Source organism: Lysobacter alkalisoli (assembly GCF_006547045.1).
Classification (GTDB): Bacteria; Pseudomonadota; Gammaproteobacteria; order Xanthomonadales; family Xanthomonadaceae; genus Marilutibacter; species Marilutibacter alkalisoli.
In genome coordinates this window covers 2,399,551-2,629,633 of sequence record NZ_CP041242.1, presented here as the reverse complement: position 1 = coordinate 2,629,633, position 230,083 = coordinate 2,399,551, and the positions used below count along the sequence as shown (strand labels likewise).

The 230,083-nt window shown below is 67.2% G+C and carries 188 protein-coding genes, 13 tRNA genes, 1 other RNA gene and 7 pseudogenes (2 of these 209 running past the window's edge); 129 read left to right on the top strand and 80 right to left on the bottom strand.

All coding sequences use genetic code 11. The features are described 5' to 3' along the window. Positions 1-325, bottom strand: partial view of a cation diffusion facilitator family transporter gene (locus tag FKV23_RS11490; protein WP_141623965.1) — the 5' portion only. It extends 584 nt beyond the left edge of the window; only the first 325 of its 909 coding nucleotides appear in the window; its start codon is at positions 323-325; the stop codon falls past the left edge of the window. Positions 326-410: 85 nt separating this feature from the next. Beyond that, positions 411-1,133 carry a UMP kinase gene (gene pyrH / locus FKV23_RS11485; protein WP_141623964.1) on the bottom strand — a complete coding sequence of 241 codons (723 nt, stop codon included), beginning with the start codon at positions 1,131-1,133 and terminating at the stop codon, positions 411-413. Between the two features lie 360 nt (positions 1,134-1,493). Between pyrH and FKV23_RS11480 the strand changes: the two genes are divergently transcribed. From FKV23_RS11480 to FKV23_RS11465, 4 genes are all read left to right on the top strand, one after another. Beyond that, the gene (locus FKV23_RS11480; RefSeq protein ID WP_141623963.1) at positions 1,494-2,039 is read left to right on the top strand and encodes an RNA polymerase sigma factor; all 546 of its coding nucleotides are present in this window, start codon (positions 1,494-1,496) and stop codon (positions 2,037-2,039) included. Further along, positions 2,036-3,019, top strand: a complete 984-nt coding sequence (locus FKV23_RS11475; RefSeq protein WP_141623962.1) for a FecR family protein — start codon at positions 2,036-2,038, stop codon at positions 3,017-3,019. The genes FKV23_RS11480 and FKV23_RS11475 overlap by 4 nt, the downstream gene beginning before the upstream one ends. 224 nt (positions 3,020-3,243) lie before the next feature. Further along, positions 3,244-5,982 (top strand): TonB-dependent receptor, encoded by a 2,739-nt coding sequence (locus tag FKV23_RS11470; RefSeq protein WP_167285185.1) that lies wholly within the window; start codon positions 3,244-3,246, stop codon positions 5,980-5,982. Positions 5,983-6,266: 284 nt separating this feature from the next. Next, positions 6,267-9,383: an autotransporter domain-containing protein gene (locus FKV23_RS11465; protein ID WP_167285182.1), complete on the top strand. Its 3,117-nt coding sequence runs from the start codon at positions 6,267-6,269 to the stop codon at positions 9,381-9,383. 337 nt (positions 9,384-9,720) lie between these two features. On the opposite strand, the gene tsf is transcribed toward FKV23_RS11465, so the two are convergent. The 6 genes from tsf to FKV23_RS11435 all read right to left on the bottom strand — a co-directional run bounded on the left by tsf (position 9,721) and on the right by FKV23_RS11435 (position 16,689). Further along, a complete protein-coding gene (tsf, locus tag FKV23_RS11460; protein ID WP_141623959.1) occupies positions 9,721-10,593 on the bottom strand; it encodes a translation elongation factor Ts in 873 nt (290 codons plus the stop codon). A 203-nt stretch (positions 10,594-10,796) separates the two neighbouring features. Continuing rightward, positions 10,797-11,627, bottom strand: coding sequence for a 30S ribosomal protein S2 (gene rpsB / locus FKV23_RS11455; RefSeq protein WP_141623958.1), 831 nt, complete (start codon positions 11,625-11,627; stop codon positions 10,797-10,799). A 338-nt stretch (positions 11,628-11,965) separates the two neighbouring features. After that, a complete protein-coding gene (locus FKV23_RS11450) occupies positions 11,966-12,985 on the bottom strand; it encodes a Csu type fimbrial protein (protein WP_141623957.1) in 1,020 nt (339 codons plus the stop codon). Then, on the bottom strand, positions 12,982-15,327 hold the full coding sequence (locus FKV23_RS11445; protein WP_407067678.1) for a fimbria/pilus outer membrane usher protein: 2,346 nt from the start codon (positions 15,325-15,327) through the stop codon (positions 12,982-12,984). The genes FKV23_RS11450 and FKV23_RS11445 overlap by 4 nt, the downstream gene beginning before the upstream one ends. A 79-nt stretch (positions 15,328-15,406) precedes the next feature. Beyond that, positions 15,407-16,168, bottom strand: coding sequence for a fimbrial biogenesis chaperone (locus FKV23_RS11440; RefSeq protein WP_141625174.1), 762 nt, complete (start codon positions 16,166-16,168; stop codon positions 15,407-15,409). Positions 16,169-16,182: 14 nt separating this feature from the next. Next, positions 16,183-16,689 (bottom strand): Csu type fimbrial protein, encoded by a 507-nt coding sequence (locus tag FKV23_RS11435; protein ID WP_141623955.1) that lies wholly within the window; start codon positions 16,687-16,689, stop codon positions 16,183-16,185. Between the two features lie 236 nt (positions 16,690-16,925). Between FKV23_RS11435 and map the strand changes: the two genes are divergently transcribed. From map to dapE, 5 genes and pseudogenes are all read left to right on the top strand, one after another. Next, positions 16,926-17,702, top strand: a complete 777-nt coding sequence (map, locus tag FKV23_RS11430) for a type I methionyl aminopeptidase (RefSeq protein WP_141623954.1) — start codon at positions 16,926-16,928, stop codon at positions 17,700-17,702. 4 nt (positions 17,703-17,706) lie between these two features. Continuing rightward, positions 17,707-20,334 carry a [protein-PII] uridylyltransferase gene (gene glnD / locus FKV23_RS11425; protein ID WP_141623953.1) on the top strand — a complete coding sequence of 876 codons (2,628 nt, stop codon included), beginning with the start codon at positions 17,707-17,709 and terminating at the stop codon, positions 20,332-20,334. Positions 20,335-20,363: 29 nt separating this feature from the next. Beyond that, positions 20,364-21,203 (top strand): annotated as a pseudogene (dapD, locus tag FKV23_RS11420) (2,3,4,5-tetrahydropyridine-2,6-dicarboxylate N-succinyltransferase); the annotation flags it as partial. 2 nt (positions 21,204-21,205) lie between these two features. After that, the gene (locus FKV23_RS11415) at positions 21,206-21,559 is read left to right on the top strand and encodes a Spx/MgsR family RNA polymerase-binding regulatory protein (protein ID WP_141623951.1); all 354 of its coding nucleotides are present in this window, start codon (positions 21,206-21,208) and stop codon (positions 21,557-21,559) included. A 222-nt stretch (positions 21,560-21,781) separates the two neighbouring features. Next, entirely contained in the window at positions 21,782-22,933 is a 1,152-nt protein-coding gene (dapE, locus tag FKV23_RS11410; RefSeq protein ID WP_141623950.1) for a succinyl-diaminopimelate desuccinylase, read from the top strand. 81 nt (positions 22,934-23,014) lie between these two features. Here dapE and FKV23_RS11405 read toward each other — a convergent pair whose 3' ends face one another. Continuing rightward, positions 23,015-25,399 (bottom strand): penicillin acylase family protein, encoded by a 2,385-nt coding sequence (locus tag FKV23_RS11405; protein WP_141623949.1) that lies wholly within the window; start codon positions 25,397-25,399, stop codon positions 23,015-23,017. Between the two features lie 334 nt (positions 25,400-25,733). On the opposite strand from FKV23_RS11405, the gene asnB reads away from it, so the two are divergent. The 4 genes and pseudogenes from asnB (at position 25,734) to FKV23_RS11390 (ending at position 29,880) form a co-directional block, all read left to right on the top strand. Further along, positions 25,734-27,440 (top strand): asparagine synthase B, encoded by a 1,707-nt coding sequence (gene asnB, locus FKV23_RS11400; RefSeq protein WP_141623948.1) that lies wholly within the window; start codon positions 25,734-25,736, stop codon positions 27,438-27,440. An 88-nt stretch (positions 27,441-27,528) separates the two neighbouring features. Beyond that, positions 27,529-28,152 (top strand): annotated as a pseudogene (locus FKV23_RS17830) (alpha/beta fold hydrolase); the annotation flags it as partial. 95 nt (positions 28,153-28,247) lie between these two features. Then, positions 28,248-28,652 carry a serine aminopeptidase domain-containing protein gene (locus tag FKV23_RS17825; RefSeq protein WP_407067677.1) on the top strand — a complete coding sequence of 135 codons (405 nt, stop codon included), beginning with the start codon at positions 28,248-28,250 and terminating at the stop codon, positions 28,650-28,652. A 64-nt stretch (positions 28,653-28,716) separates the two neighbouring features. After that, positions 28,717-29,880: a threonine aldolase family protein gene (locus tag FKV23_RS11390; protein WP_141623947.1), complete on the top strand. Its 1,164-nt coding sequence runs from the start codon at positions 28,717-28,719 to the stop codon at positions 29,878-29,880. Here FKV23_RS11390 and FKV23_RS11385 read toward each other — a convergent pair. Further along, positions 29,877-30,536: a thiopurine S-methyltransferase gene (locus FKV23_RS11385; protein ID WP_141623946.1), complete on the bottom strand. Its 660-nt coding sequence runs from the start codon at positions 30,534-30,536 to the stop codon at positions 29,877-29,879. The genes FKV23_RS11390 and FKV23_RS11385 overlap by 4 nt on opposite strands. Before the next feature lie 105 nt (positions 30,537-30,641). Beyond that, positions 30,642-32,885, bottom strand: a complete 2,244-nt coding sequence (parC, locus tag FKV23_RS11380; protein WP_141623945.1) for a DNA topoisomerase IV subunit A — start codon at positions 32,883-32,885, stop codon at positions 30,642-30,644. Positions 32,886-33,059: 174 nt separating this feature from the next. Here parC and FKV23_RS11375 point away from each other — a divergent pair. The 4 genes from FKV23_RS11375 (at position 33,060) to sugE (ending at position 37,152) form a co-directional block, all read left to right on the top strand. Continuing rightward, positions 33,060-33,146 (top strand) — tRNA-Leu (locus FKV23_RS11375). Positions 33,147-33,368: 222 nt separating this feature from the next. Continuing rightward, the gene (rnr, locus tag FKV23_RS11370; protein ID WP_167285180.1) at positions 33,369-35,807 is read left to right on the top strand and encodes a ribonuclease R; all 2,439 of its coding nucleotides are present in this window, start codon (positions 33,369-33,371) and stop codon (positions 35,805-35,807) included. Positions 35,808-35,917: 110 nt separating this feature from the next. Further along, positions 35,918-36,676 carry a 23S rRNA (guanosine(2251)-2'-O)-methyltransferase RlmB gene (gene rlmB / locus FKV23_RS11365; RefSeq protein ID WP_141623943.1) on the top strand — a complete coding sequence of 253 codons (759 nt, stop codon included), beginning with the start codon at positions 35,918-35,920 and terminating at the stop codon, positions 36,674-36,676. 158 nt (positions 36,677-36,834) lie between these two features. After that, the gene (gene sugE / locus FKV23_RS11360) at positions 36,835-37,152 is read left to right on the top strand and encodes a quaternary ammonium compound efflux SMR transporter SugE (RefSeq protein WP_141623942.1); all 318 of its coding nucleotides are present in this window, start codon (positions 36,835-36,837) and stop codon (positions 37,150-37,152) included. Positions 37,153-37,170: 18 nt separating this feature from the next. On the opposite strand, the gene rnt is transcribed toward sugE, so the two are convergent. The 10 genes and pseudogenes from rnt to pstS (FKV23_RS11310) form a co-directional block, all read right to left on the bottom strand. After that, a complete protein-coding gene (gene rnt, locus FKV23_RS11355) occupies positions 37,171-37,833 on the bottom strand; it encodes a ribonuclease T (protein ID WP_141623941.1) in 663 nt (220 codons plus the stop codon). A 60-nt stretch (positions 37,834-37,893) separates the two neighbouring features. Next, on the bottom strand, positions 37,894-38,667 hold the full coding sequence (locus tag FKV23_RS11350; protein ID WP_141623940.1) for an HvfC family RiPP maturation protein: 774 nt from the start codon (positions 38,665-38,667) through the stop codon (positions 37,894-37,896). Between the two features lies 1 nt (position 38,668). Continuing rightward, positions 38,669-39,526: an HvfB family MNIO-type RiPP peptide maturase gene (locus tag FKV23_RS11345; RefSeq protein ID WP_141623939.1), complete on the bottom strand. Its 858-nt coding sequence runs from the start codon at positions 39,524-39,526 to the stop codon at positions 38,669-38,671. A gap of 33 nt (positions 39,527-39,559) precedes the next feature. Next, on the bottom strand, positions 39,560-39,898 hold the full coding sequence (locus FKV23_RS11340) for an HvfA family oxazolone/thioamide-modified RiPP metallophore (protein ID WP_141623938.1): 339 nt from the start codon (positions 39,896-39,898) through the stop codon (positions 39,560-39,562). Positions 39,899-40,215: 317 nt separating this feature from the next. Further along, entirely contained in the window at positions 40,216-40,926 is a 711-nt protein-coding gene (phoU, locus tag FKV23_RS11335; RefSeq protein WP_141623937.1) for a phosphate signaling complex protein PhoU, read from the bottom strand. A 133-nt stretch (positions 40,927-41,059) separates the two neighbouring features. Further along, positions 41,060-41,917 (bottom strand): phosphate ABC transporter ATP-binding protein PstB, encoded by an 858-nt coding sequence (gene pstB / locus FKV23_RS11330; RefSeq protein WP_208543160.1) that lies wholly within the window; start codon positions 41,915-41,917, stop codon positions 41,060-41,062. Beyond that, positions 41,910-42,761 (bottom strand): phosphate ABC transporter permease PstA, encoded by an 852-nt coding sequence (pstA, locus tag FKV23_RS11325; protein ID WP_141623935.1) that lies wholly within the window; start codon positions 42,759-42,761, stop codon positions 41,910-41,912. Before pstA ends, pstB begins: the two co-directional genes overlap by 8 nt. Next, entirely contained in the window at positions 42,761-43,732 is a 972-nt protein-coding gene (pstC, locus tag FKV23_RS11320) for a phosphate ABC transporter permease subunit PstC (RefSeq protein WP_141623934.1), read from the bottom strand. Before pstC ends, pstA begins: the two co-directional genes overlap by 1 nt. 120 nt (positions 43,733-43,852) lie before the next feature. Then, positions 43,853-44,952: pseudogene (gene pstS / locus FKV23_RS11315) on the bottom strand (phosphate ABC transporter substrate-binding protein PstS). A gap of 252 nt (positions 44,953-45,204) precedes the next feature. Beyond that, the gene (gene pstS / locus FKV23_RS11310; protein ID WP_407067676.1) at positions 45,205-46,290 is read right to left on the bottom strand and encodes a phosphate ABC transporter substrate-binding protein PstS; all 1,086 of its coding nucleotides are present in this window, start codon (positions 46,288-46,290) and stop codon (positions 45,205-45,207) included. A gap of 238 nt (positions 46,291-46,528) precedes the next feature. Here pstS (FKV23_RS11310) and FKV23_RS11305 point away from each other — a divergent pair, with 238 nt between their 5' ends. Beyond that, on the top strand, positions 46,529-47,827 hold the full coding sequence (locus FKV23_RS11305; protein WP_167285177.1) for an OprO/OprP family phosphate-selective porin: 1,299 nt from the start codon (positions 46,529-46,531) through the stop codon (positions 47,825-47,827). A gap of 325 nt (positions 47,828-48,152) precedes the next feature. Here the strand turns inward: FKV23_RS11305 and nth are convergent, their stop codons facing one another. The 3 genes from nth to FKV23_RS11290 are packed head-to-tail and all read right to left on the bottom strand — an operon-like array spanning position 48,153 to position 50,040. Next, positions 48,153-48,875 (bottom strand): endonuclease III, encoded by a 723-nt coding sequence (gene nth, locus FKV23_RS11300; protein ID WP_141623931.1) that lies wholly within the window; start codon positions 48,873-48,875, stop codon positions 48,153-48,155. Next, the gene (locus FKV23_RS11295; RefSeq protein ID WP_407067675.1) at positions 48,875-49,252 is read right to left on the bottom strand and encodes a hypothetical protein; all 378 of its coding nucleotides are present in this window, start codon (positions 49,250-49,252) and stop codon (positions 48,875-48,877) included. The genes nth and FKV23_RS11295 overlap by 1 nt, the downstream gene beginning before the upstream one ends. Before the next feature lie 5 nt (positions 49,253-49,257). After that, a complete protein-coding gene (locus FKV23_RS11290; RefSeq protein WP_141623930.1) occupies positions 49,258-50,040 on the bottom strand; it encodes an enoyl-CoA hydratase/isomerase family protein in 783 nt (260 codons plus the stop codon). Between the two features lie 266 nt (positions 50,041-50,306). Between FKV23_RS11290 and FKV23_RS11285 the strand changes: the two genes are divergently transcribed. From FKV23_RS11285 to FKV23_RS11275, 3 genes and pseudogenes are all read left to right on the top strand, one after another. After that, positions 50,307-50,993 (top strand): FKBP-type peptidyl-prolyl cis-trans isomerase N-terminal domain-containing protein, encoded by a 687-nt coding sequence (locus tag FKV23_RS11285; RefSeq protein ID WP_141623929.1) that lies wholly within the window; start codon positions 50,307-50,309, stop codon positions 50,991-50,993. 147 nt (positions 50,994-51,140) lie between these two features. Continuing rightward, positions 51,141-51,967: pseudogene (locus FKV23_RS11280) on the top strand (NUDIX hydrolase). Next, a complete protein-coding gene (locus tag FKV23_RS11275; RefSeq protein ID WP_141623928.1) occupies positions 51,964-52,839 on the top strand; it encodes a sulfurtransferase in 876 nt (291 codons plus the stop codon). The pseudogene FKV23_RS11280 and the gene FKV23_RS11275 overlap by 4 nt, the downstream one beginning before the upstream one ends. 42 nt (positions 52,840-52,881) lie before the next feature. Here FKV23_RS11275 and FKV23_RS11270 read toward each other — a convergent pair whose 3' ends face one another. From FKV23_RS11270 to uvrA, 5 genes are all read right to left on the bottom strand, one after another. Continuing rightward, entirely contained in the window at positions 52,882-53,646 is a 765-nt protein-coding gene (locus tag FKV23_RS11270; protein WP_141623927.1) for an enoyl-CoA hydratase/isomerase family protein, read from the bottom strand. Continuing rightward, complete coding sequence (locus FKV23_RS11265) at positions 53,643-54,989, bottom strand: DUF4139 domain-containing protein (protein WP_141623926.1); 1,347 nt, start codon at positions 54,987-54,989, stop codon at positions 53,643-53,645. Before FKV23_RS11265 ends, FKV23_RS11270 begins: the two co-directional genes overlap by 4 nt. A gap of 312 nt (positions 54,990-55,301) precedes the next feature. After that, a complete protein-coding gene (locus FKV23_RS11260) occupies positions 55,302-55,679 on the bottom strand; it encodes an acyl-CoA thioesterase (protein ID WP_141623925.1) in 378 nt (125 codons plus the stop codon). Continuing rightward, positions 55,676-55,960: a hypothetical protein gene (locus tag FKV23_RS11255; protein ID WP_141623924.1), complete on the bottom strand. Its 285-nt coding sequence runs from the start codon at positions 55,958-55,960 to the stop codon at positions 55,676-55,678. Before FKV23_RS11255 ends, FKV23_RS11260 begins: the two co-directional genes overlap by 4 nt. After that, a complete protein-coding gene (gene uvrA / locus FKV23_RS11250) occupies positions 55,957-58,890 on the bottom strand; it encodes an excinuclease ABC subunit UvrA (RefSeq protein WP_141623923.1) in 2,934 nt (977 codons plus the stop codon). Before uvrA ends, FKV23_RS11255 begins: the two co-directional genes overlap by 4 nt. A gap of 353 nt (positions 58,891-59,243) precedes the next feature. Between uvrA and rplU the strand changes: the two genes are divergently transcribed. From rplU to cgtA, 3 genes are all read left to right on the top strand, one after another. Then, entirely contained in the window at positions 59,244-59,555 is a 312-nt protein-coding gene (rplU, locus tag FKV23_RS11245; RefSeq protein ID WP_141623922.1) for a 50S ribosomal protein L21, read from the top strand. Positions 59,556-59,567: 12 nt separating this feature from the next. Next, positions 59,568-59,828, top strand: a complete 261-nt coding sequence (gene rpmA, locus FKV23_RS11240) for a 50S ribosomal protein L27 (RefSeq protein ID WP_141623921.1) — start codon at positions 59,568-59,570, stop codon at positions 59,826-59,828. A gap of 70 nt (positions 59,829-59,898) precedes the next feature. Continuing rightward, positions 59,899-60,975: an Obg family GTPase CgtA gene (gene cgtA / locus FKV23_RS11235; RefSeq protein WP_141623920.1), complete on the top strand. Its 1,077-nt coding sequence runs from the start codon at positions 59,899-59,901 to the stop codon at positions 60,973-60,975. A gap of 481 nt (positions 60,976-61,456) precedes the next feature. On the opposite strand, the gene rpsT is transcribed toward cgtA, so the two are convergent. After that, positions 61,457-61,726, bottom strand: a complete 270-nt coding sequence (rpsT, locus tag FKV23_RS11230; RefSeq protein ID WP_141623919.1) for a 30S ribosomal protein S20 — start codon at positions 61,724-61,726, stop codon at positions 61,457-61,459. Positions 61,727-61,922: 196 nt separating this feature from the next. Between rpsT and murJ the strand changes: the two genes are divergently transcribed. The 8 genes from murJ to radA all read left to right on the top strand — a co-directional run bounded on the left by murJ (position 61,923) and on the right by radA (position 72,059). Further along, on the top strand, positions 61,923-63,464 hold the full coding sequence (murJ, locus tag FKV23_RS11225; protein WP_141623918.1) for a murein biosynthesis integral membrane protein MurJ: 1,542 nt from the start codon (positions 61,923-61,925) through the stop codon (positions 63,462-63,464). Positions 63,465-63,525: 61 nt separating this feature from the next. Continuing rightward, complete coding sequence (locus FKV23_RS11220; RefSeq protein ID WP_141623917.1) at positions 63,526-64,491, top strand: bifunctional riboflavin kinase/FAD synthetase; 966 nt, start codon at positions 63,526-63,528, stop codon at positions 64,489-64,491. Continuing rightward, positions 64,488-67,352, top strand: coding sequence for an isoleucine--tRNA ligase (gene ileS, locus FKV23_RS11215; protein ID WP_141623916.1), 2,865 nt, complete (start codon positions 64,488-64,490; stop codon positions 67,350-67,352). Before FKV23_RS11220 ends, ileS begins: the two co-directional genes overlap by 4 nt. 103 nt (positions 67,353-67,455) lie before the next feature. Then, positions 67,456-67,965 carry a signal peptidase II gene (gene lspA / locus FKV23_RS11210; protein WP_141623915.1) on the top strand — a complete coding sequence of 170 codons (510 nt, stop codon included), beginning with the start codon at positions 67,456-67,458 and terminating at the stop codon, positions 67,963-67,965. A 54-nt stretch (positions 67,966-68,019) separates the two neighbouring features. Continuing rightward, positions 68,020-68,970, top strand: a complete 951-nt coding sequence (gene ispH / locus FKV23_RS11205) for a 4-hydroxy-3-methylbut-2-enyl diphosphate reductase (RefSeq protein WP_141623914.1) — start codon at positions 68,020-68,022, stop codon at positions 68,968-68,970. 93 nt (positions 68,971-69,063) lie between these two features. Continuing rightward, a tRNA-Thr gene (locus FKV23_RS11200) sits at positions 69,064-69,139 on the top strand. A gap of 180 nt (positions 69,140-69,319) precedes the next feature. Continuing rightward, positions 69,320-70,606, top strand: a complete 1,287-nt coding sequence (locus FKV23_RS11195; RefSeq protein WP_141625172.1) for a nucleotide sugar dehydrogenase — start codon at positions 69,320-69,322, stop codon at positions 70,604-70,606. A 40-nt stretch (positions 70,607-70,646) separates the two neighbouring features. Beyond that, the gene (gene radA / locus FKV23_RS11190; protein WP_141623913.1) at positions 70,647-72,059 is read left to right on the top strand and encodes a DNA repair protein RadA; all 1,413 of its coding nucleotides are present in this window, start codon (positions 70,647-70,649) and stop codon (positions 72,057-72,059) included. 33 nt (positions 72,060-72,092) lie between these two features. On the opposite strand, the gene FKV23_RS11185 is transcribed toward radA, so the two are convergent. Both FKV23_RS11185 and FKV23_RS11180 read right to left on the bottom strand, forming a co-directional pair. After that, on the bottom strand, positions 72,093-72,965 hold the full coding sequence (locus FKV23_RS11185) for an AraC family transcriptional regulator (protein WP_141623912.1): 873 nt from the start codon (positions 72,963-72,965) through the stop codon (positions 72,093-72,095). An 85-nt stretch (positions 72,966-73,050) separates the two neighbouring features. Continuing rightward, positions 73,051-73,842 (bottom strand): cytochrome C assembly family protein, encoded by a 792-nt coding sequence (locus FKV23_RS11180; protein WP_141623911.1) that lies wholly within the window; start codon positions 73,840-73,842, stop codon positions 73,051-73,053. A 121-nt stretch (positions 73,843-73,963) separates the two neighbouring features. On the opposite strand from FKV23_RS11180, the gene ffh reads away from it, so the two are divergent. From ffh to FKV23_RS11135, 9 genes are all read left to right on the top strand, one after another. Next, positions 73,964-75,331 (top strand): signal recognition particle protein, encoded by a 1,368-nt coding sequence (gene ffh / locus FKV23_RS11175; RefSeq protein WP_141623910.1) that lies wholly within the window; start codon positions 73,964-73,966, stop codon positions 75,329-75,331. A 259-nt stretch (positions 75,332-75,590) separates the two neighbouring features. Then, complete coding sequence (locus tag FKV23_RS11170; RefSeq protein ID WP_244243989.1) at positions 75,591-78,893, top strand: S8 family serine peptidase; 3,303 nt, start codon at positions 75,591-75,593, stop codon at positions 78,891-78,893. 155 nt (positions 78,894-79,048) lie between these two features. After that, positions 79,049-80,665, top strand: a complete 1,617-nt coding sequence (locus tag FKV23_RS11165; RefSeq protein WP_141623908.1) for an ExeA family protein — start codon at positions 79,049-79,051, stop codon at positions 80,663-80,665. Continuing rightward, positions 80,656-81,438, top strand: coding sequence for a general secretion pathway protein GspB (locus tag FKV23_RS11160; protein ID WP_141623907.1), 783 nt, complete (start codon positions 80,656-80,658; stop codon positions 81,436-81,438). The genes FKV23_RS11165 and FKV23_RS11160 overlap by 10 nt, the downstream gene beginning before the upstream one ends. An 86-nt stretch (positions 81,439-81,524) precedes the next feature. Beyond that, positions 81,525-81,797, top strand: a complete 273-nt coding sequence (rpsP, locus tag FKV23_RS11155; protein WP_141623906.1) for a 30S ribosomal protein S16 — start codon at positions 81,525-81,527, stop codon at positions 81,795-81,797. 50 nt (positions 81,798-81,847) lie between these two features. After that, entirely contained in the window at positions 81,848-82,363 is a 516-nt protein-coding gene (rimM, locus tag FKV23_RS11150) for a ribosome maturation factor RimM (RefSeq protein WP_141623905.1), read from the top strand. Between the two features lie 11 nt (positions 82,364-82,374). Then, a complete protein-coding gene (trmD, locus tag FKV23_RS11145) occupies positions 82,375-83,184 on the top strand; it encodes a tRNA (guanosine(37)-N1)-methyltransferase TrmD (protein WP_141623904.1) in 810 nt (269 codons plus the stop codon). A gap of 125 nt (positions 83,185-83,309) precedes the next feature. Further along, the gene (rplS, locus tag FKV23_RS11140; protein WP_141623903.1) at positions 83,310-83,711 is read left to right on the top strand and encodes a 50S ribosomal protein L19; all 402 of its coding nucleotides are present in this window, start codon (positions 83,310-83,312) and stop codon (positions 83,709-83,711) included. Positions 83,712-83,915: 204 nt separating this feature from the next. Beyond that, positions 83,916-84,317, top strand: coding sequence for an RNA-binding S4 domain-containing protein (locus FKV23_RS11135; protein ID WP_141623902.1), 402 nt, complete (start codon positions 83,916-83,918; stop codon positions 84,315-84,317). An 18-nt stretch (positions 84,318-84,335) separates the two neighbouring features. On the opposite strand, the gene FKV23_RS11130 is transcribed toward FKV23_RS11135, so the two are convergent. The 3 genes from FKV23_RS11130 to FKV23_RS11120 all read right to left on the bottom strand — a co-directional run bounded on the left by FKV23_RS11130 (position 84,336) and on the right by FKV23_RS11120 (position 86,572). Further along, the gene (locus FKV23_RS11130) at positions 84,336-84,899 is read right to left on the bottom strand and encodes a phosphatase PAP2 family protein (RefSeq protein WP_141623901.1); all 564 of its coding nucleotides are present in this window, start codon (positions 84,897-84,899) and stop codon (positions 84,336-84,338) included. Then, on the bottom strand, positions 84,877-86,022 hold the full coding sequence (locus FKV23_RS11125) for a glycosyltransferase family 4 protein (protein WP_141623900.1): 1,146 nt from the start codon (positions 86,020-86,022) through the stop codon (positions 84,877-84,879). Before FKV23_RS11125 ends, FKV23_RS11130 begins: the two co-directional genes overlap by 23 nt. A gap of 166 nt (positions 86,023-86,188) precedes the next feature. After that, complete coding sequence (locus FKV23_RS11120) at positions 86,189-86,572, bottom strand: helix-turn-helix transcriptional regulator (RefSeq protein ID WP_141625171.1); 384 nt, start codon at positions 86,570-86,572, stop codon at positions 86,189-86,191. 461 nt (positions 86,573-87,033) lie between these two features. Between FKV23_RS11120 and FKV23_RS11115 the strand changes: the two genes are divergently transcribed. After that, positions 87,034-97,137 (top strand): FimV/HubP family polar landmark protein, encoded by a 10,104-nt coding sequence (locus FKV23_RS11115; RefSeq protein WP_141623899.1) that lies wholly within the window; start codon positions 87,034-87,036, stop codon positions 97,135-97,137. Positions 97,138-97,264: 127 nt separating this feature from the next. On the opposite strand, the gene ppx is transcribed toward FKV23_RS11115, so the two are convergent. The 5 genes from ppx to FKV23_RS11090 all read right to left on the bottom strand — a co-directional run bounded on the left by ppx (position 97,265) and on the right by FKV23_RS11090 (position 105,115). Then, on the bottom strand, positions 97,265-98,794 hold the full coding sequence (gene ppx / locus FKV23_RS11110; protein WP_141623898.1) for an exopolyphosphatase: 1,530 nt from the start codon (positions 98,792-98,794) through the stop codon (positions 97,265-97,267). 126 nt (positions 98,795-98,920) lie between these two features. Next, a complete protein-coding gene (gene ppk1, locus FKV23_RS11105) occupies positions 98,921-101,035 on the bottom strand; it encodes a polyphosphate kinase 1 (RefSeq protein ID WP_141623897.1) in 2,115 nt (704 codons plus the stop codon). 7 nt (positions 101,036-101,042) lie between these two features. Next, entirely contained in the window at positions 101,043-102,377 is a 1,335-nt protein-coding gene (phoR, locus tag FKV23_RS11100; RefSeq protein WP_141623896.1) for a phosphate regulon sensor histidine kinase PhoR, read from the bottom strand. 89 nt (positions 102,378-102,466) lie between these two features. Beyond that, positions 102,467-103,162, bottom strand: a complete 696-nt coding sequence (gene phoB, locus FKV23_RS11095; protein WP_141623895.1) for a phosphate regulon transcriptional regulator PhoB — start codon at positions 103,160-103,162, stop codon at positions 102,467-102,469. A gap of 303 nt (positions 103,163-103,465) precedes the next feature. Further along, entirely contained in the window at positions 103,466-105,115 is a 1,650-nt protein-coding gene (locus FKV23_RS11090) for a M48 family metalloprotease (RefSeq protein WP_407067625.1), read from the bottom strand. 246 nt (positions 105,116-105,361) lie between these two features. Here FKV23_RS11090 and grxC point away from each other — a divergent pair, with 246 nt between their 5' ends. The 4 genes from grxC (at position 105,362) to FKV23_RS11070 (ending at position 109,366) form a co-directional block, all read left to right on the top strand. Further along, entirely contained in the window at positions 105,362-105,646 is a 285-nt protein-coding gene (gene grxC, locus FKV23_RS11085) for a glutaredoxin 3 (RefSeq protein WP_244243987.1), read from the top strand. Positions 105,647-105,772: 126 nt separating this feature from the next. After that, the gene (locus FKV23_RS11080; protein WP_141623893.1) at positions 105,773-106,165 is read left to right on the top strand and encodes a carboxymuconolactone decarboxylase family protein; all 393 of its coding nucleotides are present in this window, start codon (positions 105,773-105,775) and stop codon (positions 106,163-106,165) included. A 181-nt stretch (positions 106,166-106,346) separates the two neighbouring features. Then, positions 106,347-107,354, top strand: a complete 1,008-nt coding sequence (locus FKV23_RS11075) for an isocitrate dehydrogenase (protein ID WP_141623892.1) — start codon at positions 106,347-106,349, stop codon at positions 107,352-107,354. 773 nt (positions 107,355-108,127) lie between these two features. Further along, entirely contained in the window at positions 108,128-109,366 is a 1,239-nt protein-coding gene (locus FKV23_RS11070; protein WP_141623891.1) for a Na+/H+ antiporter NhaC family protein, read from the top strand. Positions 109,367-110,087: 721 nt separating this feature from the next. Here the strand turns inward: FKV23_RS11070 and FKV23_RS11065 are convergent. Beyond that, positions 110,088-110,846, bottom strand: a complete 759-nt coding sequence (locus FKV23_RS11065; RefSeq protein WP_141623890.1) for a Bax inhibitor-1/YccA family protein — start codon at positions 110,844-110,846, stop codon at positions 110,088-110,090. Between the two features lie 213 nt (positions 110,847-111,059). Between FKV23_RS11065 and FKV23_RS11060 the strand changes: the two genes are divergently transcribed. The 14 genes from FKV23_RS11060 (at position 111,060) to FKV23_RS10995 (ending at position 121,406) form a co-directional block, all read left to right on the top strand. After that, a tRNA-Pro gene (locus FKV23_RS11060) sits at positions 111,060-111,136 on the top strand. A gap of 34 nt (positions 111,137-111,170) precedes the next feature. Beyond that, positions 111,171-111,247, top strand: a tRNA-Arg gene (locus FKV23_RS11055). Positions 111,248-111,343: 96 nt separating this feature from the next. Next, positions 111,344-111,420, top strand: a tRNA-His gene (locus FKV23_RS11050). A gap of 62 nt (positions 111,421-111,482) precedes the next feature. Continuing rightward, positions 111,483-111,558, top strand: a tRNA-Lys gene (locus FKV23_RS11045). Between the two features lie 78 nt (positions 111,559-111,636). Next, positions 111,637-111,721, top strand: a tRNA-Leu gene (locus FKV23_RS11040). A gap of 185 nt (positions 111,722-111,906) precedes the next feature. Next, positions 111,907-113,205: a trigger factor gene (gene tig / locus FKV23_RS11035; RefSeq protein WP_141623889.1), complete on the top strand. Its 1,299-nt coding sequence runs from the start codon at positions 111,907-111,909 to the stop codon at positions 113,203-113,205. 178 nt (positions 113,206-113,383) lie between these two features. Then, positions 113,384-114,010, top strand: a complete 627-nt coding sequence (gene clpP, locus FKV23_RS11030; RefSeq protein WP_141623888.1) for an ATP-dependent Clp endopeptidase proteolytic subunit ClpP — start codon at positions 113,384-113,386, stop codon at positions 114,008-114,010. Between the two features lie 165 nt (positions 114,011-114,175). Next, positions 114,176-115,465 carry an ATP-dependent Clp protease ATP-binding subunit ClpX gene (gene clpX, locus FKV23_RS11025; protein WP_141623887.1) on the top strand — a complete coding sequence of 430 codons (1,290 nt, stop codon included), beginning with the start codon at positions 114,176-114,178 and terminating at the stop codon, positions 115,463-115,465. 310 nt (positions 115,466-115,775) lie between these two features. Continuing rightward, positions 115,776-118,229, top strand: coding sequence for an endopeptidase La (gene lon, locus FKV23_RS11020; protein WP_141623886.1), 2,454 nt, complete (start codon positions 115,776-115,778; stop codon positions 118,227-118,229). 272 nt (positions 118,230-118,501) lie between these two features. After that, positions 118,502-118,774 (top strand): HU family DNA-binding protein, encoded by a 273-nt coding sequence (locus FKV23_RS11015; protein WP_141623885.1) that lies wholly within the window; start codon positions 118,502-118,504, stop codon positions 118,772-118,774. Between the two features lie 57 nt (positions 118,775-118,831). Further along, positions 118,832-118,906 (top strand) — tRNA-Val (locus FKV23_RS11010). Positions 118,907-118,974: 68 nt separating this feature from the next. After that, positions 118,975-119,051, top strand: a tRNA-Asp gene (locus FKV23_RS11005). 101 nt (positions 119,052-119,152) lie between these two features. Next, positions 119,153-119,229 (top strand) — tRNA-Asp (locus FKV23_RS11000). A 185-nt stretch (positions 119,230-119,414) separates the two neighbouring features. Further along, complete coding sequence (locus FKV23_RS10995; protein ID WP_141623884.1) at positions 119,415-121,406, top strand: peptidyl-prolyl cis-trans isomerase; 1,992 nt, start codon at positions 119,415-119,417, stop codon at positions 121,404-121,406. 521 nt (positions 121,407-121,927) lie between these two features. Here FKV23_RS10995 and FKV23_RS10990 read toward each other — a convergent pair. The 3 genes from FKV23_RS10990 to gloB all read right to left on the bottom strand — a co-directional run bounded on the left by FKV23_RS10990 (position 121,928) and on the right by gloB (position 124,795). Beyond that, complete coding sequence (locus FKV23_RS10990) at positions 121,928-122,734, bottom strand: enoyl-ACP reductase FabI (RefSeq protein ID WP_141623883.1); 807 nt, start codon at positions 122,732-122,734, stop codon at positions 121,928-121,930. Positions 122,735-122,804: 70 nt separating this feature from the next. Further along, on the bottom strand, positions 122,805-124,022 hold the full coding sequence (locus tag FKV23_RS10985; protein WP_141623882.1) for a lytic transglycosylase domain-containing protein: 1,218 nt from the start codon (positions 124,020-124,022) through the stop codon (positions 122,805-122,807). Further along, complete coding sequence (gene gloB, locus FKV23_RS10980) at positions 124,019-124,795, bottom strand: hydroxyacylglutathione hydrolase (protein ID WP_141623881.1); 777 nt, start codon at positions 124,793-124,795, stop codon at positions 124,019-124,021. Before gloB ends, FKV23_RS10985 begins: the two co-directional genes overlap by 4 nt. A 188-nt stretch (positions 124,796-124,983) precedes the next feature. Between gloB and FKV23_RS10975 the strand changes: the two genes are divergently transcribed. The 3 genes from FKV23_RS10975 (at position 124,984) to dnaQ (ending at position 126,963) form a co-directional block, all read left to right on the top strand. Continuing rightward, positions 124,984-125,679 carry a class I SAM-dependent methyltransferase gene (locus FKV23_RS10975; RefSeq protein ID WP_141623880.1) on the top strand — a complete coding sequence of 232 codons (696 nt, stop codon included), beginning with the start codon at positions 124,984-124,986 and terminating at the stop codon, positions 125,677-125,679. A gap of 7 nt (positions 125,680-125,686) precedes the next feature. Then, positions 125,687-126,142: a ribonuclease HI gene (rnhA, locus tag FKV23_RS10970; protein ID WP_141623879.1), complete on the top strand. Its 456-nt coding sequence runs from the start codon at positions 125,687-125,689 to the stop codon at positions 126,140-126,142. A 110-nt stretch (positions 126,143-126,252) separates the two neighbouring features. Then, on the top strand, positions 126,253-126,963 hold the full coding sequence (dnaQ, locus tag FKV23_RS10965; protein WP_141623878.1) for a DNA polymerase III subunit epsilon: 711 nt from the start codon (positions 126,253-126,255) through the stop codon (positions 126,961-126,963). Positions 126,964-127,028: 65 nt separating this feature from the next. On the opposite strand, the gene FKV23_RS10960 is transcribed toward dnaQ, so the two are convergent. Continuing rightward, positions 127,029-127,733, bottom strand: coding sequence for a PP2C family protein-serine/threonine phosphatase (locus tag FKV23_RS10960; RefSeq protein ID WP_141623877.1), 705 nt, complete (start codon positions 127,731-127,733; stop codon positions 127,029-127,031). 295 nt (positions 127,734-128,028) lie between these two features. On the opposite strand from FKV23_RS10960, the gene FKV23_RS10955 reads away from it, so the two are divergent. Both FKV23_RS10955 and FKV23_RS10950 read left to right on the top strand, forming a co-directional pair. After that, positions 128,029-128,119: transfer RNA gene (locus FKV23_RS10955), tRNA-Ser, on the top strand. A gap of 461 nt (positions 128,120-128,580) precedes the next feature. After that, positions 128,581-128,988: a DUF6165 family protein gene (locus FKV23_RS10950; protein ID WP_141623876.1), complete on the top strand. Its 408-nt coding sequence runs from the start codon at positions 128,581-128,583 to the stop codon at positions 128,986-128,988. A 39-nt stretch (positions 128,989-129,027) separates the two neighbouring features. Here FKV23_RS10950 and FKV23_RS10945 read toward each other — a convergent pair whose 3' ends face one another. The 3 genes from FKV23_RS10945 to FKV23_RS10935 all read right to left on the bottom strand — a co-directional run bounded on the left by FKV23_RS10945 (position 129,028) and on the right by FKV23_RS10935 (position 131,110). Further along, positions 129,028-129,492 carry a DUF1203 domain-containing protein gene (locus tag FKV23_RS10945; RefSeq protein WP_167285170.1) on the bottom strand — a complete coding sequence of 155 codons (465 nt, stop codon included), beginning with the start codon at positions 129,490-129,492 and terminating at the stop codon, positions 129,028-129,030. 131 nt (positions 129,493-129,623) lie between these two features. Continuing rightward, on the bottom strand, positions 129,624-129,974 hold the full coding sequence (locus tag FKV23_RS10940; RefSeq protein WP_141623874.1) for a hypothetical protein: 351 nt from the start codon (positions 129,972-129,974) through the stop codon (positions 129,624-129,626). Next, a complete protein-coding gene (locus FKV23_RS10935) occupies positions 129,974-131,110 on the bottom strand; it encodes a glycosyltransferase family 9 protein (RefSeq protein WP_244244180.1) in 1,137 nt (378 codons plus the stop codon). Before FKV23_RS10935 ends, FKV23_RS10940 begins: the two co-directional genes overlap by 1 nt. Before the next feature lie 16 nt (positions 131,111-131,126). Here FKV23_RS10935 and FKV23_RS10930 point away from each other — a divergent pair, with 16 nt between their 5' ends. From FKV23_RS10930 to FKV23_RS10900, 7 genes are all read left to right on the top strand, one after another. Next, complete coding sequence (locus FKV23_RS10930; protein ID WP_141623873.1) at positions 131,127-131,891, top strand: 3-deoxy-D-manno-octulosonic acid kinase; 765 nt, start codon at positions 131,127-131,129, stop codon at positions 131,889-131,891. Position 131,892: 1 nt separating this feature from the next. Further along, positions 131,893-132,669: an MBL fold metallo-hydrolase gene (locus FKV23_RS10925; protein ID WP_141623872.1), complete on the top strand. Its 777-nt coding sequence runs from the start codon at positions 131,893-131,895 to the stop codon at positions 132,667-132,669. Then, positions 132,666-133,706: a GTP 3',8-cyclase MoaA gene (gene moaA / locus FKV23_RS10920; protein WP_141623871.1), complete on the top strand. Its 1,041-nt coding sequence runs from the start codon at positions 132,666-132,668 to the stop codon at positions 133,704-133,706. Before FKV23_RS10925 ends, moaA begins: the two co-directional genes overlap by 4 nt. 244 nt (positions 133,707-133,950) lie before the next feature. After that, a complete protein-coding gene (moaC, locus tag FKV23_RS10915; protein WP_141623870.1) occupies positions 133,951-134,439 on the top strand; it encodes a cyclic pyranopterin monophosphate synthase MoaC in 489 nt (162 codons plus the stop codon). Next, positions 134,439-134,684: a MoaD/ThiS family protein gene (locus tag FKV23_RS10910; RefSeq protein ID WP_141623869.1), complete on the top strand. Its 246-nt coding sequence runs from the start codon at positions 134,439-134,441 to the stop codon at positions 134,682-134,684. Before moaC ends, FKV23_RS10910 begins: the two co-directional genes overlap by 1 nt. A gap of 1 nt (position 134,685) precedes the next feature. Continuing rightward, entirely contained in the window at positions 134,686-135,117 is a 432-nt protein-coding gene (locus tag FKV23_RS10905) for a molybdenum cofactor biosynthesis protein MoaE (protein ID WP_141623868.1), read from the top strand. Between the two features lie 28 nt (positions 135,118-135,145). Beyond that, positions 135,146-136,198, top strand: a complete 1,053-nt coding sequence (locus tag FKV23_RS10900) for a YncE family protein (protein ID WP_167285167.1) — start codon at positions 135,146-135,148, stop codon at positions 136,196-136,198. A gap of 40 nt (positions 136,199-136,238) precedes the next feature. On the opposite strand, the gene ffs is transcribed toward FKV23_RS10900, so the two are convergent. Further along, positions 136,239-136,335, bottom strand: an RNA gene (gene ffs / locus FKV23_RS10895) — signal recognition particle sRNA small type. Positions 136,336-136,429: 94 nt separating this feature from the next. Continuing rightward, a tRNA-Ser gene (locus FKV23_RS10890) sits at positions 136,430-136,522 on the bottom strand. 190 nt (positions 136,523-136,712) lie between these two features. Between FKV23_RS10890 and dnaX the strand changes: the two genes are divergently transcribed. The 4 genes from dnaX (at position 136,713) to FKV23_RS10870 (ending at position 140,136) form a co-directional block, all read left to right on the top strand. Continuing rightward, positions 136,713-138,506 (top strand): DNA polymerase III subunit gamma/tau, encoded by a 1,794-nt coding sequence (gene dnaX / locus FKV23_RS10885; protein WP_141623866.1) that lies wholly within the window; start codon positions 136,713-136,715, stop codon positions 138,504-138,506. Between the two features lie 52 nt (positions 138,507-138,558). After that, the gene (locus FKV23_RS10880) at positions 138,559-138,879 is read left to right on the top strand and encodes a YbaB/EbfC family nucleoid-associated protein (RefSeq protein WP_141623865.1); all 321 of its coding nucleotides are present in this window, start codon (positions 138,559-138,561) and stop codon (positions 138,877-138,879) included. Positions 138,880-138,943: 64 nt separating this feature from the next. Continuing rightward, positions 138,944-139,540 carry a recombination mediator RecR gene (gene recR / locus FKV23_RS10875; RefSeq protein ID WP_141623864.1) on the top strand — a complete coding sequence of 199 codons (597 nt, stop codon included), beginning with the start codon at positions 138,944-138,946 and terminating at the stop codon, positions 139,538-139,540. Positions 139,541-139,788: 248 nt separating this feature from the next. After that, the gene (locus FKV23_RS10870) at positions 139,789-140,136 is read left to right on the top strand and encodes a histidine triad nucleotide-binding protein (RefSeq protein WP_141623863.1); all 348 of its coding nucleotides are present in this window, start codon (positions 139,789-139,791) and stop codon (positions 140,134-140,136) included. A gap of 5 nt (positions 140,137-140,141) precedes the next feature. Here FKV23_RS10870 and FKV23_RS10865 read toward each other — a convergent pair whose 3' ends face one another. The 5 genes from FKV23_RS10865 to FKV23_RS10845 form a co-directional block, all read right to left on the bottom strand. Further along, the gene (locus FKV23_RS10865) at positions 140,142-140,741 is read right to left on the bottom strand and encodes an HAD family hydrolase (RefSeq protein ID WP_141623862.1); all 600 of its coding nucleotides are present in this window, start codon (positions 140,739-140,741) and stop codon (positions 140,142-140,144) included. Positions 140,742-140,872: 131 nt separating this feature from the next. Beyond that, a complete protein-coding gene (locus tag FKV23_RS10860; protein ID WP_141623861.1) occupies positions 140,873-141,364 on the bottom strand; it encodes a Slp family lipoprotein in 492 nt (163 codons plus the stop codon). Then, positions 141,361-143,340, bottom strand: a complete 1,980-nt coding sequence (locus FKV23_RS10855) for a transglutaminase TgpA family protein (protein WP_279633005.1) — start codon at positions 143,338-143,340, stop codon at positions 141,361-141,363. The genes FKV23_RS10860 and FKV23_RS10855 overlap by 4 nt, the downstream gene beginning before the upstream one ends. A 48-nt stretch (positions 143,341-143,388) precedes the next feature. After that, the gene (locus tag FKV23_RS10850; protein WP_141623860.1) at positions 143,389-144,354 is read right to left on the bottom strand and encodes a DUF58 domain-containing protein; all 966 of its coding nucleotides are present in this window, start codon (positions 144,352-144,354) and stop codon (positions 143,389-143,391) included. A gap of 27 nt (positions 144,355-144,381) precedes the next feature. After that, positions 144,382-145,335, bottom strand: a complete 954-nt coding sequence (locus tag FKV23_RS10845; protein ID WP_141623859.1) for an AAA family ATPase — start codon at positions 145,333-145,335, stop codon at positions 144,382-144,384. Positions 145,336-145,411: 76 nt separating this feature from the next. Here FKV23_RS10845 and FKV23_RS10840 point away from each other — a divergent pair, with 76 nt between their 5' ends. Continuing rightward, complete coding sequence (locus FKV23_RS10840) at positions 145,412-147,244, top strand: ArnT family glycosyltransferase (RefSeq protein ID WP_141623858.1); 1,833 nt, start codon at positions 145,412-145,414, stop codon at positions 147,242-147,244. Between the two features lie 82 nt (positions 147,245-147,326). On the opposite strand, the gene FKV23_RS10835 is transcribed toward FKV23_RS10840, so the two are convergent. Next, positions 147,327-147,920: a Maf family protein gene (locus tag FKV23_RS10835; protein WP_141623857.1), complete on the bottom strand. Its 594-nt coding sequence runs from the start codon at positions 147,918-147,920 to the stop codon at positions 147,327-147,329. A 16-nt stretch (positions 147,921-147,936) separates the two neighbouring features. After that, entirely contained in the window at positions 147,937-148,308 is a 372-nt protein-coding gene (locus FKV23_RS10830) for a hypothetical protein (RefSeq protein ID WP_141623856.1), read from the bottom strand. A 120-nt stretch (positions 148,309-148,428) separates the two neighbouring features. On the opposite strand from FKV23_RS10830, the gene FKV23_RS10825 reads away from it, so the two are divergent. The 15 genes from FKV23_RS10825 to FKV23_RS10755 all read left to right on the top strand — a co-directional run bounded on the left by FKV23_RS10825 (position 148,429) and on the right by FKV23_RS10755 (position 161,198). Further along, complete coding sequence (locus FKV23_RS10825; protein ID WP_141623855.1) at positions 148,429-148,965, top strand: YceD family protein; 537 nt, start codon at positions 148,429-148,431, stop codon at positions 148,963-148,965. Between the two features lie 50 nt (positions 148,966-149,015). Further along, the gene (rpmF, locus tag FKV23_RS10820) at positions 149,016-149,210 is read left to right on the top strand and encodes a 50S ribosomal protein L32 (RefSeq protein WP_141623854.1); all 195 of its coding nucleotides are present in this window, start codon (positions 149,016-149,018) and stop codon (positions 149,208-149,210) included. Between the two features lie 235 nt (positions 149,211-149,445). Continuing rightward, the gene (locus FKV23_RS10815) at positions 149,446-150,456 is read left to right on the top strand and encodes a beta-ketoacyl-ACP synthase III (RefSeq protein WP_141623853.1); all 1,011 of its coding nucleotides are present in this window, start codon (positions 149,446-149,448) and stop codon (positions 150,454-150,456) included. A 101-nt stretch (positions 150,457-150,557) separates the two neighbouring features. Then, on the top strand, positions 150,558-151,379 hold the full coding sequence (locus FKV23_RS10810) for a BUD32 family EKC/KEOPS complex subunit (protein ID WP_141623852.1): 822 nt from the start codon (positions 150,558-150,560) through the stop codon (positions 151,377-151,379). 103 nt (positions 151,380-151,482) lie between these two features. Next, positions 151,483-152,427, top strand: a complete 945-nt coding sequence (fabD, locus tag FKV23_RS10805) for an ACP S-malonyltransferase (protein WP_141623851.1) — start codon at positions 151,483-151,485, stop codon at positions 152,425-152,427. A 113-nt stretch (positions 152,428-152,540) separates the two neighbouring features. Beyond that, positions 152,541-153,287, top strand: coding sequence for a 3-oxoacyl-ACP reductase FabG (fabG, locus tag FKV23_RS10800; RefSeq protein ID WP_141623850.1), 747 nt, complete (start codon positions 152,541-152,543; stop codon positions 153,285-153,287). Positions 153,288-153,457: 170 nt separating this feature from the next. Next, the gene (gene acpP / locus FKV23_RS10795) at positions 153,458-153,697 is read left to right on the top strand and encodes an acyl carrier protein (RefSeq protein ID WP_036135371.1); all 240 of its coding nucleotides are present in this window, start codon (positions 153,458-153,460) and stop codon (positions 153,695-153,697) included. A gap of 160 nt (positions 153,698-153,857) precedes the next feature. Next, positions 153,858-155,099 carry a beta-ketoacyl-ACP synthase II gene (gene fabF / locus FKV23_RS10790; RefSeq protein ID WP_141623849.1) on the top strand — a complete coding sequence of 414 codons (1,242 nt, stop codon included), beginning with the start codon at positions 153,858-153,860 and terminating at the stop codon, positions 155,097-155,099. 335 nt (positions 155,100-155,434) lie between these two features. Next, positions 155,435-156,790: an aminodeoxychorismate synthase component I gene (locus FKV23_RS10785; RefSeq protein WP_141623848.1), complete on the top strand. Its 1,356-nt coding sequence runs from the start codon at positions 155,435-155,437 to the stop codon at positions 156,788-156,790. Next, positions 156,787-157,614: an aminodeoxychorismate lyase gene (pabC, locus tag FKV23_RS10780; protein WP_141623847.1), complete on the top strand. Its 828-nt coding sequence runs from the start codon at positions 156,787-156,789 to the stop codon at positions 157,612-157,614. The genes FKV23_RS10785 and pabC overlap by 4 nt, the downstream gene beginning before the upstream one ends. Then, positions 157,611-158,723, top strand: coding sequence for an endolytic transglycosylase MltG (gene mltG, locus FKV23_RS10775; protein ID WP_244243986.1), 1,113 nt, complete (start codon positions 157,611-157,613; stop codon positions 158,721-158,723). The genes pabC and mltG overlap by 4 nt, the downstream gene beginning before the upstream one ends. Continuing rightward, positions 158,720-159,376: a dTMP kinase gene (gene tmk, locus FKV23_RS10770; protein WP_141623846.1), complete on the top strand. Its 657-nt coding sequence runs from the start codon at positions 158,720-158,722 to the stop codon at positions 159,374-159,376. The genes mltG and tmk overlap by 4 nt, the downstream gene beginning before the upstream one ends. Next, positions 159,369-160,397, top strand: coding sequence for a DNA polymerase III subunit delta' (locus FKV23_RS10765; protein WP_141623845.1), 1,029 nt, complete (start codon positions 159,369-159,371; stop codon positions 160,395-160,397). Before tmk ends, FKV23_RS10765 begins: the two co-directional genes overlap by 8 nt. A gap of 85 nt (positions 160,398-160,482) precedes the next feature. Beyond that, positions 160,483-160,836 carry a PilZ domain-containing protein gene (locus FKV23_RS10760; RefSeq protein WP_141623844.1) on the top strand — a complete coding sequence of 118 codons (354 nt, stop codon included), beginning with the start codon at positions 160,483-160,485 and terminating at the stop codon, positions 160,834-160,836. A gap of 68 nt (positions 160,837-160,904) precedes the next feature. Then, positions 160,905-161,198, top strand: coding sequence for a GIY-YIG nuclease family protein (locus FKV23_RS10755; RefSeq protein ID WP_141623843.1), 294 nt, complete (start codon positions 160,905-160,907; stop codon positions 161,196-161,198). 129 nt (positions 161,199-161,327) lie between these two features. Here the strand turns inward: FKV23_RS10755 and FKV23_RS10750 are convergent, their stop codons facing one another. Beyond that, on the bottom strand, positions 161,328-163,379 hold the full coding sequence (locus tag FKV23_RS10750) for a 3-hydroxyacyl-CoA dehydrogenase NAD-binding domain-containing protein (RefSeq protein ID WP_141623842.1): 2,052 nt from the start codon (positions 163,377-163,379) through the stop codon (positions 161,328-161,330). A 246-nt stretch (positions 163,380-163,625) separates the two neighbouring features. Between FKV23_RS10750 and rpoE the strand changes: the two genes are divergently transcribed. From rpoE to recO, 9 genes and pseudogenes are all read left to right on the top strand, one after another. Next, positions 163,626-164,264, top strand: coding sequence for an RNA polymerase sigma factor RpoE (gene rpoE / locus FKV23_RS10745; RefSeq protein WP_141623841.1), 639 nt, complete (start codon positions 163,626-163,628; stop codon positions 164,262-164,264). 1 nt (position 164,265) lies between these two features. Beyond that, the gene (locus tag FKV23_RS10740) at positions 164,266-165,234 is read left to right on the top strand and encodes a sigma-E factor negative regulatory protein (RefSeq protein WP_167285165.1); all 969 of its coding nucleotides are present in this window, start codon (positions 164,266-164,268) and stop codon (positions 165,232-165,234) included. 85 nt (positions 165,235-165,319) lie between these two features. After that, positions 165,320-166,844 (top strand): annotated as a pseudogene (locus FKV23_RS10735) (DegQ family serine endoprotease). A 420-nt stretch (positions 166,845-167,264) separates the two neighbouring features. Continuing rightward, positions 167,265-169,058 (top strand): translation elongation factor 4, encoded by a 1,794-nt coding sequence (gene lepA, locus FKV23_RS10730; protein ID WP_141623839.1) that lies wholly within the window; start codon positions 167,265-167,267, stop codon positions 169,056-169,058. A 15-nt stretch (positions 169,059-169,073) separates the two neighbouring features. Continuing rightward, complete coding sequence (gene lepB / locus FKV23_RS10725; RefSeq protein WP_141623838.1) at positions 169,074-169,871, top strand: signal peptidase I; 798 nt, start codon at positions 169,074-169,076, stop codon at positions 169,869-169,871. A 119-nt stretch (positions 169,872-169,990) separates the two neighbouring features. Next, positions 169,991-170,365, top strand: coding sequence for a DUF4845 domain-containing protein (locus FKV23_RS10720; protein WP_141623837.1), 375 nt, complete (start codon positions 169,991-169,993; stop codon positions 170,363-170,365). 6 nt (positions 170,366-170,371) lie between these two features. Further along, positions 170,372-171,028 carry a ribonuclease III gene (gene rnc / locus FKV23_RS10715; protein ID WP_141623836.1) on the top strand — a complete coding sequence of 219 codons (657 nt, stop codon included), beginning with the start codon at positions 170,372-170,374 and terminating at the stop codon, positions 171,026-171,028. 74 nt (positions 171,029-171,102) lie between these two features. Further along, on the top strand, positions 171,103-172,008 hold the full coding sequence (gene era, locus FKV23_RS10710; RefSeq protein ID WP_141623835.1) for a GTPase Era: 906 nt from the start codon (positions 171,103-171,105) through the stop codon (positions 172,006-172,008). A gap of 103 nt (positions 172,009-172,111) precedes the next feature. Then, positions 172,112-172,867 (top strand): DNA repair protein RecO, encoded by a 756-nt coding sequence (gene recO / locus FKV23_RS10705; protein ID WP_141623834.1) that lies wholly within the window; start codon positions 172,112-172,114, stop codon positions 172,865-172,867. Here recO and FKV23_RS10700 read toward each other — a convergent pair. Further along, positions 172,846-173,607: an Hpt domain-containing response regulator gene (locus FKV23_RS10700; protein WP_167285163.1), complete on the bottom strand. Its 762-nt coding sequence runs from the start codon at positions 173,605-173,607 to the stop codon at positions 172,846-172,848. The genes recO and FKV23_RS10700 overlap by 22 nt on opposite strands. Positions 173,608-174,092: 485 nt before the next feature. Between FKV23_RS10700 and rlmD the strand changes: the two genes are divergently transcribed. The 8 genes and pseudogenes from rlmD (at position 174,093) to FKV23_RS10660 (ending at position 182,284) form a co-directional block, all read left to right on the top strand. After that, positions 174,093-175,442 (top strand): 23S rRNA (uracil(1939)-C(5))-methyltransferase RlmD, encoded by a 1,350-nt coding sequence (gene rlmD, locus FKV23_RS10695; protein ID WP_141623832.1) that lies wholly within the window; start codon positions 174,093-174,095, stop codon positions 175,440-175,442. Between the two features lie 69 nt (positions 175,443-175,511). Then, positions 175,512-175,997, top strand: a pseudogene (locus FKV23_RS10690) (CYTH domain-containing protein); the annotation flags it as partial. A gap of 148 nt (positions 175,998-176,145) precedes the next feature. Further along, positions 176,146-177,156, top strand: coding sequence for a beta-N-acetylhexosaminidase (nagZ, locus tag FKV23_RS10685; protein WP_141623830.1), 1,011 nt, complete (start codon positions 176,146-176,148; stop codon positions 177,154-177,156). Next, complete coding sequence (locus FKV23_RS10680; protein ID WP_141623829.1) at positions 177,156-177,707, top strand: hypoxanthine-guanine phosphoribosyltransferase; 552 nt, start codon at positions 177,156-177,158, stop codon at positions 177,705-177,707. Before nagZ ends, FKV23_RS10680 begins: the two co-directional genes overlap by 1 nt. Before the next feature lie 4 nt (positions 177,708-177,711). After that, positions 177,712-178,464, top strand: coding sequence for an S-methyl-5'-thioinosine phosphorylase (locus FKV23_RS10675; RefSeq protein ID WP_141623828.1), 753 nt, complete (start codon positions 177,712-177,714; stop codon positions 178,462-178,464). Positions 178,465-178,581: 117 nt separating this feature from the next. Next, entirely contained in the window at positions 178,582-178,794 is a 213-nt protein-coding gene (locus FKV23_RS10670; RefSeq protein ID WP_141623827.1) for a cold-shock protein, read from the top strand. Positions 178,795-179,309: 515 nt separating this feature from the next. Further along, positions 179,310-180,590: an FAD-dependent oxidoreductase gene (locus FKV23_RS10665; protein WP_141623826.1), complete on the top strand. Its 1,281-nt coding sequence runs from the start codon at positions 179,310-179,312 to the stop codon at positions 180,588-180,590. Positions 180,591-180,649: 59 nt separating this feature from the next. Next, a complete protein-coding gene (locus FKV23_RS10660; protein ID WP_141623825.1) occupies positions 180,650-182,284 on the top strand; it encodes an acyl-CoA dehydrogenase family protein in 1,635 nt (544 codons plus the stop codon). A 73-nt stretch (positions 182,285-182,357) separates the two neighbouring features. Here the strand turns inward: FKV23_RS10660 and fabR are convergent, their stop codons facing one another. Continuing rightward, positions 182,358-182,948 (bottom strand): HTH-type transcriptional repressor FabR, encoded by a 591-nt coding sequence (gene fabR / locus FKV23_RS10655; protein WP_141623824.1) that lies wholly within the window; start codon positions 182,946-182,948, stop codon positions 182,358-182,360. Positions 182,949-183,126: 178 nt separating this feature from the next. Between fabR and FKV23_RS10650 the strand changes: the two genes are divergently transcribed. Together FKV23_RS10650 and FKV23_RS10645 are read left to right on the top strand one after the other, a co-directional pair. Then, positions 183,127-184,233: a ferredoxin reductase gene (locus tag FKV23_RS10650; protein ID WP_141623823.1), complete on the top strand. Its 1,107-nt coding sequence runs from the start codon at positions 183,127-183,129 to the stop codon at positions 184,231-184,233. A 17-nt stretch (positions 184,234-184,250) separates the two neighbouring features. Beyond that, on the top strand, positions 184,251-185,363 hold the full coding sequence (locus FKV23_RS10645) for a fatty acid desaturase family protein (RefSeq protein ID WP_141623822.1): 1,113 nt from the start codon (positions 184,251-184,253) through the stop codon (positions 185,361-185,363). Between the two features lie 144 nt (positions 185,364-185,507). Here FKV23_RS10645 and FKV23_RS10640 read toward each other — a convergent pair whose 3' ends face one another. The 4 genes from FKV23_RS10640 to FKV23_RS10625 are packed head-to-tail and all read right to left on the bottom strand — an operon-like array spanning position 185,508 to position 189,581. After that, positions 185,508-187,265, bottom strand: a complete 1,758-nt coding sequence (locus FKV23_RS10640) for an ABC transporter transmembrane domain-containing protein (protein ID WP_141623821.1) — start codon at positions 187,263-187,265, stop codon at positions 185,508-185,510. Next, positions 187,262-187,855, bottom strand: a complete 594-nt coding sequence (locus FKV23_RS10635; RefSeq protein ID WP_141623820.1) for an IMPACT family protein — start codon at positions 187,853-187,855, stop codon at positions 187,262-187,264. The genes FKV23_RS10640 and FKV23_RS10635 overlap by 4 nt, the downstream gene beginning before the upstream one ends. Further along, positions 187,852-188,994, bottom strand: a complete 1,143-nt coding sequence (locus FKV23_RS10630; RefSeq protein ID WP_141623819.1) for a hypothetical protein — start codon at positions 188,992-188,994, stop codon at positions 187,852-187,854. The genes FKV23_RS10635 and FKV23_RS10630 overlap by 4 nt, the downstream gene beginning before the upstream one ends. Beyond that, the gene (locus FKV23_RS10625; RefSeq protein ID WP_141623818.1) at positions 188,991-189,581 is read right to left on the bottom strand and encodes an RNA polymerase sigma factor; all 591 of its coding nucleotides are present in this window, start codon (positions 189,579-189,581) and stop codon (positions 188,991-188,993) included. The genes FKV23_RS10630 and FKV23_RS10625 overlap by 4 nt, the downstream gene beginning before the upstream one ends. 319 nt (positions 189,582-189,900) lie before the next feature. Between FKV23_RS10625 and FKV23_RS10620 the strand changes: the two genes are divergently transcribed. After that, a complete protein-coding gene (locus FKV23_RS10620) occupies positions 189,901-192,834 on the top strand; it encodes a bifunctional diguanylate cyclase/phosphodiesterase (RefSeq protein WP_244243985.1) in 2,934 nt (977 codons plus the stop codon). 99 nt (positions 192,835-192,933) lie between these two features. On the opposite strand, the gene FKV23_RS17710 is transcribed toward FKV23_RS10620, so the two are convergent. From FKV23_RS17710 to xseA, 6 genes and pseudogenes are all read right to left on the bottom strand, one after another. Beyond that, positions 192,934-194,010 (bottom strand): vWA domain-containing protein, encoded by a 1,077-nt coding sequence (locus tag FKV23_RS17710; RefSeq protein ID WP_341867588.1) that lies wholly within the window; start codon positions 194,008-194,010, stop codon positions 192,934-192,936. 144 nt (positions 194,011-194,154) lie between these two features. Next, a pseudogene (locus tag FKV23_RS17705) lies at positions 194,155-194,313 on the bottom strand (VWA domain-containing protein); the annotation flags it as partial. Between the two features lie 512 nt (positions 194,314-194,825). Beyond that, positions 194,826-195,626: a fructosamine kinase family protein gene (locus FKV23_RS10610; RefSeq protein ID WP_141623817.1), complete on the bottom strand. Its 801-nt coding sequence runs from the start codon at positions 195,624-195,626 to the stop codon at positions 194,826-194,828. A 31-nt stretch (positions 195,627-195,657) separates the two neighbouring features. After that, positions 195,658-197,112, bottom strand: a complete 1,455-nt coding sequence (locus FKV23_RS10605) for an aldehyde dehydrogenase family protein (RefSeq protein ID WP_141623816.1) — start codon at positions 197,110-197,112, stop codon at positions 195,658-195,660. Positions 197,113-197,182: 70 nt separating this feature from the next. Continuing rightward, positions 197,183-198,829, bottom strand: coding sequence for an acetolactate synthase large subunit (locus FKV23_RS10600; protein WP_141623815.1), 1,647 nt, complete (start codon positions 198,827-198,829; stop codon positions 197,183-197,185). Between the two features lie 197 nt (positions 198,830-199,026). Further along, entirely contained in the window at positions 199,027-200,358 is a 1,332-nt protein-coding gene (gene xseA, locus FKV23_RS10595; protein ID WP_141623814.1) for an exodeoxyribonuclease VII large subunit, read from the bottom strand. A gap of 137 nt (positions 200,359-200,495) precedes the next feature. On the opposite strand from xseA, the gene FKV23_RS10590 reads away from it, so the two are divergent. The 3 genes from FKV23_RS10590 to FKV23_RS10580 are packed head-to-tail and all read left to right on the top strand — an operon-like array spanning position 200,496 to position 203,730. Further along, positions 200,496-201,758: a hypothetical protein gene (locus FKV23_RS10590; RefSeq protein ID WP_167285162.1), complete on the top strand. Its 1,263-nt coding sequence runs from the start codon at positions 200,496-200,498 to the stop codon at positions 201,756-201,758. 53 nt (positions 201,759-201,811) lie between these two features. After that, on the top strand, positions 201,812-203,062 hold the full coding sequence (gene ispG / locus FKV23_RS10585) for a flavodoxin-dependent (E)-4-hydroxy-3-methylbut-2-enyl-diphosphate synthase (RefSeq protein WP_141623812.1): 1,251 nt from the start codon (positions 201,812-201,814) through the stop codon (positions 203,060-203,062). A gap of 23 nt (positions 203,063-203,085) precedes the next feature. Next, a complete protein-coding gene (locus FKV23_RS10580) occupies positions 203,086-203,730 on the top strand; it encodes a phosphatase PAP2 family protein (RefSeq protein ID WP_141623811.1) in 645 nt (214 codons plus the stop codon). A gap of 165 nt (positions 203,731-203,895) precedes the next feature. Here the strand turns inward: FKV23_RS10580 and FKV23_RS10575 are convergent, their stop codons facing one another. Then, on the bottom strand, positions 203,896-204,324 hold the full coding sequence (locus FKV23_RS10575) for a type II toxin-antitoxin system death-on-curing family toxin (protein ID WP_141623810.1): 429 nt from the start codon (positions 204,322-204,324) through the stop codon (positions 203,896-203,898). A gap of 15 nt (positions 204,325-204,339) precedes the next feature. Then, positions 204,340-204,561, bottom strand: a complete 222-nt coding sequence (locus tag FKV23_RS10570; protein WP_141623809.1) for an AbrB/MazE/SpoVT family DNA-binding domain-containing protein — start codon at positions 204,559-204,561, stop codon at positions 204,340-204,342. A gap of 119 nt (positions 204,562-204,680) precedes the next feature. Between FKV23_RS10570 and FKV23_RS10565 the strand changes: the two genes are divergently transcribed. The 3 genes from FKV23_RS10565 (at position 204,681) to FKV23_RS10555 (ending at position 207,927) form a co-directional block, all read left to right on the top strand. Next, the gene (locus FKV23_RS10565) at positions 204,681-205,343 is read left to right on the top strand and encodes a hypothetical protein (protein ID WP_141623808.1); all 663 of its coding nucleotides are present in this window, start codon (positions 204,681-204,683) and stop codon (positions 205,341-205,343) included. Positions 205,344-205,942: 599 nt separating this feature from the next. Next, positions 205,943-207,475: an FAD-dependent monooxygenase gene (locus FKV23_RS10560; protein ID WP_141623807.1), complete on the top strand. Its 1,533-nt coding sequence runs from the start codon at positions 205,943-205,945 to the stop codon at positions 207,473-207,475. Between the two features lie 176 nt (positions 207,476-207,651). Next, positions 207,652-207,927 carry a hypothetical protein gene (locus FKV23_RS10555; protein ID WP_141623806.1) on the top strand — a complete coding sequence of 92 codons (276 nt, stop codon included), beginning with the start codon at positions 207,652-207,654 and terminating at the stop codon, positions 207,925-207,927. A 58-nt stretch (positions 207,928-207,985) separates the two neighbouring features. Here the strand turns inward: FKV23_RS10555 and FKV23_RS10550 are convergent, their stop codons facing one another. From FKV23_RS10550 to FKV23_RS10515, 8 genes are all read right to left on the bottom strand, one after another. Next, entirely contained in the window at positions 207,986-208,465 is a 480-nt protein-coding gene (locus tag FKV23_RS10550) for a cupin domain-containing protein (protein ID WP_141623805.1), read from the bottom strand. Between the two features lie 77 nt (positions 208,466-208,542). Further along, a complete protein-coding gene (locus tag FKV23_RS10545; protein ID WP_141623804.1) occupies positions 208,543-209,442 on the bottom strand; it encodes a DMT family transporter in 900 nt (299 codons plus the stop codon). 139 nt (positions 209,443-209,581) lie between these two features. Continuing rightward, a complete protein-coding gene (murB, locus tag FKV23_RS10540; RefSeq protein ID WP_141623803.1) occupies positions 209,582-210,682 on the bottom strand; it encodes a UDP-N-acetylmuramate dehydrogenase in 1,101 nt (366 codons plus the stop codon). A gap of 168 nt (positions 210,683-210,850) precedes the next feature. Beyond that, complete coding sequence (locus FKV23_RS10535) at positions 210,851-211,912, bottom strand: quinone-dependent dihydroorotate dehydrogenase (protein WP_141623802.1); 1,062 nt, start codon at positions 211,910-211,912, stop codon at positions 210,851-210,853. Beyond that, positions 211,913-212,680 carry a metallophosphoesterase family protein gene (locus FKV23_RS10530; RefSeq protein WP_141623801.1) on the bottom strand — a complete coding sequence of 256 codons (768 nt, stop codon included), beginning with the start codon at positions 212,678-212,680 and terminating at the stop codon, positions 211,913-211,915. It lies immediately after the preceding gene. A 15-nt stretch (positions 212,681-212,695) separates the two neighbouring features. Continuing rightward, positions 212,696-214,228, bottom strand: coding sequence for an L-piperidine-6-carboxylate dehydrogenase (amaB, locus tag FKV23_RS10525; protein ID WP_141623800.1), 1,533 nt, complete (start codon positions 214,226-214,228; stop codon positions 212,696-212,698). A 109-nt stretch (positions 214,229-214,337) separates the two neighbouring features. Then, positions 214,338-214,414: transfer RNA gene (locus tag FKV23_RS10520), tRNA-Arg, on the bottom strand. Positions 214,415-214,482: 68 nt separating this feature from the next. Then, entirely contained in the window at positions 214,483-214,842 is a 360-nt protein-coding gene (locus tag FKV23_RS10515; protein WP_141623799.1) for a helix-turn-helix transcriptional regulator, read from the bottom strand. 356 nt (positions 214,843-215,198) lie between these two features. On the opposite strand from FKV23_RS10515, the gene FKV23_RS10510 reads away from it, so the two are divergent. From FKV23_RS10510 to FKV23_RS10465, 11 genes are all read left to right on the top strand, one after another. After that, positions 215,199-216,137, top strand: coding sequence for an AfsR/SARP family transcriptional regulator (locus FKV23_RS10510; protein WP_244243984.1), 939 nt, complete (start codon positions 215,199-215,201; stop codon positions 216,135-216,137). A 239-nt stretch (positions 216,138-216,376) separates the two neighbouring features. Further along, a complete protein-coding gene (locus FKV23_RS17240; protein ID WP_167285161.1) occupies positions 216,377-216,721 on the top strand; it encodes a hypothetical protein in 345 nt (114 codons plus the stop codon). 19 nt (positions 216,722-216,740) lie between these two features. After that, on the top strand, positions 216,741-221,213 hold the full coding sequence (locus tag FKV23_RS10505) for an N-acetylmuramoyl-L-alanine amidase (RefSeq protein ID WP_167285160.1): 4,473 nt from the start codon (positions 216,741-216,743) through the stop codon (positions 221,211-221,213). A 10-nt stretch (positions 221,214-221,223) separates the two neighbouring features. Beyond that, a complete protein-coding gene (locus tag FKV23_RS10500; RefSeq protein ID WP_208543158.1) occupies positions 221,224-222,210 on the top strand; it encodes a hypothetical protein in 987 nt (328 codons plus the stop codon). Next, positions 222,210-222,467, top strand: coding sequence for a hypothetical protein (locus FKV23_RS10495; RefSeq protein WP_141623796.1), 258 nt, complete (start codon positions 222,210-222,212; stop codon positions 222,465-222,467). Before FKV23_RS10500 ends, FKV23_RS10495 begins: the two co-directional genes overlap by 1 nt. After that, entirely contained in the window at positions 222,464-223,237 is a 774-nt protein-coding gene (locus FKV23_RS10490; protein ID WP_141623795.1) for a hypothetical protein, read from the top strand. The genes FKV23_RS10495 and FKV23_RS10490 overlap by 4 nt, the downstream gene beginning before the upstream one ends. Next, positions 223,234-224,748: a S8 family peptidase gene (locus FKV23_RS10485; protein ID WP_244243983.1), complete on the top strand. Its 1,515-nt coding sequence runs from the start codon at positions 223,234-223,236 to the stop codon at positions 224,746-224,748. Before FKV23_RS10490 ends, FKV23_RS10485 begins: the two co-directional genes overlap by 4 nt. Before the next feature lie 173 nt (positions 224,749-224,921). Further along, positions 224,922-227,036 carry a hypothetical protein gene (locus tag FKV23_RS10480; RefSeq protein WP_141623794.1) on the top strand — a complete coding sequence of 705 codons (2,115 nt, stop codon included), beginning with the start codon at positions 224,922-224,924 and terminating at the stop codon, positions 227,034-227,036. A 40-nt stretch (positions 227,037-227,076) separates the two neighbouring features. Continuing rightward, positions 227,077-228,132: a hypothetical protein gene (locus tag FKV23_RS10475; protein WP_244243982.1), complete on the top strand. Its 1,056-nt coding sequence runs from the start codon at positions 227,077-227,079 to the stop codon at positions 228,130-228,132. Between the two features lie 171 nt (positions 228,133-228,303). Continuing rightward, a complete protein-coding gene (locus FKV23_RS10470) occupies positions 228,304-229,665 on the top strand; it encodes a hypothetical protein (protein ID WP_141623793.1) in 1,362 nt (453 codons plus the stop codon). Between the two features lie 27 nt (positions 229,666-229,692). Continuing rightward, positions 229,693-230,083, top strand: partial view of a hypothetical protein gene (locus FKV23_RS10465; RefSeq protein WP_141623792.1) — the 5' portion only. The gene runs 857 nt beyond the window's last position; 391 of the gene's 1,248 nt are visible here — the first part of the coding sequence; it begins with the start codon at positions 229,693-229,695; its stop codon lies off the right edge, out of view.

The window sequence follows — 230,083 nt, the reverse complement described above, 5'->3', positions numbered from 1 at the left end:
AGCGCCTCACGGCTTCCCATGCCAGCGCGCCGGAGAACGCGACCAGCAGCAGGGCGTTGGCCAGTGGAGAGAGCAGGGTGGCGCGGCGCCAGCCGTAGGTGTGGCGGTCGGTCGGAGCGCGCCGGGCAATGACCGCCGCGGTCCAGGCCAGCCCCAGCCCGAGCACGTCGCCGAGGTTGTGCAGGGCATCGGACAGCAATGCCAGCGAGTTGATCGCGAAGCCGTAGCCGGCCTCGAGTGCGGTGTAGGCCAGGTTGACCAGGGTCACCGTGGCGAAAGCACGGGTGCCGTCGTGTGCGTGGCGATGGTGTCCGTGCCCATGCATGGAGCGATGCTGCCACGGGGTGGCTCAGGACACCATTACGAGAGTCGAAGTATTGGCGGAGACGGACGGGACGACGATGAATGTGTCAGCCGCGCCCGGAAACCAGGGTGCCGATGTTCTCGCCCTTGAGGATGCGCAGCAGCACGCCCGGCTGGCCCATGTCGAAGATCCGCAGCGGCAGGCCGCTGTCGCGGCACAGGGCGAACGCGGCGGTGTCCATCACCTGCAGGTCGCGGGTGATCACCTCGTCGTAGGTCAGGGCCTCGAAGCGGGTCGCGTCCGGGTACTTCTTGGGGTCCCGGTCGTAGACGCCGTCGACCTTGGTCGCCTTCAGCAGCAGGTCGGCGCCGATCTCGATCGCGCGCAGGGCCGCACCCGAGTCGGTGGTGAAGAACGGGTTGCCGGTGCCGGCGGCAAAGATCACCAGCCGCCCTTTTTCCAGATGCCGGATCGCGCGGCGCCGGATGTAGTCCTCGCACACGTCGTTGATCTTCAACGCGCTCATCACCCGGGCCTTGCAGCCACGCTTTTCCAGCGCGTCCTGCATCGCCAGTGCATTGATCACCGTGGCGAGCATGCCCATCTGGTCGCCGGTGACCCGGTCCATGCCCGCGGCGGCAAGGCCCGCGCCGCGGAAGATGTTGCCGCCACCGATCACCAGCGCAATCTCGGCGCCGGCCTGCTGGGCTTCGATCACTTCCTGGGCGAGGCGGCCGATCATCTTCGGGTCGATGCCGTAGTCCTCGTCCCCCATCAGGGCCTCGCCGGAGAGTTTCAACAGGACACGGCGACAGGCAAGTGGGGACATGGTGGCCTCGATTGTGAACAAACCCCGCAATTCTAGCCGAGCCGGAGCGCCAGCGGGGTAGGGATGGGTGCCTCGTGCTGCGTTCAGGGGGGCATGCCAGCTCTTGTATCGCCATCGCCGCCGCTCTCGGATGCCAGGCCCCTGGGGCACGCCACCCGGCGTGGCGCACGCGGGTCGTGGTACAACAGCATCCCGACGCGGCGGCCGGCCCAAGGTTGCGTCCGGCGCGTCGCCAATCTTGCTGCTGCCGGAGTCGCCGCCGTCCATGATCCCGACCGGGAATCCTGCCGTCCAACTCGTCGCCCGTTGCAGGTGGGGGGGCTAGTGGTTGCCCCGGTGCGGGAGGAGGTGGACGGGGACATGCCGGCCCAGGCTCCGCAGGACGATGGATTCGAGGCCTTCCTGCGCGACCAGCGTCCGTTGCTGGTGGGCTACCTGTGCAGACGCCTGCCCGAAGAGGACGCCAAGGACATTGCCCAGGAGGCGATGATCCGGTTGATGCGCTACCGCGACCTGCCGCAGGAGCAACTGCGGCGGTTGGTGTACCGGATTGCCGCCAACGTGCTGCTCGATCGCGGCCGCCGCATCAGCAGCAGTGGGTCCGGCGCCCAGGTCAGTCTCGACGACGGCTACGACTGGCTGCAGTCGCCCGAGCCGAGCCATGAGCAGCGCATCGACCAGCAACAGCAGCTCGTTCATGTCCGGCAGTTGATCCTGCAACTGCCGGAGCGCTGTCGCGAGGTCTACCTGCTCAATCGCATCGAGGGCATGAGCTATACCCAGATAGCCGAACGGCTTGGTATTTCCGTCAAGGCGGTCGAGAAGCATGTCAGCCGCGCACTGAAGGGGTTGCGCCAGGGAATGGAGATGATCGAGGGCAGTGCCTCGCGGGAGTCGCGGCCGTGAATGTCGAGCGCATCACACGCCTGGAGGATGTGGCCGCCGATTGGCTGGCGCGCCTGCACTCGCCCGAGTGCAGCGCAGCCGAGCGGGCAGCGTTCGAGGACTGGCTGGCCGCGTCGCCGCGCCATGTCGAGGCCTGGCTGGAGGCCGAGCGCCTGCATTGTCTGGCCGGTGCGCTGGCCACTGATGAAATGCTGCAGGCCGCGGCCGGCGAGGTCCTGCGGCCGTCGCCGCGCCAGGCGTCCCGGGTCGCACGCGGTCGTGGCTGGAGCTGGACGGCCGCTGCAGCGGCGATGCTGGTGCTGGCGGTCGGGGCGGTGCAGTGGATGCGCCCCGGACCGGCCACGATCGTCGACCACGCCACCGTGGTCGGCGAACAGCGCGAGGTGTTGCTTGCCGATGGCACCCGCATGCTGCTGGACACCGACACCGCACTGGTGACCCGGTTCGACCGCCGCCAGCGCGTGGTCGAGTTGGCCCATGGGCGCGTGCAGTTCGAGGTCGGGCAGGATCGCCGGCCGTTCCTGGTCCGGGCCGCGGCCAGTACCGTGCGCGACATCGGCACCACTTTCCAGGTCAGTCGCCGCGGCGACGAGGTCGATATCGGCCTGATCGAGGGCGTGGTGCTGGTCAGCCGGGGCGACGATGGTCCCGGTCGAAAGCTGGCGCCGGGCGAGCAGGTCCGCGTCGATCCGCAAGGCCGCTTCACCGCGACCCGCGCGCTCGACCTGGAAGCAGCCACCGCCTGGCCGCGCGGCGAGCTGATACTGAGCAAGCGCCGGCTGGACGATCTGCTTGCGGAGATGAACCGCTATGCGGAGGTTCCGTTGCGGCTGGCCGACTCCACGCTGGCCGGCATTGCCATCAATGGTGTGTTCCGGGTTGATGAACAGGACGGACTGATCAAGGCGCTCGAAGAAAACTGGGGGCTGCGGGCGGAGAGACGCGCCGACGAAATCCTGCTCCACGGCCCGCCTCGTTGAGCACGGGGGCCGCCATTTCCATGGCGGCACCGGCACCGTCGCCAGTGGCTGTCCGGTGGTCTGCCTTGCCGGCCGATCAAACCTTTCCGTAATGTGGCGGAATGGGGAGTCGGATCCTTCCGCGAATGGTCAGGGCATGCCTGCTGATGGCGGCATGCGGCGCGCTTGCGTCGCGTGGAGCAGAAGCATGGGCGCAGCCGGCGCTCCAGCAGCAGGCGCCTGGAGTGTTGTCACTGGACCTGCCCGGCGGAAGGCTCGATGACGCGCTGAAGGCGCTGGCCCTGCGCAGCCGCATCCAGATCCTCTATGCCCCCGGTCAGGTCGAGGGCCGGCGGGCGAGCGCGCTGCAAGGCGACATGACCATCGCGGAAGCCCTGCATGAGCTGCTCGAAGGCGAGGGGCTACGCGCAGAACGCGTGGCGCCGGACACCTTCGTGCTCAGGGAGATTCGTCGGCCCCGGGTCGAAACCAATGCCTCGCGCCCCCGGCCATCCCCGCCGCGGCAACACCCGGTCGACATCGACAGGATCGAGGTCACCGGCTCGCGGATTCCGCTGGCGGACATCGGCGCGATCACGCCCACGCCGATGACGCTTATCAGCCGTGAGGACATCGAAGCCAGCGGCTACCAGACCCTGTTCGAGCTGCTGCGTTTCCAGGTCGGCATGATCGGCCACCATCCGGTCGCGGTCGCGGCGGATGGCGGGCCCGACTTCCAGCAGCCTTTCAGCATCGCCGCGACGACCAGCCTCAACGCCCTGGGCCCGCGCGCGACCCTGTTCCTGGTCGATGGTCGACGGGTGGCGAACTACGGCCTGACCTCGTCGGAACTGGGCGGGCTGACCGATCTGGACGCGATCCCGCTGAGCATGGTCGAGCGGGTCGAGGTGGTGCGCGGCGGAGCCTCGGCCATCTATGGCGCCGATGCGATGGCCGGCGTGGTCAACATCATCCTGCGCAAGCGGCAGAAAGGGAGCGAACTACTGGCCCGTCTTGGTCGCAGTACCCGCGGCGATGCGGACGAGTGGCGACTTTCCGCAAGCCATGGTCTGGACACGCGCCGCGGCGGTGCCGGCATCCTGGCGGTGGACTGGCTCGATCGCGAGGAACTGCCCGGCGATGCGCGCGACTGGCATACCTGGGACCACAGTCGGCACGGGCTGCCGGACTGGCGCTTCCCGCTGGGCTATCGCGACCTGGGCCATCGCCTGGTCCAACTGCAGTGTGGCAATGCGCCGCCCGGCATCGCCCCTGATTGCATGTTCGACCCCGCGCGCTACACCAGTCTGCAACCGGCCAGCCAGCGGCTATCGTTGCATGGGCACCTCATCGAGCCGCTATGGGAAGGGGCCGCACTCGAACTCGATCTGCGCTACAGCAAGGCCAAACAGGCGCTGGCCAATCCGCCCTTCCGCGCTCGCGTGAACCTGCCGGCTTCGCATCCGGATGGCCTGGAGGACGGCTTCCTCGACTACGCCTTCTTCGAGATCGGCCCGGTCCGCAATCGCAGCGACAATCGCAGTCTCGATCTGGGTACCTCGGTGAACGGCACGGCCGGCGACTGGACCTGGGATGTATCGTTCTCGCATCACCAGAACAAGGTCGACAGCCGGATCCATGGACTGATCAGCAGCGAAGCGATCGAGCACGCGGTCGATGAGGGACGGTACCGTTTCGACGGCACGCCCAACGACCCGGCCCTGCTGGAAGCGGTCTCGCCGGTGTTCCGCCTGGGCGGTGAGGCGACCCTGCAGCAGTTCTCGGTCGACTTCGAAGGCCCCTGGTTCAATCTGCCCGGCGGCGCGGCGAGGCTGGCTACCGGAGTGGAGCTGACCCGCAACACCCTGCTGCACGACCCCGACCAGCGGTTGCGCGACGATGACCTGGCGCTTGGCACGCAGAAGCGGCCGCTCGACAGCCATCGTCGCGGTTCGGCGGTATATGCCGAGTTGGGCCTGCCACTGCACGGGAAGTTATTGGCCGATGTCGCCCTCCGTTTCGACCGCCAACAGGACTACGGCAGCCGGTTCTCGCCGAGGTTGGGGCTCAAATGGGCGCCGGGCGAGTCGCTGACGTTCCGTGGCACCGCCGCTACCGGCTACCGCGCGCCGTCGCTGTTCGAACTGCGGCGGCCCAACGTCATCGAGGAGCACGTGTTCGTCCGCCAGATCGACGTGTTGCGCCCGTGCGCGATCGAAATCGCGCTCGACGAGGAGCGGTCCTATTGCCTGGTCCTGCTCGGGGCCTTCGATAATCCTGACCTGCGGGCGGAGACATCACGCAGCCACACTCTCGGCATGGTATGGGCGCCATCGACTGATTTCAGCCTCAGTTTCGACGTGTTCCGGATCCGCAGGTACAACGAGATCGTCGCCGGCAGCGCGTTCGACGACCTGGACGCTTTCCCTGACTCCCTGCGCCGCGACGAGCAAGGACGGCTGGTCGCCATCGAAAGCTATTTCAGGAACCTGGGCCGAACCGACGTGCGTGGTTGGGAGGCCGAGATGCGCTGGCGGCTCGATGCCGGCAACGTCGGCGACTTCTCGCTGGCGATCACCGCTCACCACCTGCTGAAGGTCAGGCGCCAGGCCTGGGGCGATGCGCCGGTCCACGATCATGCCAGCTATGGCGCGCCCAGCAGCAACCTGCTTGCCTCGCTGCAATGGTCGCGCCGGGACTGGGTGACCACCCTCAATCTGCGTGCTCGCGGGCCCTATCGGATCGGCTCGCCGGATACCGGCTGCCCGTCCTACAACGGCAGCCGTTGTAGCACCCCCGGTCGCGGCGTGCTCGACCTCGATCTGGCCTGGAACGGCCTGCCGAACTGGAGGCTGGGATTGAATATCCGCGATCTGGCCGATCGCGCCCCGGTCAACTACGACACCGACCAGGACGGCTACGACATCGCCCATGACGACCCCCGCGGCCGTTTCGTCCTGCTGAGCGCGCGCTACCGGTTCTGAGACCCGTTCTGAGACTCGGGACTTCTCCGGGTAGGGGGATCGGCCGTACATCCGTTATTGCTCCTGTCCGACGCCGGCAACGGTGTCGCTGCGGGCTGTGCCCGCAGGATGGCCACACGGAGACATGCAGCCGCATGCCAGCAGAACTCAGGGGAGCAGTCAGCAGTATGAAGCAGTACCGGAGCATTGAGGACAGGAGCTTTCAGGGAACCAATCGGGGGAGGGGCCGCAGGGCCCGTTCGGCGCTTTCCGGCGCCATCGCCGCGGCACTCCTGTGCGGCAGCGTGGGGACGCTTGCCGCACAGGAGGCGGCGACCTATCAGGAGCAGGGTCGGCTCGGCGATGCCGACAGCTGGCGCAGTGACGAGTTCAACGCCGATTGGGGGCTCGCGGCAATCGGCGCGCACCATGCCTATGCGCGTGGGCTGAGCGGCCGCGGCATCCGGCTGGGCGTTTTCGACAGCGGTGTCGACCTGCGCCATGGCGAATTCGCGGGCAAGCAGAACAACGGTATCCGCATCGCCGACATCCTCTCCGATGGTTCCGCTTGCACCAACGCCACCGCGCTGAGCGGCCCTGACGCCTGCTTCATGAGCGACGGCGATACCGTCGGCATCGACTATTTCCACTACACCGACGCCGACCGCGAGTTCGTCCAGTGGGCGACCGAGATGGGCTACTTCTACGATTGGGTGCCGGAGTATCTTGAGTCGCTGGCCGGCTTCAGCTATTCCGAGCACGGCACCCACGTCGCCGGAACCATGGTCGCCAATCGCGACGGCAGCGGCATGCATGGCGTCGGTTTCGGGGCCGAGATCACCAGTGCGCGGCTGTTCTCGAACTCGTACACGGATCTCGATGCGCTGTTGGGCTGGGGTGGCGAGTCGTACGCCAACGGTCCCGATTCGAGCGCCGTGGCCAGCATGTACGAGCAGATGGTCGCGCAGGGCGTGCGTGCTATCAATCACAGTTGGGGTCTGAGCCGCGAGCCGACCACCGCCGCGGACATGGACGCGCTCTACAACGCTCCGGGCGTGGCCGGGTACTTCAGCACCTACACCAGTCCCTCGCTGCAGAACGGCCTGATCCAGGTCTGGGCCGCGGGCAACGACGGCGGCAACATCGCCGGCATCTACGCGACCCTGCCGCGCTGGAATCCGGAACTGGAGCAGTACTGGCTCAGCGTCGTCAACATTGCCCCGAACGGCGAGCTTGCCGACAGCTCCAGCATCTGCGGCCTGAGCAAGGACTGGTGCGTGACCGCGCCCGGCACTTCGATCGCTTCGACGATCGTCGGCGGCGAGATCGAAGGCGAGGTGATTCGCGACGAGGACGGCAATTTCATCGGCCTCGAGATCACTGCGGAGAATCCCGAGTACGGCTACGGCAACCTGACCGGCACCTCGATGGCCGCGCCGCACGTCACCGGTGCGCTGGCACTGCTGATGGAGCGTTTCCCGTACCTCGACAACCCGCAGGTCCGCGACGTGCTGCTGACCACCGCGACCGATCTCGGCGCGCCCGGCGTCGACGAGATCTACGGCTGGGGCCTGATCAACCTGGAGAAGGCCATCGACGGCCCCGGCATGCTGCGTGTCGACACCAACGTCGTGATGGATCGCCCCGCCGGTGGTGCCAAGGTCTGGGACGGCCTGGCCTGGGACGATTGGCGCAACGACATCAGTGGCCCCGGCCGGCTGACCAAGTCCGGCATTGGCTGGTTGCGCCTGAGCGGCGACAACAGTTTCGCAGGCCTCAGTGTTGAGGACGGCGTGCTCGAACTCGACGGTGACAACCGGCTGTCAGCCTCAGCCGAGGTCAACGGCGGCTTCTTCGTGCTCAATGGCACGCTGCAGGACACCGACCTGGCCGTGAACCGCGGCCTGGCCAGCATCCAGGGTGCAGTGACAGGCGGCATGACCGTGATCGGTGCGCAGGGCCACCTGCACGGCACCGGTACCTTGGGCGATACCCGCGTAGCCGGCGTGATCGCTCCGGGCAATTCGGTTGGCACCCTGCGCATCGACGGCGACTACACCCAGCTCGCCGGCTCGGTGTACGAAGCGGAGGTCGAGGGTGGCAATGCCGACCTGCTCGACATCAGCGGCCATGCCGACCTGCAAGGCGGCACCGTGCGCGTGTTGCCGGTGGCGGGCGACTACCTGCTGGGCCGCAGCTACAACATCCTCAGCGCCGCGGGTGGCATCAGCGGCGGCTTCGACGGCATCGACAGCAGCGCGTTCTCGCCGTTCCTGGCTTTCACTCTCGATCAAGGCGGCAACATCATCGCGCTCGACGTGAGCCGGGGCATGGCGCTCGCAGAGGTCGCGACCACGCACAACCAGCACGCGGTGGCGGTGGGCGCGGACACACTGGCGATGGATCACGTGCTGGCACAGCGTGTGACCCGGCTGTTTCCGGCTCAGGCCATGTCCGCGCTCGACCTGTTGAGCGGCGAACTGCATGCCAGCGCCCAGTCGGTGTTGCTGGACAGCCAGCAACACGTGCGCGAAAGCGCGCTGACGCGCGCGGCGGCCGGACAGGGTGCGTTTGCCCATCAGGATGCCGCCGGTTCCGCGGCCTGGGTCGAGGTGCTGCGCGGCAGCGGCACGCTCGATGGCGATGGCAATGCCGCCCGCACCGAGTACAGCGGCAACACCTGGCTGGTGGGCTATGACCACCGCTTCGACAGCGGTTGGCGGGTCGGCGTGCTGGGTGGCAGCGGCCGGAGCGACATGGATGCCCGCGAGCGCAGCAGCAAGGGCGACATCACCGGCTATCGCATCGGCGCCTATGTCGGGCAGTCGTGGGGCGGTTTCGGCCTGCGTGCCGGCCTGGTCCACGACAGCAGCGAGATCGATGTGCGCCGGGACGTGGCTTTCGATGGGTTGCAGGACCGGACCCGTGCCGAGTACGACGCGACCGCGACCCAGGCCTTCGTCGAGGCCGGCTACCGCATCGGGGTCGGTGCATGGGAGTTCGAGCCCTACCTGCAGTACGCGAGGATTGCGTTCGATATCGACGGCTTCCGCGAGGATGGCGGCGTGACCGCACTGCAGGGCCAGAGTCGCGACGGCGACGTCGGCCTGGCGACTGCGGGTGTCCGCTTCAACGTCGACCTGAAGGCTGCGAGGCAGCAGGAAAGCTGGCTGAGCCTGCGTGGCGGACTGGGCTATCGCGACGCCAGTGGCGACCTGCTGCCTTCGGCCGAACTGGCCTGGAGCGGTGCCGATGCCTTCGCAGTGCATGGCGCCCCGCTGGCCGGCGACGCCACCGTGGCCGAGCTGGGTTTTGCCGCCCGCACCGGCGCGACCAGCCTGCTTGAGTTCGGCTATCGCGGCCAGTTCGGCGACGACGGCAACGCGCATGGTCTCAGTGCGAGGTACTCGTTGCAGTTCTGAGCTGAGAGCGCACTTTGGACGAAGGACGGGCAACGGATGCCCGTTGCTGGCACACAAGGATCAGGTGCCTGCCCTGGACGGCATGCTCCCGGCGCGATGTTCCCTGTTCTCATCGCGCGGGAGCACCATTTTTTCCCGATCAGGTTCATGGGAACCGGATCCTGAAGGCCGCTGGATGCGGCGCCGCCCCTGAATGGGAGCGGAGTGCTCCGGTGGCCGTGTCGCACTCAATGGGCACAGCGCACGCAGCAAGTAGAACAATGGACTGCCTGCAGTAACGAAGAAGGCCGCGGATCGCTCCGCGGCCTTCTTTTTTTCAGTGCTGGCAGAGCGCGTGTTACGCCAGGCCGGCCTGCTTCATCACTTCGGCAGCGTAGTCCTCGACCACCTTCTCGATGCCCTCGCCGACGGCCAGGCGCTGGAAGCCGACGACGTCGGCACCGGCGGCCTTGACCGCCTGCTCGACGGTCTGGTCGGTGTTGAGCACGTACGGCTGGCCGTAGAGGGTGACCTCGTTGACGATCTTGTTGATCTTGCCGCTGATGATCTTCTCCAGGATGTCGGCCGGCTTGGCCTTGTCCTTGTCGCTCATCTTGGCCAGCTCGATCTCCTTCTCCTTCTCGATGAAGTCGGCCGGAACGTCGGCAGCCTTGACGTAGGGCGGGTTCATCGCAGCGATGTGCATGGCGATGCCACGAGCCAGATCGGCGTCGCCGCCCTTGACCTCGACCAGCACGCCGATGCGGCCGCCGTGCACGTAGGCAGCGACGTTGTTGCTGCTGTCGATGGCGACCATGCGGCGCAACTGCACGTTTTCGCCGACCTTGGCGATCAGCGCGGCGCGGGTTTCCTCGACGGTCTGCCCGTCGATCTTGGCGCCCTTCAGTGCCTCGATGTCGGCCGCGCCGAGCGCGGCCTTGGCAGCGGCGTCGGTGAAGGCGATGAAGTTCTCGTCCTTCGCCACGAAGTCGGTCTCGGAGTTGATCTCGACCAGCACGGCCTTGCCGCCATCCTGGGCGGTCGCGATGCGGCCTTCAGCGGCCACGCGGCCGGCCTTCTTGTCGGCCTTGGCCAGGCCCGACTTGCGCAGGTTCTCGGCGGCGGCGTCGATGTCGCCGCCGGTTTCGGTCAGCGCCTTCTTGCACTCCATCATGCCGGCGCCGGTGCGCTCGCGCAGTTCCTTGACGAGGGATGCGGTGATTTCAGCCATTGGGGGTACCTCGATGTTGTTTGGGACGTCTGGATGTTTGAGACGTCATCCCCGCCAAGGCGGGGCTCCAGTGTCTTGGGCGACAGGGCGTAGTCGCTGGATTTCCGCTTTTGCGGAAATGACGAACCAGGGGTAAAGGCACAGCCGCGCAGTGTGGCGCGGCTGCATGACGCGTGTTTGACGCGCCTGCTTTTACGGGGCTGTTACTCGGCAGCCGGAGCTTCGGCGTCGTCTGCCTTGGCAGCCTTCTTGGCCGGAGCCTTGCGGGCCGGCTTCTTGGCCTCGGCATCGCCCTCGGCGGTGTCGGTGGCGTCGGCGAAGTCTTCCTCGCGGACCGAGGTGGAGGTCGGCGCGGCGGCCTTGCCTTCCAGCACCGCGTCGGCGGCGGCGCGGGCGTACAGCTGCACGGCGCGGATGGCATCGTCATTGCCCGGGATGGCGTAATCGACCAGTTCCGGGTTGTAGTTGGTGTCGACGACAGCAATCACCGGGATGCCGAGCTTCTTGGCTTCCTTGATCGCGATGTCCTCGTGACCGATGTCGATCACGAACAGTGCGTCCGGCAGGCGGTTCATCTCCTTGATGCCGCCCAGGCTGGCTTGCAGCTTGTCGCGCTCGCGGCGCAGGCCCAGCACCTCGTGCTTGACCAGCTTTTCGAAGGTGCCGTCGGTCTCGGCGGCCTCGAGTTCCTTCAGGCGCGCGACCGACTGCTTGACGGTGCGGAAGTTGGTCAGGGTGCCGCCCAGCCAACGCTGGTTCATGTACGGCATGCCGCAACGCTCGGCCTCTTCCTTGATCGACTCGCGCGCGCTGCGCTTGGTGCCGAGGAACAGGATCATGCCGCGCTTCTGGGCGATGCCCGAGATGAAGTTCATCGCGTCGTTGAACAGCGGAACCGTCTTCTCGAGGTTGATGATGTGGATCTTGCCGCGGGCGCCGAAGATGTACGGGCCCATCTTCGGGTTCCAGTAACGGGTCTGGTGGCCGAAGTGGACGCCGGCTTCCAGCATCTGGCGCATGGTGATCTGGGACATTAGCTTGTGACTCCAGGCAGTGGAATCCTGGCCGCCAATAAAGGTGGGGCGGCTGCCGCGGCGAGCGCCATGGCGTGGATTCCGGGGTTGGGCCTCCCCGCTGCGTCCGTGTCCGAACCCCGCCTCCGTCTTGATGGACTTGGGGCACCCCGGCACGGGTCATGGCAGCGGGTGTGTATTTGCCGGTTACGCCCGGCATGGGCGGCGCGGACAGCCAAAGCCGGCCGCATAGCCGGCGAATCATAGCGCGGACGGGCGCCGGAGGCAATGTCTGCGGGGCGGGGCGGCCCTTGCGGCGCGCGCCGGATCAGCCGGTCCGGCCCCTGGCGGCTCCGGACTCAGTAGGTCACGGTGACGGTGACCACGTCGCTGTAGTTGCCCGCGGCGACCGATTGGGTTGCCGGCACGCGGCCGTGGACGGTCAGGGCCTGCGCGGTGCCGGTGCCGGTCCCCGGCACGGTGTCGGTGCCGATCGTGGCGCCCCAGCGCAGGCTGCGGCCGGCATCGCGGTAGAGCTCATAGTCGACGTAACTGCCGGTTGCGCCCAGGCGCATGCGGCGGGTGAGGCCAACGGCGTTCTGGCCGTTGTCCAGGGCGACGTTCCAGGCGGTGCGCGCGGTGCAGGTCATGGTGATGGTGGAGGTCTGGTCGATGTTGCTGCCGACCGGTCCGGGAACGCTGCCGAAATCCAGCGCGGTCGCGGTGGCGATCACGCAGTTGTCGGGAACGGTGGCGCTGGCGGTGAAGGGGAAGGTCGCGGTGCCGCCGCCACCACCGCCGCTGGTGCACGACGCGGGATAGTTGGGTGTGCCGAGCAGTGCTTCCGCATAGCGGTAGTCGAGGCGTGTGTGGGTGCCGGTGAAGGGATTGCTGTGGAGGCCGGCGGCAAGCCCTGCCTGCGCCGGGACCCGCGCGTGCATCGTGGCGGTGGTCGAGCCACTACCGCCCAGCACCGGGACGTCGTACTGCAGGTCGATCTGCACTGGAGTGGGCGTGGCGGGGATCGAGCTGTCCCCCCAGATCAGGGTGCGTGCCGGATCCCGGTAGATCTGGAACTGCATCGCATCGCCGAACGAGTTGGTCATGCGACGTGGATTGGTCAGGCCGCCGCCGTTGGCGCCCGCGCCGATATTCAGGCACATCCGGACCCGGGCCGTGGCCAGCAGCGACAGCCCGCTGGTGTTGCATACGACCGTGACGACAGCTGTGCTGTCGACGTTGCCGGTCCCGGTCACCGTGCCGAAGTTCAGTGCTGTGGAGCTGGCAGTGCAGGTGGTCACCGCCTGCGCCGGCGCCGGCAGCCACAACAGGGCGAACAGCAGCAGGGCCGCTCCGGGGACGGGATGCGAACGGATCATGGCGGAGTCTCCTGCAGGCATTGCAGTGGACCGATGCGCGGAATCGCCCCGGCCGCTTCCGGGTAATCGAAGTCGACCTGGCAGGCGCCTGTCGGTGTCAGTACGCGCAGACGGTTGTGGCTTTCGAGCGCGTCGAGATAGGCCTCGCCATCGTAGCCCACGATCGTCTCGATATCGGTGCCCTGCAAGCGCACCCGGCTGTGCGGTGGCAGCGGCTGCCCGTCGACATCGTGCAGGACCACCAGCGCGGCGCGCACCGGGGTGAGCGAAAAAAGCACCCGTGTGCCGGCGCGGTCGCTGGGAGTGGCGGTCAGGTCGACATCGGCGATACGCACGTCGATCGGAAGCGCCATCGGGTCGATCGACAGCTTGTTGCGCTGCCAGGCGTTGAGCGGTGTCACCAGCAGCATGCCATCGGCGTCGGTGTGGCCGATCAGACGGTTCTCCAGTTTGACCGGAACGCCGGCAATGCCATCGGTGGAGACGACCGCGAAGGCGTCGTCGATGCGCCGCGCGGCAAAGGCGTGACCGCCCATCCATACCAGACCGCCGCTGGCCTGGGCATGGCCGTGGCGGGCGCCGCCGATGCTGGCGATGCCCAGCCCGAGCCGGCTGTGGTCGCCCAGCCAGCCGGCTTCGGCGAGACCACCGCTGCCGTCGTCGCCGTCGCGCACCTGCACCCGCCAACCGAAACCGCCGTCGCCCGGGACGGGCTGTGCAAGCTCGACCAGGCCGTTGTCGCGCCGGTTGCTGCGTTGCCAGGAGGTGCCGAACTGGCGGTCGTGATCCAGCGGAACGGTGACGCTCAGGTACAGGCTGCGGTCACGGTCGTCGTCCAGGTTCTGGTTGTACGACAGGTTGGCCGACCAGCCGCGGGCGAAGTTGCGCGTCCAGAACACACCGGCGTAGCGCATCGTGGCCAGGTCCATGTCCACGTCCGGATGGCTCAAGCGCACATAACTGAAACTGATGTTGCCCAGTGCCGGGGTGGTGAAGCCGGCCAACGCGCGCTCGCTGACCGTGGGCGCACGTGCGCCGTACAACGAGGCGATGTCGCGATAATCGCCATGGGTGCGCTGACTGTCGGCAGAGATGTTGAAGCGGCCGTTGTTCCAGCTGTAGCCCAGTGTCGTCTGCGACCCACGCTCATCGTCGAGCACGCTGCGCGCATGCGAGGCGCTCACCACGCCGGCGCGACCGGCCAGCCACACGCCGCCGAGTCCGGCGTTGACCAGCCCGTCACCCGTTTCCGCATGCGATTCCAGCGTGAAGCGGTCGCTGACGCCGTAGCGCAGGTTGCCGCTGGCGACCGCTTCGCTGGCGTACGAGAACGACTCGACGCCGTAGTCTTCGCGGACCGTGCCGATGCTGACCGACCAGTCCGACAGTCCCCTGGCCAGCAGCTGCTGGGTGGAATAGAACGGAAAGTCGAGGCTGCGGGTGCGGCCGAAGGCATCGGTGATCACGAGTTGCGCGTTGCCCGCGCCGCTGATGCCCGGCACCGTGGTCAGCTGGAATGGGCCGGTGGGCAACTCGCCGCTGTATTGCCGTATGCCGTTGACATAGAGATCCACGGCCGAGGGCACCGCGACTTCGCCGAGGAAAGCCGGCAATGGCGCGGTCACGCGATAGGGCTGGAGGCTGAAGTTGCGGCCGAGTTGTACGCCGCCCATGCGCACCGGCCGGGTCCAGTTGAGGAAGCCGCTGAAGGTGTCGCCCACGCTCAGGGTGAGCGCGGTCTCGGGAAACGACAGTTGCCAGCGGCTGTCCAGGCGGACCGTATCGCCACGCCAGCCATCCTGCTCGTCGTCTCCACCAGTCCGGTAGGTGCGGCTGACCGTGGAGGTGCTGAACACGCCGGGTCCGACGCCGAACAGGCGCAGTTCGCTGGCGACGCTCAACTGGCTGCTGCCCCGGTCGTCGTGGCTGGCATACAGGTCGTAGTTGAACAGCAGGCCGGGCGATGTCGCAGTGACCGGCGCGGCAAGGCCGTCCGGGACATTGAGTACCGTGGTCGCCAGCGAAAGCTGCGACAGCGGCGCATCGATGGCGATGCGCTGGCTGGCGACGTCATAGCGGACCTCGACGCCGGCGAGTTCGTCGAGGGCCAGCATTCCGTCGTCCTTGCGGTCTGCCAGTACGAAGCCCAGTCGTCGCAGGTCGTCGCTGTGGACGAAGAAGCGGGAGTCCCGGTCGCGGCCGGTCCGGCGGACGAACCGGACCAGTTGCGGCTGGCGGGTGTGGTTGAGCACGACCTCGAGGTATAGCGTCTCGCCGTGTGTCTCGTCGTCGATGTCTGCTGCCGGGAGCGCGGAGTCGTCGTTGGTCGCATCGCCGCTCATTGCGTCGCCTCCGTGCCGCGTTGGCTGCGCGCCCGCGGTGTCGGCAAAAGGGACGGCGAACACGGTCAGCAGCAGCGCGTCACCGAGTCGTCGCGTCCAGCGCCAGTGTGCGTTCGACCGGTTCACCGTTGATCCTTGCCTTGAACGCGCCATCAGGCGGCGTGGTGAAGAGGGCTGGCAGTTCCCAGCGCTTGCGTTGGCCCGGCAGCACGTACCCCGACAGTCCGGGCGCGATGGCAATGCGCTGGCCGTCGCGCCCGACGAACACGAGATCCGCGACCTGCGCGTGCCCGTCGCCGGTGTTGCTGATTTCAATGCGGTTGCCGTCTACCAGCCGCGTCCGCAGGGCCGGCGCCAGCTCGCGCGCGCCGGCGGGCATCAGGAAGACCGGGATCGAATAGCGCAGCACGAACTGCAGCCCGGGCGGGGAGGGTTGTGCCGGCTCGCCGCCATCGCCGCGCTCCGCCGTCGGAAGTTCGTCGACGATGACCCGGTAGCTGGCTTCGTGGCCGGCGGGCGGGGGCCCGGTACGCACGATGCGGACCAGTTGCCGGGCGCCCGGAGCCAGCTCGATCATGGGCGGGCTCAGGGCAATGTCGGAGGTGGCCTCCAGTTCGTCCTCGCCGGCATTCTGGGTCCAGCGGAACACGCGCAGCTGCGCATGCAGTGGTTCGCTGCCGGTGTTGCTCAGGGTCAGGCCGCCGGCGCTTTGCCGGGCCTGCAGCGTGATCGATGTCGGCGCCACCTGCAGGTTGGCGGCACGGACGTCCTGGCCCGTCGCCAGCAACGCGAAGGTTGCCAGCAGCAACAGCGACCAAGCGTGCAGACACCGCGTCGGCATCCCCTTCACGACGTTCAGAAGGCGATGGTCGCGGTTACCACGTCAAGGTAGCTCGCAGCCGGAAAGTTGGCGCTGGGTGTGCGTCCGTATACGGAGTAGGCCTGGACCGCGCCGGTGCCGGTGCCGGCCACCGTGTCCGTACCGATCGTTTCGCCCCAGACCGTCGTGCGCGCGGCGTCGCTGTAGAGCTGGTAGGGGACAAGGTCGGCGCCGTTGGCCATGGCCCGGGCCGCGATGCCGCCGCCGCCGCTGTTCTGGCCCTCGTCGAGCGCGATGGTGTAGCCCGTGCCCGGGGTGCAGTTGACGTTCAACTGGCCAACGGCGTCGATGTCGGTGGCGCTGGAGGGCTGGGTGCCGAAGTCGACATCGGTGGCCGCTGGGGTGTCGATGGTGCAACTGCTTTCGATGGTGATCCTGACCTCGAAGGTCGTCGTGGCCGTCTGCGCATGCAGCGCGGGACTGCCGAGCAGGGCCGCGGCGGCCAGCAGGGTGGCGGACAGGTGCAGTTTGAATCGGCTCATGATGTGTCTCCGGCGCGTTGTATCCCCCGTACCCTGGAAGGCGCCGCGTCTGCCGCCTGCGCAGGGCTGCACGTTGCGTGCCCGACGCACCCGACACTTCCACTCATTGCCTGCCCTGTCAAGGAATTCCGGCTGCCCCGATCCGTTCAGTGTTGTGAGGTGTCCTCCAGGCCCCCACCGGAGGCCTCGAGGGTGGCGTGGATTCAGCCCGCCCCGGATTCGGCGATAATGCGCGCATGGCCATATCCATCAAGACCCCCGAAGAAATCGAGAAGATGCGCGTTGCCGGCCGCCTGGCCGCCGAGGTGTTGCAGGTCGTCGCCCCGCACGTGAAGCCGGGCGTGACCACCGAGGAGCTCGATCGCATCTGCCACGACCATATCGTCAATGTACAGAAGGCCATCCCGGCCAACGTCGGCTACAAGGGCTTCCCGAAGACGGTCTGCACCTCGGTCAACAACGTCATCTGCCATGGCATCCCGAGCGAGGCCAAGGTCCTGAAGGACGGCGACATCGTCAATATCGACGTCACCGTCATCAAGGACGGCTGGCACGGCGACACCAGCCGCATGTACATCGTCGGCAAGCCGTCGGTGATGGCGCAGCGGCTGGTCGAGGTCACCCGCGAGGCGATGTTCCGCGGCATCCGCGCGGTCAGGCCGGGGGCGACCCTGGGCGATATTGGCCACGCGATCCAGCAGTACGCGGAGGCCGAGCGCTTCTCGGTGGTGCGCGAGTATTGCGGCCACGGCATCGGCAAGGTCTATCACGACGAACCGCAGGTATTGCACTACGGCCGTCCCGGGCAGGGCGTGGTGCTGAAGCCGGGCATGACCTTCACCATCGAGCCGATGATCAACGAGGGTACCCGCCACACCCGCCTGCTGCCTGATGGCTGGACCGTGGTCACCAAGGACCGCAAGCTGTCGGCGCAGTGGGAACACACGGTGGTGGTGACCGACGACGGTGCCGAGATCCTGACCCGGCTGCCGGGCGACGACAACGACCTGTGAGGCCATGAGTCCCCCGCCCATCGGTCACGCCCCCGACGCCGCGGCCAATGCCGGGTGGGCCGGGTGGGCCGCGTCCGCGCGTGAATCCCTGGCCGAGGGCCAGGCTGCGCTGGCGGTCCGCTTCGATGCCGGGGGCGATATCGATCGCCTGCTGGCCAGCAGGATCATGGCGGTCGACCGTCAGGTGCTCACGGCGTGGAGGATGTGCGTGCCAGAGGGTGCGGGGCTGTCGCTGTTCGCAGTAGGCGGATACGGCCGCGGCGAACTGTTCCCGCACTCGGACATCGATTTGCTGGTCATGGCCGAACCGGAGGTGCAGGCCGCGCATGAGGACGCGCTGTCGCGCTTCTTCACCAGCCTCTGGGATGCCGGCTTGCCGGTCGGCCATGCGGTGCGTTCCATCGCGCAGTGCAGCGAGGCCGCCGCAGCCGACGTGACCGTGATGACCAGCCTGATCGAGTCGCGTCCGCTCGATGCCGATGACGATGCACGGCAGGCCCTGGAAGCCGCGGTCGCACCCGGGCGGGTATGGTCGGCACGCGAATTCTTCGAGGCCAAGCGCAACGAACTGCGAGAGCGCCACGCGCGTCACGGCGACACCTCGGACAACCTCGAACCCAATCTCAAGGAAGGCCCGGGTGGCCTGCGCGACGTGCAGACACTGCACTGGATGGCGCTGCGCATCATCGGCACCTCCGACCTCGAGTCGTTGGTCTCGGCTGGCCAGTTGGGTGCCGATGAGGCCGAATCGCTGGACCGCGAGCGCATCAACCTTTCGCGACTGCGCTATGGCCTGCACCTGGTGGCCGGCAAGCGCGAGGAGCGGTTGCGCTTCGACTATCAGAAGCGGTTGGCCGAGCGCCTGGGATATGTCGACACCGACGGCAGTCTTGCGGTCGAACAGATGATGCAGGGCTTCTACCGCAGCGCCTCGCTGGTGCAACGGATCGGTGAACGCCTGATGCAACGCTTCGAGGAACAGATCGAAGGCGAGCCGATACCGCAACCGATCGATGCGCTGTTCGAACTGCGCCGTGGCTACCTGGCCGCGCGCGATGCCGGATGGCCGCGGCAGCCTGCGGAGGTATTCGACCTTTTCGCGACCTGGGCTGCGCGAGGCGACGTGCGTGGCCTGCATTCGCAGACCGCGCGTGCGCTGGCCGAGGCATTGCCGGAGCTGCCGGACTTCGTGGCCGCCACGCCGGCACTGCATGTTCGCTTCCTGCAGCTGTTGCGTGGTCCCGAGCCGGTGAAGACCCTGACCCGGATGGCGCGCCTGGGCGTGCTCGGGCGCTGGATACCCGCTTTCGCGCGCGTGTCCGGGCGCATGCAGTTCGACCTGTTCCATGTCTACACCGTCGATCAGCACACTCTGGCGGTGCTGAAGAACCTGTCGATCTTCGCCTCCGGCGAACATGATGAGCGCTTCACCCTCGCACGTGAGGTCTGGCCGCGCCTGCGCAAGCCCGAGCTGCTGCTGCTGGCCGGCCTGTTCCACGACATCGGCAAGGGGCGGGGCGGCGACCATTCCGAGCTGGGCGCCGATGACGCCCGTGTGTTCTGCGGCGCGATCGGGCTGAGCGCGATCGATGCCGCCCTGGTCGAGTGGCTCGTCCGCAAGCACCTGTTGATGTCGACCACGGCGCAGAAGCAGGACATCACCGATCCGGAAATCATCCATCGCTTCGCCACCGAGGTTGGCGATCGCGAACGGCTCGATCATCTCTATCTGCTGACCTGTGCCGATATCGCCGGCACCTCGCCGAAGCTGTGGAATGCGTGGAAGGATCGCCTGCTGGCGGATCTCTACACTGCGACGCGGCTGGCGCTGCGGCGCGGTCTGGAGCATCCGCTTGCCGCTGCCGAGCGTGCTGTCGAAACCCGCGAAGCAGCGCATGCGATGCTGGCCGCGTTCGGTACCGGCGACAGGGAAATCGAGTCGCTGTTCTCGCGCATGCCCGAAGCGGCGTTCCGACGAGGCCGTCCGGACCAGTTGGCCTGGCAGGCGGGTGCGTTGCGCGGCGTGGCCACGGGCGACACCCGGGTCCGCGCGCGTCCGGTTGCCGCGCACGCCGGTGCGATGGAAGTGTTCGTGCATTCGCCCGACCGCGACGGCCTGTTCGCCGCGATCGTCGCCACGCTCGATCGCATTGGTCTGGCGATCCAGCAGGCGCGCGTGCTGGATGGCCCCGAGGGCACCATTTTCGACAGTTTCGAGGTGATCCCTTCCGATCCGCGCCACATCCCGGCAGCGGAGGAAATCGAACAGCGCCTCGAAGCCGCGCTGGCCGGCAACCTGGACGAGATCAAACCGCCGCGTCGCGCCCAGCCGCGCCACCTGCGTCATTTCCGCATCGTGCCGCAGGTCGCTTTCGACGATACTGCCGGCGGCCGTACCCAGGCCAGCCTGGTATGCACCGACCGACCGGGATTGCTGGCGGATGTGACGCGCGTCCTGCGCCACCAGGGGCTGCGTGTCCACGATGCCCGGATTGCCACGTTCGGCGAGCGTGCCGAGGATCTGTTTCAGGTCACCGCGGTCGATGCCGACGGCCATGACCAGCCCCTTGACGAACCCCACCAGCAGGCTTTGAAGGAAGCCTTGCTTGCATGCCTTGAAGGAGATGCTTGATGTCCCCCCGCAAGAATCCGACCACTCCGCAGGCCGGAGGCGATGAACTGAAGGTCATCATCGAAAGCGCGTTCGAGCGCCGCCAGGGCCTGACCGTCGACGAGATCGACGGCTCGACCCGGCCGGCGGTGGAGCGGGTGATCGACGGTATCGAGCGCGGCGAATTCCGCGTCGCCGAGCCGGATGGGCAGGGCGGCTGGAAGGTCAACGAGTGGCTGAAGAAGGCGGTACTGCTGTACTTCCGCACCCAGGACATGGAAGTGGTGGAATCGTACCCGGCACCGTTCTGGGACAAGATCCCGGCCCGTTTCGCCGATTACGACGAAGCCGCGTTCCGTGCCCTCGGTGCGCGCGTGGTGCCTGGGGCGATCGCCCGTCGCGGCGCGCACATCGGCAGGGACGTGGTGCTGATGCCGAGCTTCGTCAACATCGGCGCCTACGTCGGCGAGGGCACCATGGTCGACACCTGGGCGACGGTCGGCTCCTGCGCCCAGATCGGCGCGCACTGCCATCTGTCCGGCGGTGCCGGCATCGGCGGTGTGCTGGAGCCGCTGCAGGCCACGCCGACGATCATCGAGGACCACTGCTTCATCGGCGCGCGCTCGGAAGTGGTCGAGGGCTTCGTGGTCGGTCATCACAGCGTGATCGGCATGGGCGTGTTCCTCGGCCAGAGCACGCGTATATACAACCGCGCCACCGGCGAGGTCACGTATGGTTCCGTGCCGCCGTACAGCGTGGTGGTGTCCGGCCAGTTGCCGGCCGCCGACGGTTCGCATTCGCTGTATTGCGCGGTGATCGTCAAGCAGGTCGATGCGAAGACGCGCGCCAAGACCAGCATCAATGATCTGTTGCGCGGGCTGGCGGATTGACGATGACGACTTTGTACGGACTCAAGAACTGCGACACCTGCAAGAAGGCTCGCAAGTGGCTCGACCGCTTCGGCATCGAACACGCTTTCGTCGATTACCGCGACGAGCCGCGCGCACCGGAGACGCTGGTCGAGTGGAAGGACAAGCTCGGTGGTTGGGACGCGATGATCAACAGATCGTCGACCACCTGGCGCAATCTGCCGGCCAACCGCAAGGCGCCCGGATCGGAAGCGGAGTGGAAACTGCTGCTGCGCGAGTATCCGCAGTTGATCCGTCGACCGGTGGTGGTGACGGACGATGGCGAGGTGACGCAGGGCTTTTCCGACAACGGCTTCAAGAAGCGGTTCGGGGTTTGAAGTGGGTCATCCCGAGCGTAGCGAGGGACCTGCCTTGAAAGTCCGCGGGGGACGCGACCGGGCATGGCTTTGCAGGACACGCCGTGAATACGTCCCTGTAGGCTCTTCCGAAACATCCATGTTTCGGAAGGTCCCGCAAAGCCATGCCCGATCGCGTCTGGACATATGTCCGGAAAGCAGGCCCCTCGCTACGCTCGGAATGATGGTGTGGAGGCGAGTGCGGTGAGTGACGTTCTTGATCTGACTTGTGAACTGATCGCCCGGTCGTCGGTGACGCCGGACGATGCCGGTTGCCAGCAGTTGATCGCCGCGCGGCTGCGGGCAGCCGGTTTCGCCTGCGAGCACCTGCGCTTCGGCGAGGTCGACAACCTGTGGGCGACCCACGGCGATGGCGACGGTCCGACCCTGGTGTTGCTCGGCCATACCGACGTGGTGCCGCCCGGCCCGCGCGAGGCGTGGAGCAGCGATCCGTTCGTGCCTGATATACGTGACGGCGTGCTGTACGGGCGTGGCGCGGCCGACATGAAGGGCAGCGTGGCTGCGTTCGTGGTCGCCGCCGAGCGGTTCGTCGCCGCGCATCCGGAGCATCCCGGGCGACTGGCGCTGCTGCTGACCTCGGACGAGGAAGGCGATGCGATCGACGGCGTACGCAAGGTCGCCGATGTGTTCCGTGAGCGTGGTGAACGCATCGACTGGTGCATCACCGGTGAGCCGTCGTCGAAGCAGCGGCTCGGCGATCTGCTGCGTGTCGGCCGTCGCGGCAGCCTGTCGGCGACGCTGGCCGTGCGTGGCGTGCAGGGCCATGTCGCCTATCCGGACAAGGCGCGCAATCCGCTGCACCTGGCATTGCCGGCGCTGGCCGAGCTGGCCGGCCGGGCATGGGACGAGGGCTACGAGACCTTCCCGCCGACCAGCCTGCAGATCAGCAATATCCATGCCGGTACCGGTGCCAGCAATGTGATTCCGGGCGAGCTGCAGGTGTCGTTCAACCTGCGCTACAACCCTCACTGGGATGCCGAGCGCCTGGTCGAGGCCTGCGAGGGCGTGCTGTCCTCACACGGGCTGGACTTCGACATCCGCTGGCACCGCAGCGGCGAGCCGTTCTTTACGCCCGAAGGTCCGCTGCGCGCGGCTGCACGCGAAGTGCTGGCGCGATTCGGTGGCGGTGCGCCGGAGGAAAGCACCGGCGGCGGCACCTCGGATGCACGTTTCATCGCTCCGTTGGGCGCGCACTGCATCGAAGTCGGTCCGGTCAACGCCAGCATCCACAAGGTCGACGAGCATGTCCGCGTTGCCGACCTGGAAGCGCTGCCGGACCTGTACCTGGCGTTGATCGAGCGCCTGCTCGCCCAGGAAACCACTCCGCGGTCGTAGCCCGGGCGAGCGAAGCGCATTGGGGTTCGAGTGAGCATCCCCGGGTGCGCTTCGCTTACCCGGGCTACGTGCTATGTGCCGCTACTTCGCGGGCGTCAGTACCAGCGTGTACCGTGCCGGTTCCGGCAGGAATGGCGTTGGCCTGCCATGCACCCAGTCGTCATGGCCTGCGCCCCAGAACGGCGACAGCGGATGGCCGCTCTGGCCCCCGGGCATGTGGGCGATGCCGTCGGCCTCATGGCCGGGCGAAACCACCATCCGCTGCGATGCGCCGAAGTCAGGACCCTGCACGCGCGGCATGTGACTGTCGCCCGGCAGCGGTTCGGCCGGCATGCACAGCAATGGTTTGGCCAGGTCGGGCAGGGCACGTGACAGCGGGTGGCAGATACGGGCGGTGTTGCGTTCGCCCCAGTTGCGCTCTTCCAGCGGCCCGGATGCTTCGAGTTCATCACGCAGTTCGGCGGCGGCATCCTCGAACAGGGCCTGCCAGGTGTCATGGCGCGGCGACAGCAGGTGCATAGGCTGCTCGGTCACCAGCGGCCAGGCCACGCCTTCCAGTTGCTTCAATGCCGGCATCGCGAAGTCCTCGCCGAGTGCGTCGCGTGCGGGAGAGAGCAGGCCGTCGGTGATGCGCTCGAGCACTTTCAGCCGCCAGCCGCGGACCAGCCGGTAGCCGACCGAATCGATGCCTGCATGCCCCGATCTGCCGGCCGCGGCTGCAGCCACGGTCTGCAACGCCGGGGTACGGGCCTGTTGCGCCTGCTGTTGCAGCAGGTCATGCCAGCGCTGGAGGAACAGGGCCCGGTCATCGAGCTGGATCCGGAGCAGGTCGTGTTCGTCGAAGCGGCGGCGGGCCTCGAGCGAGTCGCGGATCTGCTGGCCACGGGCGCCGAGCGAATAGCCGCCATCGCCGATGCGCGCCAGCATGTCGCCGTCGACCACGCGGCTGTTGGCCGTCCACAGCCGCGCGGTGCCGGGGCCGGACACGCTGACGCCGGTCGATGCGGCCAATGCCCACGGCGGACAGGCCTCGAGGTCGCCCAGGAGCGTGTCGGCAGATCTGCCGGCGGTATCGCGTGGTGAGGCGATGCAGTGTTCGCCGCGATCGGGCAATGGACCGAGCAGGCGCCAGGCGATGCGCCCATGGGCATCGCCGACCAGCAGGTTCTGTGCCGGAATGGCGATGTCGTCGGCCAGGCGCAATGCCGCGTTCACCGTGCCTGTCTCGGCGAAGCGGGCCAGCTCCATCGTCAACGAGCCCGGCAAGTGTGCGACCCAGCGCAACGCCAGTCGGTTACCTTTGTCGTCGCGATGCAGGACCGGGCCCCAGGCGGTCTCCTCGATCTCGAAATCGACATCATCGGCACCGGCCACTTCGATCCGCTCGACCACCGTCGTGCCGGGCATGCAGTCCGCCGCGGCGTGGGGGCAGGGCGGCAGCTGCCGCCAGTCGAGCCAGTCGCCGTAGCTGTTGGTGAATGCCCAGGCGACATGCCCATTGCTGCCGACCACGATCGCCGGCAACCCCGGCAGGGTGAAGCCGGTGGCGTCGACCCGGCCGCCGGCGGCATTGCGCTCGGGGTAGCGCAGGCGGGCACGGAACCAGATGTTCGGCGCACGCAGCCCCAGGTGCATGTCGTCGGCGACGATCGCGCGGCCGTTGCGGGTCAGGCTGCCGGCGACGGCGAAGTTGTTGCTGCCCACGACCCGGGCATCGGGCAACGGTACGATTGCCGTGGTGTCGTCGAATGGCAGTTGGCGCAGGTCGACGCGGTCGGGGCCGGGCAGCGTCGCGTCGCCCACCGCCGCACCGGTGATCGGTGCGTCCCAGCGGCTGCCGCCGTGGGTGATCAGTTCGAACAGCGGCGCCGGCAGGTGCGGCTTCAGTTTCCACAGAGCCAGTTCGTCGGCATTGGAAGCGTCCTGCAGGTCGAAGTACATCGCATAGGCGACCAGTGCTGAATCCTCCAGGCGCCACGGTTCGGGTGTTTTGCGCAACAACAGGTAGGGCCACGGCCGTGCCTTCAGGTCGGCAAGGCCGGCATTCACGCCTTCGACATAGGCTTCGATCATCGCTCGCTGGGTGCCGGTGATCGTGTCCATGTGCTCGCGCACTCGCGCACGCATGCGATGGATGCGATGGCGTTTGTCGGCTTCCACCGCGGCCGGGCCGAACAGCGCGGCCAGTTCGCCGGCCGCGGTGCGACGCATCAGATCCATCTCGAAATAGCGCTCCTGGGCATGGACATGACCCAGCGCACGCATCGCATCCTCTCGGTTGCGCGCGTCGATGGTGACCACGCCGAGCGCATCGCGTTCGACAGTGACCTCGGCCGAGAGCCCGTGCAGCGACAGCCCCCCATCGAGCTTCGGCAGACTGGCGGCCATCAGCAGCCATATCGCGATGACCAGCAGTGCAGCGCCCAGCAGGAGCAGCAGCGCTCCCCTAACCAGCGAACGCACCATGGTGTCCCCTTCCAGAATGGTGTTCGTCGAGCTTATCCAAACTGCGGTCCGTTACATATGAAATCGTCGCTTGCAAGGGCGGCGACACTGCGTCAGGATCGACCCATGCACTTCATCCGCGCCCGCGCCGCCCTTGCCAATGCCCTTCCGGGCGGCCGCAGCGTGCCGGTCTCCAACGTCACCGAGAATGACAACGCCAGCCCTCCACAGGCCGGTGATTAGCACCTAGTACCCCAAGGTTCCATCGCTCTCCCCCGGCCTGCACTGCGAAGTGCGGGCCTTTTTGTTTTTCCTCTTCCAAACGCTTCCCATACGAATCCACGGAGTCAATTGAATGTGCTCGATCCTAGGAATCTTCGGCCTGCAACCCGGCGACGACATCGGCACTCTGCGCCGGCAGGCACTCGGCCAATCGCAACGCCAGCGCCATCGTGGCCCGGACTGGAGCGGTGTCCACGCCGACGATGGCGCGATCCTCGTCCATGAACGCCTGGCCATCGTCGACCCTGCAGGCGGTGCGCAGCCGATCCGTTCGGGTGATGGCCAACTGGTGCTGGCGGTCAACGGCGAGATCTACAACCACCGCGAGCTAGAGCAGGCGCTCGAACGTCCCTACGAGTTCCAGAGCGGCTCAGACTGCGAGGTCATCAGTGCGCTGTACCGTCAGGCCGTGGAAAGCGGCGGCGATGTCGGCGCCTGGCTGGGCCGGCTCAATGGCATCTTCGCATTCGCGCTCTGGGACCGAGAGCGGCAGCGCTGCCTGGTCGCACGTGACCCGATCGGCGTCTGCCCGTTGTACTGGGGACATGATGCCGACGGCCGCCTATGCGTGGCTTCGGAGATGAAGGCATTGGCCGACACCTGTGCCGACGTCGCCCAGTTCCCGCCCGGGCACTACTACGACAGCGAGCGCGGAGAAGTCGTGCAGTACTACGTGCGGCCGTGGCGGGAGCACGATGTCACCCGGGGCGTGGAGGTATCCAAGCAGGCATTGCGCGAAGCCTTCGAGGCTGCCGTGCATCGCCAGCTGATGAGCGACGTGCCGTATGGCGTGCTGCTTTCGGGCGGGCTGGATTCGTCGCTGGTCGCGGCGGTGGCGGCACGCTTCGCCCGCAAGCGGGTCGAGGACGACGACGCCAGTGAAGCCTGGTGGCCGCGCCTGCACTCGTTCGCGATCGGGCTGGAAGGCTCGCCCGACCTGGCCGCGGCCGAGATTGCGGCCGAGGCGCTGGGCACGGTGCACCATGGCTTCACCTACACCTTCGAGGAAGGCCTGGACGCACTGCCGGAGGTGATCCGCCACATCGAGACCTACGACGTCACCACCATCCGCGCGTCGACGCCGATGTTCCTGCTCGCCCGGCGGATCAAGGCGATGGGGGTGAAGATGGTGCTGTCGGGCGAGGGCAGCGACGAGGTGTTCGGCGGGTATCTCTACTTCCACAAGGCGCCGGACGCGCGCGAGTTCCACGACGAGACCATCCGCAAGCTTGACGCCCTGCACAACTACGATTGCCTGCGCGCGAACAAGTCGATGATGGCCTGGGGCGTGGAGGCGCGGGTGCCGTTCCTCGACGTCGATTTCCTCGACGTGGCGATGTCGATGGATGCCAGGCACAAGATGGTCGGCACCGGGCCGGATGGCCGCAGGCGGATCGAGAAGGCGGTGTTGCGTGAGGCATTCGAGGGCTACCTGCCCGACTCGATCCTGTGGCGGCAGAAGGAGCAGTTCAGCGACGGCGTCGGCTACGGCTGGATCGACGGCCTGCGCGATCATGCCGCGGCACAGATCAGCGACCGCGTGTTCGCCGCCGCGGCCAGCCGCTTCCCGGTGAACCCGCCGCAGACCCGGGAGGCCTACCTGTACCGACACATCTTCGAGCAGTTCTTCCCCGGCCCCGCTTGTGCGGCGACGGTGCCGGGCGGCAAGTCGATCGCCTGTTCGTCTTCCGCGGCGATCGCCTGGGACGAGGCGTTCGCCAAGGCCGCCGACCCGTCAGGACGGGCGGTTGCGGGGGTGCATGAGGCGGCGCTGACCTAGCGGTACGATAGCGGCCGGGTCCAGGCGGCCGGCTTCGGCCGACGAGTCGCCGAATCCTCCATCTTTTCGCTTTGGGACATGAATCACGATGAAGAGAGTGTGCGGCGGCTGCATCGCAGTCCTGATGATGGTGTTCGGCAATCCCGCCGGCGCCGAGGCACCGGCCCCGGGTCCGCACAGCCGTGCGGAGGCAACCAGCATCGTTGCCGACATGCGTCGCATCGTTACCGACCAGGGCATCGAGCGGCTGGAAAAGGTACGTATCGGAGGCATCGAGCAATGGGTCTCGATCCGTGGCAACGATGCCCGTAACCCGGTCCTGCTGATGTTGCACGGTGGACCGGGTTGGGTATCGATGCCGACCAGCTGGTACTTCCAGCGTGGCTGGGAGGAGTACTTCACTGTTGTCCAATGGGACCAGCGCGGCGCCGGCAAGACCTATGTCGAGAACGATCCGGAACTCATCGCGCCGACGGTGACGCCCGAACAGATGATCGCCGATACGGTCGAATTGGTGGCCTGGCTGCGTCGCGAGTACGGCAAGGAGAAGATCTTCGTCCTCGGCCATTCGTGGGGCAGCTATCTGGGCCTTGAGCTGGCATCGCGCCATCCCGACTGGTTGCACGCCTACATCGGTATCGGCCAGGGAACCGACATCCCCGAGAGCGAACGCCGCGGTTGGGCCTGGACCATGGACAAGGCGCGCGCTGATGGAAATGCCGAGGCCATCGCCGAACTGGAGTCCATCGCGCCCTATGCCGAAGGCGACGACGCCCCCGCGCTGGCCGACGTGTACAAGCAACGCAAATGGCTGAACCACTACGGCGGCATGGTCCACAACCGCACGGGCGGCGCAGCCGAAGCCAGAGCGATCGCGCTATCCCCGAGTACACCGACGCCGATGTCGCCCGCGTCTGGGAAGCCAGCAACTTCTCCGAGGAAAAGCTGCTCGCTTACGTGCTTGCCCAGGACATGTCCCGGATCAGGCAACTCGATTGTCCGCTGCTCCTGTTCCTCGGCCGGCACGACGTCAATGTCTCCTCCGAAGTGGCCGCGGAATGGTTCGAGGAAGTACAGGCTCCGCACAAGCAGCTGGTGTGGTTCGAGCATTCGGCGCACGAGGTCATGAACGAGGAGCCCGGCAAGACCCTGGTCTCGCTCGTGCAGTACGCGCGCCCGTTGGCGGAACGCGTTGGCGACGTGCCGGAGTAACCGATCCGGGACAACACGTGAACGGGTAGGATGAGCGGCCTTCATTTGCCACAAGGATTCCAGCATGGACAGACGCCAATTCCTGGGCTCCACTGGCTTGGCTGCATTGTCGCCGGCGTTGGGGTTGGCGCCGGGTGCCGGGACCGTCGAAGCGGCGGAACCGGCGCCTGGCTTGTTTCGGGAAGTCAACTTTTTCCATGACGGCCTCGGCCTGAGCCCGCGCGAATACGCCACCTTGCTGCAGGGGATGACCGACGGCGATGAGCTGACCAGCGACGGCTATTCCAATGGCGGTGTCATCGAAGCGCTGGAGCGGAAGTTCGCGCAGAAGCTGGGCAAGGAAGCGGCGATGTTCGTCCCCACCGGCACGCTGGCCAACCACCTCGCATTGCGCAAACTCGCCGGCAACGACCGCCGCGTGCTGGTGCAGGCGGAAAGCCACTTCTATTGCGACAGCGGCGACTGCGGCGAAGTGCTTAGCGGTCTGAACCTGGTTCCGCTGGCCGAAGGCCGCAGCACGGTTACCTTGGATGAGGTCAGGCGCTGGGTCGAGCGCTCAGGTGGCGGACGCGTGCCGATGAAGATCGGTGCGATTTCGATCGAGTCGCCGGTGCGTCGCCGCGACCACGAGATGGTCGACTTCACCGAGCTGGAGCGCGTGTGCCGGTATGCGCGCGAGCAGGGCATCCGCCTGCATCTGGATGGCGCGCGGCTGTTCAATCTGCCGTATCACTCAGGCCGAAGCATCCGTGAGTACGCCGCGCTGTTCGATACCGTGTTCGTGTCGCTGTGGAAGCACTTCAATGCCGCGTCCGGGGCGATCCTGGCCGGCGACGCGTCCTTCATCGACGGGCTGTACCACATGCGCCGCATGTTCGGCGGCTCACTGCCACAGGCGTGGCCGGTGGCGGCGGCGGCCATCGAGTACGTGGACCGCTACGAGGAAGAGTACGCACAGTCATGGCGAGCGGCGGACCAGCTCATCGCGCTGCTCAAGCCAAACAAGCGGCTGCAGGTGCGCAAGATACCGAACGGTACCAGCCGTTTCTTCATCGCTGTCGAGGGGGGCGATCTCCGGGCCGTGGTAGCACGTGCGGCAAGGCGCGACGTGTTGCTGCCTCGCCCCAACCCCGTCACAGGCGAGTTTGCCATGCAGGTCAATCCGACCGTCCTGCGCATGACGCCCGAGGCGCTGGCAGGAATCCTCGTCGACGCTGCGATCGTCTAGTCACGTCGCTGGAGTCGGTAAACCACCGTCTCCAACGCGGTCACGCCTTCAGCGATGAAGCCCGGTTGCTGGGCGAGGATGTCACGACGCTCAAGCCGCTCGATCGCCCAGTCGCGGTCGTACAGCGCGTGAACTTCGTCTTCGGTCACGCTGAACGGCGGTCCGGCCTTCTCGTGCTGCGGGTATTCGAGGGTGATCAGCAGGCCGCGGCAATCGGCGGGCAGGCGCGCCTGCAGCTCATCGACATAGCGCCGGCGCAGTTCCGGCGGCAGCGCGATCAGGGCGGCGCGATCGAACACGGCGTTGCAATCGGACAGGGCGGCCTTGCCGAGGGCGAACGCGTCGCCGCAGATCAGTTCGATTGCATCGGCGCGGTAATGGCGTCCGTATTGCGATTCCACGATTTCCGGGCTTAGCCCGTGCTCGACGAAGAACGCTTCGACCGCCAGCTGAGACAGCTCGACGCCGAGCACGCGCAGACCCTGCGAGGCGAGCCAGACCATGTCCAGCGACTTGCCGGCCAGGGGCACGAACACGCGGCTGCCCGGTGCGATGCCCAGAGAGGGCCAGTGCTTGAGCAGCAGCGGCGTTGGTTTGTCCTGGTGGAAGCCGATGCGGTTTTCCTGCCAGCGCTGGTGCCAGAAATCGGGTTGCATCGGAGACAACTTACCTTTGTTGTAGCCCGGGTATGGCGAAGCCGCATCCGGGGTTTGAGGCATATCCCGGGTGCGCTTCGCCTACCCGGGCTACGTGGTTGCCGGCTACTCCACCGACAGGCCCTCGACCTTCTGCCACCCGCGCGGCAGCAGTCCACCGCGGGTGGCGCGGCTGCCGATGTAGGCGTCGAGTTCCTTGAACGACAGGCTCATCGTGCGTGCGCCGGACTTCACGCTCAGCGTGCCGCCGGGCGGTACCACCGCCACCGCGACCACCCGCTCGGTGCCGAGCTTGGCCTTGGGAATGTCGATCAGCTTGTTGCCCTTGCCTTTGTCGAGCTCGGGCAGTTCGCTGACCGGGAACGCAAGCAGGTGGCCGGCGGTGGTCGCGATGACCACGCGGTCCTGCCCGACATCGCCGACCGCGGCGGGCTGGATCACCTTCGCGTTCGGCGTCAGCGACAGCATCGCCTTGCCGGCCTTGTTGCGGCTGGTCAGGTTCTCGAAGCGGGTGAGGAAGCCGTAACCATGACTCGACGCGAGCACGAAACGGGCATCGTTGTCGCCGCTGGCGACGGCCTGGAACGACGCGCCGGCGGCCGGCGAGAAGCGTCCGGTCAGCGGTTCGCCGTTGCCGCGGGCCGACGGCAGCGAATGCACGATGGTCGAGTAGGAGCGTCCGGTCGAATCGAGGAAGGCGACCTGTTGGGTGCTGCGGCTGCGGGCGGCTGCCAGCAGGCTGTCGCCATCGCGGTAGCTCAGGCCGGCGGCGTCGATGTCGTGGCCCTTGGCCGCACGCACCCAGCCCTTTTCGCTGAGCACCACGGTCATCGGCTCGCTCGGCACCAGTTCGGTCTCGGACATCGCCTGGGCGGCGCCGCGTGCGACCAGCGGCGAGCGGCGGGCATCGCCGAATTTCTTCGCGTCGGCCAGCAACTCGTCCTTGACCAGTTTCTTGAGCTTGGCCTTGCTGCCGAGAGTCGCGATCAGGCGGTCGCGCTCGGCATCGAGCTCGGACTCCTCGCCGCGGATCTTCATTTCTTCGAGCCGGGCCAGCTGGCGCAGCTTGGTTTCGAGGATGTAGTCGGCCTGTTCCTCGCTGAGGTCGAAGCGCTTGATCAGCACCGGCCTGGGCTCATCCTCGCTGCGGATGATGCGGATCACCTCGTCGAGGTTGAGGAAGGCTATCAACAGGCCTTCCAACAGGTGCAGGCGGCGCTCGACTTTGTCGAGACGGTGCTTGAGGCGGCGGGTGACCGTTTCAGTGCGGAAGCGCAGCCATTCGGCGAGGAAGGCCTTCAGCCCCTTCACCTGCGGGCGCCCGTCGAGGCCGATCACGTTGAAGTTGACCCGGTAGCTCTTCTCCAGGTCGGTGGTGGCGAACAGGTGTCCCATCAGCTGTTCGACGTCGACGCGATTGCTGCGCGGGATCAGCACGATGCGGGTCGGGGTGGCGTGGTCGGATTCGTCGCGCAGGTCTTCCAGCCACGGCAGCTTCTTGGCCCGCATCTGCGCGGCGATCTGCTCGATCACCTTGCCCGGCGATGCCTGGTGGGGCAGGGCGGTGACGACGATGTTCGTACCTTCCTTCTCGTACACGGCGCGGGCGCGGACGCTGCCCAGGCCGGTCTCGTACATCGACAGCAGGTCGGCGCGCGGGGTGATGATCTCGGCCTCGGTCGGATAGTCCGGGCCGAGCACGTGCTCGCACAGGTCGCGGGTGGTCGCGTCGGGATCGTCGAGCAGGCGCACGGTCGCGCTGACGACTTCGTTGAGGTTGTGAGGCGGCACGTCGGTGGCCATGCCGACCGCGATGCCGGTGGTGCCGTTGAGCAGCAGGTGCGGCAGCCGCGTCGGCATCCAGGTCGGTTCCTCCATGGTGCCGTCGAAGTTCGGGGTCCAATCGACCGTGCCCTGGCCGAGTTCCCCCAGCAGCACCTCGGCGATGGGGGTCAGCTTGGATTCGGTGTAGCGCATCGCCGCGAACGACTTGGGGTCGTCGCTGGAGCCGAAGTTGCCCTGGCCGTCGACCAGCGGATAGCGGTACGAGAACGGCTGCGCCATCAGCACCATCGCCTCGTAGCAGGCGCTGTCGCCGTGCGGATGGTACTTGCCGATCACGTCGCCAACGGTCCGGGCGGACTTCTTCGGCTTGGCGGCGGCGTTCAGGCCCAGCTCGCTCATCGCGTAGATGATGCGGCGCTGCACCGGCTTGAGCCCGTCGCCGAGGAACGGCAGGGCGCGGTCGAGCACCACGTACATCGAGTAGTCGAGGTAGGCCCGTTCGGCGTATTCCTTCAGCGGGATCTGTTCGAAGCCATGGAACGCCGGACGTACGGATTCGGTCATGTTCAAAGCAGCTCTGTGTGCAGTGGGGGCATTCTATCCGGGTGCCCGTCCCGCCCGGAGAGGCATTGCCACCCCGGGCTGACCGGTCGATGAAAAATTTTCGTCGGCAGGCATTGACAACCGTCCTCGTGCGCAGCAACATACGCGGCTCGCACTGCTGCCGCAGCGCGATTTGCCCAGGTGGCGGAATTGGTAGACGCACTAGCTTCAGGTGCTAGCGGGGGCAACTCCGTGGAGGTTCGAGTCCTCTCCTGGGCACCATATTTCCTCGCAATGGCACTACCAGCCATGCGACAAAGAACCCCGCTCCGGCGGGGTTTTTTTGTGGTTCTTCTCCAGATCGAGGGGAAAGCGCCGGGGCTGTTGGATGACCGGGGCGCTGGGGGCAGAGTACGCGTTCGCTTCCCGGCAAACCGTTCCGGGGCACAAGCAGCGGCCCCGGACCTCCACGCCGGCATCGCACCGGTGTGCGACCATTCGCACATGACAAAGAAAACCCCAACCCGGGGGACATCGGGCAAGAGAAACGCCGGCAAGACGGGCACGAGCAAGACAGGTGCAGGCAGGAAGACCGGGAAGAAGCTCCCGGGCTGGATGCCGGAACCGCCGCCGAAGGGCTTCAAGCCGCAAGGATCGGCAAAGCCCGCGGTGCCTGGCCACGATCCGCATGCCCAGCGTGAAGCGGCCCGCTACGACAACCCGATCGCCAGCCGCGAGATGATCCTGCAGGTGCTGACGGCCGCGGACGGTCCGATGAGCGCCGATGCGCTGGCCGAACGGCTGTCGCTTGTCGAGCCGGAGCGCTTCGATGCCCTCAACGCGCGGCTGCGGGCGATGGTCCGCGACGGCCAGCTGCTGCGCAATCGCAAGGGCGCGTTCGCCCCCGCCGAGCAGATGGACCTGGTGCCGGGCGTGGTGATCGCCAATCCGGACGGGTTCGGCTTCCTGCGTCCGGATGCGGGCGGCGACGACCTGTTCCTGCCGCCGTTCGAGATGCGCAAGGCGATGCACGGCGACCGGGTGATGGCCTGTGTCACCGGCATGGACCGGCGCGGCCGCCTCGAAGGCGCGATCGTCGAGGTGCTCGAGCGCCGGCTCAACCGCCTGCTCGGCCGGTTTACCGAAGAAGTCGGGATCACCTACGTGATACCCGATGACCCGCGCATCCAGCGCAACGTGATGATCCCGGCCGAGGCCCGTGGTGAAGCGCGCCCCGGCCAACTGGTAGTGGCCGAGATCACCCAGCCGCCGGATGCCCGCCGCCCGCCGATCGGCCGCATCCTGACCGTGCTCGGCGAACGCCTGACCGCCTCGCTGGCGGTGCAGGCAGCGCTGCATGGGCACGATATCCCGCACGAGTTCCCACAGGAGGTGATCGACCAAGCCACCGCGGTGCCGCTTGAGGTCGATGCGCAGGCGACCCTCACCCCAGCCCCTCTCCCGCGGACGGGAAAGGGGCTGGGCCGTGTCGATATCCGCGACCTGCCGCTGGTCACCATCGACGGCGAGGACGCCAAGGACTTCGACGACGCGGTCTGGTGCGAACCGAACCGCGACGGTTTTCGTCTCGTGGTCGCGATTGCCGACGTGTCGCACTACGTGCGGCCCGGCACACCGCTCGATGATGAGGCGCAGCTGCGCGCGACCTCGGTCTACTTCCCCGGCTTCGTCGTGCCGATGTTGCCGGAGACGCTGTCGAACGGCATCTGCTCGTTGAAGCCCAAGGTCGACCGCCTGTGTTTCGTCTGCGACATGCAGGTCGACCGCGAGGGAGCAGTCGCAGATTCGCGTTTCTACGAAGCGGTGATGCATTCGCATGCCCGGCTGACCTACACCCAGGTCTGGAACGCGGTGGGCGACGGGATCCCCGAGGAGGACCGCTCCGCGGCGCTGGCCGTGGTCGGCGACCGGTTGCCACAGATCCAGCAGCTGCACCAGCTGTACAGGGTGCTCGCCAAGGCGCGTGAGCGTCGCGGGGCGATCGAGTTCGAGAGCGGTGAGGTCCGCTTCGTGCTCGACAACACTGGCGAAGTGGTGCAGGCCGGCATGCTCCAGCGCAACGACGCGCACAAGCTGATCGAGGAGTGCATGATCGCCGCCAATGTCGAGGCGGCGCGTTTCCTGCTCGCCCAGGACGTGCCGGCGCCGTACCGCATCCACGAGCGTCCGCCGGAACAGAAGTATGCCGATCTGCAGGAATTCCTGAAGGAGTTCAAGCTGCGCATGCCGCCGTGGCCGAAGGTGCAGCCGCGCGATTTCACCAACCTCCTCAAGAAAATCCGCGAGCGGCCCGACGCCACCCTGCTGGAGTCCGTACTCCTGCGCAGCCAGAGCCTGGCGGTGTACTCGCCGGACAACCACGGCCACTTCGGCCTGGCGCTGGAAGCCTACGCGCACTTCACCTCGCCGATCCGGCGTTATCCGGACCTGATGGTGCACCGTGCGATCAAGCATGCGTTGTCCGGCGCGAGCGCGGAGAAGTTCATCTACACGCCGGCGCAGATGGCAGCGCTGTCGCTGCAGTGCTCCGAGCGCTCGCGTCGTGCCGACGAGGCCCAGCGCGAGGTCGACGAGCGTTACCGCGCGGCGTGGATGGAGCAGCACGTGGGCGGTGAGTTCTCCGGTGTGATCAGCGGCGTGACCAGCTTCGGCCTGTTCATCGAGCTGGACGATTCCAAGGTCAACGGCCTGGTCCATGTCACCCAGCTGCCGAACGACTATTACCACTTCGACCCGATCCGCAAGACCCTGACCGGCCAGCGCGGCGGCCGCGAGTTCCGCCTTGGCGACCGAGTCGACATCATCGTGATGAAGGCCAGCGTCGAGGACCGCAAGATCGATTTCAAACTGGTCGAGGAGCGTGGGGTGAAGTCATTGCCGCCACGCGGCCAGCCGGCAAAGCGCAACAAACAGAAATACTAGCTTGTCATCCCCGCGAAGGCGGGGATCCATGGACTTGCCTTCGAGTGCTGAACGTCCATGGATTCCCGCCTTCGCGGGAATGACGGCTACCAACCATCATCGGAATCCCAATGAGCAGCAACCAATGGATCGCCGGCATCAACGCGGTGTCGGCCGCGGTCGAGCATGACGCCGACAACGTGCGCGAGGTGTTGATCGAAGCCGGTGCCAAGAACCCGCGCCTGGCCGAGATCGAGACCAACGCGCGCCGCAAGGACATCGACGTGCGCCGGGTCGCGCAGCAGGCGCTGGACGGCGTGGCCGGCGGCCTGCGCCACCAGGGCGTGGCCGCGCGCTACGCGGCAGCCAGGACCTGGAGCGAGAACGAACTGCAGGGACTGGTCGAGGCCGCCGAAGGGCGTGCGCTGCTGCTGGTGCTCGATGGCGTGCAGGACCCGCACAATCTCGGCGCCTGTCTGCGCAGCGCCGCCGCGGCCGGCGCGACCGCGGTACTGATCCCCAAGGACAAGGCGGTGCAGGTCAACGCGACCGTGCGCAAGACTTCGGCCGGCGCCGCCGACCGGGTGCCGGTGGTACCGGTCACCAACCTGGCCCGTGCGATGCGCGACCTGCAGAAGCTGGGCGTGTGGCTGTACGGGCTGGCCGGCGAAGCGACGGCCTCGCTCTACGACCTCGACCTGCGCGGCAACGTCGCCCTTGTACTCGGCGGCGAGGGCGACGGCCTGCGCCGGCTGACCCGCGAGAACTGCGACCAGCTGGTTCGTATCCCGATGCCGGGCGCGGATGCCGACGGCGGGGTGGAGAGCCTCAACGTCTCGGTCGCCAGCGGCGTCAGCCTGTTCGAAGCAGTGCGGCAGCGCGCCGGCTGACGCTTCCGGTCATTTACCCGCGGGACGGCCTGCCGTATGCGGGCCGTGTGAAAATACCGCACTCCGTGGTCTAAGGTGGCCACGGGTGGAAGCGGGGACGACCCCGCAATTCCATGCATATCCACCCGGGGACGGCCCCGCTTGCCGGAGCCTCCGTCATGTCCTGGATCATCCTTGTCGTCGCCGGTCTGTTCGAGATCGGCTGGGCGATCGGCCTGAAATACACCGAAGGTTTCACCCGCCTGTGGCCCTCCGTCGGCACCGTCGCCGCGATGGGGATCAGCGTCGGTCTGCTTGGTCTCGCGATGAAGTCGTTGCCGGTCGGCACCGCCTACGCGATGTGGGTAGGCGTGGGTGCGGTCGGCACCGTCGTGCTCGGCATCGTGCTGTTCGGTGAGCCGCTCAATCTGCTGCGTGCGCTCAGCGTGTTGCTGATCGTGGCGGGGCTGGTCGGCCTGAAACTGGCGACGCCGTAGGCACGTCGGCGGGCGCGCCTATGCGGGAGACGAAGGCCAGGCGTTGACGACCCTGCAGAACAGTTGTGCGGTGCGCTCGGCGTCGTAGACGGCCGAATGGGCCTCGTCGCCGTTCCACTCCAGCCCGGCGGCCTGCGCCGCGCGGGCGAGCACTGTCTGTCCATAGGCCAGGCCGGCCAGGGTCACGGTGTCGAACACGCTGAAGGGGTGGAACGGGTTGCGCTTGTGGTTGCAGCGCGCCACCGCGGCGTTGAGGAAGTTGAGGTCGAAGTGGGCGTTGTGGCCGACCAGGATCGCGCGCTGGCAGCCGTGCTTCTTGACCGCCGCGCGCACCGGGGCGAACACGCGCTCCAGTGCCGGCCGTTCGGGCAGGGCATCACGGAACGGATGATCGATGTCGATGCCGGTGACCTCCAGCGACTTGGGGTCGATCTCGGTACCCATCGCCGGTATCACGTGGCTGCCGGTGACCTCACCCACACAGAGTCGGCCGTTCTGGTCGACATCGATCGGGGCCACCGCGATTTCGAGCAGTGCGTGGCGGTTCCAGTCGAAGCCGCCGGTTTCGACGTCGACGACCACTGGCAGGTAGCCGCGGAAACGCGTGGCGAGGGGAGAGAGGTCGGCCGCCCTTGCGCCCGTCGGGCGGACCGCGGCAGCGATTTCACGGGGGATCTGCATGCGCGAAAGGGTAGCAGACCGGCGTGGTGGTTCCGGGAGCCGGGGTGAGCCATCCAGACATCAGCTTGCCGGCATGGTCCCCAGCAACACCCCGCTGGCGCGCATCTGCCGAAGCAGGACCAGGCCTTGGGCGATGAAGGCGTCATCGGCCGGGACACCGGCCTCGCTGGCGACGGCGGCCAGCAGTTCGCGTCCAATCGGGCACTGCGACCGGGCGGGGGCTTCGCCGATCAGCTCGGCCAGGCGGAAGGCCAATGGACTCAGTTCGGAGAAACGGACCTTGCCGTCGGGCTCGCGCCGCAACATGAGCAGAGTGGGCGTGGCGGGCGGCTGGTCCGGCAGAAAGTCCGGGCCGATCCGGTGCACCGGCCAGCGGTAGGCCAGCGGCCAGGCCACGGGCGACAGCACCGGGCTGGCGTCGAGCAGATCGCCGTCGGGATCGGCCTCGACACCGTCCTGCCGGGCTTCGGAAATCTGCAGTGCCAGCTCGACCCATTCGTAATGGGCCAGTTCGCCGAGCCAGGGCGGCCCCGCCTCGGGATTGGCCTCGATGAAGCGCAGGAACTCGCGCGCGATCTCGGGGAACAGCGGGGTCTGGCAACGGTGGTCGCGGTAGAAGCGGCGTACCAGCGATGGCCAGGCTTCGCCCAGTGTCCGGCGGATCACCGGGAAGTTGCCGGCCAGCAGGCTTTCGATGTTGTTGAACAGCAGTTCGCGGTAGACCTGCAGCCGGCGCGGTTCGATGCCGGGGGGCGCAGGTTCGCAGTCGGGGTCGCGCAGGTAGCGGGTCAGTTCGAACTGCTGCGCGCGCAGAAGGAGCGGGGCGTTGGCCATGTCAGACGCGGACGGAATGGCCGGCCGGCGCGCGCTGCGTGTCGAGGGTCCGGCGAACGGTGTCCAGTTCGTCGAGCAGCTCGGCGAACGGCGGGAAGTTGAAGTCGCGCTCCAGCAGGGTCGGGCGTGGGCCGAAACGATGATAGGCCTCGCCGAGCAGATTCCAGACCGCGTCCTTGACCGCGGCACCGTGGGTGTCGACCTTCAGGTCCTCGGCCTCGTCGTAGTGGCCGGCGACGTGGATGCAGGCGATCCGCTCGCCCGGCATCGCGGCCAGGAATCGGTGCGCGTCGTAGCGGTGGTTGATCGCATTCACGAAGATGTTGTTGACGTCGAGCAACAGGTCGCAGTCGGCCTCGGCCAGTACCGCGTTGACGAAGTCGGTCTCGGTCATGGCCTGGTGCGGGGCGGCGTAGTAGGACACGTTCTCGACCGCGATGCGGCGGCCCAGGATGTCCTGCGTCTGGCGGATGCGCGCGGCGACGTGGTGCACCGCTTCTTCGGTGAATGGGATCGGCAGCAGGTCGTAGAGCTGGCCGTCGTCGCTGCAGTAGCTCAGGTGTTCGCTGTAGAGCCGGACCTGGTGGCGGTCGAGGAAACGCCGCACCCGGTTGAGGAATGTCTCATCCAGAGGCGTGCAGCCACCCAGCGACAACGACAGCCCATGGCAGGTGATCGGATGGCGGGCGCTGAGCGTTTCCAGCGCCTCACCAAGGCGGCCACCCACCCTGATCCAGTTCTCCGGCGCGCATTCGAGGAAGTCGAACGCACCTGCAGGCGCGGCCAGCAGCGGGTCGATCAGGGCCCGCCGCAGGCCGACGCCGACGGCGTCGGTGGACAAGGGAGGATGGCCGTTCATTCGATCACAGCGGGTTCTTGCGGACGCTTGCGTTTACGCCATGCCGCCGCACTTGCCCTCGCCACACTTGCCTTCCTCGTCGGTCTTGTCGCCGCCGCACTTGCCCTCACCGCACTTGCCTTCTTCGTCGGTCTTGTCGCCACCGCACTTGCCTTCACCGCACTTGCCTTCCTCGTCGGTCTTGTCGCCGCCGCATTTGCCTTCGCCACACTTGCCTTCGGAAGCTTTCTTGGCGGCATCCTGGGCCTGCTGGGCCGCCTGCATGTAACCGCCGGCCAGATCGCTCATTGCGAAGGCCGACGTGGACATCGCCATGCTGCCCAGCAGGGCGGCGCCAACCGCGAGTGCGACCGGTTTCTTGTTGCTGCTCATGTCGTGATTCCTCTCTCTCCAGTGGATGCGGGCCGGTGCCGGATGGTCCGGCCGCCGACACCCTGCTGCTTACGCAGGGCGGAGCATGAGGGTTACACAGGAGGTGTTGCCGCCGCGGTAGGGCCCGGCAACGTCTCAGGCGCGTTCATTTTTCGTTCATTGCGAACGCAGGGCGCGGCGAAAGGTCGCACCCATGTCGCCCGGGCAAGTACAAGCGGCCCCGTGATCCCGGCGGATCAGGACAAGGTCCTGATGAGGCTGTCGGGGGTGGGCTGTGCAGAGCCCCCATGACGGGCACCGGCGGCGCCCGCCGAACCTCAGGGAGAGGTCGTGGTGCTTGAATCGTCGCGCTTCTCGCGCGGCGGCAGTTCGTCCTCGCCCCTGACCAGGAACCAGATGTTCTCTGCGATGTTGGTTGCGTGGTCGCCGATGCGTTCGATGTTCTTGGCCATGAACAGCAGATGGGTGCAGGCGGTGATGCTGCGTGCGTCCTCCATCATGTAGGTCAGCAGTTCGCGGAACAGACCGGTGTAGGCGACATCGATCTCGGCATCGCGCTCGCGGATGCGCTGGGCGGCCTCGATGTCGCTGTCGCGATAGGCGGCCAGCACGTCGCGGACCTGCTTCACCGCCAACGTGCCGAGTGCGTGCAGGCCGGCGACATGGGGCAGGGCCGGCATCAGGTTCAGCGCGGTGGAGCGCTTGGCGACGTTGGCGGCGTAGTCGCCGATGCGCTCGATGTCGGAAGCGATGCGGATCGCCGCCAGGATCTCGCGAAGATCGCGGGCCAGCGGACCACGCAGGGCCAGCTTCATCACGTCGTGGCTGATTTCCTGCTCGAGTGCGTCGATCGCCTCGTCGTTGGCGATGATGCGTTCGGCCGCCTTGTCGTCGCGCCGCTCGACCACGTCGAGCGCGGCTTCCAGCTGCGACGCGGCCATTTCGCCCATGCGCAGGGTCTCGTCGAGCAGGCGCTTGTGCTCTTCATCGTGGCTCTTGACGATATGGTCGTGCATGTCGGTGCTCATCTCTGGTGTGGTTCCTGCCCGGATGGTCGCAGCCGTCCATGGCGTTGTGGTCGTGGCTTCGGATCGCCCGGCCCGGCCATCCGTGGCCGGGCGTTCGGCGAGCTGCGCGGCAGTGCCGCGCAAACAGCTCGTCTCACCCGAAACGACCGGTGATGTAGTCCTCGGTCTGCTGCTTGCCCGGCGCCGAGAAGATCTGCTCGGTCTCGCCGTGTTCGATCAGGTCGCCCAGGTACATGAAGGCGGTGTAGTCCGACACGCGCGCGGCCTGCTGCATGTTGTGGGTGACGATGACGATGGTGTACTCGTGCTTGAGCTCCTCGACCAGCTGCTCGATGCGGCTGGTGGAGATCGGGTCCAGTGCCGAGGTCGGCTCGTCGAGCAGCAGCACGTCCGGACGCAGTGCGACCGCGCGGGCGATGCACAGACGCTGCTGCTGGCCGCCGGACAACCCCAGCGCGCTCTGGTTCAGCTTGTCCTTGACCTCGTCCCACAGCGCGCCCTGGCGCAATGCCTGTTCGACGCGGTCGTTCATCTCCGACTTCGACAGCCGCTCGTGATGGCGGATGGCATAGGCGACGTTCTCGTAGATCGTCATCGGGAACGGCACCGGCTTCTGGAACACCATGCCGACCTTGCTGCGCAGCCGGTTCATCGGGTACTTCGGCGCCAGGATGTTCTCGCCGTCGAGCAGCACTTCCCCCCTGGCTTCGAGCTTCGGATACAGCGCGTAGATCCGGTTGAACACGCGCAACAGGGTCGACTTGCCGCAGCCCGAGGGTCCGATCAGCGCGGTCACGCGCTTCTCCGGAACTTCAAGGTTGATGCCCTTCAGCGCATGGAACTTGTCGTAATGGAAGTCCAGCCCGCGCGCCTCCAGCTTCACCGGGGCGGGCGGCAGGGTGTCGCGACCCGGGGTCACGGTGTTGATGCGCTGGGCGGGAGCGCCGCTGGCGACGTCGTTCATGGCGGGATCCAGGGAAAGGTCAGTCATGGGTCAACTTGTTGCGTAGCACGATGGTGCGGGCCAGCAGGCTGACGACGAGGACGAACATGGTCAGGATGAAGGCACCGGCCCAGGCCAGGGTATGCCAGTTTTCGTACGGGCTCATGGCGTACTGGAAGATCACCACCGGTACGTTCGCCATCGGCGACATGATGTCGTTGGTCCAGTACTGGTTGTTCAGCGCGGTGAACAGCAGCGGCGCCGTTTCGCCGGAAATACGGGCCAGGGCGAGCAGGATGCCGGTCACGATGCCGGGCAGCGACGAGCGGTACAGCACCTGCACGATCACCTTCCACTGCGGGACGCCGAGCGACAGTGCCGCTTCGCGCATCTGCGTCGGGACCAGGCGCAGCATCTCGTCGGTGGTGCGCACCACCACCGGCAGCACGATGAAGGCCAGGGCGATGCCGCCGGCGAGCGCGGAGAAGTGACCCATCTGCGCCACCACCAGGGTATACACGAACAGGCCGAGCACGATCGACGGCGCCGACAGCAGAATGTCGTTGACGAACCGCACCGTTCCCCCGATCCAGCTGGTGGCGGAGTACTCGGCCAGGTAGGTGCCGGCCAGCACACCGATCGGCGCACCGAAAGCGATGCCGAGCATGCTCAACACGAAACTGCCGAAGAAGGCATTGAGCATGCCGCCGGAACTGCCGGGCGGCGGCGTCATCTGGGTGAACAGGGCCAGGTTGAGCGAGTCGATGCCCTTGCCCAGGGTGGTGATCAGGATCCAGACCAGCCAGAACAGGCCGAAAACGGTGGCTGCGATCGCCAGGGTCTGGACGATGATGTTCTTGGCGCGGCGAATACCGTACAGCGAGGCGCTCATCAGTTGCCTTCCTTTCTGGCCAGCTGGCGCAGCATCAGGCGCGCGATCGTGAGCACCACGAAGGTCACGATGAACAGCACGAAGCCGAGTGCGATCAGCGAGGACAGATACATGGGCGAATCGGCCTCGGCGAACTCGTTGGCGATGGTCGCTGCGATCGAGTTGCCGGGTTCGAGCAGGGAGACGATGAGCCGGTGCGCGTTGCCGAGCACGAAGGTCACCGCCATGGTTTCACCCAGCGCGCGCCCGAGCCCGAGGAAGATGCCGCCGATCACCGCCGAGCGGGTGTAGGGCAGGACCACATCCCAGACCACTTCGGTCTTGGTCGAGCCCAGCGCATAGGCCGATTCCTTCAGCTGTCCGGGCACGGTCAGGAACACCTCGCGCATCACCGAGGAAATGAACGGGATCACCATGATCGCCAGCACCAAGCCGGCCGTACCCATGCCCAGCCCCAGCGGCGGCCCGGAGAACAGCGCGCCGACCAGCGGCAGCTCGCCCATGTTGTCGTTGACCCAGGGGTAGACGTGCTCGGCCAGGAACGGCACCAGCACGAACAGGCCCCACATGCCGTAGATGATCGAGGGAATGCCGGCCAGCAGCTCGATCGCGGCACCGACCGGTCCGCGCAGCCACTTGGGCGCGATCTCGGTCAGGAACATGGCGATACCGAAGCTGACCGGTACCGCGATCAACATCGCGATCAGTGAGGTGACCAGGGTGCCGTAGATCGGCACCAGCGCGCCGAAATCCTGCAGTACCGGGTTCCAGGCATCGCGCCAGAAGAATTCGAGGCCGAACTTCTGGAAGGCTGCACGCCCGCCCCACAGCATCGAAAGCGCGGCCGCCCCAAGTGAAACCAGGACGAAAACGCCGGCGGCGGTAACCAGCCAGCGGAAACCGCGATCGGCCCGCAGGTCGCGTGCGTCGCGCTGGCTCGCTGCGGTGGTGGGCAGGGTAGTAGCGTTCATCGGAAAGCCAGAAGCCGGGTAGGGAAGAGGTCGTGCATGCCGGCGGTCGCGGCCGCCATCGCGAGGGCTGGTCCGCAACGCGCCGCCGACGAGGGGGCGGCGCGTTGCGGATGCCCGTGCTTACAGCTTGATCTCGGCGGCCCAGTAGGCCTCGATCTGCTCGACCAGCGGCTTGGGCAGCGGCACGTAGTGCAGCTCGTCGGCCTGCGGGCCGCCGTTCTCCAGCGCCCAGGTGAAGAAGTCGATCGCGTCCTGCGAGCGCTTGGCGTTCTTCGGCTCCTTGTACATCAGGATGAAGTTGGTGGCGGCGACCGGCCAGGCATCCGCACCCTCGGCATTGGTGATGATGAGGCTGAAGTCGCTGGAGTTGGCCCAGTCCGCACTGGCCGCCGCGGCCTGGAAGGCTTCGGCGCTCGGGCGCACCCAGTTGCCGGCGGCGTTCTGCATCGAGGTGTAGGCCATGTCGTTCTGGGTGGCGTAGGCCAGTTCGACATAGCCGATCGAGCCCTTGATCTGCTTCACGTAGGCGGCCACGCCTTCGTTGCCCTTGCCGCCGACGCCGGTCGGCCAGCTGACTGAGGTGCCTTCGCCGACCTTGCTCTCCCACTCGGTGCTGACCTTGGACAGGTAGTTCACCCAGTTGAAGGTGGTGCCGGAACCGTCGGAGCGGTGCACGACGGTGATCTTGGCGTCGGGCAGGGCCAGGCCGGGATTGATACCGGCGATCGCCGGGTCGTTCCACTTGCTGACCTTGCCGAGGTAGATGTCGGCGATCAGGGGCCGGTCAGGCGCAATTCGCCCGGCGCGATGTCCTCTAGATTGACCACCGGCACCACGCCGCCAATCGCGGACGGGAACTGGGCCAGGCCGGCTTCGGCCAGTTCTTCCGGCGGCAACGGCTTGTCGGACGAGCCGAAGTCGACGGTGCCGGCCTTGATCTGGGCGATGCCGCCGCCCGAACCGATCGACTGGTAGTTGATCTTGGCGCCGGTAGCCTTGTTGTAGTCGTCGGACCACTTCGACAGCAGCGGATAGATGAAGGTCGCGCCGGCACCGGTGATCTCCACACTGATCTTGTCGCGGGCGGCAGGGGCGTCCGCGGTCGGAGCGGCATCGGTGCCGGCAGTCGGCGCAGCGGTGTCGCTGCCTGGCTGGCAGGCGGCAGTGGCCAATGCGATGGCAATGGAAAGGACGGCGATACGGGCCGGCGTGACTTTCATGCGGGACTCCATGAGGGTAGTGCCGGCCATGCGGCCAGCGGGCGTGCCTATGAAATGATGTTTTTGTTACATCACGATGACACCGCGGCCCCGTTCATGTTTGTCAGTGAAGAGGCCCGACAGGCGCACGGGCCGCCGCCGGGCTGGCGCTGCTGGCGTGGGGCCTGGCCGGGCTTGCCCGGGCACCGGCATTCCAGAAAGCAGAAAGCGGGCACTGGGCCCGCTTTCCGGAAGGTGGCAAGGGGGTACGGATCAGAAGTTCATGTTCTCGGCCCAGTAGGCTTCGATCTGCTGGACAAGCTCGGGCGGCAGCGGCACGTAGTGCAGCGACTCGGCCTGGGTCCGGCCGTTGTTGTAGGCCCAGCGGAAGAAGTCCTTGGCGTGCCTGGAGCGCGCGGCATCCTTGGGCTGCTTGTACATCAGGATGAAGTTGGTCGCGGCGATCGGCCAGGCGTTTTCGCCCGGGGCATTGGTCATGACCAGGTCGAAGTCCCTGGCCGTGGTCCATTCCGCGCTGGCGGCGGCAGCGGCGAAGCTTTCGCTGTTGGGCAGGACGAAGTTGCCGGCGGCGTTCTTCATGCGCAGGTAGGACAGGTTGTTCTGCAGTGCATAGGCCAGCTCGACGTAGCCGATGCCGCCCTTGATCTGCTTGACGTAGGCGGCCACGCCCTCGTTGCCCTTGCCGCCGACGCCGGCCGGCCAGTTGAGCGCGGTGCCTTCGCCGACCCGGGTCTTCCACTCCGGACTGACCTTGGACAGATAGTTGGCGAAGTTGAAGGTCGTGCCCGAACCGTCGGAGCGGTGGACGACGGTGATCCTCATGTCCGGCAGGTCGATGCCGCCGTTGAGCGCGACGATGGCCGGGTCGTTCCACTTGGTGATCCTGCCGAGGAAGATGTTGGCGAGGACCTCGCCGTCGAGCTTCATCGCACCGGCCTGCACGCCCTGGATGTTGACCACCGGCACCACACCGCCGATCGCCGATGGGAACTGGGCCAACCCGTGCCTGGCCAGTTCGGTGGACTTCAACGGCGCATCGGACGAGCCGAAGTCCACGGTGCGGGCCTTGATCTGGGCGATGCCACCGCCCGATCCGATCGACTGATAGTTGATCTTGTGGCCGGTGGCCTGGTTGTAGTCTGCCGACCACCTGGACAACAGTGGATAGATGAAGGTGGCGCCGGCGCCGGTGATGTCGGCGGCATGCGCGTTGACGGCCGCGGCCGAGGCGAGCACGACGGTGGCGGCGCGAAGGGTGAAGGATTTGAACACGGATGGCTCCCTGGAGTGATGACACGGACCGGCCCGGGGCTGGGCCTGCTCCTGCGGGAATTGCATCGCCATCGTGTTTCAATCCCGCGTCGGTCATGTGGCGGTTCGGTGACCGGGTGGCCGCTCCGACCAGCCTGTGGTGCGGGTGCGTCACTGAAGTGTCATGTAAACCACATCTTCCTGTCAGATTTGTTTCGCACGCTGTGCGCCGTCTTCATATGTGCTTCGACCATCGTGCGGCTGTCCCTGGACAGCAGCCCAGTACCTCCCACCGTATTCACCATATTCAATGGAGCCGGATTCCATGCGTTCTTCCATCCTGACAACTGCCATCGCCGTCGCCATTGGCAGCGCCAGCTTCTCGGCCGCCGCGGCCCCCAGCGATCAGGAACTGGCCCAGCTCAAGGCCCAGATCGAGGCGCTGCAGGCCAAGGTCACCGAACTGGAAAGCCGCACCGACGCCCAGTCGGACGTCAACATCGATACCGCCGCGAAGCTGGACACGCTGAACACAGGTTCGGCCAGGGTCGAGACCAAGGGTGGTTTCAAGGTCACCTCCGCGGACAAGAAGTACGAGGCTTCGCTCGGCGGCCGCATCCATTTCGATGCCTACGCCTTTGACCGCGACGAGGCCAGCACCACCGGCACCACCGAGTTCCGCCGCACCCGCCTGACCCTGTCCGGCAAGGCGCTGGGCTGGGACTACAAGGTCGAGCAGGACTTCTCGGCCGGCAGCACCACCGACGGCTACCGCGACGTGTTCATTGCCAGAAGCGGCCTGGGCGGCAAGTGGACCATCGGTCACTTCAAGCCGTACCGCTCGATGGAGGAGCTGACCAGCTCCAACGAGATCACGATGATGGAGCGCCCGTTCTCCTCGGCCAGCGGCCTGTACGGCGGCCGCCAGTTCGCGCAGGGTCTGGGTTACCTGACCGGAGGCGACAACTACACCTTCGGTGCGACCGTGTACAACACCCGCAACGCCAGCGGTCCGCGCAACGAAGGCATGGGCGCGGCGGCGCGTGCGACCTTCGCGCCGATCAACGACGACGACAACACGTTGCACCTTGGCCTGTCTGTCAGTCACGAGAACGCCAACAAGGGTTCGGGAGACATGCGGGCGGCGGTCGCCTACGCCGGTCGTCGCGGTCCGTCGCAGACCATCGCCACCACCACCGGTGCCAGCGGCGATTCAGTGGATTCGTTCGGGCTGGAATTCGCCGGTGCGTTCGGCCCGCTGTTCTTCCAGTCCGAATACGCCAAGGCCAAATTCGGCGCGCCGCTGGGCGCCAGCCAGGATGTGGAGAGCTGGTATGTGATGGGCAGCTGGTTCCTGACCGGCGAGCACAAGCCGTACAAGGCCGGCAACGGTGTGTTCGGTTCGCCCAAGGTGGGCGACACGGGCGCATGGGAGCTGACCGCGCGTTACGACAACATCGAGAACAAGGATGTGTCCGATCTCGAGGTCAGTTCGTACATCCTCGGCCTGAACTACTACATCACCCCGAACGTGCGCGTGATGTTCAACTACACCAAGGGCGACAACGAGTTCACCGGCGACAAGACCGGGCAGTACGCCGTCCGCACGCAGTTCAGCTTCTAGGCGCTTCGCCTCTCTCGCTGTCGAAGCCGGCGCCCCCGTTTACAGCGGGGGCGTTTTTTCTTTGTTTCTCCCGTTTCCGGGGATGCCGGCTTCGGCCAGAGTCGCCGTCCGGCGGAGTGGGGGTTCGCAACTTCGGCTGGCTTTTTGTTCGAGCGCCGGCCGCGTGTCCAGAAGCCGGTGGCCATGGGTTTGCGGGACCTTCCGAAACATGGATGTTTCGGAAGAGCCTACATGGACGTACTTGCGGCGTGTCCCGCAAACCCATGGCCGCTGGCTTCCCCGCAGACAATCCCGCAATAGGGAAAAGAGTCTTGTTTTGAATCGGCTACGTCGGTTTGCCTGGCGTCTTGTCCTTGAACTTGCAGATATCCCGGATCACGCACTGCGGACAATCCGGCTTGCGCGCCTTGCAGACGTAGCGGCCGTGCAGGATCAACCAGTGGTGCGCATCGTGCAGGAACTCCGGCGGCACCGTTGCCAGCAGCGCGTCCTCGACCGCGCGCACGGTCTTGCCCGGCGCCAGCCCGGTTCGGTTGGAGACGCGGAAGATATGCGTGTCCACTGCCATCGTCGGCTCGCCAAATGCAGTGTTGAGCACCACGTTGGCGGTCTTGCGGCCGACGCCCGGCAGGGCTTCCAGCGATTCGCGGTCACGCGGCACCTCGCCGCCGTGCTTCTCGATCAGCTGCTGCGCCATCGCCACCACGTTGGCGGCCTTGGTGTTGTACAGGCCGATGGTCGAGATATACGGCTTGAGCCCCTCCACACCGAGCGCGGCGATCTGTTGCGGCGTGCTGGCGACCGGGAACAGCCTGCGCGTGGCCTTGTTGACACCGACATCGGTCGCCTGTGCCGACAGCGTCACCGCCACCAGCAGTTCGTAGGGGGTGCTGAATTCCAGCTCAGTGGTCGGCTTCGGGTTCAGCCATTTCAGCCGTTCGAACAGTTCGACCACCTCGGCCGGCTTGAGCTTGGAGACCCGACGGGTGGCGCGTTTCCTCGCAGGTGCGTTGCGTGCGGCGACCTTGCGCGAAGTCGTCCCGGCCATCAGCGTCCCCGCTCCGCGGCACGGGCCCTGGCCCGAGCCAGCGCCGCCGCCGCCGCGTCGGGCAGAGGCGGGCGGGTGCGGCCGGGCGCCGGTTGTGAAGCGGTCGCGGTTTTCTCGCGGCGCTCCCGGCGTTCTTCGGCGAGGCGCTGCAGCCGGGCCTGGCGGTTGCGGAAACGCTCGCGCGCGGCGAGGGCGCGCTCGCGGGCGGCGCGGGCATCGGTCAGCTTCCCGCGGCAGGCAGGCGAGCAGCCGGGGCAGGGCGCGACCGTCATCAGGCCCAGGTCGATCGCGCGATCCAGATCGTCTGCGAGCAGCGCCTCGATCACGGCATGCACAGCCGTAGCGCCGGCATCACCGCAATCGCAGCCGGAGCAGATTCGGCTCACGCGCCCTTGAACGCCGGCTTGCGGCGCTCCAGGAAGGCGCTGGTGCCTTCGCGCATGTCGTCGGTGGAGAAGATCAGCCCGAACTGGCTGGCCTCGTACTCCAGCCCCTCCTCGATCCCGCACTCGCCACCGACGTCGATGCAGTCGAGGATGCCGCGCAGCGCCAGCGGCGCCGAGCCGGCCAGCTGGGCAGCGATCTTCATCGTCTCGGTTTCGAGCTCGGCCGCCGGCACCACCCGGTTGACGATGCCCAGTGCCTGCGCGCGCGCGGCATCGATCGGTGCGCCGAGCAGGCACAGTTCCAGCGTGGCGGCACGGCCGGCCAGGCGCAGCAGGCGCTGGCTGCCGCCGAAGCCCGGGATCAGGCCGAGGTTGATCTCCGGCTGGCCGACCTTCGCGGTATCGGCGGCGATGCGCAGGTGGCAGCACATCGCCAGTTCCAGCCCACCGCCGAGGGCGAAGCCGTTGATCATCGCGATCACCGGCTTGGGCATTCTCTCGACCCGGCGCATCATCCGCTGCCCTCGCAGCGAGAAATCGCGGCCCTGCACCGGGGTGAGCGTGTTCATCTCGGCGATGTCGGCGCCGGCGACGAAGGCCTTGGGTCCGGCTCCGGTCAGCACGACGGCACGGACCTGGTCATCGACCGCCGCCGCGGCGAACGCGGCATCCAGCGCGTCCAGGGTGGCGGCGTTGAGTGCGTTCAGCTTGTCGGGACGGTTGACGGTGATGACGAGGACAGAGCCTTCGCGGCGGATCAGCAATGGAATCTCAGACATATGAATAGGTGTTGGCAGGGCGAAAGGTGAACGAAGTCCGGTTTTGTGCGCACGGTGGGAGCTGTGGCATCAGCGGCGGGAACTCGGTCGGCCATGTCCGGTCACAGCTGGTGGCGTCAGTGGCGGTTAAGCCGCGGCGCCGGTATCCTAGCGCGTCCGGGCAAGCCTCGTGTGTCCGTCCGGACCCCAAGACCGGTACTTGAGCGGTCGTCATGTCGTATGGGCGATCCGCCCGGTTCCGCGCCACATATCGGAGGTTTTACCGAATGAAGTTGCGTTTTCTCGCAGTTGCCACGACTGCCTTGGTCCTCGCCGCCAGCGCTGCCGCTGCCCAGGACACGTCCTCGGAGCAGGGCAAGCTGAGCTACGCGCTGGGCTATGACCTGGGCCGCAACGCCGTCGAGAGCGGTGAAGCCGTCGACATCAACACCATCATCAAGGGCCTGCAGGACGGCTACGCGAAGAAGGATCCGGCGGTACCGGTCGACCAGCTGCGTACCGCAGTGCAGAACATGCAGCAGCGTCAGACCGCCAAGGCCAAGGCCGAGTGGGACAAGGCCTCGGCCGAGAACAAGAGCCGCAGCGACACCTTCCTGTCCCAGAACCGGGCCAAGAGCGGCGTGCAGACCCTGCCCAGCGGCGTGCAGTACCGCGTGATCGAGACCGGCAACGGTGCCAAGCCGACCCAGGCCAGCACTGTCGGCCTCGAGGTCGCCGGCCCGTACGCCTGGGGCGAACGTCCGAACCCGGCGCGCCCGGCGCAGAACATCCCCGAGATCAAGCTGAGCGAGATCGAGATGCCGGCCATGCGCGAGGTGCTGCTGCAGATGCCGGCCGGCTCCAAGTGGGAAGTGACCCTGCCGCCGGACAAGGCATACGGTGCCGACCCGCGGACCCCGTTCCCGCCGAACGTCGCTGTCCAGTTCGAAATCAAGCTCGCCACCGTCAAGTGACGATTTGGCCCGTGCGCGCTTTGCGCGCACGGCTTTGCCAGATCGTCATCCCGGCATGCTTTTTTTTGCCCGGGATCCAGCTTTCGACTTTGACGTTGACTTCGCCGCCCGCACAAAACGCGGGCGGCCTTGTTTAAGAAGCGCCTCATGAATTACCCGTTCCGTGCCGTCCTCAGCCCCTGCATCGGGGTGTGCAGTCTCGATGAGGAAGGTGTCTGCGAAGGCTGCTACCGTACCTCCGACGAGATCGCACGCTGGCCGCAGATGAACGACGATGAGCGTCTCCGCATGATGGAAACGACCCTGCCCGAGCGGGAGACCAGTCGCAGGTGAGCGCGCCGGTGCCCGGAACCTGGCCACAGGACTGCCCGGGGCTGGATGCCGCTCTGCATCCGCTCACCGCGCCGCCGGCCGGATCGGGATGGAACATCGACGAGATCCGCGATCTGCTTCCCCCGGACGTGCCGGCTGCCGAAGCCGCTGTGCTGGTTGGCCTGGTGCCGCGTGACGGCGTGACCCACGTCCTGCTCACCCGCCGCACCGCCGGCCTGCGCAACCACGCTGGCCAGGTCAGCTTCCCGGGAGGGCGGATCGAAACCGGCGATCCGGATGTTGTCGCCGCCGCGCTGCGCGAGGCGCATGAAGAAATCGGATTGCCGCCGGGCAATGTGAGACCGCTGGGTTTCCTGGACCCGCTTGCGACCATTACCGGGTTCCGGGTGACGCCGGTGGTGGCGAGCATTGCCGGCGGTTTCGTGCCGCGTCCGGACCCGTCCGAGGTCGCCGAGGCGTTCGAGGTCCCGCTCCGCTACCTGATGAACCCGGTCAATCTGACCCGACAGGAGATGCATTTCGGCGGCCGTCGTCGCGAGGTACTCGAGTTTCGCTACCCTGAACAGCGCATATGGGGCGCGACAGCCTCGATGCTGCTGAACCTGCGCGAGCGCCTGACGCAGGCGCGAACCGGAGTATGACGATGGGCGGTGCGTGGAGCAGCTGGGTTTCCGCCGTGGAGGTGGCCGATGCGCTCGGTCGTGACGATCTCGTCGTGGTCGATGCGCGCTTCGAATTGGCAGTCAAACAGGCTGCCCCGGATGTCGGAGAGGTGGCGTGGCGGCAGACTCGCATTCCAGGCGCGCGATACGCGCATCTCGACCGCGACCTGTCCGACCGGAGAAAGATCGAGCACGGCCGCCATCCGTGGCCGGATGCTGCCGACTTCACCGCCAGGCTCGGCGCATGGGGCATTTCGCCGTCGAGCCAGGTGGTGGCCTACGACGCCGCTGGCGGTGCGTTGGCCGCGGCACGGTTGTGGTTCCTGTTGCGCGCGCTCGGCCATTCGCGGGTCGCCGTACTCGACGGCGGCTGGCAGCACTGGCAGGCGCTCGGCTTGCCGGTCGAGGCCGGTGAGCCTGCGCCTGTTGCTCCGAAGGCTCCGTATTCCGGCAGCTTCGATCCGGACCTGCTGCTCGATGCCGGCCAGGTCCAGGCCCATCTCGACACCGGCGGCCTGCTGGTCGACGCGCGCGCCCCCGAGCGGTTCCGTGGCGAGGTCGAGCCGATCGATCGCGTCGGTGGCCACGTACCGGGCGCGCTCAACCGGCCGTTCGCGGCCAACCTGGTCGACGGCATGGCGAAACCGGCCGACGTGCTCGCGCTCGAATTCGAAACGTTGCTGGCTGGACGCGAGCCACGCGAACTGGTCGCGATGTGCGGCTCGGGTGTGACCGCGTGCCACCACCTGCTGGCGATGGCGCACGCCGGCCTGCCCGGGGCGCGTCTGTTCACCGGTTCCTGGAGCGGCTGGATCGAGGATCCGGCACGGCCGGTCGCGACGGGGGACTGAGTCCGCTTCTCTTCGGAGATCCCCGCGCATGGGAGAAGAACCTTATTTCCCCAGGCTGGCGACCAGCGCTTTCAACGCCTGCTGGGTGCCCTCGTCGTACCAGCGGTCGATGAAGACATCGAGCTGGATCAGTTCCGGTTCCAATGCGGCGGCAATGTCGGCGCGGGCGATCGCACGGGTCTGCAGCATCGCCTCGCGCGGCAGCGCCAGCAACTGTTCCAGCCAATCCCGCGCACGCTGTGCGACCGTGTCGATATCGGCCAGTTCGTCGACCATGCCGAAGTCCAGCGCCTGCTGCGCATCGACCATCTCGCCGGCGACCAGCAGTCGCTCCGCGCGGTACGGACCGACCACGCGGCGCATCAACCGCTGGATACCTTCCGGCGCGACCAGGCCGACCCGGGTCTCGTTGAGGCCGATCCGGAATGGGCCCGATGCCATTACCCGATAATCGCAGCACAGCGCCAGCACGCAGCCGCCGGCCGGGGCATGACCGGCGATCGCCGCCGCCACCGGCACCGGACATGCGGCGAGCGCCTCGGCGGCAGTGAAGAACGATTCCCAGGCGGCTTTCAGTGCCGCCTTGTCATCGCCCAGCGACAACAGATAGGGCACGTCGAGGCCGGCGGAGAACACCTTGGGACCACCGCTGAGGACGATGCCGTGCGCGCCGTCCTCTACCGCCGCGGCCACAGCCCCGCGCAGGGCGTCGCACAGGGCCGGGTCGAGAGCATTGACCGGCGCCCGCGCGAGCCGGAGCTCGGTCACCTCGCCGTGATGGAGGGTTTCGACCAGCTCGCCGTTCATGGGCGCACGCCCTCCGGCCACTGGTAACGGACCGTGTAGGTCAGGCGGGTTTCGCCCTGGGCCGGCACCGGCACTTCGAATTCCACGTTCTGTGCATCCTTCTTCTGTGCCGGCAGGCTGCTGGCGGTGATTTCCCAGTCGCGCCAGCGCTGCATCGGTTCGAGCACACGCACGGTGACCTCTTCGTCCTTGGCATTGCGTACGGTGACCGCGAACGACTCGGTGATGCGGCGACGGTTGTTGTCGACATTGAAGGCGGTCGCTTCGCGGTCGGCGGTGATGTCGAACGCCTTGCCGACCCGCAGCCGGACCTCGTTGCCGGCAGGGGTGTGGCCGAGCATCGATTCGCCGAGGAAGTCGCTGCCGTCGAACACACGCACGCGACCGGCCGGCAGCGGTTGGCCGAGTCCGGCTTCACGATCATTGTCGAACGACACGCTGACATTGACCGGCATGCTGCCGGTCAGGCCGCGCTGGTCAGGGGCGAGCATGGGGCGCGGTGGCGTCCAGTCGCTGGTCCCGGCATCGGTTACGTAGTCACGCGAGCAGGCGACGGCCTGGCGCGGCGCGAACAGCGGCAGCCGCTCGACCGCACCGTTGCTGACCCGGCTCGTGCCCGGCACCACGTAGGCGTGGTACTCGCCCGAACCGCGGACGACCGGCATCGGCGGAGCCGCTGCAGCCATCGCGAAGTCGGCCGCGACCTCCGCGCGGTAGCGGTCACCCATGTACCCGCTCTGGCGGGCGCGTGCAGGTTGGCCGGCCACCAGGGTCAGATTGGCATTGTCGAACCCCACGCCGGAGCGGTTGATCACCAGCGCGGCGCCGTCCAAGGCCAGGCTGCAGTCGGCGCCGGGCGCGATCGTGGCCAGGTACTCGGCCCGCCACGCCATGCCGCTCATCGGGTAGCTGAGCACGAAGCTGGCATCGCCGGCCTGTTCGGCCTCCACCGTCCACTGCAGGTTCGCTTCGCGCGGCAGGGTGTTGCCGGTGGCAGCGATGCTGAAGTTGTCGTAATCGCGGATGACCTTGATGCGGCCATCGTTGAGCGCGAGGCTGAGGCCGTCGCTGGCGGCGAGCAGAATGCCGCTGTCGGTCTGCTTTGCGCTGCCGGCCGTGTGCTCCACCGTGACCCGGCGGCCGATGGCACGGCCGAGGACGTCATCGGTCCCCGACAATGCGGCCACGTAGCGCTGGCCGATGATGTTGACGTTTCCGCTCTCGGGGCGAAGCAACGCTGCTTCCACGTCCATCGAGGGAGGCACATTGCTGGCACTGATCGCGTTGCTGCCGGCGGCGAGCTCGTAGCGCAGATTGCGATCGACGAGGGCATACCCGGGCATGCCCGAGCGGGCCGGGATGCTGTCCCGAGGGCTTCGTAGTCGCCGCTGTAGACCGTCAGGCGGGTGCCGACGCTACCGCCAGTGGTCGTGGTTTCGCTGTCGGTCGGCGCGCTTGTCTCGACGGAGGGTCTGGCAGGCGGGGCGCCGTCGGGTGGCCCGGAGGGGGAGCATGCCGCGAGCAGGCAGGCGGCTGGCAGGCAGACGACGATCAGCGGCAGGGATTGCTGTGGGCGACGCATCTCGGACTCCGTACACGACCTTGCGGCCATCATAGAGCCTGCAGCGGAAACGTGTTTGCTGGAAACGTACTCCTTACCCTGTCGAGCAGGCCTCGCGCACGGCGTCGGGCAGTGGCGCGGCCTGGCCGGTGGCGCGGTCGATCCAGACCATCACCACGTTGCCGTCGCAGTACAGCGTGTCGTCGTTGCCCTCGTCGACGATGCGATGGCCGATGCTCAGGCTGGTGTTGCCAAGGCGCTCGACGAACAGCTCGATCGCGATATTGGCCGGCCACTCGATCGGGCGCCGGTAGTTGAGGTGGGCGGCGGCGACCACCGGTGCCACGCCATCTTCCAGCCCCTGGCCCGGCACGCCGATCATCCAGCACAGGCGTGCTTCTTCCAGGAACGTCAGGTACCTCGAATTGTTGACGTGATTGAAGGCGTCGAGATCGCTCCAGCGCACCGTCATCGGCGTGCGCAGCAGAACGACTGGCCGTGCAGCAGCCGCGTCGACAGGGGGACGGGCGTCTTGTCGCCCCGGGACGGTGCGGTGTCCGCTTTCCGTTCGTCGGGAGTCTGGACGGCCCTGGCAGGTGTTGTCGCGTCCGGTTTGGCCTTGGCGCCGGTCCGCTTGCGTGTCGCGGTCTTGCGCGCTGCTTTCTTCGCGGCACCCTTTTTCGCCGTCGGCCTGGTCGCCGAGCCGGCAGGTTGCGGGGAGGTGTCGGCCTTGTCGCCGGTACGTTCGCTCATGCGGTGGTTTTCTTCTTGCGGGGTGCGCGGCGACGTGCCGGGGGGGCGGAGGCTGGATTGGCAGCCCCGTCATTGGCGATCTCCAGCAACGGTGCGAGGAAACGGCCGGTGTGCGAATGGGGCATGGCAGCGATCTCCTCGGGTGTGCCGGTGGCGATGATCTGGCCGCCGCGGTGGCCGCCTTCGGGGCCGAGGTCGACAATCCAGTCGGCGGTCTTGATCACGTCCAGGTTGTGCTCGATCACCACCACCGTGTTGCCGTCGTCGCGAAGCCGGTGCAGCACCGCGAGCAGGTGCTCGATGTCGTGGAAGTGCAGGCCGGTCGTCGGCTCATCGAGGATGTACAGCGTGCGGCCGGTGTCGCGGCGCGACAATTCCTTCGACAGCTTCACACGCTGCGCCTCGCCGCCGGACAGCGTGGTCGCGCTTTGGCCGAGCTTGATGTAGCTCAGGCCGACGTCGATCAGGGTTTCGAGCTTGCGCGCGATCGCCGGAATGTTCTCGAACAGCTCCAGTGCGTCCTCGACGGTCATCTCCAGCACGTCGTGGATGTTGTAGCCCTTGTAGAGGATTTCCAGCGTCTCGCGGTTGTAGCGTTTGCCGCCGCAGACGTCGCAGGGTACGTAGACATCGGGCAGGAAGTGCATTTCGACCTTGATCAGACCGTCGCCCTGGCAGGCCTCGCAGCGGCCGCCGCGGACGTTGAAGCTGAATCGGCCGGCCGCGTAGCCGCGTGCGCGCGACTCCGGCACCTGCGCGAACAGCTCGCGCAGCGGAGTGAACAGACCGGTGTAGGTGGCCGGGTTGGAGCGCGGGGTGCGACCGATCGGCGACTGGTCGATGTCGACCACCTTGTCGAACAGCTCGATGTTCTCGACCGAGGCATGCGCCGCCGCGGTCTGCGAGGCGCCGTTGAGTTCGTTCGCCGCGATCGCGTACAGGGTGTCGTTGATCAGGGTCGACTTGCCCGAACCGGATACGCCGGTGACGCAGGTCAGCAGCCCGGCGGGGATGCCGAGATCGACATCCTTGAGGTTGTTGCCGCAGGCGCCACGCAGGTGCGCGATCGCCTTGGGATTGGGCTTGTTGCGCTTGGCCGGGATCTCGATCCGTTTGCGCCCGCTGAGGTACTGGCCGGTCAGCGAGCGGGGTGCCTCCAGCACGTCCTGCAGCTGACCCTGGGCGATGATCTCGCCGCCGTGCACGCCGGCGCCGGGGCCGATGTCGACGATGTGGTCGGCCATCCGGATCGCGTCCTCGTCGTGCTCGACCACGATCACCGTGTTGCCGAGGTCGCGCAGTCGGGTCAGTGTGCCAAGCAGGCGCTCATTGTCGCGCTGGTGCAGCCCGATCGAAGGCTCGTCGAGCACGTACATCACCCCGACCAGGCCGGCGCCGATCTGGCTGGCCAGGCGGATACGCTGCGCCTCGCCGCCGGACAGCGAGTCAGCCTTGCGTTCGAGGGTGAGGTAGTCGAGGCCGACGTCGACCAGGAAGCGCAGCCGGTCGGCGATCTCCTTGACGATCTTGACCGCGATCTCGCCACGCCAGCCCGGCAGCTCCAGTGCCTGGAAGAACGCCAGTGCCTCGTCGACCGGCATCACCACGATCTCGGGCAACGGGCGCTCGGCGACGAACACGTTGCGCGCAGCGCGGTTCAGGCGTGCGCCGCCGCATTCGGGGCAGGGGCGCTCGCTGATGTACTTGGACAGTTCCTCGCGTACCGCCGACGACTCGGTCTCGCGGTAACGGCGTTCGAGGTTGGGCACGATGCCCTCGAAGCGGTGCTTGCGCTGGGTGCGGCTGCCTCCATCGGTCAGGTAGGTGAAGGCGATCTGCTCCTCACCGCTGCCGAACAGCACTGCGTTGCGCACGTTTTCGGGCAGTGCCTGCCATGGGGTGTCGACGTCGAAGTCATAGTGCTTCGCCAGCGACTGGATCATCTGGAAGTAGTAGGCGTTACGGCGATCCCAGCCGCGCACCGCGCCGGCGGACAATCCGAGTTCGGGATGGATCACCACCCGCGTCGGGTCGAAGAACTGCGCCACGCCGAGGCCGTCGCAGTGCGAGCAGGCACCGGCCGGAGCATTGAACGAGAACAGCCGCGGCTCCAGGTCGGGCAGGGCGAAGTCGCAGACCGGACAGCTGTAGCGCGAGGAGAACAGCAGCGGCTCCGCCTCGGGATCGTCGAGCGAGGCCACCGAGGCCATGCCGTCGCCGAGCTTGAGCGCGGTCTCGAACGACTCGGCCAGGCGCTGTTTCATGTCCTCGCGCGGGCGGAAGCGGTCGACCACGGCCTCGATCGTGTGCTTCTGGCGCAGGGCCAACGGCGGCACCGCGTCGATCTCGTGCACTTCGCCATCGACGCGGACACGCACGTAGCCCTGCGCGCGCAGTTGCTCGAACACCTGGGCATGCTCGCCCTTGCGATCGCGGACCACCGGCGCCAGCAGCATCCAGCGCTGCCCTGCATGATCGCCATCGGTGGAGCCGGGCTTGTCTGCGAGCGCGATCACCTGGTCGACCATCTGGCTGACGGTCTGGGCCTCCAGCGGGTAATGGTGGTCCGGGCAGCGCGGCGTGCCGACGCGGGCATAGAGCAGGCGCAGATAGTCGTAGATCTCGGTGATCGTGCCGACCGTGGAGCGAGGGTTGTGCGAAGTCGACTTCTGCTCGATCGAGATCGCCGGCGACAGGCCCTCGATGTGATCGACATCGGGTTTCTCCATCACCGACAGGAACTGCCGCGCGTAGGCCGACAGCGACTCGACGTAGCGGCGCTGGCCTTCGGCGTAGATGGTGTCGAACGCCAGCGACGACTTGCCCGAGCCCGACAGCCCGGTGATCACGATCAGTTTGTCGCGGGGCAGGTCGAGGTCGACGTTCTTGAGGTTATGCGTCCGCGCGCCGCGGATGCGGATGGTATCCATGCGTGGTGGGGGCCTGCAGGGTCGTGGAGCAACATCTGTGGGGGAGCCGCCCGACACGGCGGCGAACAGCTGAGCGTATCGGCTGGCTGATTTGGGGGCAAATCCGGAGAAGAGAATTGCGGCCAGCATGGTGTCAGCAGTGATGGCCTCGGTCCCGGAGTTCCGATCCGATCCGTCCGCGCCGCTGCCACGGCTGCCTGAACGGCGGGCCCTGCTGCGTTCAGGTTGACGCCTCGGGCCCGTCGGGCGGGCCGGAGCGGGTTTGCGCGGGGGCGGCGTTGCGGCTAGAATTCCGCTTCTGTCCGCCCCGCATTGGGCGGCAGCGACCAAAATAACTACAGAGGAATCTGGTCATGTACGCAGTTGTAGTCACCGGCGGTAAGCAGTACCGCGTGATGCAGGGCGAGACCCTGCGCGTCGAGCTGCTCGATGTCGAAGCCGGCAGCGAGATCAAGCTGGACAACGTCCTGATGCTGGGCGACGGCGATGGTGTGAAGGTCGGCGACGAGGTCAAGGGCGCCACCGTTTCCGCCAAGGTCATCGGCCACGGCCGCGCCGACAAGGTGCGCATCGTCAAGTTCCGCCGCCGCAAGCACCATCGCAAGCAGATGGGCCACCGGCAGCATTACACCGAAATCGAAATCACCGGCATCGCCGGCAAGTAAGGAGAAGCAGTCATGGCACATAAAAAGGGCGTAGGCTCCACCCGCAACGGCCGCGACTCCAACCCGAAGTACCTGGGCGTCAAGATCTACGGCGGCCAGGCCATCGAGGCCGGCAACATCATCGTCCGCCAGCGCGGCACCCAGTTCCACCCGGGTCCGGGCGTCGGCCTCGGCCGCGACCACACCCTGTTCGCGCTGGTCGATGGCCAGGTCGAGTTCTCGACCAAGGGTCCGAAGAAGCGCCGCACTGTCAGCGTCGTCACCGCGGAGTAATCGCGCGTACGGCGTTGCATGAGAGGCCCCGCTTCGGCGGGGCTTTTCGTTTTCGAAGAAAATTCCTGACATGAAACTCGTCGACGAAGCTGAAATCCAGGTCATCGCAGGCAACGGCGGCAACGGCTGCGTCGGCTTCCGCCGCGAAAAGTTCATCCCGCTCGGCGGTCCGGACGGTGGCGACGGCGGCGACGGCGGCAGCGTCTGGCTGGAAGCCTCCGAGAACCTCAACACCCTGGTCGACTTCCGTCACCAGAAGAATTTCCGTGCCCAACGCGGCCAGGACGGCATGGGCCGGCAGATGTACGGCAAGGGCGGCGAGGACACCATCATCACCGTGCCGGTCGGCACCGTGGTCATCAATGTCGACACCGACGAAGTGATCGGCGACATGACCCGCCACGGCGATCGCCTGCTGGTCGCCAAGGGTGGCAAGGGCGGGCTCGGCAACATGCACTTCAAGAGCTCGGTGAACCGCGCTCCACGCAAGGCCCTGCCGGGCCTGCCCGGTGAGGAGCGCGCGCTGCGGCTGGAGCTCAAGTTGCTGGCCGATGTCGGCCTGCTCGGCTTCCCGAACGCCGGCAAGAGCACCCTGATCCGCGCAGTGTCGGCGGCGACGCCGAAGGTGGCCGACTATCCGTTCACCACCCTGTATCCCAATCTCGGCGTGGTCAGCGTGGAGCCTCACCGCAGCTTCGTGATCGCCGACATTCCCGGGCTGATCGAGGGCGCGGCCGACGGCGCCGGGCTCGGCACCCAGTTCCTCAAGCACCTTCAGCGCACCCGGTTGCTGCTGCACCTGGTCGACATGGCGCCCATGGAAGGCGGTGTCGACGGCGTGAGCCCGGCCGAGCAGGTAAGGGCGATCGAGCGCGAGCTGGAGAAGCACGACCCGGAGCTGCTGGCCAAGCCACGCTGGCTGGTGCTCAACAAGGCCGACCTGCTGCTGGAAGAGGAGCAGGACGAGGCTGCCCGCGCCATCATCGACGAGCTGGCCTGGAAGGACCGCTGGTACAAGGTCTCGGCGATCAGCCGCGAGGGCACCTGGCCGGTGATGAAGGACGTGATGGCGTTCTTCGACCGGCTGGTGGAGGAAGCGGCCGAAGCGACTGCGGAAGCCGAGGCCCGGGATGACAGTTCAGCATAGGCTGTCGGCTTCGGAGGGGGCGCCGCCCGTCGGGGTGGGTGTTGCTCCGCCCTCATATCAACGTCCTGTCTCAAAATCGGGTCGTGGACCATCCTTGGTCCACTCTCCGCAACACCCACCCCGCCGGTCAGCGCCTTTCGCGAGCGTGGAGGCTTGGACTTCGGTTGTTCTTTGTTCAAAGCGCCGGGAACGTGTCCAGGAAGACGGTGGCCATGGGGTTTGCGGGACCTTCGGAGGCAGGAGGCCGACGATGAGCGCCCATGGGTGAGGCAGCGCGTTTGCGAAGCACTGCTTCGCGCGCTGCCGAACGCTCGAGCGCTGCACGCGAGGGCCGGACCCGCGAAGCGGGGGTTCACAGCGTGTCCCGCAAACCCCATGGCCTCCGTCTTCCCCACAGGCAATCCTGCCAAACAAAAACCCGGCCGAAGCCGGGTTTCTGTCTTTCATCCGCCAGCCGAAAGGGCCGGAGGAGTAGCCTGCCTCAGGCAGCCTTGAGCGCCTTGATGCGGGCGTTCAGGCGGCTCTTGTGGCGGGCGGCCTTGTTCTTGTGGATCAGGCCACGGGCGCTGTAGCGATCGAGGATCGGCTGGGCAGCGGTGAAGGCGGCTTCGGCGCCGGCGGCGTCGTTCTCGCCCAGGGCCTTGAGCACCTTCTTGACGTAGGTGCGCAGCATCGAACGCTGGCTGGCGTTGCGGGCGTTGCGCACGACGGTCTGCTTGGCGCGCTTCTTGGCGGACTTGATGTTGGCCACGACGGAATCCTGGAATAGTTTGGCAATTGGAGCTGGAAATGAAGCTTGCAGGGCTTGAACCGAGCAAGTAGACAGGAAATTATGGTCAATTCAGTGGCTTGCGTCAACCGCGACGACCAAGGGGATTCGATTGGGCAATAACTCCATTCAGGAAGGCAGCGACCCGCCCCGGCCCGGGAAGTCACGCCAGCGCGGCATGCTGCGCTCCAGCGCCATATTCAGCGCGATGACTTTCATTTCGCGCATCGCCGGCTACCTGCGCGACGCGGTCACCGCCAGCCTGTTCGGCGCCGGACCGGCGATGAGCGCTTTTGTCGTCGCCTACCGCATCCCCAACTACCTGCGCCGGATCTTCGCCGAAGGCTCGTTCTCGTCCGCATTCGTGCCGGTGCTGTCGGAGCTGAAGGAAAAGGGCGACCGGAAGGCGATGCAGGACGTGCTCGACCACGTCGCCGGCGCGCTGTTCGCGTCGGTGGTGATCGTCAGCGGGCTCGGCATGTTGGCGGCGCCGTGGGTGGCCAAGCTGTTCCTGGTGTTCGCCAGCACCGATGCCGGCACCGTGCCGCTGGCGGCGGACATGCTGCGGATCACCTTTCCGTATCTGGTGTTCATTTCGATGACGGCGCTGGCCGGCGGCGTGCTCAACAGCTTCCGTCACTTCGGCCTGCCGGCGCTGACCCCGGTGTTGCATAACCTGGCGATGATCGCCGCCATGCTGCTGTTGGCTGGACGGCTGGAGTTGCCGGAGGCGTCGATGGCCTGGGGCGTGCTGGCGGCCGGCGTCCTGCAGGTGCTGGTGCTGTGGCCGGCAATGGGCCGGCTCGGCATCCGCCCGCGGTTGCGCTTCGACTTCCGCCACGAGGGCGTACGCAAGGTCGGCCGGCTGATGCTGCCGACGATCTTCTCGTCCTCGGTGGCGCAGGTGAACCTGCTGGTCGGCACCGCGTTCGCCTCGCTGCTGGTGCCGGCGGCACAGTCCTGGCTGTACTACTCCGACCGCCTGACCGAGCTGCCGCTGGGGCTGTTCGGGGTCGCGGTCGGCACGGTGATCCTGCCGCAGCTGTCGCGCCATCACGCGGCCAAGGACGAGGATGGCTATTCGAAATCGCTGGACTGGGGGTTGCGCGTCGTGCTGCTGATCGGCGTGCCGGCGGCGCTGGGGCTGGCGTTGTTGGCCGAGCCATTGACCGCCTCGCTGTTCCAGCGCGGCGAGTTCACCGCCGAGGACACCCGCATGGTTGGCGTGGCGCTGGTGGCGATGAGTGCGGGAATTCCGACCTTCATGCTCAGCAAGGTGTTGCTGCCGGCGTTCTACGCGCGCCAGGACACCCGTACGCCGATGCGCGCGGCGATCATCACCGTGATCGTCAACGTGGTTCTGATCGTCGTCCTGGTCACCCCGATGTGGAAGCTGGGTGTGGCCGAGGCGCATGTGGGCATTGCCGCTGCCTCCGCGGTGGCCGGGGTGGTCAATGCCGCCTTGTTGTGGCGGTGGTTGCGTCGCGACGGGGTCTATCGGCCGGCGGCCGGCTGGGGGCGCTGGCTGTTCAGGATCGTCATCGCCACGCTGGTGATGACAGCTGCGGTGCTGGCCGTCCGCGCCCATGTCGGGACCTGGGCGGCTCTGGACATGGCCTGGCGCTGGATCTGGCTACTGACGGCGGTGGCGGCCGGTGCGTTGGCCTACGGCGGAACCCTCGCCCTGCTGGGGTTGCGGCCGCGGCATCTGCGGCATTGAGTCCGACGCCCGTCAGCCCGCGCCTGTTTGCGCGCAGGCTCGATATATACTGCCCGGCTCTATGAGCAGGCTGTTTCGTGACGTCGACGCTGGGCCCCGGTGCCCGCACGGTAGCGTGGTCTGCATCGGCGCCTTCGACGGCCTCCACCTGGGCCATCGGGCGCTGGTGCGCCATGCCGTCGCGCGTGCGCACGCCCTTGGCGTGCCCGCGATCGCGGTCACTTTCGAGCCGTTGCCACGGGAGTTCTTTGCCCCGGCCGCACCGCCGCCGCGGCTGTTGAAGGCGCGGGCCAAGGTCGAGGGGCTGCATGCGCTGGGCGTCGATCAGGTCGGCCTGCTGCGCTTCAACGCGCGGCTGAGCGGGCTGGATGCGGAAGCCTTCGTCCGTCGCGTGCTGGTCGAACATCTGTCGGCGCGCGAAGTCTGGGTCGGTCCCGGGTTCCGGTTCGGCAAGGGCCGGGCAGGCGACATCGACACGCTGCGCCGGGTCGGTTCCGCGCACGGCCTCGTCGCCGGCGAAATCGAACCGGTGATGCTCGATGGCGAGCGCGTGTCGGCCACCCGCATCCGCGCCGCACTGGCCGCCGGTGACTTCGAGGTCGCCGCCCGCCTGCTTGGTCGCCCCTATGCGATCGGCGGAAGGGTGGTGCGAGGACGGCAGCTGGGCCGTACGCTCGGCTTTCCGACCGCCAACATCCGTTTTGCAGGCAAGATGCCGGCGTTGTCCGGGATCTATGCGACCTGGGTGCACGGCGTCGGCAGCACTCCGGGTGAAAGCCGGCCGATGCCGTCGGTGTCCAGCCTCGGCACCCGGCCGACGGTGGACGGCGTCGAGCCGTTGCTGGAAGCCCACCTGTTCGATTTCGATGGCGACCTGTACGGGCGCCGGATCGAGGTCGAGTTCGTCGCCAAGTTGCGCGACGAGGAAAAGTTCGACGACCTGCCGGCCCTGGTCGCGCAGATGCACCGCGATGCGGAAGCTGCACGCCGTATCCTCTCCGAAGAACAACTGCGAGCCACTGTGTGAGCATCGATTACAAAGCCACCTTGCAACTGCCCGCCACGGATTTTCCCATGCGCGGCGACCTGCCCAAGCGCGAGCCGAAGACGCTGGAACGCTGGGAGGCCGAAGGCTTGTATGCCAGGTTGCGCGAGAACGCCGCCGGTCGGCCGCTGTTCGTCCTCCATGATGGCCCGCCGTACGCCAATGGCGCGATCCACCTCGGCCACGCGGTCAACAAGATCCTCAAGGACATCATCGTCAAGTCGAAGTATCTGGCTGGCTTCGATGCGCCGTACGTGCCGGGTTGGGACTGCCATGGCCTGCCGATCGAGATCGCGATCGAGAAGAAGTACGGCAAGGTCGGGGTGAAACTCGACGCGACCGAATTCCGCCAGAAGTGCCGTGAGTACGCCGAGGCGCAGATCGACATCCAGCGCCGCGACTTCAAGCGTCTGGGCGTGATCGGCGACTGGGACAATCCGTACAAGTCGCTCGACTTCCGCTTCGAGGCCAACGAGATGCGCGCGCTGGCGCGGATCATCGACAACGGCCACCTGACCCGCGGGGTGAAGCCGGTGCACTGGTGCTTCGATTGCGGCTCGGCGCTGGCCGAGGCCGAGATCGAGTACCAGGACAAGGTGTCGCCGGCGATCGACGTGGCTTACGCCGCGCGCGACGCGAAGACGGTGGCAAAGGCGTTCGGCGTCGAACTGCCCGACGGCGTCGAGGTCGCGGTGCCGATCTGGACCACCACGCCGTGGACGTTGCCGGCCTCGCTGGCGGTGTCGATGGGGCCACAACTCGAATATGCCCTGGTCGAAGGGCCGGCGCACAACGGCGGCCGGCGCTGGCTGGTGCTGGCCGATGCGCTGGCTGGAAAGGCGCTGCAGCGTTATGGCGTCGATGAGCCCGTGGTGCACGGCCGTGTCGCCGGTGCCGCTCTGGAAGGCATGCTGTTCGCGCATCCGTTCTATGACAACCGCGACATCCCGGTGATCCTGGGCGACCACGTCTCCGCCGAGGAGGGCACCGGCGCCGTGCATACCGCGCCCGGCCACGGCCAGGAGGATTACGCGGCCAGCAAGCAGTACGGCCTGATCGAGAAGTACAGCGCCGCCGAGATCAACCCGGTCGACGGTCGCGGCGTCTACCTGCCGTCGACACCGCCGGCCGACGGCCACGCACTGGCCGGCCAGCACATCTGGAAGGCCAACGACGTCATCGTCGATGCGCTGCGCGAGAACGGTTCATTGCTCGCCTTCGCGAAGATGGAGCACAGCTACCCGCACTGCTGGCGCCACAAGACCCCGATCGCGTTCCGCGCCACCCCGCAGTGGTTCATCTCGATGGAGCAGGCCAACCTGCGCGCCGACGCGCTGGCGGCGATCAAGACCGTCGGCTGGTTCCCGAAGTGGGGCGAGGCGCGCATCGCCGGCATGGTCGAGGGCCGCCCGGACTGGACCATCTCGCGCCAGCGCACCTGGGGCGTGCCGATCGCGCTGTTCGTGCACCGCGAGACCGGCGAACCGCATCCGCGCAGCACCGAACTGATGCGAACGGTTGCCGACAAGGTGGAGCAGGACGGGGTGGACGTCTGGTACGCGCTGGACGCCGCCGAACTGCTGGGCGATGACGCTGCGCATTACGACAAGATCACCGACATTCTTGATGTCTGGTTCGACTCCGGTGTCACCCACGAATGCGTGCTCGCCGAGCGCGGCTTCGGCAAGCCGGCCGACCTGTACCTGGAAGGCTCCGACCAGCACCGCGGCTGGTTCCAGTCCTCGCTGCTGACCGGCGTGGCGATGGACAGGGCGGCGCCGTACCGGCAATGCCTGACGCACGGCTTCACGGTCGACGAGAAGGGCCGCAAGATGTCCAAGTCGCTCGGCAACGGCATCGAGCCGCAGGACATCATGAAGACCCTGGGCGCGGACATCCTGCGTCTGTGGATTGCCTCGGCCGACTACAGCAACGAGATGTCGCTGTCGCAGGAGATCCTCAAGCGCAACGCCGACGCCTACCGGCGCATCCGCAACACCGCGCGCTTCCTGCTCGGCAACCTGCATGGCTTCGAGCCGGCGCGCGACCTGCGCCCGCTCGATGACATGGTCGCGCTGGATCGCTGGATCGTGCACCGCGCCTGGGAAGTACAGGAGAAGGTCAAGGCCGCCTACGAGCGCTACGACTTCGCCGAGATCGTGCAGGTGCTGCTGAACTTCTGCAGCGTCGACCTCGGTTCGTTGTACCTCGACGTCACCAAGGACCGCCTGTACACGATGCAGGAGGACTCGCGCGGCCGCCGTTCCGCGCAGAGCGCGATGTACCGCATCGCCGAGGCCTTCGTGCGCTGGATCGCACCGGTGCTGAGCTTCACCGCCGACGAGTTGTGGGGCTATCTGCCGGCGCCGGTCGATGGAGAGGGCAACGCCGGCGAACGCAGGGACAACGTGTTGTTCGCGACCTGGTACGACGGACTTGCGCCGATGCACGAGGAGGACGCGTCCCTGCTGGCCAAGCGGGTCGAGCGCCTGCTCGGCATCCGCGAGGAAGTCAGTGCGGTGCTCGAGCCGATGCGTGCGGCCGGCGAGATCGGTGCCGCGCTGGAGGCCGAGATCACCCTGCGTTGCGGCGTCGCCGACCAGAACTGGCTGGCACCGATGGCGGAGGAATTGCGGTTCCTGTTCATCAGCGGCGATGTCGAAATCGTCGCCGATGACGATGCGCATGAGATCACGGTCACCGCTGCCGCGACCGCGAAAACCAAGTGCGTGCGTTGCTGGCACCATCGCGCCGACGTCGGCTCGAACCCGCAGCACCCGCAGTTGTGCGGGCGTTGCGTGAGCAACGTGGAAGGGCCGGGCGAAGACCGGCAGTGGTTCTGAAACCCGGGGTCGCCATTGCCGCGAGGGCGGGAATACCGGAATTTCAACCTTCACGATCCAAGAGACCGGGTCTCCGTCTTCGCGGGGATGACAGACACACAAAATGACAACATTCCCAAAACCCAATGCCCTGATCTGGCTGCTGGTATCGGCCTTGGTCATCCTCCTCGACCAGCTCACCAAGTGGTGGGTGCTGACCTCGCTGCCCGAATACACCGCGATCCCGGTGATCGAAGGCTTCTGGAACTGGTACCGCACCTACAACACCGGCGCCGCGTTCAGTTTCCTCAGCGACGCCGGCGGCTGGCAGAAGTACTTCTTCACCGTGCTGGCGGTCGGCATCAGCGGCCTGCTTGGCTGGTGGCTGTCGCGCACGCCGCGCCACGACTGGCGCACCGCGCTGCCGTACGCGCTGGTGATCGGTGGCGCGATCGGCAACGTGATCGATCGCCTGGCCCACGGCCACGTGGTCGACTTCATCCAGTGGTACTGGCGCGGCTGGTACTGGCCGGCGTTCAACATCGCCGATTCGGCGATCGTGGCCGGCGCGATCGGAATCGTCGTGCTCGGGCTGTTCGGCCCCAAGGCGCAGGACGGGGCAGGGAAGGGCTGAACTTGCTCCGGCACCCCTCCGCCGACCCGCCCGCCGAGGAGTAGAATGACGCCCATGGATGTCCTGCTCGCCAATCCCCGTGGTTTCTGCGCTGGCGTCGACCGCGCGATCGAGATCGTCAAGCGCGCACTGGAAACGCTCGGTGCGCCGATCTACGTCCGCCACGAGGTCGTGCATAACCGCTTCGTCGTCGACGACCTGCGCCACCGCGGCGCGATCTTCGTCGAGGAACTGGATGAAGTGCCGGACGGCGCCACCGTGATCTTCAGCGCCCATGGCGTCTCGCAGGCGGTGCGCGGCGAGGCCGAGCGGCGCCGGCTGAAGGTGTTCGACGCCACCTGTCCGCTGGTGACCAAGGTGCACTTCGAGGTCGCCCGCCATTGCCGTGCCGGTCGCGACGTGGTGCTGATCGGCCACGCCGGTCATCCCGAGGTCGAGGGCACGATGGGCCAATGGCGGCGCGAGGCCGGTGCCGGGAGCATCTACCTGGTCGAGGACATCGACGACGTCGAGGCCTTGCAGGTCGGGCAGCCGGACAACTTCGCCTACACCACCCAGACCACCCTGTCGGTGGACGATACCCGTGCAGTGATCGAGGCGTTGCGCCGTCGTTTCCCGGCCATCCAGGGCCCCAAGAACGACGACATCTGCTATGCCACCCAGAACCGCCAGGATGCGGTGCGCGAACTGGCTGTCCAGTGCGACCTGGTGCTGGTGGTCGGCTCGGTCAACAGCTCCAACTCCAACCGCCTGCGCGAGCTGGCCGAGCGCGAGGGCGCCGAGGCCCACTTGATCGACGGCGCGGTCGAGATCGACCCGCGCTGGGTGCAGGGTCGTCGCAGGATCGGCGTCACCGCCGGCGCGTCCGCGCCCGAGGTGCTGGTCCGCGGCGTGATCGAGCGCCTGCGCGAGCTGGGAGCCGCCCACGTCGCCGAGCTCGATGGAGAGTCCGAGAGCATGGTGTTCGCACTGCCGAAGGAGCTGCGGGTCCAGTTGGTGGACTGACGGTTCGGGCCTTCAATTGACCGGCTCCCCTTGCGGGCCCTAGAATTCACGTCCCCTGGCAGCCTTGGCGGCCAGGTTGTCGCACCAGTTTCCGCCGGAGTAGCTCAGTTGGTAGAGCACGTCATTCGTAATGATGGGGTCGTAGGTTCGATTCCTATCTCCGGCACCACGTACAAGCGACGGGAATACAACCGCCGCTGGCAATGATCCGAAGGTGAAAGCCTGCCCGGATGTGCTCGAAACAGGCCCGCCAACCGGCGGGCCTGTTTCGTATCCGGCCCGGCACGCGCGGCCTCGACCGCCTGCTAGAGTGGCCGCCGTCCTCCACTGCGATACCCACAGGTTCTGCATGCAGTCGATCTTTCCATTGCCCGGGGATGTCCGTATCGCCATCGTGGGCCTGGGCTACGTCGGGCTGCCACTGGCGGTCGCGTTCGGGCGCCACTTCGAGACCCTTGGCTTCGACATCGATGCCGGCCGCGTCGATGAATTGAAGGCCGGCAACGACAGGACGCTGGAGACGTCGGCCGACGAGATCGCTGCGGCCACGAAGCTGTCCTTCACGATCGCCCCGGCGGACATCGCCGGCTGCAACGTCTTCATCGTGACGGTGCCGACGCCGGTCGATGAGGCCAACCGCCCCGCGCTGGAGGCGGTCGAGGCGGCCAGCCGCATGGTCGGCGGCCTGCTCAAGCGCGGCGACACGGTGATCTACGAGTCCACCGTGTACCCGGGCACGACCGAGGAGGTCTGCGTGCCGATCCTCGAACAGGTGTCCGGGCTGCGCTTCAACGAGGACTTCTTCTGCGGCTACAGCCCGGAACGGATCAATCCCGGCGACCGCCAGCGGCGACTGGCGACGATCACCAAGGTCACCTCGGGCTCGACGCCGGCAACGGCGGACTTCGTCGACGGCCTGTATCGCACCATCATCGAGGCCGGCACCCACCGCGCGCCAAGCATCAAGGTCGCCGAGGCGGCCAAGGTGATCGAGAACACCCAGCGCGACGTCAACATCGCCCTGGTCAACGAGCTGGCGATGATCTTCAACATGATGGGCGTCGACACCAACGACGTGCTGGCCGCGGCCGGGACCAAGTGGAACTTCCTGCCTTTCACTCCCGGCCTGGTCGGCGGCCACTGCATTGGCGTCGATCCGTACTACCTGACCCACAAGGCCACCGTGCTCGGCTACCACCCGGAGCTGATCCTCGCCGCGCGCCGGATCAACAGCCGCATGGGCCTGCACGTCGCCCACCAGGTGCTGCGGCTGATGGCCGGCAAGCGCATCCATGTGGTCGACTCGCGGATCCTGGTGCTGGGCCTGACCTTCAAGCAGGACTGCCCGGACCTGCGCAACACCCGCGTGGTCGATATCGTCCGCGAGCTGGCTGCTTCGCATGCGCGGGTGGATGTACATGATCCACTCGCCGACCCGGACGAGGCGCGAACAGAGTTCGGCATCGAACTGCTGGCCGAACCGCAAGCCGGCGCCTACGACGCGGTGATCCTGGCGGTGCCGCACCGGGCGTTCCTCGAAGGCGGAATCGAGACGGTGCGCCGCTACGGCAAGCCCGAATGCGTGGTCTACGACGTGAAGTCGGTGCTGGGCGGGGGCGTCGACGGGCGCCTCTGAGTCTCGCGGTCTGCGACCCGAGCCGGGTAGAGTGGGCAACATGTCGATCGCGCCCCCGAAATCCTCCAAGGCCAAACCCAAGGCCCGCACCGCCTACGTCTGCGCCGAATGCGGCGCCGACCACAACAAGTGGCAGGGCCAGTGCGCCGAGTGCGGTGCCTGGAATTCGCTGAGCGAGTTCGTGGTCGAGCCGGCCGCGGCGGCGGCCAAGGGCGCGGCCTCGCGGCGAAGCGGCTGGGCCGGCAAGGTCGACCCGCCGAAGGTCACCGCGCTCAAGGACGTGCAGCACACCGAGGCGGATCGGGTCTCGACCGGCATCGGCGAGCTCGACCGCGTGCTCGGCGGTGGCCTCGTGCATGGTGCGGTGGTGCTGGTCGGCGGCGACCCGGGCATCGGCAAGTCGACCCTGCTCCTGCAGGCGGTGGCGAAGATGGCGGCGACGCTGCCGTCGCTGTACGTGACCGGCGAAGAGTCGTTGTCGCAGGTCGCCGGCCGCGGTGCGCGCCTCGACCTGCCGCTGGACGGCGTGCACGCGCTGGCCGAGACCGGCATCGAGAAGATCCTCGAGCAGGCGGCCGAAACCCGGCCGGGCCTGATCGTCGCCGACTCGGTGCAGACCCTGTGGACCGAATCGCTGACCGCCGCGCCCGGCTCGGTCAGCCAGGTCCGCGAGAGCGCCGCGCGGCTGGTGCGCTACGCGAAGGAAACCGGCACTTCGGTGTTCCTGGTCGGCCACGTCACCAAGGAGGGCGGCATCGCCGGACCGCGCGTGCTCGAGCACATGGTGGATGCGGTGTTGTATTTCGAGGGCGAGAGCGGCAGTCGCTTCCGCGTATTGCGCGCGTTCAAGAACCGCTTCGGCGCGGTCAACGAACTGGGCGTGTTCGCGATGGGCGACAAGGGCCTGCGCGAGGTGCCCAACCCGTCGGCGATCTTCCTGTCCGGCAGCCGCGAGCCGCAGCCGGGCAGTTGCGTGATGGTCACCCGCGAGGGCACCCGGCCGCTGCTGGTCGAGGTGCAGGCGCTGGTCGATGCCTCGCCGCTGTCGAATCCGCGACGGGTCGCGGTCGGCATGGAAGGCAATCGGCTGGCGATGCTGCTGGCCGTGCTGCATCGGCACGGGGGCGTCGGGGTCGGCGATCAGGACGTGTTCGTGAATGTCGTCGGCGGCATCCGCGTGCAGGAAACCGCCGCCGACCTGCCGGTACTGCTGGCGGTGCTGTCGAGCCTGCGCGACGCGCCATTGCCGGATCGCACCATCGCCTTCGGCGAGGTCGGTCTGTCCGGTGAGATCCGCCCGGTGCCGAACGGCGAGGAGCGCCTGAAGGAAGCGGCGACGCACGGTTTCAAGCGTGCGATCGTGCCGCGCGCGAACGCGCCCAAGTCGGGGCGCGTCGGCGATATGCAGGTCGTGGCGGTGGAGCGGTTGGCCGAGGCGCTGGAAGCGGTGTGAGCGCCCCGGCCGGGGCGGTTCCTTGCGACAGGCCTACTTCAACGGCACGCAGATCGCCGTCTGCCATTCGGTCGGGGGCAGTGATCTTGGATCGTTGAGGTATTCCTCGACCACCGGCGCGTCGGCGGCCTCCTCGCCGCTGGCCGGCAACCATTCCCCGAACAGCCAGCGGTAGGCGCGCTCCAGTTCGGCGTAAGGACCGGTGTGGATGAACACCGCGTGGCGGCCGCCAGCGATGGTGATGTGTCGCGGTCCGCCGTCGAGTTCCATGCCCGGCTGGATCTCGATGCAGGCATCGGACACCAGGTCGGCGGCCGGCTTGCTTTCCGGGTCGTCGTAATAGATGCCGAAGCTGCGTTGCCGGGCCGGGTCCAGACCGCGGCCGGCGGCCCAGGCAAACAGTTTCTCGAAGGCGGTGCCGATCTCGAGGTAGTCGCCCTGATGGCGCAGGGCGGCTACGTCGCGTGGCGGCAGGGTTTCGATCTTCACGTCTTTGGCGTCGTACATGCGGCTGTCCTCGGGGTCGGATGGGGCGGGACAGGGCGGCGGTTCGACCGGTCCGCCCCGGCGGCGACGGAATTCCCCCGGTGGCATGCCGTAGCTGTGCGCGAATGCACGATTGAAGGCGGCACTGCTGCCGTAACCGCAACGCCGGGCGATCGATTCCAGCGTGCGCCGTCCATGGACCAGCTCCGCCGCGGCCCGGTGCAGGCGCATGCGGCGCAGGGTGCCGGCCACCGTCTCGCCCATCAGGCCGCGATAGATGCGGTGGAAGTGGAACGGCGAGAAATGGCCGATCCCGGCCAGATGCTCGAGCGTCAGCGGCTGGTCGAGATGGCTGGCCAGGTGTTCGACCACCTTCTCGATGCGTGCGGCGTAACTGCGTCGCGTGGCGGGGCGTTTCATGCGGGTCTCCGTCGTTTCCGCATGGCCATGCTGCGAGCTGTGGATTGATCCAGGTTGCTCGGATCCGGGCGGATCTGGCCGGTGCTCAGCCGGCCCGTTGCAGGACCAGTTCGAGGACCGCCTTGCTGCCGAAAAATGCGAGTATCAGCAACGCCATCGCGACCAGGGTCCAGTGCACGGCCTTGGTCCCGCGCCAGCCCCAGGCCAGGCGCCCGGCCAGCAGGCCGCCGAACACCAACCACGACAACAGGCTGAGCACGGTCTTGTGGAGCAGATGCTGGGCCAGCAGGTCTTCAACGAACAGCACGCCGGTCAGCAGGGTAGCGGTCAGCAGGACGAATCCGACTGTGATGCTGCGGAACAGCAGGGTCTCGAGTTCGACCAGTGGCGGCAGTGCGCGCAGCCAGCCTTGCACCTGGCGCCGGCGCAGTGCGCGCTCCTGCAACCACAGCATGATGGCGAGCAGGGCGGCGATGGCCAGGGTGGCATAGGCGAGCAGGGCCAGCCAGGCGTGCAGTTGCAGGCGCCAGTCCAGCACCTCTGACGAGTGCGGCGCATACATTCCAGAACCGACCAGGGTGGCGGCAGCGATCGGAAACACCACCACACCCAGTGCCGCCATCCGCCCACGGATGCCGAACAGCGTGGTCAGGGCCGCCATGCCCAGCCCGACCAGCGACAATGCGGCGAAGAAATGCATGTCGGTCGCGCCGCTGGCCTGCCAGGTCAGCAGGTGGCGGCCGGCGTGCAACAGGCAGGCCGTCGTTGCCAGCCACCACCACGGGCGCAGGCCCTGCAGGCCGTCGCGGCGCAGGTCCAGCACCAGCAGGCCGGTCGCCGCGAGGTAGGCAAATACGGTGATGAGAACGATTGTCATCGGCGCAGTGTCGCACAGTTCGCAGGCCGGAAACCGGCAATATTTCCGTCATTCCCGCCCGCCGGCCCCGGGGCGCGCAGCCGGTATAATCGCGGCCCGCTTTCCGATTGCAGCAACCACGATGTTCGAATCCCTGACCCAGCGCCTGTCCGGCACCATCGAACGCCTGCGCGGCCGCGGCCGCCTGACCGAAGAGAACATCCGCGAGTCGCTGCGCGAGGTGCGCATTGCACTGCTCGAGGCCGACGTCGCGCTGCCGGTGGTGCAGGCCCTGATCGAGCGCATCAAGGTGCGCGCGGTCGGCCAGGAAGTGCTCAAGTCGCTGACCCCCGGCCAAGCCCTGATCAAGGTCGTCCGCGACGAGATGACCACGGTGATGGGATCGGCTGCCACCGAGCTGAACCTCAATACCTCGCCGCCGGCGGTGATCCTGATGGCCGGCCTGCAGGGTGCGGGCAAGACCACCACCGTCGGCAAGCTGGCTCGTCACCTGAAGGAACGGCGCAAGAAGAAGGTGATGGTGGTGTCGGCCGACGTCTACCGTCCGGCCGCGATCGAGCAGCTCAAGACGCTGGCCGATCAGGTCGGCGTGCTGTTCTTCCCGTCCAGCGCCGAGCAGAAGCCGGAGGCCATCGTCCGCGCCGCGATCGCGGATGCGAAGAGGTCCTATGTCGACGTGCTGCTGGTCGACACCGCAGGCCGTACCAGCATCGATGAAGCGATGATGGCCGAGATCAAGGCGCTGCACGCCGCGGTCGACCCGGTCGAGACCCTGTTCGTGGTCGATTCGATGACCGGCCAGGATGCCGCCAACACCGCCAAGCACTTCAGCGAGGCACTGCCGCTGACCGGCGTGGTGCTGACCAAGACCGACGGCGACGCCCGCGGTGGCGCCGCGCTCTCGGTGCGCTACATCACCGGCCGGCCGATCAAGTTCATCGGTACCGGTGAGAAGACCGACGGGCTGGACGTGTTCCATCCCGACCGCGTCGCCAGCCGCATCCTCGATATGGGCGACGTGCTGAGCCTGGTCGAGCAGGTCGAGCAGCAGGTCGACCAGGACAAGGCGCGCAAGCTGGCCGAGAAGGTCGCCAAGGGCAAGCGCTTCGACCTCAACGACATGCGCGAGCAGCTCGAGCAGATGCAGAACATGGGCGGCCTGTCCGGGTTGATGGACAAGCTGCCCGGCGTCGGCCAGATCCCCGACCACGTCAAGAACCAGGTCACCGGCAGGGAAGTGCCGCGGATGGTCGCAATCATCAATTCGATGACGCTCAAGGAGCGCCGCAACCCGGCCCTGCTCAACGGCTCGCGCCGCAAGCGCATCGCTGCCGGTTCCGGGGTGACCCCGGCCGATGTCAACAAGCTGATGAAGCAGTACCAGCAGATGGAAAAGATGATGGGCAAGCTGGGTCGCGGCGGCATGAAGGGCATGATGCGCGGCATGAAGGGGATGATGGGCGGCCGCGGCGGCATGCCGTTCCGTTGAACATGACGGAGCGGCCATGAGGCCCCATGCCGCCATGCCCTTGCGCATTGGGGCCGTGGCGGGATAGCTTCCGTCGGTCGCGACCGCTTCGACGCGATGCCCTGGTTCGATCTCAGGCACCCGGTGTTCAGCACGGGCGTGCCGCTGGCAGGGCGTACGGACAGGGGGAGAAGCCACACTGTTGAAGGTGTGCAGCTGCATTCCCGTGGGCGTCCGGTTCCCGGACACCCGTCTGTCCGTCATGCCACGAGGGGAACTCATGAGGCTTGTCGATTCGAAACTCGGCGTCGCGGTGACCGCGGCGCTGCTGGTGGTGGCGTCGGCTGCATCCGCGCAGCCGTCGCCGGGAGCGGTACCCGGATCTTCCGGAGGTGCCACGTCACCGGCCCTGGCCGACCAGGACCAGGGACCACGCGATGTCTATATCGTCGGTTACGCCGAGCCCGCGCTGGCTCGCTACCAGGGCGGGCTTGCCGGCCTGCCGGAACCGAAGCGGACCGGCAACGGCCGTATCGATGTGGCTGGTACCGAGGCGCGCGCCTACGTCGCCGAACTGGCCCGGCGCCAGGGCGGGCATGAGGCCCGCGCGGCCCGCGTGCTCGGCCGCAGCCTGAAAGTCCACCGGCGCATGCAGCACGCCTTCAACGGTGTGGTCACCGAACTGTCCACCGAAGAAGCCCGTGCACTGGCCGAGATGGACGGCGTGGTCCTGGTCGAGCCGTACATGGAATACGAGATCGACACCGACAGCGGCCCGCAGCACATCGGTGCGGACATGGTCTGGACCTCGGGCAGTGGCCTGCCGCCGGGACAGGTCGCCGGTGGCGGCCCGGTCCATGGCGGTGTCCGTGGCGAGGGCATCGTGTTCGGCATCATCGATTCGGGCATCAACTTCGGCAGCCCGTCGTTCAGCGCGGTAGCCAGCGACGGCTACCGGCACGTCAATCCACTCGGCAACGGCAACTACCTGGGCACCTGCGCGCCCGGCGGTATCGATGAGGGCCGCTGCAACGACAAGTTGATTGGCGGCCATGATTTCGTCTGCGAGGCGCCCGGCAACCGTTGCGGCCAGCCCGACATCCGCGAGGAGCCCGGCTTCGGCGACACCAGTGGACACGGCTCGCACGTGGCCTCGACCGTGGCCGGCAATCCGCGCATGGTCGAGTTCCAGGGCGCGGAAGTGCGGATTTCCGGCGTCGCCCCGCGCGGCAACATCATCGCCTACGACGTCTGCTACACCGAGATCTCGAGCGGAAGGGGGCTGTGCCCGAACGTCTCGTCGGCCGCGGCGGTCGATCAGGCGGTCGCCGACGGGGTGGACGTCATCAACTTCTCGATCGGTGGCGGCAGCAGCCCGTGGAGCGAGGCGGTGTCGCGGGCTTTCCTCGGCGCGGCCGATGCCGGCATCTTCGTGGCGGCCTCGGCAGGCAATTCCGGTCCGGGCGCGGCCACCCTCGGCCACCACGAGCCGTGGGTGACCACCGTCGCCAATGCTTCACATGGACGTGCGAGCTTCGCCTTCCGCCTGAAGATGACCGGACCCGGTACGCCGCCAGTGGAATTGCAGGACGTTGTCCTGACCCCCGGCAGCAATGGTGTGGCATTGACTGCGGCGATCCCGGACACCACGGCGTTCGTGGTCGCGCCGGATTTCGACAGTGGTGTTGATGCTTGCGAACCCTATGCAGGGGGTGTGTTCCAGGGCGGCATCGCGCTCGTCCGCCGCGGCGGCTGCAGTTTCAGCATCAAGGTCGACAACGCCACAGATGCGGGCGCGATCGCGGTGGTGATCGCCAACAATGCGGTCGGCAACCTGATTCCATCGGTGCCCGGCACCACCACCCCGGCCTTCAGCGTGCCGATCGAAGCCGGTGACAAGTTGCGCGATTTCGCGGCGGGCGTTTCTGCATCGGCCGGCATCGCGTATCCCGCCTCCCCGGTTGCGGGCAAGGCCGATGTGCTGTCGGCGTCGAGTTCGCGCGGGCCGGCCAACTACGAGCTGGTCAAGCCGGACGTAACCGCGCCGGGTACCGCGATCCTGGCCGTGGATGCCGGCGACACCATCGAGGGTTTCGAGGGGCTGGTCGGCCTCAAGAGCGGTACCTCGATGGCATCGCCCCACGTGGCCGGCGCTGGCGGCCTGCTCAGGCAGCTCAACCCGTCGTGGACGCCGGCCGAGATCAAGTCGGCGCTGGTGATGACCGCCAATCCGGATGTGTTGATCGAGGATGGCGAAACCCCGGCCGATCCCTTCGCGATGGGCGCGGGCCGCGTGCAGGTGCGGGCCGCGGCCCGTGCGGCCCTGGTCATGGATGAGACCACCGCCAACTATCTGGCGGCCGATCCGGCCGAGGGCGGCGACACCAGCACGCTCAATCTGCCGGCCATGGCCGAGGACGCCTGCATCGGCAGCTGCACCTTCACCCGCACTTTCCGCAGCGTGCGGACTCCCAACGTGCAATGGAACGCCCGTCTTGAAGGCGTCCAGGGCACGGTGTCGCCGGCCAGTTTCCAGGTCAAGGGTGGCGGGACGGTCACCCTGACCGTGCAGGTCGATGCCGGCAACCTGCCGGCCGACTACAGCTGGCACTTCGGCCAGGTGGTGCTGGAGCCTGCGGATCCGGATGCCGCCCATGTCGCACCGCTGCGCATGCCGGTGGCGATCTCGGTGCCGGCGCCGCAACTGGAGCTGGATGCGGGTGACGGGCTCGACCTGACCCTGCCAGGCGGTACCAGCGGGCAGCTCTCGCTTGCGCTGGCCAATGTCGGCGGCGGCACGCTGGAATGGGACTACCAGGCCAGCGGTGCGGTCAGCAGCGTGGTGTTCGCATCCGACAACGGTTCGATCGGTAGCGGCAGCCGCAGCGGCTATTTCACCGACCAGGGCACGGGCACCTACGCGGCCGACGACTTCGTCATGACCGAGACCGGCAGGATCGATTTCATGGCGGCCCGCGGCTTCGTGGTCGGTGCCAACGATGCCGATCCGATGAGCATCGCGTCGAGCATGACCTGGGCGATCTATGCCGATGACGGCGGCAAGCCGGCCGGTTATCCGAAGATGGATCCCGACACGGCATTGTGGAGCCATACCGCGGGCCCCGGTGCGCCCGGCCACGGTTTCAGCAGCCGCTGGGTGACGTTCGATCCGTCTGCGGCTGGCGAGGAGGTGATGCTGCCGCCGGGCACCTACTGGCTGCACGTCCACTTCGATACTCCGTTCGCCAACCGCTGGGCCTGGTACCAGTCGGCCCAGGGTGTCGGCAGTCAGGCGCAGGGCGTGGTTTCTCCGGAAACCGGCAACGTATGGGGACCGACGTCGGCCACCAATCCGGGGTTGGCGTTCCAGGTCAACGCGGCCTCCAGCTGCGGTGCCGCATGGCTGACCGCGGCAGCGCCATCGGCCGGGCAGGTCGGTGCCGGGCAGTCGCAGACCGTCCAGCTCAACCTCAGCGCGGTCGGTCTTGAGCCGGGCGAGTACGACACTCGGGCCTGCTTCAGCAGCAACGATCCGGGCATGCCGGTGTCCAGCGTGCCGGTTCGGCTCACGGTCACGGACTGAGGGCTTGCCTTCCACGCAAACGCCGGGCTCTTCGGGGCCCGGCGTTTTCTTATGGGTCCTTCACCTGATCGCGGAAGGCTGTCATTCTTTTCCGGTTCTTCCGGGATGGTGGCAATCGTGGCAGGCTAGGCGCCTCGCATGTTCCGGCACCCACAATGTATCTCGAGTACTTCGGCCTGAAGGCGCCGCCGTTCTCGATCACGCCCGACCCACGTTTCGTTTTTCTCAGCGAGCGCCACCGGGATGCGCTCGCGCACCTGATGTTCGGCGTCGGGCAGGGCGGCGGTGGCGGATTCGTACTGCTGACCGGTGAGGTCGGCACCGGCAAGACCACCCTGAGTCGCCTGCTGCTGGAACGATTGCCCGACAACGCACGCGCCGCGCTGCTGCTCAATCCGTCGCTTTCGCCAGTGGAGCTGTTGAAGACCCTCTGCGAGGAACTGCGGCTGGATACGGCCGGCGTCACCCGCAAGCCGCTGGTGGACCGCCTCAACGCCTACCTGCTCGAAGCCTATGCGCAGGGCCTGCGGGTGGTGCTGATCATCGACGAGGCGCAGAACCTGTCCCGCGACGCGCTGGAGCAGATCCGGCTGCTGACCAACCTGGAAACCGATACCCAGAAGCTGTTGCAGATCATCCTGCTGGGCCAGCCCGAACTGCGCGAGATGCTGGCGCGTGATGACATGCGCCAGCTTTCGCAACGCATCACCGCGCGATACCACCTGGATCCACTCGATGCCGCCGAGGTCGGCGCCTACCTGCGCCATCGCTATCACGTTGCCGGTGGCCAGCGACTGCCGTTCAGCGACGCGGCGATACGGCGCGTGCACCGCCATTCCGGCGGCGTGCCGAGGCTGGTCAATGTGATCGCCGAGCGCGCGCTGCTCGGGGCCTACGCGCACGATGCGGACACGATCGACGACAAGGCGGTGGACCGCGCTGCGCGCGAGGCGCTGGCGCCAGAATCCCGCCAGGCACCGCGGTCGCGCCGGATGGCTGGACTGCTGGCTGCCGGGGCGGTAGTGGCGTTGGCGATGGCCGCGGCGCTGGTCTGGTGGCGGTCGTGGACACCGCCCGAGCCTGTGGCGACGATCCGCGCCGAACCCGTGGCGGAACAGGTTGCCCGCCCTCCGGCGGCCGTGCCAATGCTCGATGGCGCCGCACTGTCGGCCCGGTTGCAGGCGGGGGCTCCCTCGCTTGCATCGGCCTGGCGGCAGTTGCTGCAATTGTGGGAGTTGCCTGACGACATTCCGGCCACCTGCGCCCCGGCGATCGCTCCGGGGATCCACTGCCTGCATGGCCACAACGGGCTCGACACGTTGGCTGCGCAGGGCCTGCCGGCGCTGCTGCGTCTGCGCAGCGGCGATCAGGATGGCTGGGGGGTGTTGCTGGGCGTCGATTCGACCCATGCGCGCCTGTGGCTGGCGGGGGCGACTGTCGACATCGACCGTATCGCGCTGGCACGGGCCTGGAACGGGGAATACCGGGTGTTGTGGCGAGCCCCGGCCGATGTCCGACCGCCGCTCGAACCCGGAAGCGCCACGTTCGACTGGGTGTATGCGCGGCTGGTGCCGCGCTACCTGTCCGCCGATGCGCCGGCCGGGGTGGCTGCGATGCGCGAGGCGGTACGCCGCTTCCAGGATGAGCACGGTTTGCGCACCGACGGCGTGGTCGGCCAGGAGACATTGATGGCGCTCGCCGCCACCGATGGCAGCGGTCCGCGATTGTTGCGGGTGCTTGACTTGGAACAGGGGAGTAGGGCATGTCGCTGATCCTCGAAGCCCTGCGCAAGTCCGAAGCCGAGCGTCGCCGTGGCGAGGTGCCGGATCTGTTGAGCGAGCCGCGGCCGGTCGCCCGGTCGCGAAGTGCGCGCCGGCCGCGCGCCTGGACGTGGGTGGTCGCCGTGCTCGCGGCGGCGGTCGCGTTGCCGGTCGTCTGGCTGCTGCGTGAAGACCCCGCGGGGCCCCTCGCCGACGTACAGGCCCCGGGCGTCCCGACGGTCGCCATTACCGGATCCGCGACGGCGCCTGCATCCGTGGATGCGGCTCCGCAGGTGTTGGCGCCATCGACAGGGGCCGATCCGGCCCCGGACCTGCCATCACCCGGTCCCGCGCCTGTGTCCGAGGCCGTCGCGGTGCCTGTGCCCGCGGCGGTTCCGTCGCCTCAGCGCCCCGAACCGCGATCCACCGCGATTCACCAGCGGCCCGCCGAGCCAACCCCAGGGCCCATATCGGAACCCACGCCGATCGGGTCGTCGCCCGGGCCGGCCATTGAGCCCGTTCAGATCCCCGCTCCCGTGCCCGAGCCGGGCAACGACAGGTTGCTGCCGCTGTCCGGATTGTCCGGCGAGGAGCGCCGACAGTTGCCGCCCTTGAAAGTCAGCATGCACATGTGGTCCGAGGACCCGGCGCGGCGTTTCGCCATCATCGATGGCAATCGCGTCGGGGAGGGGGACATGGCAGGCAATACCGTGGTCACCGCGATCACCCGCGATGCCGTGGTACTGGACTGGCAGGGGCGCCGGCTCGAACTGCCGATCCGCTGAACGGCAGGTTTTCACCGGCTCGGCCGGTAGGCTATAATTTCCGGCTTACCCCGCCATCCCGGCGGCTGGGCAACACAGGAAATACCATGGTCAAGATCCGTCTGGCGCGCGGTGGCGCCAAGAAGCGTCCCTTCTACCACATCATCGTCACCGACAGCCGCAACGCCCGCGATGGCCGCAACATCGAGCGCGTGGGCTACTTCAACCCCGTCGCCACCGGTGGCGAGAAGCGCCTCGAGCTGAACACCGAGCGCGTTGAGCACTGGATCGGTCACGGCGCGCAGATGACCGGCAAGGTTGCCGGGCTGTACAAGGAAGCGCAGAAGTCGGCAGACGCGCCGGCTGCCAGCGCCGCCTGAGTCCGGGCCGGGGCATCCGCTCCGATCCCCCAGCCGGTCGGCTGCAGCGAATGAACGATCAAGGGCGCCGCATCCTGTTGGGCAGGGTGCTTGGCGCCTTTGGCCTGCGTGGCGAACTGAAGTTCGAGTCATGGACCGAGCCGCGCGCGGCGCTGTTCGGCTACCAGCCGTGGATCATGGTCGACCCACAGGGCGGTGAACGCGCGGTGCGCGGTGCGCGTGGGCGCGAGAGCGGCAAGCACGTGATCGGGCACCTGCCCGATGTAACCGACCGCGATGCCGCCGAGGCTCTGCGCGGCACGGAGATATATGTCCCGCGCGAGACGTTGCCGCCACCAAAGCCCGGCGAGTACTACTGGGTCGACCTGGAGGGCCTGCGCGTGGTCAACACCGAAGGCGTTGAACTGGGCAAGGTCTCGCACCTGTTCTCCACCGGCGCCAACGACGTGCTGGTCGCCCGCGACGACGAACGTGAGCGGATGATCCCGTTCGTGCAGCCGCAGTACGTCACCGGTGTGGATTTCGAGGCCGGCGTGGTCACCGTCGACTGGGATCCCGAGTTCTAGCTCCCCGCCCCATGCGTATCGACGTCATCAGCCTGTTTCCCGAGTTCGTCGACCAGTGCGCCGGTTTCGGCGTGGTCGGGCGAGCGCGTGAGCGTGGGCTGCTGTCGCTGCATGGCTGGAACCCGCGCGACCATGCCGAGGGCAACTACCGCCGGGTCGACGACCGCCCGTTCGGCGGCGGACCGGGCATGGTGATGATGATCGAGCCGCTGCGGGCGGCGATACGGGCTGCACAAGCGGCCGGGCACGTAGACGATCGGCCGCCGGCGCGTGTCGTCTACATGAGCCCGCAGGGGCGCCCGCTCGACCAGGCCAAGGTCCGCGAGCTGGCTGCGCTGGACCGCCTGGTCCTGCTCTGCGGTCGCTACGAGGGCGTCGACGAGCGCCTGATCCGGGCCGAGGTCGACGAGGAGATCTCGATCGGCGACTACGTGCTGTCCGGCGGCGAGCTGGCCGCGGCGGTGGTCGTGGACGCGGTGGCGCGCCTGCAGGACGGTGCCCTCAACGACGCCGAATCCGCCATCCAGGACAGCTTCGAGGCCGATGGCCTGCTCGACTGCCCGCACTACACCCGTCCGGTCGAGCACGAACTCGGCACCGTGCCGGCCGTGCTGATGTCCGGCAACCATGCCGAAATCGCCCGTTGGCGGCGGATGCAGGCGCTGGGCCGGACCTGGGCGCGGCGCCCTGACCTGCTCGACGAGGCGGCGCTGTCGCCAGCCGATCGCCGCCTGCTGGATGAATGGCGGGCCAGCGGGGAGGGAGGCGTAGTTTCGGGAGCCCCCGGGCCACTGGCGTCCGGGACAAAAAAGCCGCTATAATTCGCCGCTTAGCTCTGCCCATGCCATGACGCGGGTCCACGTGCACTCGCGCAACAACCGCCGTCCGGTATCCGCATTTACCGGGAACCGGCGGCCTAGAAAAGCGACATCAACAGGCCAAGACCATGACCACCCTCAATACGCTCCTGCAGGATTTCGAAACCGAACAGGCCCAGCGCCAGCTGCCCGAGTTCGGCCCTGGCGACACCGTCGTCGTCAACGTCAAGGTGAAGGAAGGCAACCGCGAACGCGTCCAGGCTTATGAAGGCGTGGTCATCGCGAAGAAGAACGCCGGCCTCAACTCCTCGTTCACCGTGCGCAAGATCTCGCACGGCTACGGCGTCGAGCGCGTGTTCCAGAACCACAGCCCGATCATCGACTCGGTCGACGTCAAGCGCCGCGGCAAGGTCCGTGCCGGCAAGCTGTACTACCTGCGCGGTCTGGAAGGCAGGAAGGCCCGCATCAAGGAAGACCTGTCGGCGGTGGCCAAGGCCAAGGCCGAGAAGGCAGCAGCCGCAGCCGAGTAATTCCGGCGCTTTCCAACGCGCCAGACGGCCGCCCGGGGCAACCCGAGGCGGCCGTTTTCATTTTGCAGCCCATCCCTGGACACCACGTGTAACGCTTGGTATCCGGGCGCGGGGCTTTGGGTTCCTGCTGCCCGAATGCGGTGCTTGATAGGGCTGGACTCGCCTCCATTTCAACCACGTGGGCCGTAATCGACCGGGTTTGCAATGACTTCCGACATCACGCCGACCGTCCGTCTCGACCAGTGGCTGTGGGCGGCGCGTTTCTTCAAGACCCGCAGCCTTGCGAAACAGGCGGTGGAGACCGGCAAGGTCGAGGTGGGAGGCCAGCGTGCCAAGCCTTCGCGCACGGTGCGGGTGGGCGATACGCTGCGGGTGGCGCGCGCGCAGGAGGTGTTCGAGATCGAGGTGCGTGGAATCAGCGATACCCGTGGCCCGGCCAAGGTGGCGCAGGCCCTCTACGAGGAAAGCGAGGCATCGCGGCAGGCCCGCGAACAGGACCGCGCATTGCGTGCGGCTGCCAATGCCGGTTACCACGCGCCGGAGAGCAAACCCGACAAGCGTGCGCGTCGGCTGATCCGCGCACTGGGCGACATCGACGCGAGTTGAGCGACGTGCACAGGACGCTCAGAACAGGCTGACTCCTGGCACCATCCACAGCGACAGAGCCGCCAGCGCGATGCCGATGCCGGTCGCGGCCAGCACGTCGCTTGGATAGTGCAATCCCAGCACCACCCGCGACAACGCCACGCTGGCGACGAACGGCACCAGCAGCCAGGCCAGCAGCGGGTAGTGCGCACAGGCCACGATGCTGAAGGCCACTGCATGCAGGGTGTGTCCGGAAGGGAAACTGAACTCGTCCAGTGGCGCGATAAGTGCATGGATGCGGCGATCGGACGCGAACGGACGCGGGCGTCGGGTCCAGCGCTTGAGCAGTTTGTACAGGACCAGCGCGATCAGGCCGGTCGCGGCCATGTGGGCCGAGGCGGCCAATCCGTTCATGCCGTCGAAAACGATCAGCGCGGCCATCAGCACGTACCAGAACACGCCGTCGCCGAGCCGGCTGACCGCGGCGAAGTAAGTGCACGAGCTCAAGCGCTGTTCGGCCCAGCGGTTGGCGCGCAGGCACCATCCCGAATCGCCGTGCTGGACTCCATCGATCAATCGCTTACGCAGAGGCAGGCGTTGCATGGCGTCTCTCCGTGGTCAGGCCTTCAAGCAGGGCATCGAGATCGGTGGCGACCTGTTCCGGCCGCAGCGAGCTGACGGATTCGCGGCAGGCTTGTGCGCAGGCCCGGCGCAGGGTGTCGTCGGTGGCCAGCCGCAGCGCCGCGGCGACAAAGGCGTCGTCATCGCCATCGGGCACGGCGAAACCATCGGTGCCATTGCGCAGGTGCTCGTGTGCGGCACCGTAATCGAAGGCCACGGTGGGCACCCCGCTGGCCATCGCTTCCAGGGTGACGTTGCCGAAGGTTTCGCTGCGGCTCGGGAACACGAACAGGTCGCCGCTGGCGCAATGCCTGGACAGCGCCTCGCCACGCTGCATGCCGCAGCACACGAAATCCGGATTCTGCTGCTGCAATCGCGCGCGCTCAGGCCCGTCGCCGATCCAGACGAAGCGGGCGTCTGCCCGCCGGCGCTGGATCTCGCGGAACGTGCGAACCGCCAGATCGAGGTTCTTCTCGGCGGCGATGCGGCCGATGTAGACCACTGCCAGGCCGTTGCCTGCGACTCCCCATTGCGCGCGCAATGCGTCGTTGCGCCAGGACGGGTCGAAGCGACGGGTGTCGACTGCGCGCGGCAGCCGCACCACGTTCCTGAAGCGGTTCGATTGCAGGAATCCCGCCAGTTCGCGGGTCGGTACCACGGTGGCATCGCCGCGGTTGTGGAAGCGCCGCATCCAGCCCAGTGCGGTACCGGTCAGTGCATGCAGGCCGTAGTCGCGCATGTATTCATCGAAACGGGTGTGCAGGCCGGTTGCGATCGGAATGCCAAGCCGTCGTGCCGCCCGCAACGCCGACCAGCCCAGCGGGCCTTCGGTGGCGATGTAGATTGCGTCCGGTCGCGTTGCACGCCAATGTGCGGCCAGCCGCCGCGCGCAGGGCAGGCCGAAGCGCAGCCCCGGGTAGCGGGGCAGGGGCATGCCGGCCACCAGAAGTTGGTACTTCTGCGGTGTGTCGCCATTGCCCTGGTGCGGGCGGACCACCCCGATTTCGTGGCCGCGGTCGCGAAGACCGCGCTCGAGCCCCTCTACGGTCAGGGCGACGCCGTTGATTTCAGGTGGGTAGGTCTCGGTGACGATGGCGTAGCGCATGCACGCATCTCCCCCAGCCCATGATGGGGTTTGGGAGAGGATGCGGTGTGCCGGTGAATCCTCCATGTCAGTCCGGTGACATGGGTGTGACGTCATGCCTCAGGTTGTCTGCGGCGCAAGGTCTTCGGGAGGTCGATATCGGCAATCCCGATTTGCCGGAACGGGATCACTCCTTCGGGTAATTGGCCGCCACGAGCCCGATGATGCCTGCGACCTGTTCGCGGACTCGCGACGGTATGCGCCGAAGCGATGCCAGGCATTGCGCCTCGATGTCATCGTGGGCGTAGTCGCCAATGTTGACGGCTGGCGTCCAGCTGTCTTCCGCCGGATGGATCGGTCCGCGTCCTGTACCCAGCCATTCAAGGCAGACCCCGGTCGCTATCGCTATCTCGACCAGGTGGTGCATCGAAGGGTGGCTGCCATGGGTCCGCTCCCATTGAGCCACTGCGCCACGCTGCACACCTACGGCCTCGGCCAGTGCCTGCTGCGACATTCTGGAAAGTGTCCTGGCGCGGCGGATGCGGTCGCAAAGGGGGAGGACTGAGGTCATCTTCGCTGAGCTCATCGTTCCTTGTGTCCTGTGTGGGTTTTGGATGTCCGGTGGCGATTACGGGTAAGTGATTCGCTATGCGGATGTATCCGGTATCGATAACGCCATCCTGGAAAGACATGGCCGCGACGATTTCGATACGCGATATCGATTGGATGAGTTATTGATTTAGCACACTCAACAATGAATGGGGTTCACGCCTCCTTGATTCTTGCGGAGACAGCCTGCGAACCGTTCGGAAGGCCAGCGCGGGTACTACTGCCCAAGTGACGTCTTTACGAATTGCTTACGGGGACATGCGGATCTGCGCGAGCGGTCACATCGAGTGATCGCTCACCAGATCCTCCGGGTTGGGATGGAATCCGCGATGCGGGTCGCGGTAGTCGTTTCCACTCCACCACCTCAGCACGCCGGGTGCCGAAGCGGTACCTGCAGCCGATTGCGTCCAGGGAGAGTGAGCCATGTCGAAGCCGACTCGTAGCAGAAGAATCCGTCGCGGACGCCGTATCCGCCGCCATCCCCTCAGCCGCAGCATCGCACTGGCATTGCCGTTGCTGGTGGCGCTGCAACTGGTCAGCCCCAAGGTCGCCGCACAGGACGCGACCTGGAGCGGGCCCGCAGCGGGATTCTGGACCACTGGTACGAATTGGAGCGGCGGGACGGTCCCGACCGGGACGGCGACGTTTGGAACCTCGTTCCTCTTTCCGCGCACCATTTCCTTTGGCGATGGCAGCAACAGTTCGATCGAGACGATCCAGTTCACGGCCCTGACCGACGCCCTGCACACGTTCAACGTGGGGAGTCTCACCGGCGCCAGCTTGAACGTCACCGGGACCGGCATCGTCAACAATTCGATATTCCAGCATGTCTTCAATGTCGGCGGTGCAGCCGGCACCGGCACGCTCAACTTCAACGGCACCGGCACGACGGCGGCCAATGCACAGATCAACGTTGGCGCCGCCGGCAATCTCGGTTTCGACGGCACCGCCACCGCCGGAACCGCGACGATAGGCATCGCCAGTGGCGGTGCCGCCAACTTCCTTGGCGGCAGCACGGCCGGAACCGCCAACCTCAACGTGGCGCTGGGCGGCGATCTCGCTTTTGGCGGCGCTGCCACGGCGGGCAACGCCAACCTGACCGTAGGCGGCAACCTGAGCTTCAGCGACACGAGCACCGCGGGCAACGCGGCGATCGGCGTCAACAGCGGTGGCACCCTCGGCTTCCTTGGCTCGAGCACGGGCGGCACTGCCCAGCTCACGCTCAATGCCGGCGGCAGTCTCGACATGAGCGGCCTGACTTCCGGTGCGATGACTCTCGGGTCGCTCTCGGGCGCGGGCGCCGTCGATCTCGGCGCCAACACCCTGTCGCTCGGCGCGACCGGGCTCAATTCGACTTTCAGCGGTGTCATCGGGGGCGGTGGCGGGCTGGCCTGGGACGGCACCGGCACGCTTTCGTTGTCAGGCGCCAACACGTTCTCGGGCGGCGTGGCGATCAACAGCGGCAGTGTGTTCGCGGGCAGTACCGGTGCATTGGGCACGGGCACGATCAATTTCGGTGCGGGCAGCGCGTTGACGCTGGGCGCGAACGGGACATTCGCCAACGCGATCAACCTTGCCGGTGGCGCCGATGCGACGTTGTCGGTCGGTACCGGTTTGAACGCGAGCCTGAGCGGCGACGTCAATCTCGGCACTGGCGCTTCGCTGGGCTTCGGCACCGGGGCTGCGACGGGCGGCCTGATCCTCGATTGGGGCGCCGGTTCGTCCATCGGTGCGGGCGCAAATCTCTCGGCCGACTTCGGCACGGTGGGCCTGGGTGCCGGATTCAACGGCGGCCTGCTCGGCGGCGCGAACCTCAACATTGGCGGTTCGGGCACCTTCAGCCTCAACGGCATCAATACCACGCTGGGCAGCCTGACCGGTTCCGGCAGCCTGTCGCTCGGGACCGGCAATCTTTCGCTCGGCGCGACCGGGCTCGACTCCAGTTTCAGCGGCATCATCGGCGGCAGCGGCGGGTTGGGCTGGAACGGCTCCGGGCTGCTCTCGCTGTCGGGGGCCAACACCTTCGCAGGTGGACTTGCGGTCAACAGCGGCAGCGTGTTCGCCGGCAACGTCGGCGCGTTCGGCACCGGTGCGGTCGACCTCGGCGGAGGCACCTCGGTGACGCTGGGCGCGAACGGCACGTTCGCCAATGCCTTCAACCTTGCCGGCGGCCTGAGCGCGAACCTGTCGGCCGATGCCGGTTTCAACGCGAGCCTGGGTGGCGATTTCAATCTGGGCGCCGGCGCGACGCTGGGCTTCGGCACGGCGGCCGCGACCGGCGGCCTGACCCTCGACTGGGGGGCAGGTTCGTCCATCGGTGCGGGCGCGAATCTCTCGACCGACTTCGGCACGGTGGGCCTGGGCGCCGGATTCGACGGCGGCCTGCTCGGTGGCGCGAACCTCAACATCGGCGGTTCGGGCGCATTCAACCTCAACGGCATCAACACCACGCTGGGCAGCCTGAGCGGTTCGGGCAGTCTGGGACTCGGCACCGGCTTCCTGTCGCTCGGCGCCACCGGGCTCGATTCGAGTTTCAGCGGCATCATCGGCGGCAGCGGTGGGTTGAACTGGAACGGCAGCGGCACCCTCGAGCTGTCGGGCGCCAATACCTTCAGCGGCGGACTTGATCTGGGCGGCGGCATCCTGAGCGTCGGTCACGATCTGGCACTGGGCAGTGGTGCGCTGACGGTCAGTGGCGCGGCCATGCTCGAGTCGAGTGCGGCGGTGACACTCGCGAATGCGATGATCCTCAATGCCGACCTTTCCCTTGGCGGCATCAATGACCTGGGTCTGGCAGGCAATCTGAGCGGCACTGGTGGCCTGACGATGAATGGCTCCGGCGTGCTCAGCCTGAGCGGCGACAACTCGCTCTGGGGTGGCACCTTCAGCCTGGCCAGCGGGACATTGGAACTGGGCAGCGCGACCGCCCTGGGCGCAGGGCTGCTCGACATCACCGGCGACGCTTCCCTCGGTGCCAGCTTCGACGGTTTCGATTTCAGCAACGACATCAACCTGGCTGCGGGAGCGAATCTGGCGCTCGGAGGTGATTTCGATTGGGGCCTGAGCGGCATCATCGGCGGGGACGGCAGCCTGAGCTTTGGCGGTCCGAGCCTGCTGACGCTGGGCGGTGCCAACACCTTTACCGGCGGGTTCGCGCTCGATGGTGGCAGTGTGCTGGCCACCCATCTCAGTGCGTTCGGCACGGGCGCGGTGAACCTCGGTGGTGGCGAACTGATCCTCGGCGCCAGCGGGACCTTCGGCAATGCGCTCAACCTCGGCGCCGGGCTGGGCGGCACGCTGTCGGTCGGCAGTGGCCTCAGCGCGGGCTGGGGCGGCGGTCTCGACCTGGGTGCGGGCGCGACGCTCAACATCGGCACGGCCGGCAACGACGGCACGCTGAGTCTGTTCGGCGGCGGTTTGCTGGGCGCGGGTGTCGGTGTCTCGGTCGATTTCGGCACCCTGCAGTTCGGCGATGCGGCTTCGGCGGGTCTGTTCAGCGGCGGCACGTTCAATCTCGGTGCGTCGGGCTCGCTGGGGCTCAACGGCTTCGATGCATCGCTCGGCAACCTGACCGGCAGCGGCAGCATCGATCTCGGCGGCAATCTGCTGTCGGTGGGCGGCCTGGGTCTCGATGGCAGTTTCGACGGCATCATCGGGGGCACCGGCTCCCTCGCCAAGGTCGGCCTCGGCACGTTGAGCCTGGGCGGAGCCAACACCTTCAGCGGTGGCGTGGACCTGTCGGCCGGCGGACTGCTGCTTGGCGCTTCCGGTGCGCTCGGCACCGGTACGCTGGGCGTGACCGGCGATGCCACACTGGGCGTCAGTCTCGGTGGTCTGGACATCGGCAATGCGATCGATCTCGGTGCCGGCGCAACCCTGGGGTTGGGCGGTGGTTTCGACTTCGGGCTGAGTGGCGACATCGGTGGCAGTGGCGGCCTGGGCTTCGATGGCACCGGCACGCTTTCGCTGAGTGGCAACAACAGCTTCAGTGGCGGCTTCGGTCTGTCGGCGGGCACGTTGAGCCTCGGCAGCAGCACCGCGCTTGGCACCGGGCTGTTCTCGGTCGGCGGCGATGCCAACCTCTTTGCCGGCATCGCCGGGCTCGACCTCGGCAACGCGATCGACCTCGGCGGCACGGCGACGCTGAACCTGGATGGTGTGGGCGACCTGAGTCTGTCGGGCGCGATTGGCGGCAGCGGCGGCCTGGGCTACAACGGCACCGGCACGCTGAGCCTGAGCGGCGCCAACAGCTTCAGCGGCGGTTTCGGCCTGGGCGGGGGCACGTTGAGTCTCGGCACCGGCACCGCGCTGGGTACCGGTTCGCTGGCTGTGCTCGGTGGCGCGACGCTGGCGACCGGCGTCGCGGGCCTGGACATCGGCAACGCGATCGACCTGAGCGCGGGCTTCGATCTCGGTATCGACGGCAGCAACGACCTGAGCCTGAGCGGAGCGATCGGCGGCACCGGCGGCCTGAGCTTCGACGGCAGCCTGAGCGGGGCGACGCTGAGCCTGAACGGCGCCAACAGCTTCAGTGGCGGTTTCGATCTCGGTGGCGGCACGTTGAGCCTCGGCACCGGCACCGCGCTCGGCACCGGCTCGCTGTCGGTGGGCGGCGACGCTTCGCTGCTGGCGGGCGTCACCGGTCTCGACCTCGGCAACGCGGTCGACCTCGCGGCGGGCGCGACGCTGGGCATTGGCGGGGCGAACGACCTGAGCCTGTCGGGTGTCATCGCCGGCGACGGTGGCCTGGGCTTCGACGGCACCGGCACGCTTGCGCTCAATGGCGCGAATACGTTCACGGGCGGCTTCGATCTCGGCAGCGGCACGTTGAGCCTGGGTGCCAACACCGCGCTGGGTACCGGTTCGTTGTCGGTGGGTGGCGACGCTTCGCTGCTGGCGGGCGTGGCCGGGCTCGATATCGGCAACGCGGTCGACCTGGTGGCGGGCGCGACGTTGGGCATTGGCGGGGCGAACGACCTGAGCCTGTCGGGCATCATCGCCGGCGACGGTGGCCTGGGCTTCGATGGCATCGGCACGCTTGCGCTCGATGGTGCGAACACGTTCGCGGGCGGCTTCGACCTTGGCAGCGGCACGCTGAGCCTGGGCGCCAACACCGCGCTGGGCACCGGTTCGCTCGACGTCACCGGCGACGCCTCGCTGCTGGCGGGCGTGGCCGGTCTCGACGTGGGCAATGCAATCAACCTCGGCGGTGGAACGACGTTGGGCGTCGGCGGTGCGAACGATCTGAGCCTGTCCGGTGCGATCGGTGGCACCGGTGGCCTGAGCTTCGACGGCACCGGCACGCTCGCGCTCGATGGTGTCAACACCTATACCGGCGGCACCAGCATCCTGAGCGGCACGCTGGATGTCGGCGGCTCGCTTGTTTCGCCTGTGACCATCGAGGCCGGCGCCACCCTGACCGGTGGCGGCAGTCTCGGCGATGTCAGCCTCTCCGGCACCCTCAACCCGGGTGCCATCGGCGGCGCCGGCACCCTGACCATGGGCTCGCTGCTCATGGACAGCGGAGCGGTGCTCAACTACGACCTCGGCGTGGCCGGCGGCAGCAACGACTTGATCACGGCCAACGGAGACCTGACCCTGGACGGCACCCTCAACGTCAATGACATCGGCGGTTTCGGTCCGGGTGCGTACACGCTGATCGGCTACAGCGGCACGTTGACCGACAACGGGCTGGACATCGGCACACTGCCGGCATTCATCGCGCCAGACGGGGTCGAAGTGCAGACCGGCGTGGCCAGCCAGGTCAACCTGGTGGTCAGCAACGGCGCGCTGGTGCAGTTCTGGGATGGCATCAATATCGTTGCGAACGGCAGTGTCGATGGCGGTGATGGCATCTGGAGCGCGACTCCGACCACCAACTGGACCAACACCAACGGCGATACGAATGGCGCCTGGCTCGGTGGCTTCGCCGTGTTCCAGGGCACGGCCGGAACCGTGGTGGTCGAAGGCCCGGTCGATTTCACCGGCCTGCAGATCGCGACCGATGGCTACAGCATCGTCAGTGGTCTCGCTGGCGTGCTCAATACCGATACCGCCGACACGATCATCCGGGTCGATCCGGGCATGATCGGCACGATTTCGGCACAGATCGGCGGCACCGGTGGCCTGGTCAAGACCGACTTCGGCACGCTGGTGCTGTCCGGTGACAACACGTTCACCGGCGGTGTCGACCTCGTCAACGGCACGCTGGGCGTCGGCAGCGACCTGGCGCTGGGGACGGGCTCGCTCGATGTGCTTGGTGATGCCACGCTCGATGCCACCGCGGCAGTGACGCTGGGCAACGACGTGAACCTGGGCGCGGGCTTCAATCTCGCGATTGGCGGCAGCAACGACCTCACGCTCGATGGCCTCATTGGCGGCGACGGCGGAATGAGCTTCGCCGGCCCGAGCACGCTGACTCTGAGCGGCGACAACAGCTTCACCGGTGGCTTCGATCTCGGCGGCGGCACGCTGAGCCTGGGGGCCAGCATGGCACTCGGTACCGGCACGCTGGGCGTGAGCGGTGACGCGACGCTGGCGACCTCTGTTGGAGGTCTGGACATCGGCAACACGATCGCGCTGGCGGGCGGCACGACGCTCGATATGGACGGCACCTTCGACCTGGGCCTGTCGGGTCCGATCAGTGGTGCTGGCGGACTGGCTTTCAATGGCCCGGGCACCCTGGGCCTGAGCGGGGCGAACACCTTCAGCGGTGGCTTTGATCTGGGCGGCGGCACGCTGTCGCTGGGCCATGACGCCGCGCTGGGCACCGGCACGCTGGACGTAACGGGTGATGCGACGCTGGGTACCAGCGTCGACGGTCTGGACATCGGCAACACGATCGCGCTGGCGGGCGGCACGACGCTCGATATCGACGGCACCTTCGATCTGGGGCTGTCGGGTCCGATCGGTGGTGCTGGCGGCCTGGGCTTCAACGGCCCGGGCACGCTGGACCTGAGCGGCCCGAACAGCTTCAGCGGCGGATTCGATCTGGGCGGCGGCACGTTGTCGCTGGGCCATGACACCGCGCTGGGCGTCGGCACGTTGGACGTGACCGGCGACGCGACACTGGGCACCAGCGTCGATGGTCTGGATATAGGCAATGCGATCGCATTGGTGGGCGGCACGACGCTCGATATCGACGGCACTTTCGATCTGGGGCTGTCGGGTCCGATCAGTGGTGCTGGCGGCCTGGGCTTCGATGGCCCGGGCACGCTGGGCCTGAGCGGCCCGAACAGCTTCAGCGGCGGATTCGATCTGGGCGGCGGCACGTTGTCGCTGGGCCATGACGCGGCGCTGGGCACCGGCACGCTGGTCGTAACGGGTGATGCGACGCTGGGTACCAGCGTCGACGGTCTGGACATCGGCAACACGATCGCGCTGGCGGGCGGCACGACGCTCGATATCGACGGCACCTTCGATCTGGGGCTGTCGGGTCCGATCGGTGGTGCTGGCGGACTGGGCTTCAATGGCCCGGGCACGCTGGATCTGAGCGGCCCGAACACCTTCAGCGGTGGCTTTGATCTGGGCGGCGGCACGTTGTCGCTGGGCCATGACGCCGCGCTGGGCACCGGCGCGCTGGATGTGACCGGCGACGCGACACTGGCGACGACGGAAGACGGCATCGAGCTGGACAACGCCGTGACGCTGGCCGACGGGACCACACTGGACGTGGACGGCACCCACGACCTGGGCCTGAACGGTCCGATCTCGGGTGACGGCGCACTGGCATTCGACGGCCCGAGCACGCTGAGCCTGACCGGCGACAACACCTTCGCCGGTGGCGTCGAGCTGGGCGGCGGCACGCTGGAGGCGGGCAGCGATACGGCCCTGGGCACCGGCACGCTGTCGGTGATCGACGACGCTTCACTGACTGCAGGCATGGACGGGGTCGACCTCGGCAACGACGTCATGATCCTGTCCGAAGCCACTCTGACCGTGGCCGGCGACAACGACTTGACCTTGAGCGGTGCAGTGTCTGGCGACGACACCAGCGGGCTGACCAAAACGGACGATGGCACGTTGACCCTGGGCGGCGATCTGACCGGTTTCGACGGCATCCTGGCGGTCGAAGGCGGCATGCTCAACGTGAGCAGTCCGGTCAACGCTTCGCTGACCACTGCAGAAGGCACCATCACCAACTTCGGCGACGGTGGCGACGTACTGACCGTGGTCGGCCCGATTGCCGGTACGGTCAATCTCGGTGATGGCGACGACACTCTGGTCAGCGACCTGGGTGACCTGGAAGGCATCACCGGTATGGTCGACGCCGGCGACGGCGACAATCTGCTGGCCCTGGTCGGCGACGGTGAGGGCATCCTGCCCACCAGCTCGCTGGTCAACTTCGACAATCTCGAACTGGCCGGTGGCGGCACCCTGATCGTCAGCGAGGGCACCACCGGCAACTTCGCCAACAGCGACATCGACAACGGCACCCTGGTCCTGGATGGCACCCTCGCCGGCAATGCGACGGTGGGCGAGGACAGCGTCCTGGTCGGCGCCGGCACGCTGCAGGGCGACCTGCTGCTGCTGGGCACCATCGCGCCAAGCGGTCTGGAAGGCGCCACCGGTGTGGCAGCCGGCAGCGGCATGCCGGGCAGCGTGCTGAACCTGGGCGGCCTGACCACTACGTCCACCTCCACCCTGCAGTTGCGCCAGGACGGTGACGGCACGACCGATTCGATCGCCGTCAGCGGCACCGCAACCTTGAATGGTGGCCAGGTGGTGGCGCTGCCGCAGGCCGGCAGCTATGCCAACAGCACCGACTACCTGATCGTGTCGGCTGGCAGCGTGGATGGTGCCTTTGACGGCGTCACCCAGGACGTACTGCCGTTCCTGCGGGCCAGCCTGGTGACGCAGGGCAACGACGTCTACCTGCGGCTTGCCCAGGCGGCCTTCAACGAGTTCCCGAACTTGCCTGACAACCAGCAGTCGGTGGCGGATGCGTTGCAGACGATCGCCGACCGCGACCAGGGCGAACTCGACGAACTGGTCTCCGCAGCCCGCGGTGTGACCGAGGACCAGGCACCGCGGATGTTCGATACCCTGACCGGCGAGAGCTATGCCTCGGCGCTCAGCGTGGCCCGCTTCGGTGCCGAGCGGCTGCAGCGCAGCATCGGCCAGCAGCTCGACTTCGGTCGTGAAGAAGAGAAGCCGGTCGGCTCGTTCACCGGTTGGGCGACTGCCTACGGCGGTAGCGCGGACTTCGACAGTGATGAGTTGGCTGCAGTCGATACCCGCCTGCACGGCCTTGCCATTGGTCTGAACTACCAGGCCACCGACGACTTCCTCTGGGGCGGCCATCTTGGCGCGGCGCAGTCGAAGCAGGACATCGACCGCCGCGGCGACCGTATCGACACCAACCATGCCAACCTCGGCGTGCACTTCGCCTATGCGCCGGAGTCGTGGTGGGTGCAGGGGGCGGCGGGCGTGAGCCGGCAGGACTACGATGGCCGCCGCAACATCGAGGTCGGCGTGTTCGAGCGCACCGCGCGTTCGGACTTCAGCGGCAACGGCATGTACGCGATGCTCGAGTCCGGTCTGCGCTTCGGCAGTGGCGACTGGAGGATCGAGCCGCTCGGGGGCGTCTACTACCACAACGTGAAGATCAACAGCTTCACCGAGCGCGGTGGCGACGATGCCAACCTGCGTGTCGAGTCGGCCGATTACGAAACCATTACCGCCGGTGTCGGGGTGCGTGCTTCGGGTAACTTCCAGACTGCCGGCGGTGGCCGCCTGATGCCGACCTTCGACGTGCGTTACCTGCACGACCTCAACGACAGTCGTCCGCGCACGATGAACCGCTTTGCCGCGGCGCAGGTGCCCGGGTTCTCGACGGTGGGCTACTCGCCTGATCGCAGCCGTGTGAATGCGGGCGTGGGCCTGGCCTACGCGTTCTCCCCGGCGACGATGGCTTTCGCCGAATTGCGTGGTGATCTGGGCGGCGACGATCGTGGCAATACGGTGGGTGTCGGCATGCGCACCACCTGGGGCGGCACTCCGGCCACCGCGGCGGCGCGTCCGGCACCGGTGCCGGCAACGGTCATCGAGCCGGAGCCCGCGACCGATGCCAGGAACGGGCGTGGCCTGGATCCAGCAGCTGCAATCGTTGCAGGCGCCGCTGCGACTGCGGCGATGGGAGAAGGCGCCGCCGCACCGACGGATCCGGCACCGGGCGGCATATGCAAGTTCCAGCCCGCGCCTGAGCCGGTCACGGAGTGTGCGAGCTATACCGTGGTACAAGGCGACTCCGTGAGCGGGATCGCCAGTCGCATGAACACCGGCGTTCCCGAGCAGAGGATGGTGGCGTTGTACCGGGGCAATCCGCCCGCGTTCATCGGCAACAACATGAACCGGCTGAAGAGCAACGTCGCGATGGACATCCCGTGTCCGGCGGCGATCGAAGCGATCCCGGTGTCCGAGGCCAGAGGTGTGGTCGGTCGGCATACCCGCGACTACGTCAAGCGTTACGGACCGTTCAAGCCCGCCGATCCGGATGCCACGGCATCGGCAGTGGCCTGCGAATGAGACCGGACTGAGCGGGGAGTAGGAAGCGCCATGGACGGCGCCCCGTGATCCGGTGGACACACTCCATGCGGGCCATCGACATCCGGGCGTGGATCTGCGGGTTCGAGCCCGGTTGTCGTTTGTGGTTTCAGGCCGCGGCGTAATCCAGCGTGATGCCCAGCCCGGTGATGTCGTCGGCTTCGCTTTCCAGGTCGGCCTGCAGCAGCGGCCGCGACTCCAGCCAGCGGCGCGCAAGGGTAAGTGACAGCCGGTTGCCTTCGACGGAGAGGTCCAGCCGCGGGATCGGGTCGGGTTCGTGCGAGCGGTGCATCAACACCGCCAGCCGCAGCAGGGCGGTGCTGCGTCGCGCCGGGTTGAGCAGGCGGTCGGGCAGGGAGTCGAACGCGGACTTGGGAATGCGTCGGCGGTGGGCGCGGATCAGAGCGGCCAGGAACTGCTGTTGCTGGCGCGAGAAGCCTGAGATATCCGAGTGCTCGGCGAGGTAGGCGCCATGCACGTGGTACTGGCTGTGGGCGATTGCCAGGCCGATCTCGTGCAGGCGCGCGGCGTGGACCAGCATGACCCGGTCGTCCTCGTCGAGCGTCCACGCTGCGGCGACCTGGTCGAACAGCCGCAGTGCGGTCGCTTCGACCCGCGCGGACTGGCCGGCGTCGATGCCGTAGCGCTGCATCAGCGCCGCCACCGCCGATTCGCGTGGATCATGCGCGCCGCCACGGCCGACCATGTCGTACAGCACGCCCTCGCGCATCGCGGCCTTGCTGACCATCATCCGCTCCAGACCGAGTGCGTCGAACGCGGCCTGCAGCACCAGAATGCCGCCAGCGATCACCGGCCGGCGCTCGCCGGACAGGCCGGGCAGGTCGATGTCGCCGATGGTCGAGGCTTGCAGCAGCCGGTCGCGCACCTGCGGCAGCGCCTCGGCGGTGATCGCGCCCTTGGTCAGCTTCATCGAGCGGCAGATCTCGCCGATTGCCTTGATCGTGCCCGAGGCGCCGATCGCCTCGTCCCAGCCCAGTGCGCGATAGGCGCCGGCAAACTGCTGGAACTCGGCGCTGATCTCGGCCAGTGCCGCGTTCCATTTTTTCTTCGACAGCTTGCCATTGCCGAAGAAGCGACGGGTGCTGGCGACGCAACCGACCTGCAGGCTTTCACGTTCGATCGCCTCGAAGCCCGAACCGATGATGCATTCGGTGGAGCCGCCGCCGATGTCGATCACCAGCCGCAACTGCCCGGGCTTTGGCGGCTGCGCATTGGCGACGCCGAAATAGATCAGGCGCGCCTCCTCGCGGCCGGACACTACCTCGACAGCATGTCCGAGCGCGGTCTCGGCCGGAATCAGGAAGCCCTGCGGATCGGACAGCCGGCGCACGGTGTTGGTGGCGATCGCGCGCACCCGTTGCGGTGGGATATCGCGCAGGCGCTGGCCGAAGCGTGCCAGACAGTCGAGGGCGCGCCGGCGGACCTCGACTGACAGTCCGCCCTTGCCGTCGAGGCCTTCGGCCAGGCGCACGGACTCGCGCAGGCGGTCGACCAGTCGCAGCTGTCCCAGCGTGTAGCGGGACACCATCATGTGGAAACTGTTGGACCCCAAGTCCACCGCGGCGACCAGGTCGCCGTCTTTCAGCGGGAGTCGTGCCGCGTGGAGCAGTCCGTTCATGTGCGAATGATCGCCGACCGGGCTGTCGATGGATAGTCCGCGATCAAAAGAACTTTCTCCCATGGCCGCCGGCACCGGCTTCTGGACACATTGCGGGCGTCCGGAAGATGCCGCCGGAAGCGGCTGTCAACCGTTGATTGCGTCCAGCAGTGCCGCCTGCGCCGAATGCAGCGGCTTGCCGCTGGATGGCGACAGTCGCTGGTAGCTGCCATCGGATTGCAACTCCCATGCGTTGACGTTGTCGGCCAGATAGTTGGCGATGGCCTCGGCATGTACGCGTTCGGCAAGGGCCGGATCGAGGATCGGAAAACATGTTTCGACACGGCGCAGCAGGTTGCGCTCCAGCCAGTCTGCGCTCGAGCACAGCAGGTCGGGCTGGCCGTCGTTGGCGAACCAGTACACACGGTGGTGTTCGAGGAAGCGGCCGACGATCGAGCGCACCCGGATGTTGTCCGATACGCCGGGCACGCCCGGGCGCAGGGTGCAGGCACCGCGCACGATCAGGTCGATCTTCACCCCGGCCTGCGAGGCGCGGTAGAGCGCACGCACCACCTGTGGTTCGTTGAGGGCATTCATCTTCGCCACGATCCGGGCCTGACGGCCGGAGCGTGCATGCTGGGTCTCGCGTTCGATCCGCTTGAGCATGCCGTCGTGCAGGGTGAACGGTGATTGCAACAGGCGCTTGAGCTTGATCGACGGCGCCAGCCCCGACAACTGCTGGAATATCAGGTGGACGTCGTTGCCGATTTCCGGGTTGGCGGTCATCAGGCCGATGTCGGTGTACAGGCGTGCGGTGCCAGGGTGATAGTTGCCGGTACCCAGATGCACGTAGCGGCGCAGCCGACCGTCCTCGCGGCGGATCACCAGCAGCATCTTGGCGTGGGTCTTGTAGCCGACCACGCCGTACACCACCTGCACGCCGGCTTCCTGCAGGCGGTCGGCGAAGCCAAGGTTGGCTTCCTCGTCGAAGCGCGCGCGCAGTTCCACCACCACGGTCACGTCCTTGCCGTTGCGCGCGGCCTGGATCAACTGCTCGACGATCGGCGAACCCTTGCCGGAGCGGTACAGGGTCTGCTTGATCGCCAGCACCTGCGGGTCCTCCGCCGCTTGCCGCAGCAGTTCCAGCACCGGGGTGAAGGCATCGAACGGATGATGCAACAGCACGTCGCCGCGATTGATGCGGTCGAACATCGCCTCGGTGCCGGGCAGCTGGCGCTGCTGGAATGGCGGAAACTTCAGTTCCGGCCGTGCGACCAGGTCGTAGACCTGGGTCACGCGGTTCAGATTGACCGGGCCGTTGATCCGGTAGACCGCGTTCTCGTTGAGGTCGAAGTTTTCCAGCAGCGTCCGCACGATGTCGTCGGGGCACTGCTCGGCGATCTCCAGCCGCACCGCGCGCAGGTAGCCACGGCCGACCAGTTCGTCGCGCAGGGCGAGGGCGATGTTGTCTACCTCTTCCTCGTCGACCAAAAGCTCGGAATTGCGGGTGACGCGGAACTGGTAGGCCCCCTTGACCTCCATGCCCGGGAACAGCTCGTCAACGAAAGTCGACAGTACCGAGGACAGGAATACGAAGTCGTTGGCCCCTCCGGAGACGCTCTCCGGCAGCTGGATGATGCGCGGCAGCGAGCGCGGTGCGCGCACGATGGCAAGGTTGCCATCGCGGCCGAACGCATCGCGTCCCTTCAGCACGACGACGATGTTGAGCGACTTGTTGAGGATCTTGGGGAACGGATGCGCCGGATCCAGGCCCAGTGGCGACAGCACCGGCATGACCTCATCGCGGAAGTAGGCCAGCAGCCAGCGCTTCTGGCGCGCGTTCCACGCGTCGCGGCTGAGCACGCGCACCCCGGCCTCGGCCAGAGCTGGACGCAGGATCCTGTTCCAGCAGTCGTACTGCGAGCTCACCAGTTCGGCGGCACGGTCGTGGATGCGCGCCAGCACCGTAGCCGGCGCCAGGCCATCGGCGTGAGGCATCAATCCGAGGTCGTGGGCGTGGCGCAGCGAACCGGCGCGTATCTCGAAGAATTCGTCGAGGTTGGTGCAGGAAATGCACAGGTACTTCAACCGCTCCAGCAGCGGCACCCGCTTGTCCTCCGCCTGCGCAAGCACCCGGAAGTTGAAGTCCAGCTGGGACAGTTCGCGATTGAAATACAACGCGCTGTCGTATAGCCGGGCGTCGTGCGGTGGCGCGGCATGGGGCGTGTCGGCGGGCGGTGCGGGTTTGCTGGCTTCGTCCATGGGTCTCTCAGGCGGAAGCCTGTTGTCTGCCGCCGGCGATATCGCGCCGTCTTACCCGGCTCGGGTGGAAGTGGCAGGCGAAGGTGCTGCCGCGGCCGACTTCGCTGGCGATATCCAAAGTGGCCTCGTGCAGGTTCAGTACATGCTTCACGATAGCAAGTCCCAGGCCGGTACCGCCGCTCTCGCGTGAGCGGCTGGTGGAGACCCGGTAGAAGCGCTCGGTGATGCGTGGAAGGTGGCTGGCCGGGATGCCGTAGCCGCTGTCGGTGACCTGCAGTACTGCGCCGCCGTGGTCGTCGGCACGCAGGGCAATCTCGATGCGGCCGCCGGCCGGCGTATAACGTACCGCGTTGCTGACCAGGTTGGAGAATGCGCTGTGCAGTTCCTTGGACGAGCCGTACAGGTCGATGTCGATGGCATCGTCGACCTCGATCTGATGCCGGCCCTGGCTCAGCGCCAGCGCTTCCCGACGCAGGGTGTTGAGCATCGAGCTCATCGATACCACTTCCTCGCCGGGTAGGTGATCCTGCGATTCCAGCCGTGACAGCGTCAGCAGATCCTCCACCAGCTGGGTCATCCGCTGCGATTGCCGCTGCATTTCCGACAGCATCGGTTGCCAGTCCGGCTGTTCTTCCGGGTCGAGCATGTCCAGATAGCCGTGGATCACGGTCAGCGGTGTGCGCAGTTCGTGCGAGACGTTGGCGACGAAATCGCGACGCATCTGCTCCAGCTGCAGCAGGCGACTGACATCGCGTGCCACCAGCAGCCAAAGATTCTCCGAGTACGGGATCAGACGCAGGCTGAGGGTGATGGCCGGGTTCAGCGGCGACATCGTTTCCAGCGCCTCGGCGTTGCGTCCCGCGGCCATCCAGTGCGCCAGCGGCAACGGCTGCAAGCGCTGCACCAACGAGGCGCCGATGTCGTCCGGATAGCGCAACCCGAGCAGGCGGCTGCCGGATTCGTTGAACCACTGGATGCGCTGGCTGTTGCGCTCGACCACCACGATCGCGTCGGGCAGCGCAGCAGCGGCGGCCCGGTAGGCCCGCAGCATCTCCATCAGCCGGCGCTTGCGGCCGCGCATCTCGGCCTGTCCGCGATAGAGCAGGCGGTCGAGCTCGTCCCAGACCCCGTTGCTGTTGGAAGGCGACAGCCGCTGCCGCGCGGTCAGCCGGGTCAGCACTTTGCGCAGCCGCCAGTAGTGCCAGGCCACTATGCCGAGCGCGGTTGCCGTGAGCACCGGGAACAGTTGCCCGGTCAGCAGGCCCACCACCACCGCGGCAGTCAGGATCACGACCAGCAGGCCGAGGGTGCGGAACCAGGCGGAGCGGGTGCGGGGAGGCATGGGACAGTAGAGAGGGTGGAGGAGTGAGAAGTGAGAGAAGATCGTTTTACTACTCTTTTCTCACTTCTCTCCACTCTTCACCCGCTTTTTCAGATCTCTGCCGCGGCCGAGAACCGGTATCCCGAGCCGCGCACGGTCTGCACCATTCCGTCCAGTCCGTGAGGTTCCAGGGTCTTGCGCAGGCGGCGGATATGCACATCGACGGTGCGTTCCTCGACGTAGACGCTGCCCCCCCATACATGGTCGAGCAGTTGGGTGCGCGAATAGACGCGCTCGGGATGGGTCATGAAAAAGTGCAGCAGGCGGTACTCGGTCGGGCCGATCTGCACCGGCTGGTCGCTTGCGAATACGCGATGCGCGGCGCCGTCGATGCGCAGGGCGCCGACCGCGACGCTGCCGTCCTCGTCGTCGTCGCGCGAGCGCCGCAGTACCGCACGGATGCGGGCGAGCAGTTCGCGTGCCGAGAACGGCTTGACCACGTAGTCGTCGACGCCTGCCTCCAACCCGCCGACGCGGTCGTTTTCCTCGCCTCGTGCGGTGAGCATGATGATCGGGATCTCGCGGGTCAGCGATTCCTTGCGCCAGCGCCGGGCCAGTTCCAGGCCGCTGGTGCCGGGCAGCATCCAGTCGAGCAGGATCAGGTCGGGGATCCGGTCGGCGATGGCGGTCTGCGCCTCGCGGGCGTCGCCGGCGTGGACCGGCTCGTATTCGCCCTTGCGCAGGGCGAAGGAGACCATGTCACGGATGGCGGGTTCGTCTTCTACGATCAGGATGCGCTTTTGCACGCGGTCACCAGTGGGGGGGTCGAAGCAAGCCACCTCGGAAAGCCATGCTGGCCTGGCGGATTCCCGAGCCGACGGGCCGGCGTGGGCCGGTCCGGCTTCGCCGAGCACATGCGGGGGAGAGAGAATCCCGCACGCGCCGGGACGATGCGTCCGACGTGCATCGCCGGGTCCGGCCGAGCCGGGCCTCCGAAGCGGCATCAGTACACTACCGTTTAGTGACAGCTTTGTGACAACGCTGCCGGGAATCCCGGTTGTCGGCTGTCTGCTGCCGCTTCGGGCGTTGAACGAACGACTGCAGGACTCTCAGCGCCTGCGCAGATCCTCGTCCCGGATCCCCTGCCGGCGCAGCTCCAGCACGATCGGGGTGATCGCCGCGATCCTCGACTCGATCCGGGCGCGAGCGTAATAGTCCAGATCGTCGCGTTTCTTGAGGATGTTGAGTCGGGCCAGGGCCATCTCGGGACGGCCGTTCAGGTAGGCGGCCTCCGCATACGCCTCGCCGGCACGGATCTCGTCCCCGGCGATCTCGCAGGCGCGCGCGAACACGGCCTGAAATCCCGGGTCTTCGCCGGAGCGGGACAGCAGCGGGCGCAGTACGGCCTGTGCGCGGCGCCCGGCCTCGGGCGTATTGCGCTCCGCCAGCATGCGGGCGTAGGTCAGGGCCGTGGGCCTGTCGTCAGGCGACTGGCGCAGCAATGCTTCGAAGCGGGCATCGGCCGAGTCGTGCTGGCCGCTGCGGGCCTCGGCTTCGGCCAAGCCCAGCGTCACCCAGGTATCGCCCGGTCGGGCGTCGAGCAGGCCGGAGAGGGCGTTGGCGGCCTCGCGCGTCTTGCCCGCCCGCAACAGGGCGATCGAACGGCCGTACTGTTGCGCTTCGGTCAGCGGTTTGTTGCGGGCGATGCCGTCGTACTCGCTGACGGCCGCATCGGGGGTGTTGGCACTGAGTACGCGCAGGCGTTCGCGGGCCAGCTCGTAGTGGCCGGTGCTGCCGCTGCGGGTAGCGGTGAGGTCCGGCCGAAGATTCCACGGCAGCAGCGGGTTGCGGGAACCTTCGGTGTCGTAGCGGGGGCGGCCGGAACCGTCCTGGCGGCATTGGTCCGGGCCCTCGGGGTCGCGCACGCAGACCTGGCCGTTGCGGTTGTCGCGGCTGATCTGCTCGGCCCGCTGCTTGGCCTCGGTGATCCGCATCGAGGTCATCGGGTGGGTCCGGAGGTATTCGGGGATCAGGTCGTCGTAATAGCTGGCCGCGTTCGTTCTCGATTTGGCCTGCATGGTGACGAAAAAGTCCGCCATCGCGGTGGGGTCGTAATCGCTGCGCGAGAGTGTCCGAATGCCGAGCCGATCGGCCTCCTGCTCGTTGGAGCGGGTGTAGTTGATCTGTCGCTGCTGAAGCAGGCCCATCGCGCCGACCATGGCCGCCTGGGTGGCATTGCCGGATGAGCTTCCGCCGACGGCCTGTGCGGCGGCGATCGCGCCCAGCATCGCCAGCAGGATCGGCAACTGGTCGCGCTGGGCGCGTTCGACCGCACGCAGCACATGATGCTGGGTGACATGGGCGATTTCGTGCGAGAGCACACCGGCAACCTCGTCCTCGCGCTCGCTGGCCAGCACCAGGCCGGCATTGAGGCCGATGTAACCGCCGAGGGTGGCGAAGGCATTGATCTGCCGGTCGCGCAGCATGAAGAAGGTGAACGGCTGTTCAGGCCGGTCGCTGTTTGCGGCCAGTCGGCTGCCCATGGTGTCCACCCAGCTGTCGATCAGCGGGTCTTCCAGTACGTACTCGTAGTGGCGTAGCTGGGCCAGCAGCATCGCACCGTACTGCTCCTGCTGGGCCGGGCTCAGCAGTTCGCCGGCGGACGAGCCGATGTCGGGCAGCCGCATGTCCTGGGCCGGCGCGCAGATGGTGGCCAGGCTCAGGGTGACGGCGGTGGCAAGTGGCAGAATGCGGCGCAAGGGAGTCTCAGCGGGTCTGGGCCGGATGGCGTGGATGGTTCGAGAATGGGCCGATACGGGGCCGGTGACGTGAATCGGCGGTTAACTGCAGCCTGCCGCTTCCGCCCGCGACCCCGAGTCTGCCACGTATGCGTCCTGTCCGCGGCGGGGCGTGCAACTGGAAAACGGCTGCGACCGTGCCCATATTGCCGCTGCATCGACATGCTTGGACCGCGGCATGTCCCCAGAGTTTCCCAGGAGCCTGTCTTGAGCACCCCATCCGACACGTTTGCCCCCGAGATCACCATCTACACCTCTGCGATCTGCCCGTACTGCGTGGCGGCCAAGAACTTCCTCAAGAGCAAAGGGCAGCGCTGGACGGAGGTCCGGATCGATCTCGATCCGGCCGAGCGCGAGCGCATGATCGAGCGCGCCCGGCGCACCAGCGTGCCGCAGATCTTCGTCGGCGACACCCATGTCGGCGGCTACGACGACATGATCGCACTGCACCGTGCCGGCGGTCTTGAGCCATTGTTTGAAGGGAGTAAGTAGGCGCGCCTGGACGCCGCTGCCGCCTGCGCCTGCGAACGCCCGGCCAAGGCTGGCCGGGCCGGGGTATCCGAAGCCGAGAGCGTGTCGCCAGGGGCGGCCTTCCTGGCTCATCCAGGAACAATTCCAATGAACGAAAAGCACAACGATCGCATCGCCGAATTCACCGACTTCCGCCAACGCATGAACGAACGCATCCTGGCCGAGCCTAACCAGGTGGTGCGTCGTTTCTTCGCGCTCGATACCCAGACCTACAAGGCCGGCGCACTGGACGTGAAGACCAAGGAGCTGCTCGGCCTGGTCGCCTCGCTGGTGCTGCGCTGCGACGACTGCATCAGCTATCACGTCGCCCAGTGCCGCGAGGCCGGCGTCAACCGCGAAGAGATGTTCGAGGCGTTCTCGGTCGGCCTGGTGGTCGGCGGCTCGATCGTGATCCCGCACATGCGCCGCGCGGTCGCTTTCCTGGACGGACTGGAGCAGGGCGGGGCGGTGCCCGGCGCTGCCGGTCACGACCATGGCTGAGCGCGCGACGCTTGGCAAATGATGGTGGCGACGGCTTCCTGAGGGTGTCGCCGGTTCCCTATTCCCGGCCCTTCGACAATCGTTGCATCTGAAAAGATGTGGCGTCTCAGGCATAATTGCGCGGTTAACCCTTCTGGCGCCGCACTTCCCCCTCCGGCGCCCCAAAGCTGGAAAACCCCCTATGACGCAGACGATTACGGTCATCCGCGGCGATGGCATCGGCCCGGAGATCATGGATGCCACCCTGCACGTGCTCGACACGATGCAACTCGGCCTGCAGTACGAAGAGGCCGACGCCGGTCTGGTCGCGCTGGAGAAGCATGGCGAACTGTTGCCGCAGGCGACGATGGATTCCATCCGCAAGAACCGCGTGGCCCTGAAGAGCCCGCTGACCACCCCGGTCGGTGAAGGCTTCAGCTCGATCAATGTCGAGTTGCGCAAGCGCTTCGACCTGTACGCCAACGTGCGTCCAGCCAAGAGCTTCCCGAACACCAAGACTCGCTTCGGCAGCGACGTCGACCTGATCACCGTGCGCGAGAACACCGAGGGTGCCTACATCGGTGAAGGCCAGGAATTGTCGGCCGATGGCGAGACCGCGGTGCTGACCCAGAAGGTCACCCGTCGCGGCTCCGAGCGCATCGTCCGCTACGCCTTCGACATGGCCCGCAAGATCGGGCGCAAGAAGGTCACCGTGGTGCACAAGGCCAACATCCTGAAGTCGACGTCGGGCTTGTTCCTGAAGACCGCGCGCAAGGTCGCCGAGGAGTATCCGGAGATCGAGTGCGAGGAGATGATCGTCGACGCCTGCTGCATGAGGCTGGTGATGTATCCCGAGTCGTTCGACGTGATCGTCACCACCAACCTGTTCGGCGACATCATCTCCGACCTGTGTGCCGGCCTGGTCGGCGGCCTGGGGCTGGCCCCGGGCGCCAACATCGGTTCCGATGCGGCGATCTTCGAGGCCGTTCACGGCACTGCGCCCGACATTGCGGGGCAGGGCAAGGCCAATCCCTGCGCGCTGCTGCTCGGCGCCGCGCAGATGCTCGACCACCTCGGCCTGCCGGACAAGGCAACCAGGCTGCGCGAGGCGATCGTCGCCACGCTGGAGGCCAAGGACTCGCTGACCCCGGACCTCGGCGGCAGCGGCAACACCATGTCCTTCGCCAAGGCGATCGCCAGCCGGGTCTGACCGGGCCATTGCCGGTCGCGATATGAGGGGGCGCCTTCGGGCGCCCTTTTCATTGGTTCTTCTCCCAAGTGAGGGGGAGCGCCTTCAGCGAAGGCGTGGACGCTGCCGTTTGCGTTCGATCGCCGGTTCTCGCCGCTGTCTGGCTTTCCCGACGCGACCTGCCGGCCTTGACGGCGAATGTCCCCCGGCCGCCACCGGTGGTGACGGCCTCCTCCTTGATTTCGCCGTCAAGGCCGGCAGGTCACGTCGGGATCGCGCGGCCACGCTGGAACGCGAAGCAGACCCTCCCTGGGAGTGTGCTTCTGGAAACACCGGTCATGTTGGAACGCCGGGGGCGAAGGCCCTTGGATGCGAATGTCCCCCGGCACCGGCCAGGGCCGGCGCCTCCGCCTTGATTTCGCACCCAAGGGCCTTCGCCCCCGGCGCCCCGGTCATCCAACAGACCCGGCGCTTTCCCCTCGATTGGGCAAAGAACCTTTTCATTGCGGACTCGCGTTCGGGGTGAACTGACGCTTTTCCGGAAGTGCCAGTGAGCCGTCCAGACGCCTGTGACCATGGCCGCAGGCCTCCCGGCGATGGCCGGAATGGGCAATGCCCCGTCCCGGCCCCCGATATCGACACCGCCCCGACCGTGCCGCAGAATGGCGCCGTTTATTCCTCTATTCGGATGAAAGGATGAAGAAGAGCGGCGTCACCCCGCGCGCCCCGTCCGTCCCAGCTCGGTAGCCCTGACCCCGCTGCTGCTGTTTCTGTTGCTGTTCTTCGGAGCCGGCATGTACTTCACCTGGCAGGGTGAAGAAATGGGCTTCTACCAGTTGCGCGCACCGGTCGCGGTGCTGCCCGCGCTGGCGCTTGGCGCCTGGCTGGCGTGGCGACGCGGCATCCGCCCGCTGGAAACGGTGCTGGCCGGCATGGGGCACCCCAATGTCATGCTCATGTGCCTGGTGTTCCTGCTGGCCGGCGCCTTCGCCACGGTGACCAAGGCGGTCGGCGCGGTGGATGCCGTGGTCGCGCTGGGCCTGGGCGCGCTGCCGGCTGCACTGATCCTGCCGGGCCTGTTCCTGGTCGCCGGTTTCATCGCCCTTGCCATCGGCACCTCGATGGGCACGATCGCGGCGGTCGTGCCCATCGCTTTGGGCGTCTCCGACGCCGCCGGGCTCGACGCCGGCCTGGTGCTCGGCGCGGTCGTCGGCGGCGCGATGTTCGGCGACAACCTGTCGATCATCTCCGACACCACCATCGCCGCGACCCGCAGCCAGGGCTGCCGGATGCACGACAAGTTCCGCGAGAACTTCAGGATCGCGCTGCCGGCCGCCATCGTCACCCTGGTCCTGCTGGCGGTGCTGGGCGACGTCGCACCGGTGCTGCCGCCCGACGACCCGGTCAGTCGCTGGCTGGTGCTGCCATACCTGGCGGTGCTGGGACTCGCGCTGGCCGGCATGAACGTGGTGCTGGTGCTCGGCATCGGCCTGGTGCTGGCCGGCGTGTTCGGCACCGTTGCCGGTGCGGGTTACGACGCCGTCAGTTTCGCAAGCGACATCTACACCGGCTTCGAGGGCATGGTCGAGATCACCCTGCTGGCCCTGCTGATCGGCGGCCTGGCTGCGTTGATCAAGGCCTGCGGCGGCCTCGACTGGCTGGCTGGCGCGATCGCCCGTTTCGCCCGCGGTCACAAGGGCCGCCGTGCCGGCGAGGCCAGCATCGCCGCGCTCGCCGCCGGCAGCGACGTGCTGACAGCCAACAACGTCGTCGCGATCCTGATCAGCGGCAGCCTGGCCAAGGACATCGCCGACCAGCACGGCATAAGCGGCCGCCGCAGCGCCAGCCTGCTCGACATCTTCTCCTGCGTGATGCAGGGCGTACTGCCCTATGGCGCGCAGATCCTGCTCGCCGGCTCGCTGGCCGGACTGTCTCCGCTGCTGATCGCTGGCAAGGTCTACTACTGCTGGCTGCTGGCGGCGGTCGCGATCGGCTTCATGATGTGGCCGGCACGCCGGGTGGGGCCGGTGTAGTTGCCGGTAGCCACCGCAAAGGATCGTTTTTTCTGATTACGTGATTGTTCGGGGGAAGCCGATGGCCATGGCTTTGCGGGACACGCCGTGAACCCATCCCTGGGGGCTCTTCCGAAACATCCATGTTTCGGAAGGTCCCGCAAAGCCATGACCACCGGCTTCTGGACACGTTGCTGGCGCCTGCAGGAAACCCACCCCCACCAAACCCCCAACCCACCGGGCGGCGACTCCTGTCGAAGCCGCCTTCCCCGGAAATCAAGAGAAGAACCAAAAAGAAAGGTTTTTCTCCCAAGTGAGGGGAGCGCGCCTTCAGCGAAGGCGTGGACGCTGCCGCTTGCGTTCGATCACCGGTTCTCGCCGCTGTCTGGCTGTCCCGACGCGACCTGCCGGCCTTGACGGCGGCCTCCTCCTTGATTTCGCCGGCAAGGCCGGCAGGCCACGTCGGATCGCGCGGCTAGACTGGAACGCGAAGCCGGCCCTCCCCGGGAGTCCGCTTCCAGGACCATCAGTCATGTCGGAACGCTGGGGCGAAGGCCCTTGGGTGCGAAATCAAGGAGGAGGCGCCGGCCCTGGCCGGCGCCGGGGGACATTCGCACCCAAGGGCCTTCGCCCCCGGCGCCTTGGTCATCCAGCAGACCTGGCGCTTCCCCTAGACCGGGAGAAGAACCAAAAGAAAGAGGCGCCCGCAAAGGCGCCCCTCCCAATGCAAAGCCGCGAACGGTCAATTGCGCGACTGCAGCTTCGCCAGCAGTCGCAGGAACTCGATGTACAGCCACACCAGCGTGACCAGCAGGCCGAACGCGCCGTACCACTCCATGTGCTTCGGCGCACCGCGCTCGACGCCGCTCTCGATGAAATCGAAGTCCAGCACCAGGTTCAGCGCCGCGATCACCACCACGAACAGGCTGAAGCCGATGCCGATGATTCCCGACTCATGGATCAGCGGGATGTCCGTGCCGAACATCCGCAGCACGATGCTCGCCAGGTAGACCAGCATGATGCCGCCGGTGGCCGCGACCACGCCGAGCTTGAAGTTTTCGGTCGCCCGGATCAGCCCCGAACGGTACGCGAACAGCAGCGCGAACAGGGTGCCGAAGGTCAGCAGCACCGCCTGCATCACGATGCCGTCGTAGAGGTGGTTGAACATCGCCGAGATCGCGCCGAGGAAGAAGCCCTCGACGATCGCGTACAGCGGCGCGGTAACCGGCGCCCATTCCTTCTTGAACACCGTGACCAGGGCCAGTACCAGCCCGCCGATCAGGCCACCCCACAGGTACGGCCCGGCGCCGACGGGGCCGGCCTCGGTGAACTGCACCTGGTTCCAGGCGAACGCTGCGGTGATCACGCACAACAGCAGCAGGATGCCGGTCTTGTTGACGGTTCCGTTGAGGGTCATCACCTCGCCTGGATTACGGACGACGGTGCCGCTGGCCAGGTCGAGGAAGGTGGATTCGGACAAAGCCGGGTTACCGCTGCGCATGTGCACTCCTTGGATTTGATGGTCGCGAACGATCCCGATTGCAGGGATTTGCAGGGCGATGCCGCGCCCTTCGGGCAGGAGCATACACGGCCCGGTTGGCATCCAGTCAGGTTCGGTCGAGCGATCGGTGCGCGGGTACGTTGACAGCGGGCGGCGTGGCACCCAAAATGTCCGGCCTTTCGAGGTGTTTGTTCACAACGAAAGGCCCGGCCTCGGGGCATAGCGCAGTCTGGTAGCGCATCTGCTTTGGGAGCAGAGGGTCGGGGGTTCGAATCCCTCTGCCCCGACCAGCCGCATGCAATGCCGGTTAAGATGCGAACCCAAGCGCTCGTAGCTCAACCGGATAGAGCACCGGCCTTCTAAGCCGGTGGTTGCAGGTTCGAGTCCTGCCGGGCGCGCCAGAAGGCAGGGGAGAGGGAAGGGAAGTGGGAAGAGAGTGAAAGGCAGGCCTTTATCTCTCCACTCGCTCCTCCATACTCTCCACGTAGATTTCAGTGGTGGATGTAGCTCAGTTGGTTAGAGTACTGGATTGTGATTCCAGTGGTCGGGGGTTCGAATCCCCTCATCCACCCCATTCTTCGCGGTGCGGGTATTTGCCACAGCGGATTCGTCTGCTATGATCCCGCTCCCGGATTTGGGCCGTTAGCTCAGTTGGTAGAGCAGTTGACTCTTAATCAATAGGTCCAAGGTTCGAATCCTTGACGGCCCACCAAATCGAAAGGCACCCGGTTCCGGCCGGGTGCCTTTTCTCTTTGCGTGGCGGTAAAGTGCCGCCGCCGGTTGTCGGATCGCGAAAGTGGCGGAATTGGTAGACGCCCTGGATTTAGGTTCCAGTGCCGCAAGGCGTGGGGGTTCGAGTCCCCCCTTTCGCACCAGTCCGGCGGCGTGCCGGCGCCCGGACCAGTGCCGGTTCCCCGATGGCTGAGACGGGACGCTGGCAACCGGGCGTCCAATGGGCGAAAATACTCCGTTCAGCCGTCGGCGCCAGCGCGGGTCGCGGTACCTGACAGACACAGACAACATCGTGCCGCGGCGGCCTGCCCCGGTAGCAGGAGTGGATATGCAAGTTTCGGTTGAATCCGTCGGTAACCTCGAGCGCCGCATGACCTTCAGCCTGCCGGTTGACCGGCTGGAGACCCAGGTGGGTGGTCGTCTGCGCGAAATCGCGCGTGGCGCCAAGATCAAGGGCTTCCGCCCGGGCAAGGTGCCTGCCAAGGTGATCGAGCAGCGCTTCGGTCAGCAGGTGCGTGCGGAGGTCCTCGATGGCCTGCTGCGCGAGGGCTTCCGCAATGCGGTGCGCGAGCAGTCGCTGCAGATCGCCGGCAACCCGAGCATCCAGCCGGTCGAAGGCAGTGACGAGCTGTCGTACGTGGCCACTTTCGAGGTCGTGCCCGAGTTCGGCGAGATCGACGTGGCCAAGCTCAACGTGATCCGCCACACCGCCGAGGTCGCCGACAGCGACATCGACGCGATGATCGAGAACCTGCGCCTGCAGCGCCGGACCTGGAACGTGGTCGAGCGCGCCGCCGCCGAGGGCGATGCGGTCGAGCTCGAGACCTGGTCGCAGGCCGGCGACGACCGCGTGCCGGCCGAAGGCGTCGAGCGCGGCGCCACCGTGGTCGGTTCCGGCGCGATGTTCCCGGCGATCGAGTCCGCCCTGGTCGGCCTGAAGGCCGGTGAGGAGAAGATCGCCGAGATCGAGTTCCCGGCCGAGTGGCGCTTGCCGCAGTTCGCCGGCCGCAAGGTCACCGTGCACCTGAAGGCGACCAAGGTGTCCGAGCCGGTGCTGCCGGAGGTCGACACGGCCTTCATCAAGAGCTTCGGCGTCAAGAGCGGCGACCTGGATCAGTTCCGGTCCGACATCCGCGCCAACCTGGAGCGCGAGCTCAAGGGTGCGTTGATGACCCGCCTGCGCCGTGAGGTCGGCGAGCAGCTGATCGCGTCCTACGCCGAGGTCGAAATGCCGCCGCGGCTGGTCGAGAACGAGGCTCGCAACATGGCCGCTCAGGCCGCCGAGCAGGCGCGCCGGCAGGGCCGCCAGATTGGCGAGATCCCGGCCGACGCCCACCTCGGTTTCATGGATGCCGCCCGCAAGCGCGTGCTGGTCGGCCTGCTGGTCGGCGAGATCGCGCGCCGCAACGAGCTCAAGCTCGACCCGGCCCGGCTCAACGAGACCCTGCGCCTGATCGCCTCGACCTACGAGGAGCCGCAGCAGGTGATCGACCTGTACCGCAACGATGCGGAGCTGATGAACAGCCTGCAGGCGCGGGTGATGGAGGAGCAGGTGATCGACTGGATCGCCGAGCGCGCCCAGCACACCGAGCAGTCGCTGGCGTTCAGCGAGGCCATTCGCCAGTAGTGGAAGCGGATGCCGGCCGGTGCCGGCAGCCCGATGGCCGGTCGGTATCGCGCCGCGCCGGCCGTCGCCGCCCTGCCGCAGCAGAAGCTGACACTTGCGCCGCGATGCAATTGGCCCCAACTTGGGGACATCCCCACCACAATCCCCACAGGTGCCCCTGCTGATGGACCCCATGCTGATGGATAACAGGATCAAAGCCCTCAACCTCGTGCCGATGGTGGTCGAGCAGACCAGCCGCGGTGAGCGCGCGTATGACATCTATTCGCGTCTGCTGAAGGAGCGGGTGATCTTCCTGGTCGGTGGCGTCGACGACCATGTGGCCAACCTGATCGTCGCCCAGATGCTGTTCCTCGAGGCCGAGAACCCCGAGAAGGACATCAGCTTCTACATCAACTCCCCGGGTGGCATCGTCACCGCGGGCATGGCGATCTACGACACCATGCAGTACATCAAGCCCGACGTGAGCACGATCTGCGTCGGCCAGGCCGCCTCGATGGGGGCGCTGCTGCTCGCCGCGGGCGCCAAGGGCAAGCGCTATGCGCTGCCCAACTCGCGGGTGATGATCCACCAGCCGTTGGGCGGCTTCCAGGGCCAGGCGACCGACATCGACATCCACGCACGCGAGATCCTCGGCATGCGCCAGCGCCTGAACGAGATCCTGTCCAAGCACACCGGACAGCCGCTGGAAACCATCGCCCACGACACCGAACGCGACAACTTCAAGGGTGCCGAGGCGGCCCGCGAGTACGGCCTGGTCGACCAGGTGCTGGAGCGGCGCCCGGACGATTCGATCCAGGCGGCCTGACCGGGCGCGCGAATCGGATCCGCAAGTTTTTGATTTTCAACCCTTTTAACCCAGCGATCCGGCCCGGCTGACGGGCCGGATCGCTGTGCTATTCTCGGATCGTATCCGCGGCCCCGGCTGGCCGGAGGCGGTTCAAGGCACACGCAATATGAGTCAGGCAAGAGCATGAGCGACGACCGACAGGGCCGACCCCCTACCGACAGCAGCAAGATCCTGTATTGCTCGTTCTGCGGGAAGAGCCAGCATGAGGTCCGCAAACTGATCGCGGGCCCCAGCGTTTTCATCTGCGATGAATGCGTCGAACTGTGCAACGACATCATCCGCGAGGAGCTCGAGGAGAAGGCGCAGTCGGCCCGCAGCCATCTGCCCAAGCCGAAGGAGATCCTCGAGGTCCTCGACCAGTACGTGATCGGCCAGCAGCGGGCGAAGAAGACCCTCGCCGTCGCGGTCTACAACCATTACAAGCGGATCGAGAGCCGCCAGCGCAATGACGACGTCGAGCTGGCCAAGTCCAACATCCTGCTGGTCGGCCCGACCGGCTCGGGCAAGACGCTGCTGGCGGAGACGCTGGCGCGGATGCTCAACGTGCCGTTCACCATGGCCGATGCGACCACGCTGACCGAAGCCGGTTATGTCGGCGAGGACGTCGAGAACATCATCCAGAAGCTGCTGCAGAAGTGCGACTACGACGTCGACAAGGCGCAGCAGGGCATCGTCTACATCGACGAGATCGACAAGATCTCGCGCAAGAGCGACAACCCGTCGATCACCCGCGACGTGTCGGGCGAGGGCGTGCAGCAGGCGCTGCTGAAGCTGATCGAGGGCACCGTCGCAAGCGTGCCGCCGCAAGGCGGGCGCAAGCACCCGCAGCAGGAGTTCCTGCAGGTCGACACTCGCAACATCCTGTTCGTCGTCGGCGGCGCGTTCGCCGGTCTGGACAAGATCATCCAGCAGCGCAGCACCGAGGCCGGCGGGATTGGCTTCGGCGCCAAGGTCAAGAGCTCCGAGCGCAAGATCGAGATCGGCAAGATCCTGGCCGAGGTCGAGCCCGAGGACCTGATCAAGTTCGGGCTGATACCCGAGTTCGTTGGCCGCTTGCCGGTGGTCGCGACCCTGGAGGAGCTGGACGAGGCAGCGCTGGTGCAGATCCTGACCGAGCCGAAGAACGCGATCACCAAGCAGTTCCGCAAGCTCTTCGAGATGGAAGGCGTGGAGCTGGAGTTCCGCCCCGACGCGCTGACCGCGATCGCGCGCAAGGCGCTCAAGCGCAAGACCGGTGCGCGCGGCCTGCGCACCATCGTGGAGTCGGTGCTGCTGGACACGATGTACGACCTGCCGTCGCAGGAGAACGTGAGCAAGGTGGTGGTGGACGAATCGGTGATCGACCACAAGTCGGAGCCGTACCTGATCTACCAGACCCCGCCGGCCACGCAGAAGGTCGCATCCGCCGACTGACCGGCCACGCTGCTGCCCACAACGCCGCCTCGAAACAGGCGGCGTTTTTTCTGGCTCTTCCCCAAGCCCGGGGGCTTCGCGCTCCCCGCACAGGCGCCGCTCCTGGAGCCGGGCTGGATCCCGGACCGTAGCCCATGAATGTCGTCGAAGGAACTGATTTCACAGGCATTTCCTGCCCGTGCCTTCTGGTGCGTGAAATGCGCGCTTGCATCTGTCCGCGCAGACCCCCATAACCGTTGCGAAGGGCCGCAGGCCCATGGCCACCGCACATTGCCGCCTGCGGCGACCGCATCCGTTTGGAGACCCCCCCATGACCGATTCCCCTGACCGCGAGTACACCGAACGCGAACCGATCGAACTGCCGGTGCTGCCGCTGCGCGACGTCGTCGTGTTCCCGCATATGGTCATCCCGCTGTTCGTCGGCCGCGACAAATCGATCCGCGCGCTCGACGTGGCGATGGAAGCCGACAAGCGCATCCTGCTGGTCGCACAGAAGTCGGCCGAGACCGATGATCCGGGTGCCGATGACCTTTACGCCACCGGCACCCTGGCGCAGATCCTGCAACTGCTGAAATTGCCCGATGGCACCATCAAGGTGCTGGTCGAGGGGGTGGCGCGGGTTGGCGTCAGTACATTGGCCGAGCACGAAGGCCTGTTGACGGGCCAAGCCGAGGTGGTCGAGCCGGTGTTCGACCGCGAGGAGCGCGAACTGGAGGCCATCAGCCGCTCACTGATGGGTCTGTTCGAGCAGTATGTGAAGACCAACCGCAAGTTGCCACCCGAGCTGATCCAGACCCTGTCGGGTATCGATGAGCCTGGCCGTCTGGCCGACACCATCGCCGCGCATCTGGGCGTGCGCCTGAGCGACAAGCAGAAACTGCTGGAAACCCACGGCATCGGCGAGCGGCTGGAACAGCTGGTTGGCCTGGTTGACGGCGAGATCGACGTGCAACAGCTGGAGAAGCGCATCCGCGGCCGGGTCAAGTCGCAGATGGAGAAGAGCCAGCGCGAGTACTACCTCAACGAGCAGATGAAGGCGATCCAGAAGGAGCTCGGCGAGATCGACGACGCGCCCAACGACGTCGATGACCTGACCCGCAGGATCGCCGAGGCCGGCATGCCCAAGCCGGTCGAGGCCAAGGCCAAGGCCGAACTCAACAAGCTCAAGCAGATGTCGCCGATGTCGGCCGAGGCGGCGGTGGTGCGCAACTACCTCGACTGGCTGCTCGGCGTGCCGTGGAAGAAGCGCAGCAAGGTGCGCAAGGACCTCAAGGCCGCGCAGGACGTGCTCGACGCCGATCACTTCGGGCTGGAAAAGGTCAAGGAGCGCATCCTCGAATACCTCGCCGTGCAGACCCGGGTGAAACAGATGAAGGGCCCGATCCTGTGCCTGGTCGGCCCGCCGGGCGTGGGCAAGACCTCGCTTGGCCAGTCCATCGCCCGGGCGACGCATCGCAAGTTCGTGCGGATGTCGCTCGGCGGCGTGCGCGACGAGGCCGAGATCCGCGGCCATCGCCGCACCTACGTCGGCTCGATGCCGGGCCGGATCGTGCAGAACCTCAACAAGGCCGGCACGAAGAACCCGCTGTTCATGCTCGACGAGATCGACAAGATGTCGATGGATTTCCGCGGCGACCCGTCATCGGCATTGCTCGAAGTGCTCGACCCCGAGCAGAACAATTCCTTCAACGACCATTACCTCGAGGTCGACCTGGACCTGTCCGAGGTGATGTTCATCGCCACCTCCAACTCGCTCAACATCCCCGGTCCGCTGCTCGATCGCATGGAGGTCATCCGCATCCCGGGCTACACCGAGGAGGAGAAGCTCAACATCGCGATGCGCTACCTGGTCCCGAAGCAGATCAAGGCCAACGGCCTGCGCGAAGGCGAGCTGAAGGTGGCGGAAGCGGCGGTGCGCGACATCGTGCGCTATTACACCCGTGAATCGGGCGTGCGCGGCCTGGAGCGGGAGATCGCCAAGATCTGCCGGAAGGTAGTCAAGGAGATCGCATTGGCTGGGCCTGCGCCGAAGAAGGGTGCGGCAAAGAAGGGGGCCATCAATGTCGCCTCGAAGAACCTCGACAAGTATCTCGGTGTGCGCCGCTACGACTTCGGCCGCGCCGAGGAGCAGAACGAGATCGGCCTGGTCACCGGCCTGGCCTGGACCGAGGTTGGCGGCGAGCTGCTTCAGATCGAATCGACCCTGGTGCCGGGCAAGGGCCAGCTGCTGCTGACCGGACACCTCGGCGACGTGATGAAGGAATCGGCCTCGGCGGCACTGTCGGTGGTGCGCGCGCGTACCGAAAGCCTTGGCATCGACCTCGACTTCCTGCAAAAGCACGACGTCCACGTGCACGTGCCCGAAGGCGCGACCCCGAAGGACGGACCGAGCGCCGGCATCGCGATGGCGACCTCGCTGGTGTCGATGCTGACCCGTAACCCGGTGCGTGCCGACGTGGCGATGACCGGCGAGATCACCCTGCGTGGTCGTGTGCTGCCGATTGGCGGACTCAAGGAGAAGTTGCTGGCGGCGTTGCGCGGCGGCATTACCACCGTGATCATTCCCGACGAGAACCGCAAGGACCTCGTCGACCTGCCCAGGAGCGTGACCCAGGGCATCGACATCAAGCCGGTGAAGTGGATCGACGAAGTGCTGGAAATCGCGCTCGAGCGCCCGGTTTCACCGGTGCCGGTATCGGGTCCTGGCGAGCTGCCGGCGCGTGGACAGGATGATGACGCGCCGCATGCAAGTATCAAGCACTAGAAGTCAAGTGCAGGGAGGGGCCACTTTCCAGAATCGTCGCCAACCCGGCGAAACTGGCTGAAACCCGCGTCACAGCAGGGTTTCAGCCTTGCTGGGTTGCGGGGGCGCTGGTATAACGATCACAACCTCGCCTATCGCGGGCCTGCTTGAAGCAAGTACGCTGCGATGCGTGGTCATATCGGCTGGAGTCGGTTCCGGGCAGTGAGGTCCAGGATCGAAGTCCTCCGGTCTTCAGAACAAGGCGGCGAAGTCCGCAAAGGGAGTCAAAACGAATGAACAAGGCTGAGCTTATTGAGGCCGTTGCTGGTGCGGCCGATCTGTCCAAGACCGATGCCGCTTCTGCCGTCGACGCGTTCGTCAGCGTCGTTACCAAGGCGCTCAAGAAGGGCGACACCGTGACCCTGGTCGGCTTCGGTACCTTCCAGGTCCGCAAGCGCGCCGCCCGCACGGGCCGTAACCCGAAGACCGGCGAGACGATCAAGATCAAGGCTTCGAAGAATCCCGCATTCAAGGCTGGCAAAGCACTGAAGGATGCAGTAAACTAACGAGCTCGGCCGGCGGTGCTGTACAGACATTGGTCTGGCGCCGCCGGAGGTCGCACCGGGTGCTTAGCTCAGTGGTAGAGCGTCTCCCTTACAAGGAGAGGGTCGGGGGTTCGAAACCCTCAGCACCCACCAGGCATCCCGGCGCAAGCCCGGCTCGCGAAGCCGGATGCGCCAAGGTGTGACGAATGGTTTCAAGGTGCGGAGCGGTAGTTCAGCTGGTTAGAATGCTGGCCTGTCACGCCGGAGGTCGCGGGTTCGAGTCCCGTCCGCTCCGCCAGATACACCCGAAGGCGCCTTCGCGGCGCCTTTGAATTTTTAGTGAAAGCCCTTGTTTCCCGTATCGCGGCAGCAAGGGCACACAGCAAGGTTTCAAGACGTGGAGCGGTAGTTCAGCTGGTTAGAATGCTGGCCTGTCACGCCGGAGGTCGCGGGTTCGAGTCCCGTCCGCTCCGCCACTCTTGCCAACGGTCGTCCGGGTTGCCCGGGCGGCCGTTTTTTTTTGCTCCTTTTTCCCCTCTCGTGGCGGGATGGCTTTCGTGTCGCGGCTTTTCTCGGTCGAGGAGATGGCATCTCCACCATTGCAGCAACACCGGCAAAGGCGCGCTAAACTGTCCGGCTTCCGCATCGACGTAACCCGAACATGCTGCAGACACTCCGCGAAAAATCCTCCGGCCTGCTGGGTACCGTGGTCCTGGTCATCCTGATTGTGCCTTTGGCCCTGTTCGGCATCGACCAATACCTGGTCCAGCCGGGCAACAACACCGTGGCCCGCGTCGAGGCACCACCGTCGTGGTGGTCGTCGGCGCCGTCATGGTGGCCGGCCTCGATGTTGTGGCAGAGCGAGGAGATCACTGTCGACGATTTCCGGACCCGCTTCGATCAGGTTCGCCAGCAGACCCGTGAACAGCAGGGGGATGCTTTCGATCCGCGCGTGTTCGAGGGCCAGGACAACAAGCGTCTGGTGCTGCAGGCATTGATCGATCAGCGCGTGCAGCAATTGGCGGCAAGCGGTGCCGGCGTGGTGGTCGGCGACGAAATGGTCCGCAAGACCATCCGTGAGATCCCGGCGTTCCACGTCGATGGCGAATTCAATACCGAGCGCTATCAGCTCGCGCTGGCATCGCAGTTTCCACCCCAGTCGCCCAAGCAATTCCAGCAGACCGTGCGCGAGAACCTGCAGCAGACTCTGGTGCCGGTCGCGCTGTCCGGGAGCAACTTCGTTACCGGTTCCGAGCTGCAGCGCCTGGTCCGGTTGATGGGCGAGCGCCGCGATGTGCACATGCTGTTCCTGCCGCTGCCCGAGCAGGAGGTTGAGGCGGTTGGCGATGCCGAGGTGCAGGCCTGGTATCAGTCGCATATCGCCGATTTCCGTGCTCCCGAGACGGTGACGCTGGAGTACGTCGAAGTCGACGCGAGCGATGTTCCGGCGCCGCCGGCTGCCGACGAGGCCGCCCTGCGCGCGCGTTACGAGGCGGAGAAGTCCCGCTTTGCGACCCAGGAAGAACGCCTGGCCTCGCATATCCTGATCGAGGTCGATGCCGATGCCGACCAGGCCACGCAGCAGGCCGCGCAGGAGAAGGCCGCCGCACTGGCGGTCCAGGCGCGAGCCGAGGGCGCGGACTTCGCTGCGTTGGCGCGCGAAAGCAGTGATGATATCGGCTCCAGCGATGCTGGCGGAGACCTGGGCTGGGTCAGCCGCGGCATGATGGTCGGCCCGTTCGAGCAGGCGTTGTTCGCGATGACATTGAATGGCGACGCGGCGGGCGTGAGCGACCCGGTCAGGACCGACTTCGGCTGGCACGTGATCCAGTTGCGCGAGATCAAGGCCGATGATGTCGAGTCGTTCGAGCAGGTGCGCGACGCACTGGTGCGGGAACAGGCCGAACTCGATCGTGAGCGGGCCGTCAACGAACTGATGACCCGCGCTGTGGATCAGGTCTACAAGAATCCGAACAATCTAGGCGGCGTGGCGACCACGACCGGGCTGGAGGTGCAGACGCTGGGTCCGGTTACCCGTGCCAGCAACTCCGGCATCATGGCCCATGCTGCGGTCAAGCGTGTCGCCTTCGACGAGGTCCGCATCCAGGACGGCACCATCAGCGATCCGATCGAGATCGGCCCCGGGCATCATGTGCTGCTCCGGGTTGCCAAGCATGAACCCGAGCGTGCGCGGCCATTGGACGAAGTGCGTGACGACGTCGTTGCCGCGATCCAGGCCGACCGCACGCAGAAGGCGGCCAAGGCGCGCGCCGAGGCGCTGCTGGCCCGGCTCGGCAAGGGCGAGACCCTGGAAGCGATTGCGGAGGCCGAAGGTCTGCCGGCACCGCAGCCCATGCCGGGCGTGATGCGCGGCATGCCGCTGCCTGATATCGCGGTCAACCAGGCGATGTTCGCGGCTGCGCCCCCGAAGGACGACAAGCCGACCCCGGGCATGGCCGAACTGCCCGGCGGCAACGTGGTGCTGTTCACCATCGACGCGGTGGAGCCGGGCGACATCGACACGATCAGCGAGTTCGAGCGCACGACGCTGGAAGAGCAGTTGCGGCAGGTGGCCGGCTTCGAGGACGTCCAAGCCTACACGGCCGCACTACGCAAGTCGATGCAGGTGACGGTGTTCGAAGAGAACCTGTAGGCCTGCATTGAAGGATGGCAATGAAAAAACCCGGCGATTGCCGGGTTTTTTAATGGCTCTTCTCCCAAGTGACGGAGAGCTTGCCTTCAGCGAAGGCGCTGCCGCTTGCGTTCGATGCCGGTTTTCGCCGCTGTCTGGCTGTCCCGACGCGACCTGCCGGCCTTGACGGCGAATGTCCCCCGGCCGCCGCCCATGGCGGCGGCCTCCTCCTTGATTTCGCCGTCAAGGCCGGCAGGCCACGTCGGATCGCGCGGTCAAGCTGGAACGCGAAGCCGTCCTCCCCGGGATTCCGTGTCTGGAATCACCGGCCATGTGGGAACTCCGGGGGCAAAGGCCCTTGGGTGCGAAATCAAGGAGGAGGCGCCGGCCCTGGCCGGTGCCGGGGGACATTCGCATCCAAGGGCCTTTGCCCCCGGCGTCCATGTCATCCAACAGACTTGGCGCTTTCCTCTCGATTGGGTGAAGAGCCATAAAAAACCCCGGCAATTGCCGGGGTTCTTCATTGCCTGCGGAACGCGGTCTTATTCGCTTTCGATCCCGGTCATGCCGAGGATGTTGTAGCCCGAATCGACGTAGGTGATCTCGCCGGTGATACCCGAAGCCAGATCCGAGCACAGGAAGGCGGCGACGTTGCCGACGTTTTCGATGGTGACGGTGCGACGCAGCGGCGCGTTCTCCTCGACATGGCCGAGGATCTTGCGGAAGCCGGCGATACCGGACGCGGCCAGGGTCCTGATCGGGCCGGCCGAGATCGCGTTGACGCGGGTACCTTCGGGGCCGAGGTTGTAGGCCAGATAGCGCACGCTGGCCTCCAGGCTGGCCTTGGCCACGCCCATCAGGTTGTAGCCGGCCAGCGCGCGTTCGGCACCGAGGTAGCTAAGGGTCAGTATCGCGCCATTGCGGCCCTGCATCAGCGGGCGTGCGGCCTTGGCCAACGCCGACAGCGAGTAGGCGGAGATGTCGTGGGCGAGGGCGAAGTTCTCGCGGGTCAGGCCGTCGAGGTACTGGCCGGCGATCGCTTCGCGCGGGGCGAAGGCCATCGCGTGGACGACGATGTCCAGGCCGTCCCAGCGCTTGCCCAGCTCATCGAAGCACGCTTCGATCTGCGCGTCGTCGGTGACGTCCAGCGGCAGCACGATGTCGCTGCCTTGCCCTTGCTGGCGATATTCGGCGGCGGCCTTCTCGACCCGGGTCCTGAGCTTGTCGTTCTGGTAGGTGAAGGCCAATTCGGCACCTTCGCGGTGCATGGCCTCGGCGATACCGCTGGCGATCGAACGCTCGCTGGCGATGCCGGTGATCAGGGCGCGCTTGCCTTGCAGGAAACCCATGGATACTCCCTCGGTGGCGGGTTGGACCGCAGGTGCGGTCAGCAAAGCGCCAAGTCTAGCGGCCGCGCCGTCATTCGGCACCCGACGGTAGCGGATCGATCATCAGTTGTTGTCCCGGTCGAAGCACGCTGCGGGTGGTCAGGCCGTTGAGCCTGAGCAGTTCGGGCACGCGCAGGCCATAGCGGCGGGCGATCAGCCACGGATTCTCGCCACGGGCGACGGTGTGACGCTGTGGCCGTTGCGCGGCGGCCGCGGCCATCTGGACCGAGGCGTCGGCCACGGTGGTGGTGGGCGTGCGGTCATCGGCGGCGGCGAGCATGTCGGCACTCGTGGCAGTGGCCAGAAGGAAGGCCTGCCCGCTGCCCTGCCGGATATGGCCGCCGGCATGGGCCGGGTTGAGCCGCTTCAGGCGGGCCGGGCTCTGTCCCGAGCGCCGCGCGAACTCGTCGATGCTGCCCACGCCGGCGGGTACCGGCACGGCTTCGAGCTGCGGCACCGGGCGCTCCAGTGCCTGCAGCCAGGCTTCGTCGTCGGCGGCGTCGAGCATCAGGCAGGACAGTGCGTGGATCTTGCGCACGTAGGCCTGGGTGATCGCCGGCATGCCGGGCAGTTGCTCGGGCTGGGCGTCGCGCGCGGCGAGGCCGGCCTTGCGCAGCGCGCCGAACACCCGGTATTCGCCGGCGTTGTAGGCCATCACCGCCAGTCGCCAGTCACCGGCGAACATGCCGTGCAGGGTCTTGAGGTAACGCACCGCGGCGCGGGTCGAATCGACAGGCGACAGGCGGCCGTCGTACTGGGCGCTGATCGGCACCTTGTGGTTGCGGGCGGTGACCTGGACCATCTGCCACATGCCGACCGGGCCGGCCGGACTGCGCGCTCCGGGCTTGTAGCCACTCTCGATGAAGGGAATCAGCGCGTACTCGGTGGGCAGGTGCGATTCGCGCAGGGCGTCGACCACGTAGCCGAACAGCGGCAGCAGGCCATCGTCTGCTGCGGCCAGTTGATCCGGAGCGTGGGCGAAGTGGCGGGTCCAGCGGGCGCTGGTGCCGGTTTCGCAATCGGAGGTGTCGAGACCGTCGCGGAAGCTTTCGAAGATTTCGCGGCCGTCGCGGGTGCCGGCTGGCGGGGAGGCGGGCGCGACCGCGTCGTCGGGGCCAATGACGGCCGCCTCGATCGCGGGCTCGCTGCTGGTGTCGCCGGTCCCGGCGATGGCGGTCGCGGCCAGCATCGTCGCCAGTGCCGCAGCCAGGCCGGTTATCGCGGACCGGCCCCGTTTGCTGCCGCTCATGCGGCGAATCCGTCTTTCCAGCGCCGCAATTCGGCGAAGGTCTCCACCGCGTCGCGCAGTGGGCGTCCCAACCGGTCTGCAACGGCGTCGATCACGCCGGGCTGGTCGCAGCGAAGGAACGGGTTGCAGGCGCGCTCGCTGTCCAGCGTGCTCGGCAGGCTGGGATGTCCGGACTGGCGCATGGTTGTGGCCTCCTCGATGCGGCGCAACAGCGCCGGATTGTCGGGTTCCACCGCCCGTGCGAAGGCGGCGTTGGAAAGTGTGTATTCGTGTCCGCAACAGACTCGGGTGGCGCCGGGCAGGGCGGCCAGGCGTTGCAGCGAGCGGTGCATCTGATCCGGCGTACCTTCGAACAGCCGGCCACAGCCCAGGCTGAACAAGGTGTCGCCGCAGAACAGCCATTGATCTCCGTCCAGCGTGAGATGAAAGGCGATATGGCTGAGGGTGTGGCCCGGCACCTCCATGACCGAAGTCGGGATGCCGAGCGGTTCGAGCCGGTCGCCCTCGCCGACGGTGCGGGTCGGGAAGGGGATGCGGGTGTCGTCGGGCGCGTGGACGGGCAGCTTGGGCCAGCGTTCGAGCAGCTCGGCCGTGCCGTCGATATGGTCGTAATGGTGGTGGGTCAGCAGGATCGCGGCCGGCTTCAACCCTTCCGCAGCGGCGGCGAAGACCGGCGCCGACTCACCCGGGTCGACGACGATGGCATTGCCGTCCGCGTCGGACAGGGTCCAGATGTAGTTGTCCTGGCGCGAGGGCAGGGCCCGTAATCGCATGGTGACGCTCCCGGTCGGATCGCGCGGATCGTTTCTGGCACGGCAGGTCTGACGGGCCAGGTCTGGCAGGCCAAGTCTGGCAGAATCGGTTCTGGCTGAATGTCAGCCGCCTGACTGCAGACCCGCCGGCCGGACCAAGTCCGCCCGGGCCGGACCACGCCTCCGCGACCATGCCCGCCCTGCACCCCATGCGTCAACCTGAACAGTCCGGTCCCGGCTGGTTCGCCGGCCCGGCGGCGGAGGCCCTGCTGGCTGCCGAAACGCGGGCGATGGAGCGGGTGCTGGTCGGGGTTCCGGCACTGCCATGGTTGTGGGTGGGGGGCGACGGCGCCGAATATCCTGGCAGCGAGAGCCGGCGCGGCGTGCATCTGGCCCGCACCCGCCGTGGTTTCGGTGGTGATCTGCATTGTGTCCTGCCGTGGCCGCTGGTCAGCGAGACCTTCGGTGCGGTGTTGCTGCAACATGCCTTCGACGGGCGCGAAGACACCGGGGCTTTGCTTGGCGAATGCATGAGGATCCTCGCGCCGGGCGGGGTGCTGTGGCTGGCCGGATTGAACCCGTGGAGTCCGTACCGGGCCCGCTGGTGGCGTGCAGGCCTGAGCGCGCATGGTCCCGGCTATTGGCAGTCCGCATTGGCGCGGGCAGGTTTCCCGGCGGGTGCGGTCAGCCTGCAGTGGCTGGGGCCACGCTGGAGGCTGGACGATGACGGTGCCGGCATCGGTGCTGCCGACCGCCTGCGCGCCGGCATCGCCCTGACCGTCAGTAAACGCGTCCACGCCGGCATTCCGCCTGACCCGGTGCGAAGGTTGCGGTTGCAGACAGGACTGGGATCGGCGCGAACACATGCCGGCGCCTTGCGGCAAGGCCCGGGGCCGAAGCCATAATGTTGCAATGACATCCAATCCGAACAAGTCCGTCGAGATCCATACCGACGGCGCCTGCCTGGGCAATCCCGGCCCCGGCGGCTGGGCGGCCCTGCTGCGCTACCAGGGCCGTGAACGTGAGCTCAGCGGCGGCGAAGCCGCCACCACCAACAACCGCATGGAGCTGATGGCCGCGATCATGGGGCTGGAGTCGCTGACCGAGCCTTGCCAGGTGGACCTGACCACCGACTCGCAGTACGTCCGCCAGGGCATCACCCTGTGGATGGCCAACTGGGTTCGTCGTGGCTGGAAGACCGCTGGAGGCGACCCGGTCAAGAACCGTGAACTGTGGGAACGCCTGCATGCCGCTGCGCAGCGGCACCGGGTTGAGTGGCACTGGGTCAAGGGTCATTCCGGCGACCCGGACAACGAGCGTGTCGACGTGCTGGCGCGGACGCAGGCGCTGAAGTTCAGGGCAGGCTGACCGCGTATCCTGTCTGTAGCCCGGGTAAGCGCAGCCCACCCGGGGTATCCACCGCCAGATTCCCGGGTGCGCTGCGCTTACCCGGGCTACGAGTCTCACAGCCCACGCCAATGCGCCAGATCATCCTCGACACCGAAACCACCGGCCTGAGCTGGGAAAAAGGCAACCGCGTGGTCGAGATCGGCTGTGTCGAGTTCGTCGAGCGGCGGCCGACCGGGCGCACCTTCCATCGCTACCTCAACCCGCGTCGCGAGTTCGAGGCCGGCGCGCAGGAGGTGACCGGCCTGACTCTGGAGTTCCTTGCCGACAAGCCGTTCTTCGAGGACATCGTCGACGAGTTCCTCGAGTTCATCGACGGCGCCGAGCTGGTCATCCACAACGCCGCGTTCGACGTCGGCTTCCTCGACAACGAACTGCGCCTGGCCGGTCCGCAGTACGGTCGGCTGGCCGACCGTTGCGCGGTCGAGGACTCACTGCGGCTGGCGCGGCAGCGGTTCCCCGGCCAGCGCAACTCGCTGGACGCACTGTGCAAGCGGCTCGGCGTCGACAATACCCATCGCCAGCTGCACGGCGCGCTGCTCGATGCGCAGATCCTGGCCGAGGTCTACATCGCGCTGACCTCGGGACAGGAGGAGATCGGCTTCGGCGAGGCCCAGGCCAGCAATGAAGCGGGTCCGGTGGTGGCCTTCAGCGGGCGCAGCGACCGCCCGCGCCCGCTGGTCCAGGCCAGCGAAGAGGAACTGGCCGCACACGAGGCACGGCTCGCGACCCTGCGCAAGAAGGCAGGGGCGGCGGTATGGGACTCCCCGGCCGAGGCCTGAGGTGTTTGCCCGGGTAAGCGAAGTGCGCCCGCATGAACTCACAGGGCCGCTGGCGCGGCTCCACACTAGTGGCTGCGTACAAGCACCACGGTGATGTTGTCCGAGCCGCCGCCGTCCAACGCCGCTGCGACCAGGGTATCGACGCACTCCTGCGCGCTGCAGTCGTGCTGTGCGAGTACCCGGGTGATGGTCTCGTCGTCGACTTCCTCGGTCAGCCCGTCGCTGCACAGCAGCAGTTGCATGCCCGGGCGCAGCTCGCCGGTCATGGTCTCGACGTTGAGGTTGCGCGGGTCGGTCACGCCCAGCGCCTGGGTGACCACGTTGCGATGCGGGTGACTGCGTGCCTGCTCATGGGTGATCGCGCCGGTGGCGATGAGCTCCTGCACATAGCTATGGTCCTGGGAAAGCTGGGCCAGATGGCCGTCGCGCCACAGATAGACTCGACTGTCGCCGACCCAGGCAACCTCGAAGCGGTTGCCGGTAACCCGTGCCGCGACCACGGTGGTGCCCATCGGCAGGGCGTCGTGACGCCGGCGCGAGCCGCGGATGATTTCCTCGTCGGCGATGCGGATGGCCTGGACCAGCGGCGTGCCGTCGCGGACCTCGCGGACGATGGTCTCGCGGGCCAGCGCGCTGGCGACCTCGCCGTACTCATGCCCACCCATGCCGTCGGCGACCAGCCACAGGCCCAGCTCGCTGTCGCCGTAGTAGGTGTCTTCGTTCAGCTCCCGGCGCAAGCCGGCATGCGTCAGATGTCCAAATTCGATCATGACTCAATCATGGGAAGCATGCCGGTCGCGTCGGGCCTCTTTGAGGGATGAACGGAATCATCGGTGGCTGGCGGCCGTGTGGCAAGGTGGGATAACCCTGTTGCAGCGGTCGGGTGTTTTCCCTTGGATCTTCATGTCCAGAACCTTGGGCGTCGTGCGGGCCGGCATCGGGGATTGGGGTGTGGCTCAGTCCTGGCCGGAAGATTGCGTCAATGCGGTCACGGCTGCTTGCCGGGCCATCGCCCGGCCCGTATCATGGCGCCCCCGCGTCCATCGGTTTTGCCGGTGGAACACCGGAGAGGTGGCAGAGCGGTTGAATGTACCTGACTCGAAATCAGGCAGGCGTTAATAGCGCCTCGGGGGTTCGAATCCCCCCCTCTCCGCCAGATACGCATGACGCCCCGCAAGGGGCGTTTTGCGTATCTGGCGGAGAGCGAGGATCTGGATGAGAAGTCCGTGCCACCGGCACGGGTTCGACAAATCGGCAGGACAGCCGATTTGGACAGCCGCCAGGCTGCCCCTCGCACAGCGAGGGGCGAGGGCCAGGGATGGCCCGAGTCCATCCCCCCGGTCGCATCGCGGTTGAGTGCCCCGCAAGGGGCGTTTTGCGTATCTGGCGGAGAGCGAGGATCTGGATGAGAAGTCCGTGCCACCGGCACGGGTTCGACAAATCGGCAGGACAGCCGATTTGGACAGCCGCCAGGCTGCCCCTCGCACAGCGAGGGGCGAGGGCCAGGGATGGCCCGAGTCCATCCCCCCGTCGCATCGCGGTTGAGCGCCCCGCAAGGGGCGTTTTGCGCATCTGCCACCTTGTTAGACTTATCCCTCATCCAACAGGCATTCCCCCATGTCCGAAATCCTCGTCCCCATCTCTTTCGGCGAGCTGCTCGACAAGATCGCGATCCTGCAGATCAAGTCCGAGCGCATGACCGACGAAGCCAAGCTCGCCAACGTCCGCAATGAGCTGTCCGCGCTGGAAAAGACCTGGATGGCGCATCCGGCTGCAAACAAGGACATCGTCCGCCTGCGCGCGGACCTCAAGGCGGTCAACGAGCGACTGTGGGAGATCGAGGACGACATTCGCCTGAAGGAAAAGGCGCAGGCCTTCGATGAGGGGTTCATTCGCCTGGCCCGCAGTGTCTATTTCGAGAACGACACCCGTGCGCGGATCAAGAAGGAGATCAACCTCGCGCTCGGTTCGAGCTACGTGGAGGAAAAGTCCTACCAGGACTACGGCACCGGCAGCGGCATCTGAAGCCTGCCCGCGGCCCGTCCGCAGTCTACGGCCCGGGGTTCAGCCCGCATTCGCCCGCTCCGCCCGGCACAGGTAGCAGCCATGTCGGGCGTGGTGGAGGTGGAGCAGGGCGACCTCGGGGATGGTGAGGAAGTGACTCAGCTGCCTTTCGAGCGCATCGCCCGCGACGACTTCCGCGACCAGCAGGTCGCCGTCGGCGGCATAGGCGCGGACCGACAGCAATTTGCGGCGGAACCCGTCCGGTATCTCGTTGACCGCGAGCCGCGCCTGTTCGGCATTGCGGCGTACGAAGATCGGCCCGGAAGAGCGATAGGGCGAGGTCGTTGCGTGGTGCTCGAACGGCAGCAGCAAGACTTCTTCGTCGACGGCGGCATCGACCAGGCTGACCCGGCACGGGTAGCCACGCGGGGCGTCGGCGGTGCAGCGGCGCATGCCGCGGGCGGCGAGTTCACTGTCATCCAGCCTGAACAGAGGTGCGAACGGTTCGGCGGGCAGCGCGATCAACCTGAAATCGGGCATGGCGGCAGGGCTTCCTGGAAGGGTCGGGGACGATTCTCTGCTGGAGCAAAGGGAGCGTCTCGCCGTTTCCGGACATCACACAGAGCCAGTCCAGACCGATGCCTTCCTCGGTCGCGTCAACGTGTCAGTGCGTAGGCCGCGACCGCAAACGCCAGCAAGGCGACGGCGATCGCGACGGCCATGCCTGCATGGGCCCGATGCAACCGCCGTTCGAGCAGTTCCTGCCGGTGACGCAGGCCGGCGATGGTCGTTTCCAGTTCCTGCGAGGCCCGGGTCAGGGTGGCCAGGGTCTGCTCCATTTCCGCGGCCAGGGTCTTGATCGCCTGGTCGTTGTGAAGCACCGCGTCCTGGAGTTCGCCGATCTGCTTGGGCACCTGCGAGGGTTCGGCGTTGCGGGTGAACATCGGCCGCGCCGCGCGGATCAGTTCCGGCAGCAGCGGCGCCATGACGGTGAACCATGAAGCCATCAGCGTGCCTCCCGAGCGGTGATCTGTGGATGCCCGGCGCGGAAACGCTCGAACGCGGCGATGGTGTCGTCGACGGTGATCAGGTCCATCACGCCATCATGCTCGATCTTGCTGCCCCAGCGCAGGTCCGAGGCGGGCTTGCCGCGGAACTTGCGCGCGGCATCGTCATGGCGATCGACGCAGTAGCGGCGATCGCTGTAGGGGCCGCTCCGTTCCGGGTCGGTGGCGGCATGCAGGCCGAGCACGGTGGTGCCCATGGCGTTGGCGATGTGCATCGGGCCCGAGTCAGGGGTCATCACCAGGTCGGCGCGTTCGAGCAGGGCCGGCAGCTGCTTGAGGGTGTCCTTGCCGACCAGGTCCAGCGCGGAGTGCCGCATCGCGGCGATGATCGCGTCGGCGGTGCTGCGTTCCAACTCGCTGCGACCACCGCACAGCACGATCCTCCATCCGAGCCCGGCGGCGTGGTCGGCGACGGCGGCGTACCGCTCGGCGCGCCAGTTGCGCAGCGCGTGGCTGGAACAGGGCGAGACCAGCAGCACCGGCCCACCTTCGGTCGGCCATTGCGCCGCGGCCCATGCGCGTGCGTCGTCCGGCACCGGCAGGTCCCAGCGCACCTGTTCACGGCGCAGGCCGAGCGGTTCGCAAAAACTGCCGAGCACATCGAGTACATGCGGTCCGGTTGCATGCGATCCAGGTGCGGGCAGGCCCGGGCGGTCCGGGATGCGCTCGTTGACGAACAGGCCGTGCAGCTCTTTGGACCGGGAGCGGTCGTAGCCGACCCTGCGGCGGGCCGGGATGAAGCCCGAGAGCAGGTTGGCACGCGCGGCCAGCTGCATCTGCAGCAGTACGTCGAAGCGTGCCGCATCGCCCAGCCAGGCGCGCAGTTCGCGCCGCAGGGCGCGCATCCCGGCCAGCCCGGTCTTCTTGTCGTATTCGAAGAAGTCGACGCCCGGCAACCCGGCCAGCAGCCGGTGCTCGCCCTTGCCGATGACCCATGCGATGCGCACCTGTGGCCAGGCATCGCGCAGGGTGTGGAGCAGCGGCAGCACATGGGTCACATCGCCGAGGGCCGACAGCCTCAGCAGGCAGATCGATTCCGGCGGGTGAGGAACGGTGGGTGTGGGTGGCGTTTGAATTGTTAGACTCCAAGCGATGACCGGGTACGACGCCACTGAAGGCTTGACGCCATTCCGCGACGACGGCGGCTATGGCGCGATTCTGTTCGACCTGGAGTGCTTGCGACAAGCCGGGATGCGGCAAGTCGGGCCGGAATGGTTCTCACCGCAGCATTGGGGCGAGCGTGCGCGTCCGGTCGACAGTGGGGGGCGCGGCGGCGCCTGGTTCGTCGACACGCCAGTGGGGCCGGCGGTGCTGAGGCGCTACCTGCGCGGCGGGCTGGCGGCGAAACTCAGCCACGATAGCTATTTATGGCACGGCGCGAACCGTACACGCAGCTTCGCGGAATTCCGCCTGACCCGCGCTGTGGCCCGGCGCGGCCTGCCGGTGCCGCGGCCGATCGCGGCGTACTACCGTCGAGTGGGTCTGCGATACGAGGCGGCGATCCTGCTCGATCGCATCGATAATGTCGCATCGCTGGCCGACCATGCCGTCGAGGCCGCCGATGCCGCGCCATGGGAGGACGCCGGCCGGCTGGTGGCGAAAACCCACCGGGTCGGCCTCGATCATGCCGACCTCAACGCCCATAACCTCCTGTTCAACGGTACTGGCAAGGGCTGGGTGATCGACCTCGACCGCGGCGCCCTGCGGATTCCGGCCACCGGCTGGCGCGAGCGCAACCTCAAGCGCCTGCGCCGCTCGCTGCTCAAGCTGCGCGGCGAACGCCCGGCGGTCGAGGTCGAGCGCGACTATCAGCGCCTGCGGCAGGCCTACGATGCGATCTGGGCGCGCGGATACTGACATGGACGTGGAGGGAAGCGGTATGTGGCAACTGCGCCTGCAGGGCGTCGGCAACGCGTCGGCGGTGGAGCTGGGTTCGGCGATGGCGACGATAGAGCGCGATGGCAAACCATGGCTGACCATCGATTGTGGCGCCGAGGGCCTGACCGCCTTCATGGCGCACTACGGCCATCCCCCGCGGGCGCTGTTCATCACCCATACCCACATGGACCATGTGGCCGGTTTCGAGCGCCTGTTCGTCGACAGCCTGTTCGATCCCGAATGGCGTGGCCGTGTGCGGGTGTACGTGCCGGCGCCGCTGGTACCGCTGCTGCACCAGCGCGTCGGCGATTATCCGAACGCGCTGGCCGAGGGCGGGGCGAACTTCTGGGATGCCTTCCAGGTGGTGCCGGTGGGGGGCGCGTTCTGGCACGAGGGCGAGCGGCTGGAAGTGTTCCCGACCCGCCATCACTGGCCCGATACCGCGTTCGGCCTGCGCCTGCGCGGCAGCCTGGTCTGGACCGGCGATACCCGCCCGATCCCGGAGCAGCTCGCGCGCCGCGCCGACGCCGACGAGCTGATCGCCCACGATTGCGCGCTCGAGGGCAATCCGTCGCACAGCGGCATCGACGATCTTGAACGCGAATATCCGCGCACGCTGCTTGAGCGCTGCGTGTTCTACCACTACGCCAGCCGCGAGGACGGTGACGCGCTGGAACGGCGCGGTTACCGCATCGTGCGTCCCGGCGAGGTGTTGTCGCTGAGGCCGCCGACGGCATTGCCGGTGGAGCACACATGAGCCGAGCCGTACCGTCGCTGCCCTCGGCCGTCCCGCAGGCCCATCCGCATGACCTGCTCGGCCGTCCACTGCACGACCTGCGTCTGTCGCTGATCGAGGCCTGCAACTTCCGCTGCCCGTATTGCATGCCCGCCGACCGGATTCCCGATGACCATGGATTGGACGCGGCCGGGCGACTGGACTTCGACCAGATCGAAACCCTGGTCCGCGCCTTCGTCCGTCTCGGCGTGCGAAAGTTGCGCCTGACCGGTGGTGAGCCGCTGCTGCGCAAGCGGTTGCCTCAACTGGTGGCACGGCTGGCCGCGATCGAGGGACTCGATGACATCGCCCTGACTACCAATGGCGTGTTGCTGGCCACGCACGCACGTGCATTGCGCGAGGCCGGGCTGCGACGGGTCACGGTCAGCCTGGATGCGCTCGATCCGGCGATGTTCCACGCCATGTCCGGCGGTCGTGGCGAAGTGGGGCAGGTGCTGGCGGGTATCGGGGCCGCGCGTGAGGCCGGCTTCGACGTCATCAAGCTCAACTGTGTGGTCCAGCGCGACGTCAACGATGACCAGGTGCTGCCGCTGGTCGAGCGTTTCCGCGGCACCGGCATCGTGCCGCGGTTCATCGAATACATGGATGTGGGCACCTGCAACGATTGGCGCCGCGAGCGGGTGGTGCCATCGGCCGAGTTGCGCGACCGGATCCATGCGCGCTGGCCGCTGCGGGCGCTGGATCCGCACTACCTCGGCGAGGTGGCTTCGCGCTATGCGTTCGAGGACGGGGACGGCGAGATTGGTTTCGTCAGTTCGGTCAGCGCGCCGTTCTGTGGCGATTGTCATCGTGCCCGCGTATCGGCCGACGGGCATCTGTACACCTGCCTGTTCGCCGCCGAGGGGCATGACCTGCGCCCGGCACTGGCCGATGGCGAGGATGCGCTGGCCGAGGCCGCCGCGGCGATCTGGCGCCATCGGGGCGACCGCTACAGCGAGTTGCGGGGCAGCCGCAATGCGCCGAAGAAGCATGTCGAGATGTACTTGATAGGCGGGTGAGTCCCGACCGCTCCATGTCGGTCGTCCCGAGCACAGCGAGGGATCTGCTTTGACGGTTCGCGAGGAGACACAGGCGGGTATGGCTTTGCGGGACACGCCGTGAACCCGTCCATGGGGGCTCATCCGCAACATCCATGTTGCGGAAGGTCCTGCAAAGCCATACCCACCTGTGTCTGGACAGTTCGCGGGAAAGCAGATCCCTCGCTGCGCTCGGGACGACGCATCCGGTACTACAATCCCCCCAATGCCTCGCTCTCCACGCAAACTGACCCATATCGACCAGAGTGGCCGTCCGGCCATGGTCGACGTGTCCGCCAAGGACGTCACCGCGCGCGAGGCGCGGGCCGAATGCCGGGTACGGTTCCCGGCCGATGTCGCGGCCCAGTTGCACAAGAGCGGCCTGCGCAGCGCCAAGGGCGGCATCGTCGACACTGCGGTGATCGCCGGGACCATGGCGGTCAAGCGCACCCATGAACTGATCCCGTTCTGCCATCCGCTGCCGATCGACGGTTGCCGCATCGGCATCGACTGGGATGGCGACAACGTGCTGAAGATCGAATGCAGCGTGCGCACCACCGGCCGCACCGGGGTGGAAATGGAGGCGCTGACCGGCGCCACCATCGCCGCATTGACGGTGTACGACATGTGCAAGGCCCTGTCGCACCGGATCGTGCTCGGCCCGGCGAAACTGCTCGGCAAGCGTGGCGGTCGCCGCGACGTGGGGAGGCTGTGATGAGCGTGCGCCTGAGCGTGCTGTATTTCGCCAGCCTGCGCGACGCGACCGGTCGCGCCGAGGAGACGGTGATGTGCAATGCCGACGACCTGCGCGGGCTCTACGAATCGCTGCGCGAGCGGCATGGATTCGCATTCCCGGTCGAGCGCCTGCGCGTTGCCGTCGATGGTGCCTTCGCGCGCTGGGACGACGAGCCACGCGAGGGCAGCGAGGTCGCTTTCATCCCGCCGGTGAGCGGAGGCTGACATGTCGCGCCGCTTCCGGCTCGCCGCCGACCGCTTCGACATCGTGCCATTGCGCGATGCGCTGCTGGACGACCGCGCCGGCGGCTATGCAAGCTTCGAAGGGTGGGTGCGCGACCATCACGACGGTCGTACCGTAACGGGGCTGTACTACGAGGCCTATGCCGAACTGGCCCAGCGCGAAGGCGAGGCGGTGGTCGACGAGGCACTGGCCCGCTTCGACATCATCGATGCGTGTTGCGTGCATCGCCACGGCGATCTCGCGATTGGCGACCTGGCGGTCTGGGTCGGTGTCAGCGCCGCGCACCGCGATGCCGCCTTCGCCGCCTGCCGCTTCATCATCGACGAGGTCAAGGCGCGGGTGCCGATCTGGAAACACGAACGCTATGCCGATGGCGACGCAGGCTGGCGGCATCCCGACCCGGCCGAACGCTGAGCCGGGTCTGAAAACGGAGGGCGTGATCATGCGAATCCACAGATTGAAACACGCATTTGCCGGAGTGCTGCTGGCCACCGGTGTGATGGTGGCGACGGGCCCGCTTGCAGCCGGCGAGCTGCTGGTCGGCAACAAGTCGGCCGACACGGTGTGGCGTCTCTCGCTCGAGGATGGGCGCCGCATCGGCACGGTGGCGACAGGCGTGGCCCCGCACGAGATCGCGGTGAGCCCTGATGGCCGCCGCGCGGTGGTCACCAACTACGGCAACGCCGATGTGCCCGGCAACAGCCTGACCGTGCTCGGCCTGGAAGGTGGCGAGGCGCCGCGCACCGTGTCGCTTGGCGACCACGGACGCCCGCATGGCGTCCGCTTCCTGCCAGACGGCCGACGCGTGGCAGTGACCACCGAGGCTTCGCACAGCCTGCTGGTGGTGGATATCGACGCCGAGGCGGGTGCCGACCCCGTCCAGTCCGTGATCGAGATTGGCGACGGCCTCGGCCACATGGTCGCGCTGTCGGATGACGGCGGCACGGCCTGGGTCAGCAAGATCGTCGCCGGCACGGTCAGCCGCATCGACCTTGGCGAGGGGCGCAAGACCGTCGAGGCGGCCAGCGGCGAGGGCGCCGAAGGCATCGCATGGCGCAACGACGTGGAGGAGGGGGGCGAGGTCTGGGTCAGCAACCGCGCCGCCGGGACCGTCACCGTGCACGCTCCGGACACGCTGGAGATCCGGCACACCCTGGAAAGTCCCGGATTCCCGATCCGTGTCGTGTTCACCGCCGATGGCGGCCACGCGCTGGTGACCAACGCCCGCGCGGGAGAACTGGCGGTGTTCGATGCCGGCACCAAGACCCGCGTCGCCACGGTCAACCTGCTGCGTGAGGACGGCGGTGGATACCAGGAAACCCTGCTCGGCCGCGACGCACTGCCGATCGGCGTGATCGCCGACCCGAAGCGACCGCGCGTCTACGTCGCCATCAGCGGCGCCGACGAGATCGCCGTGATCGATACCGGATCATGGAAAGTCATCGACCATTGGCCGACCGGCCGCGAGCCCGACGCGCTGGGGATCGTCGAGTAATCGTTCCTGTGCACTGGGGGCGGCCCCAAAAAAGGCGGCGGCCCCGCCAACGATCCTCGGCACCCGCGTCGATCGATACCGTTGCTGCCTTCCGGCCCTGGCGGAGTTTTCGACCTAGCGTCGCGAGGGGCCGACGGGGCCACCATAGGACACATGCTCTTGCACTTTCCTGCTACATGCGTCCATGAACCGGCGTCCACAAGGGGCGCCACGGTTCATGGGCGTGAAGTATGGCGGAGAGAGGGGGATTCGAACCCCCGAAGCGCGGTTTAGACGCTTACACACTTTCCAGGCGTGCTCCTTCAACCACTCGGACACCTCTCCGCTGGACCCGTACAGGCGGCTCACACCGGCCTGGAGGGGGCGCAAATTCTAACGCTGGCGCGGGCTTGCCACAAGCGGTGGCGTTCAGTCGCGATGCTGGTGGCGGCAGGGCTGGACGCGCATGGCACACTATGGACAGTCTGCCTGCCGGTCCATCCGCCGAGGCGCAACCGAGGTCCTACCCGAAGCCATGTCCTACCTGGTCCTTGCACGCAAGTGGCGCCCGCACCGTTTCGCCGAGCTGGTCGGGCAGGAGCACGTGGTGAAGGCGTTGACCAACGCGCTGGACTCCGGCCGCATCCACCATGCCTTCCTGTTCACCGGCACCCGCGGGGTCGGCAAGACCAGCATCGCGCGGATCTTCGCCAAGTCGCTGAACTGCGAGCAGGGCACCTCGGCCGACCCCTGCGGCGAATGCGGGTCCTGCAAGGACATCGATGCCGGCCGCTTCATCGACCTGCTGGAGATCGATGCCGCCTCCAACACCGGCGTCGACGACGTCCGCGAGGTCATCGACAACGCCCAGTACATGCCCAGCCGCGGGCGGGTGAAGGTGTACCTGATCGACGAGGTGCACATGCTCTCCAAGAGCGCCTTCAACGCGCTGCTGAAGACGCTGGAGGAGCCGCCCGGGCACGTGAAGTTCCTGCTCGCGACCACCGACCCGCAGAAACTGCCGGTGACGGTGTTGTCGCGTTGCCTGCAGTTCAATCTCAAGCGCCTGGACGAGGCGCAGATCACCGGCCAGATCGACAAGATCCTCGAAGCCGAGGGCATCCCGGCCGAGCCCGGCGCGGTGCGCCAGATCGCCCGTGGCGCCGATGGCAGCCTGCGCGACGCGCTGTCGCTGCTCGACCAGGCAATCGCTTACACCGGGGCCAACAGCGCTGGTGGCACTCTTGAGGACGCCGGGGTGGCGGCGATGCTGGGCACGGTCGATCGCACCCGGGTCGGCGCGGTCCTGTCGGCACTGGCGGATGGCGATGGCGAGCGCATGCTGGCCGAGGTCGCGACCCTGTCCGAGTTCTCGCCCGACTGGGGCAGCGTGCTGGAAGCGTTGTCGGAGGCCCTGCACCGGGTACAGGTACGCCAGCTCGTGCCTGGCAGTGAAGTCGATGGCGATGGCGTCGATATCGACGCGCTGGCGGCCGCCGCGCGCCCGGAGGTCGTCCAGCTCTGGTACCAGATGGCGCTCAATGGGCGCCGCGATCTGGCGTATGCGCCGAGTCCGCGAGCCGGCTTCGAGATGAGCCTGCTGCGGATGCTGGCGTTCCGGCCGGCCGGCGAGGGGGCTGCCCCGGTGCAGACACCGGTGCAGGGTGGCAGCGATGCCGGGCATCGCAGCAGTTCGCCAGCGGTTCTGGCTTCGGCGGCGCCGGCTGTCGAGGCGGCATCTTCTTCCGGCCCCATTCCCTCGCCACCGCCACCGCCACCGTCCGCGGCAGCGCGAGCCCGACCCGAACCGGCCGATATCGTCATCGAGCGGACCCCGCCGGTTCCGCCCCCCGCCGAACCGTCTTCTGCATCGGCGCCGAATGGCCATGCTCCGGCGAAAGCAGTGAGCGGCACCAAGACCGGCCGCCGTATCGAGGATGCCGACGACTGGCATGACCTGGTCGAAGGACTCGATGTGCTGAAGGGGCCGGCGCGGCTGTTGGCCGAGCACGCGGTATTCGTCGGGCACGACGATGGTGACGTGCTGCGGCTGGCCCTGTCCGACAGCGACGAACATCTGCGCATGCCGCTGGCGATCGAGCGGTTGGTCGCGGCGCTCGGGCCGATCCTCGGAACGGGATTGCAGGTCCGTTTCGAGGCCGCGGCACCGACCGACGAGTCCGTCCGCGACCGCAAGGCGCGTGCACGCGACGAGCGTCAGGCTGAGGCCGAGGAAATCTTCATGAACGACCCGGAAGTACAGCGGCTGATCCAGCAGCACGGCGCGAAGGTCGTTCCCGATTCGATCAGGCCTTTCGACGAGGCCTGAGCACAATCGCCGCCAGTGCGGCCCCCACCTTCATTGCAAGCGAGAGAACATCATGCGCGGAAACATCGCCCAACTCATGCAACAGGCGCAGAAGATGCAGGAGAACCTGCAGAAGGCGCAGGAAGAACTGGCCAACCTTGAAGTCACCGGCAACGCCGGCGGCGGCATGGTCAGCGTCACCCTGACCGGGCGGATGGAGTGTCGCAAGGTTCGCATCGACCCGAGCGTGCTGACCGACCCGGAGATGGCCGAGGATCTGATTGCCGCTGCCATCAACGATGCGGTCAACAAGGCCAACGAGGCGTCGCAGTCCAGGATGGGCAGCGCCACCGCCGGCATGCCGCTGCCGCCCGGGATGAAGCTCCCGTTCTGATCTTTCCTCGTCCCCGCCAGGGCGGGGATCCAGGTTTTGTAGCCCGGACTACGATTGGGATGCGATGAGTTCCCTGCTCGAACAACTGATCGACGCCTTCCGCGTCTTGCCCGGCGTGGGTCAGAAGTCGGCACAGCGGATGGCCTACCACGTGCTCGAGCGCGGGCGCGACGGTGGCCGCCACCTTGCGCATACCCTGAGCGAGGCGGTCGAGAAGGTCGGTCATTGCGCGCGCTGCCGCGATTTCAGCGAAACCGAGATCTGCGCCACCTGCGCAAGTCCGTCGCGCGATGCCCAGTTGTTGTGCGTGGTCGAATCGCCGGCCGATCGGCTGGCGATCGAGCAGGCCACCGGTTACCGCGGCCTGTACTTCGTGTTGCAGGGGCGGCTGTCGCCGCTCGACGGCATCGGCCCGCGCGAACTCGGCCTGGACAGGCTCGGCCAGCGTCTGGCCGAGGGTGAGGTACAGGAGCTGATCATCGCCACCAACCCCACCGTCGAAGGCGAGGCCACGGCTCACTATCTGTCGCAGCTGGCGCGCGGCCACGGGGTCAAGCCCAGTCGCCCCGCCCATGGCCTGCCGCTCGGCGGCGAGCTGGAGTACGTCGACCGCGGCACGCTGTCGCATGCGTTCGGCAGCCGCAGCGAGATCGGGGAATAGACGCCGGGCTCTTGCCCTCGCATGGCGAGAAATCTGCTTTCCAGCCAACCATCCAGACGCGGCCGGGTATGCCTTTGCAGGACCGTATGCGGCATGGATGCCGCATCCGAGCCTACATGGATGTATTCACGGCGTGTCCTGCAAAGGCATACCCGGCCGTGTCCTCACGCGAACCATCAAAGCAGATTTCTCGCCACATTCGGGATGACAGCCTATCCTTGATCGGGTCCCGAACCCCGAACTCCGCCATGTCCGACACCATCTTCCACAAGATCATCCGTCGCGAGATTCCAGCCGACATCGTCCATGAGGACGAGCATGTCATCGCGTTCCGCGACATCGCCCCGCAGGCGCCGGTGCACGTGCTGTTCGTGCCCAAGACCGACATCGCGACGCTCAACGACGTCAAACCCGACCAGGCCGAAATCATCGGTCGGCTTGCCGTCGCCGCGGCGAACTACGCCAAGACCCAGGGCTTCGCCGAGGACGGATACCGCATCGTGATGAACTGCAACGATCACGGCGGCCAGACCGTGTTCCAGATCCACCTGCACCTGCTCGCGGGCGCGCAGCTGGGGCACTTCGGCACGCCCTGACGCGATCAGGCCGCCATCGGCTGCCAGCGGTATGTCCGATGGTGGGCCAGGGCCAGCATGGCATGATCCTCGGCGCTGTCGCCATAGGCGTGGACAGCGCCGTAATCGGCCAGTCGATAGCGCTTGAGCACCCGCCGCGCCTTGTGTTCGCCGCAACAATCGTGGCCGCGGTAGCGGCCGGTGAAACGCCCGCGGCGGTGGCCGAGCTGCGAACAGATCAGCGCCACGCCGTGCTGTCGGCACCAGCGCCGCAGGTAGAGGTCGATCGAGGCCGAAACGACCACCACGGTGTCGCCGCGCTGCAGGTGCCAGCGAATGCGCTCCAGCGCCTGCGGCCTGACGAAGCCGGGCAGGGTGTCGCGGGCATAGCGCTCGGCGGCTTCGGCAAATGCCTGTCGCTCCAGGCCGGACAGGCCGACGCGCACCACCGCCGCGCGCAGTACGTGCGCCGGTACGACCTTCAGGCGGTAGTAGCCGAACACCAGCGGCGCAAGCAGCAGGCCGCCCCAGCGCAACCGCCGGGGCGGGATGTTCGCTTTCAGGAAGGCCGAGAAGGTGTCGCGATCGGTGATGGTGTGATCGAAGTCGAACAGCGCCAGATCCATCTACAAACCCTGGTTGGAACTACGCCCCCCATTTGATGCAAATGGAGGTGCCACAGTGCACGGCTGGGCCCAAGGTTTGCACAGCAAACTTCGGGAACTTCCGGGGACAGCTCGGGAAGTACCTCTTACCTTTACCAATACCCCCACCACGGCCACGGTGCCGGGTAGGTGATCACATCGACCTGTTCGCGGACCGGCCACAGGTAGACCACGTCGGCCTCGACCAGCGGGAAACGGTAGCTGTAGCCGCCAATCTTGCGGCTCTCGTAGCCGCTGATGCGGCCGATGAAGGTGACCTCGCGGCCGGTATCGAACACCGCCGGGTCGTAGAAGCCGCTGCGGCAGGCGATGAAGCGGCCACCGGTTTCGTCGCTGGCCCAGTAGGGGCGCGCGTTGCTGTTGAGGCGGGTCGCCAGCATCTCGAAACAGGTGCGGTTTTCCTTCGGCTCGACCTGGATTACCCGGCCGCCCCAGCGCACGGCGGCGCCGGTCATGTCGCTGTCGGCGGCCATTCGCGGAGTGGCGGGGCTGTAATCGCCCTGCAGGGGTTTCGGCTGGGTCGCGCAACCTGCGGCCAGGGTGGCGGCCAGGACAGTGACGATCAGTCTGCTGCGGGTCTTCATCGACGTTCTCCCGGGATACGTGCCGGATTGCTGGAGCGGGCAGGGCGGTGGCGGCGCAGAGTCCGGATCAGGGCCTGAAGTCCGGCCTGCTCCTGTTGGCCGGTTATCTGCCCGCCAGCGTACCGCCATTCTGTGAAACGGTGGCTGAGTTCTGACAGGGCCGGCTCGAGATCGGGGCGGATCCGGGCGATCCGGGCCACCCAGTCGCCGGCGGTCTCGTGGGGTTCTCGACCCAGCCCGAGACGGGCATAGCGGCGGCCGAGGCGGTGCCAGGCGCGCAGCAGCGGGTCGCGCTCGCGTTCGCTTCGGCGACTGAGCCAGGCCATCCACAGCAGCGCGAACGCGGCTGCCAACGCGAACAGTCCGATCATCTGCGCCGGTTGCAGGCGGTCGATCCCGAACGGTCGCAGGATGTGCCGCTGGCGTTCGGCATCGAAGCCGAGCACGAAGTCGTTCCACCCATGCCGCATCCAGTCCGTGAACTCCAGCACCGGAGTGATGAGCCCAGGGGGGACGTTGCCCCAGGCCGCCAGCAGCCCGCCCGCGCCGGGGGCGCGGTCGGCGAGGGTGTCGTAGATGCGCTCGGGGGCCACTGCCGCGGTCGGGTCGGTGCGAACCCAGCCGCGCCCGGGCAACCAGACTTCGGCCCAGGCATGGGCGTCGGAGCGGCGCACCAGCCAGTAGCTGCCGAGCCGGTTGTAGTAGCCACCGGTATAGCCGGTGACCACGCGGGCGGGGATGCCGGCGCTGCGCATCAGGACCACGAAGGCGCTGCTGAAGTGCTCGCAGAAGCCTTCCTTGTGGTCGAACAGGAATTCATCGGCGGTGTGCCGACCCGGCAGCGGCGTGCTCAGGGTGTAGGCGAACTCGCGCGTGATCCAGTCCATTGCGCGCTGGACGATTGCCGCGTCGTCGTCTCCGGCTTCCTCCCGCCATTGCCGGGCCAATGCTTGTGTGCGCGGGTTGTAGCCTTCGGGAAGGGACAGTGCGCGTTGCCGGAGGGTGCGGTAGATATCGGCGTCGTAATGGGCCGGTGGTGCCGATTGCATGCGCCAGCGGGTCAGAGAGGTCAATGGCCGATGCGAGAACAGGCTGTGGTCGACGGCCAGGCGGCTGCCGTCGGGTGCCGTGCGCAGTAGATCCAGCGACACCAGCAGTTGCCTGTCGGTGGGTTCGATTTCGATCTCGTAGTCCCAGCCGGCTGCCCGGGACTCGACGCGAGCCGGGGGAGTGCCCTGCAGCCAGCGCGGCTGGGTCCATTCGCGACCGTCGAAATCCCACAGCACCGGACCGCGCCAGTACATCTGCGAGGTTGGTGGCGTCGGGCCGAAGAACTTCACACGCAGCGCGGGGGTGTCGTCGGCCATCAGGTCGATCCACTCGCCGGGGCGCATGCTGTCGGACAGGCCCGGGCGGGCCACGGTGCGCTCGGGTACGCCCCACAGCGGGCTGGCCAGGCGCGGGAACAGCCAGAATGCGGCCAGCGCCAGCGGCAGGCCGACCAGCAGCAGGCGGCCCACTCCGGCCAGTCGCCGCCAGGAGATCGCCGGGGTGCCCGGATCGCCGGCTTCCAGATCGGCCAGCTGTTGCAGGGTGACCAGCACCGCGACCGAGGCGAGCAGCCCGAACGCCAGGCTCAGCGGTCCCTGATCGAGCAGGAAGGTCGCAAATGGCGCGAACAGGGAGAAGCCGAGCAGGCTGCGGGCGTCGCGCAGCCTGTGGGTCTCGGCCGGCTTGGCCGCGATCATCGCCGCAAGCAGGGCGCAGCCGGTATCGCGGCCGATGCTGAAACCGGACATCACCAGTACCGCGACGATCAGCGACAGGACCAGCAGCAGGCGCAACAGTCCCGGCAGCGGTCGCCGCCACGACAGCGTCGTCATCAACACAGCGGTCATGGCGACCAGCACGGCGATCCGCATCGGCAACTGCAGCAACAGCGGCAGCAGGCACAGCGCGGCACTGGCGAGCACCACGATCCGGGCCGGGGCGTCCAGCGGGGTGGCCGGGTGCGGGGCGGGCGACTATCCATGCGGCATCAGCGCAAGCGCACGCAGGCAGGCGTGGCGGTGACGGGGGCCGTGATCGGGGCCGAGACCGGGCTGCCCGGGCGCTGCCAATCGGTAGCGCCGTCGCTCGCGTTCGGCCAGATCGATCCAGTGGGCGAGGCGGGCGATGCGGCTTTCGTATGGCAGGCCGGCGGTGGCCCGCCAGTCGAGCACGACTTCGACGCCGAGCGGTTGTTCGTACTCGCGCACCAGCAACTGATCGCGTCGGGCCGAGGCTTTCCACGCAATCGCACGGCGGGCATCGCCGGCCCGCCAGGCGCGCAGGTGATGGACGTCCTCGCCACTGGACTTGAGCCGGGATTGCGCAGCTTCACCGCGGCCCTCGGGCAGTGGCGGGCCATCCGGTTCGGGGGCGGGGTAGACCAGTAGCGGCGCCTGCGGCCATACATAGGCCCAGGCCCGGGCGAGCCCGAGTGGGCGCGTGGTCGATATTCGCAGCCGAGGAATGTCGAGCCAGCCGCGATGTTCGGTCGCCAGTTCGACATCGGCTTCGCCGCGATCGCCCGACAGGTTGAGGATGATGGCATCGTGTCTGCCCGACCTCATGTCGACACGCAACCCGCGCCGAATCCGGCCCGGCGCTGCGCGCACGTGCAGCCGCGCTCTCAATGGTGTGCCGGCGGCAACCGGTTCGGCATCGATGGCGACGACCTCCAGCTGGCTCAGCTGCAACTGGGCCGCGATCAGGCTGGCCAGGCCGGCGCCCGCCAGCAGCAGGGCCAGTAGCAGGGCCGGATTGTTGTTGTAGTTCAGAGCGCCGAGGCCCATCACCGCCAGCAACATCGAATAGAACAGGCCGAAGCGGGTCGGCAGCACGTAGATCCGACGCCGGTCGAATACCGCAGGCAGCGGCTCGGGCGTGCGCGGACGTGCCCAGCGGAGCATCCGGTCGTGCAGATGGCGGAAGGCGTTGGAGGACATGCGGGTCGTCAGCGGGTGGCAACGGCCTCAGTCCACCGGCACTGCATGCAGGATCGACTTCGCCAGTGCGCCATCGCTGCCGGCGTCGGCATCGGCGACCAGCCGGTGCGCAGCGACCGGGATGAACAGTGTCTGCACGTCCTCGGGCAATACGTGTTGCCGCCCCAGCAGCAGCGCATGCGCGCGGGCGGAGCGCAGCAGGGCCAGGCCGGCGCGCGGGGACAGGCCCACGCGCACGCCGGGATGGCGGCGGCTGCGCGCGAGCAGGGCCTGCACGTACTGGATCAGGGCATCGCTGGCGTGTACTGCGACGGCGGATTCGCGTGCAGCGAGCACGTCGCCGCTGTCGAGCGCCGGCTGCGTCTGCGCGATCATCACCCGCCGGTCGGTGCCGGCCAGCAGGTCGCGCTCGGTGCCGTCGTCGGGATACCCCAGGCTCAGACGCAACAGGAAACGGTCGAGTTGCGAATCCGGCAGCGGGTAGGTGCCAGACAGATCGAGCGGATTCTGGGTGGCGATGACGAAGAACGGTTCCTGCAGCCGGTGGGTGGTGCCGTCGATGGTGACCTGGTGTTCGGCCATCGCTTCCAGCAGGGCGCTCTGGGTGCGTGGCGGCGCACGATTGATCTCGTCGGCCAGCAGCACCTGGGTGAACACCGGCCCGGGGTGGAACTCGAACCGGCGCGCCTGCGGGTCGAACACCGATACCCCGACCACGTCGGCCGGCAGCAGGTCGGAGGTGAACTGCACGCGCTGGAATTGCAGTCCCAGCGTCGCTGCCAGCGCGTGCGCGAGTGTGGTCTTGCCCAGCCCCGGCAGGTCCTCGATCAACAGGTGCCCGCCCGACAGCAGGGAGACGAAGGCCAGCCGGACTTCCAGCGGTTTGCCGAGCACCAGCGTGTTGACCTGGTTCATCGCACGGTCGAGTGCGCTGCGCAGGTCATCGGTTAGCATGGCGGCCCGGGCGGCTGATGGCTGCATTCGTCTTTCCCCTGAGTGGTTCCTGGCCGGTTGCGTCCGGCGCGATTTCCCGAGTTTAGCGAGGTCATGAGAGCCCATGCGTGATGCCGGTCGGGCACGTTCGACATTCCTGGCGCTTTTCGCCGCGGTGATGCTGATCAAGCTGTTGGTCGCGTTGCGGTTGCCGCTGTTCGTCGACGAGGCGTTTTACTGGCAGGAAGGCCAGCACCTGGCGCCTGCGTATTCCGACCTGCCCGGCTTGACCGCATGGCTGGCGCGGCTGGGCGTGACGCTGTTCGGCGACAGCACCCTGGCCTTGCGCCTGCCGTTCCTGCTGCTGTCGGCCTGGGTACCATGGCTGGTGGTGCGCATTACCGCACGGGAATTCGGCGTGCGCGAAGGCTGGATCGCCGGCTCGCTGTCGCTGCTGTTGCCGTTGTCGGGCTCGCTTGGTCTGCTGGCGCTGCCGGATGCGGCGATGGCGGTGGCGACGCTGTTGTGCGTGGATGCCGGGGCCAGGTTGTTGCGCAAGGTCGATGCTGCCACCGTGCTTGAGCTGGCGTTCGGGCTCGCGATCGGTGCGCTCAGCCACTATCGCTTCATCGCCGTGATCGGAGTCGGCTTCCTGGCCCTGTTGCTGTTGCCCGACGGCCGCCGCGTGCTGCGCGACGTGCGGGTGTGGACCGCGATCGCATTCGGTGCGATGGCGTGGACCCCGCTGGTGGCGTGGAACTTCGACAATGCAGAGGCCGGCTTGCGTTTCCAACTGGTCGACCGTCATCCGTGGGCCTTTCACACCGACGGCATCCTGTTCCTGTTGGTCCAGGCCTTGATGGTGACACCGCTGCTGTTCGCCGCGATGGGCTTGGCCGGCTGGCGCGGCCTGTCCGCCGGCAAGCCGCAATCGCGTTATTTCGCGCTGCTCGGATTGCTGGTGGTGGGCGGCTTCTTCGTCCTCGGCTTCTTCGCCGACACCGAGCGGGTCAGTTTCCATTGGCCATTGCCCGGCTACCTCGCCCTGTTGCCATTGTTGCCGCTGTTGATCGAGCGTTGGCGTGCGCCCTGGCGGGTCGCGCTGTGGGCGACATCGGCTCTCGGCCTGGTCGCGGTATTGGGCTATTACGTGACGGTGTCGGTGCCGGACGTGCGTGCGCGGACCGCGGCCGAGAAATGGTATCCGTCCAATTTCGCCGGTTGGGACACCCTCGCCGATACGGTCCGCGCGGAGTTGGACGCGATGCCGGACGGCACTCTGCTGGTCGCGGACAACTTCAAGGTCGGCGCCGAACTCGGTTTCGCCCTCGGCGATCCGGACATCCCGGTGCTCGACCACCCGCTCAATCATCGTCATGGCCGTGCGCCGCAACTGCGGCTGTGGGGCCTGCAGACCCCGGGCCGCCAGGCCTGGGGCGACCGCCCGGTGCTGCTGGTGGTCGGTGCCAGCGAGGTCCGCTACCGCGAACTGCTCGAGCACTACCACGCCCTGTGCGCGATGGTTGGGCCGTTGCCGCCGCCACGCGTGCTCAATGTCGACCATGGCCGCCAGCGCTTCCTGCTGTTCCGGCTGCGCGGCGACGAAGGTGGCGCCTGTGTGGCACCGGCGATGGCCTGGCTCGATCTGGACGTCTCGGATGAAGGCGTGGTCGAGGCATCGGGCTGGGCATTCAAGGAAGGCGTCGGCCTGGGCAAGGTCGAACTGCTGGTCGATGGAGAACCGGCTGGCACGCTCGAATACGGCCTGCACGATCCTGGCGTGGCCGGCTACTGGCGGATCTCGAACGACCCGGGTCACCCCGCGGTCGGGTTCCGCGGCCGGTTGGATCTTGAAGGCGTTGCACCGGGGCGGCGATGGATCGGCCTGCGCCTGCACGGTCGCGATGGCAGTGTCGAGGACTGGCCGGAACAGCCGCTCGAGGTCGGGCGGCGCTGATCCGGGCAGGCGGCCTGGTCGGGCACTTCAGTCGGCGACCCGGGTCGCCGACTCAGGGCAGGCCGATTCAGGGCAGGCCGATTCAGGGCAGGGTGTAGCCCGCTTCGCGTAGCAGGCGCGCGGTCTCGATCAGCGGCAGCCCGACCAGGGCGGTCGGGTCACGCGATTCGACCGCTTCGAACAGGCAGATCCCGAGGCCTTCGCACTTGAAACTGCCGGCGCAGTCGAACGGCTGCTCGGCATCGACATAGCGCGCGATCTCCGCGCCTGACAGCTTGCGCAGGCGCACAGTGGTGACATCCACGGCGACATGCGCGTCCGTATCCGCGCGGACGAGGCAGACGCCGGTATGGAACTGCATCGCGCGTCCCGACATCGCCGACAGTTGGGCGATCGCGGCCTCGCGACCGCCGGGTTTCCCGAGCGGTTGACCGTCGAGCTCGGCGACCTGGTCGGAACCGATCACCCAGGCTGCCGGGTGTACGGCCGCGACCGCCTGCGCCTTGGCGACGGCCAGTCGCCGGGCCAATGCCCCCGGCGATTCGCCCGACAGGGGGGATTCATCGGTTTCCGGCCGTGCGGTTTCGAACGGCAGCCGCAACCGTGCCAGCAATTCGCGGCGATAAAGCGAGGTCGAAGCCAGAATCAGCGGAGCGGTGGCGGCGTTCAAAGGCATGTCGTCCTTGCGCCGGTCAGGGTGTGGAGGCGCGGGCCGCATCGATCCGCGTCAGCTGGTGCTCGATGCGGGCGCGGGCATTGTCGATGCCATCGCGGACCTCGTGCAGCTGGTCGAGGCTGGCGTCATCGCCGTGGTCGCGCAGCCACAGGCGTTGCCGCAGCATCTCGCGCATGGCGTCCTGGACCGGATCTTCCGGTTGATCACCGGTCGCCGCCTCGATCTCGTCGCGCGCAGCGCGCAGACGGGCTTCCAGCGCATCGGCCGCATCCAGGATTTCGCGCAGGGCCCGGCGACGGCGCAAGCCCCGGTTCATGAATATGAATGCGGCGATTGCAGCCACGCCCAGTATCAGCAGGGCCAGCAGGATCAATGGGGATGAATTCACGGGGACGAAGCTCGCGGATGAACCCCAAGTCTGCCGTCCGGCCGGAGGCGGGGCAAATGCGGCCGGCCACTGGCGCGGGTGTTTGACAGGGGGCAAAGGCTCCTTAACATTCAGCGGCTTATGTCCGCTGATGTGCCACGAGTGCAGGTGCCCGAATCGCTGGATGCCTGGCGCATGGTGTCGGCGCGGCGCGGCGTCGAGGGTCGGCTGCCGCTGTCCTCGCTGACCCGTCTGGCCGACAGTCTGATCGATACCGAAGGCGAAGACGTCATTTATTCGCTGGATTTCGACAGGGACGCGCTGCAGGTGCCATACGTCGAACTGCGTATCGAGGCCGAACTTCCGCTGCTGTGCCAGCGGACGCTGCAGCGCTTCCTGTTGCCGGTAAAGATCGTGCAGCGGCTCGGCCTGATCCGCGATGAGTCGGAAGAGGCCGCGCTGCCGCCGGACTACGAACCGCTGCTGATGCCCGCCGACGGCATGTTGCAGGGCGCCGGGCTGGTCGAGGACGAGTTGATCCTGGCCGTTCCGGTCGTGCCGACGATGCCCGGCACGGAAGCGATGGAACGCGATTGGCCCGCCCCCGAGGCCGAGGTCGAACGCGCCAGTCCGTTCGCTGCGTTGTCGGCGTTGAAGCAGAAGCACAAGTCCAACTGAAGTCCACACTGTTTCCGGGTCGCGCGATCCGGTTTTCTTGGAGCAACACCATGGCTGTCCAGAAGTCGAAAGTTTCCCCGTCCAAGCGCGGCATGCGCCGTTCGCACGATTCGCTGACCAGCAAGCAGCTGGCCACCGATCCGACCACCGGCGAAACCCACCTGCGCCACCACATCACCGCCGACGGCTACTACCGCGGCAAGAAGGTGATCGAGACCCGCACCCGGATCGCCGACGAGGAGTAATCTTCTCGTGGCCGCCGCGTTGCGCCTGGCGCACGCGGCGGTTTGCCTTTCAGGGCCGTCGTTTCGCCCTTGACGGGTAGTCGCCTCTCCCAGCCGGTCCCGGCCATGCCGCTCGAACCCTGCGCCGCAGGGCGTTCCGCGCGACGCGTCATCGCCGGTTGCGAGGCGTTTTCGATGCCAGCCGTGCTGGCGGGCTTTCAATCGCCGGGCATGAGCCCCGGCCGGGAGTGGCTTGATGAGTGAGCGGCAACACGCTGGGCGAGATCCCTCGGCGCAGGTCTTTTCGCGCATCGCCGGAACTGGCAGTTACCTGCCGGAGAAGGTGCTGACCAATGACGACCTGTCGAAGATCGTCGATACCAGCGACGAGTGGATCGCCGCTCGCACAGGCATCCGCGAGCGCCACGTCGCCGCCGAGGGTGAAACCACCTGCGACCTCGCGTTCCACGCCGCAACCCGAGCGTTGGAGGCGGCCGGCGTCGAAGCCTCCGAGCTCGACCTGATCGTGGTGGGCACCACCACCCCCGACCTGATCTTTCCCTCGACTGCGTGCCTGCTGCAGGCACGACTCGGTGTTGCCGGCTGTGCTGCGTTCGACGTCAATGCCGCCTGCTCGGGCTTCGTCTATGCGCTGACCGTCGCCGACAAGTTCATCCGTTCCGGCGCGGCACGCAACGTGCTGGTGGTAGGCGCGGAAACCCTGACCCGCATGCTCGACTGGAACGACCGTTCCACCTGCGTGCTGTTCGGCGACGGTGCTGGCGCCGTCGTGCTCACGGCTGATGCCGAGACCGGCATCCTCAGCACCCACATGCACGCCGACGGTGCCAAGAAGGAACTGCTGTGGAATCCGGTCGGTGTGTCGGCCGGGTTCAAGCCGGATGAGCACAATGCCGGCGTCAAGGTGCTGATGACCGGCAACGAAGTGTTCAAGCATGCGGTCAAGGCGCTGGATTCCGTGGTCGAGGAAGCCCTTGCGGCCAATGGCCTGGATCGCCACGACATCGACTGGCTGATCCCGCACCAGGCCAACCTGCGCATCATCGAGGCCACCGCCAAGCGCCTGGACATGCCGATGGAGCGGGTCGTCGTCACCGTCGACAGGCATGGCAACACTTCTTCGGGTTCGGTGCCGCTGGCGCTGGATGAGGCGGTACGCTCGGGCAAAGTCCAGCGCGGCCAGCTGCTGCTGCTGGAAGCCTTCGGTGGCGGTTTCACCTGGGGTTCGGCGCTGATCCGCTACTGATACGCGCCTGCGCGGACGTGCCCGCCCTTCGGGGTGGGCCCGGGACTGCGGGTAGTCGGATCGGTGCCCGGAGGGCGCGAAGTGGAAAAAAGGAAAAGACCATGGCCCATTCCCGCGCCGGTGTCAGCCGGCTCTTCCTCGATGGCCAACTGGCCTGGATCAAGCACTATGGGAACGGCACCCGTCGCCTGCGCCTGGGAGCGCTCGACTGGGTCGTGCGTCGCCTGGGCGTGCTGCCGCTGCGGCCACCGCCGCATCATGCCGGCGACGCAGCACGCCGCACCGAGCAACGCCGCTTGCAGGAGCTGGCGTCATCGCGCGTGAATGTTCCGCGTGTATTGGGGGAGGGTAATTCCTTCCTGGTTCTGAGCGACATGGGCGACACGCTTTCCAGTCTGCTGAAGAAGGCCGACGTGGCCGAGGCCGAACGCCTGCTCGCCGCCGCGGTGCGGGCCATTGCAGAGGTGCACCGCGCCGGCCTGTATCTGGGACAACCACTGGCCCGTAACATCACCATCGACGGTCAGGGCCGGGTCGGCTTCCTCGATTTCGAGGAGGATCCGGGCGAGGTCATGTCCATCGTCCAGGCCCAGGCACGCGACTGGCTGGTGTTCTCGGCAGGGACAGCGCGCCATGTGCCGTTCGACGAAACACGCCTGGCCGTGCTGATCGGTGAGGTGATGGCGGACGAGCCGGAGGAATTGCGCGGCCTGCTCAATGCATCGGTCGACCGGCTCGGCTTCCTGCGCCCGCTGACGGCCCGGCTCGGTCATCGTGCCGCCGGCATCGGCAAGGCGCTGCGCAGCTTGCAGCGGGCCCTCGCCGGCTGGGGGGGGATTGTGCTGGTGCTGGGCCTCTGGCTCGATCTTGCCCACGATGGGCAACTCGAGGTGGTCGAGCTGATCGGGGGCCTGTTCGACTGAGTGCCGCCCGGACGATACCAACCCTACGCCCGGGTACAGACGAACCCGGGTAGCGCTCACGTATCATGTCCGGCTTTCCGCGAGCAGTATCCAGGAATCACGCGTGACCCAAACCGAACTCGCCTTTGTCTTCCCCGGCCAGGGATCGCAGTCCACCGGCATGCTGGCCGATCTTGCGGCTCGCCATGGCGAGGTTGTCGCGACCTTTGCCGAAGCGTCCGAAGGCGCCGGCGAGGATCTGTGGGCGATCGCGCAGGGCGAAGGGGATGACCGCCTCGACCAGACCGAATTCACCCAGCCGGCGCTGCTGGCCGGAGGCATCGCGGTGTGGCGGATCTGGCAGTCGCTGGGCGGACCGCAGCCGGCGCAGCTGGCCGGCCATAGCCTGGGCGAGTACACCGCGCTGGTCGCTGCCGGAACGCTGTCGCTGGCCGATGCCGCACGTCTGGTGCGCCTGCGTGGACAGCTGATGCAGGCCGCAGCGCCGGCCGGGACCGGCGGCATGGCCGCGGTGCTCGGCGCCGAAGATGCGTTGGTGGAGGAGGTCTGCGGGACCGTGTCCACTGCATCCGAGGTGGTGGTGCCGGCCAATTTCAATTCGCCAGGGCAGGTGGTGATCGGTGGCCATGCCAACGCGGTCGACAAGGCGTTGACGATGCTTGCCGAGCGAGGCGTGCGCAAGGCGGTCAAGCTTGCGGTCAGCGTGCCCTCGCATACGCCGCTGATGCGCGAGGCGGCGGAGAAACTCGCCGTGGCGATGGACGGCATCGTCTGGCAGGCGCCGCGTTTGCCGGTGGTGCAGAACGTCGATGCCAAGGTTCATGAAAGCGTCGAATCGATCCGCGCCGCGCTGGTGCGCCAGCTGTACCTGCCGGTGCAGTGGACCGGCTGCGTGCAGGCACTGGCCGCGAGCGGCGCCACCCGCATCGCCGAGTGCGGCCCGGGCAAGGTGCTGGCCGGACTGTCCAAGCGCATCGACAAGTCGCTCGATGGCCGCGCGATCGGCACCCCGGCCGATCTCGACAAGGCGCTCGAAGACTGGCGCTGAGGCCAACGGATATCCCGGATCACACACGCGGGCCGCATGCCGGCGCAGAGGCATGCGCACTTATGGTTATCATCGGCGTCCCCGCGTCCGTATGAATGTTGCAGAGGACTGACATGAGCAATGCTCCCCTTTCGGGCGAAATCGCCCTGGTCACCGGTGCCAGCCGAGGCATCGGTGCGGCGATCGCCGATGAGCTGGCCGCGCAGGGCGCGACCGTGATCGGCACCGCCACCAGCGAATCCGGCGCTACCGCGATCGGCGAGCGTCTGTCGGCGCACGGCGGCCACGGCCGCGTGGTCGATGTCAGCGACGCGGCCGCGATCGACGCGCTGATCGACGGCATCGCCAAGGACTTCGGTCCGATCTCGATCCTGGTCAACAACGCCGGCATCACCCGCGACAACCTGCTGATGCGGATGAAAGACGAGGACTGGCAGGCAATTCTTGACACCAACCTGTCCAGCGTCTTCCGCACCTCCAAGGCGGTGATGCGCGCGATGATGAAGGCGCGCAAGGGCCGCATCGTCAATATCGCCTCGGTGATCGGCGTCACCGGCAACGCCGGCCAGGCCAACTACGCCGCAGCCAAGGCCGGCATCATCGCCTTCAGCAAGTCGCTGGCGAAGGAGGTCGGTTCGCGCGGCATCACTGTCAACGTCGTCGCGCCGGGTTTCATCGACACCGACATGACCCGGGCATTGCCGGAAGACGCGAAGGGCGCGATGCTCGGGCAGATCGCGCTGGGCCGCTTCGGCGAGCCGGCCGACATCGCCCGCGCGGTGGCGTTCCTGGCCGGTCCCGCCGCGGCCTACATCACCGGTGAGACCCTGCATGTCAACGGCGGCATGTACATGCCATGATCCCGGGCCGCGATCCGGGGCCGTAACGTGGACGGCCGTGGCTGCGCAGGACGCGCCATCGTATCCGTTGTAACGATTTGAACAGTAAGGGCTTTATCGCAAGCTGGCGAACCGCCCCGATTCCATTAGACTATTCCGTCGAACATCCCGTCCGGGAGGAGTGAGAACCCATGAGCAGCATCGAAGAGCGCGTCAAGAAGATCGTCGTCGAACAACTCGGCGTGAAAGAAGAAGAAGTCACCAACAACGCTTCGTTTGTCGACGACCTCGGCGCGGACTCGCTCGATACCGTCGAGCTGGTGATGGCCCTCGAAGAAGAGTTCGAGTGCGAGATTCCGGACGAGGAAGCCGAGAAGATCACCTCGGTGCAGCAGGCGATCGACTACGTCAAGGCGCACGTCAAGGCCTGACGTCCCGAGCCGGGGCCAGGCGATCCAGTGCCTGGCCCGCAAGGAAACCGGCGACTGACACAGCTCCCGGTATTCCGTGACACCATATCGGGGCCGCACAGCGGCCCCGCGTCGTGTCGGCGGACGTTCGCCGACACGAAGAACGCAGATGGAGAGTTACATGTCCAATCGTCGTCGCGTCGTGGTTACCGGCCTGGGCATCGTGTCCCCGCTGGGCAACGACCTCGCCAGCAGTTGGGATGGCATCGTCAATGGCCGTTCCGGCATCGGCCCGATCACCCACTTCGACGCTTCCGCCTTCACCACCCGCATTTCAGGCGAGGTGCGCGACTTCGACGTCACCCGCTGGGTCGGCGCCAAGGACGCGAAGAAGATGGACCCGTTCATCCACTACGGCGTGGCCGCATCGCTGATGGCGATGGAGGACGCTGGCCTGGTCGTGGACGAGTCCAATGCCGAGCGCATCGGCGCGCTGATCGGCTCGGGCATCGGCGGCATCCTCGGCATCGAGGAGCAGACCATCAAGTACCACGAGGGCGGTCCGCGCAAGGTTTCGCCGTTCTACGTGCCCAGCACCATCATCAACATGCTGCCGGGGCAGGTGTCGCTGCTGACCGGCATCAAGGGCCCGAACTTCTCCGCGGTCTCGGCCTGCGCCACCGCGAACCATTCGATCGGCATGGCGATGCGCATGATCCAGCACGGCGACGCCGACGTGATGATCGCCGGCGGTGCGGAGCGCGGCTCCACGCCAACTTCGGTGGGCGGCTTCTGCTCGATGAAGGCGATGTCGACCCGCAACGACGACCCGACCCGGGCATCGCGTCCGTGGGACAGCGGCCGTGACGGTTTCGTGCTCGGCGATGGTGCTGGCATCCTGATCCTGGAGGAGTACGAGCACGCCAAGGCACGCGGAGCACGCATTTACTGCGAACTGGCCGGCTTCGGCGCATCCTCCGATGCGTTCCACATGACTGCGCCGAGCGAGAACGGCGAGGGTCCGGCCCGCTGCATGGCGGCGGCGTTCAAGGACGCCGGGATCACCCCGGACCAGGTGGGTTATCTCAATGCGCACGGCACCTCGACACCGCTGGGCGATGTGGCCGAGACGCTGGCGATCAAGCGTGCGCTGGGCGATCACGCGTACAAGACGATGGTCAGTTCGACCAAGTCGATGACCGGGCACCTGCTGGGGGCCGCCGGTGGCGTGGAAGCGATCTTCTCGGTGCTGGCGCTGCATCACGGCATCATCCCGCCGACGATCAACCTCGACGAGCCGGGCGAAGGTTGCGACCTCGACTACGTGCCGAACACCGCGCGCGAGGCGAAGGTCGACGTCACGGTGTCGAACGGCTTCGGCTTCGGCGGCACCAACGGCACGTTGGTGTTCCGTCGAGTCTGACCAGGCTCGACTGTTGCTTGTGACGATCCCCGCCGAAGCGGGGATCGTTGTTTTCAGCTTGCGTGAATAGCCGCTTCGAAAGGAGGAGTCGCCGCCCGTCGGGATGGGGATGGATTTCCTGCAGGCGCCGGCAACGTGTCCAGAAGCCGGTGGCCATGGGTTTGCGGGACCTTCCGAAACATGGATGTTTCGGATGAGCCTCCATGGATGGATTCACGGCGTGTCCCGCAAACCCATGGCCACCGGCTTCCCCGCACAGGCCCCCGCTCCCGGAGAAGAACCTGTAGATGCTTCCGGGATGACATGAAACCGGCTGGATGGCCGACAATGTCCGGATGCTCCTGACCCGCCAACTCGCTCCCGGCCTCGATCTGCTGGCCCTGCACCGCACCGACCCGGCGCGCTATCCGCTGCTGCTCGAATCCAGCGCCCACGGCACCGCGCAGGGGCGCTGGGACATGCTGCTGGTCGGGCGTGGCGAGGGACTGTGGCTCGGAACCGATGGTACGACCCGCGACAGCGGTGGGCGCGTGCTTGGAAATGACTTCCTGTCCGCGCTGGATTGTGCCTGGGCGGCCGAGCGGGTCCCGCGCGACGAACCGCGCTGGCCGTTCCGTGGCGGTTGGGCGCTGCTGCTCGGATACGAGCTGGCTGCGCAGGTGGAACCGATCTTGCGGCTGCCGGAAGCCGACGGCTGCATTCCGGCGGCCGTGGCGCTGCGTTGCCCGGCTGCGGTGCTGCGCGATCATGTCAGTGGCGAATGCGTGGCCGTCGCCGAGGCCGGGCATGCGGATCTGCTCACGAGCATCCATGCCGACTGCGATCCGGCCGGGCGAATGGCTCCGCTGCCCGCCTGGCACCCACCGACCGAGGTCGACGAGGACGTCCCGCAGCGCTACCTCGATGGCGTTACCCGGGTGCTGGAGTACCTGCGCGCCGGTGACGTGTTCCAGGTCAACCTGTCGCGGGGCTGGCGGGCGCGCTTCGATCGCGTGCTCGATCCGGCCGCACTGTTCCAGCGCCTGCGCGAGCACAACCCGGCGCCATTCGCCGGCATCTTCTCGACCGGGCAGGGTAGTGTGGTCAGCGCCTCGCCGGAACGGCTGGTGTCGGTACGCGGCGAGGTGGTCGAGACCCGCCCGATCGCCGGTACCCGGCCGCGCATGGCCGGCGACAACGATGTCGAACGCATCCGCGAACTGGTCGGCCACCCCAAGGAGCGCGCCGAGCACGTGATGCTGATCGATCTGGAGCGCAACGACCTGGGGCGTGTCTGCACGCCGGGCAGTGTCGAGGTCGACGAGCTGATGACGGTCGAGAGCTACGCCCACGTCCACCATATCGTCAGCAACGTGCGCGGCCGCCTGCGCGACGATGCGACGCCGGGACAGGTGATTCGCGCGGTGTTCCCGGGCGGCACCATCACCGGTTGCCCCAAGGTGCGCTGCATGCAGATCATCGCCGAGCTGGAAGCGGTCGGGCGGGGCGCCTATACCGGAGCGATGGGCTGGCTCAACCGCGACGGTGATCTCGACCTCAACATCCTGATCCGCAGTGCCGAGGTCGAAGGTGACCTCCTGCGCTTCCGTACCGGTGCCGGCATCGTCGCCGACTCCGATCCGCAGCACGAACTCGGCGAGACCCGTGCCAAGGCACGCGGGATGTTGCGGGCACTGGGAGTGGATGGATGAGCCGGCGCATCCTGATCGGTGACCGGCGCGTCGACACGATCGATCCGGCCGATCGCGGCCTCGCCTACGGTGATGGCCTGTTCGAGACCATGCGTGCGCACCGCGGCGCGGTGCCGTGGTGGGATGCGCATTGGGCCCGGCTGGTACGCGGAGCAGGGCGGCTGCGCCTGCCGGTGCCGGACCCGGCGCGGACAAAGCAGGAAGCGGAAGCCTTGCTCGACGGCCGCGACGCCGTGCTCAAGCTGCTGCTGACCCGAGGTGCGGGCGGGCGCGGCTATGCGCCACCGGAGAGCGCCGAACCCATGCTGGTGTTGTCCGTGCACGACCTGCCACCTGCATCGCCCGCTGAGGGCCTCTCCCTGTGCTGGTGCGACATCCGCCTTGCGGTCCAGCCGGCATTGGCCGGGCTCAAGCACAGCAATCGGCTTGAGCAGGTGCTGGCGCGGATGGAGTGGGATGATCCCGCCATCCACGAGGGCCTGGTGCGCAGCAGCGAAGGCGACGTCGTCTGCGCCACCGCCGCCAACCTGTTCATCCTCCGCGATGGCAGCTGGCATACGCCGCCGCTCGATCGCTGCGGTGTGGCCGGGGTGTGCCGGGCCTGGGCGATGGAAGCGCTCGGCGCCGTCGAAACACGGTTGGATGTGACCGATGTCGAAACCGCGGAAGCGATTTTCCTGTGCAACGCCGTGCGGGGTATCCTGCCGGTCGCACGGCTCGGGGCGCGGTGCTGGGCGCCGCATCCGCAGATAAGCGCCCTGCAGGCGCGGCTCGCGGTCGAGGTTCCCGCATTCGCAGCCGCATTCACAATGGAGAGATCGTGAGTCGCAAGTTCCTGCGCCGCCTGGGCAAATTGGTGTTGCTGCTGTTCGTCGTCCTGCTGATCGCCGCGGCCGCGGCCGGGTGGTGGGGCTGGCAGCGCTACCAGGCTTTTGCCGACACTCCGGTGGATGGTCTGCAGCCCGGGGCGCACCTGCTGGTCGAGCGTGGCGACTCGCTGCCGGTGGTGATGCGCAAACTGCGCGAGCTGGGCGTGCGCGAGGGTCACGAGATTGAATGGCGCATGCTGGCCCGTGAACTTGGCGCCGGCGGCCGTCTGCAGGTCGGCGAGTACGCCCTCGCCGAGGGCATGAGCCCGCGCGAAATCCTCATCGCGATGCGCGACGGCAGGGTGGTGCGCTACGCCTTCACGATCCTCCCGGGCCGCAACATGCGCGAACTGCGTGCGGCCCTGGCCCGGGCCGAGCCGCTGCTGCACCAGTCCGCAGACCTGGATGACGCCGCGCTGATGGAAACGCTCGGTCATCCTGGTCAGCACCCGGAGGGCCGCTTCCTGCCGGAGACCTATCACTACACCCGCGGCGACAGCGACCTCGACATCCTGCGTCGCGCGCACTCCTCAATGCAGAGGGCGCTGGACGCGGCATGGAGCAATCGCGATCCCGGGACACTGCTCAAGTCGCCCGACGAGATGCTGATCATGGCCTCGATCGTCGAGAAGGAAACCGGCATCGCCGAGGAGCGGCCGCAGATCGCCGGCGTGTTCGAGCGCCGCCTGCGGATCGGCATGCGGCTGCAGACCGACCCGACCGTGATCTACGGGCTCGGAGCCACCTTCGACGGCAACATCCGCCGCCGCGACCTGGTGACCGACACGCCGTACAACACCTACACCCGCGACGGCCTGCCGCCGACGCCGATCGCAATGCCCGGGGTCGAGGCGCTGCAGGCGGTCGCCCGGCCCGCCGATGGCGATGCGCTGTATTTCGTCGCGGTGGGCGATGGCAGCGGCCGGCACGTGTTCTCGCGGACCCTGGCCGAGCACAACGCCGCCGTCGCGCAATACCTGCGCCGCTACCGGCAGGCACGTGCGGCCGAGCGCGCGGCGATGCAGGAGGCCCCTGCGGTCGGTACCGGGCCGGAGGCGCCATGAGCCTGCGCGACTGCCCACGACTCATCACTCTGGAAGGCGGCGAGGGCGCCGGCAAGTCGAGCGCGCTTGATGCACTCGCACGCCATCTGCGCGATGCCGGCGCGGAGGTCGTGACCACCCGAGAGCCCGGCGGCACTCCGCTGGCCGAACAGATCCGCGGCCTGTTGCTGGATACACATCACGAACCCCCGGCGCCGGAAACCGAGTTGCTGTTGATGTTCGCCGCCCGTGCCCAACACGTGCGCGAGACTGTGCTGCCCGCCCTCGAACGTGGCGCCTGGGTCATCAGCGACCGCTTCACCGACGCCAGTTTCGCCTACCAGGGCGCGGCGCGCGGCGGCGATGCCGGCTTCATCGCCGAGCTCGAGCGGCGCGTGGTCGGGATCCGTCCCGGCCTGACCCTGCTGCTGGACGTGCCTGTCGCTGTCGGACTGGAGCGTGCGCGCCGGCGCGGTGAAACCGATCGCATCGAGGGCGAGCAGGAGGCTTTCTTCGAACGTGTACGCGCCAGCTACCTCGCCCGTGCCAGGGCCGAACCGGATCGTTTCCGTGTCATCGATGCGACCCGGCCGATGAATGCGGTCGCCGCCGAGGCCGTCGCCCACCTGCAACGGCAGATCGAGATGACCGCTTCGGACATCGCCCATGGGTGATTCGATTCCCGCCTTTGCCCCCTGGCAGCAGCGCATCTACACCCAGGTCGCCGCCGCACTCGATGCCGGCCGGCTCGGTCACGGCCTGCTGTTCTGCGGGCCTGCGCAACTCGGCAAGCGCGCGGTTGCAGAACGTCTTGCGCGGCGGGTGCTGTGTCTGCAGCCGGCTGGCGATGGCGAACCCTGTGGCACCTGCCGGGCCTGCACGCTGTTCGACCAGCGCCACCAGCGCGAATACGAGGAAACCCGGCCCGACGGCCGGCTCGCCCACCCGTTCGGCCGCAGTAGCCACCCCGATGCCCTGTTTGTCGGCCATGCACTGAACGAGAAGGCGCGACCGCCGAAGATGCGCAGCGAGATCGTGATCGAACAGATCCGCGGCCTTTCCGCGCAGTTGGCGCTGACCCCGCAATATGGAGACGCACGGGTGGCGATCCTCGATCCGGCCGACGCCATCAACACCGCCGCCAGCAACGCCCTGCTCAAGACCCTTGAAGAGCCGGTTCCCGGCCGCTACCTGTGGCTGGTCAGCGCCTTCCCGGCGCGGCTGCCAGCGACCATCCGCAGCCGCTGCCAGCGTATCGAATTCCGCCTGCCGCCTTGCGACGAGGCGCTGGCCTGGCTGTTGGCGCAGGGGCATGGCGAGGACGACGCCGGCGATGCGCTGGAGGCCGCGCGCGGCCATCCCGGCCTGGCCCATGAGTGGCTCGAAGGTGATGGCCTCGGCCTGCGCCGCGAAGTTGCCGACGACTTGCGCGAGCTCGAGGGCGGGCGGGCTTCGCCGGTTGAGACCGCGCAGCGCTGGGCCGCCGACGACCAGACCGAGTTGCGCCTGCGCCATGCCGCCGACCTGGCCGTGTTCGAGGCTTCGCGCTTGACCGACCCGGCGCGCACGCGCAGTCTGGCCACCTGGTTCGACAAGGCCAACCGGACCCGCGACCTGCTTCGCACGACAGTGCGCGCGGATCTTGCGATAGTGGAGTTGTTGATGGCCTGGCGGGCCGGCCTCAGGCAACGCTAGCCTCGACATCGGTGAAACGACGAATACGGAACGGGGAAACTCCGGGCAATGGGCAAGACAGGGGTCAGTGCATGAGCAGAACACCATGAGCAGTGCAGGCGCGCGGCAGGGCATCCTGACCATGGCGATCAAGGACAAGGCGCAGCTGTACAGCGCCTACATGCCGTTCATCCGCAGCGGCGGTTTGTTCGTGACCACGCCCAAGCGCTATTTCATCGGCGACGAGGTGTTCCTGTTGATCACCCTGCCCGAATCCAACGAGCGCATGCCGGTCGCCGGCAAGGTGGTCTGGGTCACTCCGGTCGGTGCACAGGGCAGCCGTCCGGCCGGCATCGGCGTCCAGTTCAACGACACCGCGGAGGGCGAGGCGGTCAAGGGCAAGATCGAGGCCCTGCTCGCTGGCCAGCTGAGCAGCGACCGGCCGACGCACACGATGTGAGAGCAAGCCGCTTCCACCCGTCGTCCCGTGGACGCCGGGATCCATCTTGATCAAGGAGCACCGCAAGGATGCGGGAAGTTCGGCCCTGTGTTTACATCCTCGCCAGTCGCATGCGCGGCACGCTCTATACGGGTGTGACATCCAATCTGGTCCAGAGGACCTGGCAGCACCGGAATGATCTGGTTGCGGGTTTCACCCGCCGCTACCGCGTGCACACCCTCGTCTGGTACGAGATGCATCCCACCATGCAATCCGCGATAACCCGCGAAAAAGCCATAAAGGAATGGCGGCGAGCCTGGAAGCTGGAGCTGATTGAGAACACGAACCCCGAGTGGCGTGATCTCTACCCTGGCATCCTGTGACTTACGCCGGGGTTGGCAAAGATGGACCCCGGCTTTCGCCGGGGCGACGGGGAATATCAGCCGCTCGCGTCGTCATCCCGGCGAAAGCCGGGATCCATTTCGATCTTCGCGCTCGTATCCGGACTGAGCTCAGCCATGCAATGCGGGGTTGTCCCATCCCGGCCGCGGCGCGAACCGGTCGCCGTGGCGGGCTTGCAGCGCCTTGAGCTTCTCCAGCAGCTTGTCGGCGCCGGTTTCGCGGATGTGCTGGATCGGGCCGCCGCGGAACGGGGCGAAGCCGGTGCCGAAGATCACCCCGGCGTCGAGCAGTTCGGCGTCGCTGACCACGCCCTCGTGCAGGCAGGCCACCGCTTCGTTGAGCAGCGGCAGGATCAGGCGGTCCTCGAGGTCGGCCGGTGCCTTGTAGTCCTTCGGCAGTTCCGGTTTGACCGGTTTGCCTTCGGCCCACTTGTAGAGGCCCTGGCCGTCCTTCTTGCCGCGCTTGCCGGACTCGACATTGCCGAGCGATGACGGTACTTCCAGCCCGAGGAACGGCGCCAGCTCGGCACCGACGCCGGCGGCCACGTCCAGGCCGACGGTGTCGATCAGCTCGATCGGCCCCATCGGCATGCCGAACTTCACCGCCGCCTTGTCGATCGCCGGCCCCGGGATGCCCTCGGCGTAGGCCGTGGCCGCCTCCAGCATGTACGGGAACAGCACCCGGTTGACCAGGAAGCCCGGGCTGCCGGCGACCGGTACCGGCAACTTGCCAATGGCCTTGCAGAACGCGGCCAGCCGCTGCTGGGTCGCTTCGGCCATGCCATCGTGGTGGATGATTTCGACCAGCGGCATCAGTGCCACCGGGTTGAAGTAGTGCAGCCCGGCGAACTGCGCCGGGCGCTGGATGTGTCCGCGCAGTTCGGTCAGCGGGATCGACGAGGTGTTGGTGGTCAGCAGCGCGTCGGCCTTCATCCGCGGCTCCAGGTCGGCGTACAGCTCGCGCTTGGCTCCGGGGTTCTCGATGATCGCCTCGATCACCAGATCGGCGTCGGGCACGCCATCGCCGTTGAGGTCGCCGCGCAGGCGTGCGTTGGCCTGTTCGCGCTTCGATTCATCCTTGACCTTCTTCTCGAACAGCGCGCGGCCACGGGACAGGGCGCCGTCGATGAAGCGCTGCTCGCGATCCTGCACGGTCACCTCGAAGCCCTTGTAGGCCGACCACGCGGCGATGTCGCCGCCCATCACGCCGGCGCCGACCACGTGGACCTTCGAGATGCCATGGTCCTTGCCGCCCTGTGACTTCAGCCGCTCCTGCAGGAAGAACACCCGGATCAGGTTGCGTGCGGTGGGCGTCGCCGAAACCTTGACCACGCCCTTGCGTTCGGCAGCGAGCTGGCTCTGGGTGCCGCCGCCGGCGCGCTTCCAGGTGTCGATCAGCGCGTACGGGGCGGGGTAGTGCTCGCGGCGAGCCTTGCGTGCGACCTGTTTGGTCAGCACCGGCGCCAGTGCCTGCCGTACCGGCCAGGTGTTGGTGGCCCAGCCGAGGAAACGCTGCTTGAACGGGCGCGTGGTCCCGCGCAGGGCCAGTTTGGCGGCCTCGTCCTCCAGCAGCGGTGCCTCCACGACCTTGTCGACCAGGCCGATTGCACGCGCTGCCTTGGCCGACAGGCTGCGCCCGGTCAGCATCATGTCGAACGCGGCGGGTGCGCCGACCAGGCGCGGCAGACGCACGCTGCCGCCCCAGCCGGGAAAGATGCCGAGCTTGACCTCGGGCAGGCCGATCCGGGTCGAGGCGTCCGTGCTGGCGACGCGGTAGTCGCAGGCCAACGAGATCTCGGTGCCGCCACCCATGCAGAAGCCGTGGATCGCGGCCACCGTGGAGCAGGGCAGTTCGGCCAGGCGCTGGAACACCTGCTGGCCGCGACGGATCGCGTCGCCGACCATGTCGTTCTCGCCGAAGGTCGCGAACTCCTTGATGTCGGCGCCGGCAATGAAGCCGCTGGCCTTGGCCGAAGCCAGCACCACGCCTTTCGGCGGGTCCATGGCCAGGCGTTCGAGCAGGCTGTCGAGCTCGATCAGCACGTCCTGGGCGAAGGTGTTGACCGAGGACTCCGCCCGGTCGAAGGAGAGCACAAGGACTCCGTCCTCGCGCAGCGAGGTCTGCCAGTGCTGGAAGCGAAGACCGTCGAGGCCAGCGATCATGCTGCACCATCCGTTCACGTATGGGAGACCCGCTATCATCCCGAGGATACTTTGTCGGCGTCAAATGGCGCCCTCCGACCCGCTGGAACATGACCGCTGGCGCTTGCGGTGGCGGCCATCAGCCCCATTAATCAGCGCAAGGGCCCCGAACGGGCCCGGTTGAACTTTTTCCCGACAGGGTTGTCTCATTGTTCGGCCGGTGTGTTTCACAGCACGCTGCCGAGCTGACAGGAGTGCCGGCACGGCATGGCCGAAAACAAACTCGCTCAAGACACTGCCCAGGGGCAGGATGCGTCGCTCGACCAGGACTTGGTCAGGCGCGTCCAGCAGGGCGACAGCGCGGCGTTCGATGCCCTGGTGCGGAAGTACCAGCACCGGATCGTCGGGTTGATCGGGCGTTACATCCCCGACTGGAGCGAATGCCAGGACGTGGCCCAGGAAACTTTCATGCGCGCCTATCGCGCGCTGCCGAATTTCCGTGGCGACGCCCAGTTCTATACCTGGTTGCACCGGATCGCCGTGAACACTGCCAAAAACCACCTCGCAGCGCAGAACCGCAGGCCGCCGACGGACGACGTCGACGCGGCCGATGCCGAACAGTTCGATGGCGGCATCCGGCTCCGTGATACCGATACCCCGGAACACGAGCTCATGCGCCAGGAGGTCGAGCGCGCGGTGATGGAGACGGTACAGTCCCTTCCCGGGGAGCTGGCCACCGCGATTACCTTGCGCGAGGTCGAGGGCTTGAGCTACGAAGAAATCGCCAGCCGGATGGACTGCCCGATCGGCACCGTGCGTTCGCGGATCTTCCGTGCCCGCGAAGCCATCGATGAAAGGCTGCGTCCGCTGCTGGACGCCACTTCCGTCCGCGAACGTACTCACTGACATGCAGACGAATCCGCCTCTCAACTCCTCCAGTCCGTCCCGCGACGATCGCGAGACGTTGTGCGCCCTGTTCGATGGAGAACTGGACGCCGCTGCTGCCCGTTTCGCCCATCGCCGGCTCGAACACGACCTGCAATGGCGTGAGGCCTGTGGCCGCTGGCAGCTGGCGGGGGATGTGCTGCGCCGCCAGGCCAGCGGCGTCGCGCCGATGGGTTTTGCCGACCGTATCGCCCGGGCGCTGAAGGCCGAAGCCGACGAGGCCGCGCATCCTGCCGTGGCGTCTGCCGGCGGAGCCATGCGTTCGACAGCCCTGCGCCGGCGCTGGATTCCGGGTGCGGCGCTGGCCGCTTCGGTAGCGGTGGCCGCGCTGCTCGTCACCCGCCCGGCGGACAACCCCGATGCCACGCCGACGTCCCTGACGACCGTCTCCGGCTCGGAAGCATTGCCGGTCATGCCTGAGCAGACCGGTCAGGCATCGGTCGAAGCGCTGCTGGCCGACTCCGCTGAGACCGCGACGCCCCCGGGTGACCCGGTCCCGGTTGAGGTCGCCGTTGCCGCGGCGGCGACCGCCGTGGCTGCTGCCGATCCCGCCCGCCGCAGCAGCGAGCGGGCCTCGCGCAACCAGGTGTCCCGGCGAACCCCACGCGGCAGTGAGGCCAGCGCGCCGATGACGACCGCCGAAGACCTTGCAGCGCCCATCGTGGAGGCGGTGGCCTCGTTGCCGGTACCGGAGAACGCAGCCAATCCATTTGCCGCCGCCGCGGTGGCCGGTGACGCCGACGCGGCGGAATCCAGGCCGTGGCCGCGAGCGGTGTTGCCGGGGTACGGCGAGCGCAGCGGCTATTCCGTCGGCTACGGCCAGATGGAGCCGGTGTCGCCGTCGTTCTACCCGTTTGAACCACGCACGTCCGAACCGGAAATCCGCCCGCCCACCGATGAGTCGTCCGCGGCGACGCCTCCCGAGCGCTGAGCCGATCCCGATCCCGGCCGGGCCGCGACCTGGGGTTGTGCCCGGCCTTCCGAAAACATCCTGTTGAACAGTCGAGGCCGATTCCATGAACCGACCGCTTCGTGCCCTGGCCCTGTGTGGCCTGATCATCGCCGCACTGCCCGTCGCCTGCAGTGCCCAGCCGCCCGCCCAACCCGCGACGGAGAACAACTCCGGCGCCACGCCATCCAGCATTGCACCGCCGCCAGCGGCTACCCCGGCCCGGCCGTTGGTCACCGGCCTGCCGGACTTCAGCGCGCTGGTGGACCGGGTCGGACCGGCGGTGACCAGCATCAGTGCCGAGATCGCGCCGCGCCGGGTCTCGCGCCAGCAGATGCCGGGCCAGGACGATATCCCTGAGTTCTTCCGCCGGATGTTGCCGCCGGGCATGCTCCCCGGCGGGCCGCAGACGCCACAGGCGCCGCGTGGCGTTTCGCAGGGCACCGGCTTCCTGATCTCCGCAGACGGCTATCTGCTGACCAATCATCACGTGGTCGACGGTGCCGACAAGGTCACCGTGCGCCTGTCCGATCGGCGCGAGTTCGAGGCCGAGGTGATCGGCAGCGACGAACAGTACGACGTCGCCCTGCTCAAGATCGACGCCAGGGGTCTGCCGTTCCTGCGCGCAGCCGATGCCAGCCTGACCAGGCCGGGACAGTGGGCGGTTGCGATCGGTTCGCCGTTCGGCTTCGACCATTCGGTCACCGCCGGCATCGTCAGTGCGATCGGTCGCAGCAATCCGTATTCCGGCCAGCAGTACGTGCCCTTCATCCAGAGCGATGTGGCGATCAATCGCGGCAACTCGGGCGGTCCGCTGCTCAACACCAGCGGCGAGGTGATCGGCATCAACTCGCAGATATTCTCCAATTCCGGCGGTTTCATGGGGTGAGCTTCGCCATCCCGATCGATCTGGCGATGAGCGCCGCCGAACAACTGAAGGACACCGGTTCGGTACGCCGCGGCCTGCTTGGCGTCAATATCCAGCAGATCACCTCCGACGAGGCGCGGGCGCTTGGACTGTCCGACAACGCCGGCGCGCTGGTTTCCAATATCCAGCCTGGCAGCGCCGCCGAGAAGGCCGGCATCCAGCGCATGGACGTGATCCGCTCGGTCAACGGCAAGCCGGTGTCCACCGTGGCCGACCTGCCGCCCCTGATCGGCGCGCATGCACCCGGTGCCAAGGTCCGCCTGGGCATCATCCGCGATGGCAAGACGCGTGACGTCGAGGTGGTGCTCGACGCGCTGGAAGGCGACGCCGTGGCTGCCGCCAACCGCCCGGCCCGCGCGACGACGACTCCACCCCAGCCGCGGGCGGCAATCCGCTGGGCCTGGCGACCCAGGCGCTGAGTGCTGCCGAACGCCAGCAACTGGGATTGAAGAAGGATGAGGGTGTCCGGGTCACAGCGGTCGAGGGTGATGCCGTCCGCGAAGCCGGCATCCGTCCCGGCGATCTGATCCTGTCGATCGGCCGCAAGACCGTCGGCACTCCGGCCGAGCTCGACAGGGTGTTGAAGGATGCCAAGGCCGGCGACACCGTGATGCTGCTGGTCCAGCGCCAGGGCACAACCCAGTTCCGCGCGGTGACCTTGTAGGGCCGCTTGCTGACGGCGGATTCGGACAGAGCCGCCGCCTGCGGGGCGGGGGGTGCTCCGCCCGGTCACCTTTACTGGCGCATGCGCCAGTGAAGCTCCCAGAGTTTGCGTTACAAACTTCGGGCCCCGAGCCATGCTTCCAATCCCCCGTTCGCGCCTGCGACACGAGCCGCCCCCTTGCCAAGGGGGCTTTGACGAGTCGGGTTGTGGGCCCGATTCGCGGTCCGGCCGGGCGCAGCGCGCCGGGCGTTCGCCAAGGTCGCGCGGCAGTGCTGCTCAAACGGCCTCGGTTTACCCATGCCCAGCGGCCTCCCGCGAACCTGCCCACCATGCCGTATGCGATAATCGCCCGTTAATCCACGGACACCCCAGGCCCGAGCACCGATCCCGGAAACGCTCGAGCCGCCAGCCCCCGCCCGCATGCAGCAGATCAGAAACTTCTCCATCATCGCCCACGTCGACCACGGCAAGTCGACGCTCGCCGACCGCATCATCCAGTTGTGCGGCGGCCTGACCGCGCGCGAGATGGAAGCCCAGGTGCTCGACAACAACCCGATCGAGCGCGAGCGCGGCATCACCATCAAGTCGCAGTCCGTCTCGTTGCCGTACACCGCGCGCAACGGCCAGACCTACTTCCTCAACTTCATCGACACCCCCGGCCACGTCGATTTCAGCTACGAGGTCAGCCGCTCGCTGGCCGCCTGCGAGGGCGCGCTGCTGGTGGTCGACGCCGCCCAGGGCGTCGAGGCGCAGTCGGTGGCCAACTGCTATACCGCGGTCGAGCAGGGACTGGAAGTGGTGCCGGTGCTCAACAAGATCGACCTGCCGACGGCCGACATCGACAAGGCCAAGGCCGAGATCGAGGCGGTGATCGGCATCGACGCCACCGATGCGGTCGCGGTCAGCGCCAAGACCGGCCTCAACGTCGAGGAGGTGCTGGAAGCGATCGTCCACCGCATCCCGCCGCCGCAGCCGCGTGACACCGACAAGTTGCAGGCGCTGATCATCGACTCCTGGTTCGACAACTACCTGGGCGTGGTGATGCTGGTGCGCATCATGCAGGGCGAGATCAAGCCCGGCGACAAGCTCACGGTCATGTCCACCGGCCGCAGCCACCAGGTCGACAACGTCGGCGTGTTCACCCCCAAGCGCAAGGAACTGGGCCGGCTTGGCGCGGGCGAGGTGGGCTGGGTCAACGCCTCGATCAAGGACGTGCACGGCGCCCCGGTCGGCGACACCCTGACCCTCACCGCCGATCCCGCGCCCAAGCCGTTGCCGGGCTTCCAGGAAATGCAGCCGCGCGTGTTCGCCGGCCTGTTCCCGGTCGATGCCGAGGACTACCCTGACCTGCGCGAGGCGCTGGAGAAGCTGCGCCTGAACGACGCCGCGATGCGCTTCGAGCCGGAAAGCTCGGAGGCGATGGGCTTCGGCTTCCGCTGCGGCTTCCTCGGCATGCTGCACATGGAGATCGTGCAGGAGCGGCTGGAGCGCGAATACGACCTCAACCTGATCAGCACCGCGCCGACCGTGGTCTACGAGGTGCTCAAGACCGACGGCACCGTGATCCCGATGGACAACCCGGCCAAGCTGCCGCCGGTGAACCAGGTCGAGGAGATCCGCGAGCCGATCATCCGCGCCAACATCCTGACCCCGCCGGACTACATCGGCGGCATCATCACCCTGTGCGAGGAGAAGCGCGGCAGCCAGATCGGCATCACCTACATGGGCAGCCAGGTGCAGATCGCCTACGAACTGCCGATGGCCGAGGTGGTGCTGGACTTCTTCGACCGCCTGAAGTCTGTCAGCCGCGGCTACGCCTCGCTCGACTACCACTTCCTGCGCTTCGACCCGGGCCCGTTCGTACGCGTCGACATCCTGATCAACGGCGACAAGGTCGACGCGCTGTCCATCATCTGCCACCGCAGTCACGCCGACCGCCGCGGTCGCGACCTGTGCGAGCGGATGAAGGAACTGATTCCGCGGCAGCAGTTCGACGTCGCGATCCAGGCCGCGATCGGCTCGCAGGTCATCGCCCGCACCACGGTCAAGGCGTTGCGCAAGAACGTGCTGGCCAAGTGCTACGGTGGCGACATCAGCCGCAAGAAGAAGCTTCTCGAGAAGCAGAAGGCGGGCAAGAAGCGGATGAAGCAGGTCGGAAGCGTGGAAATTCCGCAGGAGGCCTTCCTGGCCGTGCTGCAAGTGGACAACAAATAAAGGAAAAGAAACCGCATGGTCTGGTTTGAAACCGCCCTGGTGGCGCTGACGGTCGTCTCGGGCTTCATCTGGTTGCTGGACAAGCTGTACCTGGCCAAGCGCCGCGTCGCCCACGCAACCCTGCTCGATGAGGACGGCGAGCCCTGGTACGTCGATTACTCCAAGGCGTTCTTCCCGGTCCTGCTGGCGGTGCTGATCCTGCGCAGCTTCATTGCCGAGCCGTTCCGGATCCCGTCCAACTCGATGATGCCAACCTTGCTGACCGGCGACTTCATCCTGGTCAACAAGTTCGCCTACGGTCTGCGTCTGCCGATAAACAACAAGAAGATCGTGGCCCTGGGCGAACCGGCACGTGGCGACGTGGTGGTGTTCCGCCCGCCGCACCGTCCCGACGAGGACTGGATCAAGCGCGTGGTCGGCCTGCCGGGCGACACCGTGGCCTACCGCGACAATGTGGTGTTCGTGAACGGGCAGCCGATGGCCTACCAGCAAGTCGGGACGTACGAGGGCACGGGCAGGGGCCGCGAGATGACCGGGGCAATGGAACTGAGCGAGAACCTGGACGGACGCATCCACCGGGTGCTCGAGCGTACCCGTCCCGGGTTGCCGTTCTCCGATCCGGGCGAAGGTGAATGGGTGGTGCCGCCGGGTCACTATTTCGTGATGGGCGACAATCGTGATAATAGCGAGGACAGCCGATACTGGCGGTCGCACTTCCTGCCGGAGGAAAGCCTGAGGGGCAAGGCGTTCCTGATCTGGATGCACTGGGATGGCGGGCTCGGCGCTTCGCGCATCGGATCCCGTATCCCGTAGTCCGGCCGGGCAGGGTATGCAGCTTGTCCCGGGAGACCGCCATCACGGCGGTTTTCCGGACCGGACCGGGTGGTCAATCGCACAACGGCAATGGGGAGAACGGCATGGGCTACAAAGGCATGAAACGTACGCAAGGGGGCATGACCCTGATCAGCTTCATCATCGTGCTGGCGGTGGTGGGCGTGTTCATCTACATGGGCATGAAGCTGATCCCGATGTATTCCGAGTACTACGCGGTCAAACGCGCGCTGTCGGAAATGAGCACCGATGCCGCGGTCGAGCACGCGGACCCGGCCAAGATCCGCGATCTGTTCTTCCGCCGGCTGTACATCAGCTATTCCGACAATGTCGGCAAGGAAGATTTCAAGATCGAGCGCAAGGATGCCGGCTACCTGATCACCGTCGATTACGAGGTGCGCAAGCCGCTGATCGGCAATCTCGACATTGTCGGCCGGTTCAATGCCACGCAGGAACTGCGCCGCCGCGGTGGCTGATTCGTCTTGGCTGACCTGATCGGCTACCGGTTCTCGGACCCGGGCCTGCTCGAGCAGGCCCTGACGCATCGCAGTGCCGGGGCCCGGAACTACGAGCGGCTGGAATTCCTGGGCGACGCACTGGTCAACCTGTTCGTTGCCGAGGCGCTGTTCCAGCACTGGCCACAGGTGGATGAGGGCGCGCTGACCCGCGCCCGCGCCGAACTGGTGCGCGAGTCCTCGCTGGCCATCATCGCGCGCGACCTCGAGCTCGGCCCACGCCTGATCCTCGGCCCCGGCGAGATGAAGTCCGGCGGACACCGGCGCGACTCGATCCTGGCCGACGCGGTCGAGGCCGTGGCCGGGGCGATCTATCTCGATGCAGGTTTCGAGGCTTGCCGCACGGCCGTGCTGCCCTGGTTCAAGGCCGCGATGGACGCGATGCCGCCGCCGCACAAGGTCGGCAAGGATGCCAAGACCCGCCTGCAGGAATGGCTGCAGGGCCGCCAGAAACCCCTGCCGGTGTATGCCCTGCTCGCCGAAAGCGGCGAAGAGCACGCCAAGCATTTTCATGTCAGCTGCACCCTCGCCGATCCACCATTGCGGACGGAAGGCGAGGGCAGCTCTCGCCGCGCCGCAGAGCAGGCCGCGGCCGAGGCGGCGCTGGGTGAGCTGGCGGGCTGAAAGCGCCGTCACCATGAATGAGGCGAAGGATGACGGCGACACCGTCATCGGTTGCCGGCAAGTACAATCCCTCCATGAACACCTCCACTCACCGCGCCGGCCACGTCGCCGTCATCGGCCGCCCGAATGTCGGCAAGTCGACCCTGATCAATGCCCTGGTCGGAGCCAAGGTCAGCATCGTTTCCAACCGGCCGCAGACCACCCGTCACCGCCTGCTCGGCATCGCCACCTTCGAGGCCGGCCAGTTGGTGCTGGTCGATACCCCGGGGCTGCATCGCGATCAGGGCAAGGCCACCGCCTCGGCCATGCACCGTTCGATGAACCGGGCTGCGCGCGGAGCGCTGGAGGGTGTCGACGCGGCGATGCTGGTGGTCCAGGCCGGGCGCTGGGACGAGGCCGACGACTTTGCCTATCAGGCCCTGCACGGCGCCGGTCTGCCGGTGGTGCTGGTGGTCAATCAGGTCGACCTGCTCAAGGACAAGACCGCGCTGCTTCCATACCTGGCCAAGGTCAGCGAAGGCCGCGATTTCGCCAGCATCCATCCGGTTTCCGCGCTCAAGCGAAAGGGCCTGGAGGCCTTGGCCAAGGACGTGCTGGCGCTGGTGCCGGAACAGCCGCCGTTGTACGGAGAGGACGAAATCACCGACAAGAGCCAGCGTTTCCTCGCCGGCGAGATGGTGCGCGAGCAGTTGATGCGCCAGCTCGGCAAGGAACTGCCGTATGCGACCACGGTCGAGATCGAGCGGTTCGTGGTCGATGGCAACCTGTTGCGGATCGGTGCGGTGATCTGGGTCGAGCGCGACGGACAGAAAGCGATCGTGATCGGCAAAGGCGGTGAGCGCCTGCGCGACATCGGCGCCGCGGCACGCCAGCACATGGAGCGCCTGTTCGGCGCCAAGGTGTTTCTGGAAACCTGGGTGCGGGTACGCTCGGGATGGTCGGACGACGAGGCCGCACTGCGGGCGTTCGGATACGAATAGCGAGTAGCGAGGGGAGAGTGGAGAGGAGTGAGAAACGAGTAGAAGCTCACACGCCAGTAGTTCTGTCACTCTTTTCTCACTCCTCTCTACTCTCCACTGCCTCATGCGCCTGACCGCCCAGCCCGCCTTCGTCCTGCACACGCGCCCATGGCGTGAGACCAGCCTGCTGGTCGAGGTCCTGAGCGCGGAGCATGGGCGCGTCGGCCTGCTCGCACGCGGCGTGCAGGGGCCGAAGCGGCATCCGTTGCGGGCGGCGTTGCAGCCATTGCAGTCGATCCGTTTCGATGCGGTCTGGCGCGGCGAACTGGCCCGGCTGATCGCGGCCGAGGCGGTCGATGTGGCGCCACGGTTGTCGGGCGAGGCGACACTGGCGGCCTTCTACCTCAACGAGCTGACCTTGCGGCTGGCGCCGCGGCAGGAGCCGCAGACGGAACTGTTCGCGGCCTACGCTCGTGCCCGCGAGCGCCTGCGCGTCGGCGAACCGCTGGGCTGGACGTTGCGGCGCTACGAGCGCGACCTGCTCGATGCGTTGGGCGTCGGATTCGACTGGCGGACGGACGGCGATGGCGATCCGATCGATCCGGCCGCGCGCTACCGGCTCGATGCCGAGCACGGTCCGCGCCGCCTGCTGCTCGACCGTGGACGGGCCGACCGGGCCGGAGCCGCTACCGGTCGTGCGTTGCTGGCCCTGGGCGAGGACCGGATGCCGGACGCGGCCGACCTGGCTTCGCTGCGCCGCGCGATCCGCGATGTGCTGGCCCACCACCTGGGAGCGCGTGGCCTGAAATCCTGGGAAATGCTCGGCGCACTGGCGGCGACGGTCGCGCCATCAAGGGTTCAGACGGAATCGGATGCCTGACTGGTCCGGTCCGGCCGGGTCGCCAGTGTCTGCAGCGCGGCGCGGTCGAAGCGCTCCAGACTCTGCGGCAGGTCCGGCATGTGCTGCAGGGCTTCGACCGCATCGGCCAGCCGCGCGGCGCCGACGAAGCCGCAGGACGCACGCAGCTTGTGCAGTTCGGCATGAGCGGCGGTGCGGTTGTCCTTCCACCCGGCAATGATGCTGGCGCGGGCGCGATCCAGGTCGCCCAGGAACATCCGCCGCAGGCTGACCACGTGCAGGTGGTTGCCGTTCAGGGCCTGGTCGGCGCTGGCGTCGTCCCACACCGGGAGTATGGCTTCGCCGGGGCCGGGCTCGGCGACCCTGACCGGCGCGGCCTGCACATGTGTCCGCAAAAGCTGTTGCACGACGGCCTGCACCTGCCGGGGCGGCAGTGGCTTGACCAGCACCTGCTCAAAACCGGCATCGAGCAGCTGTGCCTGCTCGCTGGTGGAGAGGGATGCGGTATGGGCGATCGCCGGCGTCGTGAGCCCAAGTGCACGCAGCCGCGCCAGCAGCCCGGCAGCGGTGCCGTCGGGGAGCCGTGCATCGAACAGCCACAGCGCGTGCCGGCCGTCTTCGGCCAGGGTCAGTGCGGTGCCGACGCAGTCGGCCGATTCGATGGTCACTGACAGCGGTTTGAGCGCGGCCTCGAAGAAAGCGCGACTGGTAGGGTCGTCTTCGACCAGGAGGATGCTCGGGGGAGTGGAAGTCGTGGGCATGTCCGGATGACATCCATGTACCAAACCAGCAGGGATAGCGATATTAACCGGGGCCGGCGGTTCATGGGCGGAAAGCGCACGGGCCATGACCGGAGAGCTTCCTATGTCCGACGGCCTGCAACAAATGAAGTCTTGCCCGCCAACTGTTCCAAAAGTCGGGTTCTTCTGCCAAGTGAGGGGGAACTTACCTTCAGCGAAGGCGTGGGCGCCGCCGCTCGCGTTCGATCGTCGGTTCTCGCTGCTCCCTGGCTGTCCCGCCGCGACCTGCCGGCCTTGACGGCGAAATCAAGGAGGAGGCGCCGGCCCTGGCCGGTGCCGGGGGACATTCGCATCCAAGGGCCTTCGCCCCTGGCGCCACGGTCATCCAACAGACCCGGCGCTTTCCCTTCGGCCAGGCGAAGAGTCAGAAACTGCGGGGAAGCACGTCCGGGGGAGTCATCTGCGACAATAGCCGGCTCCGTCCCTGCCAGCCCTCGCCAGCACCCGTGGCCCGACTCGACCGAACCCCCTTCGAAGCCGAAATCACCGACCTGACCCACGACGGCCGCGGCGTTGCCCGCAGCGCCGATGGCAAGACACCGGGCGAAAGCGGGAAAGCCATCTTCATCTCCGGTGCGCTGCCCGGTGAGCGCGTCATCGCCATCCGGACCGGACGTCATCGCAGTTTCGACGAAGCTCGGACCGTCGAGGTACTGCAGGCCGCGCCGGAGCGGGTCGAACCGCGTTGCGTGCACTTCGGCACCTGTGGTGGTTGCGCGCTGCAGCACTATGCCGAGGACAGGCAGATCCTCGCCAAGCAGCGCGTGCTGCGCGAGAACCTGGAGCGGATCGGCAAGGTCGCGCCGGAGCGCTGGCTGGAGCCGTTGACCGACGCCGCCTGGGGCTACCGCCGCAAAGGTCGGCTGTCGGTGCGCCGGGTCGAAAAGAAGGACAAGACCCTGGTCGGTTTCCGCGAGACCGACCCGCGCTTCGTCGCCGACCTGAGCGAGTGCCACACGGTCATCCCGCAGATCGGGCAGAAGCTCGGCGCGCTGTCGGCACTGGTCGACGGGCTGGAGGCGCGGCGCGAGATCCCGCAGATCGAATTCATCGCCGGCGACGAAGCCGTAGCGCTGACCTTCCGTCATCTCAAGCCGCTGTCGGAAGGCGACAGGGCGGCGTTGACCGCGTTCGCGAAAGAGAACGGCTTCGCGATTTACCTGCAGCCGGGCGGCATCGACAGTGTGCATCCGCTTGCCTTGAACGGCGATGGTCGGGACGAGGTGCCGCTGTCGTTCCGCTTGCCGGGCTGGGACGTCGAACTGAAGTTCCGTCCGCTCGATTTCATCCAGGTCAATGCCGGGCTCAACCACAAGATGATCCGCCACGCCTTCGACCTGCTCGAACCGCAGCCGGACGAGCGCGTGCTCGACCTGTTCGCCGGGCTCGGCAATTTCACCCTGCCGCTGGCACGCCAGGTGCGCGAGGTGGTTGGCGTGGAAGGCGAGACCGGGCTGGTCCAGCGCGCGCGCGATAACGCCGCCCACAACGGCCTCGACAATGCGCGCTTCTTCGCCGCGGACCTTGCGAAGGACCTGTCCGGCGAGCCGTGGATGCGCGAGGGCTTCGACAAGCTGCTGCTCGACCCGCCGCGCTCGGGTGCCGACTTCGTGCTGTCGGTACTGCCGCTGAAACAGTTCAAGCGCATCGTCTATGTCAGCTGCCACCCGGCCTCGCTGGCGCGCGACGCCGGCTACCTGGTCAACGAAAAGGGCTGGAAGCTCAAGGCGGCCGGGGTGATGGACATGTTCCCGCACACCGCGCACGTCGAGTCGATCGCATTGTTCGAGCCGTGACGGGCAACCCTGTCGTCCTTCGCTGCACTCGGGATGACGACATCTTCCGTTGACGAAATACGAGATCCCATGGCACTGGAAATTGAACGCAAGTTCCTGGTCGCAGGCGACGGCTGGCGGAGCACCGCACACGAGGTAGTGCCGATGGCGCAGGGCTATCTCAACGATCTCGCGGCAATGGATTCGGGTGCGATGAAGGCCTCGGTGCGGGTGCGCATCGCCGGTGACCAGGCTTTCCTCAACCTCAAGTCGCGCGAGCTGGGCCATACCCGGCAGGAGTTCGATTACCCGATCCCGGTTGAGGACGCACGCGGGCTGCTGGCCCTGTGCGTCGGCGGACTGGTCGAGAAACGGCGCCACCACGTGCATGTGGGCGGTCACCTGTGGGAAGTCGACGAGTTCCTCGGCGACAATGCCGGGCTGGTGGTGGCCGAGATCGAACTGACGAACGCCGACGAAGCGTTCGAGCGTCCGGACTGGCTCGGTGCCGAAGTGACCGACAGCCTGCGCTACTACAATCTGGCCCTGGCTTCGTGTCCGTTCTCGCAGTGGAGTGCGGACGAGCAGGCCGGGGGGACGTGTAGCGTGCGCCGGATCCGCACTCGGCCTTTTCCCCTCTCCCGTGTGCGGGGAGAAACGAAGGTGTCGTGCGGGAGCCGCTTCGTTCTACAGTGACCCGAGTTCATTCCATGGATGTTCGACGATGTTGTTGATTGGGCTTGCCGGTACCGGACTCACCGCGCAGGAGCGCGACTGGCTGCAGCACGATGCCTGCGCCGGCGTGGTGCTGTTCGCACGCAATTTCGCCTCGCGCGCGCAGGTGGCCGAGCTGTCGCAGGCGATCCGCGAGGCCGCGCCGCGGCCGCAACTGGTCTGCGTCGATCAGGAGGGTGGACGCGTGCAGCGTTTTCGAGAGGGTTACAGCGCATTGCCGGCGCTGGAAAGGTTCGGAGGTCTGCATGCGCGCGACCCGGAAGCCGCGCTGCAACTGGCACGCGAGCACGCCTGGTTGATGGCGAGCGAGGTCCGCGCCAGCGGCGTCGACCTGAGCTTCGCGCCAGTGGTCGACCTCGGTCGGGGCAACCGCGCGATCGGCAATCGCGCCTTTTCGGATGCACCCGATGCGGTCGCTGCCTTCGCCCGCGCCTATGTCGAGGGCATGCACGAGGCCGGCATGGCGGCGACTCTCAAGCATTTCCCCGGCCATGGTTCGGTGGCCGAGGATACGCATTTCGAGACCGCTGCCGATCCGCGCGACCTGGATGAGATCCGCGCGCTGGACCTGGTGCCGTTCGCGGCCGGAATCGAGGCCGGCGCCGACGCCGTAATGATGGCGCACGTGGTCTATCCGCGGGTCGATACCGAGCCGGCCGGCTTCTCGTCGCGCTGGATCAACGACATCCTGCGCGGTGATCGCGCGTTGGGCGGACTGGGGTTCCGTGGCGTTGTCTTCAGTGACGATATCGGCATGAAGGCGGCCGACACCGTCGGTGGTGTGGGCGCGCGGGTCAATGCGCACCTCGATGCCGGTTGCGACGTGGTGCTGGTCTGCCACCCGGAGCTGGTCGAGGATTCGCTCGCGGCGGTGCAGGGCCGCCCGCTCGATACCATGGCGCTGACAGGGCTGCTCGGGCGCGGGGCGCTCGGCTGGGACGCCCTGCTGGCCGACAATCGCTACAGTGACAGCCGCAGCCGGCTGGAGGATTTTGGTTGATGAGTGGACGTGACCTGGTTTGGGCGTTGGAAAATTCCGATCTCGTGGTCGAGCAGGCCACGCTCGAACAGTCGATTGCACGGATGGCGGATGAGATCCGCGCCGACCATGACGAAGTACCGGTTTTCCTCACCGTGATGCACGGCGGCCTGCCGTTCGCGGCGCGGTTGGCGATGGAGCTGGGCGCGCGCGGGCTCGACCTCGAGTTCGATTACCTGCATGCGACCCGCTACCGCGGCGAAACCCGCGGCAGCGACCTGGTCTGGAAACACCGTCCGGCAACGCCGCTCAAGGGCCGACGCGTGCTGCTCGCCGACGACATCCTCGACGAGGGTCATACCCTGGCCGGGATCATCGAGTGGTGTCTCAGCGAAGGCGCGCGTGAGGTGCGGGTGGCGGTGCTGGTGGTCAAGCAACATGACCGCTGTGTCGAGGGCATACGTGCCGACTACATTGGCGTTGAAGTGCCGGATCGCTACGTGTTCGGCTATGGCATGGATTTCCACGAGCAGGGCCGCAACCTGCCGGCCGTCTACGCCTTGAAGGATTGATGCGATGAGTTCCATCGACCTTGCCGTCATCGGCGGTACCGGCCTGTACAAGTTGGCGGAACTGCAGGACATCGAAACTGTCCAGCCCTCGACCCGCTTCGGCGAGCCGTCCGGACCTGTGCGCATCGGCACCATGGCGGGGCATCGCGTCGCTTTCCTCGCCCGCCACGGCGAAGGCCACTCGGTACCGCCGCACAAGGTCAATTACCGCGCCAACCTGGCAGCGTTGCAGGATCTCGGGACGTCGCGCGTGCTCGCGCTCAATACCGTCGGCGGCATTACCGAGCGCTTCGGTCCGCGCGTGTTGGCTTGCCCGGACCAGCTGATCGATTACACCTGGGGCCGCATCTCGACTCTTTGCGAGGAGCCGGGTAGCGAGGTGCTTCACGTCGATTTCGGCGAGCCGTACACCCGTTCGCTGCGCGAAGTGGTGTTGGCTGCGGCGGCGCGGGCCGGGGTCGCGCTGGTCGATGGCGGCTGCTACGGCGCCACCCAGGGGCCGCGGCTGGAGACCCGTGCCGAGATCGCACGCATGCGCCGTGACGGTTGCGACCTGGTCGGCATGACCGGCATGCCCGAGGCCGGACTGGCCCGCGAACTGGGTCTGGATTACGCCTGCCTGGCCATCGTCGCCAACTGGGCGGCAGGCGCCGGACCCGATCCGGACGAGGTAATCACCCTGCAGGACGTGCTCGACAACGTCACTGCCGCTTCGGCCGGTCTGCCGACGCTGTTGGAAGCGCTTCTTCGGAGCTGAATATCGGGCAGGCTCCCTGCCAGTTGTCAAGCGGCCGTTCAGTTTGCATACTCGGCCTGCGTCAGGCGCGTTCCCGCGCTGGCGCACCATCGCATCCAGCATGAGGTCATCAAGGACATGCAGTACGGTACCGTGAAGTGGTTCAACGACGCCAAGGGATTCGGCTTCATCTCACCCGAGGATGGCAGTGCGGACGTTTTCGTCCATTTCTCCGCAATCAACGCAAAAGGCTTCCGCAGTCTGCAGGAAGGCCAGCGTGTCAGTTACCAGCTGACCCAGGGCCCGAAAGGTGCCCAGGCCTCCGAGGTGTCGCCGACGGTCGAAGCGTGATCGACTCCTGATGTCGATATTTCCAGGCCCCGCCGGATTGGCGGGGTTTTTTCATGGATTTTCACCCAATCGCGGAAGGTCGCCTTCAGCGAAGGCGCTGCCGCTCGCGTTCGACTGCAGGTTCTCGCCGCTATCTGGCTGTCCCGACGCGACCTGCCGGCCTTGACGACGAATGTCCCCCGGCCGCCGCCCGTGGCGGCGGCCTCCTCCTTGATTTCGCCGCCAAGGCCGGCAGGCCACATCGGGTCGCGCGGCCACGCTGGAACGCGAAGCCGGTCCTCCCCGGGGTTTTGCTTCTGGGACCACCGGTGATGTCCGAACGTCGGGGGCGAAGGCCCTTGGGTGTGAAATCAAGGAGGAGGCGCCGGCCATGGCCGGCGCCGGGGGACATTCACATCCAAGGGCCTTCGCCCCCGGCGCCCCAGTCATCCAACAGACACGGCGCTTTCCCTCGATCGGGAGAAGAACCTTTTTTATGAGGCATGCCTGGATGGCCAGGAACATGAGGTAACGCAGTGAAAATCGGAATTGTCGGATACGGCACCGCCGGGCAGGCATCGGCGCTGCTGCTTTCGCGCGATGGGCACGAGGTGGAGGTATTCGAACGCGCACCGGTACTGGGCCCAGTCGGGGCAGGCTTCCTGCTGCAGCCGACCGGGCTGGCGGTGTTGTGGGAGCTGGGCCTGCTCGATGAAGCGCTGGCACTGGGGGTGCGCATCGAGCGCCTGTATGGCGAAACCGTGCAGGGGCGTGCGGTCATGGACATGCGTTATCGCGAACTCAGGCATGGCGGTTCATCGCCGTTCTTCGGCCTGGGCATGCAGCGCGGGGCCCTGTTCGGTCTGCTCGATGCCGCATGGCGCGAAGGGCGTCAGGTGCGTTGCGGGCGGCAGATCGTCGCCGTCGACGCCGAGCGAGGCCTGCTCGATGATGCGGACGGCAATACCCATGGCCCGTACGACATCGTCATCGTTGCCGACGGTGCCGCCTCGGGCCTGCGCGGCCTGGTCGTAGAGCCGGCGCTGGATCGGCCCTATCCATGGGGTGCGCAATGGTGCCTTGTCGAACAGCGCGGCTGGGCCTGGCCGGACGAGCTGCGCCAGCGTTACGTGGGTGCACGGCGGATGGTCGGCATGCTGCCGGTTGGCCGCCGCATCGATGATCCAGTGCCACGGATGAGTTTCTTCTGGAGCCTGCCCGTCGATCAGCTGGCCGAGGCCGGTCGCGATGCCGGCGCGTGGCGTGACGAAGTAGGGGCGGTCTGGCCCGAGGCGGCCACGGCGCTGGCCGATACTGAAGTGCCGGGCGGACTCGCACAGGCACGCTACCGGGACGCGGTGCTGCGGCGCTGGCATCGTGGGCGCGCGGTCGCCGTCGGCGATGCCGCGCACGCGATGAGCCCGCAACTGGGGCAGGGCGTGAACATGGCACTGATGGACGCGCTGGCGCTGCGCGATGCACTGCACCGGCATCCGGTCCCGGCGGCGGCTTTCGCACAGTACCAGCGCGAGCGGCGTGCCCATGTCGGCATCTACCACTTCTGGAGCCGCTGGCTGACGCCGTTGTTCCAGTCCGGGCACGACCGCCTGGCGGCGTTGCGCGACCGGGTGTTCCATCCGCTGTCGCGGTTGCCGGGCGGGCGCGGCCAGATGCTGCGCGTGCTGACCGGTACCCGTCGCGGCTGGCTGGGTACGCAGTCGCTGCCGGAGGCTTTTCTCGATGTCATGACGGCTCATGCCGCGAGTCTTCCAGCATCGGACGCTTTGGCCGAAACGTCTCAGGACCGGGCTGTCTAGAGCGATACTCTTTAGAATCGGGTTGGAGTCCAGCCCACGATTCGTGCAGGGAGCCGCACATGACTGCCACGTTCGACGACGCACCGTCCCCGATTCGGCCGACCCACGAGGTCGGCAACCAGCCACCCGAGTTCGCCCCGCGCGATCTCTGGCGGGACGACATCGCATTGCGTGAATCCCTGCTGCGCGAGGGTGGGGAGGAATGGCAGCCACAGGTCGCGGCCTACGGCAGGCTGGCTGGCGACACGCTGTATGCGCTCGGCTTCGATGCCCATCGCGACCGTCCGCGCCTGCGCACCCACGATCGCTTTGGCCATCGCATCGACGTGGTCGAGTTCCACCCCAACTACCACGCGGTCATGCAGGCGGCGGTCGAACACGGTGTCGCCGGCCTGTCCTGGCACGAGCCGCAGCCGGGTGCGCATGTTGCCCGCGCGGCGCTGAGCTATCTCCATCACCAGGTCGAACCCGGCAGCAGCTGTCCGCTGACCATGACCCACGCCGCGGTACCGGTGCTGCAACAGGTGCCGGCGCTGGCCGAATGGGCCACCAAGGCCGCAGCGCCGCATTACGACCCGCGCAACGTGCCGATCTCAGACAAGCTCGGTGTGACCCTCGGCATGGGCATGACCGAGAAGCAGGGCGGCAGCGACGTGCGCGCGAACACCACCGTCGCCACGCCGCTGTCGGGCGACGAATACGAACTGGTTGGCCACAAGTGGTTCTTCTCGGCGCCGATGTCGGACGGCTTCCTGGTGCTTGCGCAGGCACCGGGTGGACTGACCTGTTTGCTGATGCCGCGCTGGCGCCCGGACGGCAGTCGCAACGCGTTCCGGATCATGCGCCTGAAGGACAAGCTCGGCGACTGGTCGAACGCTTCCTCCGAGGTCGAATTCGACGGTGCCTGGGCGCGCCGCGTCGGCGACGAGGGGCGCGGGGTGGCGACCATCATCCGCATGGTCATGCTCACGCGCCTGGATTGCATGCTCGGCTCGGCGGCGGAGATGCGGATGGCGCTGGCGCAGGCCATCCACCACGCCCGTCACCGCCGCGCGTTCGGCAAGCGGCTGGTCGAACAGCCACTGATGCGCAACGTGCTGGCCGATCTCGCGCTCGAATCCGAAGCAGCGCTGGCGTTGTCGATGCGGGTCGCGCGCGCGGTCGATGCCGCGCCGAAGGATTCGGATGAAGCGGCGTTCGCACGCATCGCGACCGCGATCGGCAAGTACTGGATCTGCAAACGCGCACCGGCCTTCGTCAACGAGGCGCAGGAATGCCTGGGCGGCGCCGGCTACGTCGAAGAGTCGATGCTGCCGCGGCTGTACCGGCAGGCGCCGTTGAACTCGATCTGGGAAGGCAGCGGTAACATCCAGTGCCTCGACGTGCTGCGTGCGCTGGTGCGCGAGCCCGAGTGTATGGCCGCATTGCAGCAGGAATTGTCTGCGGTCGACGGCGTGCCGGAGGAGTTCATAGCCGGATTGGCGGCCTCGATCGCGCGGGCCGAGGAGGGTGGGGCACGCATGCTGGTGGAACAGCTGGCGCTGGGATTGCAGGCGGCGGCGCTGTTGCGCGCAGGCAGTCCGATGGCCGAGGCCTTCGTTCGCAGCCGCCTTGAGGGCGGGCACGGCCTCGCGTTCGGCACCTTGCCGGCCGGTATCGGCTTCGACGCGATCATCGCCCGCGCACTGCCGTGACTCCGGCACGTCTGTGACCGCAGCCCGGGTGCGGCTTCGCCTTACCTGGGTTACATCGTGCGCCTCTTCGTAACTACTGCTCCGGCGGCAGGGTGCGCGCGCCGGTCACGATCATCCGCACCATCGTGGTGAGCTGGTCGACCAGCTCCGGATCCTTCTCCGGCGGCAGGTCCATCGCGGTGCCACCGACCGCGAACACCAGCCGGGTGATCGCTTTCGCCGCCAGCGCCGGTTGGTGCAGGGTGGCATGGTCGAGCCGGGCCAGCCGGATCAGGTCCAGCCGCAATTCCTCCTCGAAGAACTCCAGCTCACGGTCGACCGCCTGTTTGAACGCGTCCGAGCCGACCGTGCCCTCGCGCAGCAGCACGTGCAGCAGCTTGTCGTCGGCGCGCAGCTGTTCCATGAACGCCTCCACCGAGCTGCGGATCACGCTGAGCTTGCCGCCGGCCACGCGCTGGCGCGCCTCGCCAATGATCTGTCGCAATGAGCGGCCCGCCAGGTCGATCAGCGCCACCGCCAGTTCGTCCATGTCGCGGAACTGGCGGTAGAAGCTGTTCGGCGCGATCCCGGCCTCGCGCGCGACCTCGCGCAGGCTCAGCGTGGAGACGCTGCGGTGCGGGCCGACCAGCTTCAGTGCCGCGGCCAGGATGTCGTCGCGCGAGATCGACGGCTTGCGGCCGGGACCGTGGTCGTCGAGGGCGGCGGGCGGCGCAGTACGGGGGAGGGGGTTGTCACGGGGCGAGTATGACGAAACTGAACCTGGTCAGGCGGATGAGACCATCATCGCGCAATTAATATACAGTTGTATATACATTTGTCCGCACGCTGGTATAGTGCCGTCCATGAGTGCCCGCCCCCGTCCTTCGCGGTCCAGCCACAGCACCGGCCTGCGCAGCTGGCTGCGTCCGCTGGTCACCCCGCATGTCTTTGATTTCTGGGCCTCCCGCGTCCATCCGTTGTGGACCTGGGAGCGCCCGCTGGCACAGCTGGTCGAACGTCGCAGGGAGTCGTGCGATACGGTGACCCTGCTGTTGCGGCCCAACCGGCACTGGGCCGGATTTCGCCCCGGCCAGCACGTCAATCTGGGCGTGGAGATCGGCGGCGCCCGCATCACCCGCAGCTACAGCCTGTCGCAGCCGCCGCGTGCCGACGGGCTGGTCGCGATCACGGTCAAGCAGATGCCGGGTGGCAGGGTCAGCCCGAATCTGTTCGAGCGGGCGGAAAAGGGCGAGATATTCGAGATCGGCCCGGCCTTCGGCGACATGACCCTGCCGGAGCAGCCTCGGGGCGAATGGCTGTTCCTGGCTGCCGGCAGCGGCATCACCCCGCTGATGTCGATGCTCCGCGGGTTGGCTGCAGAGGGCATGCCGGTACCGCTGGCCCTGGTCTACTGGGCCCGTCGCCGGGAGGAGATGTGCTTTGTCGACGAGCTGCGCGCGCTGGCGGCGGCGCACGACGGTTTCACCCTGCACCTGCTGCTGACCCGGGAGCAGCCCCGCGAGGCCGACGAACATGAAGGCCGCATCGGCGAAGCATTGTTGTCGTCGCTGGTGCCGGACCTGGCCGGACGGCAGGTGATGGCCTGCGGTCCCGGCGGTTTCGTCGAAAGCGCACGCGAGCTGCTCGATGGCCGTGTCCGCAGCTTCCAGTCCGAGGCCTTCACCCTGCCCGATGTGCCGGTCACCGACGAGGGTGAAGTCGAACTGACCCTGGCCCGGCGCGGCAAGGTGCTGCGGGTGCCACGTGGCAGAACGCTGTTGGCCGCGCTGGAGGCGGAAGGCCTGCGGCCACCCTCCGGCTGCCGCATGGGCATCTGCAACACCTGCGCCTGCGGAAAGTCCGCCGGCAGCGTGCGCCACCTGCCCAGCGGGGAGCTGGTCCACGAGAACATGAGCGCGCTGAAGCTGTGCATCCACAGCGCCGTCACCGACCTGACCCTCGACCTGTGAACAAGGCCGATCCGAGAATGAGCAAAGCAAAGAGCCGTGCCCTGACCCCTGCCGAACTCGACGCCTTCGGCGCCGAACTCGACGCCCTGCGCGCACGCACCGTCGCCACGCTGGGCGAGCGCGACGCCCGCTACATCCGCAATGTGGTCAAGGCGGTGCGCTACACCGGCGTCGCCGGCCGTGGCCTGCTGTTCCTCGGCGCCTTCGTGCACAGCGTGCTGATCCCGGCCTGGATCGCCGGCGTGCTGTTGCTGGCGCTGTCGAAGATCCTCGAGAACATGGAGCTCGGCCACAACGTCATCCACGGCCAGTACGACTGGATGGGCGACCCGCAGCTCAATGGCAAGACCTACGAGTGGGACATCGTCGCCACCTCCGAGAACTGGCGCAGGACCCACAACTTCCGCCACCACACCTATACCAACGTGCGCGGGCTCGACGACGACATCGGCTACGGCCTGCTGCGCATCTTCCCCGAGCAGAAGTGGCATCCGTTCTTCCTGCTGCAGCCGATCGTCGCGCCGGTGTTCGCGCTGCTGTTCGAGTGGGGCGTGGCGATCCAGGACCTCAAGCTGGGCAACTGGTTCAAGGGCAAGATGAGCAGCTCGCAGCTGTGGCGCAAGTTCCGCCCGGTCGGTCGCAAGATGGGCCGCCAGCTGTTCAAGGACTATGTGCTGTTCCCCGCGCTGGCCGGGCCGTTCTTCCTGACCGTGCTGCTCGGCAACATGGCCGCCAACCTGATCCGCAATGTCTGGACCTACGTGATCATCTTCTGCGGCCACTTCACCACCGACGTGGAGACCTTCCCGCGCGACGTGATCAAGAATGAGTCGCGCGGTCACTGGTATCTGCGTCAGCTGCGCGGGTCGTCGAACATCTCCGGCGGCTTCGGCATCGACGTGTTGTCCGGCAACCTCAGCCACCAGATCGAACACCATTTCTATCCGGACATCCCGGCCAACCGCTACGCGGAACTGGCGCCCGAGGTCCGCGACATCTGTGCCCGCTATGGCCAGCAGTACAACACCGGCTCGTTGCCTAAACAGTTCGGCCAGGTGGCGTGGCGGATCCTGCGCCACGCGTTCCCGAGCCGGCCGCGGCGCGCGGTGCCATTGGTGGCGAACGGGTAGTTGTCGGAGTCGGAACAGAGCGGGGGAATGACAGCACGCGATCTCCTCGCTGCTCCGTAGCCCGGGTAAGCGAAGCGCACCCGGGACATCCATCGTCAATTCCCGGGTGCGCTTCGCTTACCCGGGCTACGGCGAGTGCCGGGATCAGTCCAGGAACTGCAGCTTGGCCAGCTCCGCGTAAAGCCCGCCTTCGGCCAGCAGCTGCGCGTGGGTGCCCTCGGCGACGATTCGACCGCGATCCATCACCACGATGCGGTCGGCCTTGAGCACGGTTGCCAGCCGGTGCGCGATGACCAGGGTGGTGCGGCCTTCCATCAGGGTTTCCAGCGCCTGTTGCACGGCGCGTTCGCTCTGCGCGTCGAGTGCGCTGGTGGCTTCGTCGAGCAGCAGGATCGGTGCGTCCTTGAGCAGGGCGCGGGCAATCACGATGCGCTGTTGCTGGCCGCCGGACAGGCGTGTGCCGCGTTCGCCGAGTTCGGTGTCGAGGCCTTGCGGCAACGCTTCGATGAAATCCGCCGCATGCGCGGCACGGACTGCGGATTCGATGTCGGCATCGGCGGCATCCAGTCGCCCGTAGCGGATGTTCTCGCGCGCGCTGGTGGCGAAGATGGTCGGTTGTTGCGGCACCAGCGCGATCGCCTCGCGCAGGTCGGCGGGGTCGAGTCGGGCCGCGTCAACGCCGTCCACCTGCACCGTTCCCGTGTCCGGGTCGTGGAAGCGCAGCAGCAGCGAGAACACCGTGCTCTTGCCGGCGCCGGATGGTCCGACCAGCGCCACGGTCTCGCCCGGTGCCACCTTCAGCTCGAAGTCGTCCAGCGCAGGCAGGTCGGGGCGGGCCGGGTAGTGGAAGGTGACGCCGTCGAATGCGATTTCGCCACGTAGCGGCTGCGGCAGCAGCTCCGGATGCGCGGGTGCGGTGATCGCCGGCTCGGCATCAAGCAGCTCGCTGACCCGGCCCATGCCGCCGGCCGCGCGTTGCAGTTCGTTCCAGACCTCGGCCAGCGCGCCGATCGAGCCGCCGCCGATCAGCGCGTACAGCACGAACTGGCCGAGCGTACCGGCGCTCATGCGATTGGCGGCCACGTCATGTGCGCCCATCCACAGCACCAGGGTGATCGCGCCGAACACCAGGCTGATCGCGATCGCGGTGACCCAGGCCTGGGCCTGGATGCGGCGGCGCGCGGTCGCGACCGCGGTGGCGATGGCATCGCCGAAGCGGCCGCGTTCATAAGGTTCGCGTGCGTGTGCCTGCACCGTGCGCACCGCGCCGAGGGTTTCGGTGGCTAGGGCGTTGGCGTCGGCGATGCGGTCCTGTGCCGAGCGCGAGATCTTCTGCAGCCGGCGCGCGCCGATCACGATCGGCAGCACCGCCAGCGGGATGCCGATCATTGCCCAGGCCGCGAGCCGCGGACTGGTCACGAACAGCATCACGATGCTGCCGAGGAAGGTGACGCTGCTGCGCAGGGCGACCGACATGCTGGTCGCGACCACGTTGCGCAGCAGCTCGGCGTCGGCCGTGAGCCGCGAGACCAGTTCGCCGCTGCGGTTGCCGTCGTGGAAACCCGAGTCGAGGCCGATCAGGTGCGAGTACAGCTGGCGGCGCAGGTCGGCGACCACGCGTTCGCCGAGCACGGAGACGAAGAAGAATCGCGCCGCAGTGGCGAACGCCAGTATCAGCGCGACAACGAACAGCAGCGCGAACGCACGGTCGATGCCCTCGCCACCGGTGGAGAAACCCTGGTCGATCACGGTGCGGAACGCGAGCGGAAGGCTCAGCGTCGCGGCCGACGAGAAGGCCAGCGCTGCCAGCCAGGCGAAGAACAGGCCGCGGTGGCGGCGCACGAATGGCCACAGCGTACGCAGGTGGCCGATGGGGGCCTTGGCAGGGGGCGTGTTGGTCATTGCTGCTCGTCGACAAGGCGCACCCGGTCACGGGTGGCGTCGCGCAGGCGCTCTTTCAAGGGGGCGACGGCATCGGCCGGCAATTCCAGCCGCATCCGTGCGCCGCCGGCATCGAACCGTTCGTCGAGCTTTTCGGCCGGGAACTGGGCCACCGTGGCATGCACGGTGCCGGTGTCCTCGAAGCCGTAGGCGATCTCCAGCGTCGCCATCTCGACCAGTGGCTGCCGTGGCGCGGTGCGCAGGCATTCGGCCGCGCAGCCGCCGTAGGCGCGGACTAGGCCGCCAGCGCCGAGCTTGATGCCACCAAACCAGCGCGTCACCACCACCGCAACGCGGTCGAAGCCCTGACCCTCGATCGCGGCCAGGATCGGCCGCCCCGCGGTGCTGGCCGGTTCGCCGTCGTCGTTGAAGCGGTACAGGCCGCCGATACGGTACGCCCAGCAGTTGTGGGTGGCGGCCGGGTCGCCGACTTCGTCGAAGAATGCCAGCGCTTCATCCGGTGTCGTCACCGGCGCGGCCTGGGCCAGGAACCGGCTGTGCTTGACCTCGGCGCTGTGCTGGACGCGTCCGGCGAGGGTGTCGGCACTCATCGCAGGGAGGGGGACGAGTCGGTCGTTTCCGCCGGCTCGTGATCCAGTTGCTCGCCGTCCAGGGATGCGCCGTCCAGAAGCGCTCGCAGGTCGTCGGGCAGGCGCACGCGCGGATGCGCCTTGTGGAAACGGCGCAGGCTTTCGCGTGCGGTTTCGGTGTCCCCGGCTTCGATGCGGTCACGGATGCGCTGCAGCCAGTCGAGTGGGGCGAGGCGGCTGTCCTCGTGCACGGGCATGGAGGCGGTCGGGGCGATGCGGCTGCCGGTCACGGTGATACGGTCGAGGGCGACTTCGCTTGTTTCCTCGATCTTCTCTTCACCGGCTCCGGCCGCGACGGTTTCGGCGTCGCTGTCGGCGGCTGCCGCTGCCGGCGACGGGGCACGCAAGGCCGCCGGCGCGGACGGCGCAGGCGCGGCCTGTCGCTCATGGCGCGCGCGTTCGGCCCGTTCCGCCTGCGCACGGGCAGCGCGGGTATAGGTGGCGCGACCCGGCGCGGAGGCCGGGGCCGCCTGATCGGCTTTCGGAGCGTCGGCCGCTATCGGAGCGACGGGGAATGCCTCGGGAGCCGGAGCGGCTTCGTCGGTGGCCGGGAGTTCGTCGCTGTGCACGGCCGCTGCTCCGGCAGGCGGCACGGCCCTGGTCGCGGCAGGTTCGGCCTGCGTGGCAACCGCTGCCTTGCGGCTTTCCGGTTCCGCTGCCGGCGATGTCGCGGCCGGCACCGGAGCCGGAGCCGGTCGCGGCGCAGTCTGTTCGGCCGGCGGTGGTTCGACGATCCGTGTACGCGGCTCGACCGAGGGCAGTTCGCCTTCGATCAGGATCACCTGCTCGACAGCGCCGGCGGGGCTTTCGCTCATCTGCGGCAGGATTTCCTGGGTGGGACGCAGCTGCCAGACCACGCCCAGCACCACGGTCAGCGACGCAGCCAGACCGAGACCGGACACCAGTCCGCCAGCGCCGCCGGACAGGCCCAGCCAGCGACGGCGCCGGCGTCGCGGCACCGAGACCACGGCGGCGTGGGCGGCGGCTAGGATCTTCGCGTCCAGTGCCGCTGGCGGGCCGGCGTGCGGACCCAGCCGCGACAGGCGCTCGGCCAGTTCGCGTTCCCCGGGTGTCAGCGGTTCGTGGTCGTGGGGGTTCATTCGTTCAATCTCGTGCGCAGCTTGTCCATCGCGTAGCGAAGCCGCGACTTCACCGTTTCCCGGCCGACGCCGGTGATCTCGCCGATCTCCTCCAGGCTCAGTTCCTGCTCCAGCCGCAGCGTCACCACCACGCGCTGCTCATCGGGCAGTTCCTCGATCGCGCATTGCAGCCGGCGGCGCTGTTCGAATTCGGACAGGCTGCGTTCGGGCGTATCCGGGTCGGGGATACGGGCGGTGCGCTCATCGCCGTCCTCGGGGGCCGGGGGCCGGTGCTTCAGGCCGCGCCAGTGGTCGTTGAGGCGATTGTGCGCGATCCGGTAGAGCCATGTGCTGAATGCGGCCTCGGGCTTCCAGCTCGCGCGAGCAGCGATCACGCGCTGCCACACGTCCTGGAAAAACTCGTCGGCCAGCGCCGCATCGCGCAGCTGGCGCATCAGGAAGCGGTACAACGGTGCGCGATGACGGGCATAGAGCTGTTCGAAAGCGGTCACGTCGCCACCGGCCCAGGCCAGCATCAGTGCGGTGTCGTCCGGATCCCGCGCGAGTTCCTGCGCGGGTACGGCGGCGGTGTCGGTCCCCGAATCCATCTGCGGCAGATTACGGCCAAGCGCTCCGGGTGGAAAGCCATGCCCGCAACCGCGGGCAGCCGTGTCGGGCACGGTTCTGCTTTCGATGCCGGCGTTCGACATTGCCGTCGGGATGCGGCTCGGGCATTGTGTACGTCTTGGGGTATTGCCGGCGGGACTGGTGCCCAGCGGCAATCAGGGATTGCCAGGCTCATGAAAGCTCCAACGCACGCAAGGGCGGTTCGGGGTTGTCCGGGAATGCACCGGGAAGGCGTGACTTCTGAAAGGCGTACCCCTGAACGGTGTGCTCCTTTGTATGAGCTGAATGGGCGCGTATCGAATGGGGCTGCAGACGCTGCAATCGAAGGAAGGAGTCGCCGTCGTGCCGGTCGCCGGCACGGCGCCAACCGCTGACGCGCTGTTGCGGGTGCTGCGCTCGACGCTTGGCCACGGTGGGGATGTGGCGCTGAGCTGGCAACGCGATGGGGACGAAGCCACTGGTACGGGCGGGAATGGGGCGGACTCGCAGGCCCGGGTGATGGCGGCGCGTCTGCTCGCCAACCAGCCCGGCAATGAAGGGCCGCGCCGGATCGGCAGTGCCTGGACCACCAGCGATGGTACCCGCGTGGCGCTCGCGGCCGTTCTCGGTGAGCCCCTGCCGCAGGCAGAGCGCCACGAGTGGCTCGACATGGCCCGCGGTCTGATCGACACCTGGCTGGTCGCCGAGCACGCCCTGGTTCGCGTGCACTCGCTGCAGAAGTCCGAGCGCCTGCAGCAGGCGCTGTACGAGATCGCCGACCTGTCCGGTTCGGACATGGATGTGTCCGAGATGCTCGAGCGCATCCATCATGTCGTCGGTGGACTGATGTATGCCGAAAACCTCTACATCGTGCTCTACGACGAGGTCCGCGCCACCATCCGCTTCCTTTACTTCGCCGACAGCCGCGACCCCTACGTGGCCGATCCCGGGCGCGAGATCCACGAGCGCGAGCTGCCCAACAGCATGACCTTCGCGCTGCTCAAGAAGGGCGAGGCGCAATTCGGGCCCTCGGCCGAGATCCGGCACCGCCTGGGCGTGTCCCGGGATATCGCCCACGGCCCCGACAGCGAGGACTGGCTGGGCGTGCCGATACGTCGTGACGATCATGTTTGCGGCGCGCTGGTCGTGCAGTCTTACGAACGGGCGAACGTCTACGGCGAGGAGGAGCGTGCGCTGTTGAGCTATGTCGCCCAGCACATCCTGACCGCGCTCGACCGTCGCCGGGCCCGCGACGAGCTCGAGCGGCGGGTCGAGGAGCGCACTTATGCGCTGCAGCTGACCAATCGCGACCTGCAGGCCGAGATCGTCGAGCGACAGCGCGCCGAGCGCCTGCAGCGGGCGCTGTTCCGGATCGCCGAACTGTCGATCACCTCCGGCTCGCTGGAGCGCTTTTATGCCCAGATCCACGATGTCGTCGGCGAACTGTTGTATGCGCGCAACTTCTACATCGCGATCCTGCGCGACGACGACAACACGCTCGGATTCCCGTATTCGGTGGACGAGCGGGAGCCGGTGCGGCCGACCCGCAAGCTCGGTTCCGGCCTGACCGAATGGGTGATCCGCGCCGGCAAGGCGCTGCTGGCCGACAGCCAGCGTCTGTTGCAACTGGAGAATTCGGGCGAGGTGAGTCCGCGCGGCGCCATGCCGCATTGCTGGCTCGGGGTGCCGTTGTTCCACGAGGGCGCGGTGGTCGGCGTGATCGCGGTACAGAGCTATTCGGTGGCGATCAGCTTCACCCGCCGCGACCAGGAGTTGCTGACCTTCGTCGCCCATCACATCAGCAATGGCCTGGCCCGCAAGCGTGCGCAGGACCGGCTGGTGGCTGCCCATGCCGACCTTGAACAGCGGGTGCAGGCGCGCACCCAGGAACTGGCCCAGGCCAATGCCGAACTGCTCGAGCAGATCGGCGAGCGTCTGCGTGCCGAGCAGCGCCTGACCTATCAGGCACGCCACGATGCCCTGACCGGCCTGCCCAATCGCAGCCAGTTGCTGGAGCGGCTGGGGCTGGCCATCAGCCGTGCGCGGCAGCAACCGGCCGCAACGCCATCCTTTGCCGTCCTGTTCCTGGACCTGGACCGTTTCAAGCTGGTCAACGACAGCGCCGGCCACTCGGCCGGCGACCACCTGCTGGTCGAGGCGGGCCGGCGCATTGTCGCGGCCGTGCGCGAGGACGACACCGTGGCCCGGCTTGGCGGCGACGAGTTCGCGATCCTGGTCGAGAACCTGGACGAGAAGCACGACAGCCAGATCGTGGTCGAGACCCTGGCACAGCGAATCCTTTCGCTGCTCAGCCAGCCGTGCTGGGTGGCCGGACGCGAGGTGTTTCCCTCGGCCAGTATCGGCATCGCGTTCTGGAATCCCCGTTACCGCAACGGTGCCGACCTGCTGCGCGATGCCGACGCGGCGATGTACCGCGCCAAGGCCGCCGGACGCGATCGCTGGGCGATCTTCGACCAGGCCATGCGCGATCAGGCGGTACGGATCCTCGATCTCGAGGCCGACCTGCGGCGTGCGATCAACAACGACGACTTCGTCGCCTTCTACCAGCCGATCATCTGTCTCGAAAGCAACGCGGTGGTTGGCCATGAGGCCCTGCTGCGCTGGAAGCACGAGCGACGTGGCTTGCTGCTTCCGGGCGAGTTCATCGGCATGGGCGAGGACTGCGGCCTGATCGAGCAGGTCGACTGGCTGATGTATCGCCGCGTCCTGCGGCACCTGGCGGCCGAGCCCGGCGACAGCTACGTGTCGATCAACGTCTCGCCGCGCCACTTTCGCGCCACCGACTTTGGCGACCGTCTGCTGCGGCTCGCAGACGAGGCCGGCGCCGATCCGTCGCGCCTGCGCATCGAGATCACCGAAGTGGCGCTGCTCGACGACATCGCGCGCGCGATCCGCATGCTGCACAACCTGCGCGAGCATGGCGTACTGGCCCAGATCGACGACTTCGGCACCGGCTATTCGGCGCTGTCCTACCTGCACCGGTTCCCGATCGAGTGCCTGAAGATCGACCGCAGCTTCGTGGCCGGTCTCGATGCCGGCGGCGGCCAGGAATCCGTGGCGGTGATCCGTGCGATTCAGGCGCTGGCTGGCACGCTGGGCATCTACACCATCGGAGAAGGCATCGAGACCGGGGAACAGAGCCGGATACTGGCCGAACTCGGCTGTACCCGTGGCCAGGGCTATCTCTATGGCCGACCGGTGGAGACACCGATGTACGAGGTGGCTGCGGCGTAGCGCTCCCGTGCGCGATCGTGGATCGACACGACTACGGATCGATCCGTTTCTCCCGTCCCGGGTGCCCCGGATCACGTCCGGAGCTACCCGGGCTGTCGGTTACCGGCTCACTGCTGCCGTCGCGTCCGGATCCACCAGCGTCCGCGCATCCTGGACCAGTTGCTCGAACCCCGAGCGGGTGCCGTTGGCGTCGTCGCCGCGCATCGAACGCGCTTCGGCCAGTACCGCATCCCAGCCCCAGCCATCGAAGCGACTGCCACCGCGCAGCAGGTCGGCGAAACCGGCCACTGCGGCGGCGAAGCGCAAGGACGGACCGGGCGCGGAGGCCAACTGCGAAGCACGGACCGGCGTCTCGATCAGACGGCTGATGTCCTCGCCCGGGCGCTTGTAGCGCAGCTTCAGGTGGGCGACCTCGTTGTCCAGGCCCGGGGCGGGCGAGGGCGCCTGTGCACCGTAGCGCAGCGGTGGCAGCCGATCCGCGCCGGAGCCGGTCGGAGTCAGTTCGTACAGGGCGGTGACCTCATGGCCGGCGCCGATCTCGCCGGCATCGACCTTGTCGTTGTCGAAGTCCTCGCGTGCGAGCACCCGGTTCTCGTAGCCGATCAGGCGGTACTCGGACACCTGCGCCGGGTTGAACTCGATCTGGATCTTCACGTCCTGGGCAATCGTCAGCAGGGTCGAGCCCATCTCCTCGACCAGCACCTTGCGCGCCTCCTGTGCGCTGTCGATGTAGGCGTGGTTGCCGTTGCCGACATTGGCCAGTTTCTCCGCCAGCGCGTCGTTGTAATTACCGCGGCCGAAGCCGAGCGTGGTCAGGGCGATGCCGGACTGGCGCTGGTCGGCGACCAGCGTTTCCAGTGAGTTCTGGTCCACGGTGCCGACATTGAAGTCGCCATCGGTGGCAAGTATCACCCGGTTCACCCCGTCTTCGACGAAGGCCTGCCGTGCCATCGCATAGGCAAGCTGGATGCCTTCGCCACCATTGGTACTGCCGCCGGCCTGCAATTGTTCGAGCGCGGCCAGGATCTCGCCCTGCCGGTCGCCGGTCGTGGGCGGCAGCACCAGTCCGGCCGAACCGGCGTAGGCGACGATCGAAACCCGGTCCTGCGGTCGCAACTGCCTGGCCAGCATCGACAGCGATTGCTTGAGCAACGGCAGCTTGTCCGGCGAATACATCGAGCCGGAAGTATCGATCAGGAACACCAGGTTGGCCGGCGGCAGCGTCGCCTTCGGCACGTCATAGCCCTTGATTCCGATCATCAGCAACTGCCGCTTGTCGTTCCACGGCGCCGGTGCCAGTTCGGTCGTGACCCGGAATGGCACCTTGCGGTTTGCCGGGGCCGGGTGGCCGTAGTTGAAGTAGTTGATGAACTCCTCCGCGCGCACCGAATCGGCCGGTGGGCGCATGCCCTGGCGGATCATTCCGCGGACGTTGGTGTAGCTGCCGGTGTCGACATCGACCGAGAAGGTCGACACCGGTTGCTCGCTGGTGCGCTGGACCGGGTTGTCGTCGCGTTCGGCGTATTTCTCGGTGTTGGCGGGCTGGGAGTACCAGGCGGGAGGGGCGGCGCCATCGGCGCCGGTGAGTGCAGGGCGACGGCCTGTGCCGGTTCAGGTGATGCCTTTTCGCGTCGCTGCAGGCGCACGTCGGACATGATCCGTGAGCCGGTGACCTCGATGCGGTCCAGGGTCGCCGATTCCCGGGGCGCCGCCGCATCCGCGGTCTGCGCACCGGCCTCGGCCGCCTCGACAGCGGCATCGCGCCCGGAATGCGGACCGGCGGACTGGCATGCGGCCAGCAGACAGGCGGCTGCGATGGCGGCGGCCAGGCGGGTATTGCGAGCGGTGCTGTTGCAGATGGTCCCGTGCATTTGCGGATCCTCGTGGTGGTGGCGTTCATGGGGGTTGAACGCACCGGCTCCGGGAACGGGGTTGGGTTGGTCATCAGGTTGGCGATCCGACCGGGTCGAAGGTCGCCCCGGAACGTCGGCCTACGCGAATCGCTTCAGCACCGCCTGCACCTGATGCAGATAGCCCGCTCCGAACAGGTTCAGGTGGTTGAGCAGGTGGTAGAGGTTCAGCAGCGGTGCGCGTTCGCGCCAGTCCGCACCGATGCCGGCGGCCTTCTGGTAGGCATCGAAGAACAATTCCGGCGGGCCGCCGAACAGGACCAGCATGGCCAGGTCGCCTTCGGCCCAACCGTGGTGGACGGCAGCGCCGTCGATCAGGGCCAGCCCGCCATCGGCACAGGCGTGCAGGTTGCCGGACCAGAGGTCGCCGTGGACGAGTACCGGAGGCGCGGTGGGCAGACGTCCAGGCAGGCGTTCACAGATCGATTCGATGCGGGCGATGTCTGCGGCCGCCAACAGCCCGGCATCGCGGGCCCATCGTGCCTGTGGCAGCAGCCTGCGCTCGGCGAAGAAGCGATGGCCGTCGCTGTCGCGGGTGTTGTCCTGCGTGCTGTCGCCGCACCAGCCATCGGCGTCGAATCCGAACGCGGCTCCGGTCGTCCGATGCAGCGTGGCCAGCGCCGCGCCTGCCGCGGACCACTGCGCCGATGTCGGCCGGCCATGGCCGAGGTCTTCCAGGACGATGCCGTCGGCGCCGAGCGCGAGCACGTCCGGTATCCGCATCGCGCCCGTCGCACGCAACACTTCCAGTCCGTGTGCCTCCGCGGCGAAGAAGCCTGCCGGTGCGCCGGTACGGCGCTTCAGCACCACCGGCCGGCCATGCACCTGTGCGCGGTGCAGGCCGTCGCCGGCCTGGTCCAGCAGTCGGAGTGCCGCGTCCAAGGGAAGGCGCCTGCTGCCCGGCCCGGTGCCGTCAGCCGCGGATCACCAGCAGTCTCGGCTCGGTCATGTCCTCGATCGCATAACGCACGCCCTCACGGCCGAGGCCGGAATTCTTCACCCCGCCATAGGGCATGTTGTCGACGCGGAAGCTCGGCACGTCGCCGATCACCACGCCGCCCACCTCCAGCCGGTCCCAGGCGCGCATGGCGTGGGCGAGGCTGCCGGTGAATACGCCTGCCTGCAGGCCGAAATCGCTGTCGTTGACCGAATCGAGCGCATCCTCGAAGTCTTCGAAGGCCTCGATCGCCGCCACCGGCCCGAAAGCCTCCTCACGATGCAGCGCGGTGGTGCGCGGCACGTTCTCGATCAGGGTCGCAGGCAACATGTTGCCGCTGCGCTTGCCGCCGACGAGTTTCTTCGCGCCGCAGGCCCGGGCTTCGTCGATCCACGTTTCGATCCGTTTCGCGGAGTCTTCGTCGATCACCGGGCCGATGAAGGTCTTCTCGTCGCGCGGGTCGCCCATCGGCAGTTTGGCCACCGCGGCTTTCAGCTTGCGGCGCAGCTTGTCGTAGATGTCGGCGTGGGCATAGATGCGTTGCACGCTGATGCAGCTTTGCCCGCTCTGGTAGTAGGCGCCGAACACCAGCCGCTCGACCACCTGGTCCAGCTTCAGTCCGGGGTCGGCGTCGACGATGCAGGCGGCGTTGCCACCCAGCTCCAGGGTGACCTTCTTCTTCCCCGCACGCGATTTCAGATCCCAGCCGACCAGGCCGCCGGTAAAGCTGAGCAGGGCGATGCGGTCGTCTTCCACCAGTGCCGTGGCGTCCTCGTTGGAGCAGCAGATCACCGAGAACGCGCCCTTGGGCAGGTCGGTCTCGGCGAGGATCTCGCCGATGATCAGTGCGCCGACCGGGGTCTTGAACGCCGGCTTGAGCACGAACGGGCAACCGGCCGCGATCGCCGGCGCGACCTTGTGCGCGACCAGGTTGAGCGGGAAGTTGAACGGGGTGATGAAGCTGCACACGCCGATCGGCACGCGCTTGACCATGCCGCGATAGCCGCGCGTGCGCGGGGAGATTTGCAGCTCGAGCGACTCGCCATTGATCCGGGTCGCTTCACCGGCGGCAATGCGGAAGGTATCGATCAGCCGGGTGACCTCGCCGCGTGCGTCGCGGATCGGTTTGCCGGCTTCCACGCACAATGCCAGCGCCAGTTCCTCGAAGCGTTCCTCGAAGCGGCGCGCGCAGTGCTCCAGCACGTCGCGGCGCTTGTCGGGCGGGAATGCGGCCATCGCCTCGCGTGCCTTGTAGGCGGCGACGATTGCCTTGCGCACCACCCGGGCATCGGCGAAGGCGACGCGGGTTGCGATCCTGCCGCTGTACTTGTCCAGCACTTCCAGGTCGGTGTTGGCGGCAACCGGGCGGTTGGCAAGGTAATAGGGATAGCTGGGCTTCAGTCCGGAGGCGGTGCGTGCGGGTTTGGCCATGGCGGGCTCCGTTGATGAAGGGAAATATTGATGAAGGGAAATACTGATGAAGAGAAGGGGGCGCGCGCGCTCAATCCACCGCGGCACTGAGCCGGGGAATTTCCTCGTTGAGCAGGCGGTCGTCGTCGGCGTAGTCGATCGGAACCTCGATCAGGTCGACCCCGGGCGTGTCCAGCGCCTCCCGCAGCAACGGTGCGAAGGCTTCCGCCGAATCCGGGCGGTGGCCGCGTGCGCCGTAGCTTTCGGCGTACTTCACGAAGTCCGGGTTGCCCAGGTCCATGCCGAAGCTCGGGTAGCCCTCATGCGCCTGCTTCCACTTGATCATGCCGTAGGCGTCGTCGCGCACCACCAGTACGGTCAGGTCCAGGCCCAGCCGCACCGCGGTCTCGATCTCCTGCGAATTCATCATGAAGCCGCCGTCGCCGCAGATCGCAAGCACGCGACGGTCGGGGCAGACGATCCGCGCCGCGATCGCCGAGGGCAGGCCGGCGCCCATCGTCGCCAGCGCATTGTCGAGCAGCAGGGTGTTCGGCTCGCGGCACCGGTAACCGCGTGCGAACCACAGTTTGTACAGGCCGTTGTCGAGGCAGACCACGTCGCATGGCTCCATCGCCGCGCGCACCTCGGCGACCAGTCGCGGTGCGGTCAGCGGGAAGCATGGGCCGCCAGCCAGCTGGCCGAGGTTGTCCAGCAGCGCCGCGCGGACCCGGTCGAAGAACGCGAAGTCCCAGTGCGGCTGCGGCTCCAGCGCTTCGCCGAGCTGCCAGACCGCATTGGCGATGTCGCCGACCACCTCGATCTGCGGGAAGTACACCGCGTCGACCTCGGCACCGGCGTAGTTGACGTGGATCACCGTGCGCCGGCCCTCGCGCATGAAGAACGGCGGCTTCTCGATCACGTCGTGGCCGATGTTGACGATGCAATCGGCCGCGTCGATCGCGCGGTGGACGAAGTCGTGGTCGGACAGCGCGGCGTTGCCGAGCCACAGCGGGTGCTGTTCGTCGATCACGCCCTTGCCCATCTGGGTGGTGAAGAACGGGATCCCGAGTTTGTCGACCAGGGCACGCAGCTGGCGCGCGGTGGTCTTGCGGTTGGCGCCGGCGCCGATCATCAGCAGCGGGTGGCGGGCATCGCGGATCGCCTCGGCGGCATGGGCAATCGCCTTGTGCTCGGCCAGCGGCCGGCGCGAGAAGGCCGGCGGAATCAGCCGGGTGCCGGTGTCGTCGCCGGCGATGTCCTGCGGCAGCTCCAGGTGCACCGCACCCGGGCGCTCCTCTTCGGCACGGCGGAACGCCTCGCGTACCCGCGCCGGAATGGTGTCGGCGGAGACGATCTGGCGGGTGTACTTGGTCAGAGGACGCATCGTGTCGACCACGTCGACGATCTGGAAGTGCCCCTGCTTGCTGACCTTGATCGGCTTCTGCCCGGTGATCATCAGCATCGGCATCGCACCGAGCTGGGCATAGGCCGCGGCGGTGACCAGGTTGGTCGCACCGGGGCCGAGGGTGGACAGGCACACGCCGGCCTTCCCGGTCAGCCGGCCGTAGGTCGCGGCCATGAAACCGGCGCCCTGCTCGTGCCGGGTCAGCAGCAGGCGGATGTTCGAGTTGCGCAGCGATTCGAGCAGGTCGAGGTTCTCTTCGCCCGGAATGCCGAATACGTATTCCACGCCCTCGGCCTCGAGCGCGGCGACGAACAGGTCGGAAGCCTTGGTCATGCAGCGGTCCTGATGCGGCGGAATGTCGATTCTCGCCGCATGCTAGCCGGATGCGTGCACACGTGCCGTGATGCTGTGTTGCGTTGATGCTGTCGCGATGCGCGGTGTTCGGCAAGACCTCGGGGTAGCCCGGGTAAGGCGAAGCCGCACCCGGGAATTCGGAACGCCATCCCGGGTGCGGCTTCGCCTTACCCGGGCTACTTGTCGGTTTCCACCCGGAGCGACAACTGGCCATCGCCGAGGCGCGCCTGCAAGCGGTCGCCGGGCGCGGCATCGAGCACGCTGCGGACCACGCGGCCGTCGCCGTGCTGCAGGATCGCGTAGCCGCGGGCGACGGTGGCCAGCGGACTGATCGCTTCCAGCGAGCGGGCCAGTCCACGCAGGCGCAGCGTTTCGTGCGAAAGACGGCGCGCGATCGCCGCCTGCGGCCGCGCGGCCAAGGCGGCGACGCGCTCACGCAGGCGTTCGAGCCGGCGTCTTGGATGGGCGGCGCGCAGCACCGCCGTGGCATGGCGCAAGGTCGCGCGTTCGCGTTCGATACGCTGGCGCCAGGTCGCATGCAGACGACGCATGGCCTCGGCCTGTCGCTGGCGCAGCGCATCGAGGCGGGCCTGAGGCTTCATCGCATTGAGTCGCAGTGCGGCACGGTCGCTGCGTTGCATCGCATCGCGCAGGCGTTGCGCCTGGATGCGCTGCACACGTGTCTCCAGTACCTGCAGGCGCTGGCGCAGGTCGTCCTGGTTCGGCACCAGCAGCTCGGCCGCGACCGACGGTGTCGGCGCGCGCAGGTCGGCGGCGAAGTCGGTCAGGCTGAAGTCGACCTCATGCCCGACCGCCGACACCACGGGTACCTCGCAGGCGGCGACCGCACGCGCCAGCGCCTCGTCGTTGAACGCCCACAGGTCTTCCAGCGAGCCGCCGCCACGGGTCAGCAGCAGCACGTCGTAGCGGCCGGACGCCGCTGCATGCTTCAGCATCGCGGTGATCTGTGCGGCGGCCCCTTCGCCCTGCACCGGCACCGGCAGGACCTCGGGTTCGGCCAGCGGAAAACGCCGCGCCAGCACACTGAGCACGTCGCGTACCGCCGCGCCGCTGGGCGAGGTGATCACGCCGATCCGGCGCGCGAAACGGGGCAGGGGACGCTTGCGGTCCTCGTCGAACAGCCCTTCGGTCTGCAGCCGCGCCTTCAGTTCCTCGAACGCACGCCGCAGCGCGCCTTCGCCGGCCTCCTCCATGTGGTCGAGCACCATCTGGTAGTCGCCACGCGCCTCGTACAGGGTGAGCCGGCCGCGCACGCGCACGTGCAGGCCCTCGCGTGGCTGGAACTTCAGCCAGCTGCTCTTGGGCTTGAACATCGCGCAACGCACCTGCGCGCGCGCGTCCTTCAGGGTCAGGTAGAGGTGGCCCGAGGCCGGCCGCGATACATTGCCCAGCTCGCCTTCCACCCAGACCAGCGGGAAGCTGTCCTCCAGCAGGTTGCGCGCAAGCGCATTCAGCTGGCTCGGGGTGAGGGTGTCGGGCGCGGTCATGGGAGGGGCACCCTACACCGCAGGGCGGGCCAATGCCATAACATCCACACCAGGCACTAAACGAGGTGGGGTCGATGCGCGAACGCGCGGGCAGGATCGGATCAGGATGGCGAATCGCTGCCGCAGGATGGCTGGCGATGCTGGTCGCCTGCGCGCCGGCCCCGGAGCCGGATGTCGATCCGGGGCCCTTCACCCGCATCGAGCCATTGGAGCTGCCGCTGGAAGGCACATCGTCGCAGCCCGATCTGGTGGCCGCTCCGGACGGCCACTGGCTGTTGGGCTGGGTCGAGCCGGCCGACGGGGACGACGGCGATGACGACAGCGAGCGCAAGCGCCACCGGCTGCGTTTCAGCCTCACCGGCGAAGGAGGCGAATGGATGCCGCCGCGCACGATCGCCGAAGGCGGCAACTGGTTCCTCAACTGGGCCGATACCCCGCACGTCTACGCCCTGGCCGACGGCACCCTGTGGGCGCACTGGCTGCGCAGCACCGGGCCGGGACGAATGGATTACGGCATCGACCTGGTGCATTCCGGTGACGGTGGCATGAGCTGGTCGAGACCCCGCATGGTCAACCTGGTGGACTCACCGGGCGACCATGGCTTCACCAGCTTCTGGCCGCAGGCCGATGGCCAGCTTGGTATTGCCTGGCTGGACAGCCGGGAGAAGGCCGCCGCCGGCCGCACCGGCCACGACGATGCGCACGACGAGGACGGCCACGGTGATGGCGCGCCGATGATGCTTCGCGCCGCGACCTACAGTCCGGGCCGGTTGCGGCCGATCCGGATGGAGGAGTGGCCGCTCGACCTTTCCACCTGCGACTGCTGCACTACCGCCGCAGCGGTGACCGACCGTGGCCCGGTGGTGGTCTATCGCGGCCGCGATGCCGGCGAGATCCGCGACACCCGCATCGTACGCTTCGAGGACGGCGCCTGGACCCGCCCGCGCGACGTGCATCGCGACGGCTGGATGATGCCCGGTTGCCCGGTCAATGGCCCGGTGGTCGCCGCCCACGGCAACACCGTCTGGGTGGCCTGGTACACCCAGGCCGGCGGCGTACCTGAAGTGCGTATCGCCCGTTCGGACGATGCCGGCGACCGCTTCTGGGCGCCGGTTACCGTGGCAAAGGGCCCGCATGTGCTCGGCCGCGCGACCCTGGCGCTGGCCGGCGAACACGTGCTGGTCGGCTGGATGGAGGAAACCGACACCCAGCGCCTGCGACTGGCGCGCTTCGACGCCGGGCTGGAGGCCCCGCCGTACAAGCTCGAAGTCGCCACCCTCGATGTCCGTGGCCGCGCCAGCGGCCTGCCGAAACTGGCGGTTCAGGGCGACGAGGCGCGGATCGTGTGGACCGACGTGGTCGACGGCCGGCCGGTGCTGCGTGGAGCGCGGATTCTCTGACCTGCGTCGTGGCACCCCGGTAGAATAGGCGGATGCCCCAGCCTGCAGTCCCCATGAACAGCCCCCCGCCTTGCGCCACTCCTGCTTTCGGCGCCGCGCCGCGCCGCGACACCCGCGGCGTGACCGTCGGCAAGGTGCAGGTCGGCGGCGGTGCGCCGGTGGTGGTGCAGTCGATGACCAACACCGACACCGCCGACGTCGCCTCCACCGTCAAGCAGGTGGCCGAACTGTGGCGCGCCGGTTCCGAGCTGGTGCGGGTGACCGTCAACACCGCCGAGGCCGCCGCCGCAGTGCCGCGCATCGTCGACAAGCTGGCGATGATGGGCGTGGAGGTGCCGATCATCGGCGACTTCCACTACAACGGTCACCAGCTGCTCACCGCCGAGCCGGCCTGCGCCGAGGCGCTGGCCAAGTACCGCATCAACCCCGGCAACGTCGGTTTCGGCAAGAAGAAGGACAGCCAGTTCGCCACCCTGATCGAACTGGCGATCAAGCACGGCAAGCCGGTGCGCATCGGCGCCAACTGGGGCTCGCTCGACCAGGCGCTGGCGACACGCTTGATGGACGAGAACCACCTGCTGCCGCAGCCGAAGGAGGCCAGCGAGGTGTTGCGCGAGGCGCTGATCCGCTCGGCACTGGACTCGGCCGCGCGCGCCGAGGAGATCGGTCTGCCGGCCGACCGCATCATCCTCAGCGCCAAGGTCAGCGGCGTGCAGGAACTGATCGCCGTCTACCGCGAGCTCGCCCGCCGCGGTGACCACGCGTTGCACCTGGGACTGACCGAGGCCGGCATCGGTAGCAAGGGCATCGTCGCGTCGAGCGCCGCGCTCGCCGTGCTGATGCAGGAAGGCATCGGCGACACCATCCGCATCTCGCTCACCCCCGAGCCCGGACAGGCACGCAGCAACGAGGTCGTGGTCGCGCAGGAGCTGCTGCAGACCCTGGGCCTGCGCGCGTTCACCCCGATGGTCACCGCCTGCCCGGGCTGTGGCCGCACCACCAGCACCTTCTTCCAGGAGCTCGCACAGAAGGTGCAGGCGCACGTGCGCGCGAAGATGCCCGAATGGAAGGTCACCCATCCCGGCGCCGAGAACCTGACCCTCGCGGTGATGGGCTGCGTGGTCAACGGCCCCGGCGAATCGCGCCACGCCAACATCGGCATCTCGCTGCCGGGCACCGGTGAGGCGCCGTCGGCGCCGGTGTTCGAGGACGGCGAAAAGACCGTGACCCTGCGCGGCGAGAACATCGCCCACGAGTTCGTCGAGCTGATCGACCACTACGTCGAACGCAAGTTCGGTGCCTGATCCTGTCCACCCATCAGCCCGACATGCCCCACGAACGTTCCACCCGCCCATCCGCAGCGGGACTGATCCTCACCGGCCTGCTGCTGCCGCTGGCGGTCTTCGCCATGCTGGCCGCTTTGATAGGCATGCAGGGCACGCCGGCCTTCGACGAACCCCTGCTGCTCGCCCTGCAAGGCCTGCACACGCCTGCGCTCGACCGCGTCTTCCTCGCCATCAGTCAGGCCGGGTACCTCTATTTCGTGGTGCCGTTCAACATCGCGCTGACCCTGTGGCTGGGCTGGCGCCGCCGGTTGCGCGAGGCGTTGTTCGTTGCCATCGCATCAGGCGGTTCGGCGCTGCTCAACCTCACCGCCAAGCCGCTGTTCGCCCGCGAGCGCCCGGCGCTGTGGGAGTCGATCGCGCCCGAGCACAATTTCAGCTTTCCCAGCGGCCATGCGATGGGTTCGATGACCCTGGCCTGGGTATTGGTGTTGCTGGCCTGGCCCACCCGCTGGCGCTGGCCGGTGCTGGCCGCAGCGGCGGCCTTCGCCATCCTCGTCGGCCTGTCGCGCCCCTACCTGGGCGTGCATTACCCCTCCGACATCCTCGCCGGCTGGGCCGCTGCAAGTGTGTGGGCGGTGGCGGTGTACCTCGTCGTGCTCCGCCGCCCGGGCCCCGGCCTTTCGTAGCGAAGGCCGGGCAAGGGTTCAGCCCCCGTCCGCCCCAGGTGGCGTCCCTCTGCCCTGGTTGCATGACATCCCCGACGGCGAACTGAGCGCGAAGGAGCGGGGCAGCATTGTGCTGCTGGATGAGGAGCGCGCGTTGCTCGGCGTGACGCGGCGCTGAGGAAAGCCTTATTTCGCCGGGTAGTCCGCCGCGGGCTCCTGCACCCGCGGCGTAGCGGTGCGCACGTGGCCGCGCAGCCAATCGGCGAAGCCGGCCTCGTCGAGGGAGCCTTCGGCGAGTGCGAGCATCTTCAGGTACTTGTCCTCGTCGCTTGCGTCCAACTCGGCGCCGTTGAGCGCGAGGAACACCCGGTAACAGACATGGGCGGTGCGCTTGTTGCCATCGACGAACGGATGGTTGCGGGCCAGGCCGTGGGCCAACGCCGCGGCCAGGTCGGCCAGATCGGGGGGCGGGTCGCCATAGCTGTGCGCCTGCAACGGGCGGGCGAGGGCGGACTTCAGCAGGCCCTCGTCGCGCACACCCGATCCGCCGCCATGCTCCGCCAACTGGCGCTCGTGGATGGCCCGCGCCAGAGCCTCGGTGATCCAGATGATCATCCTTGATTCCTCCGCTTACCGGGCGAGCTTGTGGAGCACAGTGCGGTCTTCGCGCATGATCCGTTCCGCGACCTCCAACTGGGCCGCCAACTCCGGATCGAACGTCGTCAGCCGGATCCCGTCCGGCGTCTCCAGCGCATACAGCGCATCGCCTTTTTCCAGCCGCAGCCGCGCCAGCAACTCCTTGGGCAGGATGACGCCGGCGGAATTACCGATGGTGGTGATCTTGAGCTTCATGCGGGGCCTCCTTGGTTATAACTCATGTTATACCATGGTCCGCGGCGGGGGAAACCGGGCGGCTTCCCGGAGACCTTCATGCCGTATCCTCAAGCCCTCGCAGGAAGGGGGGCGGGCGAATGCGACCCAGCATCAAAGTCGGGTGGATGCCATGGGCGCTGATCCTGCTGTCGGCTTGCAGCCAGGCGCCCGAGCCACAGCGTCCCCAACAGGCCGGCCAGCCCCTCGATCCCATCGAAACCGCCGCCCGCCTGGCCGCCTTGCGCGGCGCCGCCATGACCGGCGATCAGGAAGCCGTGCAGCGCCAGTTCACCGCCCTGCACACCGACATGATGCGTTCGATGAAGGTGCCCGACACTTCCCGTCGCATCGACCCCGAGGCCGCCCGCGCGACTGCCCGCACCGTGCCCGGCGTGCGTTCGGTGGTGTGGGTTGACCGTACCAACCTGTTTGCCATCGTCGAGCGCAACGAGCAGCGCAGCCACGCCACCATCGACGCCATCTGCATGGCACTGGAACCGCTCGGCGACACCCTCGCCGTGGTCGTCAACCTGCAGAGCGGCGCGGCCCGCACTGGCGATGAGCTGGAAATCCTCAGTCGCAACTGCCAGCTTGGCGAAGGCGATCGCGCGCTGTTCCAGCAGAACCGCCAGCTTGATGTCGTCCCGCCCGGGATTCGCGCACAACATCAGGCCGAGAAGGCGCGGCTGGAGGCGAGGGCCGCGCGCAACGAGATGAGCACGGAGGATGAGGCGGCGTTGATGGCGATTCCGGAGATGTGAGCCACGAGCTTGTCGAACGAAGGCTGGCCTCGCCCGGCTTCGGTTCAAGTGGGCTGGTTTCGGTCAGGAGCAGCCATTCATCCGACTTGCCGATTGAAGTGGTGCCTCCGCCGCCGAGCGTGCTGTCGTTTCGCAAGCTCCGCCAGCGCTCGTATCGCGCGGCGACTAATCAATGCGGACGGTGACGCTCTCGCCAGCTTTCGATCCGGCCTTGCTGAAGCGAGCGAAGAACCTTGCGCCCCGCGACCGCATGCGTAAGTTCACGGAGCTCATCCGTTCGATGGTCCGGCTACTGGCGGACTACGCGGCTTCGCCAGGCAGTCGTTCGTCCTCGGTTGACGAAGCCGTACTCCAGGGAGTTTGTACTTCCCCCTTTCAACATCTTATACCACCGGGGGCTTGCGGCAAGCGCCCGGTCGTGTCGTTCAATCGCCAACTCAAATGAGTCTTCGGATGAGGAGTGGCGAAATGAGCGTGTTGTTGTCGAAATATGGGCTGCGCAGGAGCATTGAACCCACGGTTTGGCTTGTGACGCGGGTGCGGGCATTCGGTGCCCGGGGATGTGATGTACGGGTGGCCATGACCGACGGAGCGCGGCCATGACTGAACATGCCGTGGTGATCGCAGGAGGAGGTCCGACGGGGCTGATGCTGGCGGGCGAGTTGGCGTTGGCCGGGGTCGACGTCGCCATTGTCGAGCGGCGCACCAGCCAGGACCTCGCCGGCTCACGCGCGGGTGGCCTGCATTCACGCACCATTGAGGTTCTCGCTCAGCGCGGAATCGCCGACCGGTTCCTTTCGGAGGGGCAGGAAGCGCAGGTCGCGGGGTTCGCCAACGTCCGTTTGGACATCAGCGACTTTCCCACCAGGTATCCCTACGGGCTCGGGCTGTGGCAGAACCACATCGAGCGAATCCTGGCCGGTTGGGCCGGCGAGTTGGCGGTGGCGTTCTATCGCGGACATGAGGTAACCGGTCTCGCGCAGGACGACGCCGGTGTCGACGTCGAGCTGTCCGACGGCCGCTCGCTTCGGGCCGAATATCTCGTCGGGTGCGACGGAGGACGCAGCCTGGTCCGCAAGGTGGCCGGCATCGAATTTCCCGGGTGGGATCCGACGACCAGCAGCCTGATTGCCCAGGTCGAGATGACCGAGGAGCCGGAATTGGGTGTCCGCCACACACCTTCGGGCATGCACGCCCTCGGCAAGGTCGAGTACGAGATCAAAGACGGCGAGGTCGTTTACAAGCCAGGCGGAACGATCGGGGTCATGCTGACCGAATCAAGCGTCGGCACGAGCGAGCCCACCCTGCGCGACCTCAGCGAGGGCCTCGTCGCCGTCTACGGAACCGATTACGGGATCCACAGCCCCTCCTGGATCTCCAGGTTCACCGACATGACCCGGCAGGCCGCGACCTACCGCGCTGGACGGGTTCTATTGGCAGGCGATGCGGCGCATGTGCATTCCCCGGTCGGCGGACAGGGCCTCAACACCGGTGTGCAGGACGCGATGAACCTGGGATGGAAGCTGGCTCAAGTGGTCAAGCGGACATCGCCGGAAAACCTCCTCGATAGTTACCATGCCGAGCGCCACCCAGTCGGTGCCCGCGTGCTGCGCAATACGATGGCTCAGGTCGCGCTCATGCGCGTCGACGACCGCATCGAGGCGCTGCGCGACACCGTGTCCGAGCTGCTGAGCATGGATGAGCCGCGCAGACGATTCGCCGCGATGATGTCCGGCTTGGACATCCGCTATGACCTGGGCGAGGGGCACCCGCTGCTCGGGCGCCGCATGCCCGATCTCGACCTGGTCACCGCCAACGGCCCGCTGCGGGCATTCACTCTGCTGCACGATGCCCGGCCGGTACTGCTTAACCTCGATGAGCCCGGCCGATTCGACATCACTCCATGGGCAGATCGGGTTCAGTTGGTCGACGCTGCCTACGCCGGCGCGTGGGAGCTTCCGGCACTCGGGCCGGTCACTGCTCCCACTGCCGTGTTGATTAGGCCGGACGGATATGTGGCGTGGGTGGGAGACGGCACCCAGCGAGGGTTACTGGATGCACTCACCACTTGGTTCGGACCGCCTACTGCGATGTGCGTATCGGCCTCCAAGATCACTGCGAGGGGCTCATAGAGACATGTTCCGGCCCTATGACGGCTTCGGGACGGGTACGGGGATGAGATCAGTCCGCCTATGAGTGACAACGATCCGTGGTCGAGGCACCAGGCTCCGTCAATGGCCGCATTCGGCCCCCATCCAGCTTCACGGTCCTACCCTGCAGGCGACCCTTGCAAGCAAAGGAGGTCGCCATGACTGCGGAAAACAAGAGCCCGCTGGAGCATGTCAACGCGACGTTGTCGCAGCTCAAGGAGATGCGGCATTACTCGAAGAACTACGTCGAGCAGCTGACCGCGCAGTGGTTGTTGTTCGACGGTGAGCTGTCGAAGCTGAAGCAGGCCGACAAGATTGAGGATCTGATGACGCGCCAGGGTGAGTTGCACGATGCGCTGGAGGCGGAGATCGCCGAGCTGGAGGCGTTGGCGGTGGAACTGCAGCCTGCGCCGGAGGGCGACGCGGCAAGCTAGCCGGGTGGGCAGGGCGTGGGGTGCTGTCACGCCGGCAGTTTGATCCGCGTCGTTGCGATCAGTCGCCGGCGGGCACCGGGACCGCATCCACCGGGCCTTCGAAGGCAATGAACAGCACGCAGTCGCCACTGCCGGCGCAATGTGCCTTGTGCGCGCGGCGGGGCGGGCCATAGGCGTAGGAGCCGGTGGTCAGTATCCGCGTGGGCTCGTCCTGATAGGTCACGTGCAGTTCGCCGGCGACCAGCACCATGCGTTCGGCCGAGCTGTGCCAGTGCTCGGCGATGTCGGCGCCGCCCGGGACGCGGAAGAATACATCGGCGTTGGGCTGTGCCGGGTCGCCGTGCAGCACCGCGATCGCACAGCCGGGCGGCAGGAACTCCGGGCAGGGCCCCCAGCTCAGCGCCGGGTCATCGGCACGGTGGTGCACGGAGGGCTCAAGGGTGGGCTCGGCCGCCAGCAGCGCGGTCGGCAGTGCGAGTGCGGCCAGAACAACGATCAGAATGATCGGCCAGGGCCGATGAAGCGGGTGCAGGGACATGTCGTCTCCTCGCCGGTCCGGGAAGGACCGTCATGCGGGGGAACGCCGGCCGTACCGCGGATCGGCCAGTCCGTGGGCTACTCGCCGGGCTTGACGGCCTCGGCCGGTGCCTGGGTAGCGTGGCGGCGGGCCAGCACCGCCTCGCGGTGGGCGATGTAGGCGTTGGCGGCGAGGATGATGGCGGCACCGGTGAGGGTCCAGCGGTCGACGCCCTGGTCGAACAGCAGCCAGCCGAGTATGGCGACGATGGGCAGCTGCATGAAGCTGATCGGGGTCAGTGCGGAGACTTCGCCCAGCTTGAGCGCGCGGGTCCACAGCATGTGGCCGCCGGTGCCGAGCGCGCCGGAGGCGATGATCCACAGCCAGGTTATGCCGCGTGGCCATTCCCACACCGCGAGGGCGGGCAGCAGCGACATCGGCACCCATAGCAGGGTGGTGTAGATGACGATGCGATCGGCCGGTTCGGTGTTGGAGAGCTGCTTGATCTGGATCGCGACGATGCTGCTGAGCACCGCCGCGGTCACCGCGACCAGGGTGCCGGCGCTGAAGCCCTCGGTGCCGGGGCGGACGATGACCAGCACGCCGATGAAGCCGACCACCACCGCGGCCCAGCGCCGCATGCGGACCTGCTCGCCAAGCCAGAACACCGCCAGCACGGTCACGAACAGCGGAGTGGAGTACGACAGCGAAACGGCCTGCGCCAGCGGCAGGTGGCCGATGGCCCAGAAACCGCAGAACATCGACACCACGCCGACCACGCAGCGGAACACGTAGCGCGGCAGCTGGTCGGTCTTGAGAATGCCGATGCCGTGGTGCATCAGCAGCGGCAGGGTGGCGACCATGCCGAAGAAGTTGCGGAAGAACGCGACCTCGAAGGTGTGCAGGGTCTCGGACGCCAGCTTGATCGCGATCACCATGAAGGCGAAGAAGATGGTGCTGCCGAGCATCAGCAGCGCGGCGCGGGCGTGGGTGGTCATGGGGTGTCTGCTGTCGTCATCCCGGCGAAAGCCGGGATCCATGTTGATCTTGGCTCGGTTGCCGAGCGCGCGCTGAAAACAAAAATGGATCCCGGCTTTCGCCGGGATGACGAGACTGGCGTCTGGATGGCATGCAAGGTCACCACGTTGCCCCCACGATCCTGGGTTCGGGCTCGATGGCGACGCCGAAGCGTTCGTGCACCGAGGAAGCGACGCGGCGGGCGAGCTCGAGCAGTTGCGTGCCGGTGGCGTTGCCGTGGTTGACCAGCACCAGTGCGTGCGATTCGGCGATACCGGCGTCGCCGTCGCGATGCCCCTTCCAGCCACAGGCATCGATCAGCCAGGCAGCCGAGAGTTTGCAGCGCGCGCCGTGGTGGACGTCATGCGCGGCGGCATCGGCCGGGAAAGGTGCGACCGGATACACCGGCAGGCGCGGGTGTTCGCGTTGCAGCGCTTCGGCCTGCGCGGCCGGCACGATCGGGTTCTTGAAGAAGCTGCCGGCGTTGCCGGTCACCGCCGGGTCGGGCAGTTTGCGGCGGCGGATGGCGATGACGGCATTGGCGACGTCGAGGGCGGTGGGGCTGTCGATGCCCATCGCGGCCAGCTCGTCGCCGATGCCGGCGTAGTCGAGTTTCAGCGCGTGGTCGGCATCCGCTCGCGGCAGGTCGAACTCGACCGCGGTGACGATGAAGCGGTCGCGCTCGCGCTTGAACAGGCTGTCGCGGTAGGCGAAGGCGCAGGCGTCGCGGTCGAGGCGGTGCAGTTCACCGCTGGCGGGCTCGAAGGCTTCGACGGCGTGGATGTATTCGCACGCCTCGACCCCGTAGGCACCGATGTTCTGGATCGGCGCGGCGCCGACGGTGCCGGGGATCAGGGCCAGGTTCTCCAGCCCGCCCAGGCCGCGCGCGAGCATGTCCATCACGAAGGTGTGCCAAACGACGCCTGCATCGGCCCGCACCCTCACCCCAACCCCTCTCCCGTGAACGGGAGAGGGGCTTGCATATGACACCTGCTGGCCGGTCAGTGCGATGACCGGCATGTCCGGGTCGGCCGCGAACAGCAGGTTGCTGCCGCTGCCGAGGATCAGCGGCGGCTGCATGTTGAACTCGGGGCGGGCAAGCAGCTCCGGCAGTGCGGCGGCATCGGCCACTTCCGCCAGCAACGGCGCGCGCGCGGCGACGCCGAAGGTGTTGCGCGACTGCAGCGGGGCGTCGTGGAGGATGGTGATGGGGTGGGTCATGCCATTCTCGTCATCCCGGCGAAAGCCGGGATCCAGCTTGGTTCTTCCGTGCTGGCAGAGACCCCTTGCGCGAACACAATGGGTCCCGGCTTTCGCCGGGATGACGACGGCTGGGTCCGCGTCTGCGCGTGGGTGACGACAGCGGTTTGACTCACGCCCATCGACAACTCAGCGATCCGGCTTCAACGGCCCGCTGCTCGGGGCCTCCTTGCGCCGGCGCATGGCCTCCACGCATTCGTGGACCAGCGTCGGGCCACGGTAGACCAGGCCGCTGTAGCACTGCACCAGGGTCGCCCCGGCGGCGGTTTTGGTGACCGCATCGGCGCCGCTGAGGATGCCGCCGACGCCGATCAGCGGGATCGACTCGGGCAGGCGGGTGCGCATCATCCGCAGCACGGTGGTGGCCTGGCCCATCAACGGCCGGCCGGACAGGCCACCGGCTTCCCCGGCCAGCGGGTGGCCTTCGATCGCGGTGCGGGCGAGGGTGGTGTTGGTGGCGATCACGCCGTCGACTTCCAGCTCGGTCAACACGCGTGCACAGGCGTCGATGTCGGCGTCGCTCAGGTCGGGGGCGATCTTGACCAGCATCGGCACGCGCCTGCCGTGCTTGGCGCCAAGCCGCTCCTGTTCTTCGCGCAGGATGCTGATCAGGCGCCGCAACTGCTGCTCTTCCTGCAGCTCGCGCAGGCCGGCGGTGTTGGGCGAGGAGATGTTGACCGTCACGTAGTCCGCCAGCGGGTAGACCCGCGACAGGCAATACATGTAGTCGCCCTCGGCGATCTCGTTGGGCGTGGTCTTGTTCTTGCCGATGTTGATGCCGAGGATGCCGCGGTCGCGGTGGCGCGCCTTCTCGACGTTGCGTACCAGCGCGTCGACGCCCTGGTTGTTGAAGCCGAGCCGGTTGATGACCGCCTTGTGCTCGGGCAGGCGGAACATGCGCGGCCTGGGGTTGCCCTCCTGCGCCTTGGGCGTGACCGTGCCGATCTCGACGAAGCCGAAACCGAGCGCGAACAGCGCGTCGATGTGTTCGCCGTTCTTGTCCAGCCCGGCGGCCAGACCGACCGGGTTGGGGAAGGTCAGCCCGAATGCGCGCGTGTGCAGCGGTGCCGAATGCGGGGCGAACAGTGGCGTCAGCCCCATCCGGTATGCCCGCTCCAGCGATCGCAGGGTCATGCCATGGGCACGTTCGGCGTCGAGGCGGAACAGGAAGGGGCGGGCAAGGGCGTACATCTAGTGATGGCTCTCCGGGGGAATGCGGCCGGTCTGGAGGGCATGCGCCCAGTCCGGACGGCCGTTCTGCGTTGCCTTCCTTGCAGCAGCACGATGATCGTACTCGACATCGATGATCCGGGCTTGCCAGCGTCTGGCGCCACGCTCGAGCAGCGCATAGCGGGCATGCGGCGAGCCGGTCTCGATGGCGTGCGGCACGCCGGCACGGACATGGATGGCGGGCAGGCCGACGCTGCCGGGATTCACCACGAGCCGGTCGTCCGCCAGCGGCACGATGCGTGGGCGATGGGTATGGCCGCACAGGATCACCGGCGCCCGGCAGTCGCCGGCACGTACGGCGACTTCATCGACGGTGGCCGCGCGCGCCTGGCCCGGAGCCGGCGATTCGACGAAGTAGCCCATGTCGTCGTCCGGGGTGCCGTGGCAGAGGAATACCTCGGCGCCGGGGCCGTCGTCGGCCAGCCAGCGGGTTGCTGGCAGGGTCGCGAGCCAGGCGCGATGCGCCTCGCGCAGGGCGTCGAAGGCGTGGGCATCGGACGTGCCCATCGCCTCGCGCGGGGTTTCCAGCAGTTCGCGCTCGTGGTTGCCGCGGATCGTGGGCCAGTCGTGCGCCAGCAGCAGGTCCGCGGTTTCCGCCGGCCACAACGGGCCGGACAGGATGTCGCCCAGGTTGACCACGATGTCGCAATCCCGCCCGCGGATGTCGGCGATCACCGCCTCCAGCGCGGGCAGGTTGCCATGGATGTCCGAGACGACGGCCAGGCGCACGGCGCGTCTCCCTGCTTACAGGTCGAACTTGATGCCTTGGGCCAGCGGCAGCGCGTCCGAGTAGTTGATGGTGTTGGTCTGCCGGCGCATGTAGGCCCTCCAGGCGTCGGAGCCGGACTCGCGGCCGCCGCCGGTTTCCTTCTCGCCGCCGAAGGCGCCGCCGATCTCCGCGCCCGAGGTGCCGATGTTGACGTTGGCGATGCCGCAATCGCTGCCGGCCGCCGACAGGAACGCTTCGGCCGCCTTCAGGTTCTCGGTGAAGATCGCCGACGACAGGCCCTGCGGGACCGCGTTCTGCATGTCGATTGCGTCTTCCAGCTTGCTGAACTTCATCACGTACAGGATCGGCGCGAAGGTCTCGTGCTGGACGATCTCGGCGTCGTTGGACAGGCCGGTCACGATCGTCGGCAGGACGAAGTTGCCCGGGCGATCCAGCTTCGCGCCGCCGGTCTCGACGGTGCCGCCGGCGGCCTTGGCGCGCTCGATCGCATCGAGGTAGGCGTCGACCGCGTCGGCGCTGTTGAGCGGGCCCATCAGGTTGGCCGGGTCGGTCGGGTCGCCGATCTTGCCTTCGACCTGCTTGTAGGCGGTGACCAGCTTGGCCAGCACGTCGTCATGGATGGATTCGTGGATGAACACGCGACGGGTGGTGGTGCAGCGCTGGCCGGCGGTGCCGACGGCGCCGAACACGATCGCCGGGATCGCCAGCTTCAGGTCGGCGCTGGCGTCGACGATCATCGCGTTGTTGCCGCCCAGCTCCAGCAGCGAACGGCCCATGCGGCGGGCGACGCGCTCGCCGACCTGGCGGCCGACCTTGGTCGAGCCGGTGAAGCTGACCAGGGCGATGCGCTTGTCGTCGACGAAGTGCTGCGCCAGCTCGCTGCCGGAATCGTTGAACAGGAAGAAGATGTCGGGGAAGCCGCCCTTGCGCAGCGCCTCGTTGCAGATCTTCATCGAGGCGATCGCCGACAGCGGGGTCTTGGGCGACGGTTTCCAGATGCTGATGTCACCGCAGATCGCGGCGATGAAGCTGTTCCAGGCCCACACCGCGACCGGGAAGTTGAACGCCGAGATGATCCCGACCAGGCCCAGCGGGTGCCACTGCTCGTACATGCGGTGGCCGGGGCGCTCGGAGTGCATGGTCAGGCCGTACAGCTGGCGCGACAGGCCGACGGCGAATTCGCCGATGTCGATCATCTCCTGCACTTCGCCGTCGCCCTCGGGCTTGGACTTGCCCATCTCCAGCGCGACCAGCGAGCCCAGCGCGTCCTTGTGCTCGCGCAGGGCCTCGGCGCACAGGCGGATCGCCTCGCCGCGGCGCGGGGCCGGGGTGGTGCGCCAGACCTTGAACGCGGCCTGGGCGCGCTCGACGATGGTGTCGTAGTCGGCCTGCGAGGAAGCGTTCACCTTCGCCAGCACCTGGCCGTCGGTCGGGTTCACCGGCTCCAGCACACCGGCATCGGTGGTCTTCGACCACTCGCCATTGCCGAGGAAGGTGCCGGACTCGGTGCCGGACAGGCCAAGGGCGGTAAGGACGGGATGCGACATCGACAGCTCCTGCTGATTCGTTCGAGGGATAGAGAAAAGGAGAGTGGAGCGAAGCGAGCCGGAGAGTTGTCTCTCGTCCCTCACTCCTCTCCACTCTCCACTCGCATGTTGGCGACCCCGGCACGATTCGAACGTGCGACCTTCCCCTTAGGAGGGGGACGCTCTATCCAGCTGAGCTACGGGGCCGAAGCGGGCATTTTCGCATGAACCGGCGGCCGGGCGGAAATCCATTGGCCGGGCTCGCCGGGCGGGCATCAGCGGGCGAGGATCTCCAGGATCTCCAGCGCCATCCGGCGCCGGCTCGGGGCGAGGCGGCGGAACTGGGTCAGGGCCAGGCTTTCGTGCTCGTCGCGGGCATAGTCGTCGATGATCACCGCCGGTATCGGCTCATTGCCTTCGCAGTGCGTCGGGCCGCGTCCGGTGGCCAGCCACTCGAAATTGACCCCGGTTTCCAGCGCCAGCTTGATCAGGTGGTCGACGCTGGGGGTGGTGCCGGTCGGGTGTTCCCATTGGGTCACCGCGCTGCGCCTGACGCCGATCTTGCGCGCAAGCTCGGCCTGGGACAGCGCCGCCTGGACACGGGCCTTCCTCACTCTCAGAGATAGTGCGCTCAATGCGTCCTCCCGTGGAATCCTGTCCCCAGCACGCCTGTTGCCTGTCGTCGCTTACGGGGAAGGGATTCTTACCCGATGTTGTCCCATTTCGCTTGCAAACGCGAACGCAGGTAAAGGCAGCTTGCACCCATGATGAACGGTCAGCGGGGCTTCCGGAGGCCAGCATGGGGGCGGGCTTCCCATCCCATGTGCGGATATGAGAAACATGTCACGAAGGCGAGGAGACTCGCCTTGCATGTCGTCTGGCCGCTATTGCATTGATGGGGCAGTGCAGGACGAACAGGGCAGGCGGCGCGTGCCGTTCGTCATCGCCTCGAGCAGCATGACTGGAGATGCCGGGAATGCTCAGGATACGGATGTTCGGTTCATTTTCCGTCGCCACCGATGGCGCCGACGGTGAAGCCGTGGCCATTTCCGGCCGCTGCGCCAATCTGCTGGCGTATCTCGCGTTGGGTCACGGGCGCTTCTTCAGCCGTTCGGAGCTGCTCGCCAGTCTGTGGCCGGAGCGCACGTCGTCGTCGACGCCGGGCTCGTTCAATACCGCGTTGTGGCGTTTGCGACGCATGGTGGAGCGGCCGCCACTCAAGCACGGGGACCTGATCGTCAGCGACCGCCGTGGCGCGATCAGCCTGAACGGTCCGGCCGGGGTCTGGCTGGACGTGGAGGAGTTCAAGAAACAGGTGTCGCCGGGGCTTTCCAGGCCGACGGAGAGCCTCAGCGATGCGGATATCGACGGCTTGCGCCGCGGGGTGGCGATGTACAAGTCGGACATCCTGCTGGAGGTGACCGACGACTGGGCCCTGCGTGAGCGCGAGAAGCATCGTCGCGATTACCTCAATGCACTCGGGCGGCTGATGCAGGTGGCACGCATCCGTCGCGACTACGACGAGGCAATCGGTTATGCCCAGGCGATCCTCGACAACGACGCGCTGCGCGAGGACGTGCACAGGGAGCTGATGCTGTTGTACGTGTCAAGCGGGCAGCGCGCACAGGCGTTGCAGCAGTTCGAATGCTGCCGTGAACTGTTGCGCAGGGAGCTGGCGATCCAGCCCATGCGCGAAACGATGGAGGTCTACCGGCAGATAGCCGAGAGTGCGATTGGCGCGATGGCATCGGTAGAGCGTGATGTGGCTGTGATGCGGCCCGAAGGGCCTGTTCGGGCCAGGGACAGTTCCCGCTCGCTGGCCACGCCAGCCAGCTTGGCCGAAGCCTGTGATCTGATCGACTCGACACGGCGCCAGTTGTCGACCGCCGATGCCCAGCTGCAGTTGAGCCTGAGGTTCCTGCGGCAATAGCTGCATTGATGGCCCATGCCCGGAGCTGGTGAGGGTGGATGTCGTGCATCCTTCCTGCCGGTCCTGTGTGCAGGCGGGATGCGTGCGCGCTGTCAGGTGTGTGCTGTCCGCGACAGTCCATCGTCACTTGGCCATCACAAGGCGGAATTCTGCCGTGATACAGGTGTGATGCAGCGGTGACGCCAGGGTGAGAGGGCGGGCGCAGGATCGGCCCAAGCCTCACTGCATGGACGTTCGTCATGACATTGCTCGAGGATCGAACCGCGGCCTTCATCGTTCGTGTATGGAACGAACATCGGAACGACGATGTCGTGGCCGCCGAGTGGCGTGGTTCGATCGAGCACGTGCAGTCCGGGCAGCGTGTGTTCTTCCGCCACCTCGAGACGGTGGTCGATTTCATGAAGCCCCATCTGGAAGGCATCGGCATCGATGCCCAGCAGCGTTTCTGGGAACGCGTTTCCTCCGTCATCAACGATGCCGACGACGAATCGGTCGCGCTGGCGCTGGGTGAATGTATCGGTACTCCAGCCGGGCATGACGCCGACGTTCGCCGGAACGGCACGCGATCCACTCCGAGCAAGTGAGCAGCCCAAGGAGTCCGCCATGGCAGTCATCCGAGCCAACCGCGAATCGATCGACGATCGCTTCAGCGTGCTGGGTTTCACCGTACGCACCGACCTCCCCCTGTTCGAGATCGGCCTGGCTACCGATCCGGAACTGCTCAAGGCCGAAAACCAGGGGCGGCGCACGAGCCGGAACTTCTTCACCAGCCAGTTGCTGGCGACCGGACCGGCCGGCAACCGCTACGTCCCCGGCGGACGCGAATCGGTGTACCTGGTACCGCCCGGTGTGGTGGCGCGCTTCGTAGGCCAGTCGCGCCTGTACTTTGGTCTTGCGACCTATCAGGACAAGGACCGCAGCCGGCCGATCTCGGTGAAGATCCCGGACGAGGGGCGCATGTACGTCAGCCTGTCCGGACTTACCGAGCGTGGGTTGCGCCGTACCGCACGCAATGGAGCCAATGGCTATGGCGGCAATGGCCACGCATTGAGCTGGGGCGGCGACGCACTGGTCAACGCATCGCCCCGAGGCGGCAATGGCAACGTCGTAAACGGCAATGGCGCTGCGAGCGGCCACAACGGCGCCGCCGCGGTACCGGAACAGGCCGCACCCTACAGCGACGGTTATCCGGATGAGCTGTGGCAGCAGGATGAGACAGCTGCTACAGCCGCTCCCGGCAACGGCAACGGCAACGGCGGTGGCGAGGCCGCCGTGCCGGCACCGGCGGCATCTCTCGGCCGTGCCCGGGCATTCAATGCCGGTACGGACGACGAAGACAGCCGGCATGGCATCGAAGGCCCGATTCCTGACGATCTCGCCACCGCACAGGCGATGGCGCGCAGCGCGCGTGCACTGAACGCGCCCGCGCCCGAGTATCCGCAGGCCAGTCGATTCGTGGCGGCGCACAGCAGCAATTACCGCACCACTTCGAGCGGTCGAAACATCGAGCGTGTCGTCATTCATATCACCGATGGCGGAGCCAACATCAATGGCACTATCGGCTGGTTCCAGAATCCCGATGCCAATGTCAGCGCGCACTACGTGATCGGCCAGGACGGCGAGGTCGTGCAGATGGTGCGTCACGCCGACGTCGCCTGGCACGCGCGCTCGGCCAATGGCACCAGTATCGGTATCGAACATGTCGCCAACACTCGCGGGCTCAACCCGACGCCGGCACAGATGTGCGCCTCGGCCGCGCTGGTCACCTGGCTGTGCGACCAATACGGAATTCCGGTCGACCGCACCCACATCCTTGGCCATTCCGAGGCCGACACGAGCACCACCCATACCGGCTGCCCGAACGCGGTCTGGGACTGGGACTACTACATGGGCATGGTCACGTCGCGGACCTGCTACGAGCCGGACGCGGCGCCCGCGCCCACGGCCCAGGGGCTCGGCGCCCATACGGGCCGCCGCGCCTATGCGCGCGCGCAGGAAATCATCGAGCCGTTCTACGACGCCAAAGACACCGCCACGGCGTTGCAATGCACGCAGAGCGCTTTCAGCCTGGAGCGTGAGGCGTGGTTCGCGGGCGTCGCGAAAACGCGCCACTTCCCGCACTCGGCGATCTGCCAACTCAAGATCACCGCACCGGACGGCAGTCGGTACCAGGGCACCGGTTTCTACATCGGCCGGAATCGCATCCTCACCTGCGCACACAACCTGCACGGGATGAGCCGCTGCCAGATCATCCCCGGCCGCAATGGGGCCGGCGAGCGCCCATTCGGCGACACCACGGTCGCTTCATCGTCCTGGCGCGTTGCCCCGGGCTATTCTGGCGACGGAGATTGGGCCAAGGATCTGGCAGTGATCGACAACGTGCCGATCGCGGCGCCCAACGGCCAGTTTTTCCGCTTCATGCGGATGACACCGTCGGAGGCCATGCCCTTGGCGATATGCGGCTATTCGGCCAGTTCTCGCAGGGTGCCCGAGCTGAACCGCATCATCGACCGTGACAAGCAGCATGTGCATGGCGGGTCCATTCGCAGGAGGCCGACACCGGAGACGATCGACTATCCGATCCTGACCCTTGCGGGTGCCAGCGGGTCTCCCGTCTATACCATCGACGCTTCGGGCGGCAGCCTGCAGGCGTTGATCTGCGCGGTACATGTCAGTGGTACACCGGTTGCTGAAGGGCTCAACCGCGGCTGCTTCATCACCCCGGACAAGATCGACTGGATCGAGGGCCGGGCCCGGAGCTTCGCGCTGGGTAACGGCATGAACATGCGAGCGCCGGCACACGTATCGCCACGTGCATATGCCAGGCCCTTCCTGGTGGAACCTTACGACCAGCCCAGCAGCTGGTGGGACGCGCTGCTCGTCCAGATCGGCCACTTCGCCCGTGGCGCCATGTGGTTCCTGGGCGTGACGGATACCACCAAGCCGCCCTATTCGGCGATATGCCAGGTACGGCGGCCCGACGGCTCGGCCGAAGGCGCGCATATGGGTACCGCCTTCTTCATCGCTCCGCGGTTGTTGCTGACGGCGGCACACGTGGTCGATGGACAGAGTGAGCTGATCATCGTGCCGGGCAAGAACGGCGGTGGTACCGGCAGTACGAGCGAACCGTTCGGCCGATTCCGCGTTGCTTCCTCCAATTTCGTCAAGCACCCGTCGTATGGCGTCGACGGGCACGACAACGACATGGCGCTGATCCGGGTCCCGGCCAAGCACGCCGCAAACAATGGCAATGCGAGGTCGCCCAGTTACTTCAACCTGGTCGAAGAACTGATGGAGAGCCGGCCCGAAGGCGTCGTGGTGAGCGGCTATGCCGCCTGGTGGCATGCGACAAGCGCCATCGAGGAATTCGTCAACAACAACATCGACGAGAACAGGCAGCATGCTCATGGTGGCCACATCCGCGAGATTCCGACGGAGGGCAGCTTCACCTACGATCTGCAGACGCTGGCCGGCACCAGTGGGTCGCCTGTGTACTGGATCGAGGAGGGCGAGCACCCGGTCGCGCATCTCGTCGGTGTGCACGTGGCTGCCAATGACGACCGTACCAACCGTGGTTGCAGGATCACCCAGGAGAAGCTGCGCTGGATACGCAGTACCGCTTCCGGGTGGGGACAGCCGCTGACGTTCTCGTTGAGTGCAGGTGGTGCGGTGGAGGCGGGGCCGGTGGAAGCCGACGCGGTGGAAGCCGGAGCCGACGAGGCTGCATCGAACGAAGTGCCGATGGAACCTGCCGCAGGCTCCACCATGCCCGCCCCCGATGCCGATGCAGACGCGACTGCTCCCGGCAGCGAGCTCGTTGGACATCAGTACGGACCGGGCGACTACCCGGTCGAACTGATCCCACAACCCGACAAGAACTCGTGCTGGGCGGCAGCGATGGCAATGCTGCTGTCGTACCGCGGATTGGCCTCGTTCGCGCCGGAGACACTGGCCAACGAGGTCGGCGCCTCGCTGGCGACGTCATACGGCTGGGATCTGCTCAATGCCGTCCGCGATCGCTACAGGTTCGAGTTCGTCGAAGAGCCGTCGAACGCCAGTCTCTACCACACGCCCCGCGAATGGGCGCGCTGGCTGAGCCTGCATGGCCCGTTGTGGGTGGTGATCGTCGGTGCACCGCATGCGGTGGTGGTCGCGGGCATCCGCGGCGACCTCGATGATCCGGCCGCGTCCGAGGTCAAGGTGCTCAACCCCTGGGACACCCGGGTGGCGTTCGATGCCGATCCAGTCGCGTTCAACCCACCCAACGGCGGTTACGAAGACTGGCTGTCGTTCGCCGATTTCGCCGCCGACTTCGGCAACATGGCCGAGCCCGGCTATGGCAATTGGCGAGTGCTGTATCTGCCCGAGCGTTCGTCCAGGCCGACACATGAAGCGGCCGCGATTTCGCAATCGCTTGCTGCGCGTCGCGGACGCCTGCGTCTGGCGCGGCCCCCGGCCCGGGTGCACGCGCTTGAGAGCGGAGTGAATGGCGCTGGCGACGCGCCCAACAAAGAGCACATCGAACCGATCGAGCCCAGCCGGATCGCCGGTACCCGCATGCACGTGCAGCGGGGCCAACGCGGTGCCAGTACCTGGGCGCTGGAGCAGCTCGAAGGCTTGAAATCGCCGGCGGTGCAGTCGGCCGATGCCGCCGACGCCGAACCGGTCGAGGTGCATGTCGAGCTTGGCGACTGGCCCGCGCTGGAGGGACAGCCGGCCCCGTTGCCGCTGACGGTGAGCTTCCGGGCCGTGCAGGGGGCGGTTGGCGACGTGCGTATCGTCGCTGCCGAGCCCGCCACGAGCGATGGGAGCCAGGCGCCAGAACAGGCTCATGACGAGCCGGTCCAGAACGAGACCAATCCCGTCCCGGCAGCATCGCTCGAGCTCGACCACGGTGTCGACGTGATGGCGCGGATCGAGGACGAGGCCGATGCCGGCGAGGTCGCGGTGTTGAAGGTCGGTATCGACTACCGCTTCGTCGGCCTGGCCGAAGGCAGCCCGGTGGCACGAATCGAGCTGCGCCTGCTGGGCGATGGTCGCTACGAGCGCCGGAACCACTGGGTGACCACGGCCTGAGGAATGCATCGTGTCCGAGCACAACGGCACTGGCAGCAGGATCTTCCCGCCCCGCAACGGCGCCCCTGCCCGCGCGCTCAGCGGTGAAACGGCCGGCAACGGCCAAGCCGCGGGGACTCCGGCGACGCCCAAGCCGCAGGCCACCGAGACCATCGCCCGGCGGACCGGTGCGATGGTCAACGAGATCGACTTCCCCGGCTTCGTCGCCCAGCTTGTGCACGGCACCTTCGATGCGATCGTCGATGCCTCGATCCGACAGATGGAGAGCTATTCCAGCCTGGTCACTGCGGTGGCCAAGACGCTGGAGCAGTTCACCGAGGAGAACGTCAGCCCCAACCAGGCCCGCGACTGGCTGGCCACGCGCTACCCCGGCGACGTGCAACTTCTGTTGCCCGATGGCGGTGAGCGGATCGAGCCGCAACTGGCCCCTCGCAGCGACGACCTGGAACCCGCCTGGCTGGCCGAGTACGGCATCGAGAACGAAACCCTGACCACCGAGCTGTTGGAGGAACAGATCCTGCCGCAGGTGAGATTGAAGGTCGGTGGCGAGCGCCAGCAACTGCTGGCGACCATGGTGATGCTCGGCATGAATCGGGTCGTCGTACGCGACGGCAGCATCACCAGCAAGGTGATGTTCCGTGCTGCCGCCCAGGACGCGGCCAAGGTCGGCTACGCCGCCGGCACCGACCCCAAGGCGGTGGCCAACTGGGGCGAGCGCGGGAGCCTGAGCTACGAAGGCCAGAGTTCGACGATGGTATCGACCGTCGCCGTCAACGCCCAGAACGAATCCAACGTGCGTGCCGACCTGTTCGGTGAGGTCAAGCTGAACTTCGTCAGCGAGACGCTGCCGCTCGACCGCATGGTCGAGCCGGCCAAAGCCGCACTGGTGCAGCGCCATTCGCCGGCGATGCGGGCGCAGCCCGCGGCCGCGGCAACCGCTCCAGCGCCGGCAGCGCCGGCCGTGGCTCCGACACCACCGACTGAAGGAGGTGCGTGATGCTGCGCGAACTCTCCCACCTGTTGAATGAGTTGCACGACGGACTGCTGGCTGTCGAAGCCCGTGGAGGCGTGCAGCTGGCGCAGGTCGAGATGACCCTGCCGCTGGAACTGCGGCCGGTGCTGCGCGATGGCGGCTGCGTGCTGCTGGCGGACGTGCCGCGCAGCCGCGAAGTCAACGACTGGATGGCCTCGCCGTCGAAGCTGCGGCTGTCCTGGGGCCATGCAACAGATGAAACCGGGGGCGGACGGTCATGAGCGCGCAGATTCCCGCCCTCGTCCGCGACAGCGGCATTCCCTTCGACCTGTTCATCCAGGCCCTGACCGAGCAGTTGGACAAGGCGCAGGCATCGATGGCGATCAAGGCGCGCATCGGCAAGTTGCCGCTGACCTTCGCGGTCAAGGAAGTGTCGCTGGACCTGCGCGCGTTCGTGCAGATGGTCGACGAGGACGTGTTCCTGCGCCCGGCCGGCCCCGGCGAGACCGAGGCCAGCACGATCAAGCTCGCATTGACCACGATCACCAAGCCGATGATCGAGGAGAATGCGGTCGACTACAAAGCCGAAGACCCGAAGTTCAGCCTGCGCGAGGCAATGGGCGACCGAATCAGCGAGGACGATCAGCGGCGCCTGGAGCGGATCGGCGTGCGCACCGTCACCCAGCTCAACGAGTTGAAGGAGTCCGCGGGTACCGACGTGATCGCGCGGCTGTCGCGAATGCCGGTCAACCGCCTGCAGCAGGCGCTGATGAACGCGTCGGCGCCGCGGGTGACCCGGGTCGAACGCAACGGGAATGGTGCCGCCGGCCAGCGCGTGCACCTGAGCACGCCCTCATTGCGCGGCGGCCGCCTGCCGCTGGTGCGCGCCGCGGGGCAGGCCGTCCCGGTGGTGGAATCGGCCGAGGGCGGCATCGTGCTTGCGCCGCTGGCCAGCCAGCTGGGGTGCGAGGCCGAGCTCGATTTCGGCGATGGTGAAGTCGCGCGCGTGGAACTCTGTGAAGGCCATCTTGGCCAGTGGAGCACGCCATGAACACGCCGGCCACCATGACGTCCTTCGCGCAGGGTATGAGATTGCGTCGACCATGGCAGATACCGGGCCGACTGCTGCTGACACTGAAGTTGGGCGAGGTGCCCGAACATATTCCCGGCCTGCGTGCGGTGATCGGGTACGGCACCGAGAAGGCGGACCACATCGATGGCGGTGTGATCGATCGCCTGCTGCGCCACCACGGCGACGTGTTCCGCGTCACCCGCCTGCACAGCGCGCGCAGGCGACGTGTGGAACGGTCGGTGCCGGGAGCAAGGCGATTCGACGATGTCGAACAGATCACCGGCGTCGCCCGCGTGCTGCGTATCGAGGTGCGCGACCCCGCCGGGGTGCCGGCACTGCTGCAGGCCTTGGCCGAGGTGCCGGTGGTCGATCGGGTCTGCGCCGACCACCTGTGCCATGGGCCGTTCGCTGGGCCGTTCGCTGCCGACGAGGGCATGGCCGACGCGACCCGGGTAGATCCTCGCAAGGTGCAGGACCCGCACTGGGCGCGTGAGCTGATCCACCTGTCGCAGGCGCTGGCCTATGAACCGGGCGACGCGGCCACCGTGGTCGGCCTGGCCGATACCGGTGTCGCGCTCGAACATGAGGAACTCGACGCCAGGCTGCGTGCGGGTTTCGACAGCGTGGATCTCGATCCCGCACTGGTCGGCGGCCTCACCCTGGTCGGCAACTACCGCCGCCGTGGCAACGAGCCACAGGACGAGGTCGGCCACGGCACCGGTTGCGCCGGCATCCTCGCCGCGCATGGACGCGACATCCCGCCAGGTGGCGCCGGCGCATGCGGGTTGACGCCGGTGCGCGTGCTGGGTGCGGCGCTGGGGCCGGGCGACAAACGCTTCGGTGTCGGCGCGCTCGACAATATCGATGCCGGCATGAAGCGGCTGATCGACCTCAATGTGAAGGTCATCAACATGAGTTTTGGCACCCCCGAGTCGGCATTGTCGGCCGATGCGCCGCGCCCGCATGAGGAAATCATCCGCTATGCACTGGCGCGTGGGGTGATCCTGGTCGCGGCCAGCGGCAATTCCGGCCTCGACGAGCGCTTCTATCCGGCCGCGCACGACGGCGTGATCGCGGTCGGTGCGATCGATCGCAGCCAGCAACCGGCGGCGTTCAGCACCCGCGGCGGACATGTCGCGCTGTGCGCGCCGGGCCGCGACATCCTGACCTGCGGTCTGCGGGGCTACCAGAGCGCCACCGGTACCAGTTTTGCTTCGCCGTTCGTGGCCGCGGTCTGCGCCCTGCTGGCATCGCGTGCGCAGCGCCGGGCCTGGCCGATCGACAGTCATGAGGCGCGTGAAGTACTGGTCGAGACAGCACGCCCGTTCTCCCGCGCCGGCGTGGAGGGATGCGGCCATGGCATGGTCGATGCGATGGCCGCGTTGCACCAGCTCGACCGCCGCATCGACCGGGACATGGCCGAGGGCTCTGGCCATGCACCGGACGAGATCGAGGAAGTCGAACCACACCCCGCGTCCGTCGCGGCCTGACAACTGCAAGACCCCTGCAATACGCACCACCGCACCGCTGCCGAGGAGAACCCCATGGCGAGCAAACGAAGTTCCAGCAAGCCCCGTGAACCGGTGGGCGCCGCGGCAGCCATATCAAGAGCCGTGCGAAACGCCCGCTCCACCCACTCCGTTCCAGATGAGAGAGAACAGTCATGAAACGTATCCTGCTGGTCGACCTGGGCGAGCGCGAGCTGAAGAAGCGTCAGGAGCTGCGTGCCCGCCAACAAGTCCTGGAAACCAAAGACAAGACCGCCGACACCAGCGGCGGGTTGAATAGCAAAGAGCTCGACGAACTGACCACGATCCGCAGGCAACTGGCCAGCGACGTGGTAGTCGATCCGTTCTATCGGCTGGTCGCCGCAACGCACCAGCAGAAGGACTGGAAGGAATTGCGACGCGACAACGCTTTCGTGCATGAGTATGGCCTGCTTGGCAGCCAGCGCATGCTGGGCAACCTGCTCGATCCACTCGAGAAGAACGAGCGCGAGATCGCTTCGATCTGCGGCTTGCTGCAGATCGATGGCTACACCGATGCCTCGCGTCCGGACTTCGTGCAGCGCATCAGCAATGCACAGGGCGAGTATCGCCGCTACCGCGATCTGTTCGACGCTGTCTACGCGCACCTGAGCCAGCGCTATGAGGTGAGCCTGAAGTCGCAGGTCGATGCCGGCCTGGTCGATGCCGCCATCGTGGGTTGCGTCGATCCTGGTGGCGACCCGCAGAGCCGCGCCGAGCTGCTCGACCATGTCGCCGGAAAGCGCACCGCGGTCACCGCTGCGCAAGGTGCTGCCACCCGTGCCGCCGAGGCCGAACGCGCCGCGCAGGCAGCCAAGGAGTCGGCGCAGGCGCTGGCCCGCACGCTCAAGGACAAGGAGGCCGCGCTGGAAGCGGTCAGGAAGGCTACGCCTCGCGACCAGAAAGCGATCAGGGCCGCCACCCGTGCCGTCGGTGTTGCCGCCAAGGCGGCCGAGACGGCCGAGGCGCAGGCCAAGAGCGCGGCCACCCTGGCCAGGGAAGCGAAGGAGGTCGCCAAGGAAGCCCGGGCCGAAGCCAGCGACGCGTCCGTCGCGGCGGGCATCCGCGCTACCCAGGCGGCGTTCTCGCCCAGCATGTCGGAGACCATCTGTGCGTTGAGCAGTCGCAATGTGGCTGCAGTGGTGCGCCGCCTGGCCACCGAGAAGGTCAGCTCCAACGATGCCTGGCTCGCAAGCCGCATCCAGAACGCCTACGACATGGACACCGGCGTGGTTGCCGGTGCGCCGCCGTCGTCGATGGAGATCATGCTGCCGGACCTGGACGAGGGCACCGACGTCGAGATCATCCGCGAGAACCTGCATGCCGTGCAGGCGATCTACTTCTCGTGGATGCTGGAGGAGATGCACCTGCCACAGGTGGTCGAGCGCATCGTCGAACTGTTCCGCTCAGGGTTGCTGCCGCTCGGACGCGGCAAGGCAGGCGACTACCTGTTCAACTACTACAAGCGTTCGGTGGATCGCATCACCGAGGGCGAGCGTCGCGACCTCTACATGCGTGTGTTCGGCGCACCCGGCGGCGACCCCAACGGCAACCAGCCCAACCGCGAGTTCAACGAGCTGTGGTTGCGCTTCGTCTCGGCAGTGTCGTCGTTCGCACGGCAGCTCACCGTCAACAACTTGTTGCGCAGCAACATCCCGGTGGCGGTGTCGCAGGAGCAGGTGCGCAAGGCCGGCCGCGACCTGGGCGCCAACCTGTCGCTGCACGGCTACGGCATCGCCTATTTCGCCGCGACCGAGCTGCAGGCGATGATCCGGGAGTACCTGGAGAAGCTCGGCGACCCCGAGATCCGGCAGGCGTTCGGTGCCCGCGACATCTGGCAGGTGGTCGATCAGGTCAATGCCAACTACCTCGGCGGCCCGCGCAACTCCCACCGCTACCGGACCCAGGCCCATGCAGGCGCGGTGATCATCCGCTGGCTGGCCAATCATCGGCAGCGACTGGGCGGACGTTTCGGCGAGGTGATCTCGCTCGCCGCACTGACCAACCCGCAGCTGCGCGGCAGCGACCAGCCCACGATCGAACCCAACGACTGGGACCTGGTGCAGGCCTGCGAGCAGTGGCTGGCAGTGGGTGGCGTGCAGGACGACAACATCGAACGGTACGCGCAGCCCGTGGAGTCGCCTGTCATCACCAGCAAGCCGATCGAGATGCCGGCGTTCGCGCGCGATGCGCTGGATTCGTTGACCGGCGGCATCGGCGGCAGCCTCAACGGCGCGTTGCCGCCGCTGTGAACACGGTCGCCGGTCGTCCCGGAGCCATGGGAGATATGCCATGAACATGCCACGCAGCCACAACGGCAAACGGCCGATGGCAGCCCAGGTCAAGCAGTCGTTGAGATCGGCGGCACGCGCGCTCGGAACGCGCGACCCGCTGCCTTACCTGGATTCGCTGATCGATCGCACTTTCAGCCTGCCGGAGGACGACGTCGCCTATGCGCGCAATGCCCTCACCCCCGGGGCGGTGCCGTACGAGCCGTCGTTCTCCGAGGCCGAGCCGGATACCCTGCGCTTCACCATCGAGCCACTCGGGCCCGCCGCAACACCGGTGGCCAGGCGCGACGAGGCCACCCGCGAGATGCGGCGCCTGGTCTGCCCGGTGTTCGGCCGCGACGCACTGCGCTGGTTCGACTCGCTCAGCGAGGAGTGGCGTGGCTTCGGTGGCCTGGGCTGGATGAGCTATGGCGCCTGGTTCGGCAGCGCCTTCGACGAGGACGGGCTGTACGCGGCCAAGATCTACTACGAACTGTTGCCCAGCCAGATCGATGCGCTCGCACCGGCACTGGCGCAACTGACCCGGCAGGCCATGAACGAGATGCCGAGCCTGATGCCGATCTTCACCTCGATCGGATGCAAGCGCGAAGCCGGGAGCCAGCGGGTGACCTTCCTGCACCGGGGACCGTTGACGGTTGCCGCGCTGGGACCGCTGATGAACCGTCTCGGCATCGGCCACCAGTTGCCGAGCCTGATGCGGATCGTCGGCGTGGCCCTGGGCGGCCGCTTCGAGCTCCCCTCTGGCGGGGTGCTGATCGGGATGCGGAATACGCCCGACGGTATCGAGATGAAGCTGGAGATCCTGCTGGCCTCGATCCCGGATCTGCCAGGCCGCTTCCTCGACCTGCTCAAGCTCGGCCTGGCCGAGCGTCCACGCCAGCTGGCTGCGTTGTCGCGCTGGCTGGAAGCCTTCGGGATGGAAGCCAACGAGCAGGGGCACTTTTCCGTACTCAGCATCCGGGTGACGCCGAGCTCGCCGGCGCGGATCAGCCTGTACGTGCGGCCGATCGAGTTCGAGATGCGCGAGCAGATCGAGGAGGCGCGTGCACTGCAATAGACAAGCGTCAGGCGGATGCAGTCCCGCCGACGTTGCCGGAACTGCTCGCTGCAGAACTGCCCGCTGCCGGTGCGCGCACGCACAGGGCGGCGGATGAAACACAAGCCCGGTTCCCGCCGTTGCGGGAACCAACAGCCGACTCAGAACTGCCGAATCACTGGAGCACAGGCCATGTCCGCCATATTCCCAAAGTCAGCTCCCGCGGCCCGTGCCACCGCCGCCCCCATGGCCAGCCGGGAAACCACCGATGTCGTGCGTCGCAAGGTGCGGCAGATGCTCGAACAGGCCGAGTCCTTCCAGGAGCTTGCGCCGGAGAAACGTGAAGCGCTGGCCAAGGGCCTGGTGCAGGTCGGCAGCTACCTGGCCGAGCCGGACGGCGTCCGCCTGAAGCCCAACCAGCTCAGCCCGCAGGTGCGCGCGCTCGCCGGAAACGACAGCGAGCCGTTGCCGACGGACGATCAGCCGGAGTTCGGCACCGCGCTGAAGACCGGCGTGCAGCAGGCCGGCGCGTTGATGCAGGCGGTGAACTTCCCCGAGTTCGTCAGCGGCCTGATCGACGGCGTGTTCCATTCCATCGTCACCTCGTCGATCCAGCAGATGGAGGCCTACGCCAAGCTGGTCGCCGATGTGTCCAAGAGCCTCAATCAATTCCGCGACGACAACACCACCCAGAACCAGGGCCGCGATCACCTGGTCGAGCAGTTCCCCGATATCTTCCAGTTGCAGATGGGCAACAACGAATGGGGCGACTTCGGCGGCTTCGGCGACGAGGGTGGGCAGGCAGCCAACGAGCCGCGGGTGGTGGTGCGCCAGGACGTGGACGAACGCGCCGCGGTCGAGCGCATCAATCAGTCGCTGCCGCTCGACAAGCCGATCACCCGGCTCGACGACGAACTGGTCGAAGCCTTGCTGGTGCCGGCCGCGCGCACCCAGATCGCCACCGGACGGCAGCAGCTGCTGGCCACCCTGGTGATGCTGGGCATCAACCGCATCGTGGTCACCGACGGCCGCATCTCGGCCAAGGTGATGTACGACTTCCAGGCGCGCGACAACCTCAAGTACCGCCACAGCGCCACCAAGATGGACCACCAGCGCGATGCCTACGGCAATATCGCCAAGCTCCGCAGTGGAGAAGGCGAGTACGAGAGCGATTACCAGGGCGGTGAACGCAGTTTCACCTACAGCAAGGAAGCAGGCTATGAAGGCAGCAACCGCGATGCCAGCTATTACTCCAAGGGCAACTACAAGCACAGCGAACAACCGATCATCAAGATGATGAGCACGTCGCAGCTGCAGAACGATGCCTCGCTGCAGGCGCGCGCCAGCCTTGCCGGCCAGGTCGAGGTCAACTTCAAGAGCGACTACATGCCGCTGGACAAGCTGGCCAACCCCGAGTCGATCGCGGCGATCCAGATGAACGCACAGCCGGGCATGGTCAAGACCATGGCCGGGCGGCCGGCGCCGCCGCAGCCGGCAGCTTCGCCGGCCAGCCCGGGGGCTTCCCCGACGACACCGCCGGCGACGACGCCCTGACCCCGGACACGACACGGAGAGACCGCCATGAGCGAACCCGTGCGAAGCGCAGCAGCAAGCCCGGCCTGGCTGGACGACGAAACCCTGTCCGCGGTTCGGCCGCAGGTGCGCAGGCTGCTCGAATCCTCGCCCGGTTTCCGCGCGCTGCCGGTCGCCGAGCAGCAGGCGCTCGCCCGCAACATGGTCCGGGTGGCGTCGTACATGTCCAACCCCGACGGCCTGGCCAAACAGGAACTCACGCCCGGGCAGGGCATCCTGGCCAAGGGCGAGTCTCGTGACGACGGCCTGGCGCGGGCGCTGGCGGGCGAGGTCGATGCCGCCAAGGGCAAGGCATCGGAAAAGATCGGTACCTTCGCAGGCAGCGACTTCGAGGCCGGCTCGGTCGAGCAGGGTGCGGACAACTTCCGCAAGTACATTG

What these genes read in the sequence shown, in the direction of transcription:
- pyrH (WP_141623964.1), bottom strand. Translation starts at nt 1,133, where the DNA reads ATGTCCCCACTTGCCTGTCGCCGTGTCCTGTTGAAACTCTCCGGCGAG.
- FKV23_RS11480 (WP_141623963.1), top strand. Translation starts at nt 1,494, where the DNA reads ATGCCGGCCCAGGCTCCGCAGGACGATGGATTCGAGGCCTTCCTGCGC.
- tsf (WP_141623959.1), bottom strand. Translation starts at nt 10,593, where the DNA reads ATGGCTGAAATCACCGCATCCCTCGTCAAGGAACTGCGCGAGCGCACC.
- rpsB (WP_141623958.1), bottom strand. Translation starts at nt 11,627, where the DNA reads ATGTCCCAGATCACCATGCGCCAGATGCTGGAAGCCGGCGTCCACTTC.
- FKV23_RS11450 (WP_141623957.1), bottom strand. Translation starts at nt 12,985, where the DNA reads ATGATCCGTTCGCATCCCGTCCCCGGAGCGGCCCTGCTGCTGTTCGCC.
- FKV23_RS11445 (WP_407067678.1), bottom strand. Translation starts at nt 15,327, where the DNA reads ATGAGCGGCGATGCGACCAACGACGACTCCGCGCTCCCGGCAGCAGAC.
- FKV23_RS11440 (WP_141625174.1), bottom strand. Translation starts at nt 16,168, where the DNA reads ATGCCGACGCGGTGTCTGCACGCTTGGTCGCTGTTGCTGCTGGCAACC.
- FKV23_RS11435 (WP_141623955.1), bottom strand. Translation starts at nt 16,689, where the DNA reads ATGAGCCGATTCAAACTGCACCTGTCCGCCACCCTGCTGGCCGCCGCG.
- map (WP_141623954.1), top strand. Translation starts at nt 16,926, where the DNA reads ATGGCCATATCCATCAAGACCCCCGAAGAAATCGAGAAGATGCGCGTT.
- glnD (WP_141623953.1), top strand. Translation starts at nt 17,707, where the DNA reads ATGAGTCCCCCGCCCATCGGTCACGCCCCCGACGCCGCGGCCAATGCC.
- FKV23_RS11415 (WP_141623951.1), top strand. Translation starts at nt 21,206, where the DNA reads ATGACGACTTTGTACGGACTCAAGAACTGCGACACCTGCAAGAAGGCT.
- FKV23_RS11405 (WP_141623949.1), bottom strand. Translation starts at nt 25,399, where the DNA reads ATGGTGCGTTCGCTGGTTAGGGGAGCGCTGCTGCTCCTGCTGGGCGCT.
- asnB (WP_141623948.1), top strand. Translation starts at nt 25,734, where the DNA reads ATGTGCTCGATCCTAGGAATCTTCGGCCTGCAACCCGGCGACGACATC.
- FKV23_RS17825 (WP_407067677.1), top strand. Translation starts at nt 28,248, where the DNA reads ATGGCTGAACCACTACGGCGGCATGGTCCACAACCGCACGGGCGGCGC.
- FKV23_RS11390 (WP_141623947.1), top strand. Translation starts at nt 28,717, where the DNA reads ATGGACAGACGCCAATTCCTGGGCTCCACTGGCTTGGCTGCATTGTCG.
- FKV23_RS11385 (WP_141623946.1), bottom strand. Translation starts at nt 30,536, where the DNA reads ATGCAACCCGATTTCTGGCACCAGCGCTGGCAGGAAAACCGCATCGGC.
- parC (WP_141623945.1), bottom strand. Translation starts at nt 32,885, where the DNA reads ATGACCGAATCCGTACGTCCGGCGTTCCATGGCTTCGAACAGATCCCG.
- rnr (WP_167285180.1), top strand. Translation starts at nt 33,369, where the DNA reads ATGACAAAGAAAACCCCAACCCGGGGGACATCGGGCAAGAGAAACGCC.
- rlmB (WP_141623943.1), top strand. Translation starts at nt 35,918, where the DNA reads ATGAGCAGCAACCAATGGATCGCCGGCATCAACGCGGTGTCGGCCGCG.
- sugE (WP_141623942.1), top strand. Translation starts at nt 36,835, where the DNA reads ATGTCCTGGATCATCCTTGTCGTCGCCGGTCTGTTCGAGATCGGCTGG.
- rnt (WP_141623941.1), bottom strand. Translation starts at nt 37,833, where the DNA reads ATGCAGATCCCCCGTGAAATCGCTGCCGCGGTCCGCCCGACGGGCGCA.
- FKV23_RS11350 (WP_141623940.1), bottom strand. Translation starts at nt 38,667, where the DNA reads ATGGCCAACGCCCCGCTCCTTCTGCGCGCGCAGCAGTTCGAACTGACC.
- FKV23_RS11345 (WP_141623939.1), bottom strand. Translation starts at nt 39,526, where the DNA reads ATGAACGGCCATCCTCCCTTGTCCACCGACGCCGTCGGCGTCGGCCTG.
- FKV23_RS11340 (WP_141623938.1), bottom strand. Translation starts at nt 39,898, where the DNA reads ATGAGCAGCAACAAGAAACCGGTCGCACTCGCGGTTGGCGCCGCCCTG.
- phoU (WP_141623937.1), bottom strand. Translation starts at nt 40,926, where the DNA reads ATGAGCACCGACATGCACGACCATATCGTCAAGAGCCACGATGAAGAG.
- pstB (WP_208543160.1), bottom strand. Translation starts at nt 41,917, where the DNA reads ATGACTGACCTTTCCCTGGATCCCGCCATGAACGACGTCGCCAGCGGC.
- pstA (WP_141623935.1), bottom strand. Translation starts at nt 42,761, where the DNA reads ATGAGCGCCTCGCTGTACGGTATTCGCCGCGCCAAGAACATCATCGTC.
- pstC (WP_141623934.1), bottom strand. Translation starts at nt 43,732, where the DNA reads ATGAACGCTACTACCCTGCCCACCACCGCAGCGAGCCAGCGCGACGCA.
- pstS (WP_407067676.1), bottom strand. Translation starts at nt 46,290, where the DNA reads ATGCAATTCCCGCAGGAGCAGGCCCAGCCCCGGGCCGGTCCGTGTCAT.
- FKV23_RS11305 (WP_167285177.1), top strand. Translation starts at nt 46,529, where the DNA reads ATGCGTTCTTCCATCCTGACAACTGCCATCGCCGTCGCCATTGGCAGC.
- nth (WP_141623931.1), bottom strand. Translation starts at nt 48,875, where the DNA reads ATGGCCGGGACGACTTCGCGCAAGGTCGCCGCACGCAACGCACCTGCG.
- FKV23_RS11290 (WP_141623930.1), bottom strand. Translation starts at nt 50,040, where the DNA reads ATGTCTGAGATTCCATTGCTGATCCGCCGCGAAGGCTCTGTCCTCGTC.
- FKV23_RS11285 (WP_141623929.1), top strand. Translation starts at nt 50,307, where the DNA reads ATGAAGTTGCGTTTTCTCGCAGTTGCCACGACTGCCTTGGTCCTCGCC.
- FKV23_RS11275 (WP_141623928.1), top strand. Translation starts at nt 51,964, where the DNA reads ATGACGATGGGCGGTGCGTGGAGCAGCTGGGTTTCCGCCGTGGAGGTG.
- FKV23_RS11270 (WP_141623927.1), bottom strand. Translation starts at nt 53,646, where the DNA reads ATGAACGGCGAGCTGGTCGAAACCCTCCATCACGGCGAGGTGACCGAG.
- FKV23_RS11265 (WP_141623926.1), bottom strand. Translation starts at nt 54,989, where the DNA reads ATGCCCGGGTATGCCCTCGTCGATCGCAATCTGCGCTACGAGCTCGCC.
- FKV23_RS11260 (WP_141623925.1), bottom strand. Translation starts at nt 55,679, where the DNA reads ATGACGGTGCGCTGGAGCGATCTCGACGCCTTCAATCACGTCAACAAT.
- FKV23_RS11255 (WP_141623924.1), bottom strand. Translation starts at nt 55,960, where the DNA reads ATGAGCGAACGTACCGGCGACAAGGCCGACACCTCCCCGCAACCTGCC.
- uvrA (WP_141623923.1), bottom strand. Translation starts at nt 58,890, where the DNA reads ATGGATACCATCCGCATCCGCGGCGCGCGGACGCATAACCTCAAGAAC.
- rplU (WP_141623922.1), top strand. Translation starts at nt 59,244, where the DNA reads ATGTACGCAGTTGTAGTCACCGGCGGTAAGCAGTACCGCGTGATGCAG.
- rpmA (WP_141623921.1), top strand. Translation starts at nt 59,568, where the DNA reads ATGGCACATAAAAAGGGCGTAGGCTCCACCCGCAACGGCCGCGACTCC.
- cgtA (WP_141623920.1), top strand. Translation starts at nt 59,899, where the DNA reads ATGAAACTCGTCGACGAAGCTGAAATCCAGGTCATCGCAGGCAACGGC.
- murJ (WP_141623918.1), top strand. Translation starts at nt 61,923, where the DNA reads ATGCTGCGCTCCAGCGCCATATTCAGCGCGATGACTTTCATTTCGCGC.
- FKV23_RS11220 (WP_141623917.1), top strand. Translation starts at nt 63,526, where the DNA reads ATGAGCAGGCTGTTTCGTGACGTCGACGCTGGGCCCCGGTGCCCGCAC.
- lspA (WP_141623915.1), top strand. Translation starts at nt 67,456, where the DNA reads ATGACAACATTCCCAAAACCCAATGCCCTGATCTGGCTGCTGGTATCG.
- ispH (WP_141623914.1), top strand. Translation starts at nt 68,020, where the DNA reads ATGGATGTCCTGCTCGCCAATCCCCGTGGTTTCTGCGCTGGCGTCGAC.
- FKV23_RS11195 (WP_141625172.1), top strand. Translation starts at nt 69,320, where the DNA reads ATGCAGTCGATCTTTCCATTGCCCGGGGATGTCCGTATCGCCATCGTG.
- radA (WP_141623913.1), top strand. Translation starts at nt 70,647, where the DNA reads ATGTCGATCGCGCCCCCGAAATCCTCCAAGGCCAAACCCAAGGCCCGC.
- FKV23_RS11185 (WP_141623912.1), bottom strand. Translation starts at nt 72,965, where the DNA reads ATGAAACGCCCCGCCACGCGACGCAGTTACGCCGCACGCATCGAGAAG.
- FKV23_RS11180 (WP_141623911.1), bottom strand. Translation starts at nt 73,842, where the DNA reads ATGACAATCGTTCTCATCACCGTATTTGCCTACCTCGCGGCGACCGGC.
- ffh (WP_141623910.1), top strand. Translation starts at nt 73,964, where the DNA reads ATGTTCGAATCCCTGACCCAGCGCCTGTCCGGCACCATCGAACGCCTG.
- FKV23_RS11170 (WP_244243989.1), top strand. Translation starts at nt 75,591, where the DNA reads ATGAGGCTTGTCGATTCGAAACTCGGCGTCGCGGTGACCGCGGCGCTG.
- FKV23_RS11165 (WP_141623908.1), top strand. Translation starts at nt 79,049, where the DNA reads ATGTATCTCGAGTACTTCGGCCTGAAGGCGCCGCCGTTCTCGATCACG.
- FKV23_RS11160 (WP_141623907.1), top strand. Translation starts at nt 80,656, where the DNA reads ATGTCGCTGATCCTCGAAGCCCTGCGCAAGTCCGAAGCCGAGCGTCGC.
- rpsP (WP_141623906.1), top strand. Translation starts at nt 81,525, where the DNA reads ATGGTCAAGATCCGTCTGGCGCGCGGTGGCGCCAAGAAGCGTCCCTTC.
- rimM (WP_141623905.1), top strand. Translation starts at nt 81,848, where the DNA reads ATGAACGATCAAGGGCGCCGCATCCTGTTGGGCAGGGTGCTTGGCGCC.
- trmD (WP_141623904.1), top strand. Translation starts at nt 82,375, where the DNA reads ATGCGTATCGACGTCATCAGCCTGTTTCCCGAGTTCGTCGACCAGTGC.
- rplS (WP_141623903.1), top strand. Translation starts at nt 83,310, where the DNA reads ATGACCACCCTCAATACGCTCCTGCAGGATTTCGAAACCGAACAGGCC.
- FKV23_RS11135 (WP_141623902.1), top strand. Translation starts at nt 83,916, where the DNA reads ATGACTTCCGACATCACGCCGACCGTCCGTCTCGACCAGTGGCTGTGG.
- FKV23_RS11130 (WP_141623901.1), bottom strand. Translation starts at nt 84,899, where the DNA reads ATGCAACGCCTGCCTCTGCGTAAGCGATTGATCGATGGAGTCCAGCAC.
- FKV23_RS11125 (WP_141623900.1), bottom strand. Translation starts at nt 86,022, where the DNA reads ATGCGCTACGCCATCGTCACCGAGACCTACCCACCTGAAATCAACGGC.
- FKV23_RS11120 (WP_141625171.1), bottom strand. Translation starts at nt 86,572, where the DNA reads ATGACCTCAGTCCTCCCCCTTTGCGACCGCATCCGCCGCGCCAGGACA.
- FKV23_RS11115 (WP_141623899.1), top strand. Translation starts at nt 87,034, where the DNA reads ATGTCGAAGCCGACTCGTAGCAGAAGAATCCGTCGCGGACGCCGTATC.
- ppx (WP_141623898.1), bottom strand. Translation starts at nt 98,794, where the DNA reads ATGAACGGACTGCTCCACGCGGCACGACTCCCGCTGAAAGACGGCGAC.
- ppk1 (WP_141623897.1), bottom strand. Translation starts at nt 101,035, where the DNA reads ATGGACGAAGCCAGCAAACCCGCACCGCCCGCCGACACGCCCCATGCC.
- phoR (WP_141623896.1), bottom strand. Translation starts at nt 102,377, where the DNA reads ATGCCTCCCCGCACCCGCTCCGCCTGGTTCCGCACCCTCGGCCTGCTG.
- FKV23_RS11080 (WP_141623893.1), top strand. Translation starts at nt 105,773, where the DNA reads ATGAACGAAAAGCACAACGATCGCATCGCCGAATTCACCGACTTCCGC.
- FKV23_RS11075 (WP_141623892.1), top strand. Translation starts at nt 106,347, where the DNA reads ATGACGCAGACGATTACGGTCATCCGCGGCGATGGCATCGGCCCGGAG.
- FKV23_RS11070 (WP_141623891.1), top strand. Translation starts at nt 108,128, where the DNA reads ATGTACTTCACCTGGCAGGGTGAAGAAATGGGCTTCTACCAGTTGCGC.
- FKV23_RS11065 (WP_141623890.1), bottom strand. Translation starts at nt 110,846, where the DNA reads ATGCGCAGCGGTAACCCGGCTTTGTCCGAATCCACCTTCCTCGACCTG.
- tig (WP_141623889.1), top strand. Translation starts at nt 111,907, where the DNA reads ATGCAAGTTTCGGTTGAATCCGTCGGTAACCTCGAGCGCCGCATGACC.
- clpP (WP_141623888.1), top strand. Translation starts at nt 113,384, where the DNA reads ATGGATAACAGGATCAAAGCCCTCAACCTCGTGCCGATGGTGGTCGAG.
- clpX (WP_141623887.1), top strand. Translation starts at nt 114,176, where the DNA reads ATGAGCGACGACCGACAGGGCCGACCCCCTACCGACAGCAGCAAGATC.
- lon (WP_141623886.1), top strand. Translation starts at nt 115,776, where the DNA reads ATGACCGATTCCCCTGACCGCGAGTACACCGAACGCGAACCGATCGAA.
- FKV23_RS11015 (WP_141623885.1), top strand. Translation starts at nt 118,502, where the DNA reads ATGAACAAGGCTGAGCTTATTGAGGCCGTTGCTGGTGCGGCCGATCTG.
- FKV23_RS10995 (WP_141623884.1), top strand. Translation starts at nt 119,415, where the DNA reads ATGCTGCAGACACTCCGCGAAAAATCCTCCGGCCTGCTGGGTACCGTG.
- FKV23_RS10990 (WP_141623883.1), bottom strand. Translation starts at nt 122,734, where the DNA reads ATGGGTTTCCTGCAAGGCAAGCGCGCCCTGATCACCGGCATCGCCAGC.
- FKV23_RS10985 (WP_141623882.1), bottom strand. Translation starts at nt 124,022, where the DNA reads ATGAGCGGCAGCAAACGGGGCCGGTCCGCGATAACCGGCCTGGCTGCG.
- gloB (WP_141623881.1), bottom strand. Translation starts at nt 124,795, where the DNA reads ATGCGATTACGGGCCCTGCCCTCGCGCCAGGACAACTACATCTGGACC.
- FKV23_RS10975 (WP_141623880.1), top strand. Translation starts at nt 124,984, where the DNA reads ATGCGTCAACCTGAACAGTCCGGTCCCGGCTGGTTCGCCGGCCCGGCG.
- rnhA (WP_141623879.1), top strand. Translation starts at nt 125,687, where the DNA reads ATGACATCCAATCCGAACAAGTCCGTCGAGATCCATACCGACGGCGCC.
- dnaQ (WP_141623878.1), top strand. Translation starts at nt 126,253, where the DNA reads ATGCGCCAGATCATCCTCGACACCGAAACCACCGGCCTGAGCTGGGAA.
- FKV23_RS10960 (WP_141623877.1), bottom strand. Translation starts at nt 127,733, where the DNA reads ATGATCGAATTTGGACATCTGACGCATGCCGGCTTGCGCCGGGAGCTG.
- FKV23_RS10950 (WP_141623876.1), top strand. Translation starts at nt 128,581, where the DNA reads ATGTCCGAAATCCTCGTCCCCATCTCTTTCGGCGAGCTGCTCGACAAG.
- FKV23_RS10940 (WP_141623874.1), bottom strand. Translation starts at nt 129,974, where the DNA reads ATGGCTTCATGGTTCACCGTCATGGCGCCGCTGCTGCCGGAACTGATC.
- FKV23_RS10930 (WP_141623873.1), top strand. Translation starts at nt 131,127, where the DNA reads ATGACCGGGTACGACGCCACTGAAGGCTTGACGCCATTCCGCGACGAC.
- FKV23_RS10925 (WP_141623872.1), top strand. Translation starts at nt 131,893, where the DNA reads ATGGACGTGGAGGGAAGCGGTATGTGGCAACTGCGCCTGCAGGGCGTC.
- moaA (WP_141623871.1), top strand. Translation starts at nt 132,666, where the DNA reads ATGAGCCGAGCCGTACCGTCGCTGCCCTCGGCCGTCCCGCAGGCCCAT.
- moaC (WP_141623870.1), top strand. Translation starts at nt 133,951, where the DNA reads ATGCCTCGCTCTCCACGCAAACTGACCCATATCGACCAGAGTGGCCGT.
- FKV23_RS10910 (WP_141623869.1), top strand. Translation starts at nt 134,439, where the DNA reads ATGAGCGTGCGCCTGAGCGTGCTGTATTTCGCCAGCCTGCGCGACGCG.
- FKV23_RS10905 (WP_141623868.1), top strand. Translation starts at nt 134,686, where the DNA reads ATGTCGCGCCGCTTCCGGCTCGCCGCCGACCGCTTCGACATCGTGCCA.
- FKV23_RS10900 (WP_167285167.1), top strand. Translation starts at nt 135,146, where the DNA reads ATGCGAATCCACAGATTGAAACACGCATTTGCCGGAGTGCTGCTGGCC.
- dnaX (WP_141623866.1), top strand. Translation starts at nt 136,713, where the DNA reads ATGTCCTACCTGGTCCTTGCACGCAAGTGGCGCCCGCACCGTTTCGCC.
- FKV23_RS10880 (WP_141623865.1), top strand. Translation starts at nt 138,559, where the DNA reads ATGCGCGGAAACATCGCCCAACTCATGCAACAGGCGCAGAAGATGCAG.
- recR (WP_141623864.1), top strand. Translation starts at nt 138,944, where the DNA reads ATGAGTTCCCTGCTCGAACAACTGATCGACGCCTTCCGCGTCTTGCCC.
- FKV23_RS10870 (WP_141623863.1), top strand. Translation starts at nt 139,789, where the DNA reads ATGTCCGACACCATCTTCCACAAGATCATCCGTCGCGAGATTCCAGCC.
- FKV23_RS10865 (WP_141623862.1), bottom strand. Translation starts at nt 140,741, where the DNA reads ATGGATCTGGCGCTGTTCGACTTCGATCACACCATCACCGATCGCGAC.
- FKV23_RS10860 (WP_141623861.1), bottom strand. Translation starts at nt 141,364, where the DNA reads ATGAAGACCCGCAGCAGACTGATCGTCACTGTCCTGGCCGCCACCCTG.
- FKV23_RS10850 (WP_141623860.1), bottom strand. Translation starts at nt 144,354, where the DNA reads ATGTCCTCCAACGCCTTCCGCCATCTGCACGACCGGATGCTCCGCTGG.
- FKV23_RS10845 (WP_141623859.1), bottom strand. Translation starts at nt 145,335, where the DNA reads ATGCAGCCATCAGCCGCCCGGGCCGCCATGCTAACCGATGACCTGCGC.
- FKV23_RS10840 (WP_141623858.1), top strand. Translation starts at nt 145,412, where the DNA reads ATGCGTGATGCCGGTCGGGCACGTTCGACATTCCTGGCGCTTTTCGCC.
- FKV23_RS10835 (WP_141623857.1), bottom strand. Translation starts at nt 147,920, where the DNA reads ATGCCTTTGAACGCCGCCACCGCTCCGCTGATTCTGGCTTCGACCTCG.
- FKV23_RS10825 (WP_141623855.1), top strand. Translation starts at nt 148,429, where the DNA reads ATGTCCGCTGATGTGCCACGAGTGCAGGTGCCCGAATCGCTGGATGCC.
- rpmF (WP_141623854.1), top strand. Translation starts at nt 149,016, where the DNA reads ATGGCTGTCCAGAAGTCGAAAGTTTCCCCGTCCAAGCGCGGCATGCGC.
- FKV23_RS10815 (WP_141623853.1), top strand. Translation starts at nt 149,446, where the DNA reads ATGAGTGAGCGGCAACACGCTGGGCGAGATCCCTCGGCGCAGGTCTTT.
- FKV23_RS10810 (WP_141623852.1), top strand. Translation starts at nt 150,558, where the DNA reads ATGGCCCATTCCCGCGCCGGTGTCAGCCGGCTCTTCCTCGATGGCCAA.
- fabG (WP_141623850.1), top strand. Translation starts at nt 152,541, where the DNA reads ATGAGCAATGCTCCCCTTTCGGGCGAAATCGCCCTGGTCACCGGTGCC.
- acpP (WP_036135371.1), top strand. Translation starts at nt 153,458, where the DNA reads ATGAGCAGCATCGAAGAGCGCGTCAAGAAGATCGTCGTCGAACAACTC.
- fabF (WP_141623849.1), top strand. Translation starts at nt 153,858, where the DNA reads ATGTCCAATCGTCGTCGCGTCGTGGTTACCGGCCTGGGCATCGTGTCC.
- FKV23_RS10785 (WP_141623848.1), top strand. Translation starts at nt 155,435, where the DNA reads ATGCTCCTGACCCGCCAACTCGCTCCCGGCCTCGATCTGCTGGCCCTG.
- pabC (WP_141623847.1), top strand. Translation starts at nt 156,787, where the DNA reads ATGAGCCGGCGCATCCTGATCGGTGACCGGCGCGTCGACACGATCGAT.
- tmk (WP_141623846.1), top strand. Translation starts at nt 158,720, where the DNA reads ATGAGCCTGCGCGACTGCCCACGACTCATCACTCTGGAAGGCGGCGAG.
- FKV23_RS10765 (WP_141623845.1), top strand. Translation starts at nt 159,369, where the DNA reads ATGGGTGATTCGATTCCCGCCTTTGCCCCCTGGCAGCAGCGCATCTAC.
- FKV23_RS10760 (WP_141623844.1), top strand. Translation starts at nt 160,483, where the DNA reads ATGAGCAGTGCAGGCGCGCGGCAGGGCATCCTGACCATGGCGATCAAG.
- FKV23_RS10755 (WP_141623843.1), top strand. Translation starts at nt 160,905, where the DNA reads ATGCGGGAAGTTCGGCCCTGTGTTTACATCCTCGCCAGTCGCATGCGC.
- FKV23_RS10750 (WP_141623842.1), bottom strand. Translation starts at nt 163,379, where the DNA reads ATGATCGCTGGCCTCGACGGTCTTCGCTTCCAGCACTGGCAGACCTCG.
- rpoE (WP_141623841.1), top strand. Translation starts at nt 163,626, where the DNA reads ATGGCCGAAAACAAACTCGCTCAAGACACTGCCCAGGGGCAGGATGCG.
- FKV23_RS10740 (WP_167285165.1), top strand. Translation starts at nt 164,266, where the DNA reads ATGCAGACGAATCCGCCTCTCAACTCCTCCAGTCCGTCCCGCGACGAT.
- lepA (WP_141623839.1), top strand. Translation starts at nt 167,265, where the DNA reads ATGCAGCAGATCAGAAACTTCTCCATCATCGCCCACGTCGACCACGGC.
- lepB (WP_141623838.1), top strand. Translation starts at nt 169,074, where the DNA reads ATGGTCTGGTTTGAAACCGCCCTGGTGGCGCTGACGGTCGTCTCGGGC.
- FKV23_RS10720 (WP_141623837.1), top strand. Translation starts at nt 169,991, where the DNA reads ATGAAACGTACGCAAGGGGGCATGACCCTGATCAGCTTCATCATCGTG.
- era (WP_141623835.1), top strand. Translation starts at nt 171,103, where the DNA reads ATGAACACCTCCACTCACCGCGCCGGCCACGTCGCCGTCATCGGCCGC.
- recO (WP_141623834.1), top strand. Translation starts at nt 172,112, where the DNA reads ATGCGCCTGACCGCCCAGCCCGCCTTCGTCCTGCACACGCGCCCATGG.
- FKV23_RS10700 (WP_167285163.1), bottom strand. Translation starts at nt 173,607, where the DNA reads ATGCCCACGACTTCCACTCCCCCGAGCATCCTCCTGGTCGAAGACGAC.
- nagZ (WP_141623830.1), top strand. Translation starts at nt 176,146, where the DNA reads ATGTTGTTGATTGGGCTTGCCGGTACCGGACTCACCGCGCAGGAGCGC.
- FKV23_RS10680 (WP_141623829.1), top strand. Translation starts at nt 177,156, where the DNA reads ATGAGTGGACGTGACCTGGTTTGGGCGTTGGAAAATTCCGATCTCGTG.
- FKV23_RS10675 (WP_141623828.1), top strand. Translation starts at nt 177,712, where the DNA reads ATGAGTTCCATCGACCTTGCCGTCATCGGCGGTACCGGCCTGTACAAG.
- FKV23_RS10670 (WP_141623827.1), top strand. Translation starts at nt 178,582, where the DNA reads ATGCAGTACGGTACCGTGAAGTGGTTCAACGACGCCAAGGGATTCGGC.
- FKV23_RS10660 (WP_141623825.1), top strand. Translation starts at nt 180,650, where the DNA reads ATGACTGCCACGTTCGACGACGCACCGTCCCCGATTCGGCCGACCCAC.
- FKV23_RS10650 (WP_141623823.1), top strand. Translation starts at nt 183,127, where the DNA reads ATGAGTGCCCGCCCCCGTCCTTCGCGGTCCAGCCACAGCACCGGCCTG.
- FKV23_RS10645 (WP_141623822.1), top strand. Translation starts at nt 184,251, where the DNA reads ATGAGCAAAGCAAAGAGCCGTGCCCTGACCCCTGCCGAACTCGACGCC.
- FKV23_RS10640 (WP_141623821.1), bottom strand. Translation starts at nt 187,265, where the DNA reads ATGACCAACACGCCCCCTGCCAAGGCCCCCATCGGCCACCTGCGTACG.
- FKV23_RS10635 (WP_141623820.1), bottom strand. Translation starts at nt 187,855, where the DNA reads ATGAGTGCCGACACCCTCGCCGGACGCGTCCAGCACAGCGCCGAGGTC.
- FKV23_RS10630 (WP_141623819.1), bottom strand. Translation starts at nt 188,994, where the DNA reads ATGAACCCCCACGACCACGAACCGCTGACACCCGGGGAACGCGAACTG.
- FKV23_RS10625 (WP_141623818.1), bottom strand. Translation starts at nt 189,581, where the DNA reads ATGGATTCGGGGACCGACACCGCCGCCGTACCCGCGCAGGAACTCGCG.
- FKV23_RS10620 (WP_244243985.1), top strand. Translation starts at nt 189,901, where the DNA reads ATGGGGCTGCAGACGCTGCAATCGAAGGAAGGAGTCGCCGTCGTGCCG.
- FKV23_RS17710 (WP_341867588.1), bottom strand. Translation starts at nt 194,010, where the DNA reads ATGTATTCGCCGGACAAGCTGCCGTTGCTCAAGCAATCGCTGTCGATG.
- FKV23_RS10605 (WP_141623816.1), bottom strand. Translation starts at nt 197,112, where the DNA reads ATGGCCAAACCCGCACGCACCGCCTCCGGACTGAAGCCCAGCTATCCC.
- FKV23_RS10600 (WP_141623815.1), bottom strand. Translation starts at nt 198,829, where the DNA reads ATGACCAAGGCTTCCGACCTGTTCGTCGCCGCGCTCGAGGCCGAGGGC.
- xseA (WP_141623814.1), bottom strand. Translation starts at nt 200,358, where the DNA reads ATGACCGCGCCCGACACCCTCACCCCGAGCCAGCTGAATGCGCTTGCG.
- FKV23_RS10590 (WP_167285162.1), top strand. Translation starts at nt 200,496, where the DNA reads ATGCTGGTCGCCTGCGCGCCGGCCCCGGAGCCGGATGTCGATCCGGGG.
- ispG (WP_141623812.1), top strand. Translation starts at nt 201,812, where the DNA reads ATGAACAGCCCCCCGCCTTGCGCCACTCCTGCTTTCGGCGCCGCGCCG.
- FKV23_RS10580 (WP_141623811.1), top strand. Translation starts at nt 203,086, where the DNA reads ATGCCCCACGAACGTTCCACCCGCCCATCCGCAGCGGGACTGATCCTC.
- FKV23_RS10575 (WP_141623810.1), bottom strand. Translation starts at nt 204,324, where the DNA reads ATGATCATCTGGATCACCGAGGCTCTGGCGCGGGCCATCCACGAGCGC.
- FKV23_RS10570 (WP_141623809.1), bottom strand. Translation starts at nt 204,561, where the DNA reads ATGAAGCTCAAGATCACCACCATCGGTAATTCCGCCGGCGTCATCCTG.
- FKV23_RS10565 (WP_141623808.1), top strand. Translation starts at nt 204,681, where the DNA reads ATGCGACCCAGCATCAAAGTCGGGTGGATGCCATGGGCGCTGATCCTG.
- FKV23_RS10560 (WP_141623807.1), top strand. Translation starts at nt 205,943, where the DNA reads ATGACTGAACATGCCGTGGTGATCGCAGGAGGAGGTCCGACGGGGCTG.
- FKV23_RS10555 (WP_141623806.1), top strand. Translation starts at nt 207,652, where the DNA reads ATGACTGCGGAAAACAAGAGCCCGCTGGAGCATGTCAACGCGACGTTG.
- FKV23_RS10550 (WP_141623805.1), bottom strand. Translation starts at nt 208,465, where the DNA reads ATGTCCCTGCACCCGCTTCATCGGCCCTGGCCGATCATTCTGATCGTT.
- FKV23_RS10545 (WP_141623804.1), bottom strand. Translation starts at nt 209,442, where the DNA reads ATGACCACCCACGCCCGCGCCGCGCTGCTGATGCTCGGCAGCACCATC.
- murB (WP_141623803.1), bottom strand. Translation starts at nt 210,682, where the DNA reads ATGACCCACCCCATCACCATCCTCCACGACGCCCCGCTGCAGTCGCGC.
- FKV23_RS10535 (WP_141623802.1), bottom strand. Translation starts at nt 211,912, where the DNA reads ATGTACGCCCTTGCCCGCCCCTTCCTGTTCCGCCTCGACGCCGAACGT.
- amaB (WP_141623800.1), bottom strand. Translation starts at nt 214,228, where the DNA reads ATGTCGCATCCCGTCCTTACCGCCCTTGGCCTGTCCGGCACCGAGTCC.
- FKV23_RS10510 (WP_244243984.1), top strand. Translation starts at nt 215,199, where the DNA reads ATGTTCGGTTCATTTTCCGTCGCCACCGATGGCGCCGACGGTGAAGCC.
- FKV23_RS17240 (WP_167285161.1), top strand. Translation starts at nt 216,377, where the DNA reads ATGACATTGCTCGAGGATCGAACCGCGGCCTTCATCGTTCGTGTATGG.
- FKV23_RS10505 (WP_167285160.1), top strand. Translation starts at nt 216,741, where the DNA reads ATGGCAGTCATCCGAGCCAACCGCGAATCGATCGACGATCGCTTCAGC.
- FKV23_RS10495 (WP_141623796.1), top strand. Translation starts at nt 222,210, where the DNA reads ATGCTGCGCGAACTCTCCCACCTGTTGAATGAGTTGCACGACGGACTG.
- FKV23_RS10490 (WP_141623795.1), top strand. Translation starts at nt 222,464, where the DNA reads ATGAGCGCGCAGATTCCCGCCCTCGTCCGCGACAGCGGCATTCCCTTC.
- FKV23_RS10485 (WP_244243983.1), top strand. Translation starts at nt 223,234, where the DNA reads ATGAACACGCCGGCCACCATGACGTCCTTCGCGCAGGGTATGAGATTG.
- FKV23_RS10480 (WP_141623794.1), top strand. Translation starts at nt 224,922, where the DNA reads ATGAAACGTATCCTGCTGGTCGACCTGGGCGAGCGCGAGCTGAAGAAG.
- FKV23_RS10475 (WP_244243982.1), top strand. Translation starts at nt 227,077, where the DNA reads ATGAACATGCCACGCAGCCACAACGGCAAACGGCCGATGGCAGCCCAG.
- FKV23_RS10470 (WP_141623793.1), top strand. Translation starts at nt 228,304, where the DNA reads ATGTCCGCCATATTCCCAAAGTCAGCTCCCGCGGCCCGTGCCACCGCC.